At 48.7% G+C, this 229,318-nt stretch carries 228 protein-coding genes, 6 tRNA genes and 2 other RNA genes (2 of these 236 cut by a window edge); 151 read left to right on the forward strand and 85 right to left on the reverse strand.

Annotated features, from left to right (window positions below):
• The 6 genes in view from ACJ67_RS06615 to ACJ67_RS06640 are tightly spaced (at most 45 nt apart) and all read right to left on the reverse strand, a layout consistent with a single transcriptional unit that may run on beyond the window.
• A protein-coding gene (locus ACJ67_RS06615) for a vWA domain-containing protein (protein WP_049638395.1) crosses the window boundary here: on the reverse strand, positions 1–147 show its start. The gene continues 885 nt to the left of window position 1, outside the view; 147 of the gene's 1,032 nt are visible here — the first part of the coding sequence; its start codon is at positions 145–147; its stop codon lies off the left edge, out of view.
• A 45-nt stretch (positions 148–192) separates the two neighbouring features.
• A complete protein-coding gene (locus tag ACJ67_RS06620; RefSeq protein WP_049638396.1) occupies positions 193–732 on the reverse strand; it encodes a hypothetical protein in 540 nt (179 codons plus the stop codon).
• Positions 717–1,703, reverse strand: coding sequence for a VWA domain-containing protein (locus ACJ67_RS06625; RefSeq protein ID WP_049638397.1), 987 nt, complete (start codon positions 1,701–1,703; stop codon positions 717–719). The genes ACJ67_RS06620 and ACJ67_RS06625 overlap by 16 nt, the downstream gene beginning before the upstream one ends.
• Positions 1,704–1,707: 4 nt before the next feature.
• On the reverse strand, positions 1,708–2,685 hold the full coding sequence (locus ACJ67_RS06630) for a hypothetical protein (RefSeq protein WP_049638398.1): 978 nt from the start codon (positions 2,683–2,685) through the stop codon (positions 1,708–1,710).
• 12 nt (positions 2,686–2,697) lie between these two features.
• Positions 2,698–3,555 (reverse strand): DUF58 domain-containing protein, encoded by an 858-nt coding sequence (locus tag ACJ67_RS06635; RefSeq protein ID WP_018985482.1) that lies wholly within the window; start codon positions 3,553–3,555, stop codon positions 2,698–2,700.
• Between the two features lie 19 nt (positions 3,556–3,574).
• A complete protein-coding gene (locus ACJ67_RS06640; RefSeq protein ID WP_049638399.1) occupies positions 3,575–4,591 on the reverse strand; it encodes a MoxR family ATPase in 1,017 nt (338 codons plus the stop codon).
• A 264-nt stretch (positions 4,592–4,855) separates the two neighbouring features.
• On the opposite strand from ACJ67_RS06640, the gene fabA reads away from it, so the two are divergent.
• Positions 4,856–5,371, forward strand: coding sequence for a 3-hydroxyacyl-[acyl-carrier-protein] dehydratase FabA (gene fabA / locus ACJ67_RS06645; protein WP_018985480.1), 516 nt, complete (start codon positions 4,856–4,858; stop codon positions 5,369–5,371).
• Positions 5,372–5,383: 12 nt separating this feature from the next.
• The gene (gene fabB / locus ACJ67_RS06650; protein ID WP_049638400.1) at positions 5,384–6,610 is read left to right on the forward strand and encodes a beta-ketoacyl-ACP synthase I; all 1,227 of its coding nucleotides are present in this window, start codon (positions 5,384–5,386) and stop codon (positions 6,608–6,610) included.
• A gap of 78 nt (positions 6,611–6,688) precedes the next feature.
• Here fabB and ACJ67_RS06655 read toward each other — a convergent pair whose 3' ends face one another.
• Positions 6,689–7,186, reverse strand: a complete 498-nt coding sequence (locus ACJ67_RS06655) for a prepilin-type N-terminal cleavage/methylation domain-containing protein (protein WP_049639805.1) — start codon at positions 7,184–7,186, stop codon at positions 6,689–6,691.
• A gap of 77 nt (positions 7,187–7,263) precedes the next feature.
• On the opposite strand from ACJ67_RS06655, the gene ACJ67_RS06660 reads away from it, so the two are divergent.
• On the forward strand, positions 7,264–7,809 hold the full coding sequence (locus ACJ67_RS06660) for a DUF1439 domain-containing protein (protein WP_231587274.1): 546 nt from the start codon (positions 7,264–7,266) through the stop codon (positions 7,807–7,809).
• Positions 7,810–7,816: 7 nt separating this feature from the next.
• Here the strand turns inward: ACJ67_RS06660 and ACJ67_RS06665 are convergent, their stop codons facing one another.
• Positions 7,817–8,200: an Mth938-like domain-containing protein gene (locus tag ACJ67_RS06665; protein WP_049638401.1), complete on the reverse strand. Its 384-nt coding sequence runs from the start codon at positions 8,198–8,200 to the stop codon at positions 7,817–7,819.
• Positions 8,201–8,361: 161 nt separating this feature from the next.
• Here ACJ67_RS06665 and ACJ67_RS06670 point away from each other — a divergent pair, with 161 nt between their 5' ends.
• From ACJ67_RS06670 to ACJ67_RS06690, 5 genes are all read left to right on the forward strand, one after another.
• Positions 8,362–9,588 (forward strand): pyridoxal phosphate-dependent aminotransferase, encoded by a 1,227-nt coding sequence (locus ACJ67_RS06670; RefSeq protein ID WP_049638402.1) that lies wholly within the window; start codon positions 8,362–8,364, stop codon positions 9,586–9,588.
• Positions 9,589–9,642: 54 nt separating this feature from the next.
• Positions 9,643–10,956, forward strand: coding sequence for a homoserine dehydrogenase (locus ACJ67_RS06675; protein WP_049638403.1), 1,314 nt, complete (start codon positions 9,643–9,645; stop codon positions 10,954–10,956).
• 38 nt (positions 10,957–10,994) lie between these two features.
• Positions 10,995–12,428, forward strand: coding sequence for a threonine synthase (gene thrC, locus ACJ67_RS06680; RefSeq protein ID WP_049638404.1), 1,434 nt, complete (start codon positions 10,995–10,997; stop codon positions 12,426–12,428).
• A gap of 28 nt (positions 12,429–12,456) precedes the next feature.
• A complete protein-coding gene (locus tag ACJ67_RS06685) occupies positions 12,457–13,251 on the forward strand; it encodes a thymidylate synthase (RefSeq protein ID WP_049638405.1) in 795 nt (264 codons plus the stop codon).
• 177 nt (positions 13,252–13,428) lie between these two features.
• Complete coding sequence (locus tag ACJ67_RS06690) at positions 13,429–13,956, forward strand: PepSY domain-containing protein (protein WP_049638406.1); 528 nt, start codon at positions 13,429–13,431, stop codon at positions 13,954–13,956.
• A gap of 340 nt (positions 13,957–14,296) precedes the next feature.
• Here the strand turns inward: ACJ67_RS06690 and ACJ67_RS06695 are convergent, their stop codons facing one another.
• The gene (locus ACJ67_RS06695; RefSeq protein WP_231587275.1) at positions 14,297–15,388 is read right to left on the reverse strand and encodes a GntR family transcriptional regulator; all 1,092 of its coding nucleotides are present in this window, start codon (positions 15,386–15,388) and stop codon (positions 14,297–14,299) included.
• Positions 15,389–15,737: 349 nt separating this feature from the next.
• Here ACJ67_RS06695 and ACJ67_RS06700 point away from each other — a divergent pair, with 349 nt between their 5' ends.
• Entirely contained in the window at positions 15,738–17,609 is a 1,872-nt protein-coding gene (locus tag ACJ67_RS06700) for a PQQ-binding-like beta-propeller repeat protein (protein ID WP_049638407.1), read from the forward strand.
• Positions 17,610–17,726: 117 nt separating this feature from the next.
• Here the strand turns inward: ACJ67_RS06700 and rsgA are convergent, their stop codons facing one another.
• From rsgA to ACJ67_RS06715, 3 genes are read right to left on the reverse strand one after another with little or no spacing between them, the layout of a single operon-like run.
• Complete coding sequence (gene rsgA, locus ACJ67_RS06705) at positions 17,727–18,602, reverse strand: ribosome small subunit-dependent GTPase A (RefSeq protein WP_049638408.1); 876 nt, start codon at positions 18,600–18,602, stop codon at positions 17,727–17,729.
• Between the two features lies 1 nt (position 18,603).
• Complete coding sequence (locus ACJ67_RS06710) at positions 18,604–18,903, reverse strand: cytochrome c (protein WP_049638409.1); 300 nt, start codon at positions 18,901–18,903, stop codon at positions 18,604–18,606.
• Positions 18,900–20,147 carry a M48 family metallopeptidase gene (locus tag ACJ67_RS06715; RefSeq protein WP_049638410.1) on the reverse strand — a complete coding sequence of 416 codons (1,248 nt, stop codon included), beginning with the start codon at positions 20,145–20,147 and terminating at the stop codon, positions 18,900–18,902. The genes ACJ67_RS06710 and ACJ67_RS06715 overlap by 4 nt, the downstream gene beginning before the upstream one ends.
• Before the next feature lie 103 nt (positions 20,148–20,250).
• Between ACJ67_RS06715 and orn the strand changes: the two genes are divergently transcribed.
• Positions 20,251–20,835, forward strand: coding sequence for an oligoribonuclease (orn, locus tag ACJ67_RS06720; RefSeq protein ID WP_049638411.1), 585 nt, complete (start codon positions 20,251–20,253; stop codon positions 20,833–20,835).
• A gap of 141 nt (positions 20,836–20,976) precedes the next feature.
• Here orn and glgA read toward each other — a convergent pair whose 3' ends face one another.
• Positions 20,977–22,428, reverse strand: a complete 1,452-nt coding sequence (gene glgA, locus ACJ67_RS06725; protein WP_049638412.1) for a glycogen synthase GlgA — start codon at positions 22,426–22,428, stop codon at positions 20,977–20,979.
• Between the two features lie 314 nt (positions 22,429–22,742).
• On the reverse strand, positions 22,743–25,433 hold the full coding sequence (locus ACJ67_RS06730; RefSeq protein WP_049638413.1) for an Rne/Rng family ribonuclease: 2,691 nt from the start codon (positions 25,431–25,433) through the stop codon (positions 22,743–22,745).
• Between the two features lie 607 nt (positions 25,434–26,040).
• Here ACJ67_RS06730 and ACJ67_RS06735 point away from each other — a divergent pair.
• The 4 genes from ACJ67_RS06735 (at position 26,041) to ACJ67_RS06750 (ending at position 29,268) form a co-directional block, all read left to right on the forward strand.
• Positions 26,041–27,159, forward strand: a complete 1,119-nt coding sequence (locus tag ACJ67_RS06735; RefSeq protein ID WP_049638414.1) for a pseudouridine synthase — start codon at positions 26,041–26,043, stop codon at positions 27,157–27,159.
• Between the two features lie 48 nt (positions 27,160–27,207).
• On the forward strand, positions 27,208–27,861 hold the full coding sequence (locus ACJ67_RS06740) for an HAD family hydrolase (protein WP_049638415.1): 654 nt from the start codon (positions 27,208–27,210) through the stop codon (positions 27,859–27,861).
• Positions 27,858–28,205 carry a Rieske 2Fe-2S domain-containing protein gene (locus ACJ67_RS06745; protein ID WP_049638416.1) on the forward strand — a complete coding sequence of 116 codons (348 nt, stop codon included), beginning with the start codon at positions 27,858–27,860 and terminating at the stop codon, positions 28,203–28,205. The genes ACJ67_RS06740 and ACJ67_RS06745 overlap by 4 nt, the downstream gene beginning before the upstream one ends.
• An 82-nt stretch (positions 28,206–28,287) precedes the next feature.
• Entirely contained in the window at positions 28,288–29,268 is a 981-nt protein-coding gene (locus tag ACJ67_RS06750; RefSeq protein WP_049638417.1) for a S49 family peptidase, read from the forward strand.
• 55 nt (positions 29,269–29,323) lie between these two features.
• Here the strand turns inward: ACJ67_RS06750 and der are convergent, their stop codons facing one another.
• From der to ndk, 12 genes are read right to left on the reverse strand one after another with little or no spacing between them, the layout of a single operon-like run.
• Entirely contained in the window at positions 29,324–30,760 is a 1,437-nt protein-coding gene (gene der, locus ACJ67_RS06755) for a ribosome biogenesis GTPase Der (protein ID WP_049638418.1), read from the reverse strand.
• Positions 30,760–31,974: an outer membrane protein assembly factor BamB gene (bamB, locus tag ACJ67_RS06760; protein WP_049638419.1), complete on the reverse strand. Its 1,215-nt coding sequence runs from the start codon at positions 31,972–31,974 to the stop codon at positions 30,760–30,762. Before bamB ends, der begins: the two co-directional genes overlap by 1 nt.
• A 6-nt stretch (positions 31,975–31,980) precedes the next feature.
• The gene (locus ACJ67_RS06765) at positions 31,981–32,619 is read right to left on the reverse strand and encodes a tetratricopeptide repeat protein (RefSeq protein WP_018985455.1); all 639 of its coding nucleotides are present in this window, start codon (positions 32,617–32,619) and stop codon (positions 31,981–31,983) included.
• 39 nt (positions 32,620–32,658) lie between these two features.
• A complete protein-coding gene (locus ACJ67_RS14610) occupies positions 32,659–33,468 on the reverse strand; it encodes an ATP-binding cassette domain-containing protein (protein ID WP_082163940.1) in 810 nt (269 codons plus the stop codon).
• Positions 33,469–33,478: 10 nt separating this feature from the next.
• A complete protein-coding gene (locus tag ACJ67_RS14615; RefSeq protein ID WP_082163942.1) occupies positions 33,479–34,303 on the reverse strand; it encodes an ABC transporter ATP-binding protein in 825 nt (274 codons plus the stop codon).
• Complete coding sequence (locus tag ACJ67_RS06780; protein ID WP_049638420.1) at positions 34,300–35,055, reverse strand: SIMPL domain-containing protein; 756 nt, start codon at positions 35,053–35,055, stop codon at positions 34,300–34,302. Before ACJ67_RS06780 ends, ACJ67_RS14615 begins: the two co-directional genes overlap by 4 nt.
• Before the next feature lie 24 nt (positions 35,056–35,079).
• A complete protein-coding gene (hisS, locus tag ACJ67_RS06785; RefSeq protein WP_049638421.1) occupies positions 35,080–36,339 on the reverse strand; it encodes a histidine--tRNA ligase in 1,260 nt (419 codons plus the stop codon).
• 3 nt (positions 36,340–36,342) lie between these two features.
• The gene (gene ispG, locus ACJ67_RS06790; protein ID WP_082163944.1) at positions 36,343–37,623 is read right to left on the reverse strand and encodes a flavodoxin-dependent (E)-4-hydroxy-3-methylbut-2-enyl-diphosphate synthase; all 1,281 of its coding nucleotides are present in this window, start codon (positions 37,621–37,623) and stop codon (positions 36,343–36,345) included.
• Between the two features lie 6 nt (positions 37,624–37,629).
• Entirely contained in the window at positions 37,630–38,868 is a 1,239-nt protein-coding gene (locus ACJ67_RS06795) for a helix-turn-helix domain-containing protein (RefSeq protein WP_049638423.1), read from the reverse strand.
• Positions 38,869–39,666, reverse strand: a complete 798-nt coding sequence (gene pilW, locus ACJ67_RS06800; protein ID WP_049638424.1) for a type IV pilus biogenesis/stability protein PilW — start codon at positions 39,664–39,666, stop codon at positions 38,869–38,871.
• A gap of 3 nt (positions 39,667–39,669) precedes the next feature.
• Positions 39,670–40,788 carry a 23S rRNA (adenine(2503)-C(2))-methyltransferase RlmN gene (rlmN, locus tag ACJ67_RS06805; protein WP_049638425.1) on the reverse strand — a complete coding sequence of 373 codons (1,119 nt, stop codon included), beginning with the start codon at positions 40,786–40,788 and terminating at the stop codon, positions 39,670–39,672.
• A 57-nt stretch (positions 40,789–40,845) separates the two neighbouring features.
• Positions 40,846–41,250: a nucleoside-diphosphate kinase gene (gene ndk, locus ACJ67_RS06810; protein WP_049638426.1), complete on the reverse strand. Its 405-nt coding sequence runs from the start codon at positions 41,248–41,250 to the stop codon at positions 40,846–40,848.
• Positions 41,251–41,479: 229 nt separating this feature from the next.
• On the opposite strand from ndk, the gene ACJ67_RS06815 reads away from it, so the two are divergent.
• The 5 genes from ACJ67_RS06815 (at position 41,480) to ACJ67_RS06835 (ending at position 46,969) form a co-directional block, all read left to right on the forward strand.
• Positions 41,480–42,688 carry a formylmethanofuran dehydrogenase gene (locus ACJ67_RS06815; RefSeq protein WP_049638427.1) on the forward strand — a complete coding sequence of 403 codons (1,209 nt, stop codon included), beginning with the start codon at positions 41,480–41,482 and terminating at the stop codon, positions 42,686–42,688.
• On the forward strand, positions 42,685–44,349 hold the full coding sequence (locus tag ACJ67_RS06820; protein ID WP_049638428.1) for a formylmethanofuran dehydrogenase subunit A: 1,665 nt from the start codon (positions 42,685–42,687) through the stop codon (positions 44,347–44,349). Before ACJ67_RS06815 ends, ACJ67_RS06820 begins: the two co-directional genes overlap by 4 nt.
• 2 nt (positions 44,350–44,351) lie before the next feature.
• A complete protein-coding gene (gene fhcD, locus ACJ67_RS06825) occupies positions 44,352–45,278 on the forward strand; it encodes a formylmethanofuran--tetrahydromethanopterin N-formyltransferase (RefSeq protein ID WP_049638429.1) in 927 nt (308 codons plus the stop codon).
• On the forward strand, positions 45,275–45,946 hold the full coding sequence (locus ACJ67_RS06830; protein ID WP_049638430.1) for a formylmethanofuran dehydrogenase: 672 nt from the start codon (positions 45,275–45,277) through the stop codon (positions 45,944–45,946). The genes fhcD and ACJ67_RS06830 overlap by 4 nt, the downstream gene beginning before the upstream one ends.
• 108 nt (positions 45,947–46,054) lie before the next feature.
• On the forward strand, positions 46,055–46,969 hold the full coding sequence (locus tag ACJ67_RS06835) for a rhodanese-related sulfurtransferase (RefSeq protein ID WP_049638431.1): 915 nt from the start codon (positions 46,055–46,057) through the stop codon (positions 46,967–46,969).
• Positions 46,970–47,029: 60 nt separating this feature from the next.
• On the opposite strand, the gene ACJ67_RS06840 is transcribed toward ACJ67_RS06835, so the two are convergent.
• Positions 47,030–48,013, reverse strand: a complete 984-nt coding sequence (locus ACJ67_RS06840; RefSeq protein WP_049638432.1) for an integron integrase — start codon at positions 48,011–48,013, stop codon at positions 47,030–47,032.
• A gap of 751 nt (positions 48,014–48,764) precedes the next feature.
• Between ACJ67_RS06840 and ACJ67_RS06845 the strand changes: the two genes are divergently transcribed.
• From ACJ67_RS06845 to ACJ67_RS06990, 30 genes are all read left to right on the forward strand, one after another.
• Positions 48,765–49,097 carry a hypothetical protein gene (locus tag ACJ67_RS06845; protein WP_049638433.1) on the forward strand — a complete coding sequence of 111 codons (333 nt, stop codon included), beginning with the start codon at positions 48,765–48,767 and terminating at the stop codon, positions 49,095–49,097.
• A 68-nt stretch (positions 49,098–49,165) separates the two neighbouring features.
• Positions 49,166–49,618 carry a hypothetical protein gene (locus tag ACJ67_RS06850; RefSeq protein ID WP_049638434.1) on the forward strand — a complete coding sequence of 151 codons (453 nt, stop codon included), beginning with the start codon at positions 49,166–49,168 and terminating at the stop codon, positions 49,616–49,618.
• Positions 49,619–49,690: 72 nt separating this feature from the next.
• On the forward strand, positions 49,691–50,059 hold the full coding sequence (locus ACJ67_RS06855; protein ID WP_049638435.1) for a hypothetical protein: 369 nt from the start codon (positions 49,691–49,693) through the stop codon (positions 50,057–50,059).
• 75 nt (positions 50,060–50,134) lie between these two features.
• Positions 50,135–50,464, forward strand: a complete 330-nt coding sequence (locus ACJ67_RS06860; RefSeq protein ID WP_082163946.1) for a DUF4375 domain-containing protein — start codon at positions 50,135–50,137, stop codon at positions 50,462–50,464.
• Between the two features lie 113 nt (positions 50,465–50,577).
• Positions 50,578–51,027 (forward strand): type II toxin-antitoxin system RelE/ParE family toxin, encoded by a 450-nt coding sequence (locus ACJ67_RS06865; protein WP_049638437.1) that lies wholly within the window; start codon positions 50,578–50,580, stop codon positions 51,025–51,027.
• Between the two features lie 78 nt (positions 51,028–51,105).
• A complete protein-coding gene (locus ACJ67_RS06870) occupies positions 51,106–51,435 on the forward strand; it encodes a hypothetical protein (RefSeq protein WP_049638438.1) in 330 nt (109 codons plus the stop codon).
• Between the two features lie 66 nt (positions 51,436–51,501).
• Positions 51,502–51,852: a hypothetical protein gene (locus ACJ67_RS06875; protein ID WP_049638439.1), complete on the forward strand. Its 351-nt coding sequence runs from the start codon at positions 51,502–51,504 to the stop codon at positions 51,850–51,852.
• A gap of 60 nt (positions 51,853–51,912) precedes the next feature.
• A complete protein-coding gene (locus ACJ67_RS06880; RefSeq protein ID WP_049638440.1) occupies positions 51,913–52,422 on the forward strand; it encodes a hypothetical protein in 510 nt (169 codons plus the stop codon).
• A gap of 12 nt (positions 52,423–52,434) precedes the next feature.
• Positions 52,435–52,779, forward strand: a complete 345-nt coding sequence (locus ACJ67_RS06885) for a hypothetical protein (RefSeq protein ID WP_049638441.1) — start codon at positions 52,435–52,437, stop codon at positions 52,777–52,779.
• A 72-nt stretch (positions 52,780–52,851) separates the two neighbouring features.
• On the forward strand, positions 52,852–53,115 hold the full coding sequence (locus tag ACJ67_RS06890; RefSeq protein ID WP_049638442.1) for a hypothetical protein: 264 nt from the start codon (positions 52,852–52,854) through the stop codon (positions 53,113–53,115).
• Positions 53,116–53,397: 282 nt separating this feature from the next.
• Positions 53,398–53,613 (forward strand): hypothetical protein, encoded by a 216-nt coding sequence (locus ACJ67_RS14815; protein WP_156171653.1) that lies wholly within the window; start codon positions 53,398–53,400, stop codon positions 53,611–53,613.
• Positions 53,614–53,646: 33 nt separating this feature from the next.
• Entirely contained in the window at positions 53,647–54,093 is a 447-nt protein-coding gene (locus ACJ67_RS14820) for a hypothetical protein (protein WP_156171654.1), read from the forward strand.
• Positions 54,094–54,120: 27 nt separating this feature from the next.
• On the forward strand, positions 54,121–54,336 hold the full coding sequence (locus tag ACJ67_RS06900) for a hypothetical protein (protein ID WP_049638444.1): 216 nt from the start codon (positions 54,121–54,123) through the stop codon (positions 54,334–54,336).
• Between the two features lie 132 nt (positions 54,337–54,468).
• The gene (locus ACJ67_RS06905; RefSeq protein WP_049638445.1) at positions 54,469–54,843 is read left to right on the forward strand and encodes a ribonuclease E inhibitor RraB; all 375 of its coding nucleotides are present in this window, start codon (positions 54,469–54,471) and stop codon (positions 54,841–54,843) included.
• A gap of 62 nt (positions 54,844–54,905) precedes the next feature.
• A complete protein-coding gene (locus tag ACJ67_RS06910; protein WP_049639810.1) occupies positions 54,906–55,142 on the forward strand; it encodes a hypothetical protein in 237 nt (78 codons plus the stop codon).
• A 110-nt stretch (positions 55,143–55,252) separates the two neighbouring features.
• Positions 55,253–55,612 carry a hypothetical protein gene (locus ACJ67_RS06915; protein ID WP_049638446.1) on the forward strand — a complete coding sequence of 120 codons (360 nt, stop codon included), beginning with the start codon at positions 55,253–55,255 and terminating at the stop codon, positions 55,610–55,612.
• A gap of 73 nt (positions 55,613–55,685) precedes the next feature.
• Complete coding sequence (locus ACJ67_RS06920) at positions 55,686–56,003, forward strand: hypothetical protein (RefSeq protein WP_049638447.1); 318 nt, start codon at positions 55,686–55,688, stop codon at positions 56,001–56,003.
• Positions 56,004–56,021: 18 nt separating this feature from the next.
• Entirely contained in the window at positions 56,022–56,444 is a 423-nt protein-coding gene (locus ACJ67_RS06925) for a hypothetical protein (RefSeq protein ID WP_049638448.1), read from the forward strand.
• Positions 56,445–56,590: 146 nt separating this feature from the next.
• Positions 56,591–57,079 (forward strand): hypothetical protein, encoded by a 489-nt coding sequence (locus tag ACJ67_RS06930; RefSeq protein ID WP_049638449.1) that lies wholly within the window; start codon positions 56,591–56,593, stop codon positions 57,077–57,079.
• Between the two features lie 67 nt (positions 57,080–57,146).
• Positions 57,147–57,536: a hypothetical protein gene (locus ACJ67_RS06935; protein WP_049638450.1), complete on the forward strand. Its 390-nt coding sequence runs from the start codon at positions 57,147–57,149 to the stop codon at positions 57,534–57,536.
• Positions 57,537–58,062: 526 nt separating this feature from the next.
• A complete protein-coding gene (locus ACJ67_RS06945) occupies positions 58,063–58,569 on the forward strand; it encodes a hypothetical protein (RefSeq protein ID WP_049638452.1) in 507 nt (168 codons plus the stop codon).
• 122 nt (positions 58,570–58,691) lie between these two features.
• A complete protein-coding gene (locus tag ACJ67_RS06950; RefSeq protein ID WP_156171655.1) occupies positions 58,692–58,904 on the forward strand; it encodes a hypothetical protein in 213 nt (70 codons plus the stop codon).
• A 33-nt stretch (positions 58,905–58,937) separates the two neighbouring features.
• Positions 58,938–59,654, forward strand: coding sequence for a class I SAM-dependent methyltransferase (locus ACJ67_RS06955; protein ID WP_049638454.1), 717 nt, complete (start codon positions 58,938–58,940; stop codon positions 59,652–59,654).
• 362 nt (positions 59,655–60,016) lie between these two features.
• Positions 60,017–60,349 (forward strand): hypothetical protein, encoded by a 333-nt coding sequence (locus ACJ67_RS06960; protein WP_049639811.1) that lies wholly within the window; start codon positions 60,017–60,019, stop codon positions 60,347–60,349.
• A gap of 14 nt (positions 60,350–60,363) precedes the next feature.
• The gene (locus tag ACJ67_RS06965) at positions 60,364–60,732 is read left to right on the forward strand and encodes a VOC family protein (RefSeq protein WP_049638455.1); all 369 of its coding nucleotides are present in this window, start codon (positions 60,364–60,366) and stop codon (positions 60,730–60,732) included.
• Between the two features lie 71 nt (positions 60,733–60,803).
• A complete protein-coding gene (locus ACJ67_RS06970; RefSeq protein ID WP_049638456.1) occupies positions 60,804–61,196 on the forward strand; it encodes a DUF2306 domain-containing protein in 393 nt (130 codons plus the stop codon).
• Positions 61,197–61,444: 248 nt separating this feature from the next.
• Positions 61,445–62,098 carry a hypothetical protein gene (locus ACJ67_RS06975; protein WP_049638457.1) on the forward strand — a complete coding sequence of 218 codons (654 nt, stop codon included), beginning with the start codon at positions 61,445–61,447 and terminating at the stop codon, positions 62,096–62,098.
• A gap of 64 nt (positions 62,099–62,162) precedes the next feature.
• Complete coding sequence (locus ACJ67_RS06980) at positions 62,163–62,384, forward strand: hypothetical protein (protein ID WP_231587276.1); 222 nt, start codon at positions 62,163–62,165, stop codon at positions 62,382–62,384.
• A 197-nt stretch (positions 62,385–62,581) separates the two neighbouring features.
• A complete protein-coding gene (locus tag ACJ67_RS06985; protein ID WP_156171656.1) occupies positions 62,582–63,775 on the forward strand; it encodes a PQQ-dependent sugar dehydrogenase in 1,194 nt (397 codons plus the stop codon).
• Between the two features lie 29 nt (positions 63,776–63,804).
• The gene (locus tag ACJ67_RS06990) at positions 63,805–64,146 is read left to right on the forward strand and encodes a YnfA family protein (protein WP_049639813.1); all 342 of its coding nucleotides are present in this window, start codon (positions 63,805–63,807) and stop codon (positions 64,144–64,146) included.
• A 57-nt stretch (positions 64,147–64,203) separates the two neighbouring features.
• Here the strand turns inward: ACJ67_RS06990 and ACJ67_RS06995 are convergent, their stop codons facing one another.
• The 4 genes from ACJ67_RS06995 to ACJ67_RS07010 all read right to left on the reverse strand — a co-directional run bounded on the left by ACJ67_RS06995 (position 64,204) and on the right by ACJ67_RS07010 (position 69,227).
• Positions 64,204–66,633, reverse strand: a complete 2,430-nt coding sequence (locus tag ACJ67_RS06995; RefSeq protein ID WP_049638459.1) for a TonB-dependent receptor — start codon at positions 66,631–66,633, stop codon at positions 64,204–64,206.
• A 76-nt stretch (positions 66,634–66,709) separates the two neighbouring features.
• Positions 66,710–67,669, reverse strand: coding sequence for a FecR domain-containing protein (locus ACJ67_RS07000; protein ID WP_049639814.1), 960 nt, complete (start codon positions 67,667–67,669; stop codon positions 66,710–66,712).
• Between the two features lie 63 nt (positions 67,670–67,732).
• On the reverse strand, positions 67,733–68,236 hold the full coding sequence (locus ACJ67_RS07005) for a sigma-70 family RNA polymerase sigma factor (RefSeq protein ID WP_049638460.1): 504 nt from the start codon (positions 68,234–68,236) through the stop codon (positions 67,733–67,735).
• Between the two features lie 157 nt (positions 68,237–68,393).
• The gene (locus ACJ67_RS07010; RefSeq protein WP_049638461.1) at positions 68,394–69,227 is read right to left on the reverse strand and encodes an outer membrane protein assembly factor BamD; all 834 of its coding nucleotides are present in this window, start codon (positions 69,225–69,227) and stop codon (positions 68,394–68,396) included.
• A gap of 47 nt (positions 69,228–69,274) precedes the next feature.
• Between ACJ67_RS07010 and rluD the strand changes: the two genes are divergently transcribed.
• From rluD to rimO, 6 genes are all read left to right on the forward strand, one after another.
• Entirely contained in the window at positions 69,275–70,378 is a 1,104-nt protein-coding gene (gene rluD / locus ACJ67_RS07015; protein WP_049638462.1) for a 23S rRNA pseudouridine(1911/1915/1917) synthase RluD, read from the forward strand.
• Between the two features lie 2 nt (positions 70,379–70,380).
• Positions 70,381–71,109 (forward strand): peptidoglycan editing factor PgeF, encoded by a 729-nt coding sequence (gene pgeF / locus ACJ67_RS07020; protein WP_049638463.1) that lies wholly within the window; start codon positions 70,381–70,383, stop codon positions 71,107–71,109.
• 135 nt (positions 71,110–71,244) lie between these two features.
• Entirely contained in the window at positions 71,245–71,892 is a 648-nt protein-coding gene (locus ACJ67_RS07025; RefSeq protein WP_049638464.1) for an HAD family hydrolase, read from the forward strand.
• Positions 71,893–71,901: 9 nt separating this feature from the next.
• Positions 71,902–72,324, forward strand: a complete 423-nt coding sequence (locus ACJ67_RS07030; protein WP_049638465.1) for a hypothetical protein — start codon at positions 71,902–71,904, stop codon at positions 72,322–72,324.
• Positions 72,325–72,430: 106 nt separating this feature from the next.
• Positions 72,431–73,351 (forward strand): ZIP family metal transporter, encoded by a 921-nt coding sequence (locus tag ACJ67_RS07035; protein WP_049638466.1) that lies wholly within the window; start codon positions 72,431–72,433, stop codon positions 73,349–73,351.
• Between the two features lie 12 nt (positions 73,352–73,363).
• Entirely contained in the window at positions 73,364–74,698 is a 1,335-nt protein-coding gene (gene rimO / locus ACJ67_RS07040; protein WP_049638467.1) for a 30S ribosomal protein S12 methylthiotransferase RimO, read from the forward strand.
• Between the two features lie 55 nt (positions 74,699–74,753).
• On the opposite strand, the gene ACJ67_RS07045 is transcribed toward rimO, so the two are convergent.
• A complete protein-coding gene (locus ACJ67_RS07045) occupies positions 74,754–75,092 on the reverse strand; it encodes a hypothetical protein (protein WP_049638468.1) in 339 nt (112 codons plus the stop codon).
• Between the two features lie 116 nt (positions 75,093–75,208).
• Between ACJ67_RS07045 and gltX the strand changes: the two genes are divergently transcribed.
• The 16 genes from gltX (at position 75,209) to ACJ67_RS07125 (ending at position 90,484) form a co-directional block, all read left to right on the forward strand.
• The gene (gene gltX / locus ACJ67_RS07050) at positions 75,209–76,615 is read left to right on the forward strand and encodes a glutamate--tRNA ligase (protein WP_049638469.1); all 1,407 of its coding nucleotides are present in this window, start codon (positions 75,209–75,211) and stop codon (positions 76,613–76,615) included.
• 110 nt (positions 76,616–76,725) lie between these two features.
• Positions 76,726–76,968 carry an RNA chaperone Hfq gene (gene hfq, locus ACJ67_RS07055; protein ID WP_018985423.1) on the forward strand — a complete coding sequence of 81 codons (243 nt, stop codon included), beginning with the start codon at positions 76,726–76,728 and terminating at the stop codon, positions 76,966–76,968.
• A 3-nt stretch (positions 76,969–76,971) separates the two neighbouring features.
• Complete coding sequence (hflX, locus tag ACJ67_RS07060; RefSeq protein WP_049638470.1) at positions 76,972–78,099, forward strand: GTPase HflX; 1,128 nt, start codon at positions 76,972–76,974, stop codon at positions 78,097–78,099.
• A gap of 48 nt (positions 78,100–78,147) precedes the next feature.
• Positions 78,148–79,341, forward strand: coding sequence for an FtsH protease activity modulator HflK (gene hflK / locus ACJ67_RS07065; protein WP_049638471.1), 1,194 nt, complete (start codon positions 78,148–78,150; stop codon positions 79,339–79,341).
• A gap of 21 nt (positions 79,342–79,362) precedes the next feature.
• Positions 79,363–80,232 carry a protease modulator HflC gene (gene hflC / locus ACJ67_RS07070; RefSeq protein ID WP_049638472.1) on the forward strand — a complete coding sequence of 290 codons (870 nt, stop codon included), beginning with the start codon at positions 79,363–79,365 and terminating at the stop codon, positions 80,230–80,232.
• A gap of 24 nt (positions 80,233–80,256) precedes the next feature.
• Complete coding sequence (locus tag ACJ67_RS07075; RefSeq protein ID WP_049638473.1) at positions 80,257–80,436, forward strand: DUF2065 domain-containing protein; 180 nt, start codon at positions 80,257–80,259, stop codon at positions 80,434–80,436.
• 127 nt (positions 80,437–80,563) lie between these two features.
• Positions 80,564–81,718 carry an ATP phosphoribosyltransferase regulatory subunit gene (locus tag ACJ67_RS07080; protein WP_049638474.1) on the forward strand — a complete coding sequence of 385 codons (1,155 nt, stop codon included), beginning with the start codon at positions 80,564–80,566 and terminating at the stop codon, positions 81,716–81,718.
• Positions 81,719–81,759: 41 nt separating this feature from the next.
• Entirely contained in the window at positions 81,760–83,094 is a 1,335-nt protein-coding gene (locus ACJ67_RS07085; protein WP_049638475.1) for an adenylosuccinate synthase, read from the forward strand.
• Between the two features lie 12 nt (positions 83,095–83,106).
• Entirely contained in the window at positions 83,107–83,694 is a 588-nt protein-coding gene (locus tag ACJ67_RS07090; protein WP_049638476.1) for a flavoprotein, read from the forward strand.
• A 4-nt stretch (positions 83,695–83,698) separates the two neighbouring features.
• Positions 83,699–85,141 carry a DUF6513 domain-containing protein gene (locus ACJ67_RS07095; RefSeq protein ID WP_049638477.1) on the forward strand — a complete coding sequence of 481 codons (1,443 nt, stop codon included), beginning with the start codon at positions 83,699–83,701 and terminating at the stop codon, positions 85,139–85,141.
• A gap of 5 nt (positions 85,142–85,146) precedes the next feature.
• Entirely contained in the window at positions 85,147–85,722 is a 576-nt protein-coding gene (locus tag ACJ67_RS07100; RefSeq protein ID WP_049638478.1) for a DUF447 domain-containing protein, read from the forward strand.
• On the forward strand, positions 85,719–86,453 hold the full coding sequence (locus tag ACJ67_RS07105; protein ID WP_231587278.1) for a (5-formylfuran-3-yl)methyl phosphate synthase: 735 nt from the start codon (positions 85,719–85,721) through the stop codon (positions 86,451–86,453). Before ACJ67_RS07100 ends, ACJ67_RS07105 begins: the two co-directional genes overlap by 4 nt.
• A 123-nt stretch (positions 86,454–86,576) precedes the next feature.
• Positions 86,577–87,674: an OmpA family protein gene (locus tag ACJ67_RS07110; RefSeq protein WP_049638479.1), complete on the forward strand. Its 1,098-nt coding sequence runs from the start codon at positions 86,577–86,579 to the stop codon at positions 87,672–87,674.
• A gap of 102 nt (positions 87,675–87,776) precedes the next feature.
• A complete protein-coding gene (locus ACJ67_RS07115) occupies positions 87,777–89,102 on the forward strand; it encodes a TRZ/ATZ family hydrolase (RefSeq protein WP_049638480.1) in 1,326 nt (441 codons plus the stop codon).
• 27 nt (positions 89,103–89,129) lie between these two features.
• A complete protein-coding gene (gene ubiG / locus ACJ67_RS07120; protein ID WP_049638481.1) occupies positions 89,130–89,828 on the forward strand; it encodes a bifunctional 2-polyprenyl-6-hydroxyphenol methylase/3-demethylubiquinol 3-O-methyltransferase UbiG in 699 nt (232 codons plus the stop codon).
• An 11-nt stretch (positions 89,829–89,839) separates the two neighbouring features.
• Complete coding sequence (locus ACJ67_RS07125; RefSeq protein WP_049638482.1) at positions 89,840–90,484, forward strand: HAD family hydrolase; 645 nt, start codon at positions 89,840–89,842, stop codon at positions 90,482–90,484.
• Positions 90,485–90,491: 7 nt separating this feature from the next.
• Here ACJ67_RS07125 and ACJ67_RS07130 read toward each other — a convergent pair whose 3' ends face one another.
• The 5 genes from ACJ67_RS07130 to ffs all read right to left on the reverse strand — a co-directional run bounded on the left by ACJ67_RS07130 (position 90,492) and on the right by ffs (position 96,110).
• Entirely contained in the window at positions 90,492–92,894 is a 2,403-nt protein-coding gene (locus tag ACJ67_RS07130; RefSeq protein ID WP_049638483.1) for an EAL domain-containing protein, read from the reverse strand.
• 262 nt (positions 92,895–93,156) lie between these two features.
• Positions 93,157–93,756 carry a recombination mediator RecR gene (recR, locus tag ACJ67_RS07135; RefSeq protein ID WP_018985407.1) on the reverse strand — a complete coding sequence of 200 codons (600 nt, stop codon included), beginning with the start codon at positions 93,754–93,756 and terminating at the stop codon, positions 93,157–93,159.
• A gap of 14 nt (positions 93,757–93,770) precedes the next feature.
• Complete coding sequence (locus tag ACJ67_RS07140; RefSeq protein ID WP_049638484.1) at positions 93,771–94,079, reverse strand: YbaB/EbfC family nucleoid-associated protein; 309 nt, start codon at positions 94,077–94,079, stop codon at positions 93,771–93,773.
• Between the two features lie 26 nt (positions 94,080–94,105).
• A complete protein-coding gene (dnaX, locus tag ACJ67_RS07145; protein ID WP_049638485.1) occupies positions 94,106–95,881 on the reverse strand; it encodes a DNA polymerase III subunit gamma/tau in 1,776 nt (591 codons plus the stop codon).
• A 132-nt stretch (positions 95,882–96,013) separates the two neighbouring features.
• Positions 96,014–96,110, reverse strand: an RNA gene (gene ffs, locus ACJ67_RS14620) — signal recognition particle sRNA small type.
• A 178-nt stretch (positions 96,111–96,288) separates the two neighbouring features.
• Here ffs and ACJ67_RS07150 point away from each other — a divergent pair.
• From ACJ67_RS07150 to ACJ67_RS07160, 3 genes are all read left to right on the forward strand, one after another.
• Positions 96,289–98,097, forward strand: a complete 1,809-nt coding sequence (locus tag ACJ67_RS07150; protein ID WP_231587279.1) for a GGDEF domain-containing protein — start codon at positions 96,289–96,291, stop codon at positions 98,095–98,097.
• 113 nt (positions 98,098–98,210) lie between these two features.
• Positions 98,211–99,359, forward strand: coding sequence for a sensor histidine kinase (locus ACJ67_RS07155; RefSeq protein WP_049638487.1), 1,149 nt, complete (start codon positions 98,211–98,213; stop codon positions 99,357–99,359).
• A gap of 70 nt (positions 99,360–99,429) precedes the next feature.
• Positions 99,430–100,068 (forward strand): response regulator transcription factor, encoded by a 639-nt coding sequence (locus ACJ67_RS07160; RefSeq protein WP_049638488.1) that lies wholly within the window; start codon positions 99,430–99,432, stop codon positions 100,066–100,068.
• 60 nt (positions 100,069–100,128) lie between these two features.
• Here the strand turns inward: ACJ67_RS07160 and pgi are convergent, their stop codons facing one another.
• A complete protein-coding gene (gene pgi, locus ACJ67_RS07165; protein WP_049638489.1) occupies positions 100,129–101,781 on the reverse strand; it encodes a glucose-6-phosphate isomerase in 1,653 nt (550 codons plus the stop codon).
• A 125-nt stretch (positions 101,782–101,906) separates the two neighbouring features.
• Positions 101,907–104,126, reverse strand: coding sequence for a 1,4-alpha-glucan branching protein GlgB (gene glgB / locus ACJ67_RS07170; RefSeq protein WP_049639816.1), 2,220 nt, complete (start codon positions 104,124–104,126; stop codon positions 101,907–101,909).
• Positions 104,127–104,341: 215 nt separating this feature from the next.
• Between glgB and glgC the strand changes: the two genes are divergently transcribed.
• Genes glgC through ACJ67_RS07190 form a run of 4 tightly spaced genes read left to right on the forward strand, consistent with a single transcriptional unit; the run spans position 104,342 to position 109,818 of the window.
• Complete coding sequence (glgC, locus tag ACJ67_RS07175) at positions 104,342–105,664, forward strand: glucose-1-phosphate adenylyltransferase (RefSeq protein WP_018985399.1); 1,323 nt, start codon at positions 104,342–104,344, stop codon at positions 105,662–105,664.
• Between the two features lie 39 nt (positions 105,665–105,703).
• Positions 105,704–107,410 (forward strand): glycoside hydrolase family 57 protein, encoded by a 1,707-nt coding sequence (locus ACJ67_RS07180; RefSeq protein ID WP_049638490.1) that lies wholly within the window; start codon positions 105,704–105,706, stop codon positions 107,408–107,410.
• A gap of 31 nt (positions 107,411–107,441) precedes the next feature.
• Positions 107,442–108,896, forward strand: coding sequence for a 4-alpha-glucanotransferase (malQ, locus tag ACJ67_RS07185; RefSeq protein WP_049638491.1), 1,455 nt, complete (start codon positions 107,442–107,444; stop codon positions 108,894–108,896).
• Positions 108,889–109,818, forward strand: a complete 930-nt coding sequence (locus ACJ67_RS07190; protein ID WP_049638492.1) for an ROK family protein — start codon at positions 108,889–108,891, stop codon at positions 109,816–109,818. Before malQ ends, ACJ67_RS07190 begins: the two co-directional genes overlap by 8 nt.
• Here the strand turns inward: ACJ67_RS07190 and queG are convergent.
• Positions 109,815–110,915 carry a tRNA epoxyqueuosine(34) reductase QueG gene (queG, locus tag ACJ67_RS07195; protein ID WP_049638493.1) on the reverse strand — a complete coding sequence of 367 codons (1,101 nt, stop codon included), beginning with the start codon at positions 110,913–110,915 and terminating at the stop codon, positions 109,815–109,817. The two genes, ACJ67_RS07190 and queG, sit on opposite strands and share 4 nt — an antisense overlap.
• Here queG and tsaE point away from each other — a divergent pair.
• Positions 110,914–111,372 carry a tRNA (adenosine(37)-N6)-threonylcarbamoyltransferase complex ATPase subunit type 1 TsaE gene (gene tsaE, locus ACJ67_RS07200; RefSeq protein ID WP_049638494.1) on the forward strand — a complete coding sequence of 153 codons (459 nt, stop codon included), beginning with the start codon at positions 110,914–110,916 and terminating at the stop codon, positions 111,370–111,372. The two genes, queG and tsaE, sit on opposite strands and share 2 nt — an antisense overlap.
• Before the next feature lie 8 nt (positions 111,373–111,380).
• On the forward strand, positions 111,381–112,685 hold the full coding sequence (locus tag ACJ67_RS07205) for an N-acetylmuramoyl-L-alanine amidase (protein ID WP_231587280.1): 1,305 nt from the start codon (positions 111,381–111,383) through the stop codon (positions 112,683–112,685).
• Between the two features lie 696 nt (positions 112,686–113,381).
• Here the strand turns inward: ACJ67_RS07205 and ACJ67_RS07215 are convergent.
• Positions 113,382–114,908 (reverse strand): helicase-related protein, encoded by a 1,527-nt coding sequence (locus tag ACJ67_RS07215; RefSeq protein ID WP_049639818.1) that lies wholly within the window; start codon positions 114,906–114,908, stop codon positions 113,382–113,384.
• 35 nt (positions 114,909–114,943) lie between these two features.
• Here ACJ67_RS07215 and mutL point away from each other — a divergent pair, with 35 nt between their 5' ends.
• The gene (gene mutL, locus ACJ67_RS07220; RefSeq protein ID WP_049638496.1) at positions 114,944–116,839 is read left to right on the forward strand and encodes a DNA mismatch repair endonuclease MutL; all 1,896 of its coding nucleotides are present in this window, start codon (positions 114,944–114,946) and stop codon (positions 116,837–116,839) included.
• 26 nt (positions 116,840–116,865) lie between these two features.
• On the opposite strand, the gene dinB is transcribed toward mutL, so the two are convergent.
• Together dinB and ACJ67_RS07235 are read right to left on the reverse strand one after the other, a co-directional pair.
• Positions 116,866–118,032: a DNA polymerase IV gene (gene dinB / locus ACJ67_RS07225; RefSeq protein WP_049639819.1), complete on the reverse strand. Its 1,167-nt coding sequence runs from the start codon at positions 118,030–118,032 to the stop codon at positions 116,866–116,868.
• A gap of 249 nt (positions 118,033–118,281) precedes the next feature.
• Entirely contained in the window at positions 118,282–118,767 is a 486-nt protein-coding gene (locus ACJ67_RS07235) for an ester cyclase (RefSeq protein WP_049638498.1), read from the reverse strand.
• A gap of 146 nt (positions 118,768–118,913) precedes the next feature.
• On the opposite strand from ACJ67_RS07235, the gene ACJ67_RS07240 reads away from it, so the two are divergent.
• Positions 118,914–119,357, forward strand: a complete 444-nt coding sequence (locus tag ACJ67_RS07240; protein ID WP_049638499.1) for a helix-turn-helix domain-containing protein — start codon at positions 118,914–118,916, stop codon at positions 119,355–119,357.
• A 15-nt stretch (positions 119,358–119,372) separates the two neighbouring features.
• Here ACJ67_RS07240 and ACJ67_RS07245 read toward each other — a convergent pair whose 3' ends face one another.
• Positions 119,373–120,083 carry an SAM-dependent methyltransferase gene (locus tag ACJ67_RS07245; RefSeq protein ID WP_049638500.1) on the reverse strand — a complete coding sequence of 237 codons (711 nt, stop codon included), beginning with the start codon at positions 120,081–120,083 and terminating at the stop codon, positions 119,373–119,375.
• 63 nt (positions 120,084–120,146) lie between these two features.
• Positions 120,147–120,758, reverse strand: coding sequence for a cation transporter (locus ACJ67_RS07250; RefSeq protein ID WP_049638501.1), 612 nt, complete (start codon positions 120,756–120,758; stop codon positions 120,147–120,149).
• A gap of 61 nt (positions 120,759–120,819) precedes the next feature.
• Here ACJ67_RS07250 and ACJ67_RS07255 point away from each other — a divergent pair, with 61 nt between their 5' ends.
• Positions 120,820–121,230 (forward strand): helix-turn-helix domain-containing protein, encoded by a 411-nt coding sequence (locus ACJ67_RS07255; RefSeq protein ID WP_049638502.1) that lies wholly within the window; start codon positions 120,820–120,822, stop codon positions 121,228–121,230.
• A 41-nt stretch (positions 121,231–121,271) separates the two neighbouring features.
• On the opposite strand, the gene ACJ67_RS07260 is transcribed toward ACJ67_RS07255, so the two are convergent.
• The 4 genes from ACJ67_RS07260 to ACJ67_RS07275 form a co-directional block, all read right to left on the reverse strand.
• Complete coding sequence (locus ACJ67_RS07260; protein WP_053092888.1) at positions 121,272–122,711, reverse strand: DUF4139 domain-containing protein; 1,440 nt, start codon at positions 122,709–122,711, stop codon at positions 121,272–121,274.
• A 93-nt stretch (positions 122,712–122,804) separates the two neighbouring features.
• Positions 122,805–123,404, reverse strand: coding sequence for a Maf family nucleotide pyrophosphatase (locus tag ACJ67_RS07265; protein ID WP_049639821.1), 600 nt, complete (start codon positions 123,402–123,404; stop codon positions 122,805–122,807).
• Between the two features lie 57 nt (positions 123,405–123,461).
• Complete coding sequence (gene oadA, locus ACJ67_RS07270; RefSeq protein WP_049638503.1) at positions 123,462–125,309, reverse strand: sodium-extruding oxaloacetate decarboxylase subunit alpha; 1,848 nt, start codon at positions 125,307–125,309, stop codon at positions 123,462–123,464.
• Positions 125,310–125,349: 40 nt separating this feature from the next.
• Positions 125,350–126,768, reverse strand: a complete 1,419-nt coding sequence (locus tag ACJ67_RS07275; protein ID WP_018985328.1) for an acetyl-CoA carboxylase biotin carboxylase subunit — start codon at positions 126,766–126,768, stop codon at positions 125,350–125,352.
• A 332-nt stretch (positions 126,769–127,100) separates the two neighbouring features.
• On the opposite strand from ACJ67_RS07275, the gene ACJ67_RS07280 reads away from it, so the two are divergent.
• The 8 genes from ACJ67_RS07280 to fabF all read left to right on the forward strand — a co-directional run bounded on the left by ACJ67_RS07280 (position 127,101) and on the right by fabF (position 133,502).
• Entirely contained in the window at positions 127,101–127,607 is a 507-nt protein-coding gene (locus tag ACJ67_RS07280) for a DUF177 domain-containing protein (protein WP_049638504.1), read from the forward strand.
• 182 nt (positions 127,608–127,789) lie between these two features.
• Complete coding sequence (gene rpmF / locus ACJ67_RS07285) at positions 127,790–127,969, forward strand: 50S ribosomal protein L32 (protein WP_018985326.1); 180 nt, start codon at positions 127,790–127,792, stop codon at positions 127,967–127,969.
• 140 nt (positions 127,970–128,109) lie between these two features.
• Positions 128,110–129,162 carry a phosphate acyltransferase PlsX gene (plsX, locus tag ACJ67_RS07290; protein WP_049638505.1) on the forward strand — a complete coding sequence of 351 codons (1,053 nt, stop codon included), beginning with the start codon at positions 128,110–128,112 and terminating at the stop codon, positions 129,160–129,162.
• Between the two features lie 48 nt (positions 129,163–129,210).
• The gene (locus ACJ67_RS07295) at positions 129,211–130,152 is read left to right on the forward strand and encodes a beta-ketoacyl-ACP synthase III (protein ID WP_049638506.1); all 942 of its coding nucleotides are present in this window, start codon (positions 129,211–129,213) and stop codon (positions 130,150–130,152) included.
• Positions 130,153–130,218: 66 nt separating this feature from the next.
• Complete coding sequence (fabD, locus tag ACJ67_RS07300) at positions 130,219–131,142, forward strand: ACP S-malonyltransferase (RefSeq protein ID WP_049638507.1); 924 nt, start codon at positions 130,219–130,221, stop codon at positions 131,140–131,142.
• Positions 131,143–131,153: 11 nt separating this feature from the next.
• Positions 131,154–131,894 (forward strand): 3-oxoacyl-ACP reductase FabG, encoded by a 741-nt coding sequence (fabG, locus tag ACJ67_RS07305; RefSeq protein WP_049638508.1) that lies wholly within the window; start codon positions 131,154–131,156, stop codon positions 131,892–131,894.
• An 86-nt stretch (positions 131,895–131,980) separates the two neighbouring features.
• Positions 131,981–132,217, forward strand: a complete 237-nt coding sequence (acpP, locus tag ACJ67_RS07310) for an acyl carrier protein (RefSeq protein WP_018985321.1) — start codon at positions 131,981–131,983, stop codon at positions 132,215–132,217.
• A 52-nt stretch (positions 132,218–132,269) separates the two neighbouring features.
• Positions 132,270–133,502, forward strand: a complete 1,233-nt coding sequence (gene fabF / locus ACJ67_RS07315) for a beta-ketoacyl-ACP synthase II (RefSeq protein WP_049638509.1) — start codon at positions 132,270–132,272, stop codon at positions 133,500–133,502.
• 67 nt (positions 133,503–133,569) lie between these two features.
• Here fabF and tpx (ACJ67_RS07320) read toward each other — a convergent pair whose 3' ends face one another.
• Positions 133,570–134,073, reverse strand: a complete 504-nt coding sequence (gene tpx, locus ACJ67_RS07320) for a thiol peroxidase (RefSeq protein ID WP_018985319.1) — start codon at positions 134,071–134,073, stop codon at positions 133,570–133,572.
• Positions 134,074–134,163: 90 nt separating this feature from the next.
• A complete protein-coding gene (gene tpx, locus ACJ67_RS07325; protein WP_049639822.1) occupies positions 134,164–134,670 on the reverse strand; it encodes a thiol peroxidase in 507 nt (168 codons plus the stop codon).
• A gap of 181 nt (positions 134,671–134,851) precedes the next feature.
• Between tpx (ACJ67_RS07325) and dnaE the strand changes: the two genes are divergently transcribed.
• The 7 genes from dnaE to ACJ67_RS07360 all read left to right on the forward strand — a co-directional run bounded on the left by dnaE (position 134,852) and on the right by ACJ67_RS07360 (position 146,681).
• Positions 134,852–138,331: a DNA polymerase III subunit alpha gene (gene dnaE / locus ACJ67_RS07330; RefSeq protein WP_049638510.1), complete on the forward strand. Its 3,480-nt coding sequence runs from the start codon at positions 134,852–134,854 to the stop codon at positions 138,329–138,331.
• 33 nt (positions 138,332–138,364) lie between these two features.
• The gene (locus tag ACJ67_RS07335) at positions 138,365–139,360 is read left to right on the forward strand and encodes an acetyl-CoA carboxylase carboxyltransferase subunit alpha (protein WP_049638511.1); all 996 of its coding nucleotides are present in this window, start codon (positions 138,365–138,367) and stop codon (positions 139,358–139,360) included.
• Positions 139,361–139,367: 7 nt separating this feature from the next.
• On the forward strand, positions 139,368–140,813 hold the full coding sequence (gene tilS, locus ACJ67_RS07340) for a tRNA lysidine(34) synthetase TilS (protein WP_049638512.1): 1,446 nt from the start codon (positions 139,368–139,370) through the stop codon (positions 140,811–140,813).
• A gap of 197 nt (positions 140,814–141,010) precedes the next feature.
• On the forward strand, positions 141,011–143,470 hold the full coding sequence (locus tag ACJ67_RS07345) for a TonB-dependent receptor (protein ID WP_049638513.1): 2,460 nt from the start codon (positions 141,011–141,013) through the stop codon (positions 143,468–143,470).
• Between the two features lie 17 nt (positions 143,471–143,487).
• Positions 143,488–144,903: a sigma-54 dependent transcriptional regulator gene (locus ACJ67_RS07350; protein WP_049638514.1), complete on the forward strand. Its 1,416-nt coding sequence runs from the start codon at positions 143,488–143,490 to the stop codon at positions 144,901–144,903.
• Positions 144,904–145,053: 150 nt separating this feature from the next.
• Positions 145,054–146,250: a formate-dependent phosphoribosylglycinamide formyltransferase gene (purT, locus tag ACJ67_RS07355; RefSeq protein WP_197080677.1), complete on the forward strand. Its 1,197-nt coding sequence runs from the start codon at positions 145,054–145,056 to the stop codon at positions 146,248–146,250.
• 5 nt (positions 146,251–146,255) lie between these two features.
• The gene (locus ACJ67_RS07360; protein ID WP_049638516.1) at positions 146,256–146,681 is read left to right on the forward strand and encodes a group II truncated hemoglobin; all 426 of its coding nucleotides are present in this window, start codon (positions 146,256–146,258) and stop codon (positions 146,679–146,681) included.
• A 53-nt stretch (positions 146,682–146,734) separates the two neighbouring features.
• Here ACJ67_RS07360 and ACJ67_RS07365 read toward each other — a convergent pair whose 3' ends face one another.
• Together ACJ67_RS07365 and ACJ67_RS07370 are read right to left on the reverse strand one after the other, a co-directional pair.
• The gene (locus tag ACJ67_RS07365) at positions 146,735–148,159 is read right to left on the reverse strand and encodes a DEAD/DEAH box helicase (RefSeq protein ID WP_049638517.1); all 1,425 of its coding nucleotides are present in this window, start codon (positions 148,157–148,159) and stop codon (positions 146,735–146,737) included.
• Positions 148,160–148,168: 9 nt separating this feature from the next.
• Positions 148,169–149,716 (reverse strand): DEAD/DEAH box helicase, encoded by a 1,548-nt coding sequence (locus tag ACJ67_RS07370; protein WP_049638518.1) that lies wholly within the window; start codon positions 149,714–149,716, stop codon positions 148,169–148,171.
• Between the two features lie 389 nt (positions 149,717–150,105).
• On the opposite strand from ACJ67_RS07370, the gene typA reads away from it, so the two are divergent.
• From typA to ACJ67_RS07400, 6 genes are all read left to right on the forward strand, one after another.
• Positions 150,106–151,914, forward strand: coding sequence for a translational GTPase TypA (typA, locus tag ACJ67_RS07375; RefSeq protein ID WP_049638519.1), 1,809 nt, complete (start codon positions 150,106–150,108; stop codon positions 151,912–151,914).
• 361 nt (positions 151,915–152,275) lie between these two features.
• On the forward strand, positions 152,276–152,728 hold the full coding sequence (locus ACJ67_RS07380) for a DUF2846 domain-containing protein (protein ID WP_049638520.1): 453 nt from the start codon (positions 152,276–152,278) through the stop codon (positions 152,726–152,728).
• Positions 152,729–153,291: 563 nt separating this feature from the next.
• Positions 153,292–153,666 (forward strand): hypothetical protein, encoded by a 375-nt coding sequence (locus ACJ67_RS07385; RefSeq protein ID WP_049638521.1) that lies wholly within the window; start codon positions 153,292–153,294, stop codon positions 153,664–153,666.
• Between the two features lie 197 nt (positions 153,667–153,863).
• A complete protein-coding gene (locus ACJ67_RS07390) occupies positions 153,864–154,676 on the forward strand; it encodes a polyphosphate kinase 2 family protein (RefSeq protein ID WP_049638522.1) in 813 nt (270 codons plus the stop codon).
• 126 nt (positions 154,677–154,802) lie between these two features.
• Positions 154,803–156,104 (forward strand): ATP-binding protein, encoded by a 1,302-nt coding sequence (locus ACJ67_RS07395; protein WP_049638523.1) that lies wholly within the window; start codon positions 154,803–154,805, stop codon positions 156,102–156,104.
• A 32-nt stretch (positions 156,105–156,136) separates the two neighbouring features.
• Entirely contained in the window at positions 156,137–156,757 is a 621-nt protein-coding gene (locus ACJ67_RS07400; RefSeq protein ID WP_049638524.1) for a response regulator transcription factor, read from the forward strand.
• Between the two features lie 84 nt (positions 156,758–156,841).
• Here ACJ67_RS07400 and ACJ67_RS07405 read toward each other — a convergent pair whose 3' ends face one another.
• A complete protein-coding gene (locus ACJ67_RS07405) occupies positions 156,842–157,705 on the reverse strand; it encodes a DMT family transporter (protein ID WP_156171703.1) in 864 nt (287 codons plus the stop codon).
• 59 nt (positions 157,706–157,764) lie between these two features.
• The gene (locus ACJ67_RS07410) at positions 157,765–158,916 is read right to left on the reverse strand and encodes an aromatic ring-hydroxylating dioxygenase subunit alpha (RefSeq protein ID WP_049638526.1); all 1,152 of its coding nucleotides are present in this window, start codon (positions 158,914–158,916) and stop codon (positions 157,765–157,767) included.
• 274 nt (positions 158,917–159,190) lie between these two features.
• On the opposite strand from ACJ67_RS07410, the gene tal reads away from it, so the two are divergent.
• The 3 genes from tal (at position 159,191) to hxlB (ending at position 161,593) form a co-directional block, all read left to right on the forward strand.
• Positions 159,191–160,144, forward strand: coding sequence for a transaldolase (gene tal / locus ACJ67_RS07415; RefSeq protein ID WP_049638527.1), 954 nt, complete (start codon positions 159,191–159,193; stop codon positions 160,142–160,144).
• Positions 160,145–160,316: 172 nt separating this feature from the next.
• The gene (gene hxlA / locus ACJ67_RS07420) at positions 160,317–160,949 is read left to right on the forward strand and encodes a 3-hexulose-6-phosphate synthase (protein ID WP_018985298.1); all 633 of its coding nucleotides are present in this window, start codon (positions 160,317–160,319) and stop codon (positions 160,947–160,949) included.
• 107 nt (positions 160,950–161,056) lie between these two features.
• On the forward strand, positions 161,057–161,593 hold the full coding sequence (gene hxlB, locus ACJ67_RS07425; protein ID WP_049638528.1) for a 6-phospho-3-hexuloisomerase: 537 nt from the start codon (positions 161,057–161,059) through the stop codon (positions 161,591–161,593).
• A 69-nt stretch (positions 161,594–161,662) separates the two neighbouring features.
• Here the strand turns inward: hxlB and ACJ67_RS07430 are convergent, their stop codons facing one another.
• Entirely contained in the window at positions 161,663–162,349 is a 687-nt protein-coding gene (locus tag ACJ67_RS07430) for a HisA/HisF-related TIM barrel protein (RefSeq protein ID WP_049638529.1), read from the reverse strand.
• Between ACJ67_RS07430 and ACJ67_RS07435 the strand changes: the two genes are divergently transcribed.
• The 4 genes from ACJ67_RS07435 to ACJ67_RS07450 are packed head-to-tail and all read left to right on the forward strand — an operon-like array spanning position 162,344 to position 166,593.
• Positions 162,344–163,426, forward strand: a complete 1,083-nt coding sequence (locus ACJ67_RS07435; protein WP_049638530.1) for an ATP-grasp domain-containing protein — start codon at positions 162,344–162,346, stop codon at positions 163,424–163,426. The two genes, ACJ67_RS07430 and ACJ67_RS07435, sit on opposite strands and share 6 nt — an antisense overlap.
• Complete coding sequence (locus ACJ67_RS07440) at positions 163,423–164,475, forward strand: hydantoinase/oxoprolinase family protein (RefSeq protein WP_049638531.1); 1,053 nt, start codon at positions 163,423–163,425, stop codon at positions 164,473–164,475. The genes ACJ67_RS07435 and ACJ67_RS07440 overlap by 4 nt, the downstream gene beginning before the upstream one ends.
• The gene (gene pabB / locus ACJ67_RS07445; protein WP_049639823.1) at positions 164,466–165,935 is read left to right on the forward strand and encodes an aminodeoxychorismate synthase component I; all 1,470 of its coding nucleotides are present in this window, start codon (positions 164,466–164,468) and stop codon (positions 165,933–165,935) included. Before ACJ67_RS07440 ends, pabB begins: the two co-directional genes overlap by 10 nt.
• 1 nt (position 165,936) lies before the next feature.
• Positions 165,937–166,593, forward strand: a complete 657-nt coding sequence (locus tag ACJ67_RS07450) for a hypothetical protein (RefSeq protein WP_049638532.1) — start codon at positions 165,937–165,939, stop codon at positions 166,591–166,593.
• Positions 166,594–166,643: 50 nt separating this feature from the next.
• Here the strand turns inward: ACJ67_RS07450 and ACJ67_RS07455 are convergent, their stop codons facing one another.
• Genes ACJ67_RS07455 through ACJ67_RS07470 form a run of 4 tightly spaced genes read right to left on the reverse strand, consistent with a single transcriptional unit; the run spans position 166,644 to position 172,575 of the window.
• Complete coding sequence (locus tag ACJ67_RS07455) at positions 166,644–169,778, reverse strand: efflux RND transporter permease subunit (RefSeq protein WP_049638533.1); 3,135 nt, start codon at positions 169,776–169,778, stop codon at positions 166,644–166,646.
• A gap of 36 nt (positions 169,779–169,814) precedes the next feature.
• Positions 169,815–170,876 carry an efflux RND transporter periplasmic adaptor subunit gene (locus ACJ67_RS07460; protein ID WP_049638534.1) on the reverse strand — a complete coding sequence of 354 codons (1,062 nt, stop codon included), beginning with the start codon at positions 170,874–170,876 and terminating at the stop codon, positions 169,815–169,817.
• Between the two features lie 15 nt (positions 170,877–170,891).
• On the reverse strand, positions 170,892–172,322 hold the full coding sequence (locus ACJ67_RS07465; RefSeq protein WP_231587117.1) for a TolC family protein: 1,431 nt from the start codon (positions 172,320–172,322) through the stop codon (positions 170,892–170,894).
• 16 nt (positions 172,323–172,338) lie between these two features.
• Complete coding sequence (locus ACJ67_RS07470) at positions 172,339–172,575, reverse strand: hypothetical protein (RefSeq protein ID WP_018985288.1); 237 nt, start codon at positions 172,573–172,575, stop codon at positions 172,339–172,341.
• A 149-nt stretch (positions 172,576–172,724) separates the two neighbouring features.
• On the opposite strand from ACJ67_RS07470, the gene ACJ67_RS07475 reads away from it, so the two are divergent.
• The 10 genes from ACJ67_RS07475 (at position 172,725) to ACJ67_RS07520 (ending at position 182,434) form a co-directional block, all read left to right on the forward strand.
• Positions 172,725–172,809 (forward strand) — tRNA-Leu (locus ACJ67_RS07475).
• Positions 172,810–172,958: 149 nt separating this feature from the next.
• A complete protein-coding gene (locus tag ACJ67_RS07480; protein WP_049638536.1) occupies positions 172,959–173,333 on the forward strand; it encodes a Rid family detoxifying hydrolase in 375 nt (124 codons plus the stop codon).
• Between the two features lie 285 nt (positions 173,334–173,618).
• Complete coding sequence (tig, locus tag ACJ67_RS07485) at positions 173,619–174,929, forward strand: trigger factor (RefSeq protein ID WP_049638537.1); 1,311 nt, start codon at positions 173,619–173,621, stop codon at positions 174,927–174,929.
• A gap of 3 nt (positions 174,930–174,932) precedes the next feature.
• Positions 174,933–175,580 carry an ATP-dependent Clp endopeptidase proteolytic subunit ClpP gene (gene clpP / locus ACJ67_RS07490; RefSeq protein WP_018985284.1) on the forward strand — a complete coding sequence of 216 codons (648 nt, stop codon included), beginning with the start codon at positions 174,933–174,935 and terminating at the stop codon, positions 175,578–175,580.
• A gap of 27 nt (positions 175,581–175,607) precedes the next feature.
• Complete coding sequence (gene clpX / locus ACJ67_RS07495) at positions 175,608–176,897, forward strand: ATP-dependent Clp protease ATP-binding subunit ClpX (protein WP_049638538.1); 1,290 nt, start codon at positions 175,608–175,610, stop codon at positions 176,895–176,897.
• Positions 176,898–177,032: 135 nt separating this feature from the next.
• Positions 177,033–179,465, forward strand: coding sequence for an endopeptidase La (gene lon, locus ACJ67_RS07500; RefSeq protein ID WP_049638539.1), 2,433 nt, complete (start codon positions 177,033–177,035; stop codon positions 179,463–179,465).
• 120 nt (positions 179,466–179,585) lie between these two features.
• Positions 179,586–179,858, forward strand: a complete 273-nt coding sequence (locus ACJ67_RS07505) for an HU family DNA-binding protein (RefSeq protein ID WP_018985281.1) — start codon at positions 179,586–179,588, stop codon at positions 179,856–179,858.
• A gap of 60 nt (positions 179,859–179,918) precedes the next feature.
• Positions 179,919–179,994 (forward strand) — tRNA-Val (locus tag ACJ67_RS07510).
• A 164-nt stretch (positions 179,995–180,158) separates the two neighbouring features.
• Positions 180,159–180,235 (forward strand) — tRNA-Asp (locus tag ACJ67_RS07515).
• A gap of 300 nt (positions 180,236–180,535) precedes the next feature.
• A complete protein-coding gene (locus ACJ67_RS07520; protein WP_049638540.1) occupies positions 180,536–182,434 on the forward strand; it encodes a SurA N-terminal domain-containing protein in 1,899 nt (632 codons plus the stop codon).
• A gap of 82 nt (positions 182,435–182,516) precedes the next feature.
• Here ACJ67_RS07520 and ACJ67_RS07525 read toward each other — a convergent pair whose 3' ends face one another.
• The 10 genes from ACJ67_RS07525 to gloB form a co-directional block, all read right to left on the reverse strand.
• Positions 182,517–183,119 carry a cold shock and DUF1294 domain-containing protein gene (locus ACJ67_RS07525; protein WP_049638541.1) on the reverse strand — a complete coding sequence of 201 codons (603 nt, stop codon included), beginning with the start codon at positions 183,117–183,119 and terminating at the stop codon, positions 182,517–182,519.
• A 54-nt stretch (positions 183,120–183,173) separates the two neighbouring features.
• A complete protein-coding gene (locus ACJ67_RS07530; protein ID WP_231587118.1) occupies positions 183,174–183,563 on the reverse strand; it encodes a lysozyme inhibitor LprI family protein in 390 nt (129 codons plus the stop codon).
• 123 nt (positions 183,564–183,686) lie between these two features.
• Positions 183,687–184,961 (reverse strand): ATP-binding protein, encoded by a 1,275-nt coding sequence (locus ACJ67_RS07535; RefSeq protein WP_049638543.1) that lies wholly within the window; start codon positions 184,959–184,961, stop codon positions 183,687–183,689.
• 306 nt (positions 184,962–185,267) lie between these two features.
• A complete protein-coding gene (locus tag ACJ67_RS07540) occupies positions 185,268–185,708 on the reverse strand; it encodes a hypothetical protein (RefSeq protein ID WP_049638544.1) in 441 nt (146 codons plus the stop codon).
• Positions 185,709–186,031: 323 nt separating this feature from the next.
• Entirely contained in the window at positions 186,032–186,817 is a 786-nt protein-coding gene (locus tag ACJ67_RS07545) for an enoyl-ACP reductase (RefSeq protein ID WP_018985275.1), read from the reverse strand.
• 32 nt (positions 186,818–186,849) lie between these two features.
• A complete protein-coding gene (locus ACJ67_RS07550; RefSeq protein ID WP_049638545.1) occupies positions 186,850–187,671 on the reverse strand; it encodes an ABC transporter permease in 822 nt (273 codons plus the stop codon).
• Positions 187,672–187,682: 11 nt separating this feature from the next.
• A complete protein-coding gene (locus ACJ67_RS07555; RefSeq protein WP_049638546.1) occupies positions 187,683–188,708 on the reverse strand; it encodes an ABC transporter permease in 1,026 nt (341 codons plus the stop codon).
• A gap of 3 nt (positions 188,709–188,711) precedes the next feature.
• A complete protein-coding gene (locus ACJ67_RS07560) occupies positions 188,712–190,340 on the reverse strand; it encodes a peptide-binding protein (protein WP_197080585.1) in 1,629 nt (542 codons plus the stop codon).
• Between the two features lie 82 nt (positions 190,341–190,422).
• Positions 190,423–191,943, reverse strand: a complete 1,521-nt coding sequence (locus ACJ67_RS07565; protein WP_049638548.1) for a transglycosylase SLT domain-containing protein — start codon at positions 191,941–191,943, stop codon at positions 190,423–190,425.
• 210 nt (positions 191,944–192,153) lie between these two features.
• Positions 192,154–192,933, reverse strand: coding sequence for a hydroxyacylglutathione hydrolase (gene gloB / locus ACJ67_RS07570; RefSeq protein ID WP_049638549.1), 780 nt, complete (start codon positions 192,931–192,933; stop codon positions 192,154–192,156).
• A gap of 84 nt (positions 192,934–193,017) precedes the next feature.
• Between gloB and ACJ67_RS07575 the strand changes: the two genes are divergently transcribed.
• The 3 genes from ACJ67_RS07575 to dnaQ are packed head-to-tail and all read left to right on the forward strand — an operon-like array spanning position 193,018 to position 194,931.
• On the forward strand, positions 193,018–193,827 hold the full coding sequence (locus ACJ67_RS07575; protein WP_231587119.1) for a class I SAM-dependent methyltransferase: 810 nt from the start codon (positions 193,018–193,020) through the stop codon (positions 193,825–193,827).
• A complete protein-coding gene (gene rnhA, locus ACJ67_RS07580; protein ID WP_082163952.1) occupies positions 193,817–194,233 on the forward strand; it encodes a ribonuclease HI in 417 nt (138 codons plus the stop codon). Before ACJ67_RS07575 ends, rnhA begins: the two co-directional genes overlap by 11 nt.
• Positions 194,234–194,250: 17 nt before the next feature.
• Complete coding sequence (gene dnaQ / locus ACJ67_RS07585; protein ID WP_049638552.1) at positions 194,251–194,931, forward strand: DNA polymerase III subunit epsilon; 681 nt, start codon at positions 194,251–194,253, stop codon at positions 194,929–194,931.
• A gap of 61 nt (positions 194,932–194,992) precedes the next feature.
• On the opposite strand, the gene queD is transcribed toward dnaQ, so the two are convergent.
• Together queD and ACJ67_RS14920 are read right to left on the reverse strand one after the other, a co-directional pair.
• Positions 194,993–195,439: a 6-carboxytetrahydropterin synthase QueD gene (gene queD, locus ACJ67_RS07590; RefSeq protein ID WP_049638553.1), complete on the reverse strand. Its 447-nt coding sequence runs from the start codon at positions 195,437–195,439 to the stop codon at positions 194,993–194,995.
• Between the two features lie 84 nt (positions 195,440–195,523).
• Positions 195,524–195,697, reverse strand: coding sequence for a hypothetical protein (locus ACJ67_RS14920; protein ID WP_018985265.1), 174 nt, complete (start codon positions 195,695–195,697; stop codon positions 195,524–195,526).
• A 222-nt stretch (positions 195,698–195,919) separates the two neighbouring features.
• On the opposite strand from ACJ67_RS14920, the gene ACJ67_RS07595 reads away from it, so the two are divergent.
• The 4 genes from ACJ67_RS07595 (at position 195,920) to ACJ67_RS15000 (ending at position 197,321) form a co-directional block, all read left to right on the forward strand.
• The gene (locus ACJ67_RS07595) at positions 195,920–196,450 is read left to right on the forward strand and encodes a glutathione peroxidase (protein WP_231587120.1); all 531 of its coding nucleotides are present in this window, start codon (positions 195,920–195,922) and stop codon (positions 196,448–196,450) included.
• 177 nt (positions 196,451–196,627) lie between these two features.
• Positions 196,628–196,703, forward strand: a tRNA-Ala gene (locus ACJ67_RS07600).
• 88 nt (positions 196,704–196,791) lie between these two features.
• Positions 196,792–196,867 (forward strand) — tRNA-Glu (locus ACJ67_RS07605).
• Positions 196,868–197,222: 355 nt separating this feature from the next.
• Positions 197,223–197,321 carry a PEP-CTERM sorting domain-containing protein gene (locus ACJ67_RS15000; protein ID WP_231587121.1) on the forward strand — a complete coding sequence of 33 codons (99 nt, stop codon included), beginning with the start codon at positions 197,223–197,225 and terminating at the stop codon, positions 197,319–197,321.
• A 151-nt stretch (positions 197,322–197,472) separates the two neighbouring features.
• Here ACJ67_RS15000 and queF read toward each other — a convergent pair whose 3' ends face one another.
• Positions 197,473–197,919, reverse strand: coding sequence for a preQ(1) synthase (gene queF / locus ACJ67_RS07610; RefSeq protein ID WP_049638555.1), 447 nt, complete (start codon positions 197,917–197,919; stop codon positions 197,473–197,475).
• 86 nt (positions 197,920–198,005) lie between these two features.
• On the opposite strand from queF, the gene smc reads away from it, so the two are divergent.
• The 12 genes from smc (at position 198,006) to ACJ67_RS07670 (ending at position 210,146) form a co-directional block, all read left to right on the forward strand.
• Complete coding sequence (gene smc / locus ACJ67_RS07615; RefSeq protein ID WP_049638556.1) at positions 198,006–201,515, forward strand: chromosome segregation protein SMC; 3,510 nt, start codon at positions 198,006–198,008, stop codon at positions 201,513–201,515.
• Between the two features lie 53 nt (positions 201,516–201,568).
• The gene (locus ACJ67_RS07620; RefSeq protein ID WP_049638557.1) at positions 201,569–202,933 is read left to right on the forward strand and encodes a cell division protein ZipA C-terminal FtsZ-binding domain-containing protein; all 1,365 of its coding nucleotides are present in this window, start codon (positions 201,569–201,571) and stop codon (positions 202,931–202,933) included.
• A gap of 2 nt (positions 202,934–202,935) precedes the next feature.
• Positions 202,936–205,002: an NAD-dependent DNA ligase LigA gene (gene ligA / locus ACJ67_RS07625; RefSeq protein WP_049639824.1), complete on the forward strand. Its 2,067-nt coding sequence runs from the start codon at positions 202,936–202,938 to the stop codon at positions 205,000–205,002.
• A 1-nt stretch (position 205,003) separates the two neighbouring features.
• Positions 205,004–205,882 (forward strand): tetratricopeptide repeat protein, encoded by an 879-nt coding sequence (locus ACJ67_RS07630; protein WP_049638558.1) that lies wholly within the window; start codon positions 205,004–205,006, stop codon positions 205,880–205,882.
• 165 nt (positions 205,883–206,047) lie between these two features.
• Positions 206,048–206,446, forward strand: a complete 399-nt coding sequence (locus tag ACJ67_RS07635; RefSeq protein WP_049638559.1) for a hypothetical protein — start codon at positions 206,048–206,050, stop codon at positions 206,444–206,446.
• Entirely contained in the window at positions 206,433–206,621 is a 189-nt protein-coding gene (locus tag ACJ67_RS07640; RefSeq protein ID WP_049638560.1) for a hypothetical protein, read from the forward strand. The genes ACJ67_RS07635 and ACJ67_RS07640 overlap by 14 nt, the downstream gene beginning before the upstream one ends.
• Before the next feature lie 74 nt (positions 206,622–206,695).
• On the forward strand, positions 206,696–207,085 hold the full coding sequence (locus ACJ67_RS07645) for a VC1465 family Xer recombination activation factor (protein ID WP_156171657.1): 390 nt from the start codon (positions 206,696–206,698) through the stop codon (positions 207,083–207,085).
• Positions 207,082–207,462: a hypothetical protein gene (locus ACJ67_RS07650; protein ID WP_049638562.1), complete on the forward strand. Its 381-nt coding sequence runs from the start codon at positions 207,082–207,084 to the stop codon at positions 207,460–207,462. Before ACJ67_RS07645 ends, ACJ67_RS07650 begins: the two co-directional genes overlap by 4 nt.
• A 1-nt stretch (position 207,463) precedes the next feature.
• A complete protein-coding gene (locus ACJ67_RS07655) occupies positions 207,464–207,787 on the forward strand; it encodes a helix-turn-helix domain-containing protein (protein WP_197080586.1) in 324 nt (107 codons plus the stop codon).
• A gap of 200 nt (positions 207,788–207,987) precedes the next feature.
• On the forward strand, positions 207,988–208,482 hold the full coding sequence (locus ACJ67_RS07660) for a hypothetical protein (RefSeq protein ID WP_049638564.1): 495 nt from the start codon (positions 207,988–207,990) through the stop codon (positions 208,480–208,482).
• On the forward strand, positions 208,479–209,375 hold the full coding sequence (locus ACJ67_RS07665) for a response regulator (RefSeq protein WP_049638565.1): 897 nt from the start codon (positions 208,479–208,481) through the stop codon (positions 209,373–209,375). The genes ACJ67_RS07660 and ACJ67_RS07665 overlap by 4 nt, the downstream gene beginning before the upstream one ends.
• 9 nt (positions 209,376–209,384) lie before the next feature.
• Positions 209,385–210,146 carry a hypothetical protein gene (locus ACJ67_RS07670; protein WP_049638566.1) on the forward strand — a complete coding sequence of 254 codons (762 nt, stop codon included), beginning with the start codon at positions 209,385–209,387 and terminating at the stop codon, positions 210,144–210,146.
• Positions 210,147–210,199: 53 nt separating this feature from the next.
• Here ACJ67_RS07670 and ACJ67_RS07675 read toward each other — a convergent pair whose 3' ends face one another.
• Positions 210,200–211,117, reverse strand: coding sequence for a DNA-binding protein (locus ACJ67_RS07675; RefSeq protein WP_197080587.1), 918 nt, complete (start codon positions 211,115–211,117; stop codon positions 210,200–210,202).
• Positions 211,118–211,413: 296 nt separating this feature from the next.
• On the opposite strand from ACJ67_RS07675, the gene ACJ67_RS07680 reads away from it, so the two are divergent.
• Positions 211,414–211,785 (forward strand): hypothetical protein, encoded by a 372-nt coding sequence (locus tag ACJ67_RS07680; protein ID WP_049638568.1) that lies wholly within the window; start codon positions 211,414–211,416, stop codon positions 211,783–211,785.
• A gap of 94 nt (positions 211,786–211,879) precedes the next feature.
• Here the strand turns inward: ACJ67_RS07680 and ACJ67_RS07685 are convergent, their stop codons facing one another.
• Entirely contained in the window at positions 211,880–212,716 is an 837-nt protein-coding gene (locus tag ACJ67_RS07685; protein ID WP_049638569.1) for a PEP-CTERM sorting domain-containing protein, read from the reverse strand.
• Positions 212,717–213,285: 569 nt separating this feature from the next.
• Positions 213,286–213,650: a transfer-messenger RNA gene (gene ssrA / locus ACJ67_RS14630) on the reverse strand.
• Between the two features lie 82 nt (positions 213,651–213,732).
• Here ssrA and ACJ67_RS07690 point away from each other — a divergent pair.
• Positions 213,733–214,602: a prephenate dehydrogenase/arogenate dehydrogenase family protein gene (locus tag ACJ67_RS07690; RefSeq protein ID WP_231587122.1), complete on the forward strand. Its 870-nt coding sequence runs from the start codon at positions 213,733–213,735 to the stop codon at positions 214,600–214,602.
• Between the two features lie 13 nt (positions 214,603–214,615).
• Positions 214,616–215,896: a 3-phosphoshikimate 1-carboxyvinyltransferase gene (aroA, locus tag ACJ67_RS07695; protein WP_049638571.1), complete on the forward strand. Its 1,281-nt coding sequence runs from the start codon at positions 214,616–214,618 to the stop codon at positions 215,894–215,896.
• Here aroA and ACJ67_RS07700 read toward each other — a convergent pair whose 3' ends face one another.
• Positions 215,897–216,115, reverse strand: a complete 219-nt coding sequence (locus ACJ67_RS07700; protein WP_049638572.1) for a DUF2061 domain-containing protein — start codon at positions 216,113–216,115, stop codon at positions 215,897–215,899.
• A gap of 92 nt (positions 216,116–216,207) precedes the next feature.
• Between ACJ67_RS07700 and cmk the strand changes: the two genes are divergently transcribed.
• The 6 genes from cmk (at position 216,208) to ACJ67_RS07730 (ending at position 221,373) form a co-directional block, all read left to right on the forward strand.
• Positions 216,208–216,885 carry a (d)CMP kinase gene (gene cmk, locus ACJ67_RS07705; RefSeq protein ID WP_049638573.1) on the forward strand — a complete coding sequence of 226 codons (678 nt, stop codon included), beginning with the start codon at positions 216,208–216,210 and terminating at the stop codon, positions 216,883–216,885.
• A gap of 178 nt (positions 216,886–217,063) precedes the next feature.
• Entirely contained in the window at positions 217,064–218,560 is a 1,497-nt protein-coding gene (gene rpsA / locus ACJ67_RS07710; RefSeq protein ID WP_124551649.1) for a 30S ribosomal protein S1, read from the forward strand.
• Positions 218,561–218,574: 14 nt separating this feature from the next.
• On the forward strand, positions 218,575–218,862 hold the full coding sequence (locus tag ACJ67_RS07715) for an integration host factor subunit beta (protein WP_018985241.1): 288 nt from the start codon (positions 218,575–218,577) through the stop codon (positions 218,860–218,862).
• 129 nt (positions 218,863–218,991) lie between these two features.
• Positions 218,992–220,224 carry a lipopolysaccharide assembly protein LapB gene (lapB, locus tag ACJ67_RS07720; protein ID WP_049638574.1) on the forward strand — a complete coding sequence of 411 codons (1,233 nt, stop codon included), beginning with the start codon at positions 218,992–218,994 and terminating at the stop codon, positions 220,222–220,224.
• Between the two features lie 34 nt (positions 220,225–220,258).
• On the forward strand, positions 220,259–220,954 hold the full coding sequence (gene pyrF, locus ACJ67_RS07725; protein ID WP_049638575.1) for an orotidine-5'-phosphate decarboxylase: 696 nt from the start codon (positions 220,259–220,261) through the stop codon (positions 220,952–220,954).
• Positions 220,955–221,058: 104 nt separating this feature from the next.
• On the forward strand, positions 221,059–221,373 hold the full coding sequence (locus tag ACJ67_RS07730) for a ComEA family DNA-binding protein (RefSeq protein ID WP_049638576.1): 315 nt from the start codon (positions 221,059–221,061) through the stop codon (positions 221,371–221,373).
• A gap of 238 nt (positions 221,374–221,611) precedes the next feature.
• On the opposite strand, the gene ACJ67_RS07735 is transcribed toward ACJ67_RS07730, so the two are convergent.
• Positions 221,612–221,701: transfer RNA gene (locus tag ACJ67_RS07735), tRNA-Ser, on the reverse strand.
• A 321-nt stretch (positions 221,702–222,022) separates the two neighbouring features.
• Here ACJ67_RS07735 and ACJ67_RS07740 point away from each other — a divergent pair.
• Positions 222,023–223,543 carry an aldehyde dehydrogenase family protein gene (locus ACJ67_RS07740; RefSeq protein WP_049638577.1) on the forward strand — a complete coding sequence of 507 codons (1,521 nt, stop codon included), beginning with the start codon at positions 222,023–222,025 and terminating at the stop codon, positions 223,541–223,543.
• A 102-nt stretch (positions 223,544–223,645) separates the two neighbouring features.
• A complete protein-coding gene (locus ACJ67_RS07745) occupies positions 223,646–224,026 on the forward strand; it encodes a DUF779 domain-containing protein (protein WP_049638578.1) in 381 nt (126 codons plus the stop codon).
• 53 nt (positions 224,027–224,079) lie between these two features.
• On the opposite strand, the gene cheZ is transcribed toward ACJ67_RS07745, so the two are convergent.
• The 7 genes from cheZ to ACJ67_RS07780 all read right to left on the reverse strand — a co-directional run.
• Positions 224,080–224,760 carry a protein phosphatase CheZ gene (cheZ, locus tag ACJ67_RS07750; protein WP_049638579.1) on the reverse strand — a complete coding sequence of 227 codons (681 nt, stop codon included), beginning with the start codon at positions 224,758–224,760 and terminating at the stop codon, positions 224,080–224,082.
• A 2-nt stretch (positions 224,761–224,762) separates the two neighbouring features.
• Entirely contained in the window at positions 224,763–225,161 is a 399-nt protein-coding gene (gene cheY, locus ACJ67_RS07755; RefSeq protein WP_018985233.1) for a chemotaxis response regulator CheY, read from the reverse strand.
• A gap of 111 nt (positions 225,162–225,272) precedes the next feature.
• Positions 225,273–226,343, reverse strand: a complete 1,071-nt coding sequence (locus tag ACJ67_RS07760; RefSeq protein ID WP_049638580.1) for a chemotaxis response regulator protein-glutamate methylesterase — start codon at positions 226,341–226,343, stop codon at positions 225,273–225,275.
• Positions 226,344–226,366: 23 nt separating this feature from the next.
• A complete protein-coding gene (cheD, locus tag ACJ67_RS07765; RefSeq protein ID WP_018985231.1) occupies positions 226,367–226,975 on the reverse strand; it encodes a chemoreceptor glutamine deamidase CheD in 609 nt (202 codons plus the stop codon).
• Entirely contained in the window at positions 226,972–227,871 is a 900-nt protein-coding gene (locus tag ACJ67_RS07770) for a CheR family methyltransferase (RefSeq protein ID WP_049638581.1), read from the reverse strand. The genes cheD and ACJ67_RS07770 overlap by 4 nt, the downstream gene beginning before the upstream one ends.
• A gap of 38 nt (positions 227,872–227,909) precedes the next feature.
• A complete protein-coding gene (gene fae / locus ACJ67_RS07775) occupies positions 227,910–228,617 on the reverse strand; it encodes a formaldehyde-activating enzyme (protein ID WP_049638582.1) in 708 nt (235 codons plus the stop codon).
• Between the two features lie 54 nt (positions 228,618–228,671).
• Positions 228,672–229,318, reverse strand: partial view of a methyl-accepting chemotaxis protein gene (locus ACJ67_RS07780; protein WP_049638583.1) — the end only. It continues 1,459 nt past the right edge of the window; the window shows 647 of its 2,106 coding nt (coding positions 1,460–2,106); the start codon falls outside the window, past its right edge; its stop codon occupies positions 228,672–228,674.

Below are 229,318 nucleotides of genomic sequence, written 5' to 3' on the forward strand. Positions count from 1 at the left end.
CGAGATATCTGCTACCAACAGATAAGTGTAAATGTTGTGTTTGAATGGAATGCTCGGACGCAGGATCGCCGCCAGCAAAAAGACCAATGCCAGTGCCAGCAAGGCAGAGTCTCTATGTTTAATAAACCGTCTGAGCCAGATATTCATAAGTGCAAGTTAATGATGTGAATGGACATTCTAATAAACTGTTGATTAAGGCAGACCATTTGGAATGTTGCCCATGATCAGGCCTGGGTTCTCTGATTCGCCTACGCCTGGTGTCGGTTTTTCCGGTAACAGGCTCATGACACGATCGTAGTTACGACGTGTGCCCCAATGGCTGTTATCTGCCTTGAGCGCGTTTTTATAAGAGCTGGCAGCCTGTGTCAGCAGGTATTCCACCTCATCGCGTGTGCTGTTGTCATTGCCACCTGTGACCTGAATGGCTTTCAGGAAAAAAATGTTGCCAATATTGTGCAGAATAGCCGCCCGTTGAGTGGCCGTTGAGCCATCGATCAGCTTGGCGAACAGTAACGTGGCTTCTTTGAAACGTTCATGCTTGGCCAGCCAGTAAGCCACGGCATATTTTGCTTCAAAACTTTGCAGGTCAGTCTGGGGTGTTTTTGCCGAGAGAATGGCCTGGTTAAAAGCATCTGCCTGCTCAATGCGTTGCCATGTGTAGAGGATGGTCGCGGTAGCAGCCACAGCTACTACGAGCAGGCCGATGACCAGTTTTTTTACGCTGAGCGCCATGTGTTGATCTCCAGATATTTAACCGCCAGCAGAATGGCAATCATGATGATTGCAATCCAGTAACACACGTTGGTGTAATCATGGCCGGGGATTTTTTCCATATATTGAATCGGTTTTTTCTCTTTGCTGTTAATGTCGGCAATCGCGGCCTCAAGTGATTTGGGGTCAGAGGCCTCATAGGCGTTGAATGGCGTGCGTAATGTCTGGAAGTATTGATAGAGGATGACTTCAGTCGGCATGTTGCCGTCATAACCGCTTTCGGTATATTTCGGGTCAAAAATCGTGATGCCACCAGGTTGGCGCAACACAATCCAGTACAGGCCGATGTTGTAGCGTTGCAACCAGTCACGTAATTTCTGTTGCACCATGTCACTGACACGGCCAGCACCATCCGAAATCAGGATGATGGCGCGTGAACCTGAGTCTGGGACATTTTTGAACAGTTCCACTGCACTGGTCAGACCGCCACCAATATTGGTTTGGAACAGCGAATTACCTGCCGTAGCCTGCACAGCAGACAGTACAGCTTCTTTATTCTCGGTAAGTGGTAATACATACATGGCAGAGTTACTGAAAGTAATGACGCCCATCATGTCGTTTTTACGAGTTTGAATAAAGTTGGTGATGATGCGCGCGGCGGCCACCGACTTGGTTTCACCGATATGGCCATCCTTGTCGCCGACAAACTGGTCGTCCATACTGGCACTGCGGTCCAGTACCAGGCCGATCTGTGCGCCAATCCCGGTCCGCTGCACCTGTTGTTCCAGGGTGTGTGGGCCTGCCAGCCCCAGAATCACGAACAGAATACTCAGCGCTGCCAGTATCTTTAACAGCAGGCCGATCAGGCTGGAAAGCGGGTCAGGCGGTAGCAGGCCTATCCAGGAGTAGTGTTTGCTATGGGAGCGCTCCAGCAACAGTGGCAGTAATGCTAGCGGTATAGCCCATAGTAACCAGGGGTGATTGAATGCCATGATGCTATTTCACCTCTGGTGTCAGGCCACGTTCGCAATCACGCATGTGGCGACAGAAGGTGCGCAACCACTGTTTTGCTGGCATTCCCAGTTCTAATGGGGTTTTGGTATCAAAAAAGACCTGGCGCGACAAGCTAAAGAAACGCTCGATTTCTGGCTTGGCAGGCTGGTAGGCAGGTTTTTCTTGTAAAAATTGGTCTATGTTATTGCTGAATACACTGTGTCCGGCCACTTGATGGATCGCCTGATGCACCACGTTGATAGACTGCTGCAATCCTTCGGCATCATCCGGCAAATGACCGACCTTGCGGTAAGCCTTGGCAAACGCACCCCCCATGCGTGGCAGCCAGGTATGGGCACCCAGGATATACAGCAACCCGAGCAGGCTCAGCGCAAGTATACCGGCTGCCACTTTGATGATCTGATATTCTCTAACAGTGCTAATGGTGAACGGTGGAATGAATGGACTCATTTCATTTTTCAGGTTCACTTCACCGTAAACGGATAGAGGCGATGTCCTGAAGTTAAACGATGGGAAGCGCACTTGCCGAATTTCGGTTTTGCCATTGTGGCGCAGTTTCACAATCTCACCCCGCAAAATGGCAGGTTTCGCCACACGGCCAGACTTGAATACCTGGTAAGTCAAATGAATGGTATGCACGCTGCGGTCAGAAAAGCTTTCCTCCTCAGTGCTAATATTGGCCAGTTCTATGCCAGACACCTGACCACGGTAACGGTGCTCGTAGCCGACAATCGGCAGGGACTCCTCAATCAGCTCATAAGGTTTTTTCACTGTCAGGATAATCGTGCGCTCCAGCTTGTCGCCCACCACATAGCCAGCGTCACGGGTAGGGTTGATTTCCCGGATGGAAATGTATTTGCTGTCTACGCTTGGCAATACCACATCTGCGGTGGCTGGCAAGGTGGTAAAGGCCAATGTGATTGCCAACAGGCAAGAGAATAGAGATTTAGGCGGTTTCATCAATCGCTTTCCTCACACAGTCACGTATTGATGGAAATAGTCGGACAGCAAATCTGCGTCAAACGTGTCTTCCACAAAAAAGGGCTGCATATCAAATTTCATAAAAATATCTTCAATCGCCTGGCGGCGCGCGGCAAAGGTATCCAGAATACGTTGCCGATAGGCAGCGCGCAGGAACAAGGTACGACGCTCCCCGGTTTCCGGATCATTGATACTGGTCACACCAAATTCCGGCAGGTCCTTGTATTCGGAACTGTTCCAGAGCACGACGGGCACAATATGATGTCGTAACATCAGCAACAACGCTTCTTCCAGTTGCTCCAGCGGCATATGAAAGTCAGACACCATAAAAATCAATGCACGTTCGCGCGGAAGCAAGCTGGCACTATGGATCAGTGCGCCAGCACCGACTTCATTCGGCAAATGATTTTCCAGGCGAGCTGCCAGATCCAGCATGTTATGTGGCCTGGCGGAGAGAGTACTCAGCCATTCGTCACGTAACTCATCATCAAAACCGACAAACGCCACCGGGTCGCCATTGCGCGTGGCTGACTGGGCGACTGATCGCGTGATCTCCGCTGCGGTGGTCAGTTTGGTATGAGGGACCCCGTATTGCATGGAACCAGAAAGATCGCAAAGCACAAAGACTGGCGTTGCACTTTTCTGGTTGAAAATGCGCACATACACCTGTTCCATGGGATCACGTATGGTCTGGCGAATATCAATCCGGCGTGGGTCAGGATAGGACAATAAGGTTGTATGCCCCCGAAACTCCATGCCCATGCCACGCTGGTTGCTTTTGTGGCGACCAGGACGGCGTGAGCGTGAACGCCAGCTGATGTGGTAGCTGAATTCCTTGATGTAATCCATAGGGAAACAGTCGATTTACTTAAGGGGCTGCAACAGCATTGACGATGCCAGACAGCATTTCACGTGCGATTTCAGTACGGCGCATTTCGTAGACCGGACTGAATACCAGGCGGTGAGCAATCGTCTCATGGAATACAGCGTGGATATCCTCAGGGACGACGGCATCGCGCTCGTTCAGCCAGGCGTTGACACGCGCAGCGCGTAACAGCATACCCATACCACGCGGGCTGGCACCTGATAATACCAGGCGCTTCATATCGACATTGGAAACCTTAATGCCATAAGCCAGTGGATCTTTAGTTGCCAGCCACAGGTTCAGTGCATATTTGCGCAGGGAAGGGCTCGCGGTAATGTTTTCCTGGATGACTTTGGCAAAGCTGTTGAGCTGATCAAATTTCAGGATGTCTTGTTCTACATTGGTAATCAACTGATCGACATCATGGAAACGGGTATCAAAAATCAATGACTCCATAATATCGTGCGCTGGCGGCACGACAATCGGGATTTCCATCATGAAGCGGTCACGCGCCGCAGATGGAATATCAAAGGTTTCTTCTCTTTCCACCTGGTTGCGGTCGGCGAATACCAGCATGTGCGGGAAGTAATGTTCTTTGTTAAACGCCGTTAGGGTGCGTTCTGCCATTACACGCAACATCAGGGAGTGCACTTGTGGCCGCGCGCGGTTGATCTCGTTGAAAAAGAAGATAGACAGGTCCTGGCCGGACATTAACAATGGCCCAGGGCTGACATGGGGTTTACCATCTTCGCCCAAATAGGTGTGGTAGACCAAGTCATTTGGCATCAGGTCAATGGTGCCTTCAATACGTTGATAGCCACCACCGATACCGCGGGTGAAGGCGCGTAACAGGGTAGTCTTGCCCACGCCCACATCGCCTTCCAGTAACACATGGCCCCGTGCAAATACGGCAATTGTAATCAGGCGGACAGGGTTCTGCTGACCGACCACGACTTTGTTCACTTCTGATTCAAGTTTTAGTGCTTGTGCACGCCAATCGGCTAATTGTTGATCATGCATTCCTGATTTCCTGACGTAATATCATTATTGAAGGTAAGTTGTAACTGAATTGTAATTGCGTGATCGCAAATTTGTCACAGATTATCATTGAAACCTTGCTTCTGCGATATTTTTCAATATGTAAAATTCCGTAACAATTTGAGGAATTTTACCTATGTTTCCATTAAAAGTATACAGGTCAGTATAGTGTTTTCGTGACAAAAAGCTTTCACTAAACGTAATTTCCGGCGAAAATATTGTTTTATACTAAAAATCTAAAAATACATGACTAGTAAAAGTAGTTTCAGTAAAGAGGAGTTGTTGGCTTGCGGCCGCGGCGAGATGTTTGGCGAAGGTAACGCGCAATTGCCACTGCCACCGATGCTGATGTTTGATCGTATTGTTAAAATTTCAGACGAAGGTGGTAAGTACGGCCAGGGTGAAATTATTGCAGAACTCGATATTCGTCCGGATTTATGGTTTTTTGAATGCCATTTTACCGGTGACCCCGTCATGCCAGGCTGCCTGGGACTGGATGCCATGTGGCAACTTGTTGGTTTCTTTTTGGGCTGGAAAGGTGGTCCAGGACGTGGCCGTGCCTTGGGCTCTGGGGAAGTTAAGTTTACCGGACAGGTGCTGCCAACGGCCAAGCTTGTGCGATACCACATTGATTTGAAACGTGTGATTATGCGCAAATTGGTGATGGGTATCGCGGATGCACGTATGGAAGTGGATGGCCGTGAGATTTATAATGCCAGTGATTTACGTGTTGGGTTATTTACCACCACGGACAATTTCTAGTAAGGAGGCGCAATGCGTCGCGTAGTGATTACAGGATTTGGTATCGTATCAAGTCTTGGTAATAACAAACAGGAAGTGCTGGACAGCCTCAAGGCAGGCCGTTCCGGTATTACCTATCAACCGGAATATGCCGAGCGCGGTTTGCGTTCGCATGTGGCCGGGTCAATTAAAAATCTAGATGTTGAGGCTCTGATTGACCGCAAACTGTTGCGTTTCATGGCTAAAGGCCATGCTTATGCCTGGCTGGCCATGCAGGAAGCCATTGCTGATGCAGGACTGCCAGAAGAACTCGTTTCCAACGTGCGTACCGGCCTGATTGTCGGTGCAGGTGGAACTTCTACCGAAAGCATGCTTGAAGGCACCAATACGCTGGCAGAAAAAGGGATCCGCCGTGTTGGACCTTATATGGTGACCAAAACCATGAGTAGTGGCATTGCCGCTTGCCTGGCCACGGGCGCCAAGATCAAAGGTGTCAATTATGGAATCAGCTCCGCCTGTTCAACCAGTGCGCATTGTATTGGTGCAGGGGTTGAACAAATCCAGTTAAACAAGCAGGACATAGTATTTGCTGGCGGTGGTGAAGAAGAACACTGGACCATGAGCTACCTGTTCGATGCCATGGGTGCCTTGTCCAGCAAATATAACGACACGCCAGAAAAGGCTTCACGTACCTACGATGCGGATCGTGATGGTTTTGTTATTTCCGGCGGTGGCGGCATTGTCGTGCTTGAAGAGTATGAGCATGCCAAGGCACGTGGTGCGCATATCTATGCTGAAGTGGTGGGCTATGGTGCGACTTCTGATGGCTATGACATGGTGGCTCCGAGTGGGGAGGGTGCTGTACGCTGTATGCAGCAGGCCTTGCAAGGCATTAATCCGGAAGAAATTGATTACATCAACACACATGGCACCAGTACGCCAGTGGGTGATACCAAGGAGCTCGAAGCGATTCGGACAGTATTTGGCAGCAATAGCAGAACAGCCATCGCTTCTACCAAGTCGTTGTCAGGACATGCGCTAGGTGCGGCTGGTGTGAACGAGGCGATTTATACCTTGCTCATGATGCAACATGGCTTTATTGCCGCCTCTGCCAATATTGATAACCTGGATCCGGCTGCTGAAGGCTTGAATATTGTGCGTTCGCCAATCACCTCAACCAAAGTGCAAACGGCGCTCTCCAATAGTTTTGGTTTTGGCGGTACCAATGCGACTTTGACCTTGTCGACTAAGCATCTGTAGGCGTCGACATTTCTAGTGCTTTCAAATGAGCAGGCCATGTGTTTACAAGCACATGGCCTTTGTTTTTTCTGGCTAAAGCTAACAGCCGCTATTATCGATGCTGACGGTCAGGCCTGAGCTGCTGGCGGCGCCAGTGGAGATCGTGTATTCCAGCTTGCAATGGCTGGCATCTCTCGCGCCTTGCAGGTAGTAGATGGCGCGGTTGGTATCAGAGAGTGAAGGTTGCACAGAAAAATTGCCGACTTCCAGCAACTGCTGCAAAGTCCCCGTGCCGTCTTCATTGCCTCGCCAGCCCATCGGATAACCGTGGCTGAAGTAAATGGTATTGCCTTCAATGGCGGCTGAAGAGGTGGGTTGATTGCTGGCACATTGTGGGTCAGACATGCAAACGCCTTTGGCCATGGTGGCGACAGAAACCACAGTTGCTTTAAATGACTGTAGCGACGCTTGTCTTGCCTGAACGTCAATATGGGCAATACGCGCATAGGCAGTGATTGCCAGCGCTGATAAAATCAATATCACGACGACCATTTCGACCAGGGTAAAGCCGGATTGTGCGTAGGGTTTATTTTTCATTTTTTTGATCTTATCGTAGACGGCACTTGTCATGTCAATTTTTGTCGAACGTTGCAAGTGTTAACCAAGGCTTACAAATGCGTCTTTTAAAAAATTATTTATTGCTAATTTTGCTGGCTGCATTGCTAGCGCATTGTGCTAGCATGGGTGAACGCAGGCTAAGCATGAATACTGCAGAGTTACAGCAAAAATTAAACAGCAAACTGGCCAAGCCATTCACGTTCATGAAAGTGTTTCATATTCAGTTGTCCAATGCCCTAGTGTCCATAGACCCGGCTTCAGGCAGGATTCATACCTTGATGGATACCAATGTGCAGAGTGATTTGCTGGCTAATGCAGCAACAGGTAAGCTGGGATTGTCGGGGCTGCTGAAGTTTGACCAGGCGCGAAATGCCGTTGTACTGGATCAGCCGGAAGTGGATTCTTTTCAACTGGATGGAGCCAATAGCCAATGGAACGGCCTAGTGCAGCAGATCAGCAAGGATATTGGCAGTAAGTGGCTCAACCAATTAGTATTGTATGAGGTGAAGCCTGAAGATTTAAGTTATGCAGGACGTCACTATCAACCGACAGATTTTCAAGTCACAGCCAATGGCCTGCAGGTCACCCTTAAGCCGCAATAATTATTACTTAACCCAGATGCTTTTCTAGTAACAGCGCTGCAACGACTTTGCGACCTTCAGCCGTCAGGATATTAAACGTACGGCAAGCGGCTGCCGTGGTCATACACTCCACCGCAATGTTGCCGGACAAGAAGGCCTGTATCTGCTTGGGATGGATAAAGCGTTGTTTATCGCCTGTCCCTAGCAACACCACCTCAGGTTTAAACTCGAGGATGGGTGCCAATGATTGGGCGTCCAGCGCTTCCCAAGGCCCCTGGAACCAACCGCTACTGCAAGCCTGTTCACTGACAATCACAGCTTGTTCATAACGCTGACGATTAATGATGACGGCGTCGTGATCCACGCCATTAATTTGATATTGTTGATCACTGGTATGCAGGTGTAATTTCATGAGATATCAAGGTCAGATACGAAGTGTTCATTGCTCGTGATGTATTTCCAAGCTGACCTGACTCAGGTCCTAAGGTTCATTGATGTAGCAAGGGTTTGCAGGTAGAATGAAAGTTTTACTTTAAGAGCTTAACACACGCAAGATGTGTTTGTTAATGAGCGATGCAGCCAGTCAATAAATCCAGCAAACTCAGTAATGTCTGTTACGACATCCGCGGCCCTGTACTACAACGTGCGCGCCAGATGGAAGAGGACGGACAACGCATTATCAAGCTGAATATCGGCAACCCCATGCCGTTCGGTTTTAATGCCCCCGAAGAAATTGTCCAGGATGTGATCCATAATATGGATCAAGCCTCGGGCTATACGGATTCCAAAGGATTATTCGCGGCGCGCAAAGCGATTATGCATTACACCCAGCAAAAAAACATTGCCGGGGTGACCATAGACGACATCATTATCGGTAATGGCGTTTCCGAGCTGATCGTGATGGCCATGCAGGGCCTTCTCAACAATGGCGACCAGATTCTGGTGCCCATGCCGGATTATCCTTTATGGACCGCTGCAGTAAATCTGGCAGGCGGAACGGCGCGTCATTATGTTTGTGATGAGCAATCGGGCTGGTTGCCTGATCTTAAAGATATTGAGAATAAGATCACGGCCAATACCAAAGGCATCGTGATTATCAACCCTAACAATCCGACCGGTGCCCTGTATCCAAAAGAAACGCTGGAAGGCATTATCGAGATTGCGCGCCACCATGGCCTGGTGATTTTTGCCGACGAGATTTACGACAAGGTGTTGTATGACGGTAACACGCATACGTCCATCGCGTCGCTGGCTGACGATGTGTTGTTTGTGACTTTTAATGGCTTATCCAAAAATTACCGGGCATGTGGCTACCGCTCAGGCTGGATGATTATCTCCGGCGATAAAAAGGATGCCAAGGATTATATCGAAGGCCTCAATATGCTGGCCTCCATGCGTTTGTGTGCCAATGTACCCGGGCAACTGGCGATTCAGACAGCACTCGGTGGTTACCAGAGTATTAATGATCTGGTCGCGCCCAGTGGCCGCTTGTGCAAGCAGCGTGATCTGGCTTACGACATGCTCACGTCCATGCCGGGCGTGACTTGTGTCAAGCCAGCGGCGGCCATGTATCTGTTCCCCAAGTTGGACCCGGTCATGTATCCGATTGAGGATGATCAGCAGTTTATCCTCGACTTATTGCTGGAAGAAAAAGTACTGCTGGTTCAAGGCACCGGCTTTAATTGGAAAGCACCCGATCATTTCAGGGTGGTCTTCCTGCCTAATGTGGATGACCTGACCGAGGCGATGACACGCATAGGTCGCTATCTGGATAGCTATCGTAAGAAGCATGCAAAATAAAGCATATTCAAAATAAGGTGAGCTTTAGGGCTGCCATCAACGTAGAGTATAAGTATGAAAGAATTAAAAGTAGGTTTGTTAGGCATAGGCACAGTTGGTGGCGGTACTTATACCGTCATCACGCGTAACCAGGCGGATATTTCGCGCCGGATTGGCGGCAATATCCGCATTGTGCAGGTGGCTGACCGTAACCTGGAACTGGCCAGACAGGTCACCGGTGGTCAGGTGGCGTTGACAGACGATGCATTTGCCGTGGTGGATAATCCAGAGATTGATGTCGTTGTTGAATTGATCGGCGGCTATACCATCGCTAAAGAATTAGTGTTAAAAGCGATTGCGAATGGCAAACATGTGGTGACTGCGAACAAAGCTTTGCTGGCGGTGCATGGCAACGAAATTTTCAAGGCAGCGGCCGAAAAGGGCGTGATTGTAGCGTTTGAAGCGGCAGTGGCAGGGGGCATCCCCATTATCAAGGCGTTGCGTGAAGGCTTGAGCGCTAACAGGATTGAATGGGTGGCTGGCATTATCAACGGCACCACCAACTTTATCCTGACCGAAATGCGTGACAAAGGCCTGGCCTTTGCCGATGTACTCAAGGAAGCACAACGCTTGGGATATGCCGAAGCGGACCCCACCTTTGATGTTGAAGGCGTGGATGCTGCGCACAAGCTGACCATCATGGCTAGCATTGCGTTTGGTATGCCCATGCAGTTTGATCAAGCCTATACCGAAGGCATTACCAAACTGACGACTCAGGATATTCAATATGCTGAAGAGCTCGGCTACCGTGTCAAATTACTCGGTATCAGCAAAAAAACAGAGTCAGGTGTAGAGCTGCGCGTGCATCCTACTCTGATTCCGGAAAAGCGCCTGATTGCTAATGTCGATGGTGCCATGAATGCTGTCGTTGTGAAAGGTGATGCTGTTGGACCGACCCTGTATTACGGGGCTGGTGCGGGTGCTGAGCCGACGGCGAGTGCAGTGGTGGCCGATCTGGTGGATATTGCCCGTTTGCAAGGCACGACAGCCGAGCAACGCGTGGCTTACCTCGGTTATCAGTTAGAACAGCAGCAAGTGCTGCCCATCTTGCCGATTGCCGAAGTGCAGTCAGCTTATTACCTGCGGCTACATGCCTCTGATAAACCAGGGGTAATGGCGGATGTGACCAAGATCCTGGCCGACTTACAGATTTCGATTGATGCCATGCTGCAAAAAGAGCCTCAGGAAGGTGAAGCTGAGGCAGACATTGTCATTCTGACCCATACCACGCAGGAAAAAACCATAGATGCTGCCATTACCAGGATTGAAGCTCTGCCTGCGATTGCCGGTACCGTTATCAAAATCCGGATGGAAGCGCTGTCACGCTAATATATGCCGGGCAGGCTAAATTCGAAGAGTTCAATACAATGAAATATATCAGTACCCGCGGGCAATCGCCTGCTTTAACATTTAGTGAAATCTTGCTGGGCGGCCTCGCGCCTGACGGTGGTTTGTATCTACCCGAGCAATATCCGCAATTCAGTGATGCAGATTTGAATGCCATGCGTGGCATGAATTATCGCGAACTGGCCTTTGCGATCTTGTCCAGATTGGTGGACGACAGTGACATTCCTCACGCAGACCTCAAAGCGATTATTGATAAAACCTACACAGCAGAAGTTTATGGCTTTGCGCGCGCTGGCCAGAATGCCGAAGATATTACCCCTACACTCAAGCTCGAAGATAATCTCTACCTGCTTAGCCTGTCTAACGGCCCAACATTAGCCTTTAAAGACATGGCGATGCAGTTGCTGGGGAATCTGTTTGAATACGTACTGATCAAAACTGGCCAAACCACCAATATCCTGGGCGCTACTTCTGGTGATACCGGCTCTGCGGCTGAGTATGCGATGCGCGGTAAAAAAGGTGTGCGTGTGTTCATGCTGTCGCCATACCAAAAGATGAGCCGTTTCCAGACCGCCCAAATGTTTAGCCTGCAAGACGACAATATTTTCAATATTGCGGTGAAAGGTGTCTTCGATGATGCGCAGGATATGGTCAAAGCCGTCTCAAATGATCATGCATTCAAGGCCCAATACAAAATCGGTGCGGTGAACTCTATTAACTGGGGCCGTATTGCTGCCCAGATTATTTACTATTTCAAAGGTTACCTGGCTGTGACGACTCACAACAGCCAGAAAGTCAGCTTTACTGTGCCTAGTGGCAACTTCGGGAATATCTGTGCTGGGCACATTGCACGCATGATGGGTTTGCCGATTGACAAGTTGGTGGTGGCGACCAATGAAAACGATGTGCTGGATGAGTTTTTTAATACTGGCGTTTATGCGCCGCGTGGTTCAGCCAATACTTATCATACTTCCAGCCCGTCCATGGATATCAGCAAAGCCTCCAACTTTGAGCGTTTTGTCTATGACCTCGTCGGTCAGGACAGTGCCCGTGTGCGTGAATTGTGGACCGCGGTGGATCATGGTGGCAAGTTTGACCTGAATGCAGACGGTTATTTTGAGAAGGTGGCAGACTTTGGCTTTGTCTCCGGCCATAGTAATCATGCCAACCGCATGCAAACCATACGCGCAACCAAACAAAAATATGGTGTCACGATTGATACCCATACCGCGGATGGCCTGAAAGTCGCGCTGGAGCACCGTAAACCAAGTGTGCCCATGCTGGTGCTGGAAACTGCATTGCCGGCCAAGTTTGAAGATGCCATTGTTGAGGCGCTGGGTGAAGTGCCCGAGCGTCCGGCCAGCCTGGTTGGCCTGGAAGACCTGCCACAGAAATCCACAGTGATGGATGTTAGCGTCGATGCGATTAAAGCCTTTATTGCTGCTAACACATAAATCTGAGTAACTGATTGAGGAGTGCTACATGCAACAGTATCATGATCTATTGAACCACGTACTTGCGCATGGTCACATCAAAACAGATCGCACCGGCACTGGCACGATGTCGGTATTTGGTTATCAGATGCGCTTTAATCTGGCGGAAGGATTTCCTTTACTGACCACCAAGAAGGTACATTTAAAATCCATTATTCATGAACTTTTATGGTTCTTGCAGGGCAGCACCAATATTGCATACCTGAAAGAAAATGGTGTCAGTATCTGGGACGAGTGGGCGGATGAGCAAGGCAACCTCGGCCCGGTCTACGGTTATCAATGGCGTAATTGGCCCAAGCCGGACGGTTCTCACATTGACCAGATCACACAAGTGATTAACCAGATCAAAAAGACACCGGATTCGCGTCGTTTAATCGTGTCTGCCTGGAACGTCGCGGATGTTGAACGCATGAAACTGCCCCCATGCCATGCTTTTTTTCAGTTTTATGTGGCTGATGGCAAGCTTTCATGCCAATTGTATCAACGCAGTGCAGATATTTTCCTTGGCGTCCCATTCAACATCGCTTCATATGCCTTATTAACCATGATGGTGGCACAAGTTTGCGATTTGCAACTGGGCGACTTTGTGCACACCCTGGGGGATGCGCATATCTACAGCAACCATATGGAGCAGGTTAAAGAGCAGTTGTCCCGTACGCCGCGTGCTTTGCCTGTGATGCGTATTAATCCTACCGTGAAAGACATTTTTGCCTTTAAGTTTGAGGATTTTACGCTGGAAAATTACGATCCTTATCCCGCCATTAAGGCGCCAGTGGCTGTGTAGTCCAGCTGCCTCGCAGCGATCAGAATGGCTGTTTTTAACCATTTTGTTAACAAAGTGTAATATTTTCAAAAGCATATCGCGTTTTTGATATCCTTCTCAGCGTTGTGGATTTTGGAATATGGCGTCCTAGCGCCTGTTTCATTACTTTCATTCATGACTTTAAACAAGGAGATCATTATGCAAGTTAAAGCGTCAATTCTGGTAGCCGCGGTATGCGGTTTGTTGTCCGGTCAGGCATTCGCTGACCATGAAACCATCAAGCCAAAGGCTTACGACAGCCTGGGTAAGTGCGTGAAAGCAGCCTTGTCCAAACACGACGGCAAAATTGTCAAGGTGGAAGCCAAGTCAGAGCGTAAGCAATTAGTATACGAATTTGATGTGCAATCCAACGATGGCAAAGCATGGGATATTGAGTGCAATGCAAAAACAGGCAAGATTACAGAAATAGAAGAAGAAGTTGCGGCGGATGACGAAAGATTCAAGGCACTGGCTAAAGTGACTGAAGATGACGCCAAGGCCACTGCACTGGCAGCGCATCCTGGCAAGGTGGTTGAAGTTGAATATGAGCTCGAGCCAGATGGCAAAGCATCTTACGAATTTGACATTCTGGAAGCCGACAACGAAGAAGTAAAAGTCGAAGTGGATGCTAGCAGCGGTAAAATCGTAGAAACCAGTTACGAAGTGTACCAAATCGGTCAGGAGTAAATTGACCGGTGGAGTGATGCGGCTGTCGTTCTCTGCAGTTCGTTATACTCAAAAGCAAAAGGCACCGCAATGCGGTGCCTTTTTTGCATCAGATCAATATGCAAGTGAGGGAGTGTCTACCCCGATACCAGCGGATATGCAGTCAGCTGGTATCGGTCCTAGTGATAGCTCACTCCCAATGAGTCAACAGCATTTAACGTGCCATAATGTTTGATGAGTTTAAGTGATTGACTTGGTAGTGTATTTATTGTGTAAATAGGAATTTATCCTGAATTTTTGGTGGTTGTTAATAGCCAGTATTTTATTTTTTGGTTGCTTTCAGCCGAAGCTGGATTGACATTTATGGCAACAAGCGCTGAATGGTTGACAGCAATTTTTTATATTCGCCTCGCTTGATCAGTTCACTTTGCGCCAGCATATTAAGCAATGCCGGTTGATGCTCTTCATTTAATTCATTCAGAAAATCCTCGCTGAACCCTAAATTGCTGGCTACATAAGTCAGGTTGAACATATCGCAATGGTTGCCATACAAGCTGCCGAGCAAGTAACTTTTCGCATATTTGGTTGACAAAGACATGTCGTCTTGCAGATCAGGGAGGCGGTGACGCTGATCGTCAATCAGCAAGAGATGGTAGTCAGACAGTTTTTGCAACAATAGCGCTTGTTCGGCTTCTGCATGTTGCTGCTGAATGAGGCTGGCGCTATCACACCAGATAGCGGCTACCGGGTAATTGATACAATATTTTTCAACCTGTTCAATAAAGAGTCTCACTTGTCCAACATTCATTTCCGGTAGGCGCAGGACCGCGACGCCTTGTCTTCTCAGGCGCAACTCCAAAGCAGGACTGACGGTATGATCAACCAGCAAGTATCCTTGACCAAGGTTGAGGCTATGGACCAGTGCAGTTTGTAGGGCGGGCCAATGACCACAGGCAATGTGTTCTGGCGAGACCAGGTAACGGCGTTCATGGGCCAGCAAGTTTGCCAGCATATTCTTCAGGTCGAATAAACCGGTGACATCATAATCTTGCGGACGCAGCTTATGTATATGCAAGGCTACGCGACGGAAGTGGTAAATGCAGGCCTTTTGTATTAATTGCTGAATACTGCTGGCCACAGTGTTTGTGATAGAGGGGACATTCGCCGGGCTTTGCGGAGCTAAAAGAATGTGATGCGGATTTTCAGAAACAAACGTGCCTCGTTTGGGCTGCGTATAAATAAGTCCTTGAGCAGCCAGCTCTTCATACACCCGTGAAACAGTTTTTCGGTTGATGCCCAAGCGCTGGGCAATATCGCGGGAGCTGGGCAGGGCGCTACCCCCCAGCCAGGATCCACCTTCAATCATGCTGCGGAAATGTTCGGTCAATTGTTGGTGGATGGAGGAGGGGGAATTCTTATCCAGAACCAGAGAATAATGCCAGGGTCTTAGCACGGCCAGTATCTACCTTGTTAATCAAGTAAGCGGGTAACGCCTATCGTTGTAGGCGTTACGGTTACCTGAAGGGCATACTAGGACATGGCCTTCGATGATGGAATAATACAAAAAAAATGCAATTCCATAAAGTTTTAGGAAAAAATCCCTATCTGGCCCATGAATAAAACCGCAATCTGGCTGGGTGTCGTAGGAGGATATTTATATTACAGTTACATTCGCTTAATAGATGTATTAAAAAGTAACATCCGGCTCACTGGGATCCTAGTACCAGCGATAACTTAAGCACAATGCAATTTTCCTTCATGCTCAAGATTGCAATCTTGTGATTTATCTTTGGAGATATACTATGATCAAAACCAAAACAGCTTTCGGCATTGCTGCCAGCGTTGCGTTAGCCTTGCCTGTATTGGCTTTTGCTGCAGCTGACCAAGAAGCTGCGATGAAAGACTCAAACAACTGGGTGCATCCACGTGGTCAACACAACAACCAGGGTTACAGCGCCTTGGCACAAATCAACAAGGGCAATATTAAAAACCTGAAAATGGCCTGGACATTCGCTACTGGCGTTAACCGCGGTCACGAGGGCTCCCCTATTGTTTTAGGCAACATGATGTATATCGTGACTGCTTTCCCAAACAATGTATATGCCTTGGATTTAAACGATAACCAGAAAATTGTCTGGTCCTATTTCCCTAAACAAGACCCAAGCGTTCAGGCAGTTCTGTGCTGTGACAACGTGACACGTGGCCTTGGTTTTGGCGACGGCAAGATCTTCCTGCAACAGAATGACGGCTTGCTGGTTGCTCTGGATGCTAAAGATGGCAAAAAAATCTGGGAAGTTAAAAACACTGATCCAAAAGTCGGTGCCACTAATACCAACGCGCCACACGTGATCAAAGACAAAGTATTGACCGGTTGTTCAGGTGCTGAATTCGGCGTACGTTGCTTTATCGCTGCATACAACCTGAAAGACGGCGCTCTGGCATGGAAAGCGTATTCCACAGGCCCAGATGCTGAAACATTGCACGACGCTAACACAAACAAAGATAACCCACTGTACAACGCGCTGTCTGTTTACCAGGATGTAAACGGTGGTAACAAAGAGGGTGGTTCCTTCAAGCGTCTGTCTGCTGATCAGATCAAGGGTGGCGAAAAAGAGCTGGGTACACGTACCTGGTTGAAACCACAAGCAATTAAAGACGGTTGGCAACATGGTGGCGGTTCCGTATGGGGCTGGTGGCCGTATGATGCACGTACAAACCTGGTTTACTACGGTGCCGGTAACCCATCCGTGTGGAACCCAGATGTACGTCCAGGCGACAACAAGTGGTCCATGACTGTGACTGCGCGTGATTTGGACACTGGTGTGGCTAAATGGGCGATGCAAATGACGCCACATGATGAGTGGGACTACGACGGCGTCAACGAAGTGATCCTGTTCGACAAAGGTGGCAAAACATACGCATGGCACCATGACCGTAACGGTTTTGCTTACACTTGGAATGCGGTGACTGGTACATTGATCGCCGCTGAGAAAGTGCATCCATTCGTTAACTGGGCTAACGATGTTGACCTGAAAACAGGTGTACCAAGCAAAGACGGCCGTTATTCTACTCACCAGGATTACAACGCCAAGGGTATCTGCCCGGCGGCTTTGGGTACCAAAGACCAACAGCCAGCGGCTTACTCTCCAAAAACTGGTCTGATGTACTCTCCACTGAACCACGTGTGCATGACATACGAGCCAGTTGAGTCTAAATACGTGGCTGGTCAACCATGGGTTGGTGCGACACTGACCATGTTTGCTGGTCCAGACGGCGTGATGGGTGGTTTCGGTGCTTACGACCCAATGACCAACAAAAAAGTCTGGTACAACAAAGAGAAGTTCTCAGCCTGGAGCGGTGCATTGACGACTGCTTCTGACCTGGTGTTCTACGGTACTTTGGATCGCTGGTTCAAAGCTGTGGATGCGAAATCCGGTAAAGAGCTGTGGAAGTTCCAGGTGGGTTCAGGTGCCATTGGTAACGCATTCACCTACGGCAACAAGGGTAAGCAATACGTAGGTATCTTGTCCGGTATCGGCGGTTGGGCTGGTGTTGCGATGAACCTGGGTATGACAACCGACACCGACGCACTGGGTGCTGCTGGTGGCTACAAAGAGTTGACCAAGTACAACGCTGCTCCTGGCGGCGGTGCATTGAACGTGTTTGCCCTGTAATTTGAGAGTCTTTTCAAATTGCGTGTAAACGCACGTTGACCAAAAAACACCCTGCTCCGGCAGGGTGTTTTGTTTTATCAGGCAAGGTTTGAAAGCTTAGGGAAGAAAAGTGCCAAGTTAGCCGTAAAGTTGTACTGAGTTTTCAGCGCGGATTTGCAGGAATATCTGATGGCGTTCGGGTGAAATCTGACCGTCAGCCAAGGCCTGTAGAATGACACAGCCTGGTTCGTGCGTATGGGTGCAATTGTTGAATTTACAATGACCGATAAACGGCCTGAATTCGACAAACGCATACTCCAGCTCTGCTTCTTCAATATGGTATAACCCGAATTCTTGTAAACCGGGCGAGTCAATAATGGCGCTATCGCTATCCAGGTGATACAAATGTGTCGCTGTCGTTGTATGTTTACCGCTGTCCAGCGTAGCGCTGATTTCCTGTGTTTTGCTGCGTGCTTCTGGCAGCAGGCTGTTAATAATCGTTGATTTACCCATGCCAGACTGGCCGACAAGGGCGCTGGTGTGTCCCTCAAGTAAAGGTCTTAAGCAATCAACGGAGTCCGTCGCATTCAGCTGCAGGGTAAGGTAACCTAGCGCTGCATATTGCTGCAGTTTTTGCATCGCTTGCGGGTTGGGCAGGTCACATTTATTCAGGATGATGACTGCCCGTATGCCTGCTGCTTCGGCCGCAATCAGGCAACGATTCAGCAAGTCTTCATAAAAGCTGGGTTGTGTGGCCAGCACAATCAGGATTTGTGTGACATTGGCTGCCAGTATCTTGCTTTTGTACGCATTGCTGCGGTAGAGCAGAGTCTGGCGTTCGGCTGTTTTTTCAATCACGCCTTCATTATTGGCAGTCAGTTTGACTGTGACACGGTCACCTGCCGCATTATCGACTTTTTTACCACGTGTGACACAGCTCAGAATGCGTCCATCGGGCAATTCTACGTTATAGCGCTTGCCGTAGGCAGCGACAATGAGACCTTCAAGGGACATGCTAGAAATGATAGTAGGTGTGATTTAAATACTGTACCACTAGCTGCTCTTCATCATCAAACCATTTCAGGTTGAGCATGGTGTTGCAGTTGGTGACTTGCGCTTTTAAACCATTGAAAGAACGCACTTTACGGTATTCACGTGTATAAATGCCACCGCCGTCGCCGCCAAAACTACTCGCATGGCAACTGATGCAATGGGTTTCGACCAGTGTTTTACCTGACTGCAGCGTGTTGTCTGCCGCACTTGCCGTGAAGGTGGCAAGTGCGAAAAAACTGGCGGTCAGCAAGCGTTGTTTCATGCGTAAGTCTGCAATTTGGCGATGCGCAGGCTGGCAGGCGGATGTGAATCATAAAATGCTGAATGCAGTGGATCAGGGGTCAGTGTGGAGGCATTATCGCGGTACAGCTTGACCAGAGCATCAATCAGGAACTGTGGTTTGGATTGTTGTGCTGCATAGTGATCTGCTTCAAATTCATTGGTGCGGGAATAAGCGGCCAAGAGCGGGCGCAGGATAAACATAAAGACCGGTGACACCAATACAAACAGCAGTAAGGCCATGTGATTGCTGGCTTCGGCAACGCCTAAGCCTGTGAAGAACCATTCCTGCTTGATCAGATAGCCCAGCAGCGCTAATCCGAGCAAACTCAAGCCAAACATCATCACAATGCGTTTGATGACATGCTGATGCTTGAAGTGTCCCAGCTCGTGCGCCAGAACAGCCTCTATTTCATCTGCACTTAATTTTTCCAGCAGGGTATCAAAAAAGACCACCCGTTTGTTTTTACCAAAACCGGTGAAATAGGCATTGCCATGGCCTGAGCGTGTAGAACCATCCATGACAAACAGGCCCTGGCTGGTAAAACCGCATTTATGCAACAGCGCTTCAATACGCGCTTTAAGGGTTTGATCCTGCATGGGCGTGAATTTGTTAAATAACGGTGCAATCCAGATCGGATACACTGCTAACATAAACAGGTTGAACGCGCTCCAGATAAGCCACAAGTAGAGCCACCACCAGTCACCCGCGCCTTGCATGAGCCATAAGGCCACGAATAGAATCGGGCCACCGAGCAACAAGCCGACAATCGTATGTTTGACCAGATCAGAGAAAAACATGCTGCGAGACATTTTGTTAAACCCGAATTTTTCATCGACATTGAAGGTCTGGATGTAATCGAAGGGCAATGTCGCAACGCTGGAAATCAGCATCGCCGAGCAAATGACCAGGGCGCCACGAATAATATCGTGGTCAGGTAGCCATTGTTGCCAGGTTTGATCAAGTATTTGCAATACACCGCCAAGGGTCAGTGCCAGTAAAACAACCGTTTCTATCAGGGTTTCACTCAACCGCAGCTTGACCTTTGCCGTGGTGTAATCTGCGGCTCGCTGGTGTGCCTCCAGGCTGATGGTGTGGCTAAACGCCACAGGCACTTGTTGGCGGTGTTGCTGAATGTGGCGGATGTGGCGCAACCCGAGCCAAGTGCGTACGGCAAGGCTGATGATGACTATCGTCACAAATATTTGAGTAAAAAGTCCGGACATAGGAAGTAGGTGGTTTTTAAATTGATTTCAGGATGCTATTTTGATGGATTTAACTCCACCTTGTTCACTGAACTGAATATAATGTTTCATTTTAATGGAAATCATGACGAGAGGCACACAATTGGCAACTAATCAGGACAATTTAATCTGGCTGGATATGGAAATGAGTGGGTTGCTACCTGACAGTGATCGCATTCTTGAATTGGCGGCCGTGGTCACCGATGCACAATTGAATGTGATCGCTGAATCTCCTGTGCTGGTCGTGCATCAATCGGACGCTGTCCTGGATGGTATGGATGCCTGGAATAAGGGAACACACGGACGCAGTGGACTGATTGATAAAGTGAAGACCTCCACACTGGATGAAGAGGCTGCCACAGATGCCATGCTGGCCTTTCTCAAAGAGCATGTCCCTGCTGGCAAGTCGCCGATGTGTGGTAACTCTATTTGTCAGGACAGGCGTTTTATGGCCCGCTACATGCCAAGGCTGGAGCAGTTCTTCCATTACCGTAATCTGGATGTGAGTGTTTTCAAAGAACTGTCTCGTCGCTGGCGCCCGGATATTTATGCAGGCTTTAAAAAAGCCAGCCGCCATGAGGCCTTGGCAGATATTTACGAATCCATTGATGAATTAAAGTATTACCGCGATCATTTCCTGAACATGACACCATCTGCCAAAACAGAGTGAGAAAAATCTGCATAAAAAAAAGACGCCTATTTGGCGTCTTGAGGGAGGAGAAGTTAGCTTTGGAGAAGCTTGATTGGTAATAAGCACCTTCTATGCCAACTTTTCTTCACTTTTTGTCGGTCACTTGTAAGTATTTGTTTATTAAACATTAAGCAGTTTTTGATACATTTCCAGGTAGTGTTGAGCGCTGGTTTCCCAGCTGACATCGTGTTGCATGGCCTGTTTTTGCAGTTGTTTCCACTGACGAGAATTGGCATAAATCTGCAATGCCTGCCTTAATGTGACCAAAAGTGTCCATGGATTATTTTCCGGCATTACCAGTCCTGTCATGTTGGTTGGTAACAATCCTTTGTCAGGGACGACTCCGCCTTGCACCGAATCTGCCAAGCCGCCAGTATTGGCGACGACCGGAATAGTGCCGTATCGCAATCCGTACATCTGGTTCAGCCCGCATGGTTCGAAACGGGAAGGCATGACAAAGATATCGGTGCCAGCCATGATACGGTGCGACAATGGCTCGTTGTAACCGATGGTGACAGAGACCTGCCCTGGATATTGCTGCATCAGTGCCAGATACTCCTGCTCCAACGCTGGTTCACCGCTACCCAATACAGCCAACTGGCAACCGGTCGCAAGCAACTCATGCGCAATCTCAACCAGCATATCCAGCCCCTTTTGATGCGTCAGTCGACTGACCACGCCAAGCAATGGAGCTGAAGCGCGTGGCTGTAGGCCTAATTCCACTTGTAACGATTTTTTGACATGCTTCTTGCTGGCGAGCGTTTTTTCATCATAATTGTTAGGCAGATAAGGGTCGGTTGACGGATTCCACACGTCTGTGTCTATGCCATTCAGTATGCCAGTCAAATCATGGGCGCGATGTTGCAGTAACCCCTGGAAACCAAATCCAAACTGTTCAGTCTGGATTTCTCTGGCGTAGGTCGGGCTGACTGTTGACAGTGCATCGGCGTAATACAATCCTGCTTTCATGAATGACAGGTGACCGTAAAACTCGTAACCCGCTGGCTGGAAATCCTCTTCATTGAGCGTTAGGCGATAACGCCAGTCGGCATGAAAGTTACCCTGAAAAGCTAGGTTGTGGATACTGAAAACGGATTTGGCCATACTGCCCATTTGCTTGAGATAGTAGGGGGCAAGTCCGGTTTGCCAGTCATTGCAATGAACAATTTCCGGCAGCCAGGATTGCAGCATATTCGGTACAGACAGCATCGCCGCAACCTTGGATAGCAAACCAAAGCGCAGTGGATTATCTTGCCAGTCACCATAAATCGGGTGGTTGTAAGGGCCGCCGTAGCGGTCATAGAGTGCCAGATCGTCAATCAGCAGCAAAGGGATGCGGGTGCCGGGCAGGGTAGTCTGGTAAATGTCGCAACGAATATCGTGAAAGGCCTGCAAGGAGCCTAAGTGCTGCGGTGAGTCACATTGCGCCAGGATGCCACGGTAGGCGGGCAATAGAATCTGAACATCCACGCCAGTTGCGGTAAGTGCAGCGGGTAATGCACCGCTGACATCTGCCAAGCCTCCTGTTTTGATCAATGGGAAAATTTCTGAAGTGACAAATAGTAAACGCAAGGGAGTCTCTTAAAATCAACAGGAGGGTAGGTACTCAAATTTTTTAAACTTATGATACATCGCCTGCTATTGTTTTAGAAGGACATTAAAATGAAATCTTGGCGTTTGGTCGGCTTCAAATAGGCAATGGGGCGCGCTGGAAACTGTTGCGTTGGTTTAATTCTACGAGCCTACTTTCATTAGGAGCGTGAATGGCTAATGCCATCGGCGGATTCCTAGTGGGGGATGTGCTGGTTATTGGCGAGGAGTTAAGAGCCGACAAAAAAGAGGACCGTGTGGTCCTCTTTTTATTTGCAGCAGCTCGCAGTCAAGATTTATTCTTTCTGCGTTTCCACCATCACCAGGCCAGCGTCTGCTGTATTACCTGCTTCGTCTTTTTTCCACTTGGCAGCGTTACGTGGCTTTTTTGCCTTGGTTGGTGTTTCCGTGCCAGAGGCTACAGCAGATGGGGCTGCGACAGGTTCAGATTTGGTTTCTACCAATTGAATGCCTGCATCGGCAACGCTTTCTGCTGTTTTTGCGGCAGGTTTACGTTTGCGAGCTGGTTTCTTTTTGGGTGTTTCTGTTTCTGTCGTTGCTTCCACTGTCGTGGCGGTAGAGGTTGTTTCAACCAGTTCTATCGCAGGCGCTTCAGTTTTGCCACGCGCCTTGCTAGCTTTGCTGGTGCGTGAGCGGCTACGCGGCGCTTTTTTCTCAGTTGCACTTTCTTCGTTTGGCGTTGCAGTTGTTTCAGCAGTGCTTGTGTCACGGCTTTCTGTTGCTGCCTCTGCAACAGACACTTGCGCAACCACTGGGTCAGCGGCTTTAGTCGCAGGTTCCATTTTAGCTGCTGTTTCTGTGTTGACAGCTGCCATTTCAGGTGAGACAACTGGCGCTGCATCAGCGATCACTGCCTCCACAGGCGCATGAGTGTTTACTGCGCTTTCGGCTGTCGCTGGCGTGGATTCGTCACGCTGACGACGGTCACGGCGACCATGACGGTTGCGGCGGTTACCGCGTTCACCACGCTCTTGTTTGTTTTCGTTCGCCTGTGAAGTCAATACAGGCTGGTTTGGGTCTACTTTTGCAGTTTCTTGCGCTGGTTGACGCTCTTGTCTGTCTTTTTGAATGGGTTTTTCCTGTGCCTGGCGTTCCTGACGTGGTTTGTTGTGCGCGTTTTCCTCTTTGGCTGGGCGCTCACCACGCTCTTGATTGCGTTCACGCTGGCGGTCACGGTCTCGGCGGTTGCGGTTTTTGTTGCGGTCACGGCCAGATTCCCTGGATTCGCGCGCTGGTTTTTCAACTTCTTGCACCACTTCTTTTTCTTCCAGGCCCAACCAGGATTTGATTACACCGAAGAAGGACTTTTTGGCTTCAGTGGCAGGCGCCACAGCCGGTTTTTCCTCCACAATCGGTGCAGCAGTCGCTGGAGTAATCCCTTTCACCAAAGCCTCAATCTTGCTTGGTGCCGCAGCCTGTTGCAAACGGTGCTGGTAATCGGACTCGCTAGGCAGGTCCACCATTTTGTAGCTGGCCTGGGTGGTTTCTTCATTCACATCATCATGACGGATACGCAGGATGTTGTAATTTGGCGTTTCCATGTGGATGTTAGGAATCAGGATGACTTCCACACCTGTACGCTGCTCAATCTTATGAATGTCTGCACGTTTTTCGTTAAGCAGGAAAGTGGCCGCTTCCACAGGCAATTGCACCTGGATAATCGCGCTGTTGTCTTTCATCGCTTCTTCTTGCGTAATACGCAAGATATGCAATGCAGTGGATTCAATGCCACGGATATGACCGGTACCGTTACAACGTGGGCAGGTCATGTGGTTGGTTTCACCCAGGCTAGGGCGCAGGCGTTGGCGGGATAATTCTAACAAACCAAAACGGGAAATTTTACCCATCTGGACGCGTGCGCGGTCGTGATGCAGGGCATCACGCAAGGCGTTTTCCACTTCACGCTGGTTGCGCTGGTTTTCCATGTCAATAAAGTCAATCACCACCAGACCACCCAGGTCACGCAGGCGCATCTGCCGCGCCACTTCTTCAGCCGCTTCGAGGTTAGTGTTGAACGCAGTCTGTTCAATATCAGCCCCTTTGATGGAGCGGCCAGAGTTGACGTCAATTGAAACCAGGGCCTCAGTGTGGTCGATCACAATCGCGCCGCCGGAAGGCAGTCTTACTTCACGCGCAAACGCTGACTCGATCTGATGCTCGATCTGGAAGCGGGAGAACAGAGGGATTTCGTCCTGATAGAGTTTAACGCGGGTCACATTGCCTGGCATCACGTGGTTCATGAACTGTAAGGCTTGCTCATGTACGTCTGCAGTATCAATCAGGATTTCGCCAATATCGGCACTGAAATAATCGCGGATGGCGCGGATCACCAAGCTGCTTTCCTGGTAAATCAGGTAAGCACCAGGCTGGAAGTTGGAGGCATCTTCAATGGCTTGCCATAGTTGGGAAAGGTAGTTCAGGTCCCATTGCAGTTCTTCTGCGTTACGGCCAATTCCGGCCGTACGCGCAATAATGCTCATACCGTTAGGCACTTCCAACTGCGCCATGGTGTCACGCAACTCGTTACGCTCTTCACCTTCCACGCGACGGGAAACGCCACCTCCACGGGGGTTGTTGGGCATCAATACCAGGTAACGGCCAGCCAGTGAAATAAAAGTCGTCAGCGCGGCACCTTTGCTGCCACGCTCGTCCTTGTCTACTTGGACAATGACTTCCTGACCTTCCTTGATGACGTCCTGGATACGGGCACGACCTTGCTCAGGCTTGTCCTGAAAGTAGCTGCGGGCGATTTCCTTAAAAGGCAAAAAGCCGTGTCTGTCAGTACCATAATCGACAAATGCGGCTTCGAGAGAGGGTTCTATGCGTGTGATCACGCCTTTGTAGATATTGCTTTTACGTTGTTCCTTACCAGCGTGTTCAATATCCAGGTCTATGAGTTTTTGTCCATCGACAATCGCAACGCGCAATTCTTCTGATTGCGTTGCGTTAAACAACATTCTTTTCATGCAGGGCTCCTAAGTCGAAGCCACAGAATAGTCATCAGTGCCGGGCGGGCCAGGGTTATAAATCAACCACCAGAAGTTAACGAAGTGACAGCTTGTCACCATAAATGTGCAATGGCTTTTTTCATGCTGGCGAATAGGGATTCAGCACAACATGGCAGGCATCAATATGCACTTGAGTGCAGCAGCGCTTTCGCTACTGAATACTCAGATTCTGCAAGGGTGCAGTGCGTGCGTGGCAGGGTTGTGTGACCTGTCTTGTCCATCGTCATTGACTGCAAAAATAAAACCCTAAACAGAGGGTAATTTCGTTAAAATTCGGGTTTGGCAAACGCCGAGCTCATTTGTTTGTTTATTCTGCGTGAGCTTCGGGTTAAATCATTTCTAATTAATTATCGCTACTTGATGGCGAGCGGTATTCACCAAAATTTTTGATTCTGAATACAATTGCGAGCCAGAGAAAATCTGGACCCGGAATGTCAGGGGCTGGGATCGATGGTAATCTCGAGTTCGGCACCGCGATGTTGTCGCCATGGCCGGAAAGACCGCTGATTCAGAATCTCGACAGTATATCCATAAGTCCCGATAAAGCAAAGCACGACCTGCAACTATGACTTCACAATTTCAAACATCATCCTTGCCGCCAGCGCTAACCAGCAGTGCAAGCGACTCTGAAGCGCGGCCAGCCAGTGACCGCGTGACGCATTTGCGTGTGGATGAGGCTTCGGAAACACAACGTATAGATAACTACCTGGCCAAGGTGCTCAAAGGGGTACCCAAAAGCCATATTTACCGTATTTTGCGTAGTGGTGAGGTCCGCGTAAACAAGAAGCGGGTGGACGCCGAATATCGTTTGCAACTTGGTGATGAAGTCAGGGTTCCACCGATCCGCATTGCTGAAACTGCGGCCAAGCCGTCTGTCAGCAACATTAAAGTGAAGTTGGCTGAACAGGTGATTTATGAAGATGATGCCATGCTGGCTCTGAACAAGCCTGCCGGAATGGCGGTGCATGGCGGCAGTGGTATCAGCCTGGGCGTCATTGAGCAACTGCGCCTGGAGCGTCCACAAGCCAAGTTCCTGGAGCTGGTGCATCGGTTGGACCGTGAAACCTCAGGGGTATTGATGATTGCCAAAAAACGTTCAGCACTCACAGCCCTGCATGATGCCATGCGGCATCACCGTATGGATAAACGTTACCTGATGCTGGTACAAGGGCAATGGCTGGAGAGTAAAAGGAAAGTGACTCTGGATCTGCAAAAGTATGTCACAGAAGAGGGGGAGCGCCGCGTACAGGTCGTTGATGAACCTTTGCTGAATACTGAACCAGGGGGGCGTAAATCACTCAAAGCAACGGGTATTGTGGCTAAGCGACATGCTGCCAAAGGCAAATTTGAGGTCGAAACACAAGTTTCTGAAACCTGGTTTTATCTGCAGGAAAACTTGGGCGCTTACAGTTTTCTGCAAGCCAAGCTGATTACTGGCCGTACGCATCAGTTACGTGTGCAATTGTCGCATTTGGGATTCCCAATTCTGGGAGATGATAAATATGGGGACTTTGCGCTTAATAAACAATTAAGCAAACAAGGTCTCAAGCGCATGTTCCTGCATTCCAGTGAAACCCGTATTGCACATCCCCTGACAGGTGAGCCATTGCATCTCGTCGCGCCGCTGCCCCTTGAGCTGGGGAGTTTTCTGCAACAACAGCGTCAATTTAAGTTGGTAAAGTAGTGATGCGCACAGATTTATTTATAAAAGTAATATTAGGAAAGTCACTCAGTGAAACAATTTGATTTAGTGGTTTGGGATTGGGACGGCACGATCGCGGACTCTACCGGCCTGATTTCGCAGGCATTAATAAAAGCGGCAGAGCAAGCAGGTTTGCCAGGCCTCAGCGAAGCGCGGGCGCGCAGTATTATTGGCTTAGGCTTGCGTGAGTCGATTGAAGTGCTGTATGGAGATCTCCCGGAGTTTCAGGCGCAAGCCCTGGCAACGAATTACAATCGTAATTATTATGCCAATGAAAACAACATATTACTGTTTGCTGGTATTGCTGAACTGATTGCCAGTGTGGATAAAAAAGGATGTAAACAGGCCGTCGCGACAGGAAAGGGGCGGCGTGGGTTGAATACCGCGTTGCAACTTTCTGGATTATCCCGATATTACAATGCCACCAAAACGGTGGATGAGTGTTTTTCCAAACCACATCCGCAAATGCTGGATGAGCTCATGGACGAACTGGTGGTCATGCCTGAGCGCACACTGATGATTGGTGACTCGCAATATGACATACAAATGGGCAAAAATGCCGGGGTCATCACAGCGGCGGTCAGTTATGGCTCGCAAACAGCCGAGCATTTACAGCAGTATTCCCCGGATTATATATTTGATGATGTGGCAACATTAAGTGCCTGGCTACTGGAGCAAACATGAGTGATGCCGTGACCTTTAAAAGTGAGGATTTGCTCGAAAAGGGGAATGGCTTGCGTTTTGCTGTGCCTGTGCTTGGGCCGCATGCGACTGGTTTCGTCGTGCGCTTTGAAGGCAAGCCTTATGCGTATGTGAATCGTTGTGCACATGTGCCGGTGGAGCTGGACTGGGAGCATGGCAAGTTTTTTAATATGACCCAGGAATGGATCATCTGTGCCACACACGGTGCGATGTATGCACCCCAAACCGGACGTTGCGTCATGGGGCCATGTCAGGGAAAAAGTCTGTCACCGATTCCGGTCACAGAAGAGGCGGGTGTCATCAAAGTCCATCTGGATCAGTTTTAAGTCTGTACTCAGGTTGGAAATAGAGCGTTAACAAGCCGATATAATTGTTAGAATAGCCAAAATTATTGACGAAAGTTGAATTATGCAAGAAGAACATCAGCAGTCATCTGACTCCAAATCCACCACGCAATCTCCCGATTGGGCAATGCGCACCTTAGAGAAAATTGCACTGGCTGGATTGCAGGAGCAGAAAGCAGCCAGGCGCTGGGCAGTTTTTTTCAAATCCCTGAGCTTTCTTTTCCTATTGCTATTGTTATTGGTGGTGATGGGCGTGGTTGGGCAAAATAAGACTGCGTCGACTGCACACACCGCCCTCATTGATATTGCCGGTGTGATTGAAGCAGGCGGCCAGGTCAATGCCGATGCAGTCATCAGCAGCCTCAACGATGCTTATGACAACAAAGGGACTAAGGGGATTATTTTGCGTATCAACAGCCCTGGCGGTAGCCCCGTGCAGGCCGGTATCATCAATGATGAAATTCACCGCCAGCGCAAATTGCATCCAGAAATTCCGGTCTATGCCGTGGTAGAAGATATTTGCGCTTCTGGCGGATACTATATTGCCGTGGCTGCTGACAAGATTTTTGTCGATAAAGCCAGTATCGTCGGTTCTATCGGCGTATTGATGGATGGTTATGGCTTCACCGAACTCATGAAAAAGGTGGGTGTTGAGCGCCGCCTGCTGACGGCTGGTTCAAACAAAGGCATGCTGGATCCTTTCTCCCCTGTTAATCCTAAACAGCAGGCTTTTGCACAAACTATGCTTGATCAGATTCATCAGCAATTTATCACTGTCGTGCGTGAAGGCCGCGGGAGCCGCCTGAAAGAAAATGAAGAGATCTTTAGCGGGTTGTTCTGGAACGGTGAAGAAAGCATCAAATTGGGCTTGGCAGATGCGCAGGGGAGTGCAGAATATGTGGCAAGAGAAGTGATCAAGCAAGCTGAAATCGTTGATTTTACTTATCAGGATACTGTTGTTGACCGTTTCGCCAAGAAATTGGGGGCCAGCATGGCGCAGGAGTTGGGCATGAGTGCCAAAAACCTGCTGCCGTCCCTGAGATAGGCGATAAATTTAGCAATAAAAAAGGGGCGTTAGCCCCTTTTTTATTGCCTGAGATTTATTTCTTGGTTTTATTCTGCTCGTTACGTTGCTTCAGCTTGGCGCGCATTTCGTTTTTGCGTCTACGCATGGTGACCAGACCTTCGCCTTTTTTACGCTCATCTTCTTGTTTGTCAAACGGGTTCTCACCTTGGTGGTACTGCACGCGTAATGGTGTACCTACCAATTGGAAGGCCTTGCGGAAAACGCCTTCCAGGTAGCGGGTATAGCTGGCCTTGACGCCATCGACGTGGTTGCCATGGACCACCACAATCGGCGGGTTGCTGCCGCCCTGATGTGCATAGCGCAATTTAGGACGGATGCCTTTACTGATCGGTGGCTGATGCTGTGTGGTGGCTTCGCCGAGCACACGCGTCAGTTGTGGTGTGGCCAATTTGGCCATCGCGGCTTTAAACGCCACATCGACTGAGCCCAGCAATTCATTCAGCCCCTTTTTACGTAGCGCTGAAATATAGTGAAACTTGGCAAAGTCCAGGAATTGCAGTTTGCGGTCAATCTCGCGCTTGATCCACTCGCGTTCATCATCCTGCAGGCCATCCCATTTGTTGATGGCCACCACTAGCGCTCGGCCAGCATCGACAATGTAGGCAGCCACATGTGCATCCTGTTCGGTAATGCCTTCTTTGGCATCGACGACCAGAATCGCCACATTGGCGTCTTCAATCGCCTGCATGGTTTTGATCACAGAAAATTTTTCTACGGCTTCGAATACTTTGCCGCGTTTGCGTACGCCAGCGGTATCAATAATGGTGTATTGCTTGCCATTTTTTTCGAGTGCAATTTCTATCGAGTCACGTGTGGTACCGGGCTGGTCAAATGCAATCACACGGTCTTCACCCAGCAGGGCATTCACCAGCGTAGATTTACCGACGTTCGGACGCCCTACGATGGCAATTCTCGGGTTATCCTGGTTGGCAGGTTCAGGTGACTCAATTTCTTTATCGCTGATGGTTTCCAGTGCGAGTTCAATGAGGTCACGCACGCCTTCACCATGGGCAGATGAGATGGACAGGGGGTCACCCATGCCAAGCTCATGAAAATCGGCACTGACAATTGCTTTGCGCATGCCTTCGGTTTTATTCACCGCCAGCAGCACAGGGCGTTGTGCCTTGCGCAGGGTTTGAGCAATGGTGAATTCCTGAGGCGTCAGGCCGGCACGGGCATCGACCAAAAAGATAATTACATCGGCTTCGTCAATGGCCAGTAGGGTTTGCTTCGCCATTTCCTTAAGGATGCCTGTGTCTGCCGTTGGCTCGAAGCCACCGGTATCAATCACCAGATAAGGTTGGCTTGCGCCTAAGCCGCGACCATAGTGACGGTCGCGAGTCAAGCCAGGCAAGTCGGCAACCAGCGCATCGCGTGACTTGGTCAGGCGGTTAAATAATGTAGATTTGCCGACGTTAGGTCGGCCAACAAGCACAATGGTAGGTAACATTATTTGTAAGTGACTGCGTAAATGTGGCCGTCACGCGATTGCGCAAAGAATTGGTTGGCATTGCTGCCTGCAATCAGTGACATGATGGGTTTGGAGCCCAACTGCAAGCGACCAACAAAACTGCCATCATCCTGGCTGAGTAAATGGATATAACCTTCTAGATCGCCTACGGCAACGATATTGCTTAAAGGCAATGGCACGGTCAGGTTACGGTAGCCCAGATTACCCTGGCGCCAGAACGTTTTTCCGTTGCTGGCATCCAGTGAGTAAACGGAACCTATGGTATGGCTTAAGTAGACTTTGTTATTCTCCGCGGTGAGGCCAACATAACTGGAGATATCACGATTCCAGACAACCTGGCCGCGTTGACGGTCAACTGCAGCGACTTTGCCCTGATAGGCCACCACATACACCAATGGGCCGTCAACGAACGGAAGGCTGGTAATGTCGGCGATACGTTCAATCTCAGTCACGCCTTTGGGCTGTGCGACGGTGGCTTCCCAGATCAGTTTACCGTTGTCTGCTCGTATGGCAATCAGTTTGCCGCCAGGAAACCCGGCATAGACGGCACCGCCATCAACGACGATACCCGCCTGTGTTTTGAGGGAAAGGGAAGGGGTTGCGCGCTCGTAAGACCACTTGCGGCGGCCGTCTGCGGCATCTATCCCGTAAATATGGTGGTCGCTGGTGCGTACGATGACTGTGCCATCATAATAGCGTGGTTGCCCCTGAATTTCACTGCTCAGGATCGCACTCCACAGTTTTTTGCCGTTCAAATTTAAAGCGTACAAATGGCCTTTGCTGGTGCCAGCCAATACCAGGCCGCCACCCAAGCCCACACCACTGCTGATGGGCTCGCCAAGTTGGGTTTCCCAGACTTTTTTACCTGTTTCAGCTGACAGTTGCATCACGCTACCTTCAACATTGACGGCATAAATCAGGTTATCTGCCAACACAGGTGCATACGTAAAGCGACCAGCTTCGCCAACATCGGTAGACCACAAAACCCGTGTCTCATAGGACGACTTGATATCCTCCAGTTCAACAGGAGGGTTGGCTGGTTCTGCCCCAAAAATACTTTCGCTGAGGTTGGTTTTCACATCATTGAAAGCCGTGCATGCAGAAAGCCCGCTAGCCAACAGGCATAAGGCGGCGAGCGTGACATGTTTGAGTGATTGCGACTGGTAGCGCAGGGCAGGGAAGTCAAACTTCATCGGTGGTTATCCCAGTGCGTCCAGTTTTTGCTGGGTCAGGTAAAAGAGTTTGCCTTCAGGGTCCAGGCCTGACAGTGCTTTGTTGTAAGCTTCTTTGGCTTCTTTTTCCTGCTTATTGGCCATGTAGATATCACCAAGTAAAGCATTCTTGATGCCGTCAAAGCCTTTGTCATCAATGGCTGCCAGGGTTTTTTTAGCATCGTCCAGCGCATTGCGTTCAATCTGCAAGCCCGCAATCTCAATCGCGGCCATATGTTTAATTGCAGGCTCCTTGGCTTCAGCCAGCGCCCAGCGCAATTGTTTCTCGGCGGCTTCTGACTGTTTGGCTTCGTGCAGGGCATGTGCTGCAAACAGTGCCGCACGGCCAGCATAAGGGGTCATGCTGTAATCTTTTTCGATAGCTTCAGCCTCTTTGCTGATTTGTTCGGCTTTTTTGCTGTCTACATCCAGCAATGACGTGCTCACCAGTGTTTGGTAAGCTGTTGAAGCTGCTGTGGCCTTGCTGTTCATCCAGGATTGATAACCCTGCCAGCCACCATATACCACTACTGCAGCAATTACCAGGCGCGTGACCAATTTACCATTTTTGTTCCACCAGGCTCTAAACTCGTCCAGTTGTTCCTGTTCTTCCAAATCGTATGCCATTGAATTTTCCTGCGTATTCTTATGTGAGTTTTGTCGAGATTAAGCTGCTACTGCACGTAATCCATGGCCTGGAATCGCGCTAAGCAGCTGTTGGGTATATTTTTGTTGGGGAGCATTATAAATGGTTTCTACGCTTCCTTGCTCAATTACTTTGCCTTTTTGCATGACCAGTACCTCGTCCGCAATGTGCCTGACCACGCGTAAATCATGCGTGATAAACAGGTAACTGAGCCCCATTTCCTGCTGTAGTTGCTTCAGCAGTAGTAGAATTTGCGCCTGTACGGAAACATCCAGCGCCGAGACCGGCTCGTCGCATACCACTAGTTTGGGTTGCAGTATCAGGGCACGCGCAATGCCTATGCGCTGGCGTTGCCCACCGGAAAATTGGTGCGGGTATTTATGTACATCTTCTGCTTGCAGCCCGACTTTTTCCAGCATTTGTACAACCATGTCCTGTTGCTGTGATTTGTTTCCGATACCGTGTATGACCAGGCCTTCAGCAATCACCTCACCGATCCGCATCCTGGGATTCAGCGAAGCAAAAGGGTCCTGAAAGACCATTTGCATATGCCGGCGTGCGGAGCGCAGGGCAGATTTATCCAATGCCAGGAAATCCTGTCCATCAAATATCACTTCTCCGCTATCTAGCGGCAGCAGGCGCATGAGGCCGCGCGCCAGTGTCGACTTGCCGCTGCCAGATTCACCGACCACGGCCAGCGTGGTGCCTTTTTTCATTGTCAGGCTGACATTTTCGAGCGCATGGATGGTCTGTGTGTTCAGGCCTAAAGTGCCAGTGCGCTGATGATAGGTTTTGTTCAGGTGACGTGCTTGCAGCAGGATATCGGACATAAGCGCTCCATCAGGCGGGCGTGAGCCAGTCATAACGCATGGGTTGCAATATTTTTTTCCCTTCGGCGTCAGGCACACAGGCGAGCAGGGCACGCGTGTATGGGTGTTGTGGGGATTGCAAGACCTGTTCGACATTGCCAGCCTCCACAATTTCACCCCTGAACATGACGATGACTTCATCGGCAATATCGGCCACGACACCGAAATCATGGGTAATAAACAGCATGGCCATCTGCATGCGACTCTTCAATTCATCCAGCAGGCGTAATACTTGCGCCTGCACCGTCACATCCAGGGCTGTGGTCGGTTCATCTGCAATCAGTAAAGCTGGTTCGCAAGCAATGCTCATGGCAATCATGACACGTTGGCGCTGGCCGCCAGAAAGCTCGTCCGGATAGCTGTTTGCACGCGCAGGATCTATCCCCACTTGCTCTAGTAGCGAGGCTACCTTTTGTTTCAGTATCTGACCTTTAAGCCCAAGGTGTGTCTGTAAAGGCTCGCCAATCTGGAAGCCTATGGTCAGCACCGGATTCAACGAGGTCATAGGCTCCTGGAAAATCATGCCCATTTGCCTGCCACGCAGATGCTGCATGGCAGCATCGTTGAACTGGCTGATATCTTGTCCCTGGAAGAACACGTGTCCTTGCATGCGCAACTGTGGCGACAGCAGTTGCATGATACTGAGCGCAGTCAGGCTTTTGCCGCTGCCAGATTCGCCAACGATACAAGTGGTTTTTCCGCGTGCCAGCGTGAATGAGACATTGCTGACCAGTTTACGCTCGGGCGTATGCGCCGGCGTAATGCTCAGATTTTCTAAACGCAGAATTTCGCTCATTCTATGCTGTAGACCACGGTGACCACGACACGGGCAATTTTATCTACAGTGGATTTGTCATAAATGCCCCCATAGCTGTTATCACTGTCCTCGCCGCCGGTGGCAGGCAGGATATAAAAAGCACCCTGGCTGGCAGATTTCATGACGCCCACCTTGACGCCATCCTGTTTGACAAACTCGGTGGCACGCGTACGTGCATTTTTGGTGGCGTCTGCAATCAGCGACATTTTGACGGTTTCGAGATTGCTGACCAGGTATTCCGGTGGTTGTGAAGTCACCGGGTGATTATCGGCGCGCAAGGTTAAAATGGCCTGGTTGGCTGCGGCGATTTTTTTGAGGTCGGTGGTGCTGATATGCACACTCTGATAGCCCTCAAAGCCACGCTGGACCTGGCGTGGACTATCGTGTATGTACTCTTCTTCGTAATGCGGACCTAATGTTTGCACATCAATTGTCCGCATGCTGGAATCCAGGCCCTGCTGATCGAGAAAGTTTGCCAGGACGGCTCTTTCACGGTCTATGGCACGCAGGGTTTCGGCTTGTGTAGGTGCAACCACGCCAATATTGATGGTCCATTGCGCGCGGTCTGCCTTAACCGGTTTTTCCGCCAGGCCTTTGACGGTGATGGACTGCTGGCTGGAAACAGCGTGTTTGGCCTGCACGCCCAGAATAAAGGCTGCGGATGCCATGCCCACTGCCAGTAACAGGCCCAGGGCCGTCATGGCATTAAAAAAATGTTTTTGCTCTGACATCTGGCCTCCTGTCACGGGTAGCAATTAGCTGGAATGAACGATGCTTAATACCTGGTCAAGTTTAACACGTGCCTGCTCGCCCTGACCCAGCATGGGTTTCAGGCTAAGTTCATCAGCAGCGGCTTCATCATCGCCCAGAATAGCGGCAAACCTGGCACCACTGCGATCTGCTTTTTTCATTTGTGACTTGAAGCTGCCACCACCGGCATGCAACACCACATTAAGACCCATGCTACGCAGGCTTTCGGCCACAGTAAAGGCTTTTTGTTCTGCCAGCTCACCCACGTTGACCAGATAGAGGTCAGGCTGGCTGCTTGCGGTGACGCCATATTCTTGCATCAGCAGGAATACCCGTTCCAGGCCAATGCCAAAGCCACAAGCTGGGGTGGCACTGCCGCCAATGCGCTCTACCAGCGTGTCATAGCGGCCACCACCGGCAATGGTGCCCTGGGCACCCAGCTTGGTGGTGACCCATTCAAATACGGTACGGTTGTAATAATCCAGGCCACGCACCAGGCGGTGATTAATTACATAAGTAATCCCAGCCTGGTCAAGCAGGGCACATAAGCGCGCGAAGTGCTGTTTGGAGGAGTCACTGAGGCAATCCATGAGTTTTGGCGCGGCTTCGCATATGGCCTGCATACGTGGATTTTTTGTATCGAGAATACGTAGTGGATTGCTGTGCAGACGGCGTTTGGCGTCCTCATCCAGCAACTCTGCGTGCTGCTCAAAGTAAGCGATTAATGTCTTGCGGTATTGCGCACGCTCATCGGCGTCGCCTATGCTGTTTAACTGTAATTCAACATCTTCAATGCCTAATGCTTGCCACAAGCGGGCCAGCAGGACAATTTGCTCGGCATCCACATCCGGCCCATCAAAGCCAAACGCTTCCACGCCGATTTGGTGAAACTGGCGCTGGCGGCCTTTCTGCACATTCTCATGACGGAACATGGGGCCCATATACCACAAGCGTTGCGGGCCATTGTAAGTCAGGTTGTGTTCCACCACGGCGCGGACGCAGCCTGCGGTGCCTTCCGGGCGCAAGGTCAGTTTGTCGCCGTTGAGTTTGTCTTCCCAGGCATACATTTCTTTTTCAACGATGTCTGTATGTTCACCCACACTACGTACAAACAATTCGGTGGGCTCCACCAACGGCATGCGGATATTGTTGTAGCCATACTGGCCCAAAATGCTGCGTGCAGTATCTTCGAGTTTGAACCAGAGTGGGGTGGCTTCGGGCAAGATGTCGTAGAAGCCTTTAATGGATTGGAATTTTTGCGTCATAAACTAAATAGCAAGGATAGGGATTACGCCAGGCTTGGCTGCGTGCAGCTTGCCACCTTCTGCGTAATGTGTACGGACATACTCGTCCACGATCTGTTGAAACTCTTCGGCAATGTGGTCACCTTTAAGCGTGACGGTTTTCTCGCCATCGACAAACACCGGGGCCACGGGGACTTCACCCGTGCCAGGTAAGCTTATGCCAATATTGGCTAATTTGGATTCACCTGGCCCGTTGACTACGCAGCCCATGACGGCGACATTGAGCGTTTCCACACCAGGATATTGGCTTCGCCAGATGGGCATCTGATTGCGTAACCAGTTTTGGATTTGCAAGGCTAGTTCCTGGAAATAGGTACTGGTGGTGCGACCACAGCCAGGGCAGGCGGTGACCAGCGGGGTGAATGAGCGTATGCCCATGGTTTGCAGAATTTCTTGCGCCACAATCACTTCTTTGGTGCGTGACTCCGTTGGTTCTGGCGTCAGGGAGACGCGTATGGTATCGCCTATGCCTTGTTGCAGCAAAATCGCCAACGCAGCTGTAGAGGCCACCACGCCCTTGGAGCCCATGCCCGCTTCGGTCAGGCCCAGATGTAACGGGTAGTCACATCGATTGCCCAGCTCCTGGTAGACCAGTACCAGGTCCTGCACATTGCTGACCTTGCATGAAATAATGATCTGGTTGGGGCTTAAGCCTAAATCCACCGCTTGCTGTGCGCTTTCGAGTGCGGACTGGATCAGTGCTTCACGCATGAGTGCATCAGCAGACAGCGGGTTGGCTGACTTGCCATTGTCGTCCATCATCTGCGCCATTTTGGCCTGGTCCAGGCTGCCCCAGTTGACACCAATTCGCACGGCTTTCTTGTAATGAATGGCGGCTTCAATCATGGCAGCAAACTGTTCGTCACGCTTGCTTCCTTTGCCAACATTGCCGGGATTAATGCGGTATTTGGCCAGTGCTTGTGCGCACTCAGGGTAGGCTTGCAATAGCTTGTGGCCGTTGTAATGAAAGTCACCTACCAATGGCACCGGGCAGCCAAGTGCATCCAGCCCTTTGCGGATAGTACCTACCTGTGCCGCCGCCTCCGGGCTATTCACCGTGATGCGTACTACCTCGGAGCCAGCCTGCCACAGTTCATAGACCTGCGCGATAGTGGCTTGTGCATCGGCAGTGTCTGTATTGGTCATGCTTTGTACGACCACAGGGGAAACCGTTGTGCCATTCAGTCCGCCACCGACTGCCACGTGGCCAACCATCACTTGAAGGGTATTTCTACGGGATAGCATGATTGATTATTTCAGTTGAATGCGCGCGACGCGACCACGGGTGGCTTGCGTTAAATCGTAAGGCTGGTTATCAATGGTTAACTGCGTACCTGCAGCGTGGCCAACGGTGATATTCACCGGTTTTTCGGTGACGACCTGGCGCTCTGAGCCAGCAGGCAACACTTCACTGAAGACTTTCTTGCCCTGCATGTCTTCGATACGAACCCAGGAATCTTCACTCACCTTAAACTGCAGATTGGCTTTTTGCGGGTCGGTCGCTTTAATGGTTGTACTCTCCGCTGCCTCTGTCGTGGCTGGCGTTGGCGTACTGACGATAGTACTTTCAGTCATCGTGTTTGTCGCAGGCTGAACCGGGGTGACTTCACTGCTCGTATTGGGTGTTTGCGTATCTGTATTATTGGTCTGGGCATCAGCACTATTGACATCCACATTTTCTGTGCCGGGGGGCGCAGGCTCGGCGACAGCGGGCGGAGGTGTGGAGTCTGCAGGCATGGCAATTTCCTGCTGGGTGGCGTCACTGATTTCCCCCACATCAAGTGCCAGCGATGCATCTTTCAAGGCTTGTGGCTTGATATGATTCACATAAAAATAGGCAGCAATGCCTGCTAGAATCAGGAAAATAAGCAGGGTGAGCAAGCGTTGTGGACGAAATGCAGGCGTTGGCTGGTCAATGACCGAAGGGCTGGCATTGGAGCGGACGCTCAAGGGCAACGGAGCTTTATTGGGGACAATACGTTGATAAGCTTCAAGGATAGGCTGCACATCAATATTGAGTAACCGGGCATAGTTGCGGATAAAACCGCGCACAATACTGGGTTGTGGCAACTTATCAAAGTCATCCTGTTCTATGGCCTGAATTTGTTTAACACCCAACCTCAGTTGGCTGCAAACCTCATGGATGCTCAAACCCTGTGCTTCGCGTGCCGCTTTCAAAACATTTCCGCAACCAGACCCTAAGACAATGGCCGTGGTCGCTGGCTGTGACGCGCTTTCCATGGCCATGGCTGCACCATATTCTTCAGGGCTGTCTATTGGTTCAGGCTGCGTTTCCGGCATATGAGTATCTGCAGACGCAAACATACTTTCCAACGGGTGGCTGTTATTTTCGGTCATGCTTTCAGGTGTGATCTGGTTGCTTGTCGAGGACGTAATGTCCGCCTTGCGCTTACGGCCACGCCTGGGTTTCTCTACCGCTTCTGCCGGTGTGGGGTTGACGTTGGTTTTGTCTTCTGACGTCACTCGCATTTACTCCATATTTTGCAATTGTTTGGTTTCAATGGCGTTAGGGAACAATTTATGCAATTGGACACTATAGTAGGTAGCGTCATCAGTCATATGCAATGACCGGCAAATTCGCACGGCCAGTAATAATGACTCCGGTGTCGGGGCAATGTTCACGCTGTTTTGCAAGGTGTTCAATGCCAACGACGGTTCGCCGCGTGAAAACTGCAGGTTAGCCAGCTGGTATGCACTGGCATGTGCCAGCGGGTCTATCTGCAAAGCTTGGAAAAAGTAATTCTCCGCTTGTGTTTTTTGTTGGGCACGCAGTGCACAAACGCCAGCGTTATAAAGCGCTACCTGTGGGGTTTTGTATAGCGGATTCTTCACTGCCAGGGCAAATTCTTTTTGCGAGGCTTCAAATTTACCCTGCTCGCACAAGAATCTTCCATAGTTATTATGCGATTCAGAGTTTGTTGGTTGCAACTGTATGGAGCGTTTAAAAGCCTCTTCGGCACGGGCCTGATCACCGAGGGTGGCATATACCAGCCCCAGGCCGTTATAGGCGAGGGCATAGCTTGGGCTGCGTTCAATAGCCGTGTTGAACTCTTCAAGGGCTACCTCGTAACGCTTAAGGCGAAAGTATTCTGCACCAAGCTCGGTGTGTACGCGTGCAGATTCAACGTCACCGGTTTCTCGGCCGATCGATTGTTGTTCGTATGGCGAATTGTTATTTGCGGAAGGGTTTTGCGCACAACCCGTCATCCACAGCGCTGTCGTCAGGGCAAGCATGACTGCGGATGGCTTGAAAAAGGTTGATTTCATGGCTTACTGTTCCGGGTGTATCGCAATGGTTTTTTCTGTACGTCTGGTTTTATCCAGGACCTTGCCGGCCAGCTGACCACACGCGGCATCGATGTCGTCACCACGTGTTTTGCGTACCGTCACGACAAAGCCAGCCTGCATTAACATATCACGAAACGCCCGTACCTGCATGGGTTTGGAGGTACCGTAACCACTGTTGGGGAACGGGTTAAAGGGAATCAGGTTAAATTTGCATGGCACATCACGCACGATATTGATTAATTGCTTGGCATGTTCCAGCGTGTCATTGACGCCATCCAGCATCACATATTCAAACGTTACAAAGTCACGTGGTGCTTTGACCAGGTAGCGCTCACAAGCGGCCATGAGGTCTTTGATTGGGTACTTCTTGTTGATAGGCACGATTTCATCGCGAAGCGCGTCGTTGGGCGCGTGCAATGACACTGCAAGAGCGACCGGACAGTCTTCCTTGAGCCTGTCCATCGCAGGTACCATACCGCTAGTCGACAAGGTGACGCGACGGCGACTCAGGCCATAGGCACTGTCATCCAGCATGATCTGCATGGCGGTAACCACGTTGTCATAGTTAGCTAATGGCTCACCCATGCCCATCATGACCACATTGGAAATGATGCGCTCACCGGGTGGCAGCAAGTCGTAACCGGGGGCTTGGCGTAGAGAGTGGTTGGCAATCCACAGCTGGCCGATGATTTCGGAAACGTTTAGGTTACGGTTAAACCCCTGGCGACCGGTGCTGCAGAATGTGCATTCAAGTGCACAGCCTACCTGGCTGGAAATACACAGCGTACCGCGGTCATCTTCAGGAATGAAGACGGTTTCCACACTATTGGACGTTCCGTCTCTAAGGTTATTGGTGCCAATCAGCCATTTGCGCGTGCCATCATCAGACACTTGCTCCAGCTGCACTTCAGGCAAGGTAAATTCGGTTTCCTGGCGCAATTTTTCGCGCAAGGTTTTGGCAATATCGGTCATTTGCTCGAGGTCTAACACCCCGAAGTGATGCATCCAGCGCATCAATTGCTTGGCGCGGAAAGGCTTCTCGCCGAGACTGGAAAAGTACTCGGCGAGTTGCGGTTGGTTAAAATTCAGCAAGTTAACCAAGTGGATTCCTAATTCGGTATCAATTTGAGCGTCTTTAAAGTGACGAAAATTGATTGATTAGCCGAAGAAGTATTTGATTTCGATGGCCGCATTTTCCAATGAATCGGAACCATGTACTGCGTTTGCATCAATGCTGTCAGCGAAGTCAGCACGGATAGTGCCTGGCGCTGCATCTTTAGGGTTGGTTGCACCCATCAGGTCGCGGTGTTTCAACACAGCGTTTTCGCCTTCCAGGGCTTGAATCATCACAGGACCGGAGATCATGAATTTGACTAGGTCGTTAAAGAAAGGACGCTCTTTGTGCACTGCGTAGAAGCCTTCAGCTTCAGCTTGTGTCAGTTGAGTCATTTTAGCGGCAACGATTTTCAAACCGGCATTTTCAAAACGGGTGTAGATTTGACCGATCACGTTTTTTGCAACCGCGTCTGGTTTGATAATGCTGAGGGTACGCTCTAAAGCCATGAGAACTCCAAATAATGAATTAACAAGAAAAACAAACGACTATTCTACTATTTTTAACGTGATTGATAAACCTTGATAGTCGCTTGATGATGTGATTGGTTTAAATAACAGGCATTCATTGCTTTATTTTTTTTATCTAGAGGGAATAGTTGTTTTATGATGTGATGGTTTGCAACGATCACAAGCGCATACGTACTGAATATGGGTGATTAAAAACGAGAGACTAGCCATGACTAATCAAGAACACATCATGCATACATGCCCGGCCTGCGGCTTGCTATGTGACGATATCACGGGGGAAACCATTGCCAAGCAGCAATTTTCCTGTGGCAAAGCCGCAAAATTCTATGCGCGGACCACAAGCGGTTCCCAACCCCAAGTAGGTGGCAAAAATGTTCCGCTGGCGGATGCGGTCAAGGCAGCCGCCGGTTTGCTCAAGCAAGCCGAAGCACCGCTGGTTGCAGGGAGTAGTACTGATGTGCACGGAGCACGTGCACTCGTGAACCTGGCACAGCATACAGGGGCGGCGATGACACATCTGAATGCCAGCAGTACTTTACGCAACATGAAAGTGTTACAACATCGCGGCTGGCAGACCACGACACTAACTGAGGTGCGGAACCGTGCGGATGTGATTCTGATGATAGGCACGGATGTCGTGACGCATAACGCACGTTTTTTTGAGCGTGTGGTGTGGGTCAATGACGCCATGTTTACCGAGCCTGCTGCGCGTAAGGTGATTTACCTGGGCGGTGACAAACTCAATACCAAGCCTGGTGTTGCACCAGATGGACGTACACCAGAAGTCATTGAATGTGCTTCTGAACATTTGCCAGAAGTGATGGCAACCTTGCGTGCCCTGGTGATGGACAAACTTGTGACAGCAGACGACGTTGCTGGGATCGCCGTGAGTCGATTGAAAGCCGTGGCCGAGACGTTGAAAGCAGCCAAATATGCGACCTTGGTCTGGGTCTCAAAAGATTTGCATTACGACCATGCTGAACTCACCATTGAAAATATTACCGAAACCGTGGTGGCGCTAAACCAGAAAAGCCGTGCCATGGGCTTGTCGCTAGGCGGCAGTGACGGAGATACCAGTGTCAACTATACGCATACTTGGCTCAATGGCGTGATTATCGACGCGCCAGAATGGGAAAGCCACGATGCCGTGGTGTGGGTCAATAGTTACAGTCCTGAAGCCATGCCGCCTGCAGATACCTCGCCTGTGATTATATTGGGTGCACCTGATAGCAAGTTTGAAACCGCGCCCGCCGTGTTTATCCCGGTAGCCACGCCAGGGTTGGATTGCAATGGCCAGCAGTTCCGTGTCGATGGTTCGGTAACGCTACCGTTAATTGCAGCCAAACCTTCCGATCTACCTACGCTGACGCAAGTGGTGGCGATGATACAAGCTCAACTACAAGGAGATTTGGCATGATTACGCTACTCAAAAATGCCAAAGTGATTGACCCCGCCCATAACAAAGATGGCGTGGTGCAGGATATTTATATTCGTGATGGCCGCATTATTGCCAAACCGGCCGATAGTGAGAAAATCGGCCAGGTGTACGACCTCAATGGCAAAATCGTCATGGCAGGGGCCATTGATATGCACAGTCATATCGGTGGTGGCAAAGTCAATATTGCGCGTATGCTGCTGCCTGAATACCAGGCCATGCGCAAGCTGCAAGAGCCTGAAGCGCATATCTGCGGCGCCAACTGTAGCCATCATGCCACACCGAATACCACCGATACGGGTATGCGCTACATCGAGATGGGTTACACCGCCGCTTTTGAGCCTGCCATCCTTGCTGTCAATGCGCGTCAGGCCCATATGGAAATGGGTGACACGCCCATGATCGACAAAGGCGGCTATGCCATGTTGGGTAACGATGATTACCTGCTACGTTTGCTAAGCCAGAATGCCGACCAGAAGACTATTAATGACTATGTGGCCTGGACACTGCATGCCACGCAGACAATAGGTATCAAGGTAGTGAATCCAGGAGGCATTTCTGCGTTTAAATTTAACGAGCGTCGCCAGGATCTGGATCAACTGCACAGTTACTACAACATCACGCCACGCCGCATTTTGCAGGCTTTGAGTCGTGCCGTGAACGAGATCGGCATTGCCAAGCCTCTGCATGTGCACTGTAATAATCTGGGCGTGGCAGGTAACTTCCAGACCACCCTGGATACCATGGGCGCCAGCGATGGCTTGCCCATGCATTTGACACATATCCAGTTTCATAGCTACGGCACAGAGGGCGACAAGAAGTTTTCTTCTGCGGCGGCCAATATTGCCGAGGCCATCAATAACAACAAGCATATCACCGCCGATGTCGGCCAGATTCTGTTCGGCCAGACCGTGACGGCTTCAGGCGATAACATGATGCAGCACTTAAACGCCAAAGTCGCCAATCCGAAAAAGTCAGTGATTATGGATATTGAGTGTGATGCCGGTTGTGGCGTGGTCCCTTTCAAATACCGCGATGAAAATTACGTCAATGCTTTGCAATGGGCGATTGGCCTGGAAGTCTTTTTGAGCGTGGACGATCCCTGGCGCGTATTCCTGACCACGGATCACCCGAACGGTGCGCCGTTTACCAGCTATCCGCACCTGATTCGCCTGCTCATGGATAAATCGTTCCGTAATGATGCTTTCGACAAGCTCAACCTAGATGCGCAGGCCATGAGCAACCTGAAATCTCTGGATCGTGAATACAGCCTGTATGAAATCGCCACCATGACCCGCTCAGCGCCAGCCAAATTGATTGGCCTCCAAGACCGTGGTCACTTAGGTGTAGGCGCAGCTGCAGATATCACCGTTTACACTGATCAGGCTGACAAAGAGGCGATGTTTGCCAAGCCAGACTTGGTGTTTAAAGATGGCGAACTGGTTGTTAAAGAAGGCAAGGTGATTAAAGTCGTGTGGGGTGCCACCCATACCGCCAAACCTTCGTTTGACACCGGGGTGGAAAAAGACATCAAACAGTATTTTGACCGATACCACACCATGCAAATGCAAAACTTCAAAATCAGCAATGACCATATTGCGGAAGATGGCCGCAATCATGTGATCAATCATGCGCAGGGGTAATTATGGTTATTAATGGAGTAGAGATTGACGATACCTTTGCCGAAGCATTCAATATGCGCGGCACACGTATCCTGATTACCGCGCAAAATCTGCGCTGGGCCTATAACGCTGCCAATGCGATGACTGGTTTTGCCACCAGTGTGATTGGCTGTGGCGTCGAGGCGGGCATAGAGCGTGAACTTTCTGAAGACGAAACGCCGGATGGCCGCCCAGGGGTGAGTGTGCTGATGTTTGCCATGGGCAGTAAAGTGCTCATGCAGCAGCTGGAAACGCGCATGGGCCAATGTATTCTTACCTGCCCAACGGCCGCGGCCTTTGCAGGAATTGAGTCAGAGGACATGATCAGCCTAGGCAAGCATTTGCGCTTTTTTGGCGATGGATATCAGGTCTCCAAACAAATCCCGGATGCCAACGGCAAACTCAAACGCTACTGGCGCATCCCAGTCATGGATGGCGAGTTCCTGACCGAAGAAACCACGGGCATGGTGCGAGCCATTGGCGGCGGCAACTTTTTGGTGCTCGGCGCCAGCCAGGCACAAGTGCTTACCGCCTGTGAAGCGGCGATTGATGCCATGCGCAAATTGCCCAATGTGATTATGCCTTTCCCCGGCGGGGTTGTGCGTTCCGGCTCCAAGGTGGGTAGCAAATACCCCAAAATGTTTGCCAGTACCAATGACGCATTCTGTCCGACCCTCAAAGGGGTGGTGAAAAGCGAGTTGGATCCGCGCGTGGAAAGCGTGATGGAAATTGTGGTGAACGGCCTGACATTTGAAGACATTGCCGTCTCCATGAAAGCAGGCATTGAAGCCGCCTGCAGCCTGGGTAAAGACAACGGCATTTTGCGTGTGTCTGCCGGTAATTATGGGGGCAAGCTGGGTCAACATCACTTTAAACTGCGCCCAATTTTAAGCGGGGAGGTGACCGCATGAGCCATATCATTTTAACTGCCAAGCCAGTCTCTCGTTCAGTCGATTGCCGTGCCTTATTGCCTCTGGCTTTGCAAAGCAAAACCGCAGCTGAGATTGGTGCGATCAAACTCGCCGCTAACCTGAGCGTTTTAGATGCATTTGAGGTCAGTGTAGACGTAGCCACAGAGGCACCTAAGCTGACTTTTAAAAACACGACTTCTTCGCACCAATATATCGGTTTCGGCATGACGACTGGTCAGCTAGTGGTGGAAGGGGATGCCGGTGACTTTTTAGGTGCGCAACTGCAAAACGGTGTGCTGATTTGCAAAGGCAACGCCGGTGCGCGAGCGGGCGACCGTATGCGCAGAGGCATGCTGCTGATTGAAGGCAATGCAAGTGATTATTGCGGCTCTGACATGATGGCAGGTACGCTGGGCGTACTGGGCAGCACAGGCGCACACCTGGGTTACGGCATGAAGCGCGGCACATTATTATTGGCGCAAGCACCTGCGCTGCAAGCGACCTGGATAGATTGCGGTTTTCACAAATTGCCTTTCCTTAATATCCTGTATAAATCCTTCAAGTTGCTGGATAGCCGCTTTGCACAGATCAGTAGCCAGCGCGTACAACGCTGGATGGGCGATATGGGCGGGCTGGGCAAGGCAGAAATCCTGGTGATTCAGGCTTAGCGATTTAAATAGGTCACGATAGATCAACGGGCTTGGTGCCCGTTTTTCTTTTTGCATCAGGTAGTTAGAGTGGTAAAATCGTGCTTTTGAAATAAAAGCTGTTCTCAAATGAGCCAATACCTCACCGCCGCCCTCTACAAATTTGTCACGCTTAGCGATTATAAAGACCTGCAACAACCGATTTTAGAGGCTTGCCAGAAACACCAGATTAAAGGCACTTTGCTGCTGGCCCATGAAGGCATAAATGGCACTATTGCCGGGAAACCGGAAGATATCCGAGCGGTGCTTGACTATTTACGCCAGGATCCGCGCCTGGCGGATTTGGAACATAAGGAGTCCTGGGCAGACAGCCACCCGTTTTACCGCATGAAGGTCAAACTCAAAAAAGAGATCGTCACCATGGGCGTACCAGAGGTTGACCCCAACCTGGTGGTGGGCACCTATGTGAAGCCCGAAGACTGGAACGCGATTATTTCTGACCCGGATGTGATTGTGCTGGATACCCGCAACGATTACGAAGTACACATCGGTACTTTTAAAGGCGCGATTGACCCTAAAACCACGACTTTCCGCGAATTTCCTAAATACGTGGCCGAGAACCTGGATAAAACCAAACATAAAAAAGTCGCGATGTTTTGCACCGGTGGCATCCGCTGTGAAAAAGCGTCGTCTTACATGAAACAGCAAGGGTTTGAAGAGGTCTACCATCTCCAAGGTGGTATCCTCAAATACTTGGAAACCGTGCCCAAAGAGCAAAGTCTGTGGGAGGGTGATTGTTTTGTGTTTGACCAACGCGTAGCGGTTAAACATGGCCTCGAAGTGGGTGACCATGACCAATGTTATGCCTGCCGCATGCCACTGACCAAAGCGGAAATGCAAAGCGAACAATATGAAGCGGGGATCTCTTGCCCTTATTGTTTTGATAAATTGTCTACAGAGAAAAAAGAGTCGCTGCGCGAACGGCAAAAGCAAGTCAAGTTAGCCAAAATGCGCGGTAAGCAACATATCGGTGAACAGAATTAAACTTCACTCGACTATATATTCACAGCAAAAACCAATCTAACAGGGTTGGTTTTTTGATGTTCAAATCACATCCAGCGGGCTGGCAACCCCGCGGCCGCCTTTATTGAGAACATGAGTATAAATCATAGTGGTAGAAACATCACTGTGACCGAGTAACTCCTGAACGGTGCGAATATCATAGCCCCCCTCAAGCAGATGCGTCGCAAAGCTATGGCGCAAGGTATGCGGAGTCGCCAATTTGGCAATATTGCCTGCCCTGGCCGCTTTTTTAACCGCGCGTTGCACCGTTTTTTCATCGGCATGATGACGGCGTATCTTATTGCTCAAAGGATCAATTGAGCGTTTGGTTGAGGGAAACACATATTGCCAAGCCCATTCACGACCAGCATTCGGATATTTCTTATCCAGCGCCATTGGCATATACACCTCACCAAAACCCGCTGCCAAATCTTCTTCATGCAAGGCCTGCACTTTGATTAAATGCTGCTTGAGTGGCTCTACCAAGGCAGCCGGTAACATTGTCACCCGATCTTTAAAGCCTTTGCCCTCGCGTACTAAAATCTCACGCTTCACAAAATCGATGTCTTTCACCCGCAAACGCAAGCATTCCATCACCCGCAAGCCACTGCCATACAGCAAACTACCAATCAGCCACATCGTGCCATCCAGTCGATTAAGCAAAGCCTGGATCTCTGGTTTATTCAACACTACAGGCATGCGTTTAGGCGCTTTGGCTCTTGTCACATTATCCAGCCACGGCAACTCCATCTCCAGTACTTCTTTATACAAAAAGAGCAGGGCGCTTTTGGCCTGATTTTGTGTGCTGGCTGAGACATTTCGTTCAACTGCTAAATGGGTTAAAAAGCTCTCCACTTCTGCTACGCCCATCTCGCGCGGATGTCGCTTGCCATGGTGCAAAATATAGCGTTTAATCCACTGTATATAAGCCTCTTCGGTGCGTTTGCTGTAATGTTTCACCCGCAAGCGTTCCACGATAAGGGGAAACAACTTGGGAGCAGGTTTTACTTCAGGTGTGTTTTCCATAGCCAAGCCCTTTTATGCAGGTGTAATAATAAAACACAAACTATTGATTTAATAAAAATAAATCATTTTTATAAATTTATAGCCCCAGGCCTAAATAAAAAATTAGGTTCGTTTTTGGGGTCTAATTAACGTTAGATTTTGTCAGATCTTCGGTCAAAGAAGAAAAGCGATTCGGGGTGGTAAACTCTCTATCGTATTAAAAAAATGTTGGTGTATAAACTGCGCAAAAGATGCTAAAAAGCGAAGAGCGAAGTATGCGTCGTCGCATAACTGAGTTGATGCGAACGCCGCATCGTAGCTCTTCGGTACGAGAAACGCCATTGAGTTTAAGCGTTGGCTGTAATAGGGAGGATTAGTTGAAATTGATAAGCTTGCAGCAAGAGATTGGTTCACTAAGAGATGCAGCTACAAAATCTAACGTCTCGTTGGAGCACACATCGTTCGCAATGCTCACGACTTCGCCCACTTGCGCGGGCGCGTTCAATCGAAAAACCCAATTGACCGCTTCATCCCGCGCTGCGGGGTGGTGCTCAACTATGTAAGTTAGGGTTTAATCCCCGATGATTAACGAAATAGCGTTATATACACAGATTGCATCGCCAATTTTATTCATAATCGCACTGTTCAGCGTGTATAGAGTGCTTGCGTCCCAAAAAGATGCAACCATTCAAGTATTAAAGGAACAGATTGAACTCTTAAAACTTCAGTTACAACAGGCTGAAAAAAAACTCCTGATATCGCTGTCGAGGCTTTGTCCAAACGAGTCAAAACAGTTACTGAAGAACTCTCAAGGCTAAAAGAAGACAACGAGGCTAGTAGCGAGAAAGTTACTGAAAAAGAAAAGGAGTTGGCAATCGTCAATCAAGATTTAGCAACTTTGCGCACCCAGATTGCACGTGCCGAAGAACTACTTAAAGACTTTTCATGCCCAAAATGCAAAGCACCAATGCTTTCAAGGCAATTTGCATGGGAGTGTGTAGAGTATCAAGGTAGGGAAATTGATATAGACCACGAGCAAGTTCTATATGAGTGTGGTCTAGAAATTGTTGATGGTGAGGAAGTGTCAAAGTGCGGCAGTCTATAAACAACCCTAACCCATCGGTCAAGCAGGACTGGCTAACGCCAGCCTCTTACCTCAGACGTTAGGCCAACATGACTCCCGCCTCGGTTCTGTCGACTTCAAAAAACTTCCATCGTGCATTTGAGCTTTGCTACGGAAATGGCTTGCCCGCAAAAAATGGGGTGTCAAACGCCATTGTTCCTGCGGTTGTCTGTCTAGCCTTTTCGATTGAGCTTGGGTTCAAAGCAATCTTGGTTGGAAGCGGCAAGCCATCTGAGGGGCACAAGTTTTTCGATCTGTTCGGAAAGCTACCTGTTGAAATACAGGCCGAGATTCAGCGCTTGGTTGTTGGCGAAGACGAGGGCTTTGAAAGTAGCCTAACCCTAGTTTCGAACGCTTTTGTCGAGTGGCGCTATATCTTCGAAGAACCTGGATATCACAGCATTGATGTCGAGTTCTTGTCAAAGCTGCATGACGCAGTTACGCAAATCGCGGAAAGGTACGTTAGTGAGCAACGCGCAAAGTTATTGGCCACAAAGGCCTAACATGGCGGTCAAGCGGGACCGTCTTCCGGCGTGCCGCCTCCAGACGGCCCCTTACCTTCAACGTTAGACGAAATGTGGCCTTTTTCTAAAAATAAGCTAAAACCTAGCCAAAGCAAAGTGGAGCAGCTCTTTCTGTTTAAAGAGCGCATGCTTAAGGAAGGCGCCTCGCAACCCTCCCTGCAGCTAGGTCTTCGTTCTTTTGTTGAGAAATATATAACCGAGGCTGAATTCGAAGTCTTGTTTGGTGGTTACGCTGCTCGAAACATCAGTGGTGAAAAATACATTGGGGTATGGAGCGTTCGTGTTGCAAGCCGTATGCGCCGTATTTTACGAGAGCGAGGGGCCTCATTCATCGTGGTAAATAATCATCCATGCGAAAATAATCCAAGCTCTGGTCTAACCCATCAGTCAAGCGGGACTGGCGAAAAGGTTCTTTTATGAAAAGTTTACTAATAACGAGGGTTGAGCCACCATTGTCGCCAGCCCCTTACTTCAAACGTTAGCCCAAATACCAATATGGAAAGCACTATAGTAAGAGCGCTAATTGAAGAGTTGGAAGCCGAAATCAATAACGGTGGTTTTGATCAATTCTTTTTTAACTCAGCTGGCAATCAAACTGCTGAGACAATAGAAGCATTAAAATTGATAGGTGCCTTTAAAACCGCAGAAATTGTTACTCGTGCAGCAAATAAATTTCCAGGTGGCATGCCTCCAACAGAGTGGTTCGAGCGACAAAATATTTTGGAACAGGTCTCGCCCGAGTCTGATGCTTTTGAAAACGAAGATAAAGCCTTTTACGAGTACCAAGATGATTTAGCCAATTTATTACCTACTTATGCTGGCTAACCCATCAGTCAAGCGGGACTGGCGAAAAGGTTCTTTTATGAAATGTTTATTAATAACTAGGGTTGAGCATAGGTTGTCGCCAGCCCCTTATGTCAAACGTTAGGCCATAAGCAATGTTACTAAAAAGCATTAGTGAAGCTCGTGCAGGTGAACTTGAAGAGTTCAAGTACAAAAATCAATTTTTAAATGCACTGCTAGACATTTGGTCACCTGCACCTGAACAAATCCCAGAAGAAGCAGAAATACCCGCTGAAAATGACAGGCCTTTATTTTCTCGCAGAGCACCTGACCCAACCGCTTGGGCAATTGCATTTACACCCACATTTCTCAAATCCATCGCGAACATTGATAAAAAACTTCAAGGCCGCATTCTCCTAGCTATAACTGAGCTTTCGGAAGACCCAATAGCTTTAGTAGGAGATACAAAAAAACCTCTCGTTGGCGAGCAAAAAGGCTTATGGCGCTATAGAGTTGGTGATTACAGGCTAATTTATGAGCCAAATGAACAAACATCAAAAGTGGTCCTTCTTGAGTTTGCTGCCAGAGGTTCGGTCTATGAATAATTATTGGCCTAACCCATCATTCAAGCGGGACACGCTAAAGCGTGCCCCTTAATTCGAACGTTAGGGGTTGTTAGGAAGATGACTGATTTCGCTTTTTACGTTTCATTTCTTACTACTGCAATTTCTGCAGTTGTAGTACATGTCAAAACTAAAAAGCTTATTAAAAGTGCTGCTATCTCACCACAGCAGGGTAAAAATAAATATTTATTATTAGTCCTCTTTTTTGGTGTTATTTCGGGCTTAGTAATTTTTCCTTCACTGGTTTCACTTTTTAATTGGTTAGGTGTCACCTCATCATACGGTCATGGTGAGGTTTTAATCGCAGCTCCAGTTTTTAACTTTTTGTTTGCTATAGTTCTTGGTATTTTGGGGCGCATCGTTTTAACTTGGGAGCCAATCAAGTGGTAAACCCTAACCCCTCAGTCAAGCGAGACTGGCTTTCAGCCAGCCCCTTACTTCAAACGTTAGGGAATTATGAATAAATCCGCAGATTGGCAAGATATTAAACACCGAATAATATCCCGCGCACCAACACAGCAAGCCAAACGAGCGATATGGTGCCTACTACTAGGTGCGCCTGTTCTATGCGGTCTTGTCGGCTTTTTGAACCCAATAACGCTAGAGCTAAATTCAAAACAGTTAACGTGGCTACAAATATACATAGCGCTATTCCTGGTATTTGCAACATCTGTTTATCTCAACTTTCATTTGTACTTTAAGTTAATCTCATTGGGAAGGTTTATTGATGAATCGCTCACAGAAATGGCAGAAAAATATGCGCAAATTGAAATACAAAGCTTTAAAAATAAGCACAACATTCCCTAACCCATCCATCAAGCGGGACACGCTAAAGCGTGCCCCTTATGTCAAACGTTAGGCGGATCGATGAAGCATTGGCAACGAATAGCGTTTGGAATTTTCACCATTGTAGGTAGCACAGTGGGTTTTATTTCAGGAGTTAGCGGACTCTTTTCTGGTTCCAATCTCATTGAATGGCTTATGTTAATTGCGGCCACAGTCGTCTATGCGTGGGGTATCTGGTGTGGAATTGGTTTGCTTCAAGCTGAAGTCGGTGCAGAGAGAGCAAATTTGAAATTCTGGTTGGTGCAGGTGCCAAGTTTTGGGTCCCCGCTAATTAGCTATTTCCTCTCATGCGGTTTCCATACAACTGTTTCTCTCCAGCTTTTTCCAATTAAATTGAGCGCCAAAATCTTGGTAGGTAGCTATTTTAGTTATGGCCTATTGCAACCTAATCAACCTTTCATTATTGGCATCAATCTATTTGCAATGTTTATTGTGTGGTGGCTGTCGAAGTCCGTTGTTCAGTTGTCACCTAACTTTGCGGTTAACAAGGACGCCCCAACAGCTACGCTGCCAGGGCGCCCGTTACCTTAAACGTTAGGCCACATGAGATTTTTTTGCTTATACATCTTGCTTTGCATTTCTTGCCAGTCACTGGCAGAAGATGCCTTACCGAAAGATGTTTCAAGCTATTTAGAACTGCGCGAATCATGCGACCACTGGCGAGGTGAGTATGGTTACGATGAAGAAAGGCAAGCCGATATTAACTGGTCAATTTGCCAATCCTGCTCAGGAACCGATGCGAAACTAAAAAAACTCAAACACAAGTATAAGAACCAAGAAAAAATTCTTACAAAACTAAATGAGTTAGAGTCCGAGATTGAGCCAAAAGACAAATCAGCGGCACGGCAGTTCTGTAAGAAAACAAGGAAACCTGAATGGTACAAATAAGTTATGGCCTAACCCATCCATCAAGCGGGACACGCTAATGCGTGCCCCTTATGTCAAACGTTAGGGTGTGTGATGCCTAATTACAAAGTATCATTGCAAGCCAAAAATGAAGGTTTGAGCTACGAAGATGAGTCCGGCACTTATCGCTTTAATTTGTCCCGCAAAAATAAAACGTGGATTGTTCATTTACCACCAACCAAAGGTAATAACTACGTAACTCATCCTTTATCTAATCAAGAGCAAGAGTTGCTTTATCCCCGTATCAGTAAATATTTATCTCGCATTTGGTGGTTTGGTGTTTGGCCTGTTAATTATGAGGTGCAATTTGGTGTTTAACCCTAACCCATCAGTCAAGCGGGACTGGCGAGGGCGCACTTCGATAATACAATTTTCAATAACGAGGGTTGAGCCATCGGTGTCGCCAGCCCCTTACTTCAAACGTTAGCCATAATGGACATCAAATTGTTTCAACAACTAGTTGAATTGCCTAGATCTTCGTGGGAAATAGTTTATCCCGCATATAGTAGTGACTACTTTTTGTTCTGTGATGAGTTTTCTCATTATGTTGCCATGTGCTACCTTAGTGGAACATTGAGTTTCGAGGCTGCGGATAGAGCCATGAATGAATTATTTAGTTACTCCTATTCAGACGAGGATCGTGGCATGCCAGACTTTGCATTGCAGGTTTTTAATGCGTTTGATCAAGGAGAGTTTCATCATCGAGATGACTCTCACGACGTCGATCCAGAGCAGAAATACACCAGGCCAATCCTCATTAAGGTTTTTGAGCAGCATTCGTTAGTGGCTAACCCATCATTCAAGCGGGACACCTAACGGCGCCCCTTAATTCAAAAGTTAGGAGGCTATGTGAGCACCAAAAACATTGACCCACTCCATTGGTTCGGCTCTGCCTTTACAGCCTCTACGGTTCTTTGTCTTTTCAGCATGGTTGCCACATTTTTTATAAAAACAGACAGCACCGCATTGGGTATCTTACTCTGGCAAGTTATTCTTGGCTTCTCATATACCCCTGCAATTCTTGTTTGCTCAATACCTCTCACTTGGTTTACTTGGCGACTCATCAAAAACTACCAGCTAAGCAGAGTCTCTTCAGCTCTGGCGGTTGGGGTAAGTGCAGCATTACTCGTAGCCGCCTCTAACCTTCCATATTTTGTAAGTGTGCATTTGTTGCCAGTACCTTATGATCTACTAGTTGTTACAGCAGGGGTGGGTTTAAACATCGCGGCCTTTTTATGGCTATCGTCGCCACCTAACCCATCATTCAAGCGGGACCTGCTAAAGCAGGCCCCTTAATTCAAACGTTAGGCGTTAAACAGCGAAATGAAAACTAAGCTTCCAGATGTTATTGAAAATTGGGCATGTTCACTAACCAAAGATGATTTACTTTTGATAAGTAACGCGTTAAATGAAATTATTAATGGGTCTGGAGCGATTGAGAAGTGGGAGTTTCAAACAAGAACGGGAGTTGAGTTTCAAGATGCAGAAAAACTTCTCAAAAAAACGAGCATGGCACTAAATGAGTTCAATAAAAACTAGCCATCATGCCATTCCGTTGCCTAACCCATCATTCAAGCGGGACTGGCTAAAGCCAGCCCCTTAATTCAAACGTTAGGGTTTAGAGTGAAACGCACGCTACTTTTCATAACTTATATTTTTTGTATCGTACTAATGATTTCATTTAATTTAAAAGCTGATGAAATTAAAAGCGATTCCGATTTTCCAGATGATGAGAATGGGCGTGTACTTCTTCAAATGAAAGAAAGAGGCGATGATTTATCAAAACCGAGAAAAATAGATTTTGTCGTAATTTTTCTAAACCACAGTAGTGCTGAACTTTTTGCGTCCCACTTTAAAAAATTAGGCTACGAGGTAATAATAAACAACTCTAAAACGATTGACACCCATCCATGGGATGTCATCATTCAAAAGAATATGATACCAACTCATAGAGATATAACAGTTTTTGAAGATGAGCTTGGTGAGTATGCGGCAACAATGAGTGGTCGCACTGATGGATGGGGTGGCTTTGTTCAACAGAAATGACCCTAACCGATCCATCAAGCGGGACGCGCTAAACCGCGCCCCTTATGTCAAACGTTAGGGCTATGATAATTTCAGGCACGGAATATACTTTCTTAGTTGCATCAGACGCTGATCGTGACGGTCTCAGCTGGGAGTGCTATTGCAATTTTGAAGGCGAAGAAAAGTTGGTTCTTGAGGTTTTCCGAAATGATGCAAAAGAGTGTTTTGAGGTTAGCCCATTTGTAAGTGAGTTGCCTTTAGAGCTTTATGAGTATGTTATTGCAACCGCTAGAGAAAAACTTGGTGTTATTAAACCCTAACCCATCAGTCAAGCGGGACTGGCGAAAAGGTTCTTTTATGAAATGTTTATTAATAACGAGGGTTGAGCTAATGTTGTCGCCAGCCCCTTACTTCACACGTTAGGAACTATATGGAAACACCAGTAAAAGTTAAACAAGCTGTAACGGCAATCTTGGCAACTCTAGCAATTAGTACTTTACTTGCCCTTTACCAAAAATTATCCGGCAATACCTCAGCTGGGCAGTTTCTTATTACCATAATAATTTATGCATTTCTTTGCATTCTCCCATATAAAATTAGCCATCAAAGCAATGCTGCTCGCTATGTTTATTTGGTTATAACTATTTTTTCGTTTCTTTCCCTTTTTGCCATTGATTACGTAAGGTTCAAACTAGAGTTTATTGTTTCGTTAGCTTTAATTCCTATTGAAATTTTCATTCTTTATCGACTATTCCAAAAAGAGGCTTCAAATTGGTTTCTTTCAAAGTAAAGTTTTTCCTAACCCATCATTCAAGCGGGACCTGCTAAAGCAGGCCCCTTAATTCAAACGTTAGAGCTCAATCATGAAATGGTTCCTATTGGTGGCATTCGTGGCAATAAATGTAGTGGGAGCCGTCTTTGTGCTTATGCCGGGCCTTATCACTTATGCTGAAGTTCCTCCAAAAGGCATAACGTGTAGCTTATGCACAGACCCCGAGGTTCAAAAAGCACTTACTGCTGCCGCAACTTATGGTCGTGAGGCAATCCTTCGCCAACTAAATACCTCGGCAAGTTGGGTGCTTGCTCTTGCGGTTTTCAATACAGTCGCTTTTGCATTGGCTTTGTTTTTTCGCCGCTCTAACCCATCATTCAAGCGGGACGCGCTAAAGCGCGCCCCTTAACTCAAACGTTAGCTCCCTATGCGCTACGCATTCTTTTTTGTACTAGTATTAGTTGTTACATTTGCTGGCGAGTGGCTATACAGGTCATTTCTTCGTCCAGTTGAACCGCTTGCCACAGAAGCAATTGCGCTGGCCAATCACTTCAATCAGGACGGTATTCACGTGCGCCCATATCCAGTAAGGCATGGGCTTCGTCACTCACAGGTCTTATCTGTCGCAGGATTTGAGATAGTTGGCTATCCACTACCAATTGTGGTCGAGATTTGTCCAACAGAAGAAAGTGCAATTCAGAGGCTCAGAGCCGTAAGCGCAATCCCTAATTTAACCCACACGAATAGAAATGGGCGCTTAGTCATGAATCTTCCTATGTGGGGTGATGATGCGGGCGCGATGGCTACAAGGGTTAAAAATGTATTTGCTTCGTTTAAATCCGCTGGCTAACCCATCAGTCAAGCGGGACTGGCGAAAAGGCTCTTTTGTAAAATGTTTATTAATAACGAGGGTTGAGCCACCATGGTCGCCAGCCCCTTAATTCAAACGTTAGGCCTAGCATGACTATTGCAAGTGTCCGAATTTACTATTGCCCAATGACGAAAGAACGCGAGCAATCATTAACCTTTTCTCATTGGGGTTTTGCAGAATGGTTTTGTCGTCGCTTAAAACCCATTCGAGAGCAATTACGAGGCCCTGAGGCCAAAGGAGTTAATATCGTCAACCTAATGCTTCATGAAACCCCTGAGCATGCATGGTTTCCTAATGAATGGCGTCAAAGAGCTAACTCTTTTAATTATTCGCTAATTTATGATTTAAGTACTCTCGAAAATCAGCAGCCTATCGAAAATATACAAAATCTAATGCAACTATATGCCAACCTAGCTGAACAAGCACCATGGCCACAAGTGAGAGCACTTGTTCCTCAATTAGGCGAACCACTAAGCGAAATTGATAAAGTAACTCTTCTACCTTATTTGCAATGGCCTCGTGGTGAGAAAGTCAGTGATGCTCATGCGAAAAGAATTTTAAAGGGCAGCCTAACCCATCAGTCAAGCGGGACTGGCGAAAAGGTGCTTCTATGAAATGTTTATTAATAACGAGGGTTGAGCCACTGGTGTCGCCAGCCCCTTACTTCAAACGTTGGGCATCATGATTTTTCGTGTACGCTTTATCCACTTGTTCGTTTTGTCAGTGCTTAGCACTTCTGCACTAGCAGCACCCATTCCAAAAGAGGCGCAGTCTCTCATTTTGAAAGTACATGTTGCTGCAAGTAAAAAAGATACAGAAACATTAAAAAAACTGATGGTCACAGAGTTTATTTGGGGCTTTGGTGGCGATGGTGACGCGGAGCAGGCCATACAAGCTTGGAAAGCTGACACATCTCTCTTTAAAAAACTTTATCATGTTACAGGTCGAGACTGCTTTGAAAAGCCTGACCACTCTATTGAGTGTCCTAAGAATGCGGGTACAAGTTATCGTGCAGGTTTTAAGAAAACCACTAAGGGGTGGCGAATGTTTTATTTTGTGGGGGGTGACTAACATGCCCAACTCAGCCATCAAGCGGGATGCGCTAAAGCGCGCCACTTATGTCAAACGTTGGGCGTCATGAGTCGTACTATTAGATTTCTACTTACAATTGAGGCAGTTGTTTGCTGCGGTGTAGTTACAATTGCTTTTATTTTTAACTTTCCTTGGCTTGTTTTAGCGCCCCTCATGACACTCAAATATTCTCCTTTTGCTAGCATCAAGTCTTTCTTGTTGCTCATCGGTTGCGTATGCGCACTCATTGCATTTTGGAGTTTGGTTTTTTCAACCATTAGCAATTTGAAATATCGTTTTAACAGTCTTTTCTGGTTAGGCGTTGCAGGCGCTATATTTGCTCTAATTGAAGTTACATCTTGGTCAGAAAACTGGGCTAGCAGGGCAATCTTTTATGCTCCAATAGCCTGCGCAACACATTTTATATACCTACAGTTCAGGAAAGCTAACTAATGATGCCCAACCCATCCATCAAGCGGGACGCGCTAAAGCGCGCCCCTTATGTCAAACGTTGGGTAATATACTTATGAAAAACTATCCACTCATTCTAGTTACGCTATTAATCGGGTTTTATACATTTAGCGTAAATGCGCAAGATGGTGAGACATTGACATCAGAGTCAAGGGACGCCGCGTCCGCGTATATGGGAACAATGAACTTTGTTGTAGGTCGTTTAGGCTTAGAGTGCCTTTCGTTAATTGGTCGTTCTGAGACTCCGAAAGAGTTTGCAAACGCTTGGCAACAGCGAAACTCCAAGTATTTCTCTGCATCTATAAAGTACATGGGTAAGCGACTCGATTCTGCTCTCAGTTCTGGAGGCATTGGCGCTCGCGATGCTGTTCTCTATGAATATTCTTCTGCTGTGAGACGTGATGGTGAAGCAAGTGTTGCTGATTGGTTTCGAAAAGGAAATAAAGAAGACACCTGTAAACGTGCAGTGGCATTGATCGATGCAAAAGCTATGGATGTAAGTGCCAAAGTTCCAATGTATGGAGAGTTGGAAGCGCTCGCCTCTTGGGCTGAGGCAAATTGAATAAACGCAGAGCTGAAAGCCCAACCCATCCATCAAGCGGTGCGCGCTAAAGAGCACCCATTACATTTAAACGTTTGGCTAATGTATCAATCACTTAGCAATCAAGGTAGAGAGTGCTCAAATTGAAAACAAAACAATTTTTGGCAATGATTGCGTTGGCTTTTTTAATCCTTACTATTACTGGGTGCACGACTAAATCATGGTACGAAGGGGTGAAAGAAGGCGCAAAAAATAACTGTCGCAGTCAACCTCCAGGCGAAGTTGAGTCGTGTTTAGAAAAGCTGAATAACAAAACGTATGAAGAATATGAAAAAGAGCGCTCTGGGCAAAAATAACAAAGCCTGGCCATTCACAGGAACAATTGCTACATGAACCAAGAAGAACTCAAAGCCGTTTTTGACAAACAAGCCTCTGGCTATGAGCAGCAACAAAAGAAACTGGCTCCTGTTCATGAGGGACTGTATTTTCAGCTTGAATGGATTTTTTCGGAGCTGCCACCGTCCGCTCGCATACTTTGCGTTGGCTTAGGCGCTGGTGCAGAGCTTTCGTATTTGGCCAGCAAGTTTCCACACTGGAGATTCACTGCGGTTGAACCTTCTGGTGCCATGCTTGAAGTATGCCGTCAACGCGCTGAGAAGGAGGGTTTTATTTCTCGTTGCGTATTTCATGAAGGTTATGTGGAGACATTGCCAGACATTGAGCTGCATGATGCGGCAACCTGTTTTATGGTTTCTCAGTTTATCCTCGACAAAGAGGCTCGTTCCAATTTTTTCCGTGCGATTTCGCAGAGACTGAAGCAAAACGGTATTTTGGTGAGTGCTGATCTGTCATCCACCGTGGGCTCACCTGAATATGAAGCGTTGCTTAAAGTGTGGGTAAGTATGTTGCATGCTGCAAACGTGCCTGCGGAAGCCATAGAGAGAACACATGCGGCATGGGCAAAAGATGTCGCGATTTTACCCCCTGACGAGGTTAGATCTATCATTCAACGTGGCGGTTTTGAGTCGCCGGTGCAGTTTTATCAAGCTGGTTTTGTGCATGCCTGGTTCTCTGTGCGTTCAGGATATGCTGCAAATAAGCCATAGTAATGTTAGTAGGTTCAGACACGATTATGTAATTGATAAGACACAACAAACGCGGGTGCCATGAGCTGCACCGTATGCTCATGCTGACAAACGTGCCCAATGATGTGTGGCCTTGTTTAGGCTTTCATGCCGATTAGGCCGTCTTGCAACCTAATATTTCGGGTGACTAGTAGGGCGTCATTCCCCAATTTACTTGTTTGCAGTCTTTTTTAAGCTGAGTTTGTTTCATCCCCTTCACCTGGTGAAAGTCGCTCGCTGGGGTCTTTTAACACCATTCGACTGATTATTTGCGCTGGACGCCTCTTGCCACAGGCTTTACTATAAAAACCATTCCATCATTGATGCAGCCAGAAAGGATGCTTGTGGCAATTCAGTTTTTACCTATACTCAAGGCAGTAGCACCTTATCTTGCTCAGGTAGCAACTGCTGCGATTCCGGCTTTTACCGCCAAGCCTGAAGTTGCCATAGACGATCCGGTGTTGACACGGCAGATTGAGGAGTTGCAAGCTGCGAGTGTGCAAAATGCAGAGTCTATCCATTTGTTGGCAGAGAAAATGCAGCAAGCGATTCTTGCTTTGGAACAGGCGGGTGAGGAAGCGAGAAAAGAGTTTGCGACTTATAAAATGATGCTGTTTATCTCATTTGGGTTGTCAGCGACAACCACTATCATCATGATCTATTTGCTCGTGCGATAATTGGAAGGGTTGTTATGCTTAATCTCGAGGTCACTGAAATCAAAGCGTTTGTCCCTTCCAAGAACTTTGAGGTTTCCAAACAGTTTTACAAAGACATGGGATTCACCATGGCCTCGGAAGGCGGCGGGGTGGCTTATTTCCACTTTGCGCATGTGAGTTTTTTGTTACAGGATTTTTGCGCAGAAAACCTGGCGGAGAATTTTATGATGCATTTGCTGGTGCAGGATGTGGATTCCTGGTGGGCGCACATTGAGCAGAGCGATATCGTCAATCGATATGGCGTGAAGATTTGGCCGATTCAGCTGCAAAGCTGGGGGATGCGTGATTTCTGTATCACAGACCCTTCAGGTGTGTTATGGCGGATTGGGCAAAACGTCGATTAATGGCTGATTAATCATGACTAGCACGTTTTCTTGGGCACCGTGATGGTTTATTAAACGTAAGCGAGTAGAGGATGACATACCAACAACTTGCATACATCCATTTAGCGACAATCGTGCCAGCGTTTTTGCTGGGGAGCGTGTTGCTGGCTAGCAGAAAAGGGACTTCTGACCATAGAGTTCTAGGAAGAATTTATCTCATGCTCATGCTGATCACGGGGTTAATCACCCTGTTGATGCCCTCCCAAGTGGGCCCGCAGGTATTGGGTCATTTCGGATTTATACATGCTTTTAGCTTGCTCACGCTATACTCGGTACCCGCTGCTTATTTTGCTGCCCGCCATGGCAATATCAAGGCTCATCGAGGTTATATGATAGGCCTCTATATTGGTGGCATTTTAATCGCCGGGGCATTTTCTTTTGCACCGGGGCGAATGCTGCATCATCTGCTGTTGGGCGTGAGTTAGAGTAGCCGTTGTCCTTTCATTGCATCAAGCATTCCTGGAGTGATGGTATTGGCAATTAAGCGCTGAGGTAGTCATGTGCATGACTCAAACAGGCTATTGCCAAGCCAATAGTTTTCTTTAAAAATACCTCTGGGTATCTCAAGTAATCAGGCCCCGTCAGGGGCTTTTTTTATGACCTCGAATTTGTCGCATTTGGTGTGGTCGTTACTTAAGTTAAGCCACGACGGCTAAGGTCAGGAAAATTAAGGATGAATAACAGTTACTTCAGCAGAGTGTTTATCGTCGTGATGTCTGTTTGGTTGGCAGGGTGTTGTGGCATTGAACCGACGACGATTACGCAACAGGTCACGCCACCTGCCACCCCAGCCGCTGCGCAGGTCAATTCAGCTTCGAGAGCAGTGTTACATGTGATTGGCGTATACCAGGGTGCCTTGCCTGAAGTTGCTGACAAGCGGCCTTGGTGGGCACAATGCCGGGCTGCCAGGCAGTCAACTGGCAGCACAGAGCCTCTGTCGCCCGCTGAATGCCAGCCATTTATTAATGCGAGCAGGGAGCAACGCACGGTAACGGTGAATGTCAGTGATGATTCTTCGCCCATTATTTTGGGCTTAATGGCCTATGAACCGGTGACCTGGCATATTAAAACCACACCAGGCGTCGTTATCCAGAAAGTGATTCTGACGGGATATCATCAGCAAGAGATTGTGGGGTCCGGTGAGGCTCAGGTGGATGTGTATAGCTACAACAACAGTCCTTGTGATCGCTGTGTGCAAAAGGGGCGCTACTTTTATTCTTATGAACATGTGCCGAGGGAGATGGAGTTGGCTGCGGGTGTCCGGGCCAGTTCTTTTCAAGGCAACTATACCGGAGGCACTTACCAGATTTTCAAAGACATGCTTTAGCCAGATCAATGGTAAAGTGTGACCTTGTCGACTATCAAGGTTGGGGCTAAGGGTGTTGCGTGGATTGATTTATGGCCTGAGTATTCTGCATCTCGGGCCTGGTTTTGCTTTTGCTGTGGTTGCGTTCGGTTGTGATGGCAATGCGTCTTCGGCGGGATTGGAAAGCATTTGCCAGCAGGATACTTTTGCCGCTTTTATCAAGTTAACCCTGGCGGCGTGGGGTGTGATGATCACGCTGTTAGCGCTGAAAATTATAATTACAAATTACATTAATAAAAACAAATAAACCATTAATTATATTAATTTAATTAACCAATTAAATTCTTAATTTTAAACTTTTTCCAAATGCGGAACTCGAAAAATAAAAAATAGCTAAGGGAGTTTAATTTGTCTTATCTTAACCAGCGACGTTCTGTCGCGTCGCTTGCCCGTTTTCTCATCCAATCCTTTTTTATCCTTTGTTGTAGCCATGGATTACACAGCGTGGCCTTAGCCGCCAGCGATGATACAACTCCTAGATTGTTGCTCTCTGGCAGTGACGCGGCAGAAGCAGAAAAAGAAGCTAAAAAAGAACCTGAGCCACCGCGAATTACCTCAGTATTCGGTACTCAACCCCTCAAAGAATTCAAATTACCTTTTGAAGACCAATATCCGTCAGGTCCCTTCGAGCGCTTGGATAAAAAACTGTTTCTGTTTATCAGTAAATGCGGTGATGTGTTTTTTGTCCGCCAGAATGAGGGCATGGAATTGGTCAAACCCGGTAAGGCGTTGGCCAAATTTATTCCTGGAGACGAGACCTCGTCTGACGAAAGCAGTAGCAAGCAACTGGTTTACTGCAAGGAATTATCCGGTGTGAAAGACTCCTTGCTGGTAGGTAAAACGCTCTATGTGGCTTATACCACTTGGGATGAAGCCAATAATGGGGTGCGGCTGGCAGTCAGTGAGTTTGCCGTGGATATTGAAAATAGCGAAGTCAGTTTTGATCGCGAAATTTATATCAGTCGCCCGGCCATTAAAGAGCCAATCCTGGGGCACCAGGTCGGTGGCAAACTGGCGTTGGGAGAGAATGAGCGTACCTTGTACCTGAGTTTGGGTGACTTTTCCAAACCTGACCGGGTTCAAGATAAAACGACTTCTTTAGGTAAGGTGGTACGTATTGATTTGCAGCGTTTGAATGCTGAGGTTTATGCCTCAGGCTTTCGCTCGCCTTCTGGAGGCTTGTTCTATGACCGCGAAAGCAATGAATTATGGCTCACCGACCATGGGCCGCGCGGAGGTGATGAGATTAACCTGATCAAACGTGGTAAAAATTATGGCTGGCCAAATGTCAGTTATGGCACGATTTACGAGCGTGATGGCATAGGCGGCTATTACGGCAATAAATTCAATAGCCATGAAGGTTATGAAAAACCGCAAATGACCTTCTTGCCGTCGATTGGCATCGGCCCGCTAGTGAAATATCCTTCTACTGGGCGCAATGATTTCTGGGATAACGATTTGTTTGTGGCTGGCATGGGTAATACGACCTTATATCGTGTACGCAAGGAAGGCACTAATCTGGTGTATGCCGAACCAGTATTGAACGGATACCGTATCCGTGCCATCCAGATTGACCAGAATGGGACTTTCTATCTTAAAACGGACCATAATCAGCTGCTGATTTCGGAACAGGAATAACGGTAGATGGGTAATTGTTTGATGCCGGTATAAAAGGAACGCTTGTATTTAAAACCCTGTTACTGTTCGCGCTGACTGCGGTCGCCGAAATTATTGGTTGTTACCTGCCATATCTCTGGCTTAAAGAAGGTAAAAGCGCGTGGTTATTATTGCCGGCGGCAGTCAGCCTCGCAGCTTTCGCTTGGCTACTGACCTTGCATCCCACTGCCGCAGGCCGGATTTATGCGGCATATGGTGGCGTGTATATTGGCGTTGCTATTTTATGGTTGTGGCTGGTCGAAGACTTACGGCCGTCAACCTGGGATTTGTTGGGGGCGTCGGTTGCTGTACTAGGCATGGCGATTATCATGTTTGCGCCCAGGCATATCTAACGTAGTAGCCTGCATTTCCTACACAGGCTACTACCATTCCGCGACAATGAGACGATTCTAAAAGTCTATGGTGGCTGAAATCAGTGCTGTACGAGGAGCGCCCATCGTGATAAAGCCACGGGATACTGAGTTCCAATAACTTTTATCTGACAGATTCATGATATTTGCACGTAATGTCACTTTGTTGCCTGAGACTTGCGTGACATAACGGGCACCTGCATCAAACGTTGTCCATCCAGGAATGCTCTGTGTGTTGCTAACATCGGCTTGCGCTTCGCTAAAGCCAGAAATGCGGCCTGTCAACGTTAAGCCAGGGAAGGCAAAAATGTCATATTCCCCGTTGATGACTACGTTGATTTTTGGCACGCCAATGGCATCTTTGCCATCATTGACACCATTGAGTGTTTTGGTTTGCTCTGCATCAATAAAGGTGACACCGCCCAACAGCCGAACGCCGCTGAAGGGTTGACCGAATGTAGATAATTCAAGGCCACGGTTGCGTTGCTCACCGTCATTCACAAAACGGTTGGCGGCATTGGTAAATGCGCTGGGTTGCGTGATCTGGAAAATGGCAGCAGTCATACCAAAAGTGCCTGCGTTATATTTCACACCAAGCTCATGTTGTTTTGCCACAAATGGTGCCAGGTTTTCGCCTGCATTTACAGCCGTGTTTGGTGCAGTTGCTCCTTGTGACAGGCCTTCACTGTAATTGCCATACAAGGAGTAGTTGCCGAGTTTAACGAGTAGGGCGCTGGTAGGCGTCACTTTATTTTCATCGTAAGCGCCTGTTTTAATCCCAGCAGAAAAAATACCGCTATAGAGTGATTGATTTCGCGCACCCAAGGTCAGTAATACATTGTCTTGCAGGAAACCAAGAGTATTGATGAAACCAATGCTATTTAATTGCAAGTCACCATTCTGTGGAATCACGCCAAAATTCACTGTAGGTTTAGGCAGGTTGGGACTGTGGTAAATATTGCCGGTATACACGCCTGTTGCATGCACGACGGAACCACCCGCAATGCGGTCAAAATCGTTGTAAGTGAGTGCGTAATTGTTGCTGACACTGCCAAGTTGTAAATTGCCCCGTAAGCCAACCTCATAGGTATCGACTTCGTACCAGCCTTGGTAGCCACCAACGCGAGCAGTGAAATCGCCAGCACTGTTGATAATACGGCGGCCTTGCGAGCCCGCATAAAAATATTCTTCATTACCCTTGGCTTGACCATAATTGATATAGGCAGTCAGAGCCGGGTTAAACTCATATTCGACTTTGGTCATCCAGTAGTGTGAGTCACCTTTGAAAAACTCCCAGTCGTTGACATAGTTTTTATCATTTTTCATTGCACGCGGCAGTGCAAAGCCCTGGTTATAGACAATGTTGGCCGAGTATCCTTTGGTTAAGCGGTCCTGGCTGGCAACATCGAAACTTGCCGTGAGTTTTTCACCACGGTAATCAATCGCCAGTGAACCAATATGCATACGGTCAGATTGACGGCTGATAGGGGTGTCGCCGTCACGCGCCAGCAAGTTCAGACGTACACCCCAGGCATTGTCTTCGCCAAACCGACGCCCCAGGTCGAGATGTCCGCCAAACTGGCTATCTGAGATATAACTGGCAGTAAACCTGTTGAGCGGAGTGTCAGCGGCGCGTTTTGAAACCAGGTTGATATTGCCGCCGGTGACGCCAAATGGGCTACTGCCATTCAGCATGGAGGCCGGGCCCTTGAGCACATCGACCCGCTCGTAAAAGTCCGGAGCAATGCGACGCAAGTCTGTCATGCCATATAGACCATTGATCCCAACCTGGTTAGTGAATAAGGGAAAGCCGCGGATATGGTAGGTCTCACTATCGCCGTATTCTGCCATGGCACTTCTAGTGGAAGGGTCCGCTGCAACAATATCGGCTAAGCGCCGTGCTTGCTGGTCAAGTACAAATTGCTCAGTAAAACTTTGGGTACTGAATGGCGTATCAAAAATATCGACATTGCCCAGAATCCCCATGCGGCTGGCTTTTGCCACCTGGCCGCCTGCAAAAGGCTGCGGTAATGCATTCAGAGAGTGCGTTTTGCTTGCCTGGACACTGACCTCCGGCAAGGTGTCTGCATGGTTTGAGACGGGGACAGGCCTCGGTAGGATAATAATAGCGCCATTGGCTACTTTCGCTTGTAAACCACTGTCTTTTAACAATAACTGTAAAGCCTGTTCACGTGTCAGTTGCTTTTTTAACGCGGGGGCTGATTTGCCTTTGACCTGCGCCGCATCAAATGTCAGCGTTATGGCTGATTGTTTTGCCAATGTGTTCAGTGCATTTTCAAGTGTGCCGGCAGGTATCTGAAAATCAAATACCTGGTTTTCTTCTGCATGCGCTACTGTTGGAAAATTGATGCTAAGGCCTGTTGTTAGGCCAGCAAACACAACGGCATGAAAAGCCGCAGCAATATGCAGACGGAGTGGAGATCTTTTGGGAAACGGAAGTGCTTGCATCAGGTTAAACCTCTGTTAAATGAGAGAAATAACCCTATGCCGGATAGCATTGAAAAAACCCGCAGATTTTTTCAAATTATTTTTTTCTGATCAGGAAATGATCGTTTTGTTTTGTAACACGAATAGGTAAAGTTTGTGCAATCGTATTCAAAGCATGTTCTGCTGGCTGTTTTCTATTGAGCTGGAAGACACCTGATACTTGCAAGCCAGCAGTGTCCGAACTAAAGCGAACGGACAGTGTTTGATAGCGGGTGAGTTCTGCCATCAATTCATCCAAGCGCATTTGTTTGGCGACAATCACGCCGTCTAACCAAGCCATTGGCTCTTGCTGTGATTCTGTTCTCATGGGCAAAGCGGTGCCTTGTGCACTGTATGATTCATTTGCATAGGCGCGCACCGGCGTGTGCTTGCCACTATGTAAAGCCACAATCCCTTCAGTGACATACAGGCGTGTATTTTCTTCTTTTTGATAGACTGAGAACTTGGTGCCAATCGCTTCCAGCTTGGTTTGTTTTGTGTTTACCCAGAAAGACCGTCGGCCGAAAAGGCCTTGTGTATCTTTGCCTGTTTCCAGATAAATTTCTCCTGTATTTAATACGATTTCACGTTTAAGCAAGGCGTAATGAACATCGACACTCGTATTAGTATTGAGCGTTAGTTGCGTGCCATCAGATAGGGTGAATGTTGAGCGTTCACCAATCGTGGTCGCCAGATGAGTTTGCTGGTGCCAAGGTCCAACTTGCTCTAGTACGAAGGCCAGTGTGCAAACAGCAACCCCCGTCAAAAGTCCAATGTGTTTGAACGCCTGTTTTTGTTTGGTTGTGCGCGAGTGCTTTTCCATGAGCGCCATTGTTTGCGTAACGATAGGTCTCTTATTGACTGGAACAGCCCCTAATTCTTGTTCCATGGCATGTAACTTTTGCCAGGCTGCTTCATGGATGGGATCTTGGGCGCGCCATTGCAGAAAGTGCTCTTCATCCTTGACACTGGCAGAACCTGAACTCAGTTTTACTGACCATGTAATCAGTTCTTCCATGACGGAAGCTGGTATCTGATCGGGTGAACGTGAATCTACAGCAGGTAGCATGAATACGCGCCTTCAGGAAAGCTTCATGCTGAGTACATGTCGTAACGCGACGGCCATGTGGCTCTCGATGGTGCGTAACGGAATTCCCAATGTCGATGAGATTTCCTGATAAGTCAGTCCCTCCAGCTTGGAAAGCAGGAACACTGTACGGATGACAGGCTTGAGCCCATTTAATAACTGATCTAACTGTAATATGATCTCCATCAGCGCCATCTGTTCTTCGGGAGAAGGGACAAGTGTTTCTGGCAGGTGGATAAGCGCTTGCAGGTATGCTTGTTCGACCGCGTTGCGCCGAAACTGATCTACCATGAGGCCATGTGCAATGGTAGTTAAAAAGGCACGTGGTTCATCTACCTGTGAAATGCTTAAGGATTTGGTAATTAATCTCAGGAAGGTGTCATGAGCTACATCATTGGCATGGTGTATACAACCTAATCGCCGCTTTAGCCAACCGACTAACCAGCCATGATGGGCATGATAGATGGTATGAATTTCTTGTTGCGGTGAGGCATCCACAGGGAGTATGTTGTCTGTTATTGATAATTATTCTCAATATGATATGACGCTGACATATCACTGTCAATCATGTGAATGGTAAGTAGTGTTAAATCATAAGGTCTAAATTAAAAAACGCCAGCTAGCTGGCGTTTTTAGAGTGATATAGTTAATCTGCTTAGTACAGACTTTCCCAGAACTTCCACCAGATTTTTTCATCTTCATTGATCTTGCCGGTGATCATCGGGTTCTCAGGATAATTGGTTTTCAAGATACGCAAAGTATCATTTTTGAGGTCGGTCAAATCCATGGCGTCATAGGCACTCACCAGCGTGACCAGTGCGTCTTCCACCGAGCTTGAGTTAGGGTAGGTTTCCAATACATAGCGGGCACGGTTCAGTGCGGCAACATAGGCTTTGCGCTGCATGTAATAACGTGCCACATGCATTTCGTGCATGGCCAAGGTATTCACTAGGTAAATCATACGCTGGGTGGCGTCTTTGGCATAACGGCTGGTCGGGAAGCGCTCAACCAGTTCTTTAAACGCATTAAACGAGACGCGCAGGGTTTTTGGATCGCGGTCGTTGATTTCCTGCTTGGTGTATTTTTCAATGATGCCGCGCTCGTTAAAGGTTGCCAGGCCTTTGAGATAGTAAGCGTAGTCGAGGTTGGGGTGATTAGGGTGCAACTTGATAAAACGGTCAATCGCAGATAAACACAACACCGATTCGGATTTTTTGTAATAGGCGTAGGCAACTTCGAGTTGTGCTTGCGTCGCATAAACGCCGTGCGGATAACGGGCTTCTAGCTTCTGGAAGTACTCGATCCCTTTATCGTAGTTTTTATCCGCCATCTTTTCCTGGCCCGCAGCGTATAGGCGCTGTTCGCTCCAGCCTTTGGTTTCGTCAAGCGGGTTGGGGTTACCAAAAATGGCACAGCCACTCAAGGCCAGCGCACCGATAAAAATAAAAGCACGCGTGAACAGGGTGTTAAGCGGTAAAATGCGAAGCATGTTGTTTAATGTTGTTTTATCTAAGGAAACTCAGGGCATTATAACTGATGCCGTTTGAAAATATGAAAGAAAGCACCTCCTTACATCTGGTCGTTCCTGGCAGTCTCGGCGGGCAGCGTCTTGATCTGGCTTTGCAGCAAATGTTGCCGGATCATTCTCGTAGCCGTTTGCAGGCCTGGATCAAAGAGGAACTGGTGTTGCTGGATGGCAAGCCAACCACCGCCAAAACCAAGGTCTGGGGCGGTGAGAAACTGGATATCACGCCGCCAAAAAATGCGCAGGAAAACGCATTTGAACCCGAAGATATCCCTTTAGACGTTGTCTATGAAGATGATGCCCTGATTATTATCAACAAGCCAGCCGGCTTGGTGGTGCATCCCGCCGCAGGTAACTGGAGCGGTACTTTACTGAATGCTTTGCTGTTTCACTGGCCGACCTTGAAAGATATCCCGCGCGCAGGCATTGTGCACCGGCTGGACAAAGACACCAGCGGCTTGCTGGTCGTGGCCAAGACGCTGGAAGCGCAGACCAGTCTGGTGCGGCAGTTACAAGCGCGCACGGTCAAGCGAGAGTACCGGGCGATTGTCTGGGGTCAATTGTGGCGCAATGGCAAGGTGGACCAACCCATAGGCCGCCATCCGCATCAGCGCGTCAAAATGGCGGTGGTACGCCGCGGCAAGCCAGCCGTAACGCATTATGAAATTCTGGAGCGCTTTGGCACGAACACTTATTTGCGCTGTAACCTGGAAACCGGTCGTACGCACCAGATTCGTGTGCATCTGCAACATTTGAAAGCGCCCATGGTGGGCGACCCGCTCTATGGCATCGGCAATATTATTCCGCACAAAATGATGACGCCAGAACTGCGTGAAGTCATCGGTAACTTTAAACGCCAGGCATTGCATGCGATCAAGCTGGGGTTGATACATCCGGTCACCAATGAGCCCATGGAGTGGCAAATTGAACTGGCGGATGATATGCGTGAATTGCTGGAAGCCATGCGCGTGACCGAGCCTCCGGAAGAAGTGCCTCTGGTTGACTTTAATGTCGACGAAAATGGCCTGTTTATGGGTGACGACGATGAGGATTGGGGCGACGATGATGTTGATGATGCCGAGTTGGATGATGAAGACTGGGAAGATGAGGCGTAATCATGGCTGAGTTGCCATTGATCACACCCGACTGGCCCGCGCCAGCCAATGTTAAAGCCTTGCAGACGACACGACATGGCGGTGTGAGCATGGGCGTCTATGCCAGTCTCAATCTCGGTGACCATGTTAAAGATAATCCGCAACATGTGGCAGCCAACCGGCAATTGCTCAGCGCATACCTGCCTAGTGAGCCAGTATGGCTGAATCAGGTGCACGGCACACGCGTGATTGATGCCGCCTTATCGTCTTGCCTGGAGAGCGCTGATGCCAGTTTTACCAGCCGTAAGCAGATAGTGTGCGTGACAATGACCGCAGATTGCCTCCCAATATTGCTATGCGACCAGGCTGGCACTGCTGTTGCTGCGGTTCATGCTGGTTGGCGCAGCCTGTGTGATGGCGTGATTGAAACTACAGTCACAGCCATGCCCGTACAGGCAGGTCAACTCATGGTCTGGCTGGGGCCTGCCATTGGCCCGGATGCGTTTGAAGTAGGCGCAGAGGTCAGGGCGCAGTTTATTGCCAAAGACGCGCAGGCGGCTTTAGCCTTTAAACCGCGCGGCGACAAGTGGGTAGGGGATTTGTATGCGATTGCCCGGCAGCGCTTGAACGCTTTGGGTGTGACGCAGTTATATGGCGGCGGACGCTGCACTTACAGCGAGCCGGAAACTTTTTTCAGCTTCCGACGGGATGGCGATACCGGCCGTATGGGCAGCTTTATCTGGCTGGAATAAATATTTTTGCCACAGAGAACACAGAGGTCACAGAAAAAAGCATTGTGAATGGTGTTTTTTGTTTTCCTCTGTGTGCTCTTTGACCTCTGTGGCTAAACAATTAAAAAGTCGTTCCAAAGACTCAATAACCTTTTTATGAAACAGCATTTAATTTTTGATTTAGACGGTACATTGATTGACTCCGCGCCCAGCATTTTGCATTGCTTTGGTCTGGCATTTAGCAGCACCAATACGCCATTGGCTGCACCGTTAACGCAAGATGTGATTGGGCCGCCGTTGATGGAAACCTTAAAGCGGCTTTCTGGAAGTGAAGATACCACGTTGCTGAACACCTTGGCAGCGGCCTTCAAGCAGCATTACGACACCACCGGTTTTCAGCAGTCCGCGGTGTTTGAAGGCGTCGCAAGCATGTTGCAACAATTGCAGGCGCAAGGCTACCATCTTTATATCGCGACCAACAAACGCTATTTCCCCACCGAGAAAATCATGGCACATCTGGGATGGGACGGATTGTTTATGGGTGTCTATGCGCTGGATTACTTTCAGCCAGCGCTGAAGTCCAAGGCCGAGATGATAGGACGGGTGGTGACTGAGCATGGTCTGTCCGTTACCGACTGCTTATATATCGGTGACCGTCTGGAAGACGGCCAGTCAGCCGATGCCAACCAGATGGACTTTGCCCTCGTCAGTTGGGGGTATGCCGGAGATGTCGCACAGTGCAAACCGTATTGGTATCGCTGCGCACAAGTAGAAGCCTTGCCTGGCCTGGTTGCAACGCTTTAGGATGAACTGATGCTCAAAAAACTACGCGTTCGTCGACATCCGGCAACCTCTGCTCCTGGGTTCACTGCCACGAATGTGCAAGCGTGGCCATTCATGGTCTTGCTGGCCATCGTCCTGGTAGCATTAGTGGCCGTGGGCATTTACCTCGATTGGGATACGCGTGTGCTTGCCGGGGTGGCGGTGCTGATTGGTCTGGTCTCAGGGCTGTTTGTGTGGCTCGTTGGCGTGATCGGCCTGGTGCCATTGATTGGCCCCATCATTGTTAAAGTGCTTAGCTTTAGTTTTATATGGCTGCTCAATGCCATGGGCTACCTGGTGTCCTATGTTGCCATTCGGCGTGGCTATTCGCGTGATGTGCTCACGTATCGCGGACTGACAATGGCTTTGCTGGTCGGTATTGTGATTGGCTATATTGTGGCGCAATTTATTTAACCTGATGCCTGGGTAAAGGCCGGGTTTTCAAAGGATAACTGTTTGTTTATGCTTTGTTTTTTTGATAACTCACGTATAATGCGCGCCTTCCTGCCATAAACACAGCATGACTGCCTTGACCACTTTTTTTTCTGACATGACTCCCTTCAGCGCGATGGTGCTGGCCTGTTTGCTCGGCGGAGTCTTAAGCGTGTGTGTGGCGGCCTTGTTTGCGCTCAATGCGCGTAAGCAATGGGTGCCATTGCTGGTGAGTTATGCGATTGGTGCCTTGCTGGCGGCCGTGTTTCTCGAGATTTTACCGCACGCCATTGAAACCAGCCCTAATGTAGAAGCCATGACAGCGACCATGCTGTTCGGGGTGTTACTGTTTTTTACACTGGAAAAACTGGTGTTATGGCGTCACTGTCATGGTGAGCACTGCGAAATGCATGCGATGCATGATGAGGCGCATTGCCCGGAACTGCACCCGGAACAGCAGGTGACCAAAAAACCGCAGGGGGTCATCAAGTTCAAGCTACCGCAAGCAGTACCGACACAAATGCTGGCACACCATCATCATGCACATGCGCACGACGATGGACGTAGTGGTCTGATGATCATGATTGGCGATACTTTTCACAATTTTGTCGACGGTATCCTGATTTGCGCTGCGTTTATGGTCGATATGCAAGTAGGACTCGTGACTGCACTGGCCATCATTGCGCATGAGATTCCGCAAGAGGTCGGGGATTTCCTGATTTTGCTTCACTCTGGCTACAGCAAGCAAAAAGCATTTTTATTCAATATCGCCTCCAGTCTGGCCACACTGGCAGGTGGCCTGCTTGCTTACCTGGGGTTGAATCTAGTGGAGCAATGGGTGCCTTATATTCTGAGCCTGGCCGCGGCGAGTATGTTGTACGTTGCGGTGGCTGATTTGATTCCTGGGTTACATAAACGCACGGCATTACGCGATACCCTGAGTCAGTTATTGTTAATTGTATTGGGCGTCGCCTCTGTCGCCCTGACCAAGTGGTTGGTAGAAGGTTAAGAGAGAAATATCATGCAAAGTTCGCCTAAAGTCGGTTTTGTCTCGCTGGGTTGCCCCAAGGCAGGCTCAGATTCCGAGCGCATTTTGACCCAGTTGCGTGCTGAGGGCTATGAAATCAGCAATAGTTATGAGCAGTCTGACCTGGTGGTGGTGAATACCTGCGGCTTTATTGATTCTGCCGTGCAGGAGTCACTGGATGCCATTGGCGAGGCACTCAACAAAAATGGCAGAGTGATTGTGACCGGTTGCCTGGGTGCTAAAAAAGACGTCGTGACCGGCGCTCACCCTAGTGTGTTGGCAGTGACCGGCCCGCATGCGCTGGAAGAGGTGATGGGGCACGTGCATACCCATTTGCCCAAGCCACATGATCCTTATACTGATCTTGTACCACCCCAAGGTATACGCCTGACGCCCAAGCATTATGCCTATCTCAAGATCTCTGAAGGCTGCAATCACCGTTGCAGTTTCTGTATTATCCCCAGCATGCGTGGTGACCTGGTCAGCCGACCTATTGGCGATGTCATGAATGAAGCAGAAAGTCTGGTCAATGCAGGCGTATCCGAGATTCTGGTGATTTCACAAGACACCTCTGCTTATGGCGTGGACATGAAGTTCCGTAAAGGCTTCTGGAACGGCCGCCCAATCAGAACGCATATGACCGAACTCAGTAAATCACTCGGCGAGCTGGGGGTGTGGGTGCGTTTGCATTATGTCTATCCATACCCGCATGTGGATGATGTGATTCCGCTGATGGCAGAAGGCGCGATTTTGCCTTATCTGGACGTGCCTTTGCAGCATGCCAGTCCGCGTATCCTCAAGTCAATGAAGCGCCCGGCCAGCAGTGAAAACAACCTGGCGCGCATCAAAGCCTGGCGTGATATTTGTCCTGAAATCGCTATCCGCAGTACTTTTATCGTTGGCTTCCCAGGTGAAACCGAAGATGATTTCAAGATGCTGCTCGACTTTATGGAAGAAGCGCAATTGGACCGCGTCGGCTGCTTTGCCTATTCGGCCGTCGATGGCGCGGTAGCGAACAATTTGCCAGACCAGGTGGCTGAGGAAGTGAAGCAGGAGCGCCTGAGTCGCTTTATGGAGGTGCAAGAGCGTATCAGCGCAGCGAAAGTCGCCGCAAAAATCGGCAGCCTGCAAACGGTGCTGGTCGATGAACTGACCGAGGACGATGACGGCAATGTGATTGCGATTGCCCGTACTAAAGGCGATGCGCCTGAAATTGACGGGATTGTTTACCTGCAGGATGCGGATGGCCTGAATCCGGGTGATTTTGTCGATGTGCAGATTGTGGATTCACAAGGCCACGACCTGATTGGTGCGCCGCCAGAGTTTTAATGATTGAGTGTTTGCATCAGCTATAAAAAATGCCGCAGTTGCGGCATTTTTGTTTTCAGGCAGCGACTTGTGGTCTTTCGCAGTCTGCGCGGTCGGCAAAGAAGTCGTGCGTGTAAGGGCAGCGTTTGAGTTTGCTGGAAGGGTTGTTTTTACGTTTGGCCGTTTGTGCCAGGTTAACATAAGGCGTCTGGCTGAGTCGCACGTAACCGGATTGCAGCAATTTGCTGGCCGTGGTTTCAAACTGGCTCAGCGGGTTATCCATGTTTTGCAGGGTAATGCCTTGCTTGTGCACGGCGACCACATGATAAATGGCACTGGTTTGTCCAGGCGCTGCAGGCTTGCCGTAAAGCTCGCCGACATGAATCTCGTGGCTGGAGGAGGGGAGTTGCGTCATGGCGGCATCATAACCCGTTTGTGCGTTGGCTTCAATCTCGCGCCAGGTATGTTGTAGTCAGGCGAGAGTGCAAGGCCCATGTTAAAATAGTCAGCTTGAGCGTTATGAGAGTCATCATGTCACAAGCTGTTAAAACCCGTTTTGCCCCGAGTCCTACCGGTTATCTTCATATTGGCGGTGCACGCACTGCACTGTTTTCCTGGGCCTATGCCAAGCGCCACGGCGGCAAGTTTATCCTGCGTATCGAAGATACCGATGTTGCCCGGTCTACGCCTGAAGCCGTGCAGGCGATTCTGGATGGCATGGCCTGGTTAGAACTGGATCATGATGAAGGCCCGTTTTACCAGATGCAGCGCATGGATACCTACAAGAAAATCATCCAGAAAATGCTGGATGAAGGTCATGCCTACTATTGCTATTGCAGTAAAGAAGAGCTGGATGCCTTGCGTGAAAGCCAGATGCAACAAGGGATCAAACCGCGATACGATGGCCGCTGGCGTCCTGAGTCAGGCAAAGTGCTGCCTGAGCCACCTAAAGATGTGCCGCCAGTCGTACGCTTCAAGAACCCGACGGATGGCGTGGTGGCGTGGGATGATATGGTGAAAGGCCGGATTGAGATTGCCAATGCCGAGCTCGATGATCTGATCATTGCCCGGGCTGACGGTACGCCGACGTATAACTTCTGTGTCGTCGTTGATGACTGGGAGATGGGCGTCACCCAGGTGATTCGTGGTGATGACCACGTGAATAATACGCCGCGTCAGATCAATATGCTCAAAGCCCTTCGCGCGCAAGTGCCGCAGTATGCGCATTTGTCAATGATTCTTGGCGACGATGGTCAGAAATTATCCAAGCGCCACGGTGCGGTGAGCGTGATGCAATACCACGAAGATGGTTATTTGCGTGAAGCGGTACTCAATTACCTGGCACGTCTGGGCTGGTCACACGGCGATGACGAAGTGTTCAGCATGGCGCAATTCTGTGAGTGGTTTGATTTAGACCATATCACCCCGTCTGCCGCACAATTTAATACCGAGAAACTCAACTGGCTCAATGCGCACTACATCAAGACGTTGCCACTTGAGCGTATTGCTGACGAAGTAAAGCCCCGCTTAGCGGCTCTGGGGATCACGGAAACACAATCGCCAGACTTGCTGGCCGTGCTCAATTTATACCGTGAGCGGGCCAATAACCTGAATCAGCTGGCCAAAGAAATCGCTTTCTTTTACCAGATGCCTGCGATCAATGAAGCGGATGCGGCTAAGCATCTCCAGGAAGAAACTGCGGGTTATATCGAAAGTTTCCTGCAAAAGACTCAAGATTCTGACTGGGCTGCCGATAAATTACACGATGCGCTGAATCAGGTGGTGACTGAGCAGCAGATTAAATTCCCCAAACTGGCTATGCCATTGCGGGTGGCTTTAATCGGCATTGCGCAGTCACCCAGCATTGATCAGGTGATGTCCATTCTGGGTAAAGACGCCTGTTTGCAGCGCATTCGCGCATTATTTCCAAAAAAATAATGTGCGGGGATTGAAATTGGAACAAATTAGTACAATCATAGTCATTATGAGGGATTGGTGTTCAAGATAATAAAACTCCAATACGATTAAAACAAAACAAGGAGCAATAGATGAATAACAAAGGCCAGATGCTACAAGACCCTTTTCTGAACGCCCTGAGAAAAGAGCATGTACAAGTGTCTATTTACCTCGTTAACGGTATTAAGCTGCAAGGGCAGGTCGATTCTTTTGACCAGTATGTCATTCTGTTAAAAAACACAGTGACGCAAATGGTATATAAACACGCTATTTCAACCATCGTTCCAGCGCGTCCAGTCAGTTTGGGACCACACGAATCTACGCAAGAATCTTAATGCATGTTTGATAGACCAAGCGGCGGAGATGCCGTCATTCTGGTCAGTGTTAACTTTGGTGATACTGATTACGAAGAAAGTTTGCAAGAGCTCCGCCACCTCGCCGGCACTGCCGGACTTAATATCTCTGCGACGCTCGAAGGCAAGCGTCACGCTCCTGATCCCAAGTACTTTATTGGCTCTGGCAAGGCTGATGAGCTGAAGGCTTTAATGGCGGCCCACGAAAGCAAAGTGGCTGCCTTTAACCATGACTTGAGCCCATCGCAACAACGCAACCTCGAAAAGCTGCTTGAGGCCCGCGTAGTCGACCGCACCGGCCTGATCCTGGATATTTTTGCCCAGCGCGCGCAATCGCATGAAGGGAAATTACAGGTAGAGCTGGCGCAGTTAGAGCATTTGTCTACGCGCCTGGTGCGAGGCTGGACACACTTGGAGCGTCAAAAAGGGGGTATCGGTGTGCGTGGCGGCCCTGGTGAAACGCAGCTGGAGCTGGACAGGCGGATGCTGCGAGTACGCGTCAAGCAGTTGCGCGAAAAGCTGACCAAGCTCAAGCAGCAACGTGGCATGCAACGCCGTGCGCGCAAACGTTCAAACCTGATGACGGTGTCGCTGGTTGGATATACCAACGCGGGTAAGTCGACCTTGTTTAACAGGGTGACGCATTCCGGCGTGTATGCCGCCGACCAGCTGTTTGCCACCCTGGATACGACTTCGCGCAAGATGCATTTGCCAGAGGGATATCCTGTGGTGTTATCTGACACGGTAGGGTTTATCAAGCATTTGCCTACTACGCTGATTGAAGCATTCGGTGCAACGCTGGAAGAAGCTGCGCAGGCTGACTTGCTGCTGCATGTGGTTGATGTCGCCAGCCCGAACCGCGATGGACAAATTGAGCAGGTGAATATCGTGCTAAACGAGATTGGCGCTGCACAAGTGCCGCAAATCCTGGTGCTTAACCAGATTGACCGCATGGGTATGGCGCCGGGAATCGACCGCGACGAGTATGGTAATATCCGTACTGTTCGCGTCTCAGCCAAAGATGGCATTGGTATGGACGACTTGCGCCAGGCGCTACTGGAGCATCAGCAATATTTGAAGAAACTGAGCACGGAAGAAAGTGCTTATGTCTAAGGCGGGCTGGATCATTGCCTGACAAATCAAAAAATACGGAGTACACGCATGAAGAAATTTCCAGGCTTTTGGAATAAAAACAATGAGGGTCCGCCGGATCTGGACGAGGTGTTCAAGGATTTGAATCAAAAGCTGAATCGGTTATTTGGTAACAATAAGGGTGGTCAAGGTGGTCCCAGAGGCACCCCGCCTGTGCCACAATCGTTACCGGTGATGCCTATCCTGGGCCTTGTGGCATTGATTTGGCTGGGCTCCGGATTTTATATTGTTGACCAGGGTTCACGTGGGGTGGTCCTGCGTTTTGGCAAGCATGTGGAAACCACTATGCCAGGTCCACGCTGGCATTTGCCATTCCCGATTGAAACGGTCGAAAACGTCAACCTTGAGCAGGTGCGCACCATAGAAATGGGTTATCGCTCATTTGATAGCGAATCCGGCCGTAGCAAAGAGCTGCGCGAATCGCTGATGCTAACCGATGATGAAAACATCATTGATCTGCAGGTGGCAGTGCAATATAACCTGAAGTCTGTTGAGGACTACCAGTTCAGCAACCGGTCTACAGAAGAAAGCGTGCGAGGCGTGGCTGAGACAGCCATTCGTGAAATCGTCGGTAAAAGCAAAATGGACTTTGTGCTCTATGAAGGTCGCGATGATGTGGCAGCCAAAGCTAAAAAACTCATGCAGGATATGATGGACCGGTATAAATCAGGTATTAACATTGTGAACGTCACCATGCAGAATGCCCAGCCGCCCGAGCAGGTACAGGCTGCTTTTGACGACGCAGTAAAAGCCAAGCAGGATCTGGAACGGCAGAAAAACGAAGGCCAGGCATATGCCAATGATGTCATTCCTAAAGCGCGCGGTACTGCTGCCCGTTTGGCTGAAGAGGCAGCGGGTTACAAGTTGCGTGTTGAAAACGAAGCCAAGGGTAATGCCGACCGTTTCGAGCAGATTTTGGCGCAATACAATAAGGCGCCTGAAGTGACGCGCCAGCGTTTGTACCTGGATGCGCAGGAGCATGTATTGTCCAACACCAGTAAGGTGCTGGTTGACCAGAAAGGCGGCAACAGCCTGCTGTACCTGCCACTGGATAAGCTGATGACAATGAGCGGGGCGGGTGGTAGCGCAGCTTCTGCATCTGCCACGGCAACTGACAAGCCAGCGCAGGAGCCGCAAGCAGACTCAAGTGCACTGGATCGTTCTCGCGATGCCATGAGAAACCGTGATCGCGAATATCGCTAGTCTGCCGAGGGAAAATACATTATGAGAAATATTGGAAGTCTGTTAATCGGGGTTTTTGTCTTACTAGTGATCATTACCTCTTCGGCCTATACCGTAGACCAGCGTGAATACGCGCTGGTATTCCGACTGGGTGAGATTGTGTCGGTTAAAAGCGAACCTGGCCTCTATTTCAAGATGCCTATGGTTGAAAATATTCGCTATTACGACAAGCGTATTCTGACCCTAAACTGGGAAGAGCCTGACCGTTTTATCACCAGCGAGAAGAAAAACGTGCTGGTCGATTCGTTTGTGAAATGGCGCATTATTGATCCGTCTAAATACTATGTGTCCGTACGTGGTGATGAAGTACAGGCCGAGCGTCGTTTGTCACAGATGGTCAATGACGGTTTGCGTGCCGAGTTTGGTAAGCGCACCATCCATGACGTGGTGTCGGGTGAACGTTCCGAGATCATGGAAATCTTGCGCCAGCGCGCTGACAAGGAAAGCCGCCAGATGGGCATCCAGATCCTGGATGTACGTTTGCGTCGTGTGGATTTGCCTAAAGAAGTCAGCGAATCAGTGTATCAACGTATGGAAGCCGAGCGTAAATCTGTTGCCAACGAGTTGCGTTCCCAAGGTGCAGCCGCAGCCGAGAAAATCCGTGCAGATGCAGACCGGCAACGTGAAGTGATTATCGCTGAAGCTTACCGCGATGCGCAAAAAATCAAAGGTGAGGGCGATGCCAAAGCATCTGAAGTGTATGCGCAGGCATTTGGTAAAAACCCTGAGTTTTATGCCTTCTACCGCAGCCAGGAAGCTTATAAAAACAGCTTCAAAAGCAAGTCTGACGTGATGGTGATAGACCAAAGCTCAGACTTCTTCAAATACATGCGTAGCAGCGGCAAGAAGTAACTTTCCGGTTTAACTGGTGCCTGTATGAATTGGTGGTGGGTGATCGGTGGGGTGTTGCTCGTTGAGGGGCTAATGCCTTTGTTCTTCACCCAGGCCTGGCGCCAGACCTTTGAAAAGTTATTGCAGCTCCGGGATGGTCAAATCCGGTTTATCGGGTTTGCTTCTGCGTTGATTGGGTTGCTGCTGATGTGGCTTAACCGCTGATCGTTTTAAATAGTGATAAAAAAGCACACCTTGGCGTGTGCTTTTTTATTGTTAGTGGCTTGATCAGGCACGCATCACAATTGCTAAACCCGTGCCTTAGGTGGGGGTTTGCGGGTATAATGGCGGGATGCATAATTGGTTACTTCCAGAATATATTGAAGATGTATTGCCTGCAGAAGCGGCACGTCTTGAATCTTATCGCCGGCAATTACTGGACTTGTTTCGTGTCCATGGCTATCAATATATCGTTCCTCCCATGATGGAGTATGTGGAATCCTTGTTGACAGGGACAGGACATGATCTTGATATTGCCACATTTAAGGTGGTCGATCAGCTGACTGGACGTTTGATGGGCTTGCGTGCAGACACGACACCGCAAGCGGCACGCATTGATGCGCACATGCTGAACCATCAGGGGGTTTGCCGCCTGTGTTATGCCGGCACGGTGTTGCGTACCAAACCGGATGGGTTGGCACGTACACGTGAGCCTTTGCAGCTAGGGGCAGAGTTATACGGCCATGCAGGGATAGAAAGCGATATTGAAGTGCAGCGCCTGATGGTGAAGGCTTTGCAGTTGCTGGGTATGCGCACCTTGTTTGTCGATTTAAGTCATGCAGCTATTTTTGCTAGCTTGTCCCATATGGCACAGCTGGGTGTGCAGCAAGAGCAGGAGCTGCAGGCGGCCCTGCAGGCAAAGGATATTACCCTGGTCGAAGAGCTGGTGGCCAACCTGCCTGAGAAGTCGCGTCGTCATTTTGTTGCGCTGACACAATTAAATGGTGGGATAGAAGTCTTACAACAGGCGCGTGACTTATTGCCAGCTTCTGAGGCGATGGAGCAGGCACTGCTTGAACTCGAAACAGTGGCTAAAGCCTTGAGTAGTGCTGATGTCACCGTCACCATAGATTTAAGCGAGTTGCGCGGTTACCACTACCATAGTGGTATGGTGTTTGCTGCCTATGCCAAGGGGTATGCGGGTCCAATTGCCTTAGGCGGCCGTTATGACGAGGTCGGTGCTGCTTTTGGCCGCGCTCGTCCTGCGACCGGCTTTAGCCTGGATTTACGGGGGGCTTTGCAAGCCTTGGGCCCTGCGGCATTACACAAAGGCATTCTGGCTCCTGCGGCGACAGACGCAGAGTTGCTGTCACTGATTGACACCTTGCGTTCCCAGGGGCAAGTCGTGGTGGAAGCCTTGCCCGATATGCCGGTGAACTATTCTGAATTAGCTTGTGACCGTACCTTGCAAAAGGTAGATGGTCGCTGGCAGGTGGTGGCTGTTTAAGTCAGCGCCCCATTTTTGTTTTTACAAGATATTTATTGAACATGACACAATCCAAGCAAGCAAAAAACGTCGTTGTGATTGGTACCCAATGGGGCGACGAAGGTAAAGGTAAAATCGTAGACTGGCTGACCGACCATGCCCAAGGTGTGGTTCGCTTCCAGGGAGGCCACAATGCAGGGCATACACTGGTGGTCGGGCAGGGTACAGAACAGAAGGTATACAAGCTCAACCTGGTGCCTTCAGGGATCGTACGCGAAGGTGTTAATTGCTACATCGGCAATGGCGTTGTGCTGGATACAACCCACTTGCTGAACGAAATTTCCACGCTGGAGCAAGGCGGTCTCGATGTCAAAAACCGTCTGAAAGTAAGCCCTGGCTGCCCTCTGATTTTGTCCCATCATGTAGCCGTTGACCTGGCCCGTGAGGCCAAGCGTAGCGCAGATAAGAAAATCGGCACAACTGGTAAAGGCATTGGCCCAGCTTATGAAGATAAAGTGGCACGCCGTGCCTTGCGCGTGTATGACTTGTTTTATCCAGAGCGCTTTGCAGAAAAACTGCGCGAAGTGATGGATTATCACAATTTTGTGTTAACCAATTATCTGGGCGCTGCGGCCGTAGATTTCCAGCAGCAATATGATGCCAGCATGCAGCACGCGTCTGCTTTGAAGCCAATGGTCGCTGATATTTCTGCAGCTTTGTATGAAGCCAATGCACGTGGCGAACACCTGTTGTTTGAAGGCGCGCAAGGAACCTTGCTGGATGTAGACCATGGCACCTATCCTTATGTCACTTCCAGTAACTGTATCGCCGGTCAGGCCTCAGCAGGCACAGGCGTAGGCGCCAATATGTTGCATTATGTATTGGGCATCACCAAGGCTTACACCACACGCGTTGGTGGCGGCCCATTCCCGAGCGAACTGGATATTGAAACTGAAGGTGCGCCGGGTTACCAGATGTCTAACAAAGGCCAGGAAATCGGTACCGTGACCAAGCGCAAGCGCCGTTGTGGCTGGTTTGACGCTGCGGCTTTACGTCGCTCGGCCCGCATCAATGGTTTGACCGGTTTGTGTATTACCAAACTGGACGTGCTGGATGGCATTGAGTCGCTAGATATTTGTACCGGTTATAAACTGGATGGCAAAGTGGTCGATATGCTGCCTGTCGGCGCGGATGACGTGGCCCGTTGTGAGCCTATCTATGAAACGGTGCCAGGCTGGAGTGAAACCACTTTTGGCGTGAAAACCTGGGATGCCTTGCCCAAGAATGCACAGCATTACCTCAAACGCCTGGAAGCCGTCTGTGGCGTGCCGATCGCCATTGTGTCTACGGGCCCTGAGCGTGACGAAACGATTGTCCTGCAACATCCATTTGCCTAAGGTGTGCTTGAAATGCGTGCACAACGACTAGCCTGGGCCATTACCGGTTCAGGCCACTACCTGCGTGAGTCACTCAGCATTTTGCAAACCTTGCAGGATGTGGATATTTACCTGAGCCGTGCGGCGGCTGAGATTATCCAGCAATATGGTTTTCAATCTGCCCTTGAAGCCACCGGCCACAAGGTTTACCAGGATAAAACTGCCAGCAGTGTGCCGGTCGAGCGTTTTTATGAGGGTGTTTACCACACCTTGGTCATTTCGCCAGCGACCTCTAATACCATTGCCAAAATGACGTATGGCTTTTCAGATAGCTTGGTGACTAACCTGTTTGCACAGGCGGGTAAAACACGCGTCCATAGCATTGTATTTGCCTGTGATACGGCGCCGGAACTTGAGTCTGAAGCGCCGCGGGATAATGTGGTGAAAGTATACCCACGCCAGATTGATCTCGATAACGTGGCTAAACTGAAGCTGTTTGCAGATACCAGTGTGGTCGAAGATATGGCTGCATTGCAAGATACCATCATGCAGCGGCTGGCGGCATTACATGATCTTAGCTTGCATGACGGCATACAGGTGCTAGATCAGCTGACTGAGTAACTTCATGAATCGACTGCTGTTTCTTACCGGAAAACTGGCAGAACACAGTCTGCGTCAAATCTTGCAGTCTATCCAGGCAGCGCATAAGCACTCACCTTTTGAATACGAAGTGAAGCAAATCGGTGTGTCGGTGGCTGCCCTGATGACGCCGCCCCTGATCGCACGACGCTTACCTAAAGTCGACAATATAGATAAAGTGATCTTGCCTGGCTTATGCCAGGGTGACCTGGCGCCGCTTGAGGCGCAATGGGGAGTGCCTGTGGAACGTGGACCCAAGGATTTGAAAGATTTGCCGCAATATTTTGGACAGCAGGGCAAGGCGCCAGACCTGACGCAGCATAGCGTCACCATTTTTGCTGAAATTGTCGATGCGCCAGACCTCACTATCGCGCAGATCATCGCCAAAGCCAGACATTTCCAGCAGCAAGGCGCAGATGTGATTGACCTGGGCTGCTTGCCAGGAAAATCCTTTGCACACATGACCGATACCGTGCGTGCGCTCAAGGCTGAAGGTTTTCGTGTCAGCGTAGATTCGATGCGTGAAGAGGACCTGTTGGCGGCCGGCAAGGCCGGTGCTGATTTCTTGCTCAGTTTGCATGAAAAAAGCCTGTGGATCGCGGATGAAGTGGCCTCTACGCCTATCCTGATTCCGGCCAAACCTGGCAGTCTGGCCAGCTTGCAACGTTCTATAGAGCATTGCCTGCAACGTGGGCGCACATTTATTGCAGACCCGATTCTGGATCCCATCCATTTTGGATTCACCAATTCTATTGTGCGCTACCAAAAGCTGCGTAAAAAGTACCCAGAGATCGCCATCATGATGGGTGTGGGCAATCTTACCGAGTTAACTGATGCAGATACCACAGGGATGAATGCCTTATTGTTTGGCATGATCAGTGAGCTCAATATCAATGCGGTGCTGGCGACTTCTGTCAGTCCGCATGCCTGTGAGGCCGTCGCTGAAGCAGATGTTGCACGCCGCGTGATGTTCCGTGCCCACCAGGATAAACGCTTGCCACGTGGATATTCAAACGGTTTGCTCGGGCTACACGACCGTAAACCATTTCCCTACAGTGCGCAAGAAATCGCTGAGATGGCTAGCCAGATCAAAGATCCCAGCTTCCGTATTATGGTGAGTGAGGAGGGGGTGCACGTTTATAATCGCGAGGGGATACAGCACGACACCGACCCTTACCGCTTTTACCCCGGTTTGAATGTACAAGACGATGCATCGCATGCGTTCTACCTGGGCGTAGAGTTGGCCCGTGCACAAATCGCCTGGCAACTGAAAAAGCGTTATGTGCAGGATGAACTGCTGGAGTGGGGCGTGGCTTCAGTACAACAAAACAGGCAAGCGAAAGTCGCGCATAGAGAAGCTTCTATTAAAGAACGTCAAGAAAATGTGCGTCAGCAAAAAGACGGTAATTCAACGCCAGACACGGAATAATTTTGATGATATATGAAACCATTGTGACCACTTGTTCGCCTGAGGGCGAGGCGCACATTGCACCATTTGGTATTCAATGGCATGACGGCAAAGTGTTGATCATGCCTTTCAAGCCTTCAACCACTTTGCAGAATATCTTGCAAACGGGCATGGCCGTTTTGAATCTGACCGATGATGTACGCGTGTTTGCCGCGGCGATTGCCAAAAAAACCACTTTTGCCACTGAGGTCGTTGCAGAAGGTAAAGCACTCCGGCTGAAAGACTGCCTGGCCCATCATGTGCTGACGCTGACACAAGTGGAAGAAGATGAGGTGCGACCTAAGTTATGGCTCAAAGTGATCGAAAGTGAAACGCACGTGCCATTTATGGGCTTTAACCGGGCGCAGGCCGCCGTGATTGAACTGGCAGTCCTGGTCAGCCGTTTGCAACGCTTGCCGATTGAGAAAGTTACGCAGGAAATGCAATACCTGCAAATTGCCATCGATAAAACCGCAGGGCCACGCGAGCTTGAGGCCTGGCAATGGCTGGTTGATTGTGTGAATAATCATCTGGCGCAACAAAGCGGTTTGCAACAAGCATGAGTCAAGTGATGCAAGTATTAGTGAGTGTCAATTCGGTCGCCGAGGCACGATTGGTGTTAGCGGCGGGCGTGCCCCTGATTGATTTGAAAGATACCAGTCATGGTGCATTGTCCGCTTTGGATCTTGGAAGCTCAGCAGCGATTGTGGGGGCGGTAAAAGCACATCAACAACAATATCCAGCTGCGTCCATCACTATCAGCGCGACTGTGGGTGATCGTTGTGCTTCAGCGGCGGATCTGATCGCATTGATTGAACATCGCCTGCAACTCGGCGTTGAGGTGATTAAGTTGCCAGAAGCGATTTGGGACGATGCCACCTATCAATCTGTCATTGATGATTTTATTGCCCAAGGGAAAAGAATGATCGCGGTATTGCTCCCACTCAGTTTGAAGGATGCCGCGTTGGAAAAAAGATTGCAAGGGCTGGCTCAACAAGGCTACTGGGGTGTGATGGTGGATACACCACAGAAATCTACCGTTTTAGTGGAGATGGTTGCCATGCCTCTATTGGCGCGCTTTGTGCAGGGTGCAAAATCTTTGCAATTGCGGGTAGGAATCGCCGGTGGGCTCTCCTTGGCAGATGTTGAATCCCTGTCAGATATTGCGCCAGATTATCTGGGATTTCGCAGCGGGGTATGCATGGATGGGCAACGATCCAAAGGTTTAGCGCCAGAACGTGTTCACATGCTGGTTTCGCAAGTATCTGGAAATTTGTTGGATATTGGTCTATAACCCAATAAATACGTGCTTGAAGTGGTACTTAGGGTTGCGTCTACCTTGACGTTTGCGTATAGTTCAACATGTAAGTATTTTCAAAGATGTGGCGAAAATGCCCAATAACAAAGGAGTCAATGAATGAAAAAAAGTTTTTTAGGCTTGGCAATTGCTTCTGCATTTGTATTTGCATCGCAAGTTGCGCAGGCTGAAGACATGTACCGTGGTGCCTGGTACGTTGTTCCTGGTGCAACTTACATGAACACTGACAATGATCTCGAAGCTGACAATGGCCGTGGTGGTTTCCTGTCCATTGGTAAAGAGCTGAGCGAGCACTGGGACATTCAAGGTCGCTTGGGCTATAACCGTGCTGATGAAGATACCGGCATTGCTGGTGCTAGCGGCAAATACAAGCAAACTGCTTTAGGTCTCGATGCACTGTATATGTTTAGCCGTGACAAGTTCCGTCCATTCCTTTTAGCTGGTATTGGCGCAGCGCGTAATAATGTTGATTATTCAATCCCAGGCTTTGATGTCGATGGTAAAAAAACTTCATGGATGGCAAACGTTGGTTTGGGCGCTCAATATCTGTTTAATGATAAGTTTGGTATCCAAGCCGATGTACGTCACCAATGGAGCCGTGCGAAAATTGATATTGCTGCTGTAGGTAGTGATACAGAAACAATCGGCAATACGTTAGTGAACTTGGGTGGTATCTTCCGTTTCGGTGCGCCAGCACCAGTGGTTGAAGAGCCAACACCAGAGCCAGCACCAGTAGCTGTAGCTGAACCAGCCCCAGCACCTGCTCCAGCCCCAGCACCTGCTCCAGCACCAGTATGTAAGCCACAAAACGAAACAGTCACAGTGAGCGCTGAGAAACTGTTTGGTTTCGACAAGGCTAACCTGCGTGAAGAAGGCCGTAAGGTTCTGGAAGAAACTGCAGCCAAGATCAAGGCTAACCCAGAAATTAACGCTGTGATCGTGACAGGTCACACAGACCGTATCGGTTCCGATGCATACAACCAGAAATTGTCCGAGCGTCGCGCGAAGATGGTGGCTGATTACCTGATTGCACAGGGTGTAGATAGCAATATCATCACTTCTGAAGGCAAAGGTAAATCTGAGCCAGTGGTTGAGTGCGAAGGTAAGAAAGTAACGAAGAAACTGATTTCTTGCTTGCAACCTAACCGTCGCGTTGATATCCGCGCTGAAGGCACTAAACAAATTGGTTGCCAATAATCAGATTGATGTCTGAATAAAAAGCCACGCGAATGCGTGGCTTTTTTTATGACCATTGCCCTGAGTCAGGATTTTGCATGATGCCTCAGTTATAATCGCGCTATGGTTCACACACAATACATCATTAAAGCGCGTTGGCTGGTCACTGTAGACGCGCAGCATACATTATTGGAGCAGCATGCAGTATTGGTTAAGGGGGGAGAGATTGTAGCGATAGTACCCAAGACTGACATCCCTGAATGGGCAACCGGTTGGCCAGTAGTCGATTGTTCCCAGCATGCATTAATCCCCGGGTTGATTAATCTGCATGCGCACAGCAGCATGAACTTGCTGAAAGGGTATGCGGATGATTTGGCCTTGATGCCATGGCTTAATGAACATATCTGGCCTGCAGAAAAGAAATGGGTATCCACTTCCTTTGTACATGATGGCAGTTTATTAGCTTGTGCTGAAATGTTGAGTGGAGGAGTGACAACCTTCAATGATATGTATTTCTTCCCGCAAGCGACTATTGAAGCCCTCAAACGCTTAGGCATGCGCGCTAACATTGGTCTGACTGTGCTGGAATTTCCCACCAATTACGCCGCAACAGCCAGTGATTACATCAGGTTAGGCACCGAAGTGCGTGACCAGTATAAATCCGATAAAAATATCAGTTTTTCATTCGCGCCACATGCGCCCTATACAGTGAGCAATCAAACCTTTGAACAGATTGCGACCCTGTCTGAGCAATTAAACCTGGGTATTCACACCCATTTGCATGAAACACAAGCTGAGATACAGCAAAGTTTGGAACAGTTTGGGGTACGTCCATTGCAGCGTTTACTGTCGTTGGGAGTGATCGGTCCAAACAGTGTGCTGGCACATGGCGTTCATTTAGACGAAAATGAACTGGAAACGCTTTCAATACAAGGGGCGCATCTTGCACATTGTCCCTGTTCCAATTTAAAGCTGGCGAGCGGGATAGCCCCGGTAGCCGCGGCATTGCGTGCGGGCATCAATGTCGGGCTTGGCACAGACGGGGCTGCCAGCAATAACCGGGTAGACCTTTGGCAGGAAATGCGTATAGCAGCTTTATTGTCCAAAGTGGCAGATCAGAATGCAGAGTCTCTGCCGGCATACCAGGCATTGGAAATGGCCACCATGCGCGGTGCCCGCGCACTGGGGCTGCAGGACAAGCTTGGCAGCATTGAAGTAGGCAAGCAGGCCGACTTGGTCGCCGTCAAGCTTAACGACCTCAATAGTCTGCCTTGTTTTGATCCTGTTTCACATTTGGTCTATGTCGCCAGCCGTGAGCAAGTGACACATACCTGGGTCGATGGCCGCTTGTGTTATCAGCGTCAGGATGATGGGCAGGCAACATTTGATGGCATAGAAACGGAAGAATTACGGTCTATTGCATTGCAGTGGCAACTTAAATTGCAATAGACCCTCGAAAATAGAAGGAACAACGATATGGCGAATGTAGAAGCAGCAGAAGTGAATAAGTTTGCCGAATTGGCACATCAGTGGTGGGATACGCAAGGCGTCTTTAAGCCATTGCATCAATTGAATCCCTTGCGCCTGAATTATATTGATAGGCGTGCACAGCTTTCGGGTAAGCAAGTGCTGGATGTTGGTTGTGGTGGCGGCATTTTAAGTGAGTCCATGGCACAATGCGGCGCGCAGGTAACTGGTATAGACCTGGCAGAAAAGTCTCTCCAAGTGGCCCAGTTACATGCGCTGGAGGCAAATGTAAAACTGGATTACCGTTGCGTGACGGTTGAAGCATTGGCAGAGGAAAAGCCGCAGACATTTGATGTTGTGACCTGTATGGAAATGCTGGAGCATGTGCCTGATCCTGCCAGCGTGGTACGCGCCTGTGCAGCGTTGGTCAAACCAGAAGGGCATGTCTTTTTTTCAACCCTGAATCGCAATGCAAAAGCCTATCTCATGGCAGTCGTCGGTGCTGAGTATGTACTTAACCTGCTGCCCAGAGGCACGCATGATTACAGTAAATTTATCAAACCTTCAGAACTGGCAGCCTGGATGCGCCAGTCGGGATTGGAGTTGCAGCACCAGACCGGTGTGACTTATAACCCGCTGAACAAGCAATACTCATTGACCACGGATACCAGTGTGAATTACATGCTGCATGCCATCAAGGAAGCCTGACAGGAAGTGACATGCAAGCAGTTTTGTTTGATCTGGATGGGACGCTGGTTGATACCGCCCCTGATTTAGGCTATGCCTTGAATTTGCAACGTGAGCGACATGGCCTGGATTTTTTGCCTGAAGAGGCCATTCGTCCTTATGCCTCACATGGTTCGCGAGGTTTACTGGAGGTAGGGTTCGGCCTGCTACCAACGGACGACAGCTTTGAAGCCATGCGCACTGAGTACCTGGACTTGTATACACAGGTCATGACACGTCAGCCTCTCCTGTTTGAGGGCATGGAAGAAACCCTGCAGGCCATTGAACAGCGTGGCCTGCGTTGGGGCATCGTCACCAATAAACCACGTCGTTTTACCCAACCCATGGTTGCGCATATGGGCTTGGATAGCCGCGCGGCGGCGGTGATTAGTGGCGATGATGCGCCTCAACCCAAACCTTCGCCGCAAACCTTGTTACTAGCCTGCGAACGGATGAAAATAAATCCGCAAACCGTGTTGTACATCGGTGATGCAGAACGTGACGTACAAGCGGGTAATGCTGCAGGCATGAAAACACTGGTGGCATTATTTGGTTACTTGTCTGTCAAGGACAAACCGGAACAGTGGGGCGCCCATGCTTGCATCGCGCATCCAAAGGACTTGCTTGGCTACTTGTAACGATTAGTCAAGGATTGGGCGCATTCTTTAAATTGCGCGTGCTGCTCAGTACAGCCATGGCCGCAATATTGATATCGGCAACCAGAATGCTTTTCAGGGAGCCATCGTCATTAAGGATAGGCAATGATACTGTGAGGCAGAAATCTTCCGTGGCCGTAGACAGGTAAATCGTTGAAATGTAAGGGGCATGCGTTTCTGCGACCTTTTGATAGTAGGCTTGCTGACTGCGGTCTATCCCTGCGCCGCCCGCCTTGATTTTGCCGTACATGTTCGGGTTGATCCAGTTGGCATAACGCTGGATGCCGTTGGGTTCCAGTTCGAAAATCACTTCAAAATAAGGGAATTCGGAAAAACAGCTATCCAGATCGTGCGAGCCCGTTGAACGCTGAATATTCAGCAGCGATTGCAAGGCGGATAAGGCTTTTTGTTGCCAGCCGGAATAGAATTCTTTTTTAGGTAATATTGGTTGTGGTGGCGTATCTTCCACCACGATAATACTGCCGATATTGGCTTTGCCAATTTTCTTGAGAACAGCTGCCCGTTCTGCAGCCATGACGCTATTCTCCAATGTGCCTTGTGAGCCGTTGACGACTGCGATAGAAACACTGGCAACCGGATGGTCTTTACCATCTTCAGTCGTAAAAAATCCACGCTCCAAGTCACTGGTATCATACAAATGTACCGCCAAGGCCTGAAACTGGCTAATGATATGCAGCAGCGTCTCCGTGAGCTTGGGCGCTTTGTGATCATAAATAAGCACAAAATCATCCCCGCCAATATGGCCGACCATCACGCCGGATTTATCCTGGTACTCCTGACGGATAATTTCTGATAACAAGCGAATCATGGCGTCACCACGGATGAAGCCGTAGCGATCGTTGTAAGCCTTGAAGTGATCCAGATCAATATACACGAGTTGGGTATTCGGGTTGTTACGCAAGCTGTTGTCCAGCGTTTGCCTCAGGGTTGGGCCTGTCGTCAAATGGCTCAAGGGATGTAAGTTACCCGTTGTGGCTTTGCGGCTAATCAACTGGGCCATGATTTCCATAGGTTGCAAGATGCCGACATAGGCACCTTCTTCATTGACCGCGATCCATATATCCGTATTGCTGCGTTCCAGGTAAAAAATACGCGCCAGGGTGGAAGAAGGCATGAGATGGTTAATGACTTTAGGCAATGGGTCACAGCAGGCGCCCAGGCCGGAGACTTTCTTTGAAAACACTTTGCCACGTCGTAGAACACCTAATGGTGTCTGTCCATCCAATACCACCGCGATGGCCACATCGGCATGCGCATTGAATAAGTTTCTTGCCTCGGCGAGGGTGCCACTTACATCAATTGTCAGGCCATGGCTAATATATTCACCGATATGAAAATCATCAGGAATGTGAGAGCGATGGGATTCATCACGTGGAGGCAATGCGGTCACTTTTTCGCTGGGCGTGCTTTGCGGATGGGCAAAATAATGACCTTGTGCGTAATGCAAGCCTAAATCCTGGCAATAAGTGATATCTTCAACGCGTTCCAGACCTTCGGCAATGATGGTGCAGCCTAAACGCTGTGCCATCGAGATAATGGCTTCCAGTAACACGGTCCTCACACGGCTGCCTTGCGCTTCATGCACAATCGCACGGTCAATTTTAATAAAGTCCGCCCGTACTTCTGCCAGTATACGCAGGCCATTAAAGCCAGAGCCCATATCGTCCAGGGCAATACGCAGACCATGCATGCGGATGGCATCACAGTTTCGCGCCAGTACTTCCGGATTGGTTTTCTCACTTTCAACAATCTCTATCACTACATCGCGTTTATCAATATTGTGTTGCGCCAGGATTTTTAAAATGAAATCCAACCAGCCCGGGCTCATGATGGTTTGCGGTAAGACATTGATAAAGATCGGTTTATCAGCAGAAACAGATTGGGACTTGCCTATTAAAGCAAGGTGTTGGCAGGCGAGATCCAGTTCGTGTGTGCGCTTCACTTCGGCGGCCAGCGCAAAGGCTTCCATGCCGTTAAGCCAGTTGCCTTCAGGTGTTTTCAGGCGGCAAAGCGCTTCAAACCCAAAAACCTTGCCACTTTGACCAAAATCTACGATGGGTTGGTAATGCATTTGCACATGAGGCTCAAGATCAGACAGTAGCCAGGGATATTTGTGGCGCGCATAGAATGTATTGAACGGCATGGTTGCCTGTAACGCCTCCATGGGGGCGACAGGTTGGTTATCCTCGGAAACAAGCACCCAGGTATCCTTAAGCGTATGTACTGATTCCTGGGCAATCATCTGGTCGAGTATCTGCAACAACTCAGCTTCGGTCTGATAGCTAAATGAGGTTTGATTGACCCCTGAAAAACGCGGATTTTCCCGGTTGGCATGCAGGTTGGCGTCGAAAGTATGCAGAAATAGTTCCATGAAGAGTCACTTTGCTTTTGTTAGATTGTTACAGCTCGCTTATTGTTTGGCTTAGCCAGAACCAGGCAGGTAAATATTCTGCTGGTTCTCTGCTAAGTCCGCATGATGACTATAACGAAAGCAAAGGGGATTTATTTATATAATGAGCGGGCATAAAAGCCACGAAACGATCTAATTGCCTGCATCAAATTGGTGCGGAACGTGCACGTTTATACGTCAGTGGAGATGAGATGCTCGTGCCAGGCTGTTGGGAAACGGTGTCCTAAGTCAAAACCTTGCGTTCCAGTAAGGCTGTCGAGAGGGTGCCGCTGTCGACGTACTCAATTTCACCACCCATAGGTAAGCCGCGGGCAATTCGGCTCACACGGATGCCACGTGATTTGAGCATCTGCCCTATATAGTGGGCAGTGGCTTCGCCCTCGGAGGTGAAATTGGTGGCCAGGATGACTTCATGAATGGCGGTATCTTGCGCGCGCTTGAGCAGTTTATCGAGATGAATATCTTTGGGGCCTATACCATCCATGGGAGATAGTTTGCCCATCAGTACAAAATATTGGCCTTGGTAACTGCGGGTGTTTTCCAGCATCATGAGGTCGGTAGGCATTTCGACCACACATAGCGTTGATTTGTCACGGCTGGTTTCCAGGCATACACTACATACCTGGTGTTCGCTGAAGTTATTGCAATAATCACAATGAGCGAGCTTGTCCAGCGCCTGCTGCAAACTTGCAGCCAGTTTTTGTGCACCTTCTCTGTCACGCTGCAGGAGGTGATAAGCCATGCGTGTGGACGACTTGGGACCCACGCCCGGTAAGCAGCGTAGTGCGCTGATCAGCTGTTCGAGAACGGCAGGATTGTTCAAGCTTCAAATCCTGTTTAGAAAGGCAGTTTAAAGCCTGCAGGCATCACGCTGCCCATTTTGGCAGCACTGGTCGCTTCTACTTTTGCTCTCGCGTCCTTAAGTGCAATTAGAATCAAGTCTTCCAGTGTTTCTTTGTCATCCATTGCAGCATCTTCAATCTGCACACGTTTGACGTCATTGCTGCAGGTCATGGTGATTTTTACCATGCCGTTGCTGGCAATGCCCTCTACTTCAGTGTTTGCCAGTTCTGCTTGTGCTTTCTGCATATTGGCTTGCATCATCTGGGCTTGTTTCATCATATTGCCCATGCCACCTTTCATCATTTGTCTGCTCCTTAAAGTGATTGTGGTTAATGTAATGGTTTAATGGAGTTGGGCACGATGGTCGCACCCATTTCTTGCATCAGGCCCTGGACAAAACGGTCACTCATAATCGCTTGCGTTGCCTGGTCCTGTAATTCAGCTTTTTCAACTGCTAATTGCCTGGCTGGCGTATTGGCTTCCTGGCCTGCGGTGATATTTAGTTTTAACCGACGGCCAAAATGGTTATTCAATGCCGTGTTAAGCTTGTCCAGGTAATTGGCACTGGCAAGATGTTTGTGTGCCTCACTGATACGTAAGGTCATTTCATCGCCATCAAAGTTCACCAGCTCACAGTTTTGTGCCAATGCCCGTACCAGGCCAAGTTTGCTCAAGTGATTCTCCACCAGAGCCCGCCAATTGCCATCCCAGGCTAAGGGCGGATTATCAGCAGACATCACAGGCGATGAAAGGGCCTGCTGCGGAATCTGTTCAATTTCAGGAATCGCCTGCACAGTAATGGCTGGTGCGGGCCCTGGGGGAGGAGGAACCGTTCTGTTTACTTCTGCAGGCATAGGTTCTGCGGAAGCTGTTGCCAAGATGGGGGCTGCCCCTGGTGTTTGGGGGCTCACTTGGCGGCTTTGCGCGAGTGCAGCCCTAGCGCCACCGCCAGCATTGCCACGGGAGGAAGGACCTTCCTGTGGAGTGCTGCTCCCAGCTGCTGGCACTGCAGGCGTCATAGCATCTGCTTTAAACGCCAGCATACGCAACAAAGTCATGGTAAACCCGGCATAGGCATCCGGCGCCAATCCGATGTCACGGTGGCCAAGAATACAAATCTGATAATACAGTTGTAGCATGTCGGCTGTCAGGGTCGCCGCCAGATCCAGCAGCGTTTGGCGCTCTGGATGATCATCCGCAATGGCTTGTGGGCTATGTTGTGCGACTGCCAGCAAATGTAACAGCGCCGCCAAGTCATTGAGGGCACTTTCAAAACCAATGCTGCGCGACTCCATTTGCTGCGCAATATTAAGTAAAGTGACGGCATCATTGGCTATCAATGCGCGTAATAATTCATATAAATAGCTCTGGTCAATCGCTCCCAGCATGTTGCGAACGTCGCCTTCTCGTACAGACTGGTTGCCATAAGCAATGGCCTGGTCGGTGAGTGACAGCGCATCGCGCATACTGCCGTTGGCTGCACGGGCAATAAGTTGCAAGGCTGGTGACTCAAAAGCAATCTGTTCCTGACCAAGAATATCTTGCAGGTGCGCAGTGATGGTGCTGCTGGCCATCTGGCGCAGGTTGAACTGCAAACAGCGTGAGAGGATGGTGACCGGGACCTTTTGCGGGTCTGTGGTCGCCAGGATAAATTTGACATGGGCCGGCGGTTCTTCCAGCGTTTTCAGCATGGCATTAAACGCTTCTTTGGTCAGCATGTGCACTTCGTCTATCATGTAAACCTTGAAGCGGCCAGAGGATGGCGCATAAATCGCCTGTTCCAGCAGGCTGACCATGTCAGCAATACCGCGATTAGAAGCGGCATCCATTTCAACATAATCGACATAACGGCCAATATCAATGGCCAGGCAGGCTTCGCACTCACCACAAGGATTGGCTGTAATGCCAGTGGCGCAGTTAAGGGATTTGGCCAGGATACGCGACAGTGTGGTTTTCCCAACGCCACGCGTTCCGGTAAACAAATAGGCATGGTGCAGACGCTGTTGGCTCAGGGCATTACTTAGGGCCTGAACGACATGGTCTTGGCCGACCAAACTGCCAAAGGATTTTGGGCGCCATTTACGCGCCAATACTTGGTAAGACATCGCGCACTCTACTGATTAAATGCTATGGGCAAACCCGTACTTTAGCCTAAATTGCCTGCTCATGCTTGCGAACGTAAAATTAATGTGTTGTTAATTTTTAGGTCAGTCTGACAAACAAGAGGCAAGAGAGAAAGGGGCGAGCCCAACCCCCGGCACTTGCTTGATAGTTGTGGCTGCTTGCTTCCGCACCTGACCAGATTGGCTACCTTACAATGCGGGGAGGCCCGCGGACACTATTGTAACGCAAAAAACCTTTTTTACCGGCTTATTTTTTCAGCGGGCTGGTTTTCTAAGGTGGATGACAAGCATGAGAAATGACCAATAATCTACCTTCTTATAATGACATACAGGCTTATTTTTTCACGGCATAATCATCCCTATTTTCAACCAATACTGTGGTAATCATTATGGCAGCTAACGGACCCATGACCGCCTCTGAAATTGCCCGCGAAACCATCAAGCAAATGGCTGCGCGTCGCGTGGAGCCGACGCCGGACAATTACACGCAAATTTATTTTGAGGTGGCCGGCAAGCCAACAAAAGAAGATGCCGCAAGTGCACTGCGTAAAGCACTTAAACAGTTGCCACATGATTCATTAGAGCAGACAAACTGGATCAACCGCTGGGAAAAATTACTCAAGCAGGACAACTGGCAGGGGCTTGGCGAATTATTGACCGAGTCTATGCAGTCTCAGTTGAACCATTCGACCAAATGGCCAAAGGCAATACGTACTTTGCTGCAAGCCTGGGATGACAAGCGCAGTGGTGTGGATGTTGCCAGAAAGCGTGAAACATTAGAACGTGTGCTGATCAACTTTGGTAACGATGAAACCTTGGCAGACAAGCTGATTGGCATGGCGAATCATTGGCTACCTGCAGATGCGCGGGCTGAAGGAGTGCCTCTGACCAATACGGCAGATTTGCCTGCTGTCGAAGAGGTAGCCAATGTTTCTAGTGAAGCCGCTAGTCTGCCTGGTGAAGTACAACAGTTTCATGGTGCTTTCACCATCTTGCAAACGCTCTTGAAACAAACCTTACAATTAGGATTGATTCCTCGCCTGGAAGGCTATCCTGATTTACAAGCTGAGGCCGTAGCCTTGCAAGAAAGTACTGAGCGTGCCAAAAAACTCAAGGAATGGGAATCGCTGGCTAAATCCCTTAAAGCCTTGTTGTTACGGGTGGAAGTGATAGGTGCCAAAGAAGATGATGTCCGTGGTGATATTATTGATCTCTTACATTTGCTCCTTTCCAACATTGGAGAACTGGTGGCAGAGGATGGCTGGCTCAGTGGCCAGGTATATGCCGTGCAGTCCATTATCAGCGGTCCGCTAGACAGAACCAAACTCAAGCAGGCAGAAAAAAGCCTCAAAGAAGTGATTTATAAACAAAGCCTGGTAAAACATAGCCTGATCGAAGCACGTAATTCGTTCAAAGCCATGATCAGTACGTTTATTGACAAGCTGAAATACATGGGGGATGCGAGTGAATTATATGGTGGCAAGATCGAAAGTTACGCTCAAGAGCTATCGAAAACGGATGACCTAATTAAAATCAATGAGTTGGTAAATCATTTGATGCGAGATACTTCCGTGATGCAGACGGATATCATGCGTTCGCGTGATGATTTGCTGAATCAGCAGCGGGTGGCGAGTGATACCCAGTTGCGCATGCAAAAGTTGCAAGAAGAGTTGCAGCAATTGAGTGAAGTCGTTCGGATTGATCAACTGACAGGGGTACTCAACCGGCGCGGTATGGATGAAGCATTTAATACCGAAATCGCCCGTCACCGTCGTAGTGGCGAGTCACTGAGTGTGGCCTTGCTTGATATTGATAATTTTAAAATACTGAATGACCAGCATGGGCATGCTGCAGGCGATTCTGCACTCAAGCATCTGGCAAGCGTGATCAAGCGTGCAGTCAGGCCAACCGATATTGTGACCAGGATGGGTGGCGAAGAGTTTGTGGTCATACTGCCCAATACCAACCTGAACGAAGCGGTAGTGACCATGACGCGCTTGCAGCGCTCGCTGACCAAGGAGTATTTCCTGGGCAATAACCAGAAGCTACTGATTACTTTCAGTGCTGGTGTGGCGCTGTTTAAGGTTGAGGATGACGTGGCAACAATTTTGCTGCGGGCCGACCAAGCGATGTACCTGGCGAAGAAGAGTGGCAAAAACCGTGTGATGACCGAACTCGACCTGGAAGCCAACCCATAACTATTTTGGACATGTACCACGGTATTCAAGCGCTTTCCTCCTAAAACGGTGGTAGGCATACCCAGCCACGCTTTGGCATGATATGCTAATTGGCATCTTGATTGAGGTGCCAATTGTCCACTCCTTTTATCCATCCATCTACTGTCAGTTCCTCTCTCGGCAACGTTCCTGTCGATAGTGTCAAGGATGCCTTGCATGAAAGCGAGCGCAGATTTTCAGCGATTGTTTCCAGCATCCCCGGTCTGGTATTTCAAATGCACATGGCCGAAGATGGTCAAGTGGTGTTCACCTACCTGAGTGAGGGCTGCGAGGCACTGTTAGGCATTCCTGCTGCGGCTTTGCTTAAGGACGCGCAAACCTTGTTTCAGGCCATGGAAGAGCATTCAGCCAGCCAGTTCAAGCAGAAATTGCAAAAGTCGGCTAGACATCATAAGCGCTTGGATTGGGAAGGGCGGATATGGATTGCTGACTGGCAAGACATGAAATGGGTGAATATCCGGGCGACTGTACGTGATTTGGGGCAGGGTGCTGTGCAGTGGGATGGCATCATGCTCAATATCAGCCAAAGTAAACACGAAAAGCAAGAGATTGAGCAGGCCAGGCGTGATTTGCAGGCACTGACTGCGCATATTCACCAGGTCAAGGAGCAGGAGCGCGTCAGTATCGCGCGTGAAATTCACGATGACCTCGGTGGCAATCTTACCGCAATGAAATTAGGTCTTTCCACCATCATCCAGCAAATCGAAGAATCTCAGCCTGTGAATATGGAACAAGCAACCATGCTGCAGGCCATCATTAATCAAACCTTTGACGCAGTGCATCGTATTTCAGGGAATTTACGGCCTAATATACTGGACCTTGGCCTAGTGGATGCACTCGAGTGGCAAGTCAATCAGTTTAAAAAACAATTGGGTGTTACTGCTAGATTTTTGACCAATTGCCGTGATCTGGAGTGTGATGCCGACCAGTCTATGGCATTGTTCCGTATCTGCCAGGAAGCACTTTCAAATATTGCCAAATATGCGCAAGCCAATCAGGTTGCCGTGGAACTGTCCCTCAACGGTGACGTATTGTTCATGACCATTTCAGATGACGGGATAGGCATCGCGCCTGCCGATAAAATCAAGCCTAATTCCTTTGGTTTGCGTGGCATGCAAGAGCGTGCCGCGGCTTTGGGTGGAGAGTGCCAGATTGTAGCTGCAGCCCAGGGAACAGGCACCTGTATTGAAGTGCGTACTCCATTGATTGCCATCTCGTCGTGACAGAACCGCCGTAGCGTTTTACAATAAATTGACAAGACCAATTTTATATTGGCAACACTGAGGAAATAGCTTGGATACTAAAATTAGAGTCATTATTGTGGATGACCATGCCATTTTACGTTCTGGCATCAAGCAGATATTGATTGCCAGCGGTGATATTGAAGTGGTAGGGGAGGCGGAAAATGTAGCGCAGGCAATCAGGTGCGTGCGAGAGTTGAGCGCTGATGTGATGTTGCTGGATATCTCCTTGCCGGATAAAACCGGCATTGAGGCACTCAAGCTGATTAAACGCGAAAATGCTGCGCTCAATATCCTGATGTTATCGATGTATATGGAGGAGCAATATGCCGTACGCTCTATCCGCTCTGGGGCATCCGGTTATTTATGCAAACATACCGCTTCAGAAGAATTGTTGACGGCGATTCATACCCTGGCCAAAGGCAAGAAATATATCACCCCGAATGTGGCAGAAATTCTGGCCGAGCAGGTGGGGACAGACCATAATATTGCACCACATGAGATATTGTCAGATCGGGAGTTTCAGGTCATGCGACTGATCGCTTCTGGCCTCTCTGTGAGTGAAATAGCTGATAAGCTCGCTTTATCAGTCAAAACAGTCAGTATGTACCGTACGCGCCTGCTTGAAAAGATGCATCTCAAACACAATGCGGATATCACGCATTATGCGATCAAGAATCAGCTGGTTTAATGATAGACCTGAAAATAAAAAAAGCCTCAAAAGAGGCCTTTTTTATTTTTAATCAATTAACTAGGATATTTTCTTCGCGTAATTGATTAAGCCGTTGGTTGAGCTGTCAAACCCTGTCACGGCTTCCGGTGTATTCAATTGTGGCAGAATTTGGCTGGCGATTTGCTTGCCGTATTCCACGCCCCACTGGTCGTAACTGTTGATGTCCCAGATAATACCCTGCACAAAAATCTTGTGTTCATACAAGGCAATCAGCTTGCCCAGGGTGTAAGGGGTCAGCTGTTTGAACAGTATGGAGGTCGTTGGACGGTTACCTTCGAATACTTTGTGCGGTAACAAGTCTTCCAGTGCTTCGCCACTCAGTCCCTGTTTTTCGAGTTCTGCACGCGCTTCTTCACGGGTTTTACCCAGCATCAATGCCTGTGTTTGAGCCAGAAAATTGGCGAGCAGGATTTTGTGGTGCTGATCGTCTGGGCTGCCCACTTTGTAATGGCTGTTAGCTGGCATCAGGAAATCAGCGGGCACCATTTGCGTACCCTGGTGTATCAGCTGATAGAATGCGTGCTGACCGTTGGTGCCAGCTTCACCCCAGATGACTGGTCCAGTTTTATAGCTGACGCGGCTGCCGTCACGGCAAATGAATTTACCGTTACTTTCCATATCGGCTTGCTGCAAATAAGCTGCAAAGCGAGACATCCCCTGGTCGTAAGGCAAGATGGCGTGAGTATCCACATGGAAGAAGTTGTTATACCAGATGCCGAGCAATGCCATGATAACAGGCATGTTCTGTTCCAACGGCGCAGTCTGGAAGTGCTGGTCCATGGCGTGTCCACCAGCCAACATTTGTTCAAAGTTGTCCATGCCCACATACAGGGCGATCGATAAACCGATGGCTGACCACAAGGAGTAGCGGCCACCCACCCAGTCCCAGAAAGCAAACATGTTCTTGGTATCTATGCCAAATGCTTGTACCGCTTTGGCATTGGTGGATAAAGCCACAAAATGTTTGGCCACATGCTGGTCTTGCTGGGCTGCGTTTAGGAACCAACGGCGAGCGGAATGGGCGTTGGTCATGGTTTCCTGCGTGGTGAATGTTTTGGAAGCCACAATAAACAAAGTAGTTTCCGGATGGCAGGTTTCCAGTACACGCATCAGATGCGCACCATCAATGTTGGAAACAAAATGCGCTTTCAAATCCGGGCTTGCATATGGTTTCAAGGCGTCGCAAGCCATCACTGGACCCAAATCAGAGCCGCCAATACCAATATTCACGATGTCGGTAATACGCTTGCCAGTGTAACCAGTCCACTGACCGCTACGCACCTGCTCAGTAAAGCTACGCATTTGTGCCAGCACGGCATTGACTTCTGGCATCACATCCTTGCCATCGACATACACTGGTGTATTGCTACGGTTGCGTAGTGCGGTGTGCAATACAGCACGGTTCTCGGTGATATTGATTTTTTCACCGCTGAACATGCGGCTGCGCCAGTGCTCAATATTGGAGTCACGCGCCAGTTGAAACAGGTGTGCTAAGGTTTCTTTTGTAATGCGGTGTTTGGAGTAGTCGAGCAGGACATCTTCTACGGTGAGGCTAAACTCTTCAAATCGTTTCGGGTTTTGTTTGAACAGGTCGCGCATTTGAACATTGCGCATTTCAATTTGATGCTGGTTCAGCGCGTGCCAGCTCGGGTGTGTGGTTAGTTTTGCCATGTTATGTTGTTGCTATCGTTTTTCAAGTCAATTAATTTTTGGGGGCTTGCAAGCACATGGTCCGGCCATGTCTTGCATAGCAATATCTTTACTACCAGTTTACATGCCGCATACAGTGTAACCAGTTATTGTAACTGAAGTATGACACCTGCCAGTGGCGGCAGATCCACACTGATGGAGACAGGGTTGTTCATCCAGGGAATAGCGTCGCTCTGACAGCCATGACCATTGCCTAAATTGCTGCCACCATAACAAGCGGCATCACTGTTCAACACTTCTTTGTAGTAACCCGGTTGCGGTACGCCCAAACGATATTGATGGCGCGGTACTGGTGTGAAATTTAACACTATTATAACAAAACTATGCTCATTGCCGCGTCTGATGTAGCTCAATATTGACTGCCCGGCATCTTCACAGTCTATCCACTGGAAGCCTTGAACGTCAAAATCATGCACATGCAACGCAGGCTGCTGGCGGTAAAGTCGATTGAGGTCGCGGCTGAGTGATTGAATCCCTCTGTGCAATGCATGCTCTGGGTTTGTTTCTTCCAGCAGGTGCCAGTCCAGGCTTTGGTTGACGCTCCATTCACGGTGCTGGCCAAATTCGTTACCCATAAAATTGAGTTTTTTGCCTGGCATGGTCATCTGCATGGTCTGTAGCAGGCGCAGGTTGGAAAACTTTTGCCAGGTATCCCCTGGCATTTTGTCCAGTAATGACCGTTTTCCGTGTACGACTTCATCATGAGAGAAGGGTAGTACAAAGTTTTCGGAATACGCATACATCTGCCCAAACGTCAGGCGGTTATGATGGTATTGGCGGTAAATCGGATCTAGTTGCATGTAGGTAAGGACATCATTCATCCAGCCCATGTTCCATTTCATGCTGAAACCGAGTCCACCCGCATACACTGGACGGGAGACAGCCGGCCAGGCTGTGGACTCTTCCGCAATGGTGAGTGCACCCGGAAAGCGCTCGCCGACCATGAGGTTGAGCTGTTTGAGGAATTCGATGACATCCAGATTCTCACGTCCACCGTAAGCATTGGGCAGCCATTCACCGTCTTTGCGGGAGTAGTCAAGGTAAAGCATGGAGGCCACAGCATCTACACGCAGCCCGTCAATGTGAAACTCCTGCAACCAGTAATAAGCGTTGCTTAGCAAAAAATTACGGACTTCATTGCGGCCATAGTTGAAAATATAAGTGCCCCAGTCCATATGCTCACCCAATCGGGGATCTGCATGCTCATACAACGCGGTGCCGTCGAAACGTGCCAGGGCCCAGTCATCTTTAGGGAAGTGGCCAGGCACCCAGTCCAGAATCACACCGATATTGGCGGCATGGCAACGATCAATAAAATACTTCAAGTCATCTGGACTGCCATAGCGCTGGGTAGGGGCAAAGTAGCCAGTGACCTGGTATCCCCAAGATTCATTGAGCGGGTGTTCGGCCACGGGCAACAACTCTATATGGGTATAGCCCATATTGACCAAATGCGGAATCAAGACATCAGCCATCGCCCGGTAACTCAGAAAATGCCCGTTCTGGTCGCGTTGCCAGCTGCCCAAATGCACTTCATAACAATTGAATGGTGCATGCAGCCAATCAAGTTGTTGACGTTGTTGCAACCAGGATTCATCTTGCCAGACATAGCGACTCTGGCAGATGCGGTTGGCCGTTCCGGGCCTGGCTTCAAAGGCTTTGCCATACGGGTCAGCCTTGAGCATGATGTGGCCGTGCTCGCGATTGCGTATCTCAAATTTGTATAAATCGTGTTCGGTCAACTGCGGTATAAACAGCTCCCACACGCCGCTACTGCCCAGCACGCGCATGGCATGTACTCGGCCATCCCATTGGTTAAAGCTACCAACCACGCTGACACGCTCTGCATTAGGCGCCCAGACGGCAAAGCGCACGCCAGCAACACCATTGATGGTCATCGGGATTGCGCCCAGTGTGTTATACGCTTCGTATAAGCGACCTTCGCCAAACAAATGCAGGTCATCTTTAGATAAGGTGCTGCCAAAGCCGTAGGCGTCGAAAGTCTCGTAGCTGGTTTGTTGACCTCTCAGGCGAATTTTCAAGGCAATCGGACCAGTTAAAGGCATTACCGAAGTATAAAGAAATAGCCCCTGCTGATGTGCCAAGGTCATTTCTTGCCAGTCCTGATCAGCCTTCACATGGATACTTTCGGCGTGTGGCAAAAAGACGCGCACATGCCATGGGCCTTGCTTGCCTTCTGCATGCACACCCAGATACTCGAATGGATTGTGGTGGGTGGCGTCTAAAATACGTTGCAGGTGCAGTGTGTCTGCATGGGGAGGGGTGACCGTAGGTTTGGCTGTCATGCTCGCGATGTCCATTTGACTAGCCTCAATCCTATCAAAAAAAGTTAAGATTTACGTCATTTGTATTTGAAATTTCGTTGTCTTTACCCGAATTATCATGCAGACTGTGAGTGCCAGACCTGCGGCTATCCAGCGTTGTGCTGTCTTTGTTCCACTGACATCGCTGCCCTGACTGCGGGCTGATTTTCAGGATCAGGAAAACAGGAAATAGCATCATGTCCCAAGCTGCAGAGTTTGTCGAACGTCGTAAAGTTAACCGGCGACAAGAACGTCCTTCCGACCGGTTTATCAGTAACCTGACTAAAAATACCGTTGCCATTATCCTGGCCGGTGGCCGTGGCAGTCGCTTGAAGAACCTGACAGACTGGCGTGCGAAGCCGGCTGTACAGTTTGGCGGTAAATTCCGCATTATCGATTTTCCATTATCCAATTGCATTAACTCAGGTATCCGCCGTATTAATGTTGCGACGCAATACAAGGCACAGAGCCTGATCCAGCACGTACAACGAGGTTGGGGGTTTTTGCGTGGCGAGTTTAATGAGTATGTGAACATCATCCCGGCACAGCAGCGTTTGGGCGAAGAGTGGTACAAAGGTACGGCAGATGCCGTATACCAGAATATAGACCTGTTGCGCGAGAATGGCGGTGAATACATTTTGGTGCTGGCGGGTGACCATATTTATAAAATGGACTACGGAAAAATGCTGGCGACGCATGCACGCAGCAATGCTGATATGACGATTGCCTGCATCAATGTGCCGTTGGAAGATGCCAAAGGATTTGGTGTCCTTGAGGTGGATGGGACTGACCGCGTCATCGCTTTTGACGAAAAACCAGCACAGCCCAAACCCACGCCCAACAATCCTGAGGTGGCTTTTGCCAGCATGGGGATTTATGTATTCAATGCCAAGTTTTTGTATGAGCAGCTGATCCGGGATGCCTATGACCGCAAGTCCAACCACGATTTTGGCCAGGACATTATTCCCTACATCATCAAAAAATATCGCGTACAAGCCCATCGCTTTACCGATAGTTGCGTCGGTGCACAAAGTGATAACTATTACTGGCGCGATGTTGGCACTATAGATGCATATTGGGAGGCCAATATGGAGCTCACCAAAGTCATCCCCGAGCTGAACCTGTATGACAGTGAGTGGCCGATCTGGACTTACCAGGAGCAACTTCCACCAGCCAAGTTTGTCTTTAAGGATGAAGGCCGTACCGGTAAAGCCACAGACTCGTTAGTGTCTGGCGGCTGCCTGATCAGTGGTTCTTGCGTGTCTAACTCGGTATTGTTTTCTGGAGTACATGTCGCAGACTACTCTGACCTGGATGGCGCCGTTGTCCTGCCTAAAGTCAGGATCAATGAAGGGGTAGTCATGCGGAATGCGGTCATCGACCGTGGTTGCGAAATACCGGCTGGCATGCAGATTGGCGTAGACCTCGATAGAGACAGGAAGCGTTTTTATGTCTCTGAAAAAGGCATCGTACTGGTGACGCCAGATATGCTGGGACAGGATTTGTATCGTGTGAAATAACATCAACATTGATAGGTAATATGGAAAAGAGGTTGAGGGATGTCCGATAAAAAATTGCTGTTAAACCTGTATTGGCACATGCATCAACCTGATTACCGCGATCTTGTGACCGGGGCTTACGTACTGCCCTGGACCTATCTTCATGCGCTCAAGGATTATAGCGACATGGCCTATCACCTGGAGCAGATTCCTGCCGCCAGGGTGACTTTCAATTTTGTACCTATTCTGGTGGAGCAACTGCATGATTATGCCGAACAGGCGTGTAGCGGGGTGTGGCGCGATCCATTATTACACCTGCTCGGAAACCCCGACCTAGACCATATTTCTGATGTTGAATGCCAGTTAATCGTCGATAGCTGCTTCAAGGCGCATCATGAAAAAATGCTGAGCCCGTTTCCGCATTACCAGCGTTTGTTGAAGTTGTATGAGCTGGTTGCACCGCTCATGCAAAACGGCCAGTTTCATTACCTTTCTGCCCAATACAAGGCTGATTTACTGGTTTGGTATCACCTGGCCTGGACGGGCGAAGGCTTGCGGCGCAAGAATAAAACCGTGCAGGCCCTGATGCAAAAAGGGGTTTTATTTACGTTTGAAGACCGGCTGGCATTGCTGGGGGTGATCAGTGAAACCTTGCAGGGTATTTTGCCGCGCTACCAGGCATTGTTGGCAAAAGGTCAGATCGAAATGTCGACAACCCCCTATTATCATCCGATACTGCCGCTGTTGATAGACTTGAAAAGTGCGCATGATGCGATGCCTAAAGCGCCTCTTCCTCAGGCCGCAACCTACCCAGATGGCTACACACGCGCCATTTCGCATGTGGAAGCAGCCCAGCTATACCATGAAAAAGTATTTGGTCAAAAGGCCACCGGGATGTGGCCAGCTGAAGGCGCAGTCTCGCATACTGCACTTTCTCTACTTGCCGAACAGGGTATTGCGTGGGCTGCGACGGGGCAGGGTGTACTAGCCAACAGCTTGCGCAAGCTAGGCCTGCCGCATGAGCACGCTCAACAATATCTCTACCAACCTTACAAAATTACCAATGGCCAGCAGGATGTCGTCTGCTTTTTCCGTGATGACCAGTTATCAGACAAAATTGGCTTTGAATACTCCAAGCAATACGCCAGTGAGGCCGTGAATGATTTCGTGCAGTCGCTGGAATCCATCCTGGCCAATAGTGACGATAAAACGCCGGTTGTGAGCGTGATTCTGGATGGTGAAAATGCCTGGGAATATTATCCTTACAACGGCTATTACTTCCTGCAGGAACTTTATCAGGCGCTCGCCCATCATCCTGATATCCAGATGACAACATTTAGTGACATTCTGACCATGCAGCAAACACAGCAATTGCCTGAGCCAACACTATTAAATGATATCTGTGCCGGTAGCTGGGTCTATGGCACGTTTAGCACCTGGATAGGTGAACCGGCAAAAAATCGCGCCTGGGATTTGTTATGTGAAGCCAAGCGCCAATATGACCAGCATGTGCATGAGTTGTCTGCAGATGCCAAGGAAAAATGCCAGCAACAGTTAGCCTTGTGCGAAGGTTCAGACTGGTTCTGGTGGTTTGGCGATTACAACAATGCGCAGAGTGTCCAAAGTTTTGACCAGCTATACCGTCGTAACCTGAGCAATCTCTATCATTTGCTCGGGTTGACGCCGCCCAGTCACCTGTCTCAGCCCATTAGCCTGGGTGGCGGTGATGCCGAAAATGCAGGCACCATGCGCCGTGGGCAATCCTGACCAGTTTTAATTTTATCTGAATGCCAATCACATGACACAAGCTAGACAAGCGGGTGTGTTGATGCACATCACCTCATTACCCGAAGGCAATCTTGGGCCGGATGCCTATCGTTTTGTAGACACATTGGTCGAGATGGGCGTATCGGTCTGGCAAACCTTGCCGGTCAACCAGCCGCATGATGACCAGTCGCCTTACCAAAGTGTCTCCGCACATGCTGGCCATAGCGGCATGATCAGTGCCAGACAACTCCTCAAGGATGGCTTGTGTCTGCCTAATGAAGTCACGATGCCATTGCCGTCGCTGATGACAAAAGTCATGTTTCGCGTGCAGTCTGGCGGCGGGCTGTCTGCCAATTTCGATGGCCTTACCTGGCCTGGCTTCGCCCGTTTTTGTCAGACGCAACAATACTGGCTGGAAGACTATGCTTTGTTTTTGTGCCTGCGAGAACAACATGACCATCAAAGCTGGCATAGCTGGCCACAGGCCTATCGCATGCATGACCATCAGGCATTACAAGCCTATAGCGTGGCCAATCAAGAAAAATTGACCTTGATTAAATTCACTCAATATGTGTTTTTCCAGCAATGGGCGCAACTTAAAGTGTATGCCAACCAGCGGGGCATTCAGTTGTTTGGTGATATCCCGATTTTTGTGGCTTATGACAGTGCCGATGTATGGGCGCATCCTGACTGGTTTAAACTGGATGCTGACTTGAATATGACAGTCGTCGCAGGCGTGCCGCCAGACTACTTTTCCGAAACGGGCCAGCGCTGGGGAAACCCACACTATGACTGGCAAGCCATGCTGGCGGATGGATTTTCATGGTGGCTGGGCCGTATCGATATCCAGTCGCAACTATTTGATGTCTTGCGCATAGACCATTTCCGTGGCTTGCAAGCAGCCTGGGAAATCCCCGCCCATGAACCGACAGCCATGAGCGGCGCCTGGCAAGAAGCGCCTGGTCATGCATTATTACAGGCGATCAGACAAGCCTACCCACAACTCAGCCTGGTCGCTGAAGATTTGGGTATTATTACTGCCGATGTGGATGCGTTACGTCATGCCTTTGATTTACCCGGCATGAAAATCCTGCAATTTGCGTTTGGCGGAGGTGAAGATAATCCTTACCTGCCAGAGAATATCGAAGAGAACAGTGTGGCTTATACTGGTACTCATGATAACGATACAACGCTTGGTTGGTATCAGGCTGCGTCGGAAAACGTACTAAGCCATCTGCATTATTATTTAAAACAAGAACATCCTGATATGCCTAACGCATTAATACAACTCACCTTCAATAGCATTGCCCGGCTCGCGATCGTCCCCCTGCAGGACATTTTGGCGCTAGATAGCCAGTCACGCATGAATATGCCTGGTACCACTGAGGGCAACTGGCGTTGGCGCATGCAGTGGTCTCAACTGACCGAGGAAAAAAAGCAATCTTTTCGGCACCTGGTAGAAGAAAGCGGCCGTCTCCATGTCTGAAGCAAATGCGGTATATCGCCTGGGGCTAGATGTCGGCGGCACCAATCTGCGTCTTGGCGTTTTTTCTGGCCTTACCCTGGTTGAAGAAACGCGTTTTCGGGCTAATTACTCTGCCATTTGCAAGGAGTTTGCGCCAGCAAACGCATGGCAGACCATCTTGCAGGTCACGGCGGATGCTATCCGGCCGTTGCTGGATAAATATGCCGGCATTCAGGCAATCGGCATAGGCTTTCCGGGATTTATAGATCCACACACAGGCGTGTTGGCACAGTCTCCCAATTTGCCAGGTTTACGGGATGTCAATCTTGGTCATGATCTCGGTAAGTTGATTGGTTTGCCTGTACGTGTAGAAAATGATGCCAATGCCGCTGCTTATGGGGAATTCTGCCAGTTGTCGCAACCTGTTGGCGGCTTGCTGTACGTGGGCTTGGGGACTGGTGTGGGAGCGGGGCTGGTGGTGAATGGCAGTATTTGGGCCGGGCAGCATGGGTATGCACTGGAAGCTGGTCATATTATTGTAGTGCCGGATGGCCGTTTATGTGGCTGCGGGAATCAGGGCTGCGTAGAACAGTATGCTTCCGCGACCGGCATCAGCCGGGCGTATGCAGACCTCACAGGCCAAACAATAACTGCGCTGGAGATCGCGCGGACTGCCGAAAGTGGTGATCGGCATGCACAGGCAGTCTACGCAGATGCTGGCAGTAAGCTGGCGCAAATGCTGGCCAGTGTACTCAAAGTGATTGATATCGAAAATGTGGTGATTGGCGGCGGTGTAGTGGCTGCATGGCCATTATTACAGGCTGCATTTGAGCAGCGGCTGGAACACGATTTGATTCCGGTACTTCGTGGCAAAATCAAGGTGCATGTCTCAAGCACGGGCGATATCGCCGGCATGCTGGGGGCCGCGCTGCTAGCTGCTTAAGCAATGTGTTGCTGATGCTGGGCCAATGCCCATGCAACATGCTCACGCACCAGTTCGTTATCATCGTCTTGCCGTGCGGTTAAGGCGGCAATCACGGCTGGCGAGCTAGGGGCATTACCTAATCCAACCGCTACATTGCGTAGCCACTGGTGATAGCCTATGCGGTAAATGGCGCTACCAGCCATGCGCTGCTGGAACTCTGCTTCTGTCCAGGCAAAACAATCTACCAGGTCATTACTATCCAGGCCATGCCGTACGGCAAAATCAGTTTCCTGGGTGTTGACGGCAAATTTGTTCCATGGGCAGATCAGCTGGCAATCATCGCAACCATAGACACGATTTCCAATCAATGGCCGTAATTCCAGCGGAATACTGCTTTTGTGTTCTATGGTCAGGTAGGAAATACAACGCCTGGCGTCCAGTTCATATGGCGCAACAATCGCGCGGGTAGGGCAGATGTCGATACAGGCTGAACAGCTGCCACAATGCGCCGTGGTGGGGGAGTCTACAGGCAGCGGCAGGTTGGTATAAATCTCGCCCAGAAAAAACCATGACCCCTGCTGGCGGTTAAGCAATAACGTATGCTTGCCGCGCCAGCCCATGCCTGCTTTGGTTGCCAGCGCAACTTCGAGCACAGGGGCGCTATCGGCAAATACCCGGTATTCAAACTTACCAAATTCCTCAGTAATACGGGTACACAGTTGCTGCAGTTTTTGCCGCATGACCTTGTGGTAGTCGCGCCCCAGCGCATAACGGGCCACATAGGCCTTGTTCGGATTTTCCAGCACCTGCCAGCCATCAGCCGCATTGTCAGGCAAATAATTCAGGTTCACCGAGATGACCCGCAAGGTCCCGGGTACCAATTCTGCCGGGCGGCTTCGCTTGGTACCATGTTTTGCCATATAATCCATGTCGCCGTGGTATTGTTTGGCGAGCCAGTCTAAAAATTCCGGCTCGGCGGCAGAAAGGTCGGTATCGGTAATTCCTATGCTGCCAAACCCCAATTCCCTTGCCCAGTTTTTGATGGTTGCAGCCATCTGCGCAGCAACTGCCTGGTCTGGTAACTGGATTGGGGTGGGATGTGATTGATGTGACATGACAGAAACGTATTCTACACAGATTTTAAAAGACGAAGCAGCGACTGTGCATGCAGCAGAGGTATTGGCGACTCAATTGAAACCAGGCCAGGTGATTTACCTGCATGGCGATCTGGGCGCTGGCAAAACCACGTTGGTGCGTGGCATTCTGCATGCGCTAGGGCATGTTGGCAAGGTTAAAAGCCCAACCTATACCATTGTTGAACCTTATAACCTGCCTATTGCTTCATGTTACCATTTTGACCTTTACCGGTTTCAGGATGCCGATGAATGGGAAGCTGCCGGTTTCAGGGATTACTTTAATTCAAACAGTATCTGCCTGGTTGAGTGGCCAGAACGCGCCGAACAGGTGTTGCCTCACGCAGATATCGAAATCCGATTTGATATTTTGCCGCACGGACGCGTGCTGCATATCACGAGTCAGCATCCGCTGGCGTTGGAAGGACTATGCCAGTAATTAGGAAGATGTTTAAGGCGTGGCTGCTGACAGCCTTGCTATCGTTCAACAGTTTTGCAGAAGCCGCAGAAGTGATTCTGGCCAATCTGCAACAGCACGGCAACCAGGTGCAACTGGAGTTGCTGGTCGACCAGTCTATTAAATACCGTGTCTTTACGCTGGATAATCCATTCCGTGTGGTCATAGACATGGACGATGTTGCCATTAGTCCCACACTGAAGGCCCTGCCACCTCAACTGGATGCCCAGCATCCCTACCTGTCCAAAATTCGCATTGCCCCTTTTACCGAGCATACCACCCGTGTGGTGTTCGATATCAAGTCTGAGATCAAACCTCTGGTCACAGACATGAACGCAGGCAGCTCGCAACAACGGCTGGCAATCACGATTGCGCCAGCAATAGGCAATATAGATCCTGCAGTTGCGAACCCCGTATTGATGCCTTCGAAACAGTTGCAGGATGTGCCTACAGTAAACAGTGACGAAAAGCCTGAAGCGGCTCCAATGGCGAATAAAGACTCTGCAACAGAGGCGCCAGCGGCCAATATGGGGGCCGAAAAAACCGCTGACAAACCAGCTGTCGTGGATAAACCCAAGCAGGCTAAGCCAGGTCAGAAAGTCATTACCATTGCGGTCGATGCCGGGCATGGTGGCGAAGATCCAGGCGCAAGAGGCTCAAAAGGCAGCCATGAAAAAAATATCACCTTGGCCATTGCACGCAAACTCAAGCAGCAGATTGATGCTGAAGACAATATGCAAGCCATCCTGATCCGCGATGGTGATTATTTTGTCCCGCTGGGTGACCGTGTGAAAAAAGCCCGTGCCGCCAAGGCTGACCTGTTTATTTCGATTCATGCTGATTCATTCGTCAACAGCACCGCCAAGGGTTCCTCAGTGTTTGCCTTGTCTGAGCGCGGTGCCACCAGTGCCAGTGCCCGTTACCTGGCGAAAAAGGAAAACGCGGTGGACTTGATTGGCGGCGTGGCGATTGATACACGCGATATGGACCTGGCGCGTACGCTGCTGGATTTATCGCAAACGGCGACGATTCATGACAGTATCCGCATGGGTAAAGCCGTGCTGGGGCGCATTGCCAAGATCAATACCCTACATTCCAAGTATGTGGAACAAGCGGCGTTCGCGGTATTGAAATCGCCGGATATTCCATCAATCCTGGTGGAAACTGCGTTTATCAGTAATCCTGAGGAAGAAGCCAGGTTGAATGATGATGCTTACCAGGATAAATTGGTGAATGCGATTTTATCGGGGGTAAAGTCGTATATAGCAACAAATCCTTCATTTGCGAAGAAATAATAGCTTTAACAGATCATCATTTCGGTGATGCAGGCTTTGTAGAGCATGTCCTGCGCCTGTTGGAACGGCTTACTTTGAATTTGACGTGCTGTTTCGCCTCTAGGCGAGTTACTTTTCTTTGCTTGCACAAAGATAAAGTAACCAAAAGAAAGTGCACCCTAGCTTCCGCTTGATTCCTGCGTTGCTCATCAGCGTGGGCGGCCAACGAAACTCGCCCTGACAAGCCAACACAACGTGCTTGTTGCGGACCTCGGACAGCCGCTGGTCGAAGTCCCCCGCGCTGACTGCGCTACTCGGCGCGGCAGATAGGGGCCCGAAAACCATGTGACTGCCACGATTCATGGAATTAACAAATGAATTTGAGTTTTTAAACGTCCAAATTACCACAGTGTGAGTTTGGTGAGAAAAATCCCATTCATCACGCTGAGTAGCGGAAACAAAGTAAGGAAGAAGGGAGCGACTGTCCGAGTCCCGCAGCAGCTCACGTTTTATGTGAGCTGCCAGGTCGAGTTTCGTGACCGCTTACTTTGTTGAGCAACGCAAGGGAGCCGAAGGCCGTGATGGCTGGGTGTCGTCCTCTTTGGTTACTTTCTGGGGGACAAGCACCAGAAAGTGACTCGCCTACAGGCGAAATAAAATAGTATTTATATCAAATATTTTTTGAGCCAAGCGCACTTAAATAAACTAGCTGCTACTCTATCGACGATACTGCGCCAATTCAGCTTCCCTCTGTGTCTTCCCATATCCCGACTGCACCCGTAACGCTCGGATAATAAACCCATTGAGTTTCTTACGCGCTTCATCCACCAAGTCACCATCCCGAAAAATGTTGGGGTATTGATAGCCCAGCCAGCTATATAAGCTCAGGTGCTGGCAAATCAGTTCTGCTTGTTCCAGATATTCTGCCTGTTGGCCTTTCAACCATTCCGGCATGACAGGCAATGGGCGAGGCTGATAGTTGTCTATCGCTTGTATGCACTGCACAAAATAATCCCGTGCAATCGGCACCTGTATCGCCAATGGCGCACACATCAGTCTGTATTTATCGCGCATCGCTAGTTTGGGGGCCGTTTCATCAATCAAAAGTGCCTGCTGGTACTGCAAGGGCGTGACATGCCATTGCAATGCGGTCGTGCCAGATTGCCGTTGATACTGCGCATGCAGGTACTCCACGCATTCTGCCAGCCGCCAGGTAGGGATTTTTTGGCTGAGTGCTTCAATATCGCCGCCTCCTACGGCAATAGGCAGGGCAAAGGGTGCGACTGTGTCATCACAGCCCAGCATTTCATGCAGGTGCCATTGCTCGTCATCTTCGAGCACGGTGACATAACCGCTGTCATATAAGCCATGGCGGCCTGCGCGCCCGGCAATCTGGCGCATTTCGGTGGCATTGAGTGGGCGTGGCGCTACGCCGTCAAATTTGTGGATGTTGGCAAAGATGACCCGGCGGATAGGCAAATTAAGGCCCATGCCAATGGCATCTGTCGCGACCAGTATTTGTGCTTCACCACTGGCAAAGCGGGCAGATTCTCCCCGGCGGACTTCTGGCGACAATGCGCCGTAAATCGTGGCTACGCTAAATCCCCATTGGCGGATACGTGCGGCTAGGGTGAGTACGTCTTTGCGGCTAAAGGCAATGATGGCATCGCCGGGCTGCAAGGCTTTATGTAATCTGGCCGTATGATAACGTCCTCCGCAAATACTGGCCTCTTCGATGACTAATGGCGTCATGCGCTGCAAGTGGGTGAGGGTGTAGGGTTCCTTCAGCGCTTCTAACACGCGCGTGCAACTCTCGGTGACACTGTTTGCGCCGCATATAAATACCTGTTTGGCTGGGACGCCGACCAGGGCAGCCGTCCACGCGCTGCCACGATCCGGATCCAGCAGCATCTGTATTTCATCAATCACGGCCACATCGACGGGCACGTCTGGCCTTAACATTTCAATGGTTGAAGCCGTATGTGTTGCGCCTGGGATGATGACGCGCTCTTCACCTGTGACCAAATTGCAGGGCACACCTGCCTGCATCAACCGGTCACGGACTTCCATGGCCAGGAGCCGTAGCGGGGCGAGATAAACGCCAGAGTTGGCTTGTCGCAGGGTTTCCAGGGCCTGGTAAGTTTTGCCGGAGTTGGTTGGGCCCACATAAAAATGATGCTGGCGGCGCAATTGGCGGGCGAGGTTGAAGCGGCTGAGGTAAGCCTGAAAATCGGAAAGCGACATGGCCTCCATTCTAGCAAAACGGGTAGAATGGCGAGATGCAAATTAAACTCTTACCTGATCAGTTAATCAGTCAAATTGCCGCCGGTGAGGTGGTTGAGCGCCCAGCCTCAGCACTTAAAGAACTGCTTGAAAACAGCGTGGATGCGGGCAGCACGCAAATACAGGTCGCCTTGCAACAAGGCGGAATGAAGTTGCTCAAAGTGACCGACAATGGGCATGGCATTGCCAAAGATGAGCTGGAGCTGGCGTTGACCCGCCATGCCACCAGCAAAATTCAAAGCCTGGAAGATCTGGAGCAAGTGGGTAGTTTGGGTTTCAGGGGGGAAGCGCTGGCCAGTATTGCGTCTATTTCACGCACGGTACTCACCAGCCGTCAGCAGGCGGCTAGCCATGCCTGGCAAATCGCTGCTGAAGGTACGCATCAGCAAACCATCAGCCCGGCCGCCCTGGATGCTGGCACCATCGTTGAAGTGCATGATTTGTATTTTAATACCCCTGCACGTCGCAAGTTTCTCAAAACCGAAAATACCGAATTTGGTCATTGTGAAGATGCCTTTACCCGGGTGGCATTGTCACGCCCCAATGTGGGTTTTTTATTGCAGCACAACGGCAAGGCCATTACACGCCTGGCGGCCAATACCCCGCAACAACGTATTACTGATGTGTTGGGTAGTGAGTTTGCTGCACAAAGTGTCTGGCTGGAAGAAGATAGCGGTGGTCTGCGCTTGTGGGGCATGACGGCCTCACCGACTTACCAGCGCCATAGCCGCGATAGCCAATATGTCTTTGTGAACGGCCGGTTTGTGCGGGATAAGCTCATTGCTCATGCCATCAAGCAGGCCTATCAGGATGTGTTGCATGGCGATAAACACCCGGCGTTTGTATTGTTTCTCGAGTTGGATCCGTCATTGGTGGATGTCAACGTGCACCCGGCTAAAACGGAAGTCCGCTTCCGCGAATCGCAAGCCGTACACCGCTTTATCTTTCATAGCCTGCACAAAGCGCTAGGTAAGACTTCGGCCGAGATTCAGGCCAGTCAGCCGGTACAAGCGCCATTTAATCCATTCAGGCCAGTTGCCGCGCCTGCCTTTAGCATGCCGCGGGAGCAGGTAGAAATCCCTTTGCAAACCCGCTCTGTGTTTGATTATCAGTCCGATAGGGCGGTCAATCGTAGCCCCGCAGTCGCGCAGCAGTTTTATGGCCAATTGTATGGTGATTTAAAACCCGATTTGAATCTGGATCATGTGCAAGCTGGACATCTTGCGGATACGCCTATGAATCCGGGTGCATCTATTAATTCGTCAACGGCCCAAGATCAAAGTGATGCACAAGCACCTCAGCAATATCCGCTCGGTTTTGCCTTGGGGCAATTGCACGGCATTTATATCCTTGCGCAAAATGCGCAGGGCTTGGTCGTTGTTGATATGCATGCCGCGCATGAGCGCATCATGTACGAACGCCTGAAAAATGCCTTGAGTGAGCAGGCCATTTCCACGCAACCTTTGCTGATCCCCATCAGCTTTTATGCGGAGAAGGTTGAGATTGCAACATTGCAAAGCCTCAATGGCAGTGATACCTTGCAACAGCTCGGTTTTGACCTCGCCACCTTATCACCAACGACCATTGCCATCCGTGCCGTGCCCACAATGCTCAAGGACGCAGATACTGTCGCTTTGGCACGTGCCGTATTACGCGATTTAAATGAATATGGCACTAGCCGTGTCATGCTCGAGCGGCAAAACGAAATCTTGGGCACCATGGCTTGTCATGCCGCCGTGCGTGCCAATAGACAACTGACGATCACTGAAATGAACGCATTGCTGCGAGATATGGAAGTGACTGAAAGAAGCGGGCAGTGTAATCACGGCAGACCCACCTGGTTTCAGGTAAGTCTGGGCGACCTGGACAAGATGTTTATGCGGGGACAATAGCCATATTATCTTGGATTGAAAGCGCTTTATTCGTCAACGCTGAAATCTAGCGTAAATTGCGCTGAATCGGCAGCATGAACTATGCTATCAGCCCGCACCAGTCCGCTGGCTTTCACACCTAACAAGCGTATCTTTTTATCTAAATCTATCCTTTTCAGGCATTTTCCAGCAAAAAGCCGCAATGATCTTGCATCACTGATGGGAGCTGGCAGTGTCAGGTCGCGCGTGACCGTCTTAAAGTCATCAAAGCGCAGCTTGATGCCAATCTTGCGGCAGGTGTAGCCTTTTTGCTGCAAATCGCTGGCAACGCGCTCACAGAGCTGAGTAAATGCCTGACTCAGGGCTGGCTTATCTCGCACCGGGTGCAAGTTGCGCTCGAACGTGGTTTCCCGGCTCATGGAAACTGGTGCGCTTTCAGTCACCACTGGCCTGTCGTCCTGGCCGTGCGATACACGGTACAACCAACGGCCATAGCTCTTGCCAAAATGCTCAACAAGCCAGGCTTCGCTCATGGCTGCAATCTGTCCTATGGTCTTAATCTCTAATGATTCGAGCTTGGCACTGGCCTTGGGGCCTATACCATTGATCTTTTTTGCGGGCATCGGCCAGATACGGCTGGAAATATCTGCCATGGTGATGACCGTGATGCCGTCTGGTTTTTGTATTTCAGAGCATAACTTTGCCAATAGTTTATTCGGTGCGATACCGACTGAGCAGGTAAGCCCGGTGGCGGCAAATACGGCAGATTTCAAGCGTTGTGCAATCTCGCTCGCCTCTCCCGGCAGCGTGGATACGTCGGCATACACTTCATCAATACCAATGCTCTCTACCAGTGGGCTGATGCTGCGAATCGCCTCTTTGAACAGGCGGGAGTAATGACGATACAGCTCGAAGTTTACCGGCAACAAGATCGCATCAGGCGCGAGTTTGGCGGCATGCATGGTGGGCATGGCGGAGTGCAGGCCCAGTGCCCGCGCTTCATAGGTGGCCGTGGTTAGCACACCCCGCCCAGCGTAATCTCGCAAGCGAGAGAATTCGCGGGTGCCATCTTCCCTGATCCGTGGTGCATGTGAAGAACGTCCGCCCACCACCATGGGTAAGCCTTTAAGTTCCGGGTAGCGTGACAACTCGCAAGATGCAAAAAAAGCATCCATATCAATATGTGCGATGCGTCTGGTTTTCTGGTCTGGCATGTCAACCACTTAGAGGCCTGACAGCAGATGGGTAATCAGAAATTCAAACATAAGATGAAATGTAAACTACCGGCAGTGAAATATATCGGGACAGCGTTTAAGCTGGATTATCCCATGATGCGCAATAAAAAAGCATGCCTGTACAAGCATGCTTTAAGCTTTAGCTGCAATGTGATCATTCCCTTGCGCAATATGAAACGCTACATCACAAAAAGGCCTATCTGGGATAGGCCTTTGAATAGCTTAAAATTACTGAATGACGCCCAATTGTTTAAATAAGCCATAAGCATCCAGTACATCCCAGTGCTCGGCCAGCTTGCCATTCTCGATTCTGAAAATATCCACGGCATGAATACTGTAGTGTTTACCAGTGGCGGGGATGCCTAACCAGTCACCTTGCTGGGTGCCGGAATACACACCATAGGCCCAAACGGTGTCACCTTCAGCTACCAGTTTTTCCAGTTGATAGTGCCAGTCCGGCACGGCTTTAAACCATGCACTGAAGAATTGTTCAAAGCCAGCCAGGCCTTGTGGCACCAGCGGGTTGTGTTGAATATAGCCTGGTTGCATGTAGCTGGGCAATTTGCTCAGGTCTTTTTTAACAAAAACAGCCTCGGCAAAATCTGCCAGTAGTTGTTTGTTTTGTGGGGTTTGGTCTTGTGCCATCGTCAAGGGTCCTTTCGTTAACAGGGTAGTAAAAAGCAATGCAGTCAGCAGGGGTTTAAATAATTTCATTTGTCTTCCTTTCATTTTTAAAAAAATGCTTGCGTGGTGAAGGTGTTGCGCATGATAATTTCATTACTCACTTTTAGTAAGTAGGCACCTTAAAGTAACTTATGCACTTGATGCCTTACTAAATAAGTCTGGATAAAGGGAAAGCCATGCTTGAAGACATTGAACAACCGTTGCAGATTGCTCCTAGTTGGAATGCCTATCAGGCAGCGTGCCCGACACGGCTGATGTTGAACCGGATTGCAGATAAGTGGACGGTACTGGTGCTTGGTTTGCTGGAGAATCAAACCAAGCGCTTTAGCACATTGCAGCGGGAGATTGGCGGGATTTCACAAAAGATGCTGACGCAAACATTACGTGGCCTGGAGCGAGACGGACTGGTTGCACGGAATGTTTATCCGGAAGTGCCGCCTAGAGTGGAATATACGATTACGCCGTTGGGTCAGACCCTGGTAGGCCTATTGGGGGCTTTAAGGGTGTGGTCAGAGGCGCATATGGATGAAGTGTTGCAAGCACAAAGCGCTTATGACGAAGCAGAGCAGGTGACGCTTAGCCCACAGCCGGTAAACGGCGTGAGAAGAGTGCGTTTTTAAGGCGCACTACATGAATTAAGCCAGCAATAAAAATACCGTTGGTTTTTTATGTACGTCTGGCAGTATAGATTTCTTCCAGTCGGCGACCGTTTTAGTCACAATCAACTCATCCTGAGCCGTGATATTGCAGGCGACGCATAGGCGGGTGGTCGGTTGCAGGTTACCGATCAAGTCTTCCAGCACATGCTGATTGCGGTAAGGCGTCTCGATAAACAGTTGGGTAGCTTGTTGCTTTCTGGAGTCAAATTCAATGCCTTTAATGGTTTTGATCCGCTCGGCTTTATCACTAGGCAGATAGCCCAAAAAGGTAAAGCGTTGACCATTGAGGCCACTCGCCATGAGCGCGAGAAGCAGGCTGCTGGGGCCTATCAGGGGGGCCACGCGTATGCCTTTTTGATGAGCAACAGCGGCGAGCGCCGCACCGGGGTCAGCAATGCCTGGGCAACCGGCTTCACTCATCACACCGACATCGGTGCCTTGTTGCACCACTTGCAACAGTTTGGGTAAGTCTTTGGGGGGCGTATCTTTGGTTAACACAGCCAATGTTAACTCACGGATAGGCACCGGATGGCCGCTGGCCGATAGAAACTGGCGGGCGGTTTTTTCGTTCTCAACAATAAAGTGGCGCAAGCTGTGCATGCGTTGCACCACTTCGGCGGGGAGCACTTGTTGTGGCGTGGTGCCATCTGCCAAAGGGACGGGAATAAAATATAAAGTGCCTGCCATAGCGAACCAATGATTATGCAATCGCCAATTATCCCATGCCATGCACTAAAAGGCATGCGGCTTTTAATCTGTATTCAATTCGGTGCTGGCCTGAATCATCACTTGCCAGGCTGCGTGTACAGCCAGGCTAGCCATGATGGTGGCTACCAGTAGATCTGGCCAGGCTGAGCCAGTCCCAAATACCCCAGCAGCGGCGAGGATAACGGCGACATTGCCGATGGCGTCGTTTCTTGTGCACAACCATACGCTGCGCATATTGCTGTCACCATTGCGATAAGCAAAGAGCAGCCAGGCAACCCCTAGATTTGCCAACAAGGCGAGTACACCAATGATACTCATCGTTTCTGGTGCAGGGATCACGCCAGACATCAAATGCGAAAAGGCGCTCCCAAGTATCCACACGCCAAATATTGCCATGGAAGCGGCTTTAATCAATGAAGCTTTTGCCCGAGTGGAGACATGCAGCCCCAGTACCCATAAGCTCAATCCATAGTTGATGGCATCACCAAAGAAATCGACTGAGTCAGCCAGTAATGAAACAGAATTGGCGTGCAGGCCAGAGACAATTTCTACAACAAACATGGCGAAATTAACCAGTAATGCAATCCATAGCACAACACGATATCTGTGTGGTTGAGATTGGTTGGGTGGTGGATTGCAACAGTGTGCGCTCATGGCTGTCCTTTCAAACGATTGAGACGTATCATAAACCCTGTAGCCACTACAGGGTCAAGCCATGATAGAACACTATACGATAGGTGCGTTAAGTCGATCAGCGAATGTCAATGTAGAAACCATCCGTTATTATGAGAAGATCGGTTTGCTCAAGGCACCGCACAGGGCCAGCAACGGTTACCGCTACTATAATCATGCTGCGTTACAGTGTTTGCAGTTTATCCGTCGAGGACGCGAGCTGGGCTTCGGTATTGCAGAGATTCAAACATTGCTGGAGTTAGCTAATCACCCCGAGCGGCCTTGTCGCGAGGCCGATCAATTGGCGCTAGTGCATTTACGGGATGTGGAACAGAAAATCAAAGACCTGCAAGCCATGCAACTGGTATTACAGCAGATGGCGACGTGTGAGAGTGAAATTGCCGCGCATTGCAAATTAATAGGGACGCTGGCGTCAAGCCAGGCATGCCCGTAGAAAGCGTCAGCGTTGCGCAAGACAACGCTGACAAATTAGCATTAATATTTCACTTGGACACGGTACTTCAATGTCACCTCGCCTTCGGCAGGCACCTTGATTTTCCAGATGGCGTGATGTGCATTGGCTTTTTGATGTGGCTGTGATTCGGTGAGGATTTTCCAGTCGCCGTTGATAGGCTCTTGTACCGTCACAGTGACCGCTTCTTTTTTGGCGTTATGCAGGGTGATGGCATAGGCGCTTTCATAGAGAGGTACCTGACTGTTGCTCTTGGTCAGGTTTTTAAAGTCAGTTTGCACACGGTCGGCGCTAACATCAAACGCATTGCCGAGCTTGAGTCGAACGCTATCATTTTTGGCGGTATGATCAATCTGGTCTTCCCCTACAAACTGTGCGGTGCCATCGCTATCTTTTTTATAGACGCGCATGGTACCTTTAGGCAACGGAAGCCCGAGCTTGCTGCTTTCCTTGTTTTCAAACTCAACATAGACCTGTACCTTCTGCTTTTTCTCCGCGTCACGATATTGGCCCTGGTAATAGTAGTCAGCACCCGTGAGCACCAGCTCTTTACGCGCAGGAATATGCTGCGCTGAGAGCAGGGCGACTTGTTTGGTCTGGTTTTCGGCGATGGTGGTGGCGCGTGGCAAGGTATAGAGATGGTATTCCAGCAGACCTTGTTCGGTTGGCATTGGGGCATCGGCAACCATGGCTTCGCTACGCATCATCATGGTTTTAGGTCGGATAGCTTCGCGTACACGGTTGACGTCACCTGCTACCAGTTGCACTTTAGCGTTAGGGTAGGCCGTGCCACTGGTATTGGTCAGAGTGACCCAGCCTGAGAGGTCAATGGCGTCTTCTTTGCTGCTGAGTTCAGCGACGTAGTCGGCTTTCCATTGCAGGCCGCCGGTCAGGTAGCTAAGTTCCACGCTGGACTGTTCAGCCCCTTTGTATTGCACTTGCGTGGTCAGCGTGGGCCGGTCTTTAAGCTGGCCAGGTACATTGGGGTACACGATACGGCCGGGAATGCCAGTTTCGATACGGTTACCGATTTTAAGTACCACCCCATCCTGCGCTGACAATACGGTGGCGCTTTCCTGGGTTTCGGCACCGGTGCTTGGGTTGGTGCGAATGATGGTGACTTGCTGCCCTACATTTTTTTCAAGCAGTTTCTGCGGCGTTAATAAATCAAAGTCAAAATTCTGTTCCAGCACTTGCAGGCTGGTGTTGGGGAGCAGGCTGCGCAGCAGGGCGGTTTCAGGTTTGATCTGCGCACTGACATCGCGAAATGACAGGGCAGATAAACCGTTGCCTAATGTAAGTTTACGGCTGTCTTTGACCAAGGCAAGGTCTTCGTTGTAGATGGTCACGGCCACGCTGGTTTGGTCTGATTGCGGACTGATGGTAGCGGATTCTGCTTGTGCCAGTGAACTATATATTGAAACACTACCTAGTGAAAAAAACAGCAGGGAGCTGAGACGCATGAATATCCTCTCGTTTTTGTTTGTAAGCTTGTACGCTTGAGACTGCCTCAACGCGGCAGCCGTTCAAAAGTTAACACACGACTTTAGTTTGCGCTATGTACGTGACGCGGATAATACATCGACCCCTGCCTGTTGCAGCATGTTGACCAGCGCAATCACCGGCAGGCCAATCAGGGCATTGGGATCATCCCCGCGCATATAGTCGAGCAGGGCGATGCCCATGCCTTCAGACTTGGCGCTGCCTGCACAATCATAAGGCTGTTCCAGTCGCAGGTAGGTTTCGATCTGCCCGGGCGTGAGGGGTTTGAATTTGACGTAATAAGGCGCAATGGTGGATTGCATGTGCTGGTTGGCGTTGTTGTACAGGCAGATGGCACTATGGAAAATCACTTCCCTGCCACTGAGCATGGTCAACTGTTTGACGGCGTTTTCATGGTTGCCTGGCTTGCCTATTTGCAAACCGTCGACGGTGGCCACCTGGTCACAACCGATAATGAGTGTTTGAGGATAGGCTTCTGCCACTTTTCGTGCTTTGCTCTCAGCCAATCGCAGAGAGGTTTGTTCCGGGCTTTCGTCTGCTAATGGCGTTTCATCAATATTTGGTGAGACGCATTCAAACGGCAAGTGCAGCTTTTCTAATACTTCACGGCGGTAGCGTGAAGAGGAGGCGAGAATTAAGGTTGGGATAGTCATCAGGATAAAAAAATCCCCGAACAATGATTCGGGGATTTTAGCATTTCAAGTCAGATATTATTCCGGCTGAATTTCAATCAGTGTTTCGTCCGGGGTCACACTGTCACCTTTGGCAACGTGGATCGCCACCACAGTACCGGATTTACTGGCCTGGATTTCGTTTTCCATTTTCATTGCCTCAATGACCAGCACGCCATCGCCAGCATTGACCTTGTCACCGACATTCACTTTCACAGTCACGATGGTGCCTGGCATTGCTGTAGTGACGCAGCCAGTATGGTGGGGACGCGGACGGCCGCTGGCAGCCACAGCTGCTGCTTTTTTCTTGCTGCCGTTTGAACCGCCACCGCTGACTTCCATCTCGCTCAGTGTTTCTACAAACACTTCTTCAGAAATGCCGTCAACTTTTACATAATAAGGCTTGCGCTCTTCACCGGCGTGGCCGCTACCAGTCAATTTGATATGGTAGGTTTCACCATGCAGCGTGATATTGAATTCATTAGGCGCGTAGCGTGCCGCAGCTGTTTGGTGGGTCACGGCCTCTTTACTTAACAACTGTTCTGGTTGCAGTGAACCGGCATTGCGCTCTTGGAGGAAGGTTTTGCCGATATCCGGGAACATGGCGTATGTCAGTACGTCTTGTTCATTATTGGCAAAACGCTCGGCTTCAGACTGCAACTTGGCCATTTCTGGTTGCAGTAAGTCCGCTGGGCGACAGGTGATGACTTCAGCATCCCCTACGGCCTGCTTGCGCACATCTGCGTTGACCGCTGCTGGCGCTTTACCATATTGACCCAACAGGTAATTTTTCACTTCATTGGTGATGGATTTGTAACGGCTACCAGTCAAGACGTTTAATACCGCCTGTGTCCCGACAATCTGTGAAGTAGGGGTGACTAATGGAGGGTAACCCAGATCTTCACGTACACGTGGGATTTCGGCCAGCACTTCATCCATGCGGTTGAGTGCGCCTTGTTCTTTCAGTTGGTTGGACAGGTTGGAAATCATGCCGCCGGGCACCTGGTTAACGAGTACGCGGGTATCTACCCCAGTGAATTCGCTTTCAAACTGCCAGTATTTTCTGCGCACTTCTTTGAAGTAGGCCGTGATTTCCTGCAGTTTGCCAAGATCCAGGCCGGTATCGTATTCAGTGCCTTTCAGGGCCGCGACCAGGCTCTCTGTCGTTGGATGGCTGGCACCTTCGGAGAAAGATGAGTTGCAGGTGTCAATAATATCTACACCGTTTTCCACGCTCTTGAGCAATACCATGCTGGCAAGGCCCGAGGTGGCATGGCTGTGCATATGTACAGGGACACTGACAGCAGCCTTGAGACCTTTCACCAGTTCAGCGGCCATGGTTGGAGTGAGCAGGCCGGCCATATCTTTCACACCGATGCTGTCACAACCAAGGGCTTCAAGCTCTTTGGCCATATTGACAAAGTAGGCGACATCATGCACCGGGCTAGTGGTGAATGACAGCGTACCAATCGCATGTTTTTTAGCAGCTTTAACGGCTTTGATGGCGGTTGTCAGGTTGCGGATGTCATTCATCGCATCAAAGATACGAAACACATCCACACCGGTATCTGCCGCCTGTTTTACAAAGGCGTGGACGACGTCGTCCGAATAATGGCGGTAACCCAGCAGGTTCTGGCCACGCAGCAACATATTAATAGGTGTATTCGGCAAAGCTTTACGCAGACTGCGTAAACGCTCCCATGGATCTTCTTTCAAAAAGCGTACGCAGGCGTCAAATGTCGCGCCGCCCCAGGCTTCCAGGGACCAGAAACCAATGTCATCCAGCTTGCTGGCGATTGGCAGCATATCTTCAGTACGCATGCGCGTCGCAATCAGGGATTGGTGTCCATCTCTTAAAACAAGTTCGGTGACATGTATTTTGCTCATAATCTGGTCGATCTAAATAAATATCTGCAATGCTGGTTAATCAAATGCCTTCGTGGGCGGCGATCGCTGCAGCAATTGCCGCAGCCATCAATTCTTTCGGTAATCCGACATCATATTGCGTAAGCTCGGGATGTTGTTCCACAAAGCTGGTATTGAAGTCAGCTGCACGGAAATCCGGATGTTGCATGATTTGCTGGTAATAAGGAATTGTGGTTTTGACGCCATACACAATCATGTCGTTCAGCGCACGGCGGCCACGCTCGATCACGCCCTCCCAGTCCAGCGCCCACACTGTCAGTTTGGCACACATGGAGTCGTAGTAGGGTGGAATGACATACCCGCTATAAATAGCAGCATCCATACGCACACCAGGGCCACCGGGCGCGTAGTAACGGGTAATTTTACCGAAGCTGGGCAAAAAGTCTTTCTGTGGATCTTCAGCATTAATGCGGTATTCCATGGCATAACCTCGGAACGCAATCTCGCTTTGTTTGTACTGCAATGGCAGGCCAGCCGCCACACGAATCTGCTGTTGAACGATATCCACACCGGTAATGGTTTCAGTCACGGTATGTTCCACCTGCAAGCGGGTGTTCATTTCCATGAAATAAAAATTGTTGTCCGAGTCGAGCAGAAACTCGACTGTGCCGGCATTTTCATAACCAACCGCTTTGGCTGCCTTCACACCCAGCCCGCCGATATATTCACGCTGTGCCTGTGTCAGTTGTGGTGACGGGGCGATTTCAATCAGCTTTTGGTTGCGGCGCTGGATAGAGCAGTCACGCTCAAACAGGTGAATGACGTTGCCATGGGAATCAGCCAGCACCTGCACTTCGATATGGCGTGGATGAACCACACATTTTTCAAGGAACACTTCCGGTTTGCCGAAAGCTTTGCTGGCCTCGGAAATGACACGGTCATAATTGCTTAATAATTCTTTTTCGTTGTCGCAACGGCGGATACCACGGCCACCACCACCATTGGTGGCTTTCAGCATCACTGGGTAGCCTATTTTATTTGCCAGCTTGATGGCGGCGTCCACAGATTCGAGGTTGCCATCGCTGCCCGGTACACAGGGAATACCTGCATTAATCATGGCGTTACGCGCCTGAATCTTGTCACCCATCTGGCGGATCACGTCTGCCTCTGGGCCAATAAACTTGATGCCGCGGCGGGCGCAAACCTCAGCCAATTCAGGATTTTCTGACAGGAAGCCATAGCCTGGATGCAAGGCATCACACCCAGCAGCCACGGCAATATTCACAATATTATGTGCGTTCAGATAGCCTGCTACAGGATCGGAACCAATGTTATAAGCTTCGTCGGCTTTTTTGACATGCAGGGCATGACGGTCAGCGTCGGAATAAATGGCGACCGATTTGATGCCCATTTCCGAGCAGGCGCGCACAATGCGTACCGCAATTTCACCGCGATTCGCGACTAAAATTTTCTTAAACACACATTACCCTTAAAGCAAGAAAAAAGGACAGAGTCTTTTTGTTAATTTAACTGTTTGATCAACCAGCAAATGCTTGTATTTAAAACGGTTTGAGTTTGTTTGGTTATGGTTTTGCACCAACGTGGCCGCCAGAGCGGATGGCCGATTTTTTAAATCGGCACCATGAATGCGCCCATGAAAATAGCGCCGTGTGATGCGACGTTATTATAACAACAAACCGCGCTCTTAAATAGTGCAATATCATCTTCGGCTCGACTTCAAGACCTGCGGGTCGTCAAGTCAGGTTGAGTTTGTTATAGTATCGGGCTTACTTGAAATGAGATTTTTTGGTCATGGCACGATACCAGGAGCTGGCCCGGCAGCAAAAAAGCATAGAAGGGGAGTTGATGCTTATGTCGCTGCCGCGTTTGCATGAAGCTTTGAAGGAGCTGGGTGTGGCCGACGTTGACGCGTTCTCGACGTTGCGTGTGCGCTATCAGTTGCAAGGATTGCCTCCTCGCTATTTCGGCGAGGTGTCATTGCCCATGCTGGCGCTGTCTCTACAAACTGAGCTGCCTCTCGTTTGCCAGCGCTGTTTTGCCCCCATGCCGCAAGCCATGGATTTGCAGTTTGAGTTTGCATTGTGCGATGAGCCACCAGAGGCTTTATTGGAGGATGAGCAGGTGGACTGGCTGGATACCCAGGAGGAGTCCTCAGTGGAGTCTCTGGTGGAGGATGAGTTGCTGATGGCGTTGCCTATTGCTGTGATGCATGAAGAGGCTTGTGCGGATCTGCAGCAAACAGCGGGCGACAAGCCCAATCCGTTTGCGGTGTTAAAGCAGTTAAAACTGGACAAGTAATGATGTGGCATTTCGATGGCTGTTCAGAAGCAAAAAGTAAACAAAAAGCGATATTTGCAGGATTTATTTGCAGTTGTCTCTGGAATATTTTATAATTGCGGATTAGGTAGCATTTTGAATTTAAATAACTGCCCTTGAACTTCAATTTATGAGGTGTGGCGGTTTGATTTTGGAGCAATAACATGGCAGTTCAGCAAAACAAAAAGACACCGTCCAAGCGTGGTATGCACCGCTCCCACGACTTTTTGACAAACCCACCATTGGCGATTGAGCCAACGACTGGTGAAGTACATTTGCGTCATCACGTAAGCCCTAACGGTTTTTACCGTGGCCGTAAAGTGATGCCAGCAAAAGGCGAATAATCGCTGCATAAAAGCGACAAGTTTTAAAACGCGCCGCGCACTAAAATGCGCGGCGTTTGTGTATCTGGCGTAAGCCTGCGTTTTTACCAGCCTGCGTTTTTTGCGCAGGGCAATGATGGTAAATAAACTTGGGAAATCACATGACAACTGGTCAACATAAGCATTCACAAGAAGTAGTGATTGCCATTGATGCCATGGGGGGAGATCACGGTCCACATGTGACTGTGCCTGCGGCTGTTCGAATTCTGAACGAAAATCCTAATCTCAATATCATCCTGGTCGGCTTGCAAGACGCCATTGAGGCGGAATTAAAGGTTTTGCGCCAGGCAGCAAGCCCGCGTTTGCGCGTGCATCATGCCAGTGAAGTCGTGCTAATGGATGAATCTCCACAAAGTGCCATGAAGAACAAAAAAGATTCTTCCATGCGTGTCGCCATCAATATGGTGAAGACTGGCGAAGCGCAAGCATGTGTGAGTGCCGGTAATACCGGTGCGCTGATGGCGACAGCAAGATTTGTACTCAAAACCCTGCCTGGCATTGATCGCCCTGCCATTGCTTCTACTTTGCCATCTGAAAAAGGCAGTACCTTCATGCTGGATCTCGGCGCGAATGCGGATTGCACTGCGGAGCATTTATACCAGTTTGCCATTATGGGGGCCATGGTGGTGAGCTGTCTTAGCAATAAGCCTAATCCAACCGTCGGGTTGCTGAATATCGGCTCAGAAGATATTAAGGGCAATGAAGTGGCTAAGCAGGCTGCCGAGTTGTTGCGTGGCAGCCATTTAAATTTCTATGGGAATGTAGAGGGTGACGATATCTTCAAAGGTACGACCGATGTGGTGGTCTGTGATGGGTTTGTCGGGAACGTCTCGCTCAAAACCACTGAAGGATTGGCGCATATGATGGGCAAGTTTCTCACCCAGGAGTTCAAGCGTAACTGGCTGACCAAGCTGATGGCACTCGGTGCTTTCCCTGTGTTGAAAGCGTTCAAGCGGCGCTTGGATCCTCGTCGGTACAACGGTGCAAGTTTTCTTGGTTTGCGCGGTATCGTGGTGAAAAGTCATGGTGGTGCCGACAGTGTCGGTTTTTACCATGCCATCCATGTGGCGATGGAAGAGGCGCAAAGCGGTATATTGAAACGTATCCAGTCGCAGCTCGAAATTGAACACCTGACTACTTCAGAGCCTTCCTGAAGCTCGATTAGTTAGGTTTTTTGACCCAATTAAGGCATAATCGCACGAATGATTTACGCACGAATCGCAGGGACGGGAAGTTACCTGCCACCCACTATTTTAACGAATGCCGAGCTGGAAAAATTGGTTGATACCACTGATGAGTGGATCTTCGCCCGTACCGGTATCAAGCAGCGCCATCGCGTGACAGATGAGCGTACCAGCGACCTGGCAACCCAGGCTGCACGCAATGCGATTGAATCCGCTGGAATCCAGGCACAGGAAATAGACTTGATCATTGTCGCAACAACGACACCAGATAAATTATTTCCTAGCGTTGCCACCATGGTACAACGCAAACTGGGCATCTCTGGCTGCCCGGCTTTTGATGTGCAGGCAGTGTGTAGTGGTTTTGTCTACGCACTCACGACTGCCAATCATTTTATCCGCTCTGGCCAGCATAAAAACGTCCTTGTGATCGGGGCCGATACCTTTACCCGTATCACAGACTACACTGATCGCAGCAACTGTATCCTGTGGGGTGATGGTGCTGGTGCCGTCATTTTGCAAAGCAGTGATCAACCAGGCATCCTGTCCACGCACATTCATGCAGATGGCAATTACGAAAACTACCTACATGTCCCGCGTAATCCTGATGGCCCTGATACTGTGGTCATGGAAGGCAATCCGGTATTCAAGATTGCCGTCAATACCTTAGATCAGATTGTGGACGAAACGCTGGAAGCCAATCACATGCAAAAATCCGATATCGACTGGCTGGTGCCGCATCAGGCCAATATACGAATTTTGCAGGCGACTGCCAAAAAACTAGATATGCCTATGGATAAGGTTGTGGTGACAGTAGACCGCCATGGCAACACTTCGGCTGCGTCTATCCCTCTGGCTTTGGACGTTGCGGTACGTGATGGACGTATCCAGCGAGGGCAGACCTTGCTGATGGAAGCGTTTGGTGGTGGCTTTACCTGGGGTTCTGCCCTAGTTAAATATTAAGGTCAAATATTAATCCTCATCCGGCATGTTCAACATGCGTGATTTTAGTTAACTCACTGAAAATATATGTCTAAATTTGCTTTTTTCTTCCCTGGCCAAGGTTCACAATCCGTGGGCATGATGCAGGGACTCGAAACACATGCCATTGTCAAACAAACGTTTGATGAGGCGTCTGCCGTGCTTGGTGTTGATTTCTGGAAAATGGCTACAGAAGCCAATGACGAAATCAATCTGACCGAAAATACACAGCCTATCATGCTCACTGCAGGCGTCGCCACCTGGCGTGTTTACCAGTCCCTGGGTGGGAAATTGCCCGACGCCATGGCCGGCCACAGCCTGGGTGAATATACTGCACTGGTGGCAGCTAACGCTATTTCATTTGCAGATGCCTTGCCACTGGTGAAATTCCGCGCGCAAGTGATGCAACAAGCAGTGCCTGAAGGGCAGGGCGCGATGGCGGCAATCTTAGGCCTGGATGACGAGACCGTGCGCGCAGTGTGTAATGAAGCTGCGCAAGGGCAGGTAGTGCAGGCAGTGAACTTTAACTCCCCCGGCCAGGTAGTGATCGCCGGCGATAAAGTCGCTGTAGAGCGGGGCATGGAACTGGCTAAGGCAAAAGGCGCAAAACGTGCGTTGCCATTGCCTGTCAGTGTGCCGTCGCACTGTGACCTGATGAAGCCAGCAGCGGATAAATTGCGTGATTATTTGCAGAATGTAAATGTACAGGCACCTGAGGTCCCTGTGCTGCATAATGCAGATGTCGCCGCGTACAGCGATCCCGACAAGATTAAAGATGCATTGGTGCGCCAGTTATATAGTCCTGTGCGTTGGGTTGAAACGGTACAGCAACTCGCTTCACAAGAGGTGTTGAATGCAGCTGAATGTGGGCCAGGCAAAGTGCTGGCGGGTTTAGCCAAGCGCATTGTGGCCGAGATGACCTGCGTGGCAATGGTCAATGATGAGTCTGTGCAAACGTTTGTTGCACAATAAGGGGAAAGAGAATGTCTAATCAACAAGTAGCATTGGTCACAGGCGCGAGTCGCGGTATCGGTGCGGCCATTGCGCAAGCACTGGGTAAGCAAGGTGCCATCGTGATTGGCACAGCCACATCCGCCAGTGGTGCTGAGGCGATTACTGCGCATTTGAAAGCCGCAGGCGTAAATGGGGTTGGGATGGCGCTGGATGTGACCCAACCGGAACAAATTGACGCGTTATTGAAGCAGATTGCTGAGCAATATGGCGATGTCAGTATTCTGGTCAACAATGCAGGCATTACCAAAGATACGTTGCTGATGCGCATGAAAGACGAAGACTGGGATGCGGTTTTAAACACCAATCTGAAATCTGTTTTCCGCATGAGCCAGGCAGTATTGCGCCCCATGATGAAAGCGCGTCAGGGCCGCATCATTAATATTTCCAGTGTGGTGGGTCATATGGGAAACGCCGGCCAGACCAATTATGCGGCGGCTAAAGCGGGTATGACAGGTTTTACCAAGTCTATGGCGCAAGAAGTCGGTAGTCGCGGTATCACGGTGAACTGTGTGGCTCCTGGCTTTATCGACACTGACATGACGGCAGAGTTGCCAGAAGAGATCAAGGCAAAAATGCTGGAACGCATCGCAGTAGGGCGCTTAGGTCAGGCCGATGAAATCGCGGCCACGGTTGCCTTTTTGGCTTCACCTGCGGCCGCTTATATCACAGGCGAAACCATCCATGTCAATGGCGGCATGTACTGTGCTTAATATTTAGTTTCTTTGGTATTCTGGACAAGTTTTGCTAGAATACCGGTTTACTGTACACGACACTTATCAACAAAGGGGTATTTTAGATGTCCGACATCGAACAACGCGTAAAGAAAATCGTTTGTGAACAATTAGGTGCAAACGAAGCTGACGTAAAAAACACATCATCTTTCGTGGATGATCTGGGTGCAGATTCTCTGGACACCGTAGAATTAGTGATGGCTTTGGAAGAGGAATTCGATTGCGAAATTCCTGACGAAGAAGCTGAAAAAATCACAACCGTGCAGCAAGCGATTGACTACGTCAACGCAAACCTCAAGTAATTCATTGACTTATTTCTTTAATCAGCCCTCGCAAGAGGGCTGATTTTCTATTATGACGAAACGCAGAGTAGTAGTAACTGGCTTGGGCGTGGTGTCTCCAGTAGGGATTGGTACCCAAACCGCTTGGAACAATCTGGTCGCTGGTCAATCAGGCATTACCCGTATTACCAAATTTGATCCCACTCCGTTCGCCTCGCAAATTGCAGGTGAAGTGAAGGGCTTTAACGCGGAAGACTTTATCCCAGCCAAGGATGCGCGCCGAATGGATACTTTTATCCAGTATGGCCTGGCCGCTGGCCTGGAAGCCTTCCGTGATTCTGGCCTGGAAGTGACAGAAGCGAATGCCGAACGCATTGGCGTCACCATTGGGTCCGGCATTGGTGGTTTGGGGTTGATTGAATCCACTAACGACAGTTATGACGACGGTGGCCCACGCAAGATTTCACCTTTCTTCATTCCTGGCACCATCATCAATATGATCTCAGGTAACCTGTCTATCATGTTGGGGTTGAAAGGGCCGAATATTGCAGTGGTGACGGCATGTACCACAGGTACGCACAGCATTGGCGAGGCCGCACGCATGATTGAATACGGCGATGCCGATGTCATGGTGGCCGGTGGTGCAGAAGCCGCGATTACCGAACTCAGCGTCGGCGGCTTTGCCTCTGCGAGAGCCTTATCTAGCCGTAATGACGATCCGGCAACGGCGAGTCGTCCCTGGGATAAAGACCGTGATGGCTTTGTCATTGGGGAAGGCGCGGGGGTATTGGTGCTTGAAGAATATGAGCATGCAAAAGCCCGCGGTGCAAAAATTTACGCTGAAGTGGCAGGCTATGGTTTAAGTGCCGATGCCTATCACATGACCGCGCCAAATATGGACGGTCCACGTCGTTCCATGGTCAATGCATTGAAAAATGCGGGTGTGAACCCTGACCAGGTACAGTTCATGAATGCGCACGGGACTTCCACACCCTTGGGCGATACTAATGAAACTAATGCGATTAAAGCCACGTTCGGTGATCACGCTTATAAACTGGTAGTGAATTCTACCAAGTCCATGACTGGGCACTTGTTAGGTGGCGCCGGTGGTCTCGAGTCTGTGTTTACGGTGTTATCCGTTTACAACCAGATTTCCCCACCAACCATCAACCTGTTTAACCAGGATCCTGAATGCGATCTGGATTACTGTGCTAATACGGCACGTGATCTCAAGATTGAATATGCCTTGAAAAACAACTTTGGTTTTGGTGGCACGAACGGCAGCTTGTTATTTAAGCGCGTTTAACTTTACACGCCATTCATGTTACAGATAAAAAAGCCAGCAATTGCTGGCTTTTTTATTTGTTGATGGCTTATTTCAGCACTGCCAAGGCTGCAGCGTAGTTAGGTTCGTCAGCAATCTCGCTCACCAGTTCGCTATGCAGTACCTTGTTGTTTTCATCTAGCACTACCACCGCACGTGCAGTGAGGCCAGCCAGGCTGCTGTCGGTGATAAAAACACCGTAATCATTGGCAAATTTTGCAGTGTCACGGAAAGTAGACAGCGTCACCACGTTTTCCAGGCCTTCAGCGCCACAGAAGCGGCTTTGTGCAAATGGCAAGTCAGCCGAAATGCACAGTACAACGCTATTGCTGGCGCTGCTGGCCTCTTTGTTGAATGTGCGTACAGAAGTCGCGCAAGTGGGTGTGTCGATGCTTGGGAAAATGTTTAGAATTTTACGTTTGCCAGCATACGCATCTAAACCAACCAAATTACGTTTGGCATCTGCCAGTTGAAATGCAGGTGCGGTATCACCGACTGCCAAAAACTTACCGCCAACGGCGACCGGATTACCTTTAAGCGTGACGCTTGCCATAATTTTCTCCAAAACAATAAATGATGAGTGGTTAATCTTCTACTTTAACTTGTCAGTGCGTGGCAATCAACCACATAAACAATAAGGGAATCATGCCTGCAATACTGCCATCGCCGCTTCATAGTCTGGTTCGTTAGCAAGTTCTTTGACTAATTCAACATGTAGCACGCGGTTATCTTCATCAGCGACCATGAGTACCCGGGCAGGTAAGCCTGCCAGTTTGCTGGTCATCATCAATACACCATAGTTCTTGAGCATATCACGGCCGCGTAGGGTAGAGAGGTGTATCCCTGTGGAGAGGTTTTCTGTTGCACAAAAACGGGCTGTCGTAAAAGGAAGGTCGGCGGAGATATGCAAAACAACGGTATTCGTCAACGTTGCAACCATGCTATCGAGAATGCGGACGCTGTTGGCGCTTGTGGGTGTATCAATCCCAGGGAAGAAATGCAGGATTTTTCGCTGGCCGCTAAAAGCATCCAGTGAAACATCCTCTAACGCAGCATTCACAAGCTGAAAGAAGGGCAATATTTGCCCAATGCTTGGCAAATTATCTTCTACTAAGATGGGGTCATCCAGCAAGGCGGTCGCGTTCGGCATGGTCAAATGATCAATTGAAGAAATGCCTGACATCATAGTGCATAACGTTTTAGGAATTAATTTTTTAGCACTTGTTAACGCGGTTGGCAGGTCTGGCTTGAACGCGATTTTTAAGCATGTCAACCAGATTATTTGCACCACGCATAGATAAAAAAGCGTGATGGCGAGTAAAATAAAAGCCATGGATGCACCTGAAATTTCCACCTTACAACCAGCCTTTATTCATCTGCGCTGTCACAGTGAATATTCCATTGTGGACGGCACAGTGCGTATTGACGATTACGTCAAGACCGCCAAAAACGATGCAATGCCTGCCATTGCCCTGACTGACCTTGCCAACCTGTTTGGCGCCGTAAAATTCTACAAAGCCGCTCGGGGCAAAGGCCTCAAGCCTGTTCTAGGCTGTGATGTGTGGGTTGAAAATACGGTGCAGCGTGACCAGCCCCACCGCATGTTGTTACTGGTTCAGGACCAGCAAGGCTACCGCAACTTATGTGAGTTGCTGTCTAAGGCGTACCTGGAGAACCAGTACCGTGAGCGGGCAGAAATCAAGGTTGAATGGCTAGTAGAGCAAAATGCCGGTTTGTTGATGCTGTCCGGTTTTTCGGCAGGGGATGTGGGGCAGGCGTTACAAGCAGGCAACCAGTCTCAAGCCATGCAATCTGCCCGCCAATGGGCGAAGACTTTTAGTGGCCGCTATTATCTCGAAGTGCAACGTGTCCACGATAGAGATCGTCCTGAGGCGCATACGCAAGAGCAACTCATACAGCAAACAGTATTGCTGGCACAACAACTGGATTTACCCGTGGTTGCTACACATCCTGTGCAATTCCAGACGCCGGATGACTTCATGGCACACGAGGCTCGTACCTGTATTGCTGAAGGATATGTGCTGGCTGATAACCGTCGCCCGCGACGCTTTGTCGAGTCGCAATATGTGAAAACACAAGCAGAAATGCAGGCTTTGTTTGCGGATATGCCTGTCGCATTACAAAACTCGGTGGAGATTGCCAAGCGTTGCAACTTGATGCTGACACTGGGTAAAAACTACCTGCCAGATTTCCCGACGCCAAATGGCGAAAGCCTGGATGCCTACCTTGTTGACCAATCTAAAGCAGGGTTGGAGCATCGTTTGGCGTATTTATACCCGGATGAGCAGCAACGGGAAGCAAAGCGTGCCGAATACGAAGAGCGCTTACAGTTTGAGTGCAACATCATCGTACAAATGGGCTTTCCTGGTTACTTTCTGATCGTTGCCGACTTTATTAATTGGGCCAAAAACAATGGTGTGCCAGTTGGCCCTGGCCGGGGTTCCGGTGCTGGTTCCCTGGTGGCTTACAGTCTAGGGATTACCGACCTCGATCCGCTCAAATACAACTTGCTGTTTGAGCGTTTCCTGAACCCTGAGCGGGTGTCCATGCCTGACTTCGATATTGACTTCTGTATGGAGGGACGAGATCGGGTCATCGATTACGTCAAGCGCAAGTATGGCTTGGCATCGGTGTCACAGATCGCCACCTTCGGTACCATGGCGGCCAAAGCAGTGATCCGTGACGTTGGCCGTGTGCTGGATCTACCGTTTAACTTTGTTGATGGTATTGCGAAGTTGATTCCGATGGAGTTGGGCATCACGCTAGAATCCGCCCTGGAAAAAGAACCACAACTACAAGAGCGTCGCGAAAAAGAAGAAGAGGTCGCAGAATTACTTTCTCTGGCACTACGTCTTGAAGGTTTGGTGCGCAACATTGGTATGCACGCCGGTGGCGTACTGATTGCGCCAGGCAAGATTTCTGATTTCTCGCCGGTATATTGCCAGCCCAATGGCGACAGCCTGGTTAGTCAGTACGATAAAGACGACGTGGAGGCCGTAGGTCTGGTCAAGTTCGACTTCCTTGGCTTGCGTACGTTAACCATCCTCAATATGGCACTGGAAAACGCCAATGCCCAGCGCGCGCAGGAAGAATTACCGCCACTGAGTTTCGAGACGATTCCGCTGGATGACAAAAAGAGTTACCACCTGCTGAAAACAGCCAATACCACCGCGGTATTCCAGCTGGAATCGCGCGGCATGAAGGACATGCTCAAGCAGGCCAAGCCTGACTTGTTTGAAGATATTATTGCGCTGGTAGCACTGTATCGTCCGGGCCCGATGGACCTGATTCCTGACTTCTGCCGTCGTAAACATGGGACTCAGCGGGTCGAATACCCGCATGCCTCGACCGAGTCTATCCTTAAAGAGACCTATGGGATTGCCGTGTATCAGGAACAGGTGATGCAGATCGCGCAGGTAGTGGCTGGCTATAGCCTGGGTGGTGCGGACTTGCTGCGTCGCGCCATGGGTAAGAAAAAACCCGAAGAAATGGTTAAGCAGCGCGAAATCTTTAACGAAGGTGCGCTCAAAAATGGCCTGAGCTTGCAACAATCTAACGAGCTGTTTGACTTGTTGGAAAAATTTGCCGGCTATGGCTTTAACAAGTCGCACGCGGCTGCTTATGCCTTGGTTGCTTACCACACGGCCTACCTCAAAGCCCATTATCCCGCGGCGTTCCTGGCGGCGACCATGTCTGCCGATATGAACAACACCGACAACGTGCATACTTTCTTTGATGATTGTGGTGCCAATCATGTTGAAGTGTTGCCGCCTGATATCAATACCAGCATTTACCAGTTCAAACCACTCAATGCGCAGCAGGTGCTGTACGGCTTAGGTGCTATCAAAGGCACTGGTCTGGCGGCGATCGAACTGATTATGGCTTCGCGCGAGGCGCAAGGCCCCTTTAAGGATTTGTTTGATTTCTGCCAGCGGCTCGACTTGCGCAAGGTCAACCGCCGAGTCATTGAGTCCTTGATCCGTGCTGGTGCGTTCGACAAACTTGAACAGAACCGCGCCGCCTTGCTGGCGGGCCTGGATACCGCGATCAGTGTGGCAGAGCAAGGCGCAGCTCACGCCGGGCAGGATTGCTTGTTTGGTGGTGTGATTGAAACGCGTCATGAATTACCGGCCATCCCGGCATGGAGCCCTGAACAAGCCTTGCAGGAAGAGAAAACGGCGCTCGGCTTTTACCTCAGTGGTCATCCATATTTAAGTTACAAAGCGCAGTTAGGACCTTTTATCAAAGGCAACCTCAGCGAACTCGCTCCGCAGGATCAGCCTAAACTGCTGGCAGGCGTGGTCATGGGCGTGCGCGTTCGCATGACGCAGCGCGGAAAAATGGCGATCGTGACGCTGGATGACGCGGTTGGCCGTGCTGATGTGGTGATTGGCGCAGAACTGCTGACACAGCATGCGCAATGGATCAAAGAAGACCTGTTGCTGGTGGTAGAGGGGCGTATCAGCCACGATGAGTTTTCTGGCGGCATCCGTGTCAGTGCCAGAAAGCTCTATGACCTGGCGGCGGTCAGAAACCGTTTTGCGCAGATGCTCACCATCAGTTGCAATGGTTCGTCTGATGTCCATCGCCTCATGACTGTGCTCACACCTTATCGTTATGCCGGTGAAGAACAAAAACGTTGCCCGATCAAAGTGGACTATCATAACCAGGCTGCGCAGGTCAGTCTGATGCTTGGAGATGACTGGCAAGTCGTGTTGCATGACGACCTGCTACATAATTTACAAGGCTGGTTGTCAAAAGAAAACGTCAAAATCCTTTATAATGCCTGAACTTTTTTCTAAGAACTCATATTGGAATTCACAATGAGTGCAAAACGTTTAACGCCTAGTAAACTGACTTATCTCGATTTTGAGCAGCCTATTGCTGAACTCGAGAAGCGAATTGAAGCCTTACAGGTTTCACATGATGAACATGATTCTCTGGATATTTCCAAAGAGCTGGATTTGCTGCAAAAGAAGAATAGTAAGCTGTTGCAAGATACTTACCAGAGCCTGACAGCCTGGCAAATTTCCCAAGTCGCAAGACATCCTCAACGTCCTTACACCATTGATTACATCAATGCCTTATTCACTGATTTCCAGGAGTTGCATGGTGACCGTGCCTATGCCGATGACCCAGCCATTGTTGGCGGTATTGCGCGTTTTAAAGGCATCCCGGTGATGGTGATGGGCCACCAGAAAGGCCGTGATATCAAAGAGCGCCAATACCGTAATTTCGGTATGCCTCGTCCAGAAGGCTACCGCAAAGCCTTGCGATTGTTTCGCCTGGCTGAAAAATTCCACATGCCTATCATTACCTTCATTGATACTCCCGGCGCTTATCCAGGTATCGGTGCAGAAGAGCGAGGCCAATCCGAGGCGATTGCGCGTAACCTCTATGTCATGGCCGAGTTGAAAACCCCGATTATTGGGGTCGTCATCGGTGAGGGTGGTTCTGGTGGTGCCCTGGCGTTGGGCGTGGTAGACCATTTGAACATGTTGCAATATTCAACTTACTCTGTGATTTCACCTGAAGGCTGCGCATCCATTTTGTGGAAAAGCGCCAGCAAAGCACCGGATGCCGCTGAAACATTGGGCATCACTGCAGACCGACTGAAGTCGTTGGGTTTGGTAGACACCATCGTCAGTGAGCCACTGGGTGGTGCTCATCGCAATTACGAAGAAGTGATGGAACGTATTGGTCAAGCCATCGGCCAGCAACTTAAAGCGCTGCAAGCCAAAAAATTGCCACAACTGCTGGAATCACGTTACCAGCGCCTGATGAGTTACGGTAAATTCAAAACAACCAGTGAAAAATAGTCCCTTCATGCTGGCCACACTGGAAAATGTCCTTGCGACTTTTCTTCGTGGCCAAAATGCTGTCTCGCCCTCGCCATCACCACATCTGCTGCTAGCATTGAGTGGTGGTGTTGATTCTGTTGTATTGCTACATGCATTGGTGCTGCTGCGTACGCAGTTGCCATTTACCTTGTCGGCTATGCATGTGCATCATGGGTTGAGCCCCAATGCAGATGGCTGGTTGCATTTGTGCGAACGGTTATGCCTGGAGCGCAATGTTCCGTTTTATAGCGAAAAAGTGCATGTGAGTTCTCACAGTGGGCTGGGCATTGAAGCAGCGGCGCGGGATGCCCGTTACCAGGCACTGGAGCGCGTACGCCAGCAACGCTCTGCATCCGCCATTCTGACCGCACATCATATGCAGGATCAGGCCGAAACCCTGTTGTTGCAATTGATGCGTGGTGCAGGCGTCAAAGGCTTGAGTGCCATGGGGCAGTGGGATTCAGGCCGGCATTTGCTCAGACCGCTATTGACGGTGTCCAAGGACGAGTTGTTGCAATATGCATCTGAGCAGCAACTGACATGGGTTGAGGACGAAAGTAACACCGATGTGAGTTATGACCGTAACTTTATGCGGCAAAAGGTCATGCCTGTCATGCGTGAGCGTTACCCACAGCTGGATAATGCCTTATTGAGGAGCGCCACCCATCTGGCAGAAGCACAAACCTTGCTGGATACCCTTGCGTATCAGGATTTGCAGGCATGCGATGTCCGGGGTGAGTGGCTGGGCCAGTCTCTGGATATTTCACGGTTATACGCGCTTGGCGAGGTGCGCGCCAAGAATTTGTTACGCTTCTGGTTTCAGCAACTGAATTTGCGTATGCCCAATAGTGAGCAATTGCAGGATTACTGGCAGCAGCTTTCTTCTGTGAAGCCGCATCGATATTTGCATCTGCCATTGCAAGGTCAAACCCAGCATCATAAGGCTTACCTGCATCATTACCAGCAGCGCTTATATTGCGTTGGCAAACCTGCAGCCCTACCGCAAACGCCGCTCATTTGGCAAGGCCACCAAAACCAGGTGTGGGGCGAGTGGCAAGTCCAGTTCAAGGTCAGCAAAGCACGCGGTATTGCCTTGGCCAAGCTTGGTATCTCTCCAGCCGCTATTACCTTAAATAAGCGGTATGGCCAGCCTATCCCATTACCTGAGGGTATCGAATTGCTGTTGATGCCACGTGGTGGTGGTGAAGCTTTGCAACCGGATGCCAAGCGGCCAAGGCGTGAATTAAAAGTTATTTTCCAGATGCTGGCAGTGCCTCCCTGGCAGCGCGCTTTTTATCCTGTTGTTCAGGTCAAAACCACTCAACCAGTTTCCTCTCATTCTCTAGTTGCTTTAGCTGGGCTGGCGGTAGATCATGCCTGGCATCCAGGCCGTAATGCTTACGGCCTAGAAATTTTCCTCACCCCTCTGTAATTCTGGTTGTAATAAACCACTTTAAACCATAAAATTGGTTGTATGTAACCATTTTTATGGTTGATATCCACCAGTCCTTATTTTAATTAATTGATTTTAATGATCTTTTTTTGGTAGCAATAACCGGTACGGTTATTGCTCGATAGAAGTGCTTTTAAATCAAAATAAAAGTATTTCGGGAAAAGGGACATTACTTTATGAAAAAAAATACAATCAAGCCTTTAGTCCTCGCCATCGTATCTGCTTATGCTGCAGAGGTGGCGATTGCTAAAGCCGACTCATTAAATCTGGAAAAAGTTGAGGTATATAGCACTACTCCATTAAAGGGGATAGGTGTGCCACTTCACAAGGTGCCAGCCAATATTCAGATGGCTAATCCTGATGCAATTAATAACCAAACCGGTGTTTCTATTGCAGATTATATGAATAACAATATGCAAGGCGTGACGGTTACAGAGTTGGGCGGTAACCCTTGGCAGCCGGAAATTAATTTCCGTGGTTATTCTGCTTCTTCATTGTTGGGTAATCCACAAGGCCTTTCAACTTATATTGATGGCGTGCGTATCAACGAACCATTTGGCGATGTGACTTCATGGGACAAAATCCCCAGTTTCGCGATTGGCAACATGCAGTTAATTCCAGGCTCAAATCCATTGTTCGGTTTGAATACACTGGGCGGCGCGATTGCGATACAGACCAAGAGCGGTCGAGACAATCAGGGTGCGGCCGTTGAGTACGAAGCAGGCTCATGGGGTCGTCAACGTGCCTTAGCTGAGTACGGTGGTGTGTCAAAGGATGGCTCAGTTGATTACATGATTGGTTTCCAGCATACGACTGAAAATGGCTGGAGAAAATACTCACCATCGCATGTGAACCAGTTATTTGCAAAAACTGGATGGCAAAACGAAACCACCAAGCTGGATTTAACTTACATAGGTGCAGATAACACTTTGATTGGTAACGGTTTGACACCAGAGTTTCTGTTGAGTGGTGATCGTGACCAAATTCACACACGCCCTGATGCAACTAACAATTACTCACACTTCCTGGCTTTGAATGGCAGTCACTGGCTGAATAATGACACCATGCTGTCTGGTAATGTCTATTACAAGAAGTCTAACCGCAGAACCAAAAATGGTGATGGATATGAAGGCGAGGCTGACATTGGTGAGGCGTTGGCAGGCTATCCAAACATTACCTGCGATCCAGGCTCTCCTGATGACTGTGAGCTGACCGGTGCAGTGATGAATAGAACTCACACTAGCCAGAATACTTATGGTGCAACGGGTCAGGCAACCTTCAATCAAGACTTGTTCGGCAAAGAAAACCAGTTCGTGGTCGGTGCCGGGTATGATTACAGTCTCATTCGCTTCAAGCAATCGGAGCAAATCAATATTGGTGATACAGACGGCACTGTGCTGAATAACGGCGTGGCGTTTACAGAGAGTGATCCAGTATTTGATCCTACCCGCGCACCTGTCCTTGAAGGTGATGGTGCGCTTGGCCAACGTCAGACAGTCGGATTAACCGGCAAGCAGTACACGGCCCGCTTATTTGCAACAGATACACTCTCTCTTAATGAATTCTGGCATCTGAATGCAGGCGCGAGTTGGAACTTTACGCGTATCGACAACACTGATACTTTGCGTGGTCCTGCATCAGCCGCGAACAACTTTAATAGCCTGACTGCGAAAGATAGTTACACTCGCTTGAATCCTACTGTCGGTCTAACCTATACACCAACCAAATCGCTCACGGTGTACACCTCTTACAGTGAATCCAGCCGTGCGCCAACCGCAATTGAAGTGGGTTGTTCTAATCCGGCCTCTCCTTGTCTGTTGCCAGCTGCATTGGCAGATGATCCGCCTTTGAATCAAGTAGTTGCTAAAACCTATGAGTTTGGTGGACGTGGACAATTGACCGACAACGTATTCTGGAATGCCGGTGTTTACCATGCAATTAACCATGATGACATCCAGTTTACAGCGGCAAATTCACAAACTGGCGCCGGATACTTTAAAAACGTAGGTAGAACCAAGCGCCAAGGTATTGACCTGGGTGTCAATGGTTTTATTGAAAAGTTTAAGTGGAGTGCTTCATACAGCTTTGTAGATGCTACTTATGATACTGATGTTGAGTTTGTAAATGCGTCTAACTCAAGTGGTGTAGCTAATAACGGTATTTATACTGCTAGAAGTGGCGACAGGATTCCTGCGATTCCACAACATCAACTCAAATTACGTGCTCAATACGCAGTTACCCAAAGCTGGAATATCGGTACCAATGTGATCGGCTACTCCAGCCAGTATGTGTTAGGTAACGAGAATAATAGTCATCAATCCAATTCAGCAGCTTGTAATGCTGGCGATGATTGTGCAACGGGTCGCGGCAAACTGGGCGGTTACTTTATTGTCAACCTGGATAGCCAATACAACTTCGGTAATGGCTGGAAAATGTTTGCCAAAGCAACCAATATCTTTGACAAAGACTATTACATCGCAGGCCGTTTAGCCGAGAGCCTGTTTGATAATAATGGCAACTTTGATGACGAACGTAAAGTGCTAAGCCTGTTGCCTGGAGCACCGCGTGCAGCCTGGTTTGGTGTGCGTTACGAGTTCAAACCTAAGCAATCATTAGCTAGCTACGATAACGACTAATATAAAAGGGACCAGGCGTGCTTTCACAACTTTCATCATCCACGGACAAATCTGTTTTTTTGCCATTCAAGAAAAAAATTCTGTTGGTAGAGGATGAGGTGCTATTTGCAAAAGCGGTAGTCAAGCGTTTGCAAAAAGCCGGATTCGAGTGCGAGCACGCTGAGTCTCTGCAAGATGCCAGATTGCTGGTCAAGCAATTTGAACCAGACATGGCCTTACTGGATATGCGCTTGCCGGATGGTAATGGTCTGGATTTACTGTCTGATTTTGTTGCAAGAAATATTAATACTATCGTGATGACTGCCTTTGGCGACGTGAGCGATGCGGTCAACGCCATCAAACTGGGCGCGATTGATTACTTGAAAAAGCCCATTGATCTTGAAGAGTTGTTGCTCATTATCCAAAAAAACGAAAAAACAACTGATTTACAGACCAGCCTGGATTATTCCCGGCAACGAGATACCATAGTGAATGAGTCGGTGCAGCTCATTGGTGAAAGTGCTGCCATGCAAAGCGTGCGTCAGCAAATTACCAGAATTGCGCAACTGAGCGCACTCAGCGATGCGGTCCAGCCAACTGTTTTGATTACTGGCGAAACAGGTACAGGCAAAGATGTTGTCGCCCGTTACTTACACGCTAATTGTGCCAATCATGACAAGCCTTTTGTACATGTGGATTGCGCCTCTTTACCAGCAGAGTTGATTGAAAGCGAACTGTTTGGCCATGAGAAGGGTGCCTTTACCAATGCAGTGGCTTCCCGTCCTGGCTTGATCGAGTCAGCCGAAGACGGGACTTTATTCCTGGATGAGATTGGCGAACTGCCCCTGGGCTTGCAGGCAAAATTACTTAATGTGCTGGAACGCAGAATGGTACGGCGCCTGGGTTCGACCAAAGAGCGTCCTGTTCAAGCACGTATTATTGCTGCAACCAATCGAGATTTGTATCAGATGTCTAGCGAAGGGCGTTTCCGCTCAGACCTTTATTACCGTTTAAATGTCATCACCATGCAGATGCCGCCACTGCGAGATCGTGGCCAGGATGTGTTGTTGCTGGCAAATTACTTCAGGCAAATGACCGAAAAGCGGTATGCGTTACCGCATCACGAATTTAGCCCGTTGGCGCTGATGGCAATACAAGGTTACCACTGGCCTGGCAATGTGCGTGAAATGCGGCACCAAATCAGCCGCGCTGTATTGATGTGTACGCAAGCCATGATCTCTGAGCATGATCTGGGGTTGCCGCAAATGGCGGCAGTCAATGGCAATCCAGTCGCACAGGGAGATGCACCGGTAACCCTCGATGGCGCAGAAAAGGCCATGTTACTCAATGCATTAGAGCAGTCTCGTAATAATGTCTCGAAAGCGGCCCGATTGTTGGGAATCACCCGCATGACCATGCGCTACCGCATGGATAAACACGGCATTTCCGTTTAGCCATCAATAAGTAAAAAACCTCGCAACTGCGAGGTTTTTTGTTTGTCCTTGCCAGTGACAAATCACATATTCTTATGACATAAATCAGACACAATCAGCAGCTTGCTAAATCACGCATGGTATCATTGCACTTTTACAGTGGAGCTGAAAATGATTGGTACCCCGTTGAGCGCGAATGCGACCAAGGTCATGTTGTTGGGCAGTGGTGAGCTTGGTAAAGAGGTGATTATTGCCTTGCAGCGTTTAGGGGTAGAAGTCATTGCAGTGGACCGTTATGCGCGTGCGCCCGGTCATCAGGTGGCTCATCATTCTTACACCATAGACATGACCGATGCCACGGCATTAAAAACGCTGGTTAATCAGGTCAAACCACATTATATCGTGCCGGAAATTGAAGCATTAAACACGCAAGCACTGGCTGAGATTGAAGCCACTGGCGTGACGGTGGTCCCTACCGTGCGCGCCGTGCAACTGACGATGAACCGTGAAGGGATCCGCCGACTGGCCGCTGAAGAATTAAACCTGCCGACGTCACCGTATGCGTTTGCCCGTTCTGAAGCTGAATTGCAAGCAGCGATTGATGGCGGCATTGGCTATCCATGTTTTATCAAGCCAACCATGTCTTCTTCCGGCAAAGGCCAGTCACGTATTACACAGGCTTCTGAGGTTAAAACAGCCTGGGAATATGCGGCGAGTGGCGGTCGGGTCAACCAGGGGGTTGTCATTGTTGAAGGCCAGATTGATTTTGATTATGAAATTACCTTGCTGACCGTGCGTGCCAGAAATGCTGAAGGACAAATAGAAACACACTTCTGTGCACCGATTGGTCATGTGCAAAAGCAGGGTGATTATGTGGAAAGCTGGCAGCCTCAAGCCATGCATCCGCAAGCACTGAAAAATGCACAAGAGATTGCCAAGAAAGTCACTGATGCCTTAGGCGGGCAAGGCCTGTTTGGTGTTGAATTATTCGTCAAAGGCGAGCAGGTATGGTTCTCTGAAGTCAGCCCACGACCACATGACACCGGCATGGTGACCATGTGTACCCAACGCCTGAATGAGTTTGAACTGCATGCACGCGCGATTCTCGGATTGCCGGTAGATGTTGCCCAGCGCGAAGTCGGTGCCAGCGCAGTGATATATGGTGGTGCGGATACGCAAACCTTGGCCTATCACGGTCTGGAGGCTGCCATGTCTGTTCCTAACAGTGAAATCCGCCTGTTTGGCAAACCAGAGTCGTTTGTCCGTCGCCGTATGGGCGTCGCATTGGCAACTGCAGACAACACTGAATTGGCGCGAGAACGCGCCAAACAGGCAGCTGGCCTGGTTACCCCTCAAGTAGCAGGCTGATCAGCATGGCATTGGAGATACAAGAGCCAAACACGGCCAAGCAATCCCTGTTTGACTGGCTGGGTGGCTCTGAAAAAGGGCCTGAGACCATACGTAAGCTGGTCGAGACTTTTTACGATATTATGGACACAGATCCTAAAGTCGCCGGTTTGCGTGCCATCCACCAGGCTGATTTAACTTCAGCCAGAGAAAAGCTATTTATGTTTTTGATGGGCTGGACAGGCGGGCCTCAACTGTATATTGAACGGTACGGACATCCACGTTTACGCGCCCGGCATATGCCTTTTCCCATCGATGAGTCTGCGCGTGACCAATGGATGTATTGCATGATTAAAGCCATGCATACACTAGAGTTTGATGAGGCGCTGATGAAGCATATTGCCAATCAGCTCTATGGCGTGGCGGACTTTATGCGTAACCGTGAAGGCTAACTTCGCCTAAAATAGATATAAAAAAGCCCCGATGGTGTCGGGGCTTCTTATTTTTATGATTCAGCACTGACGGTTTCGACTGCTTCGGCTTCTTTGTTTTCAGCCTTTTGCCGCGATTTACCAGTACCGCGTTTTGCCTGATTGCGCGGTTGTGGGGAAGCTTTAAAACCAAAACCACCTAACAGGGCCGCAACAACTTTACGTTTCGCAGAAGTGGCTTTTGCAGGGACGAGCTTAGGTGCCACAGCCGCTGAGGTCGGCTCATACGGCTGATGAAACCAGGAATCATCCGCTTTTACACCTTTTGCAGTACGCGCCGGCCGGTTGCTGACAGCACCTTTTTCTTTTGGAATCTGCTTTTTAATCAGCTTTTCGATTTCGTCAAAGTATTTGGTTTCGTCTTCATCAATCAGCGAAATCGCGATGCCTTTGGCGCCTGCGCGACCCGTACGGCCGATACGGTGTACATAGTCTTCTGGTGCGGTAGAGATTTCGTAATTGATGACCAGCGGCAGGTCGGTGATATCCAGGCCTCGCGCTGCCACATCGGTTGCAACCAGTGCATGAATCGAACCAGCTTTAAACGCATCCAGTGCTTCAATACGCTCTTTTTGTGACTTGTCTCCGTGGATGGCGCTACAGGGAATCTGGTCACGCTCAAGCGCACGCGCCAGCTTGCTGGCCGAGAGCTTGGTTTTTGTGAACACAATGACCTGCTGATTGGTGTATTGCTTGAGCAGCTGTACCAGGAAGCGTTGTTTCTGGTCGCTATTCACCAAGTAAGCTTTTTGTTCCACATTGTCATTGGTCGCATTGCTGCGCGCCACTTCGATCAATGTTGGATTATTCAAGAAAGCATCGGCAAGCTTTTTAATCTCGTCAGAAAATGTGGCAGAAAACATGAGGTTCTGGCGTTGCTTGGGCAGCAATGCCAGGATGCGTTTCAGGTCTGGCATAAAACCCATGTCCAGCATACGGTCGGCTTCGTCCAGTACCAAAAACTGTACCTGGCTTAAAGACAAAGTCTTTTGCTCGACGTGATCCAGCAACCGGCCAGGGGTGGCCACCAGAATCTCGACGCCGGTTTTTAAATGCGGAGTTTGTGTCTTAATATCCACTCCACCATATACCACCAGGCTGCGAAGCGCCGTGTGTTTGGCATAAGTCTTGATGCTGTCATAGACCTGGATGGCCAGCTCACGCGTGGGCGCCAGTACCAATGCCCGGATCGGGTGTTTGGCTGGCGAGGTACTAGTGCTGGCAAGTGGTAACAGGGTATGCAAAATAGGTAAGGAAAACGCTGCCGTTTTGCCGGTACCCGTTTGCGCACCCGCCATCAAGTCCATGCGCTGCAAGGCCAAGGGAATGGCCTGCGCCTGAATAGGGGTGGGTGTCGTATAACCAGACTCTTCAATCGCTTTTAACAGCGGCTCGGCCAGGCCGAGCGTACGAAAATCTACTGTGGTTTGCTCAGACATAGGCTAGGCTTAAACGAATGAACGAGGACGTTTTACACCAGAATCACCAAACGACTTACCTGCCGGACGTGGTTTGTTATTGCCACGGTTAGCATTTGGGTTGCCAAAGCGCTCCTGGTTGTTGCCGGCTGGACGTGGACGGCGTTGACCAAACTCGTCAGCCAATGCGCGTGCAAACTGAAAGTCGGTATCTTTGTTGTAACTCTTGCTATTACCGTTGACTTCTTTGTCTGTTCTGGTCTCGGTTGGGCGTGGGGCGCGTGGCTTGTTAGCTTGTGAGTCACGGCTGCCGCCTTCACGGGCAACGCGATCGCCAAAAGACTTACCTTGACGGTCATCGCGGCGGAAACCGCCTTTACCCTGTGGTTTGCCTTGGCCTGGACGTTTGCCGCGACGGCCTTCGCCATCATCCATGCGCGCTGCGCGCTTAGGTTCGAAACCGGCAATCACTTCAGCCTGTAGTTTCTGTCCGGTGTACTGCTCAATTTTGCGCAGCAGGTGACGGTCAGCGTTAGAGGCAAATGAAATGGCGACACCAGTGTTGTTCGCACGGCCAGTACGGCCAATCCGGTGCACATAGTCTTCTGCAAATTTTGGCAGGTCGTAGTTGATCACGTGTGAGATGCCTTGTACGTCGATACCGCGTGCAGCCACGTCGGTGGCAACCAACACCTTCACGTCGCCATGACGCAGTTTGGTCAGTGTGCGGTTACGCGCACCTTGTGTCATATCACCATGCAATGCAGCCGTTTTATGGCCTGCAGCATATAGGTCTTCAGCCAGCAGATCAGCGTGACGCTTGGTGCTAGTGAAAATAATGGTTTGATTCACATCTGGGGCAATCAGCAAGTGTTCCAGCAGTTTGTTTTTGTGGTTCATGTCGTCCACAAAGTGCAGGCGTTGTTCAATATTGGCGTGTTTTTCTTTCTGGCCAGCCACTTGAATAGTGAGCGGGTTACGCAAGAAGCGTTTGCCGATATCCATAATGCCATCCAGCGTCGCAGAGAACAGCAAGGTTTGGCGCTCAGCAGGCAAGGCTTCACAGATACGCTCAACGTCTGGCATAAAGCCCATGTCCAGCATGCGGTCAGCTTCGTCCAGCACCAGCATTTGCAAGCGGCTTAAATCAATGCGGCCGCGTTCCAGATGGTCAATAAAGCGGCCTGGAGTCGCTACCAGAATATCTAATGGCTGTGACAGCAGTTTGTTTTGCAATGGGTAAGGCATGCCACCCACGATACTGATACAGCGGGCGCGCAGGAATTTACCGTATTTACGGGCGGCTTCGTTCACTTGTGCTGCCAGTTCACGTGTTGGTGTCAGCACCAGAATACGTGGGCCACGGCTGTGGACCGGGTGTTGGGTTGCCAGCAGGTTTAATGCGGGCAGGGTGAAAGCAGCGGTTTTGCCTGTACCGGTTTGAGCGGAGGCCATGATGTCACGGCCTTGTAATGCTTCAGGGATAGATTGCGCCTGGATAGGGGTTGGGTTTTCATAGCCTGCATCGGTTAATGCACGCAAAATGGATGGGTCAAGATTTAAATCTGCAAAAGACAAGGAATGTCCCTTTCATCAACAATTAAAAAGGGCGCTAGTAAAGCAAAATCAAAGCTTGTAATTTTGACCAACACATTTTGATGTGAGGGACGATTAACAAAGCCAAAGCAACATTACATGATTAGAAATGAATTGCTTTTACCGGCGCTTGGGCATGGCCACTAACCGATAAAAGAAGATGTGTCATGAAGACTTCATCTAAAGATGATAACCTCAAAATTTCGCGAGTTATCGACAGGTCAGGGCAATGAATCTAAAACGTTAAGATAGCGGGTCAAGTACCAGCTGCGTTTTAAAGTTGTTCGCAGTATAGCCATTTTATTTTAAAAGTCAAATATTTAGTTGATTTGTGATAAAATCGCGCCCTTTCCAAACATATGGCAGTTCACATGGCACGCAATCTTAGAAATATCGCAATTATCGCCCACGTTGACCACGGTAAAACCACCATGGTTGATAAATTACTCCAGCAATCTGGCACGTTTGCTTCACACCAAGCGGTGACAGAGCGGGTGATGGATAGTAATGATCTGGAAAAAGAGCGCGGTATTACTATTTTGGCAAAAAACACGGCCTTAACCTATGAAGGCACGCACATCAATATTGTAGATACTCCTGGGCACGCCGACTTTGGTGGTGAGGTGGAGCGTGTGTTGGGGATGGTGGATGGCGTATTGTTGCTGGTGGATGCCGTTGATGGCCCGATGCCGCAAACGCGTTTTGTGACCAAGAAAGCCTTGGCCCTCGGTTTAAAACCTATTGTGGTGATTAACAAGGTGGACCGCCCAAGTGCGCGTCCTGATTGGGTGATCAACCATACATTTGATTTGTTTGCCAACCTGGGCGCGACCGATGAGCAATTGGACTTTCCGGTTGTTTATGCCTCAGCATTGAATGGTTTCGCAACGCTGGACCTGAAGACACCTTCAGACAATATGCGCGCGCTGTTTGACACGATTTTAAGTCATGTTGAACCGCCTAAAGGTGACAGCGAAGCGCCACTGCAATTGCAAATTTCGGCTCTGGATTACTCTACTTATACCGGTCGTTTGGGCGTGGGCCGTATCACCAATGGCCGCATCAAGCCAGGCCAGGTAGTGGCAGTGATGCGCGAAGACGAACAAGTGGCACAAGGCCGTATCAACCAGGTGCTTGGTTTTAAAGGCTTGGAGCGCGTGCCGGTTGAAGAAGCTGAAGCCGGTGACATTGTGATCATTTCAGGCATTGAAGAAATCGGTATTGGCTTCACCATCTGTGATCGTGATAAGCCTGTAGGTTTGCCACATCTGGGTGTAGATGAGCCGACTTTGACCATGGACTTTATGGTGAACACTTCGCCACTGGCCGGTACTGAAGGTAAATTCATCACCTCACGTCAAATTCGTGATCGTTTAACCAAAGAGTTATTGGTTAACGTAGCTTTGCGCGTTGAAGATACAGAAGACACCGATGTATTCCGTGTATCAGGCCGTGGTGAGCTGCACCTGACCATTTTGCTGGAAAACATGCGTCGTGAAGGCTTTGAAATCGCCGTTGGTAAACCACGTGTGGTGTTCAGAGAAATCAATGGTGAAAAATGTGAGCCTTATGAAATCCTGACGGTCGACGTTGAAGATGAAAACCAGGGTGCAGTCATGGAAGAGTTGGGTCGCCGCCGTGGTGAAATGACCAACATGGAATCTGATGGTAACGGTCGTACACGTTTGGAATATCGCATCCCAGCACGTGGCCTGATTGGTTTCCAGGGTGAGTTCTTAACCTTAACCCGTGGTACAGGTTTGATGGCGCATATTTTTGACGAATATGCCCCTGTAAAAGCAGACATGCCAGGCCGTCGTAATGGTGTGCTTATTTCAGCTGAACAAGGCGAGGCTGTTGCCTATGCCTTATGGAAGTTGCAAGATCGCGGCAAAATGTTCTCTAGCCCAGGCGACAGATTGTATGAAGGCATGATCATCGGCATTCACAGCCGCGACAACGATCTGGTTGTTAACCCAATTAAAGGTAAACAACTCACCAACGTGCGTGCCTCTGGGACTGATGAAGCGGTACGCTTGATTCCACCAGTTTCACTCAGCCTGGAAAGTGCCGTAGAGTTTATTGACGATGATGAATTGGTTGAAATCACACCGAAAACCATCCGTCTGCGCAAACGCTACCTGTTAGAGCACGAGCGTAAACGTGCTTCTAAAGACTAAGTCATTTGATCGTAAAAAACGCCAGCAGAAGCTGGCGTTTTTTTATTGCAAGAATACTGGCTGATTAAGTATTCAAAAGTGCGCTTGAAATGGTTTAAAAAATAGCTTTAAATCAGCACAGGCTTCTTTAGCGCGTTGGCCACAAAGCTCATCCGTAACGTTTGATAAGGAAAAACTTTAGGGCCGGTTTTAGCTGAGTTGTGTTTTCCATTGCGATATCCAGTTTTAAGGGTGTAATAAAAAATCTCTAAGCATTGATTTTATTATGATAAATAATTTTAATAAGTTTATAGACTCAGGACTCAATAAAAATTTAGGTTCGTTTTTGGGGTCTAATTAACGTTAGCCATAGGCAATTTAAATGCGTACTCTTTTTCTAGTTTTATTGCTATTTACTTTAGTCGGTTGCGCGTCAAGTGGACCAACCTATCAAGACGCTCCGAAACCTGAAGCATCAGCTTCCGCAATCTACATATATCGGCCTGACAAATTTCTGCTTGGAGCCTTTGATGCACAATTCACCATTGATGGGAATAAAACCGCTGATCTAAGTGGTGGGAGCTATACCTATTTCTATGTCAGCGAAGGTTGTCACCATATCCATCAATTTTGGTCTTACTACGCAAATTTCGGTAAAAAAACCGACCTGAATCTTTGCACCAAAGCGGGTGAAAACTACTATGTCCGGCTCAATGGATTAAATGTAGCAACTTGGACACTCAACCCTGTAGAGAAAGCAAATGCACTCTCCGATATTAGCAATTGCACATATATACCGTCGGTTGCTTCTGCTTCGTCAAAACAGAACAAATAAATGGCTAACCCATCCATCAAGCGGGACGCTGCGCTGACGCGCACCGCCCCTTATGTCAAACGTTAGCAACAACATTAACGTTAGGTTTAAAGTCCCATGGCTTTTAAAAAACTTATATTGTTAACTTGCAGTTTTGGGCCTTTAATCTTTCTCGGATCATGTATGAATTCCGTAAAGATTGCTGACATCGAGAATAGTTTAAACATGCAAATTGGCCGACACTATAATCAACTTGGTCCAGGCTGGACAATAGTATCTGAGGACGATAAAAATATTGTGTTGGGACGAAGTATCTCAAAGACTTGCTCGTATATAGTTCATATACCTAAAGATACATATCGAATAGATAGCTGGAAGTTAACGACCCCAAGAAATGCATGTGACAATATCCCCATTACAGGTGCTTAGGCGTCAAAAGTTGATGCTAACCCATCAGTCAAGCGGGACCGGCGAAAAGATTCTTTTATGAACAGTCGAGTAGGGTGGGCAACTTGTTTTGCCCACGCGTATTGATCAATCCCGACAACCACTAAAACCACCCAGTTCGATGTAAACCGATGACTATGCATACAACAAATAAAATCCAAAGTTTGGCTTTGCTAGGCGGAGTGTCTAAGGTCTCTTTTGAGCGGGTTGCCGCCACTGACTGGCGTTTTTTACACAGCAAAGCGGGAATACTGATTTGCCTTTGGAGCGTGTTGCCTTATTTGCTGATGGCTTGTGCGACTGAACTGTTGAAGACTACTCGTGCTCAGTCTTGGTGGCTTGCGGTTTCAGCGGTAATGGTTATGTTGGCTATAGCGGCTTATTACCACACCTTGTTTGTACGCCCGGATGCGCAAGGCGCATTGATTTTTCTGTTTTTGCCTTTGGTGCAGTGTTTGATTACCTTTGGCGCGTTTATATTGATACGATTTCTGGCAGGGCTGGATAAATGACAAGGTTGTATTGCTGATGATTTTATTTAACGGCAACGACGATTGAGTGGTTAGATATTTAATTACTCATTAAGACGATCAGAGTCGAATATTGTTAACGTATCACCCACGCATTATGCTTCTCACTTAGACTCACCTTTTGCAACCCTCTCAGCTTGAGATACACTGCTTGTGATTTTTTAATCTTGGCAGGCCTCATGGAAAAGCTGGAAAAATACCGCGTTAACTCTAAAAAATTCTCCCTCAAGCAATATTCTGCAGATGATCGATCCGCGCGTAATGAAGATAAAGCGCAAGATTTGGCCGAGTTGGCAAAGCTGACTGAGGCGATTAATGCGCGGCAGGATATTTTGCATGCGGAGGGCAAGCATAAGGTGATTTTGCTGTTGCAGGGCATGGATACAAGTGGCAAGGATGGTACAGTCAAACAAGTATTTAGTGCTTGTGACCCGTTGGGCATCCGTCTGGCGAGTTTTAAGGCGCCTAGTGCTGATGAGTTGGCGCATGATTATTTGTGGCGCGTGCATGCCCAAGTGCCGGCCAAGGGTGAGTTGGTTATTTTTAACCGTAGCCATTATGAAGACGTGTTGATTGTGAAGGTGCATGGCTGGATTGATGGAGCGGAATGCAAACGCCGTTACCAGCAGATTAACGATTTTGAGCGTATGTTGACCGAGACCGGTACGACTTTGATCAAGTGTTTTTTACATATCTCAAAAGAGGAGCAGAAGGAACGCTTGCAAGAGCGCTTGGATGAGCCGACCAAGCATTGGAAATTTAACCCTAAAGATCTTGAAGAGCGTGCGCTTTGGGATGAGTACATGCAAGCGTATGAATCAGCTATGCAAGCCACCTCTACCGAATATGCCCCTTGGTATGTGATTCCGGCCAACTCAAAAACCAACCGCAATCTGCTGATTTCTCGCCTGTTGCTGGAGACCTTAAATGCGTTGCCACTGGCTTATCCACCTAAACCAAAAGAGTGGGATGCGTTAAAAATTAAAGACTAAGCGCTGGCCTTGCAGAATTTAATGATTTTACGCTGTGAGAATACGCGGTAGTTACAGTTTAATAGGCGAATTGCGATTATCATCAAGCCCATGAGTTTACGTTTCAGGTTAAATCTTTTAGTCACCATGCTGTCGCTCGTTTTTCTGGTCGCGGCAGGCGTGGTGCTGGTGCGCGATACCAAAGACAGTATTCGCGAGCGGGTAGAGGCAGCTACGCGGGTGACAGTGCAGTTACTGGATACCGTCATTGTCAGTTCGGCCATGAATCCCAGTCTGGGGCCTACGCATTATGTGTTGCAAGATTTTTTGCGCTCCCTGGGCTATGTGCGTAGCAGCCGTATCGAGTTATACGACTATTCCAATAACCCTTTGTACATTTCACCGACTTCAACGTTTAAATCTGAGATCAATCCACCGGAGTGGTTTGTCAAATTGGTCGCCCCGAAAGTGGAAACAGTGACGCGTCGTATTCGTTACGGTACATTGATTATCACCTCTAGTGCAGAAGGCTCTATCCGCGAGGCATGGTCCGGTTTTTTGCAGTTGATGACCATGGGAGTCGGTTTTTTTGTGCTGCTTAACTTGCTGGTGTATGGGTTGCTGAGTCATGCTTTACGGCCGGTCAGGCATATTTTGCATGCCATTAACCGCATAGAGCAGGGCGACTTAACCGCGCGTCTGGAGCGCTTTTCAGTGCCTGAGTTTGACAGGATAGGCTTGAGCCTTAATCAGATGGCGGTGTCGCTGGATGCCGAGCGGCAATTGGAACAGAACCGCCAGTTGACACAGCTAATCCAGCAGCATATTGAAGACGAGCGACGTAGCCTGGCACGAGAGCTACATGATGAGCTGGGGCAATATGTAACCGCGATCAAGACTTTTGCCGTCGCCATTGTCAATAAAACCAGGGAAAATGCGCCTGACATTGCGGCCAGTGCACAAACCATCGTCGCTGCGGCCAACCATATTTACGATGGTATGCATAATATTATTCGCCAGCTGCGTCCGGCTGCCATGGATAACATGGGCTTGGTAGAAACGCTACGCGACATGGTGTCAGGCTACCAGGCTCAGCATCCTGAATTGAATATTCAGTTACATGTGTCTGGAGAGTTCCCGCCAATGGGCGAAAACGTGAACATCAACCTCTACCGGATTGTGCAAGAGGCGGTGAATAATGCCATTAAACATGCCCATGCCCAATGCATCAACGTACATCTGCTGACGGATACCGAGGGTTTGCGTCTGATGATTTGTGATGATGGGGTAGGCATGCAAATAGAAACGGTAGATCAAACACAGCATTTCGGCCTGCTTGGCATACGTGAGCGTGTCCAGGCCTTGCATGGCCAGTTTAAAGTGGTTTCACAGCCAGACGCCGGTCGCGGAACCACTCTGGAAATTAGATTGCCTATACAATCAGCATAGAATAAAAGGGAGAGATAAACGTGATTAGTGTAATGCTGGTGGATGATCATGCCGTGGTCAGGATGGGCTTTAAAATGTTGCTCGAATCAGACCAGGAAATCAAAGTGATTGCTGAGGCCGAAAGTGGTGAAGCTGCCATCAAGGCCTATGTCGAACACCAGCCCCAAGTCGTGGTCATGGACATCACCATGCCCGGCATCGGTGGTATGGAGGCGATTGAGCGTATTTTGGCCAAAGATAATCATGCACGTATTCTGGTGCTGTCTGCGCATGAAGATTCCGTGCATCCGAAACGCGTGCTGAATGCGGGCGCTATGGGCTATGTGACCAAACGTAGCGCGGCTGAAGAGCTGATTAAGGCAATCCGCAGTGTGGCGCAGGGCAAAAAATATATTGAAGCTAGCGTGGCGCAGCAAATGGCTATCCAACAGTTGTCGGGTGAGCAGAACCCTGTCGATGTGCTCAGTGAACGCGAGTTTGAAGTGTTTATGTCGCTGGCGCGTGGTAAGTCGACCAACGAAATCGCAGAAACCTTATTCCTGAGTCCGCGTACCGTGGGGACGCATTTGTACAATATCAAGCAAAAGCTCAACGCGCAAAACTCGGCGGAGATTGCACTGATCGCTATGCGTTGCGGATTGCTGGAGCCTTAACACACTCACTCCAGTGACTGGTCGTTTATTTAAAAAGTCATTCTTGATTTTAAGAGTGACTTTTTTATTGGTTGCAAGAGCGCTTTATTGTTTGCTACGCGTACTCAATATGCCAAAAGCAGCAATCAGTAACATGCCGGCAATCTCGTGCAAGCTCAAGGTTTCACCCCAGACAATGATGCCTATTAACGTGGCAAACACCACGGTGCTATAAGCCAGACTTGCTACCGTCAGGGTGTTACCGGTGCGATAAGCACGCGTCAACGCCAGTTGGCTGAAGGTCGCCGATAGTCCCAGGCCAGTTAATAACGGCAGGTCTTGCCAGCTTAGGGCGGTCATATGGTCAATGAGCATCCAGGATACGCTGGCAACAGTGCAAACCAAGGTAAAGTAAAACACAGTTCGCCAATCCGGCTCGCCTTGTATGCCTAACTGTTTGACGTGAACGTAGGCCAGGGCGGCGCCTATGCCAGAGAGTAGGCCTATGCCGCCAGCAAGCAGTTGGTCCCTATGAAACGTGGGTTGCAGTAGCAGGCAAATGCCAGCAAATCCACCTGCGACACACATATTCAACACTAACCGTTGTTGACGTGTAAGTGGTTTGTCACCTGTTAGCAGCCATGGCGAGAGCAGGGCCAGGAACATCGGTGAGGTGTAGTTAAGCGTGATCGCTGTGGCGAGCGGTAAATGCGCGATGGCATAGAAGAACAGTAGCAAAGCCGTGAAGCCTATGCACGCCCTACGTAGCTGCATGGCGAGTAATGGTGTTTTCAAGGGCTTGCGTTGCCAGCAGACAAGCGCCGCAATCATCAGGAAACCAAACGCAGAGCGGTAAAATACCAGCTCACTGGAGGTGAAACGCGCCGAGCCTGCTTTCACAAAAGCCCCCATGATGGCAAATCCTAACCCTGCCAACAGCATCCAGTAACTGCCAAGGCGCCAATGCACAGGGTGCCAGTGTTTGGGATGCCTGTCACTTACTTGTCGGGACTTTAGCAAACAGAAGCCTAGCGCTGTAAATGGTCAGGCAGATGCGGCTCCATCTGCTTGCGGTACCACTGATGAAAGTGTTCCAGACCCGTTTCCATGGGATGCTGGTAAGGGCCACGTTCATCTTTGCCTAGCATAAACAGCCCTTTGCGGCCGTCATGCATGCGCTGGCAAATTTCTTTGTCTTCAACCGCTGTTTCAAAATAAGCCGCCTGTTGGGCTTTGATATATTCGCGTTCAAATAAGGCAATATCTTCAGGATAGTAGAACTCAACCACATTCTGGCAAGATTCAATGCCAGTGGGAATAATGTGAGAGACCACCAGCACGTTGGGATACCATTCAATCATGAGAAATGGGTAGAGTACAAACCAGATCGCGCCATACTTAGGCGTAGTGCCTTGCTGGTAATCAGTCACTGCTTGTTGCCACTGTTTGTAAACAGGGGAGAGACTGTAATCCGGCAATGGTTTGTAGCCAACCGTTTGTACGCTGTAATGCTCGCCAAACTCCCAGTTCAGTTCACCGCAATCGACAAACTGGTTCAGGCCCGGGTGGAAAGGCCCGACATGATAGTCTTCAAGGTAAACCTCAATAAAGGTTTTCCAGTTGAAATCGTAATGATCGACAATGGCGGAATCAAAGTGGTAGACGGTGAAGTCGAAATCTTGCTTGCACCCGAGCTGTTTCAGGATATTTGCAATCTCCAGGCCTTTTTGCTTGGTGGCCTGGTCATTGGTTTTAAATAACAGGCCTTGCCATTCAGTCAGGGCCTGTTTTTCGAGGTGCAGGCAGGGGTTTTGTTCGAAATGCGGCGCACCTAACAGTTGCCCGCCTAAATCATAGGTCCAGCGATGTAACGGGCAAACAATGTGTTGAGTATTACCCTGGCCATTGAGCATCACGGCCTGGCGGTGGCGGCAAATATTGCTGATGAGCTGAGGTTTGCCGGCTTGATTTACCAGGGCTGTTGCATTGTGCATCCAGTCCAGGGCGCGATAATCACCCGCATTGGGGATCATGCGCTCGTGGCCGATATATTGTGGAATTGCCGCGAACAGGTGTTTCTGCTCCAGCGCATATATCTCCGGATGCAGATACCAATCGACAGGTAATTGTGCGAAGCGAGTCTGGTTTTGTTCTTTGTTTAAAGAGGTGACAGAACCCATATGCCCAACTGATTAATCACTTGCAAAAAAGGTGAATTGTGCCCGAAAAGGGGATAAATGAAAAGTCAGAACCCCTTTATCCACTGTAAAAACCTGATTCAATCATTTGATTTTAATCAAAAAAATGTATGGTTCGTATCTGGCTGCCCCAAGGCTGGCGCCTATTTAAAGCAAAAACGAGGCTTAACCAACTCAAATAAATTCAGTTATAATGTTGGAGGTTTCTATGTATAACTATACGTAAACGATTATTGCAATTTTTAGGAGCAATCGAATGGCAAACTTATTAGATCAGTTGAAAGCAATGACAACCATCGTGGCTGACACTGGTGATGTTGAAGCAATCAAAAGTGTTAAACCTGTGGATGCAACCACAAACCCATCTCTGGTGTTGAAAGCCAGCCAAATCCCAGAGTACGCACCATTGATTGAGACTGCCATTGCTTATGCAAAAGCACAAGGTGGTTCCAAAGAACAACAAATTGAAAATGCTGCTGACAAACTTGCAGTGTTGATTGGCGCTGAAATTACTAAAGTGGTTCCAGGCCGTATCTCTACAGAAGTGGATGCACGTCTGTCTTTCAACATCGACGCGATGATTGCCAAAGGCCGCAAGCTCATCAAATTGTACGAAGAGTCTGGCATCAGCAAAGAGCGCGTACTGATCAAGCTGGCTTCTACCTGGGAAGGTATCAAAGCCGGTGAGCAACTTGAAAAAGAAGGTATCCAGTGTAACCTGACTTTGCTGTTTGGTTTCGGTCAAGCGCGTGCATGTGCTGAAGCTGGCGTGTTCCTGATTTCCCCATTCGTGGGCCGTATCCTTGACTGGTACAAAGCGAAAAACCCAGGCACTGAATACACACAAGAAACTGACCCAGGTGTGGTTTCCGTACGTGCCATCTACCAGTACTACAAAGAGCACGGTTACAAAACCGTTGTGATGGGTGCTTCTTTCCGTAACACTGGCGAACTGATTGCGCTGGCTGGTTGTGACCGTTTGACCGTGTCCCCAAACCTGCTGCAAGAGTTGGCAGCGACAGAAGGTACATTGGCGCAAGTGTTGAAAGACGGTGGCAAGACTAAAGATGTGCCAGCAAAAATGACTGAAGAAGAGTTCCGCTTCCAGTTGAACCAGGACGCTATGGCGACTGAAAAACTGGCAGAAGGTATTCGTGGTTTCGTAGCTGACCAGAAAAAACTGGAAGACGCTTTAGCCGCAAAACTGTAATATCGCACTGCGATAATGCAAACGGGCAGGAACCTGCCCGTTTGACTTTTAAGTCAGGCACAAATGGGCCTGCAACATTGACTTATTTTGGCTGCAAGCTTACTATGAGCGACCAGCTTGAATTGGTAGTACGCTAGCAATAGCATTTAAATTTTAATTTTTGGAGAAAAACATGGCATTAACACAAATGGCATTAGACTCATTGGATTTTGACGCAACTATCGCTTTGGCAGAAAAAGTTGCTCCACACGTTGACATCCTGGAAATCGGTACACCATGCATCAAGCACAACGGTATCAAATTGCTGGAAACTCTGCGCGCTAAGTTCCCAAACAACAAGATCCTGGTTGACCTGAAAACTATGGACGCTGGTGAGTACGAGTCTGAGCCATTCTACAAAGCAGGTGCTGACATCTGCGTAGTTTTGGGCGTATCCGACATCGGTACAATCAAAGGCGTAATCAAAGCAGCTAACAAATACGGCAAAAAAGCTCAAGTTGACCTGATCAGCGTTGAAGACAAAGTTGCTCGTACTAAAGAAGTTGCTGCTGCTGGTGCTCACATCATCGGTATCCACACTGGTTTGGACCAACAAGCTGCTGGTCAAACTCCATTTGCTGACCTGGCTGCTGTTGCCGGTTTGAACCTGGGTGTTGACATCTCTGTTGCTGGTGGCGTTAAAGCTGCTACAGCTGCTCAAGTACGTGACGCTGGCGCGACTATCATCGTTGCTGGTGCTGCTATCTACGGCGCTGCTGACCCAGCTGCTGCTGCTGCAGAAATCACTGCTATCGCTCACGCTTAATTCATTTAAGCATCAATAAGTAATTATTGATCAGCGAGACAAAAAACCCGACTCAGCAATGTGTCGGGTTTTTTATTCAATTATTTTTGTTTACACAGGATTAAAAAATGGATCATCAACAATTTATTCTGGATAACCTGAAACGCATTCTGGATGTGACTGATAAATCAAAAGCCGCTGAATTATTGAAGCTGGTTGACGAAGCCGGTTCCACATTTATCGGTGGTGCAGGCCGTTCCTTGCTGGTTTCACGTTTCTTCGCAATGCGTTTGGTGCATTCTGGCTACAGCGTATACATGATTGGTGAAGTCGTGACCCCAGCCATCAAAAAAGGCGACTTGTTGGTGCTGGTTTCAGGTTCCGGCGGTACAGCCACCTTGCTGCCATTCGTGAAAAAAGCCAAAGAAGTGGGCGCGAAGCTGGTTGTGATTTCTATGAAGAAATCTTCTCCTATGGCTGATGTGGCTGATCTTGTGATCCAGATTGGTCAAGATGACAGCTTCCCATTAGTTAAAGGCATGCCTATGGGCGGTCAATTTGAATTGTCCACTCTGGTGTTCCTGGAAGGTGCCATTTCTGAGTTGATCCACGCGAAAGGCCTGACTGAAGAAGGTATGCGCGCATTGCACGCTAACCTGGAATAATTTTCGGATTATCCTGACGATAAAAAACCGGCTTAAAAGCCGGTTTTTTATCGCTTATTCAGTCGCCTTCTAGGCAAAATCTGCGGCCGTGATTTTCTTTTGATGCAAGGCGCTGGCTACCAGCACACCAGTTGCACCTGCCTGATCTAACGCATGAATATCAGCCATGTGCCTGACGCCGCCGGCGGCATATAGCTGTTGGTTGGGCAGTGTTCGCTTGATCGTTGCCATTTTCTCAATATCGGGACCTTGATTGGCGCCAACCTTAGGCAGGCTCATGAGTACGGTCGGTTGTGTCCATAGTGTTGCATGCTCCTGTAAATCTGTTGGTCCATGAAATCCATCCTGGAAAAAATCCAGAGACAGTACGGCTTGGGCAGTCATTTTACGCATGGATTGATAGGTCTCTAGGTCAGCCATTGATTCACTGGCGATGATGGGCCTGATGCCACTGTCCAACCAGGGTTGTAAGTCTTTGTCATTTCTAAAACCAGCATCCACCCACCATTGCAGTGCAGGAAAACTTGCCATGGCTTGTTTGATCAGCTTTAAATGAGGGGCATGGCCAGTGATTGCATTTAAATCGGCAATATACAGGCAGTCGAACGCATAAACTTGTAAAATAGCAGCCACCACATCGAGCAGGGTATGACTATCCGTCAGTTGTGATTGAATTGGACGATAATGCTGGCGTTGCCCTTTTACGGCCTGTACCACCTGGCCATGCATCAAATCGATGACGGGAATAATATGCACAATAAATCTCGCTTGAAAATCTGGGTCTGTGAATATGTCAGTGCTGGCGGCCTGGCTTCCGAGCCTTTGCCTGGCAGTTTGTTGCAAGAAGGCTTGCTGATGCGCGATGCATTGCTGGCCGATCTCACTGCGCTGGGCGTTGATTGTATCACTAGCCATGACTGGCGCGTTGCAGCGCCCCAGCATGCTGCTAGTCAGGCTGTTCATCCCGATGATGATCCGTATACGCTTTGGCGTCAGCAATTAAGCACGCATGATATTGATGCCTGTTGGGTGATCGCACCAGAAACGGGGGGCATTTTGTATGACATGCATACCCTGGTACAAGCGGCGAACAAACCCTGGATAGGCTGTACAGCCGAAGGCATTCACCAAACCAGCGTCAAATCGCTCATGACAGACATGTGCCAGCAAGCAGGTATTCCTGTCTTGCCTTATGTGTTTCTAGATCAGGCGGAGCCTCTGGAAAGCCTGCCCTGGTACGGTGATGCCGTGTTGAATGGGTGGGTCATTAAGCCGGATGATGGCGCTGGGTGTGAATTAACCTATTACTTTAATAATAAGTTTGAACTTATTGAATTTGAAAATAAAAATAATTTAAATGAGTTGGTTTCTTCATCTCGTTGTCTTCTGCAACCTTACTTGCCAGGACGTGCATTAAGCATGTCTGTCCTATCTACCCTAGACCAGGTAAAAGTCATTGCCGGGCATGAACAATTGATTACAGTTCAAGAGGGCATGTTCCGTTTTCAGGGGGCGGGCGTGAATCAAGCGGCTGAATATCTGCCCGCCATGCAAGACCTTGCTGAACAGGTGCATCGTGCGATCCCCGGCTTGCTTGGTTATTGGGGGGCTGACATGATATTGACGGCGGACAATCAATTAATCCTGGTAGAAGTCAATCCGCGCTTAACCACGCCTTATATGGCTTTGTCTCAATTACTCAGCGCCAATCCGGCTGAAATGATTCTGGATGCCGCATTGAACCAGTTGCTCAACCCTGCTATTGCAAAGACTTCAACGACACTGAACTTGGCAACGGCTGCAATCGCTCATGAGGAGTCTTTGCCAGTATGAAACCACCAGTAATAGGTTGGGATATAGGCGGTGCGCATGTCAAAGCCGTGATGCTGGATAGCCAAGGCCAGATTTTGCGTGTATCGCAACAGGCATGTGCCTTATGGAAGGGATTGCCTTTGCTTGAAGCTGCCATCCAGCATGTATTACATGATTGGCGCATAGAATCTGAACGCTGTGATCATGCGGTGACGATGACGGGTGAACTGGTCGATTTGTTTGATAACCGCTTGCAGGGTGTGCGTGCTATTGCGCAAACGGTGAATGCGTATTTGCCACATGTCGGGTTCTATATGGCATCAGCAGCACAAGGCGCGCAGTTTACTGCCAAGGTTAAAGGGAATGAACAACATATTGCCTCCATGAACTGGCATGCTTCTGCGCAATGCTTGGCTACCATGCAAGAAGACTCTCCATTACTGGTAGTGGATATTGGGAGTACCACCAGTGATATTACTGTATGTGATCAACAGCAAGTGCAGCCTGCGGGTTGGACCGATGCTGAACGAATGGCCAGCCAGAGTTTGTTTTATACAGGGGTAGTGCGAACGCCTTTAATGGCTTTGGGTCCGACGATACAATGGCAAGGAAAAATTCGCCACATTGCGGCTGAATATTTTGCAACAACCGCGGATGTTTACCGCGTGCTTGGCGAATTATCACCTGACTATGACATGGCAGATACAGCGGATGGGCAGGGGCGGTCGGTGGTTGATAGCATGCGGCGTCTGGCGCGTATGGTCGGACACGACTTTGCTGATGCAGATGAACCGACTTGGCAATCATTGGCCGAAGTATTTAAAGAAAAGCAATTGGAAGTATTAATGCGCGCTATCCATATGACGCTCAATCAAGCGTCCACTCAACCAGTGTCCTTGCTAGGGCTCGGTGCTGGCAGTTTCCTTGTAGAGACCTTGGCGCGAAGGTTGCAGATGCCTTACCAGGCGTTTTCTGGCTTACTGCCAGCAGTTCACGCACAACTAAAAATAGATGTAGAAGTGTGTTTTCCTGCCTATGCGGTGGCGAGGTTATGGCAAACATGGCATTGATCACGCTTGAGTTACCATATGCCGATGGCATGCACTGGTTAAGGCAGGTCAAGCATCTGCCTTGGCCCATGTTGCTTGAGAGCGGAAGGGTGGAGACGTCTCAAAGCCAGGCAACTCATACACAGGCAGTCCATATTCAGGCAAGCAAGGATGAAGAAGTCAGCCTTGGTGCCCGGTTTGATATTGTCGTCGCGGCGCCAGTTGCCAAAATCATTCATCGCCGGCCATATACCGAAGTGCATGCCAATGACACAGTGCAGCAGTCAGAAGATGACCCTTTCGGCGTTATTCAGCAGTGGCTGTTGTTACATCAGGTTGAGCGTAGCGCTGATATCCCGTTTGCCGGGGGGGCGCTAGGCTATTTTTCTTACGACTTGGGGCGCAGTATCGAAGCGCTGCCAGAACTGGCGAATGAGGATATGCCACTGCCAGAATTGCTGGTGGGTATTTATGATTGGGCGATTGTGGTGGACCACCATCTTGGGGATTGCAAATTAGTGTCACATGCCAGATTCACAGAGCACAAGGCCCTCAAAGCCTTTCATCAGCAGTTGCTGCAAACACAAGTCGAAGAGGTGCTGTCTCCTTTTGAAGTACATGGCGAGATACAAGCCAATATGAGCCAGAAAGACTATGCGCAGGCTTTCCAGCGTGTGAAAGAGTATATCCGGGCGGGAGATTGTTACCAGATCAACTTGGCGCAACGCTTTGTCGTCGAAGTCAAAGGTGATGCTTGCGCAGCTTATGACCAGTTCAGGCAGTTGAGCCGCGCACCCTTCATGGCATATTTACAAGTGGATGATGGCAAGGGGATGCCTTTTGCCGTCCTCTCCATGTCGCCGGAACGCTTCCTGCAGGTTATTGACCAAAAAGTAGAAACACGACCGATCAAAGGTACCCGACCCAGACACCAGGACGTCGCTCTGGATGCAGAGGTCGCACAAGAGCTGGCCAACAGCATCAAGGACAGAGCCGAAAACCTGATGATTGTGGATTTACTACGCAATGATATCGGCAAGGTTTGTGAAGTCGGATCGGTCAAGGTCGATGCGCTTTTTAAATTGCAACGTTTTACCAATGTACATCACTTAGTGAGTATTGTTCGCGGGACTTTGGCCGCTGGTTTTCACGCTTTGGATTTATTACGGGGTTGTTTTCCTGGCGGCTCCATTACAGGTGCACCAAAATTGCGAGCGATGGAAATTATTGAAGAGCTTGAGCCTCACCGGCGCGGCATCTATTGCGGTAGTATTGGTTACATCGGGTTTGATGGTAGCATGGATACGAATATCGCGATAAGGACGTCTGTGATATGCAATCATCGCATGACCTTTTTTGCCGGTGGTGGCGTGGTGGCAGACTCGGATTGCGCGCGTGAGTATCAGGAAACTTTTGATAAAGCCTCGCAGTTCTTCAAGCTTGTGGCTGCTTATAACAAAATGAAAACTCAGGAACAATAACATGTGGGTGATCAAGCTCGGGGGTAGCGTGACACACTACGGCAGCTTGGTAAAATGGCTGCAACTGGTTGCGCGCTGGGGTGACGGCAAGGTGATTATTGTGCCGGGTGGCGGCATGTACGCCGATGCCGTGCGCGACTTTCAACGCATGCGTGCCGAGATGGCTGATGGGCATATCAATGACCAGCAGGCGCATGCACTGGCGATCTATGCCATGGATCAGATGGCGCGTAGTCTGGTGGCAATGGTGCCAGCGTTAACACTGGTACGCAATCCGCTAGAGATTGCAGAAAGTGGCTGGCAACATCGTGGTTTGGTGTGGTTGCCCAGCGAAATGGCTTTGAACCCGGTGCTTGTTAATGAGTGGGCCTTGCCTGAAACCTGGGACATCACATCAGATAGTCTGGCCGCTTGGCTAGCCTGGCAACTGGAAGCGAGCCATTTACTACTGGTCAAATCAGATGATCGATTGTTAGCGATGCATCATGGTTTGCAACTAGAACAACTTCAAGCCATAGACATGGTCGATCAAGGCTTCTCTAGTTTACTCAAGCAGGCCAAATTCCAGACCTGGATACTGCATCAAAGCCAATATAGACTTTTTGAAGAGGGGTTTTCAGGTCATCCGGATCAAGATTATTTATTGAAAACCGAGTAACTCACGCACGCAGATTTATTCTTTAAGTCTAATAGTTCCTGCTGAGGAATTTATTCTAAAGCATCACTTTTCTCAAAGCGGCCAAAATGCAGCATGATCGTTGGCAGAATCAGCAAATTGAGGATGGTAGACGAGATCAGGCCACCCACAATAATCGTCGCCATCGGTCCTTCAATTTCGCGGCCAGGCTCACCGCTACCAATAGCCAGCGGTAACAACCCCAGCGCGGTGACCAAAGCGGTCATCAATACTGAAGGCAAGCGTTCTGAGGCGCCGCGAATACAGGTTTCCAGATTCCACCTGCAACCTTCCTTATCAACGAGGTGCTGAAAATGCGAAATCATCATGATCGAGTTACGCAATGTGATGCCGAATAAAGTCACAAACCCAACCAGTGTGCCTACCGAAATCCAGCCACCTGTAAAGAAGGTGGCAATCACGCCACCGATCAAGGCAAACGGCAAGTTGGCAAAAGTTAGCATTAAATTACGCAAGCGGCCAAAGGCGATATAAAGCATCAGGAAGATCGCTACACCTGCTACCAGGGAGTGAATAATCAAATCCTGACGTGATTGGGCATTGGCTTCGGCTTCTCCAGAAAACTCCAGGTAGTTACCGCTATTCAATTGCAGTTTTTTATGTAGCGTGTTGCGTATCTCCTGAATTAATAAGGCTTGGTCACGGCCACTGATATTTGCCGTAATCGTTTGTATGCGCTTGGCCCCGGCGTGCAAAATTTTGGAGCGACCGCCTTCCTGTGCCACATATGCGACATCGGATAATTTCAGCATTTGACCTTCTGGGTTAAAAATCGGGATATTGCGCATGTCGGCAATATCATCCCGCGAGGCATCATTCAAAAGTACGCTAACGCCTATAGAACGGTTACCCATAAACACATGATTGACCGGCACCCCTTCATAACAGGCTTTGACAGTATCCAGGACATCCATGGGTTGCAAACCCCATAAGGCAAGTTTTTCCTGTTTGAGTCTGATGATAATTTCCGGGGTTTCCGGTGGTGATTGCACCATGACATCGCGCACGCCACGGATATTGCTGAGCAGATTCGCCACTTTCTGGGCATCCCTGTCCAGTGCATCCAGATCCTGGCCATAAATATTGATCACCAGGCCAGCGGCATAGCCGGAAATGGTTTCCTCAATCCGCTCGGTGAGAAAGGTGTTGATGGCAAAGTTGGCGCCGACAAATCCTAATTCTACCTTGCCATCAGCGTCATCATCTTCTGTTTCACCCGCAAGCTCTTCCCGAATATTATGCAGGATACGCTCTTGCTCGGCACCGGAAACGGTACCGATTTCAACTTCGAACTCACTGTAATGGGTGCCAAAGGTATCTGCTGCATTAGGGGCACGGCCCACCCATTGCGCGACGCTCCTCACTCCTGGAATGTCCAGTAACACATTGGTGACCTGGTTGCCCAACTTAAGGGTTTGCACTTCTGAAGTGCCAGGCACTGCCGTCATGTGCAAGATGTAATGGCCTTCACGCAGCGCAGGGATAAATTGTCCTCGGAATAAAGGCAGGACGGCGAGACCCAATGCAATACAAATAAAACTGGTTGCCAAGATCAACTGATAACGATGTTCGATCAGATGCAGCAATTTCACATAACGTTGTTTCAACCAATGCAATAAAGGAGAGTCTTCATTTTTAAGCGGTGCATTGGCGAGTAAGGCATAACACAGGGCAGGGGTTAGCGTCAGGGCGACCACCAACGATGCCAAAATCGCTGAGATATAAGCGTAGCCTAATGGGGCAAACAGTTTCCCTGCGACTCCTGATAGTGTGAGTAGGGGCAAAAATACCAGGGCAACAATCATGGTGGCATAGACCACAGAGCTGCGTACTTCCATGGAGGCTTGGAATACTACTTTGGCTGCGGGTAAAGGCTGGACAAGCAGGCGGTTCTCGCGCAAGCGCCGGAAAATATTTTCCGTATCAATAATGGCATCGTCTACCACTTCACCCAATGCAATCGCCAGGCCACCCAACACCATGATATTGAGGCCTACGCCATATTGGTAAAGGACAACGATGGCTGTCAGCAATGATAGCGGAATGGCAGTGGCAGAGATGACGGCTGTACGGACATTAAACAAGAAAACAAACAGTACTAACACCACCAGCACCGAGCCGATCAGGATATCGGTACGTAAGTTGTGGATAGCCGTTTCAATAAAATTTGCCGGGCGGAACAAGCCTTCATGCAGGGTAACTGCTTGTGTCGTCAGGCTGGGTTTGATATCGGCGAGTTTGCGCTCTAGTTGCTTGGTCAAGGCATACACGTTGGCACCTAACTGGCCCTGGACCGACAGGTATACTGCGGGTTGACCATTGACAGCCGCGGCACTGATAGAGGGAGCGGCGCCTTCGGTGACTTCTGCAACATCGCGGATGCGGATAGTGCGGCCAAGTTTGCGCAGCAGGGTGATATTGGCTAATTGCTCCGGCGTAGTCGTTTGGCCCTGACTATTCAAGATAATGCGCTGGTTATCATTTTGAATATAACCTGCACCGCGTACACCAGTGGCGCGGCTGGCAGCGTTGACCACATCCTGCACATTCAGTTGATACAGCATCAACTTGCGTGGATCAATCTTGATCTGGAACTGACGTACTTCGCCGCCATATACATTGACATCAGCTACCCCAGGAATGGCCATTAAGTGAGGAGTGAGATGCCAGTCTACCAAGGTACGCAATTGCATTAGCGAGAGTTTGTCCGAGGTCACCCCCAGCCCCAGCACAGTGCTGGCTGAAGAGGTTAAGGGCGTGATGTTGGGCACAATGCCTGGCGGCAACTGGTTACCTAGCATATTCAGGCGTTCGGCAACGATTTGCCGGTTGCGGTAAATGTCTGATTTATCCTGGAAGATGACCGTAATAATCGACAGACCAGGAATGGATTGTGAACGCAGGCTTTTAATTCCTATCGCACCGGAAATAGTATTTTCTATCGGCTGTGTGACCAGCTTTTCGACCAGACTGGCTGACAGGCCGGGCGACTCAGTTTGAATCACTACCTGTGTAGGCGCGAATTCTGGAAAAACATTCAAGTCACTTTGACTAAGGCTGTAGCCACCATAGACAATCACGAGTATGGCCAGGCCTATAATCACGCCATAAAAACGGATAGCAAACCTGACCAGTACCGACATCATGCGGATGGCTCCTGTTTGTTTGGCTGTGGTTGCAGCTTAGTCATCATTTTCGTTCTTGATCTGGAACTTGAATTCTTCTGAAAGCAGCAGTTGTGCACCGCGGGTCACTACTTCTGTCCCGGGGGCGAGGCTATTATCAAACCAGCCGTTATCCAGCTCAATGTCGGATGCGACAGGTTTGCGCAAAAACGTGTCTGGTTTGGTTTTGACATATATCCAGGCCATGCCGCCATGCCAGGCGATTGCCTGGTTTGGCACAATGACACCCTTCATGGAGGACGACGCGTTCGCCGGGACAACATTCACTCGCATGCCTACACGCAAGTAGTCTGCCGGAGCGCTATAAAAGTAAGTTTTGCCAATGTTGCTAATATCGGTCTGTATTGACTGTGAAACATAATCTGCCCGGATCGGAGGGATCTCATCCTGTATCGGCGATATAAATATGCTGGAGTTGCCTTCAGGCGCTTTAAAATTGAGCGGAAAGCTGACCTGTACCAGCACTTTTTTCTGCATCAGTAAATCATGGAGTGGGCCTGGCGTAGGGTGTTTCGTCACCAATGTGGCCAGCGGTTGTCCCCATTGGGCGATAATGGTATCGGTGAGTGCCTTGATTTGTGCTTGTGCAGTTTTGATCTGCGTCTGGTCATTAATCACTAGTGCCTGTGCTTCCTGTACGGCTTTATCAGAAACGTTTTTATCATCTTCGTTTAATTGCTTGTAACGCTGGTACTGTAACTGATGGTTTGGTAACACACTTTCAGCCAGGGCCAGTTGTGCCTTCAACTGCTGATACTGGCTGTTGTAGTCAACCAGTGTCTGGATGGAAATGACGGAGCCCAGCACCTTGATATTGCCGTGATAATTGTAAGCTTGTAAAGGTTGCACGCTAATGCCGCTGTTTTTCTGCGTGGCAAGATTCAGCTTGACGACTTGTAAGCCATTTTGTTCGGAAACCCTTAGCGGACTTTCAATTTCCTCTTCATCTTCACTCTGAAGGGACTCATATTCATCACGACCAACGAAAACTATCGTCCAGATCAGGATCACAATAAAAACAATCTGGGCGCCGATAATCCAAAGTGCTTTTTTATTCATTTTGCTGGCACCTCTTTATTTCTGGTTGGCAGATGCCATTTCACGCTGTGAAAGGGCAATGGGCTTTTGCATGACATTTTCGATTTCCTGCAAAGACCGCATGACATTGGCTTGCTGGGTGATCAGGCGTTGCTGTGCACTGTAAAACTGGATTTCTGTTTGCAGATATTCCGTTTTGTCTATCAGTCCCTGACGCCATTGTTTTTCCAACTGTGCCTTGCGGTTGGATTGTTGCTCGTATTCACGTGTCAGGGTCACTAGCAGATTGGCGGCACCACGATACCTGATCAAGGACTGCTCTGATAACTGGATTACCTGGTGCTGTAAGGCATAAAAACGGGTTGCTTCATTTTGGCGTACTTGCTCCGCTTGCGCCCACAGGTCTGAAGATTTGTTGAGTAAATTAAGCATGGTCCCTATGCCTAATCCCCAGATTTTATCGCCATATTCATAGGCGATGCCAGGGTTCAGCGACAAGTCCGGATAGCGTTTTGCCATTGCCAGTTTGAGTTGTGATTCGGCTTTAGCGTATTGCGCAAGTCCACGCTGGATATCCATACGATTGGTCAGGGCGTAATGCTGGATTGTTGCCGCATCGGCATAGGTTTGCGATTGCGCAAAGCGGGATTTCAATAGTTGCGAGAGCTGGATGGGGGTAATCGTCAGGGGCAGGTTGTTCTGCTCGGTCAAGCCAGCATCATGCAGGATTTTCTGTTCAGTTTGCCTGATTTGTAAGGTTAACTGTTGCAGTTGCCAGGCTGACTGGTCACGCTGCAGGCGGATGGGCAGCACATCAGCATTGCCTGCCATACCAAGATCCAGGCGCTTTTGATAGGCTGCCAGCAAAGCTTCCTGGGATTTTTGTAGCCTGGCCAGATTAGCCTGCATGGCTTGTTGCTCCGCCAGCTGGATCAGGTCCATGCTTAATTGCTGGCGTAGCATCCACGCAGTTTCCGAAATCTGGATTTTCGCAATATCGGCCTGATATTGCGCGATTTCTATATTGATTTGTCGTTTGTTGGCCGTGATGACCGGAATGTCCACCTGTAAGCCATAAGCCCACGGGTTGATATCACCATTGGCACGGTTGCTCTGGGATAAGTGACCATTCAGCCCCACTTGCGGGCGCAACCCGGCACTAGTGATGCCCGCCAATGCGACGGCATAATCAGACTTGGCCACTTTGAGCAGCGGGTGGAAGTACAGGGCCGATAAAGTTAAGCTATCAATATCCCAGGCTTGAATAGGCCAGGTGGTTTGAGGTGACTGCGTTTGAACAAACGTTTTAAAACCATTCTGTGTTGGCGTCGCCTGCTGTATGGTTTCTATGTTCTGTTGCTCTGGAATAGGGTTAGCCTGAAAGGCGATACCGCAGGCGGTTAACAAAAGCGGTAAAACGTAAGCAAGCAGGCGCATGGCATTGCAGAAGGCGGGTGCTAGTTGCACATTGCCCGGTGTTTATTTATTCAACAATGGTCGCGTGGGCAGCATCCAACGCGTCTTGCAGCAAGTCTTCCGGCAACTGGTTGATGGTGGTTGCCAGTAAGTCAGCTGCCTCAACCGTGCGAATTGGCAGGTCTGTGGTGTTGAGTTCAGCGATTAAACCAGCAGCCACACCGGTGATCTTCAGCAATAATTCACGCTCTCGCATTAAAAGCTCAAGTTCTGCCCTGAGCATGTTTTCTTCGGCTGAATGCATATTCCGTCCCATGAACAACTTAATTTATGATGATTAGTCCAGCATCTTGCAGTTGAACGGCGGGCTTGTCAATGTGAAGACTATAAGTTTGTGAGATCAGCTTAAAATGGGCTATAATACTGAATTGTCGGTTTTAGCTGACAATGATTGCGAAAGTGGCGAAATTGGTAGACGCACTGGATTTAGGTTCCAGCGCCGCGAGGCGTGAGAGTTCGAGTCTCTCCTTTCGCACCACCTGGATTGAATGGTGGTGGTAATGAATAAAACAGGCTTCCGTTCAGGGAGCCTTTGTTGTTTTAAGCATCTTACTCTAATCGGCTATCCATACTCTATCAGGTAATATTTTCATGCGCCCAATCGGGCTGCGACCAGAAAGGATCACTATGAATATCGTACAAACATCAAATGCACCTGCTGCCATCGGACCGTATGCGCAAGGGGTTGTGGTTGCTAATATGCTTTATACCTCAGGGCAAATTGCTTTGCGTCCAGATGGCAGTTTGAATGATGGTGATATCGTGGTGCAAACCCGTCAGGTGCTGGCTAACCTGCAGGCCATTATCGAATCTGCAGGCGGTACTTTGCAGCAAGTGGTTAAAACCACCGTTTTCCTCAAGAACCTTGATGACTTTGCCGCCATGAATCAGGTCTATGCAGAAGCTTTTGCCGGCCATACGCCTGCACGTTCTACCGTGCAAGTAGCCAAGTTGCCGCGAGATGTCTTGGTAGAGATTGAGGCGATTGTTGCTTTAGCATAGGTCTTGAAGTCCAGATTTTGTACTCCATATTGATAATGAATGAGCCGTTTTAGTGGCTTGTGTTGACTAGCAGAAAATGATCGTGCTGCTGCTTTCAGGATTGCTGGCTTAAAGTTTATTTCAATTCGGAGTTGTGTTATATTTTTATGCTCTTTTTTCATCATTTGATCACTTGTCTAACACTTTACTGTGGTCAGGTTGTGTGAAAATATGATTAATGCCCACTTGATGGCGCCCAATTACATAACCCATCGTTAAAAAAACGATTTTTACAGGAAGTTCAGCATGGCAGCAGTATCTGTTGAAACAGTCAGCAACTTGGAACGTCGCATGACCATCAAAGTCCCTTTGGCTCCGCTCGAAGGGCAAATCAGACAACGTTTACAGCAAATTTCACGTACCGCCAAATTTGCTGGTTTCCGCCCAGGCAAAGCACCTATTGGTTTGGTGAATCAACACTATGGTGACCAGGTGCGTGATGAAATTTATTCCAAAGCGGTTGAAACCAGCTTTGGTGAGGCTGTGGAACAGAATAAATTACGCGTGGCAGGTTTCCCTAACATTGAACACATCCCATTCAAGGATGCGGCTGAAGAGTTTGAATACATTGCTACTTTCGAAATTTTCCCGGAAGTGGCTGTCGGTGATCTGACAAAAGTCAAAATCGAGCGTCCAACTCTGGAGTTGACCGATGCTGACGTTGAGAAAACCCTGGATGTACTGGTTAAACAGCGCGTAAGTTACGAGCCAGTCAAACGCATGTCTAAAAAAGGTGACCGCATCAATATTACATTGACAGCGTCTATGGATGGTCAGCAAGTTGAGAGTACGGGTGACCGCGGGATCGACCTTGTCATCGGTGAGCCAGGCCGGGTGAAAGAGTTTGATGATGCATTGATCGGTGGTAAGGCCGGTACTGAAAAGACGTTTGATATTACCTATCCTGAAGATCACAACCCAGCCCAATTGGCTGGAAAAACAGTCACTTATGATGTGAAGTTTATCTCGGTTTCCCAACCAGTTTACCCTGAAGTGGATGCAGAGTTCGCGAAAAACCTGGGTGTGGAAGATGGCAACATTGAGACAATGAAAGCCGAAATCAAGCAAAGTCTGGAACAGGAAGTCGACAAGCGACTCAAAGCACGTATTAAAGAAGCCGTTTTCCAGGCATTGGTTGATGAAACCAGCTTCGAACTGCCCAAAGCGATTGTTTCAGCTGAAACCAACCGCCTGATGCAAGTTGCAGCGCAAAACTTGCGTCAGCGTGGCGTGGATCCGGCACAGGTTCCTATGGGGCCTTCTGTATTCGAGGCTCAAGCGCAGCGCAATGCCAAGTTGCGACTCGTATTGAGCGAGTTGGTTAATAGCAACAATTTGCAGGCAACAGCAGATCAAGTGCGTGCCATGGTAGATACGTTTGCACAAAGTTTTGAAAAACCGGATGAGTTGGTGAGCTGGTATTATGCTGATGTCAAACGCTTGGACGAACCAGCTGCACTTGCAACTGAAGAAAATGTGGTGGCTTGGGTGCTGGACAAGGCCAAAGTGACCAGCAAAAAAATTAAATTTGATGAATTGATGATGGCAGGTGCTTAAACCATGAATTATATGAACGCGAACGAAGGCATGATGCAACAACGTATGGAGCCGCAAGGTCTTGGCTATATTCCAATGGTCATTGAGCAAAGTGGCCGGGGTGAGCGTTCATATGACATCTATTCACGCTTATTGAAAGAGCGCGTTATTTTCCTTGTTGGCCCTGTCAATGACATGACGGCCAATCTGGTTGTTGCGCAACTTTTGTTCCTGGAAGCTGAAAACCCGGACAAGGACATTTCCTTGTACATCAACTCTCCGGGCGGCTCAGTGACTGCGGGCATGTCGATTTATGACACTATGCAGTTTATTAAGCCAGATGTCAGCACTTTGTGTATTGGCCAAGCGGCCAGCATGGGTGCGTTCCTGCTGACTGCAGGCGCAAAAGGCAAGCGTTTCTGCCTGCCTAACTCCCGTGTCATGATCCACCAGCCGTTGGGTGGTTTTCAAGGCCAGGCCTCTGATATTGAGATCCATGCTAAGGAAATTCTGTACCTTAAAGACAAATTAAATGGCATTATGGCTCATCATACTGGCCAGAACATTGAAACCATTGCCAACGACACTGATCGTGACAATTTTATGAGTGCTGACGCTGCCAAGGCTTATGGCCTGGTAGACCAGGTGATTGCCGCACGTAGCGCTGTTTAATCAGCGAGCAACCAGCAGGGGAATAGCATGGCAACTAAATCTGATAGCGAGAAGCTTTTATATTGCTCGTTTTGCGGCAAGAGCCAGCATGAAGTTAAAAAACTGATTGCCGGCCCGTCTGTCTTTATTTGCGATGAATGTGTTGACTTGTGCAACGACATTATTCGTGAGGAAATCCAGAGCCTCAACGAAATCAAGTCTGCAGACAAGAAACTGCCGACACCACAAGAAATCTGCTCTATCCTTGACCAATATGTCATTGGCCAGGTGCAAGCGAAAAAGAACCTGGCAGTGGCAGTTTACAACCACTACAAACGCCTGGGATATAACCCTTTATCTGAAGGCAATCAGTCTGGTAAAGATGATGTCGAAGTGCAGAAAAGTAACATTCTGCTGATTGGGCCCACCGGTTCAGGTAAAACCTTGCTGGCGCAAACCCTGGCGCGTTTGCTGGATGTGCCATTTGTGATGGCTGATGCGACGACATTGACCGAAGCCGGTTATGTGGGTGAAGACGTCGAAAACATTATGCAGAAACTGCTGCAAAAATGCGATTACGACGTTGAAAAAGCCCAGCGCGGCATTGTCTACATTGATGAAGTCGACAAAATTTCGCGTAAGTCTGACAACCCGTCGATTACGCGTGACGTATCAGGTGAGGGTGTACAGCAGGCTTTGCTGAAACTGATCGAGGGCACGATTGCCTCCGTCCCACCGCAAGGTGGCCGCAAACATCCTAACCAGGAGTTTGTGCAACTGGACACCACCAATATCCTGTTTATCTGCGGCGGTGCCTTTGATGGCCTGGAAAAGGTGATCCGTCACCGCTCGGAAAAAGGCGGTATCGGCTTCGGCGCTGAAGTGAAAAGCAAGGAAGACGTACGCGCCGTAGGTGAAGTGCTACGTGAGGTTGAGCCAGAAGATCTGATCAAGTTTGGCCTGATCCCAGAATTCATCGGTCGTTTGCCAGTGGTGGCGACGTTGGAATCCCTGGATGAAGAGGCACTGATGACGATTTTGGTCGAACCGAAGAATGCGTTGACCAAACAGTATATGAAACTGTTCAAAATGGAAGGCGTGGAGCTGGAGTTTGAAGACTCTGCCCTGCGTTTGATCGCTAAAAAAGCGCTTGAGCGTAAAACAGGTGCCCGTGGTTTGCGTTCCATTATGGAACATGCGTTGCTGGACCTCATGTATGAATTGCCATCGCTTAAGAGCTTGTCCAAGGTGATTGTAGACGCTGGCGTCATTGAACATACCTCTGAACCGATTCTGATTTATCAGGATACGCAAAAACGCGTCGAAAACGCACACTAAATCTTGCTTGCAATAGCCATCCGGCTATTGCAAGATAGCATCTACAACATTAGATGCTGCTTCTATTGAATTCTCAAAGAATGTTCCCATCTAAATGCAAAGGGCTTGGTCCTTTGACACTTTACGAAAGAAGCTATGACTGAACACACTTTGCTTGACTCCGAGACGCCTGACACTGCTTTAATCCCGTTACTGCCGTTGCGTGATGTTGTTGTTTATCCACATTTGGTGATCCCACTGTTTGTTGGCCGCAGCAAGTCGGTCAAGGCGTTGGAGCGTGCATCAGAGGGTGATAAGAAGATTCTGCTGGTGGCGCAGAAGTCTGCCAATAAGGACGACCCGACGGCTGAAGACCTGTATGAGATCGGCACACTGGCGACTGTTTTACAAATGCTGAAGCTGCCCGATGGTACGGTTAAAGTGCTGGTAGAAGGCCTGCATCGCGTACGTGTTTCAGACTTTGTCGAAACCGACGATTGTTTCATGGCGCTCGGCGAAGAAGTCGAGCAAACCGATCAGGACGATAAAGAGGCCGAAGCCTTGATGCGCACTGTCATGACCCAGTTTGATCAGTACGTTAAACTCAACAAGAAAATTCCGCCTGAAATCCTGACTTCACTGGCGACCATTAATGAGCCAGGTCGCCTGGCAGATACGATTTCTGCCCACCTGACACTCAAGCTGGAAGAAAAGCAAAAAGTATTGGAAATGCTCAGTGTGATTGAGCGTCTGGAGCATTTGCTTTACCTGATGGAGTCTGAAATCGACATCTTGCAGGTAGAAAAACGTATCCGTGGCCGTGTGAAACGCCAAATGGAGAAAAGCCAGCGCGAGTATTACCTGAATGAGCAAGTGAAAGCGATTCAGAAAGAGCTAGGCGAGCAAGATGAAAACGCCGAGATGGAAGAGCTTGAGCAGCGCATAAAGAATGCCGCCATGCCTAAAGAGGCGCTGGCTAAAGTGACTGCTGAGTTCAAGAAACTCAAATTGATGTCTCCAATGTCGGCTGAAGCTTCTGTCGTGCGTAATTACATCGACACGCTGCTTAACTTGCCATGGAAAAAGAAAACCAAGATCAGCAAAGATTTGCAGGCTGCAGAAGCGATTTTGGATGCCGATCATTATGGTCTGGACAAGGTTAAAGAGCGTATCGTTGAATACCTGGCGGTACAACAGCGTGTAGGCAAGCTTAAAGCGCCTATTCTGTGCCTGGTAGGGCCGCCTGGGGTAGGTAAGACCTCCTTAGGCCAAAGCATTGCCAAAGCCGTCAACCGCAAATTCGTGCGGATGGCTTTGGGTGGCGTGCGTGATGAAGCAGAGATTCGTGGTCATCGCCGGACTTATATTGGTTCCATGCCAGGTAAGGTGCTGCAAAGCATGACCAAAGTGGGCGTGAAAAACCCATTATTCCTGCTGGACGAAGTCGATAAGATGGGCCAGGACATGCGTGGTGATCCGTCTTCAGCCTTGTTGGAGGTGTTGGACCCGGAGCAAAACCACACATTTGCTGATCACTATGTTGAAGTGGACTATGATCTCAGCGATGTGATGTTTGTGGCAACCGCCAACAGCATGAATATCCCCGAGCCATTGCTGGATCGTATGGAGATTATACGTCTGTCTGGGTACACGGAAGACGAGAAAATCAATATTGCCCAGCGGTACCTGTTGCCCAAGCAGCTCAAGGCACACGGTTTGAAATCGACCGATATTTCGGTTGCGGAAAGCGTATTGCGCGATATCGTGCGTTATTACACCCGTGAGGCTGGCGTTCGTCGTCTGGAACAGGAAATTGCGAAGATTTGCCGTAAAGCGGTAAAAGAGCAGTTACTGGCCAAAGGTAAGAGCAAAACCGTCAAGAAAATTAACGTTGCCAGCAAAAACATTGAGCAATATCTGGGCATCAAACGCTACGACTTTGGTGTTGCCGCCAAAGAGAATCAGGTAGGGCAGGTGACAGGACTGGCGTGGACCTCCGTGGGTGGTGAATTGCTGACGATCGAAGCTGTGACTTTGCCTGGTAAGGGTAAAACCATTACCACGGGTAAATTAGGTGATGTGATGCAGGAATCAGTGACTGCTGCCATGAGTGTGGTGCGTAGCCGTTCCGAAGGCTTGGGTATTCCAACTGATTTCTACGAGAAGAAGGACATCCATATCCACTTGCCTGAGGGGGCCACGCCAAAAGACGGCCCAAGTGCAGGTATTGCCCTGACCACAGCCATTGTTTCAGTGCTGACAGGCATTCCAGCTCGCGCAGACGTGGCCATGACAGGTGAAATCACCTTGCGTGGGGAAGTCTTGCCGATTGGTGGCTTGAAAGAAAAACTGTTGGCTGCGCATCGGGGTGGCATTAAAACGGTCTTGATTCCACTGGCCAATGAAAAAGATTTGGTAGAAATTCCGGCCAATATCAAAAAAGACCTGGATATTCATTGCGTGAAATGGATAGATCAGGTGCTGGATTTGGCACTCGCCAGTGCACCGCAACCGTTAGCTGTGAATGCGCCAGCTGTTGAGATTGTCGCTTCTGGTGATGCGAATCCGGAACAAGCGGTCACGCATTAGTAAAATTGATGCGAATTATTGTCAAAAGGCCGGATTAGCGCTTGACAGCTCGTTTTGCGGCTTGATATAAAGACGGTACAGGATGTACCTGTCTTTTTAACTAGTTATTAGGGGAAACACGTGAATAAATCAGAATTGATAGATCATATTGCAAGTGCTGCTGGTATTTCTAAAGCCGCTGCGGCTCGTGCTCTGGATGCAACAACTGAAGCTATTTCCGGCGCATTGAAAAAAGGTGATATGGTGACCTTGATTGGTTTTGGTACATTCTATGTAGGTGAGCGTTCTGCCCGTTCTGGCCGTAATCCTCGTACCGGCGCAACAATTAACATCAAAGCTGCTAAATCTCCTAAATTTAGGGCTGGTAAAGGCCTGAAAGATGCTGTAAACTAGCATTCTTTGGTTGAGCAGCTAGTTTGCTCTGCCAGTAGTAGCAACACAAGTGGTTGTTACGGGTGCTTAGCTCAGTTGGTAGAGCGTCGCCCTTACAAGGCGAATGTCAGCGGTTCGACCCCGTTAGCACCCACCAAAACAATTTAAATTAAGAGTGCGAAGTTTGCGCTCTTAATTTTTTGAGTGACACGGTACTTAAGAAGTTACTTTAATTAGCAATGCTAAGTACCGAATAAGTAATTAAAAAAATTAGTTGATTTTATAAAAAACAATGTTATAATTTCAGCTTAATGATTACCGGGAGCGGTAGTTCAGTTGGTTAGAATACCGGCCTGTCACGCCGGGGGTCGCGGGTTCGAGCCCCGTCCGCTCCGCCAAATAAAAGCCCTGATTTTTCAGGGCTTTTTTCTTTTCTAGTGTCTTCTTCCTCGATTTTCGACTCAAAGCACTCGCTGCATAAAACTCAATGTCCAGCCCACATTTCTGATAAAAGTAATCGCTTTTTTGAGGTCTATCGTCGGTTTAATTTGCAGTGCTTTAAATTGCCGGATTACTCTGTGGCTGATATCTGTTTAAACTGTGATGAATGGGGTGAACATGCGGCCTGAGTCCAGCCATGATGGCGGGTTTATGGTATAGTTTGCTGTTGCAAAAAATCAGGTAATGGAAATTATAAAATGTTGGAAGCACTCAGAAAACATACACAAGGATGGATGGCAAAAATCATTCTGGCGCTGATTGTGGTGCCGTTTGCTTTGTTTGGTATTGACTCTTATCTCAATCAGGCGGGCGGCCAGGTTGCCGTGGCCAAAATTGATGGTCAGAAAATTTCGCTGCAAGAGTATTCAAATGCAGTTGAAAACGCCCGTAACTTTTTGCAGTCGCAAGGGCAAAAAGTGGACACTCAAATGCTGGAAAGCCCAGCGTTCAAGCAGTCTGTACTGGATGGCATTATTACGCGCCGTCTGGTTGAAGGTGCGATTCAGGATTATCGGTTTAAAATCAGCGATGAGCAGTTAAGTCAGCACATTCTGGGTATGCCCGAATTCCAGAGCAATGGCAAGTTCTCTGAAGACACTTACAATCAGTTACTGACACAAAATAAACTGACCCCAGCGAAGTTTGAGCAAAGTGTGCGTAAGGATCTTGCAGTCCAGCAAGTGCGAGATGGTTTATCCGCGCTGGTATTCATGCCTAAGAAAGTGGCTGAGCAATCTTTGATGTCCGAGTTTGAACAGCGCGAAGTCACTGTCACCGATATCAAGGTCTCTGATTTCATGAATCAGGTCAACGTGACACCAGATCAGGTGCAAGCCTATTACAAGCAGCATAAAACCAAGTTTATTGCGCCTGCCAAGGTTAAACTGCAATTCGCATTGTTGTCTGCTGCCGGTTTGATGGGGCAGGTGAGTGTGACTGATGAAGAAGTGAAGCAATACTACGACGAAAACGCTGCCAAATTTCAGGGTAATGAACAGCGACAGGCCAGTCATATCCTGATCGGCTTTAACAGCACTGCAAGCGCAGCAGAAAAAGCTGCCGCTAAAGAGAAGGCCGAAGCAATTCTCAAGCAGGTCAAAGCTAATCCTAAGAGCTTTGAAAAACTCGCTATTGAAAATTCTCAAGACACTGGCTCTGCCAGTAACGGTGGCGACTTAGGCAGTTTTGGCCGTGGCGCCATGGTAAAACCATTTGAAGATGCTGCTTTCTCCATGAAGGTCGGCGAGATCAGTGACCTGGTCGAATCCGAGTTTGGTTACCACATCATCAAATTGACTGGCATTACTGGCGAGTCTTCAGATTTTGATTCCATGAAGCTTAAAATCAAAGCTGAATTGTTGTTCCAGAAAGCCCAGGCAAAATATGCTGAACTGGCAGATGACTTTGGCAATACGGTCTATGAACAATCAGGTAGCCTGGACCCAGTCGCCAAGAAGTTTAATCTGCAGGTGCAAACTTCTCCAGCCATGAGCAAAGACGAAATCTCCAAGTTCTTCAAGAGTGATCGCTTGGCAAATATGGTATTTTCTGACGAAGTATTGAAAGAAAAACGCAATACTGAAGCTGTGGAAGTCTCACCTAACAACCTCGTTGCCGCACGTGTGGTGGAATACACGCCAGAAGCACCTCGTAGCTATGATGAAGTTAAAGGTGGTATCGAAACATTGTTGAAAGCCGAAGCCGCAGGCAAGCTGGCGCAACAAAAAGGTGAAGCGTTACTGGCTGATCTTAAAGCCGGCAAAGCTGTCGATGCTGACTGGATCACCCCCGTCACCATAGACCGTAGAAATGCGCAAGGCTTGAGCGATGGCGTTATGAGAAACGTGTTTAAAGTAAATACACATGCCTTGCCTGCCTACTATGGCTTTAACGAAGTAAACAAAGGTTATACGTTAATTAAAGTGATCTCTGTCAACCAAAAGCTAAAAGATCAGCCAGACGTTGCTGAGCGTGCATTTAAAGCCTATCAGGCAGCCTTGGGTGCAGAAATGTCACATGCGTATGTGGCATCGCTGAAAGCCACAAAAGAAATTCAGTTCAATGCCAAAGTATTGTTATCCAAAGGTAACGAATAATTTATTGGGCTGAAGTAAAGAAAGGAGGGCGCTGCCCTCCTTTTTTATTTGCTGTCATTCTTTTTGGGTGTGCTTAGTTTTCTCAAAGCCTACCAATCACGTCCTCGATAAAAGCCAAGCCATCCATGGAAATCAACCAAGCTAATGCAGCGCAGTTAATCATAATGGTTGCCCAAAAAGGCACTTGAAAAGAAAGCTTCTTAGATTTGTGACGAAACAGTTTTTGGCCGATGATTGCCCCAGGCCAGCCACCGATCAATGCCCATAAATGCAACGTCTTTTCTGGCGTGCGCCTATGGCTACGTTTTGCGGCCATCTTATCCAGCTTATAAGCAATGAGTGTACAACTGCTTGCCAGCAAATATACTCCCAACACCCATAATGGGAGTTCCCCAGCGAAAACAGCTATCGCCATGCAAATAAGAAAAATGACAGCAAATAACAATAGCAACGTGCCGTCGGTTGATTGCTCCCGCTCATCAATGAATTGAACGCGCTCAGCCTTTAGTTTCCCATTCCTATCTTTATTGACTTCATAAGTCACAATGTCATTTCCAACAGGACGTCGCTGACGGTTTGAAAATGCAGTGATATGGACAAACACTTGTTTCCCGCAGTTATTGGGCGTGATAAAGCCAAACCCTTGTTCGTCTTTCCAGGAGGTGATTCTGCCTTGATAACGCATGTGTGATTGCTAGGTTTTCAAAATGAACAAAGGCATCCAGTTGGATGCCTAGTTTTAATTTTCAAATTCTTGTTCATATGAAATTAACTCTAATCTTCTATGGCGAACCAATTGCATGCCGCGATGAGTGCCAGATAGTGGATGAATAGTCCCTTGTTGAGCTGAAACGATTTCAAGTATTGCCTTTCCTTCAGCATTTCTGAATTTTAGCCACTGCTGTTGCGCATTGCGCAAAGTATTTTGCTGAGGTTTAGTTAGTTTTTGCATGAGGCGTTTATATACTTTATTCATCTCAGCCTCCCATTTCACCTGAGCTTGATATGTTATCTCTCGCATTAAAGCAGTTGAACTTACTGTTTCCTCAGCCATTTTTTCTTCATACCAGGTATCTATCGGTTGCTGAGTTGGCTTAATTTCTGTGTCCGCGAATGCAGATAATGACATCAGGCTTAGGAGTGCGACGAAAAGATACTTAAAAAAAGTCATTATTTTATAAATTTAACGCCAACAGCATAGGAGACCAAAGCTGAGTGAAGCGGTGCTTTTGACTTACTGTGGATGTGTTTTTTAGCTTGTTTCTGCAAATATTGATGGTCGTGCATTCGAATAAGCAACAAACAGAGAGTCTTTAAATCGATAATAGCGCTCTCTTATTTTAACTAATTCTGCACCGTAATCGTCTGTTACCAGATGGCCAACAAATTGACTTGGATTATCGACACCATGATCAATAGCTTTTTTATATGCATCTGCAGTATGTATCTCTAACTCGCTCGCTTGTACTTCAGCTAAAGCCTTCAACACAATTTCCCGTTGGCTTGAGGATGCAACTGCTTTTTTGTATCGTCCCTCTAAAACAGGGTCTGTTCCAGATTCCGCGATTCCTGCTAGCGTATTATCTATATCAGTCGCAGAAAGGTCTGTACCTCCATTTCTATAGGCCATTCTCAATGCGTATTTTCCAATAAGGTGTACCATATACGGGTGTCCCTGAGCTAAGCCAATTACTTTATTTGTAGCGTTATCATCAAATCGTATAAAGTCATCAATACTCGCCTCTGCCCCGCGAATAATTTCTTTCAACTCATCGTTATTCATAGCGGGCAAATGAATAATCCCACCTGCAAAAAGCCTGTCCGACGATGCATGTTCTTTCATTAATTCTTGAATATCGTGCGCCACACCAACGATACAGAATTTAACGCCCGGTACGTTTGTTGCCAGTGCTTTTAAAAACGATGCAAACCCAGTCTTGTCTTGAATCTGATCGAATTCATCAATCACAAAAAGAAGCCCATTCTTAGCCATCTTTTGTTCAACTATCGCGCTAACAACATTTGTAAATACAGTCTCCACATCATGATCTGGTTGGGATGTTTCTGCTGCTATTTCAGTCGCTTTCTCCCCACTTAAGGATGTAATCCCTATACTAAATTTTGGCTGATACTTTTCTAAAGATTTTCTAGCCTTTGGAATATCATAAGACCAATCTGATAGGCAGTCTTTGTTTGTAAGTAGCTTTTCCAATAGCTCTTGATGTGTAGAAATACTTTTTCCGCACGCAAAGTATATTGGCAAAAAATCTAGTTTCTCATCAACATCGAGGCCAACTTTAGCTAGTAGCTCATTGTTACCAGTTGATATGTTAATGACTTGTCTAGAAAGGGACGATTTCCCGATTCCTCGATTTCCTATGATGGCGATATTTGTTCCTTCAGAAATCAAAGCGTAGTAACAATCTTCAACGGGCTTTGTTCTGCCCGCAAATCTTTCGGCATCGGTTATTTCTTTAGCAGGGAAGAACGCGTTCTCCACTTGGGTAATTGTTGGTTTACTTGCCATATTTTTGCCTTGGTAGTCCCTTTTCGAAATTAAACTCTGGTAGAGCTAACTTACATAGTTGAGCATCACCCCGCATCGCGGGTTAAAGCGGTCAATTGGTTTCCTTTGGTTGACCGCGCCCACGCAAGTCGGCGTAGTTGTTAGCAATGCTAACAATATGAGCTCCAACGAGGCGTTAGATTTTATAGTCGCACTTCTTGTGTCGGTCGTATAAGCTCATTTATGCGACGCTGCATTAGAGCTCTTCGCTTTTTAGTATCTTTTGCGCAGCAAAGCTTGAGCTCAGAGTCAGAAGTGAAATGGTTATTACCATAACTTAGTAAGCCAACTCTTGAGTGGGGCGCTTAGCACGACACCCAACACGAAGAGGATAATGCCTGCAGCGATGTTAATAAGAAATGCAATCCAGCGCTCGCGACCTACATTTCGCCCAAGGGTTGTTTCAATTTGGGATAACAACGCCTCTACCTTCTTTGCCTCAATCTGACCAAGCTCTGAATAGCGTTCATGTTCTCTTTGCAACGCTTCAAGTTTTTCACTACGCTCGCGCAAACTACTTTCTAGTCGGTTAACAAGTTCAGAGGTGTTCTTGATCGACTCAAGCGCATCTGTAACTTGGGCATCCACGTCCCATTGAGATTTCTTAACCGCTCGCAAAAGGTCAAAGAGTTCTGGTCCTGGCAATATAGGAACCGACCGCAAGAATATACGGAGTAGTTTTTCTTTAACACCTTTATCCATACTCATGGGTAGCTTCTAAGTGTAACTAGACCTCAAAAATGAACCTAAAATTTTATTTAGTTAGATATCTATGAATACTAAACTATTAATTAGTAATTAAAATTCAATTTGTTATGTAATTTTCGTACACTATTATCAAGTCGACTTTGATTTAATGCACCTTGCATACTTGCATACTTGCATACTTGCATATGCGTTTATATTGTTACGAATCAACTTCAAGTAATTTAGCGCATTGTTGTTAAATAAGGCAAGCAACCTGAATTAAACTATAAAAAAACGCCTGGCTTTGAGAGCTCAGGCGTTTTATTTTTTGCTAACAGATTATCTTAATCGATCTGACCTGCAGCAGTGATATTCATACCACCATCTACGTAAGTAATTTCACCAGTCACGCCAGAAGCCAGGTCACTGGCCAAGAAGGCGGCGACGTTGCCAACTTCTTCAATAGTCACATTGCGGCGCAGGGCGGCGTGTTTTTCGTTGAAGCCGATCATTTTGTCGAAGTCTGCAATGCCTGAGGCAGCCAGGGTTTTGATTGGGCCGGCAGAAACTGCGTTGACGCGGATGCCGCGTGGGCCCAGGCTTTGTGCCAGATAGCGGACGTTGGCTTCCAGGCTGGCTTTGGCCACGCCCATAACGTTGTAATTAGGCATGGTGCGTTCAGCACCCAAGTAGCTGATGGTGAGCAGGCTGCCGTTGCGGCCTTGCATCATCGGGTAGGCGGCTTTGGCCATACCGGAGAAGCTGTAGGAGCTGATATCGTGGGCGATACGGAAGTATTCGCGATCGATGTTGTCGAGGTAGTCACCATCTAAAGCAACTTTAGGCACGAAAGCAATCGAGTGCACCAGGCCATCCAGACCATCCCACACTTTAGCCAGCTCGACAAACAGGTTGTCGATTTGCGCATCTTCGGCGACGTCACACGGTAAAACGATCTCGGATTCGAAGTCAGCAGCCAGGTCGCGCACACGCTTTTCATGTTTGTCGACTTGATAGGTAAAGGCCAGCTCGGCCCCTTCACGTTTCATTGCGGCTGCGATGCCATAAGCGATTGAACGGTTGCTCAGCAAACCGGCAATCAGGATTTTTTTTCCAGCAAGAAATGCCATGCTTGTTCCTGTGTGTTTGTTAGTTAATGCGGTCAGCGGCTGTTAGACCTTGGGTCAAACACGTCACGCAAACCTTCGCCGAGCAGATTATACCCTAACACGGTAATTAATATGGCAAGTCCGGGGTAGAGTGAGAGCCACCAGGCAAACTGGATATACTCTTTGCCATCGGTGAGGATATTGCCCCACGAGGCTTGCGGCGGTTGTACGCCCAAGCCTAGAAAGCTCAAGCCAGACTCAAGCAGTACGGCACTGGCAATGCCGAGCACAATACTCACCAATACCGGCGTCATGCTATTGGGCAGGCAATGTTTAAAAATGACTCGCCAATCCTGGGCACCCAAAGCCGTAGAGGCCATGACAAATTCGCGTTGGGTCAGGCTCAGAAACTCTGCCCGGACCAGGCGGGTAACGCTCATCCATGAGGTGAGGCCAATGACGATCATGACGTTGGTGATAGAAGGACTTAAAAAGGCAATCACAGCCAGTATCAGGAAGAAACTGGGGATAGATAGCATGATATCCACCAGGCGCATGATGACAGTATCTACCCACCCACGATAATAGCCGGCCAATGCGCCAAGAATGACACCAATGACGGTAGAAATACCCACTGCCACCAGCCCAACTAATAATGAAACCCGGCCACCAAACAACATGCGGCTCCATACGTCGCGGCCGAGCCCGTCGGTGCCCATCCAGTGTTGGCCGGAAGGTGCAAGCAGGATATGTTTCACATCGATAGCATCTGGATCATAAGGGGCGATCCATGGGGCGAGCAGGGCTAATAGCAGGATGACCCCTATCAGGCAAAGACCGGTCAGCGCTAAAGGATTTTGCAGGATTTTTCTCATCGTTATTTTGCCTAGCGTTGTGGGATCACGCCTTTGCGCAGACGGGGGTCCGCCCAGGCATAAGCAAGATCTGCCAGCAAGTTACCAGCCAGTGTGAGCGCAGAACCAATAGTGAGTATGCCCATCACGACCGGGAAGTCACGCATCATCACGGCTTCATAAAACAATTTACCCATGCCAGGGATGGCGAAAATGGTTTCGGCAATCACAGAGCCACCGATCAGGCCGGGTAGGGATAAGCCTATGAGTGTGATCAGTGGGAGTAGGGCATTACGCAAGGCATGGCGGTAGGTGACGGTTCTGTCACTCAGGCCTTTAGCGCGGGCGGTGGTGACATAGTCCTGGCTGAGTACATCAAGCATGCCATTTTTAATAAACATGGTGACGCCTGCCAGGCCGGTGATGGCCGGAATCACTACTGGCAGGAATAAATGCATCAATAGGTCCTGGCACTTTTGCCAGAAATCCAGCTGTGCATAATTAAGACTATGCAAGCCAGAAATTGGGAACCAGGGATGAATTACCCCCAACCAATACATCAAGAGTAGCGATAACCAGAAACCCGGGATAGAGAAACCGATAAAGTTAAATAGTGTGATGCTTCGGTCTGGCCATCGTCCATATTTTTTGGCCGCGACTACACCTAAGGGCACAGCCAAGATGAGCGTCAACATTAGCCCGGTGATATTCATCAGCAGGGTGATCGGTAGAGCTTCCTGGATCATGCCTGGGGTGGTATTGCCTTCTTTATCGGTTTCTGCCCAGAACACTGGTTTCTGGTGGCTGGCAAAAGAGTGACCAAAATCGAGGTGTACCATGCGTTCCAGCCATAGACCATATTGGACAATAATGGGTTTGTCTAAATGATAAAGTTCACGCAGTTTTTGCCTAGACTCTTCTGAAGATTTTGGATCAAAAGCGGCTTCACTACTGGTGATGTCGCCAGGGGCCAGGTGCATGATAAAAAAGGAAATCAGACTGATGCCGATCAACATCGGGATCATCCATAGTACGCGTCTGATCAGGTAAGCCAACATCGTTTATTCTGCCTGTATTTGCGTGCGTCTTAGTGGCTGTGGAATATACCACTTTTGAGAATCATAACTGACTCCAGCGGGTGGCACCGGGTTCATGATGCCTTGTACACGTTTATGAATTGCTGTCAGGCCGTAGCCTGCAGAAAGGTAGACCAGTGGGCTGTCTTCGTAGAGAACTTCGGCAAATTCATGGTAAATTTGCATGCGCTTTTCGGGATCAAATTCAAGGCGGCCTTGCTCAAGCAGTTTGTCGACCGCTGGGTTGTTGTAACCAATGAAATTAAACTGACCAGGTTTTTGCTGGCTAGAATGCCAGATGTTGTATTGATCTGGATCCAGGCCTAGGCCCCAACCCATGACCACGGCGTCAAAGTCCCCAGGTTTGATAAAATTGGTCAACAGGCTGGCCCATTCCAGCGTACGGATATGCGTTTCTATGCCTACTTCTTTTAAACGGCGCTGGATAATCACAGCCGTTTTTTCTCGCTGTTTATTGCCCAGGTTGGTCAGGATTTCAAACGATAGTTTTTTTCCGTCACGGTCGACAACGCCGTCGCCATTAGTGTCTTCAAATCCAGCTTCAGCCAACAATTGTTTGGCTTTGGCCGGATCAAAAGTATACGGTATTAAATCCGGATTACTCCAGCGCGTGCCAGGCTTATAAGGAGAGGCGATGGTAATGCCCAAGCCCAGGTAAACGCCATCGATAATTTCTTGCTTATCGATAGCGTAATTAATCGCTTTGCGAACACGTACATCATCAAAAGGTTTGCGTTTGAGATTAAACCCCAGATAGGTATAGCTATTGCCTAACTCTTTAAATTGATTCAGGCGCGCTTGTAGAGCAGGTCTGGAAGGAATAATGCGCGCATAGGTAATCGGATCCATACTCATGCTGTCTATATTGTCCGCCATCAATTCGAGGAACTGTGCGGCCGTGTCTGGAATGATGCGCTCGATCAAGTGATCGATATTGGCTGAACCTAAGACTGATTTAGGGTTCTTCTCCAGCTTGATATATTCACCATGTCGCCATTCCTTTAACTGGTAGTAATTGCTGCCCAGCGGCTTTTGCGCAAAACTGGTAGTGCGGATATCTTGCCCGGCCAGCTTGTGTTTTGGCAACACCTGCAAGCTGGCCCAACTCTCAAGCGCCGGCGCAAATGGCTGTGAGTAGTGGACGATAAAGGTATGTGCATCAGGTGCTTCTGCCTTGGTCACTAACTGGTAATCCGAGGCATAAGGACTATGCGTGTTTTCATCCGTGATCAATTGCCAGGTGAATAAGATATCCGCACTTGTCAGTGGCTTGCCATCTGCCCACTGCAACCCTGGTTTGAGTTTGAATGTGATGGTTTTTTTGTCATCGGCCACTTGCCAGGATTCCGCCAGTTCGCCTGCAAGATCCAGATTCTGGTCATATTTGAGCAGGGAGTTAAACAGATAAGAACCGATGGCCAGCGATGCGGACTCGCCCGCAACCATACCTATCATGCTACTGGGGTCGGAAGGCATGGCGCTAATCAGCGTGCCGCCAGGCTGTGCTGGGTAGGATTGGTCAAAGACTTTTGCGCTGTGATCAGGCGTGTCTGTACTGCAGGCGACCAAACCCGCACACAGCAAGTATGCCACCCATCTCTGACTTGTTGCCGTCAGTGATTTTTTGCACAAGGAATACTCGCTGGACAATCGATTTGTCATGATTCAGGGTGCGCTAATGTTTGCTGGAGGAGGTTTTTTTACGATGCGTACTGCTTGTTTTTTTATGTGAGGATGCCTGGCTTTTTGAGCCACGATTAGCCGAGGTTTTATGCGTCGATTTGCTGCTCATGTTGGCACCGCCTTGCTGTTTTTCCATCTGCAATACCTGCCCAGCGGACAGTGCCGTGGATTTCAGGTGATTTTGCTGCATGATCTGTTTGCTGCTGATGCCATAACGTTTAGCCAGTTTCCCAAGCGTATCGCCCTGTTTCACTTTGTGTGAAATAGTAACAGATTTAGCGGAGGATTCTTTTTCTACTGGTACCTCGACGGATAATTTCGCCATGCTGGCGACGTCTATTGGCCGGGTCAAGCCGGATTGCAGACTGGCTGGTACTAATAGTGGGCGCCGCACAATCAGGTTGCGGTTCGGTTTCAGGTTGTTGGTCGCGCTGAGCTCGTAAATACTGATACCAAAGCGGTTTGCAATCGCACCCAGGCGTTCACCTTTTTTAGGGTGGTAACTGTGCCAGCTGGACAGTGGGCGGTTATAGCCATTGAGGTTGTTAGTGAAATTGCTGGCTGCCCAGGTAGGCAACAACAATTTCTGGTGGCTCTTTTCAGTAATCAGCACCGGACGGGTAAAGCTAGGATTCAGTGCGTTAAATTCCTCGAGCGAAATGCCAGCCAGTTCTGCGGCCAATTTTGCATCAATCTTGTTAGGCGCTTGTACAGTCGTGAAATAAGGCTTATTTGGGATTTCATTGAGCGTCAGGCCGTATTCTTCGGGGCGGAAAATAATATTTTTGATGGCCTGCAATTTAGGGACGTAATTGCGGGTTTCATCCGGGAGTGACAAATGTTGGTAGTCGGTGGGTAATCCCAGGCGGCGGTTACGTTCTATGGCGCGCGCAACAGTCCCTTCACCGGCATTATAAGCAGCGAGTGCAAGGTCCCAGGCGCCAAACATGGTATAGAGTTTTTGCAGATAATTAAGTGCGGCCTGCGTCGCGGCTGTCACATCCTTGCGCGAGTCTTTCCAGTAGTTTTGTTTGAGGCCAAAGTCCTTGCCAGTAGAGGGGATAAACTGCCAGATACCTGAAGCCTTACTGGTGGAAAGTGCTTTTGGGTTAAAGCCGCTTTCAATCATGGGCAGCAGTGCGATTTCGGTCGGCATCCCTCTTTTTTCGACCTCTACAACAATGTGGTAGAGGTATTTTTTACTGCGCTCCAACATGCGCGAGACGTAATCAGGGCGGGATGCATACCATTGCTCGTGTTTGTTGGTGTATACCGAATCAATATCCGGCATATTGAAACCGTCACGGACTCGATCCCACAGGCTTTCCTGCAAGGTCAAAGAATCTTCAAACTGATAGCTGGAGCTGTAACTTTCCGATTCAGGCCCGCCATAACTTTCATCATAACTACTGTCATTGTCAACGGATAATGTTGCCGGTTCCACATATTCTGCTGCGGCCCATAAAGGGGTGGCAGAAAGGGCGAGACAGAGCAATATTTTTTTAAAACGCATGACGGTAATACTTAGTCCTGAAGCTGGTGCGCAAGCGTGTAAAACTTGCACGGGCATTGGTAAACTCGATTGGCTGGTTAGGTCAAGCCAACCAGCGCGTGATTGGCCTAACGCACATAAGCGCCTTAAGGAGGACATCATTCTACGTCAATTTCATTGCGAGACAAGCCCTTGCAGGCAGGCGGGCTTTGTGTATGCACGATGATTGGCCTAAAAGTCATTCCGGCGGCGACGTAGTTCGGTAAATACATCAATGGCATGACGGTCCTTGAATTCAGGATGTCGCGAGATTTCCTCACAACGTAAAAATGGATTGGTGGCCAGCTCTAAACGCAGATTGGTTGGAAGGGTGGGTGTGTGCTGTGCAAGCAAGGATGCTGCATCATGTGCTCTTTGTTTCAATTGTGCATTGCCAGGCTCGACGGTCAGCGCAAATGCAATATTGTGCATAGTATATTCGTGAGCAGGGTAAATCAGGGTTTCTTCAGGCAAGGTTGCGATAGTTTGCAGAGAGGCATACATCTGCGAAGGCGTCCCTTCAAACAATCGGCCACAACCGGCACCAAACAAGACATCTCCACTAAAAAGATGGCGATGGCCGATATAGTAGGCAATGTGGTCCAGTGTGTGGCCGGGCAAGCCTAAAATTTCGCAAGAAAGCGCGTGAAAGTGCTCGAACTCAATATGGTCACCGGTTTTGACTCGCCTTGCCTGTAGTGTCTCGTAAGCCTTGTGAGCAGAGTCAGGTGCGTAAACCGGGCATTGCCAGCGCTGTTGCAGTGCGGCGGCACCGTCTGTGTGGTCAGCATGATGATGTGTGAGTAAAATCGCATCGAGCTGCAGATTGCGAGTTTTTAAAGCACTTTCAACCACCTCAGCGTCACCTGGGTCAACAATCAGTGCGTGCTTTCCATCATGTATTAACCATAAATAATTGTCGCTAAATGCCGGTAGCGCAACGATTTCTATGCTTGCAGAAGTTTCTTGCATCCCGCATCATTGAAAAAATGGTCATGATTGTCAAGATGCACCTAATTTGGCGATCTATTATTACTTGCATTTTCGGAGTCCACCTTGTCACCTAGCCGGCCTGCTTCCTCTGAAACGACTGTTTTAAAATCCACTGGCTTTGAAACAATGGCATTGGGCCAGTATATTGCGCAGCATGAAGCGGCGCTATACGCCCAAACTGTCGCCGATGTGTTTGGCTTTCATGCCTTGCAAATAGGCTGGCCTGCGTATGACTTGTTGGAAAGCTGCCGCATTCCTTACAAGTTCTCACTGCAACAGATGACCAGCCCCAATGCCTCCTTGTTGAGTGAAGCTGAATATTTGCCTTTTGCCGAGCATTCGGTAGATTTAGTTTGTATGCCACATGTGCTGGAGCAATGTGCCGATCCGCAGCAAACTTTGCGTGAGGCATTTCGCGTGCTGCTACCGGAGGGAACATTGATATTGACTGGCATTTGTCCTTTCAGTTACCTGGGGGTTCGTGCCAGGTTCGGGCAATTCAAACAAGCTGGTCAATTTCGACGGCTATTTACGGCCTGGCGCTTGCGTGATTGGCTGAATGTATTGGGATTCGAAGTCGTGCAAAGCGGCAGGCTGGTGCACGCACTCCCAGTAAATGATCCCGACTGGTTGGCACGGCAGTCTTGGCTGGAGCGGTGGGGGAAACACAGTTGTGGTGCAACAGGCGGCGTATATTTCTTGATCGCCAAAAAAAGGGTATTAAACGTACGCCTGCTCAAGCCGGAGTGGAAAAAGTTGCCGCTTAATCCGGCGCTACAAGTGCGAAAAGGCCACTCCGGCATGCAAAAACACACACAAAAACAGTTAGAATGCGCGGATGTCAAATCAACAATGGATAGAAATGTACGCTGACGGTGCTTGCAAAGGCAACCCTGGCGTCGGTGGTTGGGGAGTTTGGCTCAAAGCCGGGCCCCATGAGAAGTCGCTATATGGCGGTGAAGCATTAACCACCAATAATCGGATGGAACTCACAGCGGTGATTCAAGGTCTGCAAGCGGTCAAAAAACCCTCTCATATCAAAATTTATACCGATTCCAGCTATGTACAAAAAGGCATGACTGAATGGTTGCCGGGATGGAAGCAAAAGCAATGGCGCACTGCAGACAAAAAACCGGTCAAAAATGCTGACCTATGGCAGATACTGGAAGCCCTGGCCCAGCCACACCAGATTGAGTGGATATGGGTCCGTGGACATGCAGGTAATGAAGGTAACGAACGCGCAGATGCCTTGGCGAATCAAGGTGTACTGACAGTTTGATCGGATAGGGGTATTTCATGAGACAGATTTTTCTCGATACAGAAACCACAGGCTTGTATCCCGATCAGGGACATCGCATTATCGAAATTGCGGCCGTGGAAATTTTCAATCGCCGTCCCACGCAGCGTCACTTTCATATCTATATCAATCCTGAACGGGAGATTGATCCCGGTGCGCAAGAGGTACATGGTATCTCGCTTGAATTCCTGCAAGATAAACCTTTGTTTGCGGCCATCGCTAACGAGTTTATTGAGTTCATTCGTGGTGCCGAGCTGATTATCCATAATGCGCCATTTGACGTCGGCTTCCTGAACATGGAGTTGGCCAGACTAAACCTGGACAAGCTGGAATCATATATCAGCGGTATTATTGATACCCTGAAAATGGCCAAGGAAATGCGCCCGGGACAACGTAACAACCTCGACGCCTTGTGCCGCCACTATGGGATAGATAACTCTCAGCGAACCTTGCACGGCGCCTTGCTCGATGCCGAGTTGCTGGCTGAAGTCTATATTGCGATGACGCGCGGTCAGGAAAGTCTGCTGATGGACTTATCCAGTCCGGCGGAGCATGTGAGCCAGACCAGCCTGACGGTGGATTTGTCGATGATCAAGTTGGTGACGGCAGATGAAGAAGAGTTGGTTGCTCATCAACAATACGTTGAAGGACTTGCCAAATCAGGCGCCACGCCATGGTGATGACCAGTTAGGATAAAAGAAACGATTCTAGCTAGGGAAGGTGATGAGCTTTCTTGAAAAACTACACCTGATCAAACGCATCTGTCCAGCTGTTCGGTGTCTCATACAGGCGGACCCTGACGAGTTTTAACTGATTGCCAAAAGTATCCCGATACTGTGCCTTAAGTAATTTAAAGGCTTCTGCTGCCATATTTTCGGCAGTGGGAATGGTTGGGAAGATAATGGTTTTATGGTTGGGGAGGCTGTTCAGAAAGTTCAGAACTTCTGCATCACCTTGGTAAACCAGAAAGGCGTGGTCCCAGCGGTCGACTATGGTTTCACGGGCAATACGCTTTACGTCGGCAAAATCCATCACCATTCCATTTTCTGAAGCGTGTTCAGCCTGGATAATATCCCCTGACAGGGTAATTTCTATGGCGTAACGATGGCCGTGTAAATTGCGGCATTGACTCTTGTGATCAGGAATGCGATGTCCAGCATCAAATTCCAAGCGTGTAGTAATTTCCATCCCGCTATTATATCAGTAACCATGACGCTCGCTGCGCATGTTGCTGAGGATGGTTAAATAGCTTTTGTCTGGTCGATGATGCTATTAATACAAGTCGTCAAAGTTCATTAATGCATCTTCGTCGGCAGAGTAGTGCTTGTGACTTTTTTCATAGCTACTGTAGCCAGTATCAAAATCGTCCATCTCATCACCGGCAAAATCTTCCAGCATTTGGTCAATTTTTTTAAATTTGTCGGTAGGTGTGGTTTTTTGTAACATGATGTACTCCTCTTCGTGTTGTTGATTTACTCAAACATGTCAGTCCTTTATGTTCTTAAAACATCATTAGCATAGACTATGCCAATGATGTTTTTTGTTCCTTACAATATTATTAACGGCACGTATTAAAAAAAGTAAAATATGCGCCTTTCATGCAGAACAATCAAGCTAACTGATTGTCTGTAAACGCATAACATAAAGATGATTAACAGGAGAGATACAATGCGAGGTTTGATATTAATGTTGTTCGGGTTGCTTGGTATGCCGTTGGCCAAGGCAGAGTGTTTACCTATATACCAGCATCAATTTAAAACCTTGCAGGGTCAAACTGTCGATTTTTGTCAATTTCAAGACAAACCCGTGCTTGTGGTCAATACCGCCAGTAAATGTGGTTTCACGCCACAATTTGAAGCGCTGGAGTCCTTATATGAGCAATATAAAGATAAAGGCCTGGTCATTATTGGATTCCCTTCAAATGATTTCAGGCAAGAGCCAGGCAATAACAAGCAGATTGGTGACTTCTGCAAACTGACCTATTCTGTCAAGTTCCCCATGGTAGAGAAATCCAGTGTCACAGGTAGTAACGCAAATTCCCTATACCAGCAACTTATCAAGCAAACCGGCCAGGCGCCTCAGTGGAATTTCTATAAATATGTCATTTTGCCTGGTGGTCAGAAGGTTTACTCATTTAACAGCATGACGCGACCAGAGAGTGAAGATATCCTGGGCAAAATCAAACCTTACCTTAAATAACGCATTTCAATCCTCGGCTATTGCTGAATATTTGAGCAATAGCCATAGAAAACAAAACGATATGAAGTTTTTTTCAAGTTTTGTTGTGAAATGCGTTGACAAGACTTCTGGCCATCATTAATATGGCGCCTTCTTTGAATTGCACTGCAAAACAAAGAACTGCAATACCAGAGATTCGGGGGTATAGCTCAGCTGGGAGAGCGCTTGCATGGCATGCAAGAGGTCAGCGGTTCGATCCCGCTTATCTCCACCAAGTGATTGAAAATATTGAATTTTTTATAAAATAAATATTTTAATTATTTGAAAAACTGGTATAATGCACGGGTTGTTAAATTTCTTAGGTCCCCATCGTCTAGAGGCCTAGGACACCTCCCTTTCACGGAGGCGACCGGGGTTCGAATCCCCGTGGGGACGCCAAAATCACTCAGTGATTTCTAGCAATAAAACTCAATAATTTAGAATGCTGACTGTTCCTGAATGCTACGCATGCGGAGCCTCATTCTATTTGTATTCTGAACACAATCTAACAACCATCACATACAAAATTCTACCGAATCCTGATTGATGTTTACCGTCATCGTGGAGCGCTGTAGGTGTGATCGGATAGTCCGACTGGCAATCAAAAGCCAACGTTAAAATTTCAGGCTCATTGAATTTTCATCTCATTTAGCGTGTTTCTGTGAAATACAGCATTGATAAAAATAGAAAGACAAATATGCTATCGAAATTAATCTTTGTCACAGGATTGATAGTTTCAACAGGGGCGTACGCCATGACCTCTATTAGCACACCTGTGCCAGAGCCAGAAAGCATGAGTTTAATTGCCATTGGTTTGGGGCTCATTGGCGTGATCGTCCTTAGAAAAAGGTAACTCTGACGGAAACGTTAAATAAACCACTGGAGCCCCACGGAATGTGGGGCTTTTTCATAGGTATGAACAGGGCCAGGATTGGTCTGGAGGTGGGGGTTACACCTCACAATAAAAAGCCCGGCAGGACCGGGCGTGATCTTTTTGCTTGAGCTTATCCGCGGATATTACTTTGCGCAGAAAATTGCGATAACTCAACATATGGTTGCGGTTGCCAACCCGCGGCGCGATGTTCTGCCACGACATTGGTAAAGATCCCGCCACGCACATAGAATTTGGCGGTGACACGCATAAATTTTGGATCAATCGCAGCGACCAAGTCGTCCAGAATCTGGTTGGTCACGGCTTCATGGAAGCAGCCTTCATCGCGGAATGACCAGATATACAGCTTCAGGCTCTTCAATTCCACGCATAATTTGTTGGGAATGTAGTCCAGGTAAATCACTGCGAAATCAGGTTGGCCGGTTTTTGGGCACAGGCAGGTAAACTCCGGGATTTCCATATGAATATGAAAGTCTCGGCCAGGGTTGGGGTTATCAAAAGTTTCCAGTGTTTTGCTAGGTTGGGCCGTTGGTTTGCCACCGAGTAAATGTTCGTTCATTGCACTCTTCTTGGTTGTTTCTTGGTAAAAATGGGTATTATAACGCTTAAGCGACTATTCAAATTCTTATAAGCGGTTTTCTTACTTTGCGTCTGACACATTTAAAACTGGCGGGGTTCAAGTCTTTTGTCGATCCGACCACCATTCACCTGCATGGACAGCGTGTAGGGGTGGTTGGTCCTAACGGCTGTGGCAAATCCAATGTCATGGAGTCAGTGCGTTGGGTACTTGGTGAATCATCAGCAAAAGAAATGCGTGCCGATGCCATGGATGCCGTGATTTTCAACGGATCATCCAACCGAAAACCCATTTCACGTGCCAGTGTTGAACTGATTTTTGATAACAGCCTTGGCGGCGCGAGCGGTGAGTGGAGCCAGTATGCTGAAATCTCCGTCAAACGAGTGATTGAGCGAGATAAAGGCTCGACATATTACATTAATAATATTGCCGTGCGCAGGCGCGATGTTGCAGACCTTTTTTTGGGGACTGGCCTTGGTGGGCGGGCTTATGCAATTATCGGCCAGAATACGATTTCACGGATTGTAGAAGCACGGCCTGAAGAGTTGCGTGTGTTCCTCGAAGAGGCTGCCGGCATCAGTAAATATAAGGAGCGCAGGCGGGAGACGGAACTCAGGTTACGCGATACCCGCGAGAATCTGGAGCGAGTAGAGGACATTTCCCGTGAACTCAATAAACAGATTATCAAGCTTGAGGCCCAAGCAGTAGTCACACAAAAATACCATGCTTTGCAGGCAGCCTTTAAGCTGGCTGAGGCACAGTGGTGGTGGTTGCGTAAGAGAGATGCTGTGCTGGCTTATGAAGCTGCTTCGCAAGCGGTAGAAAAGGCCGTGAATGGACTAGAAGCCCAAATGGCAGCTTTACGCAGTAGTGAATTGCAACTGGAGTTGAGCCGACAACAGCATCAAGATGCCTCCAACCAATTGCACATTGCACAAGCCGCCTTTTATGAGGCCAATGCGCAGGTGTCTAATCTTTCCTTACAGGTCAAGCAGTCCGAAGAAGCGCGTGACCGTTTATTACAACAGCAGCAACAATTACATGCCCAGCGTGAACGCAGTGGCCAGCAATATCAGCAGTTACAGGTGCAATTGTCTGAGAAGACAGCAGCCCTCGCCCTCGCAGAAACAACGGTTGCCGAGAAGGCAGAGGCGTTACGGATGTTGCAACAGGGCTTGCCTCAGCAGTCAGCACAGTTGCAACTCGTCCAGCAAGCGGCGCATCAGGCACAACAGGCTGTGCAGCACAGCCGCCAGCAGACGCAACTGGAGCAAAATAATGCGCAATTTTTACAACGAAACCTTAATGAGGTATCACAGCGTTTACAGCAATTGCAGCGTGAATTAGAACAGTGGACATTACCGGATATGCAGGTAATGTCGCTTTATCAACAGCAGTTAACTGACCAGCAAGCTGCGCTGGATAATGAAGAGCAGTCTTTAAATCAGCTGCGTAGTCAGGAGAACAGCCAGCAGCAAGCCTTGCAACAGGCCAGGCAAGATTGGCAGCAGGCCCAGCGAAATTTGCATCAGCTGGAAGCTGAAATCCAGTCCCTGCAGAAATTGCAGCAAAGCAGCAAGCAAGACCAGCAGTTGGGGCCCTGGTTGCAAAAAACAGGCCTGCAATCGGTACCTCGCCTATGGCAGGCTGTGCAGATTCAGTCTGATTGGCAATCGGCACTGGAAGCGTTTCTTGGCCATAAATTGAATGCCTTGTTGCCTGAACAATTATCCGGTTGGGCACAGTGGCCCCATCCGCACGCGGCACTGGCGGTTGCACAGCCAGCTGAGGTGAGTGAAGCTAGCGCTACGCAATGGCAGGGATTGCCCAGCTTGTATAGTTTGTTGACGATCAAGCAACCCGCTGTGGCTGGTGCCTTGCAACATTGGCTGGCGGGTGTGTACGTCCTGGAAGATATGCAGCAACTGGCACAGTATCAGTCCCAGTTGCCCGTTGGCGTATCATTATTGACAAGAAATGGTGATGTTTACCAGCGGTATAGTGTGGTGTATCACGGACGCCAGACTCACATGCAAGGTGTCTTGGAACGGCAACAGCATCTGGATAGCCTGCAGGCTGATCTTGAGCCTGCACAAAAAGCCGTTTTCTCAAGCCAGCAGCTTACGCAGCGCATAGAACAGGATTTGCAAGTCATTCGCCAACAGCAGCAGCAATCGCATCAGCGTATCAAGCAACTCACGACCAGTATGCACGAATTGCAAATGCAGGTCTCAAGTATTCAGCAAACGCATGATAACGCTGTGCGCCGGCAAACCTCCTTGCAACAGGATTTGGCGCAGGCTGAAGCCAAACAAGCGAGCCTGGGTAATGAGCTGGCTTTAGCACAGGGCCGGATGGCTGAATATGAAGCGCAATTCGCTGGTTTGGAGCAAGCGGCACGCGAAGCGCAATCGCACAAACAGCAAACTGAGCAACGTTATTTCAATCTGCGTGACAGCGTGCAACAGGCTGAAAAGGCCCAGCAATCGCAAGAGTTCGAGCAAACTCTGCTCAAAAATGCCGTCAATGACTTGCAGCAACGTCTGGTCTACAACGCGCAGGAGACTGAACATTTACAACACCGTCTGGCTGAAATTGAGCAAGCGTTAACCATCAGTAATATGGAGGCACTTAAAGCCAATTTGGCGCAGGCGCTCACGCAGCAGCATCACTGTGAGCAGGCGCTCGCGCAGGCCAGAAACCAGTTGGCACAACAAGAGGCGGCATTGCAGCAGCAGGAACGCGACCGCATGCAGGTAGAGCAGCAATTACACCCTTTGCGCGATGCTGTGGAGCAAAAGCGCCTCAAGCAGCAGGAATGCCGTTTGCAAGTAGAACAATGTCAGCAGGCGCTGGCAGACACTGGGCTGAATGAAGAGGACATTCAGCAAGGGCTGGATTTATTAACATCTGTGCAAACCCAGGCGCAAGCCACACAGAAACTGCAGCAGCAAATCCAGCAATTGGGTCCTGTGAACATGGCGGCCATTGAAGAACTGGCGACAGAAAAAGAGCGCAAAGGTTATTTGGACAGCCAGCTCAAAGATTTGCTAACGGCCAGTGAAACACTGGATGAAGCCATACAGAAAATTGACCGGGAAACACGTGGAAAACTACGCGCAACCTTTGATGAAGCCAACCGCAATTTTGGCGAGCTGTTCCAGACACTGTTTAATGGTGGAAATGCCAAGTTGGAGTTGCTAGGGGATGAAATCCTGGACACGGGTGTGCAGGTGTTTGCACAGCCTCCGGGCAAGAAAAATACCACCATTCAATTGCTGTCTGGCGGCGAAAAGGCATTAACGGCAATGGCGCTGGTATTTGCCTTGTTCCGTTTAAATCCAGCGCCATTCTGCCTGATGGACGAAGTGGATGCGCCGCTGGATGATAGTAATACCGAGCGTTTTTGCCAGCTGGTACGCGTGATGTCCGAAAAAACACAGTTTCTCTTCGTGTCACACAACAAAATCACCATGGAAATGTCTCAACAGCTCATTGGCGTCACCATGCAGGAGTCGGGCGTATCACGGATTGTCGATGTAGATATCGAAGAAGCGATCCGCATGCATGCGGCTTAATGCCAGTTTTGTTGTATTATTACGCAAGCGTTTTAAAGGATAAGTAAGGTCACATGTCTGATTTGTGGATGATATTGGTGTTGCTAGGGGTCAGCATCGTTCTGGCAGTGGTGGTGTTTAACTGGTGGCAGGAAAAAAAATATCGCAGAGACGTTGAATACCGCTTTAGCCATACGCGTGGCGATGTGCTGGATACTGAGTCATCCAGCAAAGAAAAAGAATCCTTCAAGAGAAATGCTGCCGAAAAACAGGCTGTGTCAGAAGAGGTTGAAGGCTGGATGTCCGAACCTCGTGTGCGCCAGTCTCCAAAGGTTGAGCCTGACTTTTCCGTGAGTCAAGCAACCTCATCTAAAAAGCCTGTGGGTGACAAAAACGGTTTGAATTTAAACAAACAGCCTGGCTCAAATCCGTCGTCTAACCCTGATCACTTTGGTTCAAGCATACAGCCCGTTGTAGCGCCAGTGGCTGAGATACCTTCACTGGTTGCCCAGGAATCGATTCCTGAAGTTGCACAACTTCCTGAAGAAAATGAATTCGAACCGTTATCAGCTCCTAGAGTAGTGGCAGAAAATCCAGCGCTACCTTCTGCTGTGCACACCGCCATGGATTGGGTTGGCCTGATAGATGCACCCTTGGGTGTCATGCTGGCCGAGCTGGAGGATATGCAAGCTGAGGTCAGAACTTTTCCGCAACATGCCACTTTGTGGGCACAAAGCTCGATCAGCGGGGACTGGCAGGACGTACTGAGCCTGGATGCCAAAGCCATGCAAGACCAGACGCCAGCCAGCCAAGTAGCCTGTAGCTTGCAACTGGCTGACCGGGGTGGTCCCGTGGATGAAGAAACCCTGAAACGCTTCCAGAAATCCATGGAAACGTTGGCGCGTGCATTAGGCCTGACCGTGAGCTGGCAGGGCGGTTATGAACCCTCGCAGCAAGCGCAGTCCATTGATGCTTTCTGCATTGAGGTTGACAAGGCTGTTGAGTTTCATGTGCTCGCCAACCAGGGCATGTTCCATGCGACCAAGCTGCGTGGGCTGGCTGAAGCCTGCGGCATGCAGTTGAGCGATGAGGGACGTTTCGAGTTGTTCAATACACTAGGCCAATTAGAATTCTCTGTCCGTAATTATGAAGGCAAACCATTTTCTGCAGACATGTTGAAATCTGCTGTGATGACTGGCATGACCTTTCAGCTGGATATTCCTACTACCCCAAATAGTTTGCAGGTGTTTGATCATATGGTTGAGATTGCACAAAATATGGCAAGTAGTTTAAGTGGCAGCTTGATTGATGTTAATCGCAAGCCGATTGGTGACGTGCAACTGGATAAAATCCGCCAGCAGCTCAGAAATATTTCCAATGCAATGGCCGCACAAGGGATTGTTCCCGGCAGTAGCCACGCTAAACGCCTCTTTTCTTAATGATGTCACCCCAAGAAGCTGCGCTGCTTTTACAACAGCTCAAGCAGCGCATTGCCGAATACGACTACCACTATTATGTGCTGGATGCCCCGTTAGTCAGTGATAATGAATATGATGGCATTTACCGGCAACTGCTAGAGATTGAGCAGCAATATCCTGAACTGATTACGATAGACTCGCCCAGTCAGCGGATTGGTGGGCAGGCTATTTCGGCTTTTGACAGTGTGAAACACCGCCAGGCCATGCTGTCACTGAATAATGCGTTCAGCGATCAGGAGCTTGAAGCTTTTGACCGGCGTGTTCGCGAGGCCACAGGTGAATCACAGGTCGAATATGCGGTTGAGCCTAAATTCGATGGCCTGGCAATTACACTGACCTATGAACATGGCGTTTTTGTGCAAGGGGCCACACGTGGTGATGGCTACACTGGAGAAAATGTCACACATAACCTCAAAACCATCCGTGCGATTCCAAGCTGCCTTAATATAGCCAATCCGCCGGCCCTACTTGAGGTCCGTGGTGAAGTCTTGATGCTGAAAAAGGATTTTGAAAAACTAAATCAGCAACAGGCTTCAGTAGGGGGCAAACTGTTTGCTAATCCACGTAATGCTGCTGCGGGGAGTCTGCGCCAGCTAGATCCTAATATTACGGCTAAACGCCCTTTGCATTTCTTCGCTTACGGTTTGGGAGCCAGTGACGGCACGCCAGAACTGCATTCACATGCTGAAGCCATGCAATACCTTACACATTTGCGTTTCCCAGTCTCAACATTACGTGGCCTAAAAACAGGTGCACAGGGATTGCGTGACTATTATGTCGAGATTGGTGAAAAGCGTAGCAGTTTGCCTTTTGACATTGATGGCGTGGTTTATAAAGTCAATGCTTTTGAATTACAAGATATTTTAGGATTTGTCTCGCGTGCCCCGCGTTGGGCGGTGGCCCATAAATTCCCGGCAGAAGAAGCGACCACGCTGGTCGAAGATATCACTGTGCAGGTTGGCCGAACCGGCGCCATTACCCCGGTCGCACGCTTAAAGCCGGTGTTTGTGGGCGGGGTCACCGTCACCAATGCCACGTTGCATAATGAAGACGAGATGCGACGCAAAGATATTCATATCGGCGACACTGTGGTGGTAAGGCGGGCAGGGGACGTCATCCCGGAAGTGGTCTTGGTAAAGCATGAGTTGCGTCCCGCTGATGCCCGCCTATTAATCATGCCTTCCGTATGTCCGGAATGCGGTTCGCATGTGGTTCGCCTTGAAGATGAAGCGGTTGCACGCTGTACCGGCGGACTGATCTGCCCCGCGCAGCGTAAACAGGCCATCACGCATTTTGCATCACGTCGCGCCATGGACATTGAAGGCCTGGGTGAAAAACTGGTTGATCAACTGGTGGAGCGCAATCTGGTGCATCATCTGGATGATGTTTACCGCCTTAGCTTACCTATGCTTGCCGGGCTGGATCGCATGGCAGAGAAGTCAGCCCAAAATGTGCTGGCTGCCATAGAAAAGAGTAAGACCACCACATTGGCACGCTTTATTTATGCGCTTGGTATCCGTAATGTGGGCGAAGCGACTGCCAAAGATCTCGCGCAGCATTTCGGTAGCCTGGAAGCCCTGATGCAAGCCAGTGTCGAGAGCTTAATGCAAGTCCATGATGTTGGTCCTGTCGTGGCTGAGGCTGCCTTTCAATTTTTTGATGAGCCCCATAACCGTGAGGTGATCGCTGCCATGCGGGCTCTGGGGGTGCAATGGGCGGATATTGCCAAAACGAGCACCTCGACTGCTTTTGCCGGGAAAACCTTCGTCTTAACCGGTACACTCCCTACGCTGAAGCGTGATCAGGCGCAAGCCATGATTGAAGCTGCAGGCGGCAAGGTCAGCGGCAGTGTCTCCGCCAAAACCAGTTACGTGGTGGCGGGTGCGGAGGCGGGCAGCAAACTTGAAAAAGCGCAACAGCTGAATATCCCTATCCTGGAAGAATCGGCATTGCTTGAGATGCTGCAACCATTAAAAAATAGCGAGAAAAAGCCTTCTGAGGCTTCATCAAAACAACCGGATTTATTTTAAGATGAATTCTAAAATTACTTTAGCTTTAATCATCAATGTATTGATTTTAAATCAATCTTTTTCCAAGGATGCCAGCCTGGATTCATGCGATGCTGCGATAAAAAATCGACAATACACTCAGGCGATCGCCATCGCGGAACAGCACGTCGACCAAGCCGGATTCTGGTTATGTAAAGGCCGGGCGCAATCTGCTTTAGGCCAGAATGCCGCGTCGCTAGACAGTTTTAAGCAAGCCATTGCGCTCAAACCTAATGGCCTGGATTTAATCTCCGCATATATGTTGTTGGGCAATGCCCAACTTGAAGCCAAAACGCACGCTTTGGCTATTGATAGCTATCAGCAGGCGCTCAAATTAAGTGAGCAGCAAGAGATGCGCCGTTATAGCCGTATTGCGCATAATTTAATTGGCGAAGCCTATTATGAAATCGGACAATATACAGAGTCATTGAAAGCATTTGAAGCTGGCGAGAAGCTGGCCATGAATGATGACGAGCGAGCGGACAGCTATATACATGAGGCCCTGGTTTACCAGCAAATGCAGCAGACTGATAAAGCAATTGAGTACCAACTCAAAGGCGTGCTGATGCTGCGTAAATCTGGCACGCCTGATCAATATGCCGAAGCCAGTTTAGTCTTGGGTAAATTATTTGTCGCCAAGAAAGATCTTGTAGGTGCAAGTAAAACCTATCAGCGTCTGATGGAATATGCCAGTGAGAATGGTGGCCTGTTTTATGAGGCTAAGACGGCGATTTATTGGGCCGAAGTAAAACGTGCTGAAGGTGATATTGCTGGAGCTGATCAATTAATGAAACAAGCTGAAGCGATTGCAATGCAATATAAAGACCCTGAACTCGATGAATTACTCGCAAAGTCAAAATAGGGTTATCACGCGCAGGTAGCCGAAAACTCAGCTTGAGACAGGCTGAGTTTTTTAGTATTTCCATTATTTAACATAATATACATTATACGAAATTAACCGTATCATTTAGCGGAATAGTTTTGCAGTTTTTCTACCTCCTACTTTTAACCCTTTGGAGACGAAAACATGAAAAAATTTCCGGCATTTTCTGACGCAGTTATCTTGCATCAAATTAACCAGCAGCAAGCAAAAATTATTTTTGCCGCTTTGCGTGTTCTCGATGCGCACTTATCACTTGAAACCCCAGCTTCTGACCTGGCTTTTGTGAAGACACAAATTCAAGACGTTCAAGAGTCTTTCGGCTTCAAGTTCTCGGCTGACCAAGTCAGCGACCCCCGCACCATGCAACCGGCTTTGCACCAGATGATTGATGCCCTTTGCGATGCATATACAAATGCTCAAGACAAACAGATACGCATGGCCAGCGAGTTTCTGAATGACCAATACGCTGAAAACTTTGAGCCTGATGTATTTAACCTGCCTAAAGGCGAAACATTAAGGATTGCAGGCCATGAGTACATCTAATGCCCAATCCAACAGAGAGCCCATTTCAGTGGCTACTTTTGCCCGCAATCTTGGCTTGTCAGAAGTCGTGGTCTACAAGTATTGCAAGCAAGGCCGCATCTTTGGTGCTCGTAAACATCCTTTGACCAAGAAATGGTGGATTTACCCTCCAGCCAAACTCTTGCCTAAGCCTTGAAGCGTAAGGCTAAGCGATACAAGCGCAAGCCATACAAGCCCATAAACCCTGATGATTTTCGATTGATAAGGCTAATGAACAAACTAACGATAGAAGATGTAGCCAAGTTGCTACATGTGACCAGCCGAACGGTTGCACACTGGGAATGCGGATCCGCCCGCATTCCCTATGCTGCCTTTAAGCTGCTGCGCATGAAAGCCAATGGCGAGTTTTTAAATCAAGTTTGGGAAGGCTGGACGATTAGAGCTGACGCCCTCTATTCTCCCACGGGTAGAGCCTTCAAACCTCACGAACTCACTTATCTCGCAAATTACTTCACGATGGCTCGCTACTGGCTAGCAGACTGTAATCAAAAAATGGCAAAACGACAACTCCAGCAACCCGCTAAGGTTCTGCGGCTTGTCACTTCTCAACCTGACAGTGAACGCGTCTCCTTGCTGCCGCATATGAGGTTTAAACGATGAGTTACTTTCATTTTAAAAAAAGCGCGGAGGAAGAGCGCCAAGCGATGACGACAAGCGTTTTTAAAATATCGCGGGGGGATGGGGGATGCCTTAATCCCCCATGCAGACAGCAATCTAACGCGCTACAAGCTTTTTTTCCGCGTGTCCCTGCCCTCTGCACTCAACCCATGCTTATTACGCGCCCTGAAGACGGTTTTATGAATGGGCTGATTGCAAACCGCAGTCACGCGAAGCGTGATCGCGGTTTGCAACAGCACATGGATGATTCTGGCTTCGTCTTCTTAATAACCAGCGAAGAAAGTCTCATGGGTGAGATAAAAGGAAAACGGCAAAATAGCCCGCTAAGGCGCGCCCTGCATGGGTTTGGAGGTGTTTAGCATGAAAAAAAACTATTCCCTCTCAAAAAAGCCCGAATTCTACTATGACGACCGAGGTTATACGGTCGGCTGCACGGTTGAAAAGGCCGCCGAATACTTCGAGATTTCAACCCGCAGGGTTCGGCAAATGCTCATTGATGGCAAGCTGAAAGGCACAAAGCAAGGCCAGTCATGGCGCGTTGATTATCCATTTCAGCGAACCATCGGCACCCGTGGCCCCGCTATTGAAAAGTATCGCAATCAAGGCATACAGCCATTAAAACAGCGCGGAAAACGCTGGAATACTGGCAAGTTCAACAATCAGAAAATCAAGAAAGGAGAATGAAATTCCTTCACTGGCTGAAACCCACACGGGAGACGAAACAGGAAAAACTCCCAAGGTAGAAATCCTGCATTTACCCCGCTATACATTATGCGAATATATTGATGTAATAAGATTGGATTAGCATGATTTCATCTCATTTATCGGCAATTTGTGAATTCCAAACATGTGTACCATCACAATTCAATATAGGGAGATGCCATATGCAGTTATTACCCACCCCTGACATGATGAAAAAAATATCAGAGTCATGGTCATTTGTGAGCGGCGAGGCTTTCGAATTTAAGGAAAGTAATCACTACACATTTCACAATCATGAAAACCTCATGGCTGTCATCTTACCTTTATTTGTAGATAGTCAGCCTCAACGCGAGTCGATCGCGATTGGTTTGATATTGGACGATGCAGAAGCCATTAAAGTGGCTGCACATATGTTTGGTCTATCCAAAGAAACACTTTCTGCAGCTGACGTCCAGGATGCAAAAAAAGAAACATGCAATATTTTAGGTGGTGGTTTGATTGTGGACAAAAACAGTGAGTTGGGTCTGCCACAAGAGATTCCATTAGAAGAGTTTTTTAAATTACAAAAAGATGCGACTTTCAGCAGGTTATTCGTTAGCGAAAAGCCGAATGAAGATCTGGTGAATCTCGTTATATTCGACGTAAAAAATGCGTTTTCAGGGGTACTTTTATCATGAGCACATCAACAGGCAGTGTAGCCAAATTTTTGATTGTGGATGACAGCCGGGCGATCCAGAGCATTATTAAACGAGTGATTGAATCCTGTAACTATCCAAAACTGGAAATTCAGAGTGCAAGCGATGCCGAATCTGCCATGGATATCCTTGAGAAGTTCAAGCCAGATTTAATCATTACTGATTGGCATATGCATAAAATCAGTGGGCTTGAATTTTGCCAGCATGTTTCCCAGACTTATGGAAACAAGATTCCAATTGGGTTTGTGACGACTGAGTCCAGCCAAGAAAAAATCGAGTTGGCATATCAAAGTGGTGCGAAATTCGTCATTAATAAGCCCTTTCAGGATATGGACTTAAGGACGCAGTTGGTACGCTTTGTACCACTGAATGGCGCTGCGAAAGCAAGCACAGTCCCTGATGAGCTAAAAAACACAATAAACACCCTGTCGACGCTGTTGAAAGGCGAACCATTTACTTTCGAGCCCTGCCCTCCACTGGCACTGGCCGACTTCAGTGAAAATAATTTCCTTGGTTTATTTGGTGAAAACGGTAAAACGCCTCCGGTCAATGCATTGGCGATTATGGATATGGGGGCCGTCGGAGTATTATGGGGCGTCCACAATGATCAGCAGTCAATGATTCTGTCCATTGTCAAAAATGGCACTGCGGCTAATGAACAGCTGGACGAAGCACGAAAATTTATGGATGAATTTGGTGCAGGGTTATCGATTGGGTATAAAAATGGCCCCCTTAAACTCGCCCGTTCAAGTATCGTTAACAGGCAGTTCCCCCGGCTGGAAATGTCTCTTGCCTCGAATGAAGGGCGTACAGACTATAAGTTAACTGTGCCAGGGATAGGTGTGGGTTATATAACCTACCTTAAGCTAATTTAAGGGACATGTATGGCTTACAGTTTCACTGAGATTGTTGGTAGCCTTGCACTCATCATCAGTTGTGGTGCGGCGGTATTGCTCGTTAAATTATTGCTCAGCAATACCATGCAACAAGAAAAGTTTTTTAATGCATTGGGGCGATGCCATAGCGAGCTTCAAAGTTCTTCCAATAAACTTGAAACACTTTGCACCATACTAGACCGACGTTTCTCAAATATGGAGAATGATTCTGCACAACCAGATCCCATGATAATCAATATGTTACAGCGGTTTGATAAAGTCTCTCAAGAGCTTCTTGAGTGCGTTGATGATTTATTGCTACCCAATCAATCTCCTGGATCAACCAGGTCTAACGCAGAGCTACCGCATGAATCTGTCATGCAGGAAATTTCCAAGTTGCAGTCCAGTCTGGAAGAAATTACTCACCAGCTAAGAAGAGGCAATTATCTTTCTATGGATGAGAATGCCGAAATGGCGGCAATGCGTAAAAGAATTGAAAGCTACCAGTCGATGGTCATGAAGGCTAGAGCCGATGCTAAGGAGTCAGATAGCATGATGGCAAGCCTCAAGGAAGAAATCGCGCGACTCAGCAATATGACTGCTCAAACGCTCTCCTCCGCTAACGCAGATACCCCATTGCAACAAGAGGTTCAAGTGTTAACACAAGAAAAACAAGCGCTTGAAGCAAAACTGGTGGCGTTACAAGATGAAATGCGACGCAACACAATTGAAAAAGAGTTTATTGAAGAGCGGTTTATAGGCCTTTCATAACAATCTATTTCAACTCATCGAGCATCAGGATGAGAAACCATTATTACGCCTCTTTATTTTAAAAGAGGTTTTTTTCTTTCAATCTGTTTTAGCTTATTGGATGCCACCAGTTGTTGCCTTTGGGAATCTTTTAACTGGCCCTTAATCAGGCTTATGTTTTCGCGTAGTTCGTTGACCAACTTTTGATTCTTCGCCGTTTGACTTTTGGTGGCAGCATGTTCTTTTAACAATGCTTTTTTTAGCTCGGCGATTTCGGATTCTAATTTATAAACCCGCTGCCGCTCTCGATCAAGTTCAATGACTGATTTCGATTCAAGCTTCTTATAACGGTCATCAGCCATTTTCAGTGCGGCATGCAATTTATGTATTTTTGCCGTGAACTCATGGCTCATGTTTTTGAGGGACGCCTCCAGCGTTGCTTTCTCGTTTTGCAAAGTGATGACTGTTTCTTTATGTGTTGCTAGTACCTGACTATCAATCAGTCTTCTTTTTTCATCTTCTTGCAGCTGTTTTTTTGCATGCTCGAGTTCTCGTTGCTGTAGCGCATAACGCTCCTCAAGATGCTTTAATTGGGATTTGTATTGTTCCAGCTCATGCTTGTTCGTGTGTTGCTTGCCATCGATTTCAAATTGGTTAGTTTGATAATTTTGCTTGGCAACTTCCAATGCGCCCTTCCATAAAGTGCTGAGTGCTTCCCCAGCAAATTCACGTAATGATTCTGGTAAGCCTGGCTGCTCAATATCTACGCGTCTTTTTTCCCTGAGTTCTGACCAGAAACTATTGACCGCCTGGGTCGGCGTTGCCATCGTTCCTTTGCGTACAAGTTGATATAACTTATTTGCCGTGGGTTGAATGCCATATCTAAAAAACATTAAACGGCAGACCTCACGATATAGCTCTTTTGTTTGGGGAAATTGAACGCGTAAATTCTCTACATCTTGAACCAGTTTAATTTCGTCTGTATGCGTCAAGCTCATCATCTTTATCAATTCTGGGATTGCTTACATTTTTGTGACAAAAACCTGACGCATTTAGTTTGCAAAAAATTGCGTATATTGATTTTCTAAGGACTCAATTTTTGTATTGAAGGCAATCTACTCGTGTTTTTGCAACAAGTTAACTGTCTGATTTTTATATTTTAATTTGACTGAATAGATTTTTTATTACGCAACATCTGCAGATGTTGCCACAGGATAATTAACATATTTTTGTCATGTGTTAATATTTTTAGCGCAGTGGAAATTTGTCATATCAGGAGAGGAAAAGGATGAAAAATAAAAGAAAATACAAAAAACTATATACGCAAGAATCATTGAGATGGAGCCTCAAAATTGGCGACTATTTGGGGACATTGACACCGCATCAAGCTGTCAGGTTGGTAAACGCTAAACCTGCCATTTTTCATCGCTGGATGTCTGGTAAGCTCGCTGCGCCGGTGAGTAAACTTGAGAAAATTAAAAGCTGTGCGTTTGCCGAGTTTAGGAGGCGTCACCGAAAAGTATCCCGTTTGCAACAGGTAACTGCGTCAGATGTAGAGGTGATCAAAGCAAAATTCTTATGGAAAAATATGATTTTTGACCAAATGAATATGATCACGAAACGCAGGTTCTGTATTGGATTAAAAAAATTATACAGATAGCATGCACCTACAAAAGCAGATAAAAAAGACCACTTCCAACTGGAAGTGGTCTTTTGTGCTGGGGTCAACCAAACAGAAGTATTGATTATTAGTATTAAATGCGGCGGCGCGCTATAAATGCTATCAAACCCAATCCTACAAACAACATTGCTGTACTTTCAGGCTCAGGCACGGTTGTTATGTGACCTGTTGTAATGGCCCAAGTGAAAAATCTGTAACCTTTAGCGGTTATATACTGATTGCCCGCACTGGTTCCAAAGTGGTACGCATAGTTTGGGTCTGAAGCGAACTCTGTTCCGGTGCTATAAGCATCAGATTGCTCGTTGTCAAATAAACTGCCGGGGTCTTTTATCCCAGCATAAAATTGATAGTTCCCATCTTTGTCGAGTAAAGGTCTGCCAATTGACTCCGCATTAAATAGCTCGGCATATTCATTACCCACCGCAGAACCATTTGTGACTACGTTATACCCACAATAAGTACTACCGTTATAACCTGTTGTGCAATCGTCATTTACAGGTGCTGTCACAGTTGGTAAACGCCACTGATTATTTCCAGCATAGTTAATACTATTAAGGTAGTTGATAAAGGCATGCGCTCCCCACCATGTCGTCTGTCCATTTGATTCAAAGCTGGATGCGTCTAAATAGTATTCAGTAGTGCTGCCATAACTTTTTCCGGCGCTTGCTTCAAGAATTGCTTCTATGACGTCTTTCGTTCCATTAGCATTTGCATCACTACTGTTAGCAATCATGCTACCTAGTAAATTACCATCTTTGGTCCAAGTCACATTACTGACTGAGCTATAGACTAAATCAACACCGTTCGAGCTGTATGAAGTTAATGCAGCATTGGCAGCTAAGCTATTAATGGTGAGAATTCCAGTAACGAAAGTCTTATTAATAATTCGCATGTCTGAGAAATTAAACATAAATACGCCACTAATTTTTAGATAAATTTAGTGGTCATTAAATATTATCTTTGTGACAAGCAGCCACACTTTAATAGACCATGCGGACTAGTTACCAAGAAGCTTGATCAACATACGCTAAAGGTGATGGTGTCACTATCTAGCCTTAAGGCTAAACTTCCCTCCCATTCACCATGTCTTTGCTTGTCGCAATTCAACATAACCTGCGGCTTATCAGGCAGGCCCTGTTTATTAGCCCATACAATAAGGCTATCAGCGACGTTATCAGCAACTGCACCTGACCCTTTTGCTAATATCGCCCAGGTATTATTGCTTCGTCACCTTTGCGGGCGTAATGTACTAAATGGATATGGCAGTCTAAATCTCTTGCAATCGAACACAACTGGACAACAAAATCCTTCTGTTGGTTGTATGAATCCTCACCAGCGACTACCCGCATCAAGCTATCAATGAAAAAGTGTCCTATATGTCAATCAATCTTGTGATACGTCATGACAATGTTTAGATAAACAAAAACCCGCATTTAAGCGGGTTTGTGAGGTGTTTTGGTATTTCTTGATTTTGGTAATTGGTGGAGCTGGGGGGAATTGAACCCCCGTCCGCAAGCCCTCCACAGACAGTTCTACATACTTAGCTGTGTTGTTTATATTTAACCAGGCACCCACCAACGAGCAAGCAGATGACTAGCGAGTTGCCTTGGATTTAATGCCTTACCAAGCAACCCGGTAAGACACGATCCTCTCTAAATGACGCTGCTGCCGGTTACCCGGCCCGACCGAGAGGCTCTTCGGTGCAGCGTCCGGCTGGATTAAGCAGCCAGAGCGTAAGTTTCGTCGTTTGCGACTATACTTGTTCAGATGGATTTACGAGGGAACCTGAATCCTCGGTATGCCCTGCACTGCTTTGCAACCCACGTCGAAACCGGGTCAGCCCCAATGCAATCTTGCGATTATACGCCTTAAAGCTTGGGGAGCCAAACTTAAGAGCGCGTTTCTATGACATGGTACAATTCGACTATGTTCAAAAAAATTGTGATTTTTGGGGTAGGTTTAATCGGGGGATCAGTTGCTCTCTCACTGAAAAAACAGGCAATTATCCCTCAAGTGGTGGGTGTTGGCCGATCTGGTCAAAGCCTGCAAGAAGCGCTGAAACTGGGTTTGATTGACGTCGCTGAAACAGACGTTGCCCATGCAATGCAAGATGCCGACCTGGTACTCATCGCCGCCCCCGTGGCACAAACGCCTGCAATTTTACGTTCGATTCGCCCGCATTTAAATGCGGCGACGATCATTACTGATGCTGGCAGCACAAAATCGGATGTGATGGCTTATGCAAAAGCTGAGTTAGGTGACAAGTTTGACCAGTTCGTCGGGGGGCACCCGATTGCCGGTGCTGAAAAAAGCGGCCCAGCGGCTGCCATGGCTGATTTATATATTGGCAAAAATGTAATCCTGACGCCGGACGCAGATACACAGTCAACAGCGATAGACAAAGTCACCGCACTTTGGCAACAATGTGGGGCCATGGTGTCCAGAATGAGCCCTCAGGAGCATGATAGTGTTTTTGCGGCTGTCAGCCACTTACCTCATCTACTGGCATTTGCCCTGGTAGAGGACCTGGCTAAACGAGACAATGCCGAATTGCTGTTTAAGTTTGCGGCGAGTGGTTTCAGAGATTTTACGCGCATTGCCGGCAGCCATCCTGAAATGTGGCGTGACATTGCTCTCGCCAACAAAACGGCTCTGCTAGGCGAACTCAAGCTTTACCAGCAGGCCTTGAGTGAAATGACCGCCCTGCTTGAAAAGGCAGATGCCGATGGGTTGCAAACCCTATTTGAACACGCCAGCCGTGCCCGCAACGATTGGGCCAAAACTAAAATTCAATAATTAGCATACTGTTATGGAACAATTGCATTTACCAGCTGCACATCAAGCTCAAGGCACCATTACCCTGCCAGGATCTAAAAGTATCTCAAACCGAACATTATTACTGGCAGCGTTGGCCGATGGCGTCACGATTATTCGCGACCTGCTTGCTTCGGATGACACGGCAAGGATGCTGGAGGCTCTGACTTCATTAGGTGTGCAGCTTGAGAATATTGGCGAAAATGCCTGGCGGGTGACAGGTTGTGGTGGCAATTTTCCCAATAAGCAAGCGGATCTTTTTTTAGGCAATGCAGGTACCGCATTTAGGCCGTTGACCGCCGCTCTTGCGTTGTCTAAGGGGGAATATCATTTACATGGGATTGCCAGAATGCACGAACGTCCGATTGGTGATCTTGTTGATGCTTTAAAGCAAGTCGGTGCACAGATTGCTTATCAGGGAAATCAGGGCTACCCTCCCCTGCAAATCTCCCCAGCCAAACTGGATGTCAGCAAACCAATTCAAATCCGTGGCGATGTTTCCAGCCAGTTCCTGACGGCATTACTGATGGCGTTACCGCTCAGCGGTCAAGCCGCCACCATTGAGGTTGTGGGTGAATTGATCTCCAAGCCTTATATCGAAATTACCCTCAACCTGATGCAACGCTTTGGTATCACCGTTGAACGAGATGGCTGGCAGCGTTTTTATATCCCCGCCGCAGTCCGCTACCAATCACCAGGCGAAATCTATGTAGAAGGTGATGCTTCAAGCGCTTCTTACTTTATTGCCGCGGGTATCCTGGCTGGGGATGTCACTGTTCAGGGCGTTGGTGAAAAAAGCATCCAGGGCGATATCCGCTTTGCAGAAGCAGCCAATTTGATGGGCGGTCGTATCAGCTATGGTGAGAACCATGTACGTGCAGAGAAAACTGCTGCTTTAGAAGCCATTGACCTGGACTGTAACCATATTCCAGATGCTGCGATGACATTGGGCGTCATGGCGATGTTTGCTGAAGGCACAACCACCCTGCGCAATATTGCCAGTTGGCGTGTCAAAGAAACCGACCGCATTGCCGCTATGGCCACAGAGTTACGCAAAGTGGGGGCGACCGTCGTTGAAGGCTCAGATTTTATTCAGGTGACTCCGCCAGCGCAGCTCACGCCTAATGCGGTGATTGATACTTATGATGATCACCGCATGGCCATGTGCTTTTCATTAATCAGCCTGGCAGGCGTCCCCATTACGATTAACGATCCCAAATGCGTGGGTAAAACGTTCCCAGAGTACTTTAAGGTATTTGCCGACATTGCTCACTAATCAGGCCGCGTATGCCCATTCATGCTCGTCAGGTTCTGTTGAGTCTGCGCCATGCTGATGACGTTGCCAGGCGCGTTCGTGAAAATAGAATACGACTGTGTTGCAGGCAGGCTCGACCAGCGCCATGAGACCACCCACTAGAATGCTCCCTGTGAACAGGTAGGCAATACTAAAAGCAACGCTGAAATGCAGCATGGCAAATGACATAGTCTTAATCATGAGGTGCTCCTTAAGTAACGATGTAGCCATGATATAAAGCCGATTAATCAAAATCCAATTCATTGTTTTTAAGTGTTTGATAAATTAAATTTATGAAAGAATCCTTACTCCCTCCTGTGATTGCCATTGATGGGCCATCTGCCTCCGGTAAAGGCAGTGTTGCTGAACGTGTGGCAAAACATTTTGGTTTCCACTACCTGGACTCAGGCGCCATCTACCGGTTGCTCGCATTCGCGGCCTATCAACAACAAGTTGCCTGGTCAGACGAACACGCGTTGGCTCAAATAGCCGCTAACCTTGATATCAGGTTTGAGCATGGCGAGGCTTATCTGTCTGGGGAGCAGGTCAGCTCAGAGATACGGTCTGAGCAAATGGGTAAAGGCGCTTCAGAAGTGGCAGTACATCCTGAAGTACGCACCGCCTTGCTCCAGGCGCAGCGTAACTTTAGAAAGGCACCAGGACTGGTGGGCGATGGGCGTGATATCGGTTCGGTCATTTTTCCTGATGCAGGTTTGAAAGTATTTCTTACCGCGGGCGTAGAAACCCGAGCTAAGCGCCGATACGATCAATTAATAAGCCGTGGTGAAGCCGCTGACTACGCGTTGATATTGGCTGATTTACAACAGCGCGATTTGCGTGACAGTCAGCGAGCTGCCGCGCCTTTAAAACAACTGCCAGACGCCATTTTGCTCGACACCACCGACAAGAACATCGAACAAGCCGTCAACATCATTATCGAAGCCTTTAAAAAAGCCGGGCAAAACGCATAAAAATCTGCATAAGTCATTGAACTCAATAATTTTTTTGTGTATAGTTTTGGATTCGGATTGCTCAAGTCATGCTTGGGCAATATTTTTTAAACCTTTTCCATTGTTTGCGCCTCTGCGTTGCAATGGCTCGCTGAAAGATGTCTGTCGTTCATGCGAGTAAAAATTGGACAATTTTTTAATGGCTTCTATTTCTAATACATCCTCCTCCATGGAATCTTTTGCAGCCCTCTTCGAAGAAAGCCTGGCCCGCCAGGAAATGCGCGCAGGTGAAGTGATCACCGCCGAAGTAGTGTCTGTAGACAATGATTTCGTTATCGTGAACGCTGGCCTGAAATCCGAGAGCGTGATCAACGCTAGCGAATTTAAAAATGCTCAAGGCGAGCTGGAAGTTGCTGTTGGCGACTTCGTTAAAGTAGCGATTGAAAAACTGGAAGATGGTTTTGGTTCTACACAACTCTCTCGCGAAAAAGCGAAGAAAATGCAAGCATGGCTGGATCTGGAAGAAGCCATGAATGAAGGCCGCGTGGTCAAAGGTTTTGTCAGCAGCCGTGTTAAAGGCGGTCTGCGTGTTTCTGTCAGCGGCATCATGGCATTCTTGCCAGGTTCACTGGTAGACATTCGTCCGGTAAAAGACACCACTCCTTACGAAAACAAAGAGTGGGATTTCAAAGTCATCAAACTGGACCGTAAGCGTAACAACATCGTGGTTTCCCGCCGCGCAGTCATGGAAGACACCCTGGGTGCTGACCGTGAAGCCTTGTTGGGTAGCCTGACTGAAGGTGCTGTGATCAAAGGTATCGTTAAAAACATCACTGACTACGGCGCGTTCGTGGATCTGGGTGGTATCGATGGCCTGCTGCACATCACTGACCTGGCATGGCGCCGCGTGAAGCACCCATCTGAAGTGCTGACCGTTGGTGAAGAAGTTGAAGCCAAGATCCTGAAATTTGACCAAGAGAAAAACCGTGTTTCCCTGGGCATCAAACAATTGGGCGACGACCCATGGGTGGCATTGAGCCGCCGTTACCCAGTTGGTACACGCCTGTTTGGTAAGGTTTCTAACCTGACTGACTACGGTGCGTTTGTTGAAGTTGAGCCAGGTATCGAAGGTTTGGTACACGTCTCTGAAATGGACTGGACCAACAAGAACATCCACCCAGGCAAAATCGCTCAATTGGGTGACGAAGTTGAAGTCATGATTCTGGAAATCGACGAAGACCGTCGTCGTCTGTCCTTGGGCATGAAACAGTGCAAACCAAACCCATGGGATGACTTTGCTGCTACCCATGCTAAAGGTGACAAAGTATCTGGCCAGATCAAGTCTATCACTGACTTTGGTGTATTCATCGGCTTGCCAGGTGGCATTGATGGCTTGGTACACTTGTCTGACCTGTCCTGGACACAGTCTGGCGAAGAGGCGATCCGCAACTTCAAGAAAGGTGACGAGCTACAAGCTGTTATCTTGGGTATTGATGTTGAGAAAGAGCGTATCTCCCTGGGCGTTAAGCAGTTGACTGAAGATCCAAGTGGCAACAGCGCACCAATCGGCGAAGACAAAGGCGGCAAACCAAAAGCCAAGAAAGCCAAGGCTGATGATGTGATGATTGACGAAGCTTCTGCAGGGACAACTAACCTGGGTGCTTTGTTGAAAGCCAAACTGGACAGCAAAAAATAAGAAGGCTTTAGATCATGACACGATCTGAACTGATAGATCTGCTTGCCCAACGCTTTCCGCAATTAGTGCTGAAAGATGCCGAGTTATCCGTCAAAACCATTCTGGATGCAATGACGGAAAATCTGGCCACAGGCGAGCGTATCGAAATACGCGGTTTTGGCAGCTTTAGCCTCAATTACCGCCCGCCCCGTTTGGGACGTAACCCAAAAACAGGCACCAAGGTGCAAGTTCCGGCTAAATATGTCCCTCACTTTAAGGCTGGTAAAGAGCTGCGTGACCGGGTAGATGCTATCGAATCTTAATTTTTTGTAATTAACAGTCAAAAAAAACGGTATCTTCGGATACCGTTTTTTTTACCTGCCATTTGTATATACATGGCGCATCCTTAGCGGCTTGGGTAAAATAAGGCCTGTTCTGAAAAGAGACCTCCTATGCTGGTTGAATTTGAATACTGGTGGCTATTGATTTTGCCACTCTTTTTTACTTTGGGCTGGATTGCAGCCCGCGTGGATATCAAGCAACTGATTGCCGAGTCAACCTCCCTGCCAGCCACTTATTTCAAAGGGCTGAATCTATTGATTGCAGACCAATATCACAAAGCGGTGGATGCGTTTAGTGAAGCGCTTTACCTGAATAAAGATTCCCTGGAGCTGCATTTTGTGCTTGGTAGCCTCTTCCGCCGTACAGGTGAAACTGACCGTGCAATTCACCTGCACATGAATCTATTGGAAAACTATGAGCTGACTGAGCAGCAATCAACGTCTATCAAGGTAGAACTGGCTCAGGATTACTTCAAGGCCGGCTTATATGATAGAGCTGAAGAGTTGTTCCTGACCTTGCGCAATACGCGTTATGAGCAGGCCGCCCTGCGCCACCTGCTTGAAATCTATGTGAAGGAACGTGAGTGGTCACAAGCCATTGCCATTGCCATCGAGTTAGAGCGCTCATCCGGCATTTCTTTCCGTAAAGAGGTTGCACAGTATTATTGCGAGTTAGCTGCCAATGCCATGATCAGTCAGGATTGGAAACACGCTAAAACCCAGCTGGAACAAGCGCTAGATGCGAATAAAAACTGTGTGCGTGCCAATGTATTGCTTGGGGATATTGCGGCACAACAAGGCCATCATAGTGACGCGATTGCTTTCTGGAAACGTATTGAAATGCAATCTCCAGAACATTTAGGTTTGGTCGCACAGAAAATGCTCAAAAGCTATTCACTGCTATATGGTGAAAGTGACACTGAAACCAGTCATCAGATTGGCAAGGGACTGAGCGAGGGGCTAAACCAGCTGCATGAATATCTGGAAACCTATCAGATCAGCAGCATCATGTCGGTACTATATGAAGCGACATTGCAAACAGAAGGTGCTGAAAAGGCCGCAAAGCTTGCACGTAACGAACTCATCCGCAAACCCAGCCTGAAATCACTGGATCAGTTATTACAGGCGCGAGCGATGCAAGATGATGCGCAACATGATCTTCAATTGATGCAGCAAACTGTCCGCAATGCGATTGGCGACCGTGCTGCCTATTATTGCGATCAGTGTGGTTTCCGCGCCAAACAATATCACTGGCAATGCCCCGCCTGTAATGCCTGGGAGTCTTTGCCGCCAGAGCCTACAGAGGCCACCATTCGCGATATCAAATTGCTCAAACGCAAGTGATGCGCTCTATTTAACCCATCTTTTAAATCCTTATATGACAGATAGCAAAATAATTGTCGCCCTCGACTATGCCGATGCCAGCGCTGCCATGGCGCTGGTAGATCGACTGGAACCATCACTCTGCAAACTTAAGGTTGGCAAGGAGCTGTTCACAGCGGCAGGCCCCGCTTTTGTCGAATCTTTGGTCAAGCGCGACTATGATGTGTTTCTGGATCTCAAATTCCACGATATCCCTAACACCGTTGCCAAAGCCTGTCAGGCGGCAGCCAATCTGGGGGTATGGATGCTTAATGTGCATGCCAGTGGGGGCTTGCCAATGATGCAGGCTGCCCGTGAAGGCCTGGATAAAGTGTTTGGCGACCGTGCTCCCCTTTTGATCGCAGTCACAGTGTTGACCAGTATGGATGAAGCCACATTACATAGTCTGGGTATTCAGCGTTCGTTAAACGATCATGTCTTGGCACTAGCAACCCTTACCAAACAAGCCGGCCTGAACGGGGTTGTTTGCTCTGCACAAGAGGCCAGCATGCTCAAGCAATCTTTAGGCGATGACTTTTGCCTGGTCACGCCTGGTATCCGCCCCCAAGATGCCAGTCAGGATGATCAAACGAGAATAGTTACCCCTGAACAGGCGTTGTCGTTGGGAGCTCATTACCTTGTCATTGGGCGCCCCATTACACAGGCCGCAGACCCAGTTGTTGCAATAAACACAATAATTAAAAATATTTAACATATATTAATTAAACGGTGGGTGCGAATCCTTTATTAGGATCACCTCTATGTAGAATAAAAACAGGCTCCTAAGCCTGTTTTTATTTTTATAACGGAGGATTTATGAAAAAAGTCATACTGGGTTATTTGATGTATCTCATGTTGTTGCCTGCTGCATATGCAGTTGTTGATCTCAATGTTGCCAGCCAAGCGGAATTAGAAAGCCTGAACGGCATTGGGCCTGCAAAAGCACAGGCCATTATTGATTACCGCAAAAAGAATGGTGGTTTCAAATCTGTAGATGAGTTAGACCAAGTCCCTGGTATTGGTCAGGCTACTTTGGCAAATCTTAAAAAAGATGTCAGTATTGGCGGCAAAAAACCACAATCTGCTGAAGCTATCGTCAAAACAGAAAAATTAGGTGAGAAAAAGAAATAAGTAGATTAGTTGGATAGAGTAACAAAAAGTAAAAGCACCCTGGTGGGTGCTTTTCGTATTTGGCGGAGAGAGAGGGATTGTGGCGATGCCATCTTTCGGCATTCGCCTCAAGACCGCCTCCGCTGTCGGCGTCCAGCCTTCACTGATGTTCAGGCTAGTCGAACCTGCCCTTTATTTATACTCGGGTTCGTATCCCACTCACGCATAAAAAAAGCACCTTAAAGGTGCTTTTCGTATTTGGCGGAGAGAGAGGGATTCGAACCCTCGATAGAGTTGCCCCTATGCCACCTTTCCAGGGTGGTGACTTAAACCGCTCATCCATCTCTCCGAAAGAAGGCGCGATTATACCCATAAAACGCCATCCCGCCAAATCATTTGAAAGAATTTTTCTGGTTATTGGATTCATCAATTTCACAGCAAAAGCCACTCTAAAATACCACTCTGATATCTTATAAATCATCAAGCACTTAGCTAAAAAAGCTTGCTTTTGTGACTATGAAGGTTTAATGTTTAGCACACGAACAGACGCCTGAGCCTTATAAAATAAGGATTTAGTGTATGTTTATCGCGATATTCAATTGCGATTGTATGTCAGCGGTTTGGAGAGCAGTTCTGCTACGATATTAATAGAAAAAGCACAGGAGTAACTATGAGTTTGGATATTCTTAAGGCCATGGGCGTAAAAGTGCCCTACAAAGCCAAGTATGACAACTTTATCGGTGGCAAATGGGTAGCGCCGGTCAAAGGTGAGTATTTTGACGTGATATCACCCATTACAGGTAAACCATATACCCAGGCTGCCCGTTCCAGCGCTGAGGATATCGAGCTGGCATTGGATGCTGCGCATGCTGCAGCGGATAAGTGGGGCAAAACGCCTGCTGCTGAGCGCTCCAACTTGTTGTTGAAGATCGCTGACCGCATTGAGCAAAACCTGGAACTGATTGCGACCGCAGAAACAGTCGATAATGGTAAACCGATCCGTGAAACCATGAATGCGGATATTCCATTGGCAGCCGATCACTTCCGTTACTTTGCTGGCGCATTGCGCGCACAGGAAGGCAGCCTGAGTGAACTGGATGAAAATACCGTTGCTTACCATTTCCATGAGCCATTGGGTGTTGTGGGTCAAATCATTCCGTGGAACTTCCCTATTCTGATGGCAGCCTGGAAATTGGCACCTGCCGTTGCGGCGGGTAACGTGGTAGTCATGAAACCAGCTGAATTTACCCCTATCAGCCTCTTAATCCTGCTGGAAGTGATTGCAGACCTGATTCCACCGGGAGTCATCAACGTAGTGAATGGTTTTGGCCGCGAAGTGGGTGCACCATTATCCACCAGCAAGCGTATCGCTAAGATTGCCTTTACAGGTTCAACTGCCACCGGCCGCTATATTGCACAGGCTGCGGCGAGCAATTTGATTCCTGCAACACTAGAACTGGGCGGTAAGTCTCCTAACATCTTCTTTGAAGACATTATGTCTGCTGACGATGACTTCCTGGATAAGGCTGTAGAAGGGTTGGTGCTGTTTGCATTTAACCAGGGCGAGGTCTGTACCTGCCCTTCCCGCGCGTTGATTCAAGAGTCTATTTACGACAAGTTTATGGAACGTGTCTTGCCACGCGTCGCTGCCATCAAGCAAGGTAACCCGCTAGATCCAAACACCATGATCGGTGCCCAGGCATCGCAAGATCAGGTCAACAAGATCCTGTCTTACATGGACATCGGTCGCCAGGAAGGCGCTCAACAGCTATGTGGCGGTGAGCGTAATATTTTGGGAGGTGATCTGGCAGAAGGATATTACATCAAGCCAACACTGTTCAAAGGTCATAACAAGATGCGTATCTTCCAGGAAGAGATTTTTGGACCAGTATTGGCTGTGACGACCTTCAAAGACGAGGCTGAGGCCTTGAGTATTGCCAACGATACCATATTCGGCCTGGGTTCAGGCGTATGGACTCGTGATGGTAGCCGCGCTTACCGTATGGGCCGTGGCATCAAGGCTGGCCGTGTTTGGACAAACTGCTACCATGCTTATCCAGCACATGCGGCTTTCGGTGGTTACAAAGAGTCAGGAATTGGCCGTGAAACCCACAAAATGATGTTGGATCACTACCAGCAAACCAAAAACCTGCTGGTCAGCTATAGTCCGAAAAAATTGGGATTCTTCTAATTTCAGGTGAAGTGTTTGGAATAACAAACGGCTATTAAAAGGAGCGAATTTTTCGCTCCTTTTTTTATCTATAATAATGATTACCACAACGGGGAATACAACATGACAGATCGCGTTTCAGCAACACCGGCCGCAATCGCGCTCATTGAACAATTGACCGCACAACATGGCCCTATCGTTTTTTTTCAGTCTGGCGGCTGTTGTGAAGGCAGTGGCCCGATGTGCTTGCCGGCGGCTGAGTTCAAACCTAGTCCGTCTGATGTCAAATTGGGTGAGTTGCCAGGTGGAGCGATTTTTTACATGAGTGACAGCCACTTCAGCTTTATGCACAGCACGCATACCATATTGGATGCCATGCCCGGTTCAAGTGGCTCTTTTTCGCTGGATTGTGGCAGTGGTATGGCATTCATTACGCGGGGACGACTGTATTCGGATGAGGAGCTAGCGAATCTCCAGCCAGAGCAGCGTATTGGTTTTCAATAAATAAAAAAGCATCCGAAGATGCCTTTTTTATACAAGCATGGCGATGACTCGGCTTAGAAGCCCAAGCTATCCAGTAAATCATCTACCTGCTCTTGGTTAGCGACCACATCGACAGTATTATGTGGATCAATTTGTGGACCATTGAGCAAAGAGTCTTCATCTTTTTTCACGGCAGGTGCAAAGTCCACTAACACCTGAACCAATTGTCTTTCCAGATCTTGTGCCAGGGTCGTCACTTTTTTGATCACCTGACCAGTCAGGTCCTGAAAGTCCTGCGCCATCATGATATCCATTAACAACGACTTGGTTGTCGTAGTATGGTCATTGGTTAGCGATAAGTATTCCAATGTTTCTTTTACAACGGCATCATATTCCGACTTGAGTGCCGCACGCTGCATCACCTCTTCCCAGCGCTTTTTGAGTGATGCGGCACGGTCAGACAACTCAGATTGAAGAGGTGTTGCCATATCAGTCGCATTCAATACACGCTCGGCTGCCTGCTCAGTCATTTTTGCCACATAACTCAACCGGTCACGTGCATCAGGAATTTCCTGTGCAACCTGCTCAAGTACCTTGTCATAGCCAAGAGCACTCAGGTTGTCATGCAGCGCCCGGGTCATATGACCAATCCGGCTGATCATGTCTTCTTGTTGGGTTTCATTCAGGCCGTGCATCATTGTGGACGCGATATCCACAACGATATTCTGCTGATTCGGATTGACAGCTTCGGTCATGGTTACACCTCGCCTTTTTCCATTTTCTCAAAGATTTTGGATAGTTTTTCTTCCAGGGTGGCCGCTGTAAAAGGCTTCACCACATAACCACTGGCTTTGGCCTGTGCGGCAGCGATGATATTCTCTTTTTTGGCTTCAGCAGTCACCATGAGTACTGGTAGTTTAGAAAGCTTGTTATCGGCCCGGATGTTCTGCAACATGGTTAAACCGTCCATGTTAGGCATGTTCCAGTCTGAAACAACAAACTCAAAGTCACCGTTACGCAGTTTGTTCAATGCGTCTGCACCGTCTTCGGCCTCTTCCACATTGTTATAACCCAACTCCTTGAGCAGGTTACGTACGATTCTACGCATGGTGGAAAAGTCGTCCACTACCAGAAATTTAGTATTAGGGTTGCCCATTTGTTACTCCACTATCATTAGTTACCTATCCCGTAGCGTTGATTATCTACTGTTTTATGTGCAGTGTTATTGCCGATAAAACTGGGAATTGTCGGTTTATTCGCCGCTACGTTATACACGCAGGGCACGTTCACTATTAGTAGCTAAATAATGCAGCACCATTCGCGGTAGGTCTTTCAGATGGCCGACTTCATGGACGCCACCATGTGCGACTGCTTCACGTGGCATGCCATAGACGACACAACTTTCTTCGTTCTGTGCAAAATTGTACGCACCGGCATTTTTCATACGCAACATGCCGGCAGCACCATCTTTGCCCATGCCAGTAAGGATAATCCCAATCGCATTTTTACCTGCATTGGTCGCTGCAGAATCAAACAATACATCGACTGAAGGCTTGTGTCTATTCACCGGTTCAGCATCCGATAACTTGGTGATATAGTTTGCTCCGCTTCTCGCCAGCAATAAGTGCTGATCGCCAGGAGCAATATAAGCATGGCCTGGAAGCACACGCTCGCCATCGACGGCTTCTTTCACAGAAATCTTGCAAAGGCTGTTGAGGCGCTCGGCAAAGGACTTGGTGAAACCAGCAGGCATATGCTGGGTAATCAGAATGCCCGGACAGTCTGACGGCATTTGCATCAATACTGATTTAATCGCCTCAGTCCCACCAGTAGACGCACCAATGATCAGCAGCTTTTCACTACTGATGAGCGGGTTGCGGATAGCATTTTGCTGTACCTGGGTATTGGAGGCCTTAGCAATACTCTGCAAGGTACTGACTTTAGCACGTGAGGCGGTACGGATTTTATCGGTAATTTCGTCTGCATACTGCTGCATGCCTTGCGAAATCCCCATTTTGGGTTTGGTCACAAAATCTGTGGCCCCCAGTTCCAACGCGCGTAGCGTGATTTCAGAACCTTTTTCGGTCAGGGTAGACACCATGAGCACTGGCATGGGCCGTAGACGCATGAGTTTTTCCAGGAAATCCAGGCCATCCATACGTGGCATTTCCACGTCCAGCGTGAGCACATCCGGGTTCAGTTGCTTGATCATTTCACGCGCCACCAGTGGATCCGGGGCGGTTCCTACCACTTCCAGATCCTTGGTGTCATTGATAATTTCACTCAGCAAGCTGCGTATCAGTGCAGAGTCATCAATCACAAGCACTTTAGTTTTCATGGCAATTCCTCTTTTAATTATTATTAGAACAAATCGATATCCCCACCCACATCGTTTGTCTGCAGCTTGCTGGAGTAAGCTTGCTCGCGTTTGACCAATGTGTAGTTGTTCAGTTGTTTCAGTTTTTTGACCAGCACCTTCCCGGTTTTGGGAAAGAAGTAGACTTTGCGTGGATAGATATCCAGCAAGTCTTCGCCAGTCACTTTGATGCCTTCTTCTTTGAGGTATTTTTTGACGAAAGCTGCATTGCGGTCCCCAACGTTATTAGTCGTAAAGCTGCGCAAGACGTTGCCGCCACCAAAAATCTTGGCTTCCAGGTTTTCACGTTTGGCACCATTACGTAACAATTGGTTGATCAATACTTCCATGGCATAGGTTCCATAGCGCATTGATTCGGAAACCGGGCTGTCTTTATCGGCACTGCCTCCTTCCGGCAACATGAAGTGATTCATGCCACCAATGCCGGTACGGCTGTCGCGGATACAGGCTGACACACACGAACCAAGCACGGTGACGATCAGCATGTCTTTATCTGTATAGTAATACTCCCCTGGCGAGATTTTGGCAGCGTTACAATTAAACGTTCTGTCAAAATACAGGGTGTTCGAAATTTCTTCTTGCATGACACTCATGACGATTTCCGATTCGTAAACAGGCTGGAACGTGCCGCGCCACTGGTTTTTAATTTATAGACGGTTTTCCCCAACAGCTGCAGGTGATCAGACACATACAAAAAGTTTTCTGAGTGCCCTGCCAACAACAAGCTGTCTTCATGCATTAAGGTGACAAATTTATCAATGATTTTGCCTTGTGTAGGCTTGTCAAAGTAAATCATGACATTGCGGCAGAAAATCACATCAAAGCCGTCATGAAATGGCCATTGCGCATCCAGCAAATTGAGCTGATGGAAATGGATCAACTCGCGTACTGCTTTTTTCACGCGCACCAGACCGTCGTGTTTGCCGGTGCCCTTCTCAAAAAATTTGCGTACTCTGGCCTCTTCCATTTTTTTGATGCGATCCACTGGGTAAACACCAGCTGCAGCAGTTGCCAATACATTGGTGTCAATGTCGGTTGCAATAATTTCAACCGGTGGCTTGAGCGAGTTAAATGCCTCACATGCCGTCATCGCAATCGAATAGGGCTCTTCCCCTGTCGATGCCGCAGAGCACCAGATGCGTATTGGTTTGGCATGCCTGCTAGCTGCGAGTTTGGCCAGATGGTCTGCCAGAATCGGGAAATGATGTTCTTCCCTGAAAAACGACGTCAGGTTAGTGGTCAGGGCATTGGTAAAAGCCTGCCATTCATCTGCATCATTATGCTGTTCGAGTGCATCCAGATAATGCTTAAAGCTTTGCATATCCAGTGCACGTAATCTTCTGCCTATGCGGCTATAAACCATATCGGTCTTTGCATCGGACAAAGAAATGCCTGCATGGCGATAAATCAGACTTTTAATTCTGACAAAATCATCGCGCGTAAACAAAAACTCGCGCTCTTCCTGTTCTTGTTTTTTCAATGCACTCACTTCGTTATCCTATGCAAATCCGTTGACGTTGCTTGAAATTAAGCTTTAGTGGTATCAATACGTTCTTTCATTTGTGCGACTGCCAATTCAAGCTGTTTTTCCTCTCTGGCTTTTTCTTCTGCACTCTTGCGAACATAATGGCTACGCTCTTTCATTTGTGAAATGGCCAGCGCTGCTGCCTTGTCATCGGCACGGCGGTTTTGCGCTTCTGGTGTTTGTGCTGCAAATGGATGCAATGCTTCTTTGTACTGTTTCACAACATCAGCGGCTTTAGGTTCACGAGCAACCGCGGCTTTAATCGCTATTTTTGTGGCACGGTAGTTCCAGTCCTGGATACGGTCATCCATATCAGCCTTGCTGTCGATAAAGACGCCTACGCAGATAAATACGTCATCTGCTTCTTCCAATGGGATGGTGCCATCAGCGACGCAATCCATCACAGCCATGGCGACGCCACGTTGTGCCGGACCAAACATTTGTGTTGCCTGGCGACCATCTTTGATCGTCACTTTGTTAAACATCACAGTATTTGGTTTTACCATCATGTTTGGCGCTGCAATCGCCAATAAACCGTTTACCCCTTGTTTTTGGTCGGTGAGCGTACGACAAAATGCGTCTTCTGCAGCGCTACCGCGTGGGCCCATAATTAAGTCAATGTGAGCCACGTTTTTCAAATCCAGGCCACCTTCTGGACGTTCTTCGATGACCAAACCTTCACCAATCAATACTCGATCAATCACTGCCATTTTTAACTCCTGATAAAAAGTACTACGCTATTAAAGGGCGAGAGTTCACTTGCCCTAACCGTTGCTGACAAGGCGATAATTTTCGCCTAAGCCCGCATTTACTGCTTTGTGGCCGGACGGTGCTGCATGTCCATCCACGATAAATACACCGACGGCGGTTGCCAGCTCGTTGGCATGATCCATGAGAGATTCGGCAGCCGCAGCTGCTTCTTCTACCAGGGCCGTATTTTGTTGTGTGACATCATCCATGCGGATAACGGCATCATTTACCAGGGCAATCCCGGCACTTTGTTCATTCGAGGCAGAGGCAATTTCGCCGATAATGACGCTTACCCGTTTTACGGAGTCCACAATCTCGTGCATGGTTTGGCCAGCCTCTTCTACCTGGCGGCTCCCCTCTGCCGTTTTATTGACGGAGTCAGTAATCAATTCTTTAATTTCACGTGCGGCTACTGATGAGCGTTGTGCAAGATTGCCAACTTCGGCAGCCACTACCGCAAAGCCACGACCTTGCTCGCCTGCACGTGCCGCTTCTACTGCAGCGTTCAAGGCCAGGATATTGGTCTGGAAAGCGATACCGTCGATGACAGAAATAATGTCTTCAATTTTGTGAGCACTTTCATTGATATCGCTCATGGTGCTCACCACCGCATTCACCACCTCACCACCTTTTACCGCCACCACTGACGCTTGTGATGCCA

The sequence above is a fragment of the Methylophilus sp. TWE2 genome (assembly GCF_001183865.1).
In the GTDB taxonomy this organism is placed as follows: Bacteria; Pseudomonadota; Gammaproteobacteria; order Burkholderiales; family Methylophilaceae; genus Methylophilus.

What these genes read in the sequence shown, in the direction of transcription:
- ACJ67_RS06620 (WP_049638396.1), bottom strand. Translation starts at nt 732, where the DNA reads ATGGCGCTCAGCGTAAAAAAACTGGTCATCGGCCTGCTCGTAGTAGCT.
- ACJ67_RS06625 (WP_049638397.1), bottom strand. Translation starts at nt 1,703, where the DNA reads ATGGCATTCAATCACCCCTGGTTACTATGGGCTATACCGCTAGCATTA.
- ACJ67_RS06630 (WP_049638398.1), bottom strand. Translation starts at nt 2,685, where the DNA reads ATGAAACCGCCTAAATCTCTATTCTCTTGCCTGTTGGCAATCACATTG.
- ACJ67_RS06635 (WP_018985482.1), bottom strand. Translation starts at nt 3,555, where the DNA reads ATGGATTACATCAAGGAATTCAGCTACCACATCAGCTGGCGTTCACGC.
- ACJ67_RS06640 (WP_049638399.1), bottom strand. Translation starts at nt 4,591, where the DNA reads ATGCATGATCAACAATTAGCCGATTGGCGTGCACAAGCACTAAAACTT.
- fabA (WP_018985480.1), top strand. Translation starts at nt 4,856, where the DNA reads ATGACTAGTAAAAGTAGTTTCAGTAAAGAGGAGTTGTTGGCTTGCGGC.
- fabB (WP_049638400.1), top strand. Translation starts at nt 5,384, where the DNA reads ATGCGTCGCGTAGTGATTACAGGATTTGGTATCGTATCAAGTCTTGGT.
- ACJ67_RS06655 (WP_049639805.1), bottom strand. Translation starts at nt 7,186, where the DNA reads ATGAAAAATAAACCCTACGCACAATCCGGCTTTACCCTGGTCGAAATG.
- ACJ67_RS06660 (WP_231587274.1), top strand. Translation starts at nt 7,264, where the DNA reads ATGCGTCTTTTAAAAAATTATTTATTGCTAATTTTGCTGGCTGCATTG.
- ACJ67_RS06665 (WP_049638401.1), bottom strand. Translation starts at nt 8,200, where the DNA reads ATGAAATTACACCTGCATACCAGTGATCAACAATATCAAATTAATGGC.
- ACJ67_RS06670 (WP_049638402.1), top strand. Translation starts at nt 8,362, where the DNA reads ATGCAGCCAGTCAATAAATCCAGCAAACTCAGTAATGTCTGTTACGAC.
- ACJ67_RS06675 (WP_049638403.1), top strand. Translation starts at nt 9,643, where the DNA reads ATGAAAGAATTAAAAGTAGGTTTGTTAGGCATAGGCACAGTTGGTGGC.
- thrC (WP_049638404.1), top strand. Translation starts at nt 10,995, where the DNA reads ATGAAATATATCAGTACCCGCGGGCAATCGCCTGCTTTAACATTTAGT.
- ACJ67_RS06685 (WP_049638405.1), top strand. Translation starts at nt 12,457, where the DNA reads ATGCAACAGTATCATGATCTATTGAACCACGTACTTGCGCATGGTCAC.
- ACJ67_RS06690 (WP_049638406.1), top strand. Translation starts at nt 13,429, where the DNA reads ATGCAAGTTAAAGCGTCAATTCTGGTAGCCGCGGTATGCGGTTTGTTG.
- ACJ67_RS06700 (WP_049638407.1), top strand. Translation starts at nt 15,738, where the DNA reads ATGATCAAAACCAAAACAGCTTTCGGCATTGCTGCCAGCGTTGCGTTA.
- rsgA (WP_049638408.1), bottom strand. Translation starts at nt 18,602, where the DNA reads ATGTCCCTTGAAGGTCTCATTGTCGCTGCCTACGGCAAGCGCTATAAC.
- ACJ67_RS06710 (WP_049638409.1), bottom strand. Translation starts at nt 18,903, where the DNA reads ATGAAACAACGCTTGCTGACCGCCAGTTTTTTCGCACTTGCCACCTTC.
- ACJ67_RS06715 (WP_049638410.1), bottom strand. Translation starts at nt 20,147, where the DNA reads ATGTCCGGACTTTTTACTCAAATATTTGTGACGATAGTCATCATCAGC.
- orn (WP_049638411.1), top strand. Translation starts at nt 20,251, where the DNA reads ATGACGAGAGGCACACAATTGGCAACTAATCAGGACAATTTAATCTGG.
- ACJ67_RS06730 (WP_049638413.1), bottom strand. Translation starts at nt 25,433, where the DNA reads ATGAAAAGAATGTTGTTTAACGCAACGCAATCAGAAGAATTGCGCGTT.
- ACJ67_RS06735 (WP_049638414.1), top strand. Translation starts at nt 26,041, where the DNA reads ATGACTTCACAATTTCAAACATCATCCTTGCCGCCAGCGCTAACCAGC.
- ACJ67_RS06745 (WP_049638416.1), top strand. Translation starts at nt 27,858, where the DNA reads ATGAGTGATGCCGTGACCTTTAAAAGTGAGGATTTGCTCGAAAAGGGG.
- ACJ67_RS06750 (WP_049638417.1), top strand. Translation starts at nt 28,288, where the DNA reads ATGCAAGAAGAACATCAGCAGTCATCTGACTCCAAATCCACCACGCAA.
- der (WP_049638418.1), bottom strand. Translation starts at nt 30,760, where the DNA reads ATGTTACCTACCATTGTGCTTGTTGGCCGACCTAACGTCGGCAAATCT.
- bamB (WP_049638419.1), bottom strand. Translation starts at nt 31,974, where the DNA reads ATGAAGTTTGACTTCCCTGCCCTGCGCTACCAGTCGCAATCACTCAAA.
- ACJ67_RS06765 (WP_018985455.1), bottom strand. Translation starts at nt 32,619, where the DNA reads ATGGCATACGATTTGGAAGAACAGGAACAACTGGACGAGTTTAGAGCC.
- ACJ67_RS14610 (WP_082163940.1), bottom strand. Translation starts at nt 33,468, where the DNA reads ATGTCCGATATCCTGCTGCAAGCACGTCACCTGAACAAAACCTATCAT.
- ACJ67_RS14615 (WP_082163942.1), bottom strand. Translation starts at nt 34,303, where the DNA reads ATGAGCGAAATTCTGCGTTTAGAAAATCTGAGCATTACGCCGGCGCAT.
- ACJ67_RS06780 (WP_049638420.1), bottom strand. Translation starts at nt 35,055, where the DNA reads ATGTCAGAGCAAAAACATTTTTTTAATGCCATGACGGCCCTGGGCCTG.
- hisS (WP_049638421.1), bottom strand. Translation starts at nt 36,339, where the DNA reads ATGACGCAAAAATTCCAATCCATTAAAGGCTTCTACGACATCTTGCCC.
- ispG (WP_082163944.1), bottom strand. Translation starts at nt 37,623, where the DNA reads ATGCTATCCCGTAGAAATACCCTTCAAGTGATGGTTGGCCACGTGGCA.
- ACJ67_RS06795 (WP_049638423.1), bottom strand. Translation starts at nt 38,868, where the DNA reads ATGCGAGTGACGTCAGAAGACAAAACCAACGTCAACCCCACACCGGCA.
- pilW (WP_049638424.1), bottom strand. Translation starts at nt 39,666, where the DNA reads ATGAAATCAACCTTTTTCAAGCCATCCGCAGTCATGCTTGCCCTGACG.
- ndk (WP_049638426.1), bottom strand. Translation starts at nt 41,250, where the DNA reads ATGGCTTTAGAGCGTACCCTCAGCATTATCAAACCAGACGCGGTTGCA.
- ACJ67_RS06815 (WP_049638427.1), top strand. Translation starts at nt 41,480, where the DNA reads ATGACTAATCAAGAACACATCATGCATACATGCCCGGCCTGCGGCTTG.
- ACJ67_RS06820 (WP_049638428.1), top strand. Translation starts at nt 42,685, where the DNA reads ATGATTACGCTACTCAAAAATGCCAAAGTGATTGACCCCGCCCATAAC.
- fhcD (WP_049638429.1), top strand. Translation starts at nt 44,352, where the DNA reads ATGGTTATTAATGGAGTAGAGATTGACGATACCTTTGCCGAAGCATTC.
- ACJ67_RS06830 (WP_049638430.1), top strand. Translation starts at nt 45,275, where the DNA reads ATGAGCCATATCATTTTAACTGCCAAGCCAGTCTCTCGTTCAGTCGAT.
- ACJ67_RS06835 (WP_049638431.1), top strand. Translation starts at nt 46,055, where the DNA reads ATGAGCCAATACCTCACCGCCGCCCTCTACAAATTTGTCACGCTTAGC.
- ACJ67_RS06840 (WP_049638432.1), bottom strand. Translation starts at nt 48,013, where the DNA reads ATGGAAAACACACCTGAAGTAAAACCTGCTCCCAAGTTGTTTCCCCTT.
- ACJ67_RS06850 (WP_049638434.1), top strand. Translation starts at nt 49,166, where the DNA reads ATGACTCCCGCCTCGGTTCTGTCGACTTCAAAAAACTTCCATCGTGCA.
- ACJ67_RS06855 (WP_049638435.1), top strand. Translation starts at nt 49,691, where the DNA reads ATGTGGCCTTTTTCTAAAAATAAGCTAAAACCTAGCCAAAGCAAAGTG.
- ACJ67_RS06860 (WP_082163946.1), top strand. Translation starts at nt 50,135, where the DNA reads ATGGAAAGCACTATAGTAAGAGCGCTAATTGAAGAGTTGGAAGCCGAA.
- ACJ67_RS06865 (WP_049638437.1), top strand. Translation starts at nt 50,578, where the DNA reads ATGTTACTAAAAAGCATTAGTGAAGCTCGTGCAGGTGAACTTGAAGAG.
- ACJ67_RS06870 (WP_049638438.1), top strand. Translation starts at nt 51,106, where the DNA reads ATGACTGATTTCGCTTTTTACGTTTCATTTCTTACTACTGCAATTTCT.
- ACJ67_RS06875 (WP_049638439.1), top strand. Translation starts at nt 51,502, where the DNA reads ATGAATAAATCCGCAGATTGGCAAGATATTAAACACCGAATAATATCC.
- ACJ67_RS06880 (WP_049638440.1), top strand. Translation starts at nt 51,913, where the DNA reads ATGAAGCATTGGCAACGAATAGCGTTTGGAATTTTCACCATTGTAGGT.
- ACJ67_RS06885 (WP_049638441.1), top strand. Translation starts at nt 52,435, where the DNA reads ATGAGATTTTTTTGCTTATACATCTTGCTTTGCATTTCTTGCCAGTCA.
- ACJ67_RS06890 (WP_049638442.1), top strand. Translation starts at nt 52,852, where the DNA reads ATGCCTAATTACAAAGTATCATTGCAAGCCAAAAATGAAGGTTTGAGC.
- ACJ67_RS14815 (WP_156171653.1), top strand. Translation starts at nt 53,398, where the DNA reads ATGAATGAATTATTTAGTTACTCCTATTCAGACGAGGATCGTGGCATG.
- ACJ67_RS06900 (WP_049638444.1), top strand. Translation starts at nt 54,121, where the DNA reads ATGAAAACTAAGCTTCCAGATGTTATTGAAAATTGGGCATGTTCACTA.
- ACJ67_RS06905 (WP_049638445.1), top strand. Translation starts at nt 54,469, where the DNA reads ATGATTTCATTTAATTTAAAAGCTGATGAAATTAAAAGCGATTCCGAT.
- ACJ67_RS06910 (WP_049639810.1), top strand. Translation starts at nt 54,906, where the DNA reads ATGATAATTTCAGGCACGGAATATACTTTCTTAGTTGCATCAGACGCT.
- ACJ67_RS06915 (WP_049638446.1), top strand. Translation starts at nt 55,253, where the DNA reads ATGGAAACACCAGTAAAAGTTAAACAAGCTGTAACGGCAATCTTGGCA.
- ACJ67_RS06920 (WP_049638447.1), top strand. Translation starts at nt 55,686, where the DNA reads ATGAAATGGTTCCTATTGGTGGCATTCGTGGCAATAAATGTAGTGGGA.
- ACJ67_RS06925 (WP_049638448.1), top strand. Translation starts at nt 56,022, where the DNA reads ATGCGCTACGCATTCTTTTTTGTACTAGTATTAGTTGTTACATTTGCT.
- ACJ67_RS06930 (WP_049638449.1), top strand. Translation starts at nt 56,591, where the DNA reads ATGACGAAAGAACGCGAGCAATCATTAACCTTTTCTCATTGGGGTTTT.
- ACJ67_RS06935 (WP_049638450.1), top strand. Translation starts at nt 57,147, where the DNA reads ATGATTTTTCGTGTACGCTTTATCCACTTGTTCGTTTTGTCAGTGCTT.
- ACJ67_RS06945 (WP_049638452.1), top strand. Translation starts at nt 58,063, where the DNA reads ATGAAAAACTATCCACTCATTCTAGTTACGCTATTAATCGGGTTTTAT.
- ACJ67_RS06955 (WP_049638454.1), top strand. Translation starts at nt 58,938, where the DNA reads ATGAACCAAGAAGAACTCAAAGCCGTTTTTGACAAACAAGCCTCTGGC.
- ACJ67_RS06965 (WP_049638455.1), top strand. Translation starts at nt 60,364, where the DNA reads ATGCTTAATCTCGAGGTCACTGAAATCAAAGCGTTTGTCCCTTCCAAG.
- ACJ67_RS06970 (WP_049638456.1), top strand. Translation starts at nt 60,804, where the DNA reads ATGACATACCAACAACTTGCATACATCCATTTAGCGACAATCGTGCCA.
- ACJ67_RS06975 (WP_049638457.1), top strand. Translation starts at nt 61,445, where the DNA reads ATGAATAACAGTTACTTCAGCAGAGTGTTTATCGTCGTGATGTCTGTT.
- ACJ67_RS06995 (WP_049638459.1), bottom strand. Translation starts at nt 66,633, where the DNA reads ATGCAAGCACTTCCGTTTCCCAAAAGATCTCCACTCCGTCTGCATATT.
- ACJ67_RS07000 (WP_049639814.1), bottom strand. Translation starts at nt 67,669, where the DNA reads ATGGAAGAACTGATTACATGGTCAGTAAAACTGAGTTCAGGTTCTGCC.
- ACJ67_RS07010 (WP_049638461.1), bottom strand. Translation starts at nt 69,227, where the DNA reads ATGCTTCGCATTTTACCGCTTAACACCCTGTTCACGCGTGCTTTTATT.
- rluD (WP_049638462.1), top strand. Translation starts at nt 69,275, where the DNA reads ATGCCGTTTGAAAATATGAAAGAAAGCACCTCCTTACATCTGGTCGTT.
- pgeF (WP_049638463.1), top strand. Translation starts at nt 70,381, where the DNA reads ATGGCTGAGTTGCCATTGATCACACCCGACTGGCCCGCGCCAGCCAAT.
- ACJ67_RS07025 (WP_049638464.1), top strand. Translation starts at nt 71,245, where the DNA reads ATGAAACAGCATTTAATTTTTGATTTAGACGGTACATTGATTGACTCC.
- ACJ67_RS07030 (WP_049638465.1), top strand. Translation starts at nt 71,902, where the DNA reads ATGCTCAAAAAACTACGCGTTCGTCGACATCCGGCAACCTCTGCTCCT.
- ACJ67_RS07035 (WP_049638466.1), top strand. Translation starts at nt 72,431, where the DNA reads ATGACTGCCTTGACCACTTTTTTTTCTGACATGACTCCCTTCAGCGCG.
- rimO (WP_049638467.1), top strand. Translation starts at nt 73,364, where the DNA reads ATGCAAAGTTCGCCTAAAGTCGGTTTTGTCTCGCTGGGTTGCCCCAAG.
- ACJ67_RS07045 (WP_049638468.1), bottom strand. Translation starts at nt 75,092, where the DNA reads ATGACGCAACTCCCCTCCTCCAGCCACGAGATTCATGTCGGCGAGCTT.
- gltX (WP_049638469.1), top strand. Translation starts at nt 75,209, where the DNA reads ATGTCACAAGCTGTTAAAACCCGTTTTGCCCCGAGTCCTACCGGTTAT.
- hfq (WP_018985423.1), top strand. Translation starts at nt 76,726, where the DNA reads ATGAATAACAAAGGCCAGATGCTACAAGACCCTTTTCTGAACGCCCTG.
- hflX (WP_049638470.1), top strand. Translation starts at nt 76,972, where the DNA reads ATGTTTGATAGACCAAGCGGCGGAGATGCCGTCATTCTGGTCAGTGTT.
- hflK (WP_049638471.1), top strand. Translation starts at nt 78,148, where the DNA reads ATGAAGAAATTTCCAGGCTTTTGGAATAAAAACAATGAGGGTCCGCCG.
- hflC (WP_049638472.1), top strand. Translation starts at nt 79,363, where the DNA reads ATGAGAAATATTGGAAGTCTGTTAATCGGGGTTTTTGTCTTACTAGTG.
- ACJ67_RS07075 (WP_049638473.1), top strand. Translation starts at nt 80,257, where the DNA reads ATGAATTGGTGGTGGGTGATCGGTGGGGTGTTGCTCGTTGAGGGGCTA.
- ACJ67_RS07080 (WP_049638474.1), top strand. Translation starts at nt 80,564, where the DNA reads ATGCATAATTGGTTACTTCCAGAATATATTGAAGATGTATTGCCTGCA.
- ACJ67_RS07085 (WP_049638475.1), top strand. Translation starts at nt 81,760, where the DNA reads ATGACACAATCCAAGCAAGCAAAAAACGTCGTTGTGATTGGTACCCAA.
- ACJ67_RS07090 (WP_049638476.1), top strand. Translation starts at nt 83,107, where the DNA reads ATGCGTGCACAACGACTAGCCTGGGCCATTACCGGTTCAGGCCACTAC.
- ACJ67_RS07095 (WP_049638477.1), top strand. Translation starts at nt 83,699, where the DNA reads ATGAATCGACTGCTGTTTCTTACCGGAAAACTGGCAGAACACAGTCTG.
- ACJ67_RS07100 (WP_049638478.1), top strand. Translation starts at nt 85,147, where the DNA reads ATGATATATGAAACCATTGTGACCACTTGTTCGCCTGAGGGCGAGGCG.
- ACJ67_RS07105 (WP_231587278.1), top strand. Translation starts at nt 85,719, where the DNA reads ATGAGTCAAGTGATGCAAGTATTAGTGAGTGTCAATTCGGTCGCCGAG.
- ACJ67_RS07110 (WP_049638479.1), top strand. Translation starts at nt 86,577, where the DNA reads ATGAAAAAAAGTTTTTTAGGCTTGGCAATTGCTTCTGCATTTGTATTT.
- ACJ67_RS07115 (WP_049638480.1), top strand. Translation starts at nt 87,777, where the DNA reads ATGGTTCACACACAATACATCATTAAAGCGCGTTGGCTGGTCACTGTA.
- ubiG (WP_049638481.1), top strand. Translation starts at nt 89,130, where the DNA reads ATGGCGAATGTAGAAGCAGCAGAAGTGAATAAGTTTGCCGAATTGGCA.
- ACJ67_RS07125 (WP_049638482.1), top strand. Translation starts at nt 89,840, where the DNA reads ATGCAAGCAGTTTTGTTTGATCTGGATGGGACGCTGGTTGATACCGCC.
- ACJ67_RS07130 (WP_049638483.1), bottom strand. Translation starts at nt 92,894, where the DNA reads ATGGAACTATTTCTGCATACTTTCGACGCCAACCTGCATGCCAACCGG.
- ACJ67_RS07140 (WP_049638484.1), bottom strand. Translation starts at nt 94,079, where the DNA reads ATGATGAAAGGTGGCATGGGCAATATGATGAAACAAGCCCAGATGATG.
- dnaX (WP_049638485.1), bottom strand. Translation starts at nt 95,881, where the DNA reads ATGTCTTACCAAGTATTGGCGCGTAAATGGCGCCCAAAATCCTTTGGC.
- ACJ67_RS07150 (WP_231587279.1), top strand. Translation starts at nt 96,289, where the DNA reads ATGGCAGCTAACGGACCCATGACCGCCTCTGAAATTGCCCGCGAAACC.
- pgi (WP_049638489.1), bottom strand. Translation starts at nt 101,781, where the DNA reads ATGGCAAAACTAACCACACACCCGAGCTGGCACGCGCTGAACCAGCAT.
- glgB (WP_049639816.1), bottom strand. Translation starts at nt 104,126, where the DNA reads ATGACAGCCAAACCTACGGTCACCCCTCCCCATGCAGACACACTGCAC.
- glgC (WP_018985399.1), top strand. Translation starts at nt 104,342, where the DNA reads ATGTCCCAAGCTGCAGAGTTTGTCGAACGTCGTAAAGTTAACCGGCGA.
- ACJ67_RS07180 (WP_049638490.1), top strand. Translation starts at nt 105,704, where the DNA reads ATGTCCGATAAAAAATTGCTGTTAAACCTGTATTGGCACATGCATCAA.
- malQ (WP_049638491.1), top strand. Translation starts at nt 107,442, where the DNA reads ATGACACAAGCTAGACAAGCGGGTGTGTTGATGCACATCACCTCATTA.
- ACJ67_RS07190 (WP_049638492.1), top strand. Translation starts at nt 108,889, where the DNA reads ATGTCTGAAGCAAATGCGGTATATCGCCTGGGGCTAGATGTCGGCGGC.
- tsaE (WP_049638494.1), top strand. Translation starts at nt 110,914, where the DNA reads ATGACAGAAACGTATTCTACACAGATTTTAAAAGACGAAGCAGCGACT.
- queG (WP_049638493.1), bottom strand. Translation starts at nt 110,915, where the DNA reads ATGTCACATCAATCACATCCCACCCCAATCCAGTTACCAGACCAGGCA.
- ACJ67_RS07205 (WP_231587280.1), top strand. Translation starts at nt 111,381, where the DNA reads ATGTTTAAGGCGTGGCTGCTGACAGCCTTGCTATCGTTCAACAGTTTT.
- ACJ67_RS07215 (WP_049639818.1), bottom strand. Translation starts at nt 114,908, where the DNA reads ATGTCGCTTTCCGATTTTCAGGCTTACCTCAGCCGCTTCAACCTCGCC.
- mutL (WP_049638496.1), top strand. Translation starts at nt 114,944, where the DNA reads ATGCAAATTAAACTCTTACCTGATCAGTTAATCAGTCAAATTGCCGCC.
- dinB (WP_049639819.1), bottom strand. Translation starts at nt 118,032, where the DNA reads ATGCCAGACCAGAAAACCAGACGCATCGCACATATTGATATGGATGCT.
- ACJ67_RS07235 (WP_049638498.1), bottom strand. Translation starts at nt 118,767, where the DNA reads ATGAAATTATTTAAACCCCTGCTGACTGCATTGCTTTTTACTACCCTG.
- ACJ67_RS07240 (WP_049638499.1), top strand. Translation starts at nt 118,914, where the DNA reads ATGCTTGAAGACATTGAACAACCGTTGCAGATTGCTCCTAGTTGGAAT.
- ACJ67_RS07245 (WP_049638500.1), bottom strand. Translation starts at nt 120,083, where the DNA reads ATGGCAGGCACTTTATATTTTATTCCCGTCCCTTTGGCAGATGGCACC.
- ACJ67_RS07250 (WP_049638501.1), bottom strand. Translation starts at nt 120,758, where the DNA reads ATGAGCGCACACTGTTGCAATCCACCACCCAACCAATCTCAACCACAC.
- ACJ67_RS07255 (WP_049638502.1), top strand. Translation starts at nt 120,820, where the DNA reads ATGATAGAACACTATACGATAGGTGCGTTAAGTCGATCAGCGAATGTC.
- ACJ67_RS07260 (WP_053092888.1), bottom strand. Translation starts at nt 122,711, where the DNA reads ATGCGTCTCAGCTCCCTGCTGTTTTTTTCACTAGGTAGTGTTTCAATA.
- ACJ67_RS07265 (WP_049639821.1), bottom strand. Translation starts at nt 123,404, where the DNA reads ATGACTATCCCAACCTTAATTCTCGCCTCCTCTTCACGCTACCGCCGT.
- oadA (WP_049638503.1), bottom strand. Translation starts at nt 125,309, where the DNA reads ATGAGCAAAATACATGTCACCGAACTTGTTTTAAGAGATGGACACCAA.
- ACJ67_RS07280 (WP_049638504.1), top strand. Translation starts at nt 127,101, where the DNA reads ATGGCACGATACCAGGAGCTGGCCCGGCAGCAAAAAAGCATAGAAGGG.
- rpmF (WP_018985326.1), top strand. Translation starts at nt 127,790, where the DNA reads ATGGCAGTTCAGCAAAACAAAAAGACACCGTCCAAGCGTGGTATGCAC.
- plsX (WP_049638505.1), top strand. Translation starts at nt 128,110, where the DNA reads ATGACAACTGGTCAACATAAGCATTCACAAGAAGTAGTGATTGCCATT.
- ACJ67_RS07295 (WP_049638506.1), top strand. Translation starts at nt 129,211, where the DNA reads ATGATTTACGCACGAATCGCAGGGACGGGAAGTTACCTGCCACCCACT.
- fabD (WP_049638507.1), top strand. Translation starts at nt 130,219, where the DNA reads ATGTCTAAATTTGCTTTTTTCTTCCCTGGCCAAGGTTCACAATCCGTG.
- fabG (WP_049638508.1), top strand. Translation starts at nt 131,154, where the DNA reads ATGTCTAATCAACAAGTAGCATTGGTCACAGGCGCGAGTCGCGGTATC.
- acpP (WP_018985321.1), top strand. Translation starts at nt 131,981, where the DNA reads ATGTCCGACATCGAACAACGCGTAAAGAAAATCGTTTGTGAACAATTA.
- fabF (WP_049638509.1), top strand. Translation starts at nt 132,270, where the DNA reads ATGACGAAACGCAGAGTAGTAGTAACTGGCTTGGGCGTGGTGTCTCCA.
- tpx (WP_018985319.1), bottom strand. Translation starts at nt 134,073, where the DNA reads ATGGCAAGCGTCACGCTTAAAGGTAATCCGGTCGCCGTTGGCGGTAAG.
- tpx (WP_049639822.1), bottom strand. Translation starts at nt 134,670, where the DNA reads ATGCCGAACGCGACCGCCTTGCTGGATGACCCCATCTTAGTAGAAGAT.
- dnaE (WP_049638510.1), top strand. Translation starts at nt 134,852, where the DNA reads ATGGATGCACCTGAAATTTCCACCTTACAACCAGCCTTTATTCATCTG.
- ACJ67_RS07335 (WP_049638511.1), top strand. Translation starts at nt 138,365, where the DNA reads ATGAGTGCAAAACGTTTAACGCCTAGTAAACTGACTTATCTCGATTTT.
- tilS (WP_049638512.1), top strand. Translation starts at nt 139,368, where the DNA reads ATGCTGGCCACACTGGAAAATGTCCTTGCGACTTTTCTTCGTGGCCAA.
- ACJ67_RS07345 (WP_049638513.1), top strand. Translation starts at nt 141,011, where the DNA reads ATGAAAAAAAATACAATCAAGCCTTTAGTCCTCGCCATCGTATCTGCT.
- purT (WP_197080677.1), top strand. Translation starts at nt 145,054, where the DNA reads ATGATTGGTACCCCGTTGAGCGCGAATGCGACCAAGGTCATGTTGTTG.
- ACJ67_RS07360 (WP_049638516.1), top strand. Translation starts at nt 146,256, where the DNA reads ATGGCATTGGAGATACAAGAGCCAAACACGGCCAAGCAATCCCTGTTT.
- ACJ67_RS07365 (WP_049638517.1), bottom strand. Translation starts at nt 148,159, where the DNA reads ATGTCTGAGCAAACCACAGTAGATTTTCGTACGCTCGGCCTGGCCGAG.
- typA (WP_049638519.1), top strand. Translation starts at nt 150,106, where the DNA reads ATGGCACGCAATCTTAGAAATATCGCAATTATCGCCCACGTTGACCAC.
- ACJ67_RS07380 (WP_049638520.1), top strand. Translation starts at nt 152,276, where the DNA reads ATGCGTACTCTTTTTCTAGTTTTATTGCTATTTACTTTAGTCGGTTGC.
- ACJ67_RS07385 (WP_049638521.1), top strand. Translation starts at nt 153,292, where the DNA reads ATGCATACAACAAATAAAATCCAAAGTTTGGCTTTGCTAGGCGGAGTG.
- ACJ67_RS07390 (WP_049638522.1), top strand. Translation starts at nt 153,864, where the DNA reads ATGGAAAAGCTGGAAAAATACCGCGTTAACTCTAAAAAATTCTCCCTC.
- ACJ67_RS07395 (WP_049638523.1), top strand. Translation starts at nt 154,803, where the DNA reads ATGCTGTCGCTCGTTTTTCTGGTCGCGGCAGGCGTGGTGCTGGTGCGC.
- ACJ67_RS07400 (WP_049638524.1), top strand. Translation starts at nt 156,137, where the DNA reads ATGCTGGTGGATGATCATGCCGTGGTCAGGATGGGCTTTAAAATGTTG.
- ACJ67_RS07410 (WP_049638526.1), bottom strand. Translation starts at nt 158,916, where the DNA reads ATGGGTTCTGTCACCTCTTTAAACAAAGAACAAAACCAGACTCGCTTC.
- tal (WP_049638527.1), top strand. Translation starts at nt 159,191, where the DNA reads ATGGCAAACTTATTAGATCAGTTGAAAGCAATGACAACCATCGTGGCT.
- hxlA (WP_018985298.1), top strand. Translation starts at nt 160,317, where the DNA reads ATGGCATTAACACAAATGGCATTAGACTCATTGGATTTTGACGCAACT.
- hxlB (WP_049638528.1), top strand. Translation starts at nt 161,057, where the DNA reads ATGGATCATCAACAATTTATTCTGGATAACCTGAAACGCATTCTGGAT.
- ACJ67_RS07435 (WP_049638530.1), top strand. Translation starts at nt 162,344, where the DNA reads ATGCACAATAAATCTCGCTTGAAAATCTGGGTCTGTGAATATGTCAGT.
- ACJ67_RS07440 (WP_049638531.1), top strand. Translation starts at nt 163,423, where the DNA reads ATGAAACCACCAGTAATAGGTTGGGATATAGGCGGTGCGCATGTCAAA.
- pabB (WP_049639823.1), top strand. Translation starts at nt 164,466, where the DNA reads ATGGCATTGATCACGCTTGAGTTACCATATGCCGATGGCATGCACTGG.
- ACJ67_RS07450 (WP_049638532.1), top strand. Translation starts at nt 165,937, where the DNA reads ATGTGGGTGATCAAGCTCGGGGGTAGCGTGACACACTACGGCAGCTTG.
- ACJ67_RS07455 (WP_049638533.1), bottom strand. Translation starts at nt 169,778, where the DNA reads ATGATGTCGGTACTGGTCAGGTTTGCTATCCGTTTTTATGGCGTGATT.
- ACJ67_RS07460 (WP_049638534.1), bottom strand. Translation starts at nt 170,876, where the DNA reads ATGAATAAAAAAGCACTTTGGATTATCGGCGCCCAGATTGTTTTTATT.
- ACJ67_RS07470 (WP_018985288.1), bottom strand. Translation starts at nt 172,575, where the DNA reads ATGCATTCAGCCGAAGAAAACATGCTCAGGGCAGAACTTGAGCTTTTA.
- ACJ67_RS07480 (WP_049638536.1), top strand. Translation starts at nt 172,959, where the DNA reads ATGAATATCGTACAAACATCAAATGCACCTGCTGCCATCGGACCGTAT.
- tig (WP_049638537.1), top strand. Translation starts at nt 173,619, where the DNA reads ATGGCAGCAGTATCTGTTGAAACAGTCAGCAACTTGGAACGTCGCATG.
- clpP (WP_018985284.1), top strand. Translation starts at nt 174,933, where the DNA reads ATGAATTATATGAACGCGAACGAAGGCATGATGCAACAACGTATGGAG.
- clpX (WP_049638538.1), top strand. Translation starts at nt 175,608, where the DNA reads ATGGCAACTAAATCTGATAGCGAGAAGCTTTTATATTGCTCGTTTTGC.
- lon (WP_049638539.1), top strand. Translation starts at nt 177,033, where the DNA reads ATGACTGAACACACTTTGCTTGACTCCGAGACGCCTGACACTGCTTTA.
- ACJ67_RS07520 (WP_049638540.1), top strand. Translation starts at nt 180,536, where the DNA reads ATGTTGGAAGCACTCAGAAAACATACACAAGGATGGATGGCAAAAATC.
- ACJ67_RS07525 (WP_049638541.1), bottom strand. Translation starts at nt 183,119, where the DNA reads ATGCGTTATCAAGGCAGAATCACCTCCTGGAAAGACGAACAAGGGTTT.
- ACJ67_RS07530 (WP_231587118.1), bottom strand. Translation starts at nt 183,563, where the DNA reads ATGTCATTATCTGCATTCGCGGACACAGAAATTAAGCCAACTCAGCAA.
- ACJ67_RS07535 (WP_049638543.1), bottom strand. Translation starts at nt 184,961, where the DNA reads ATGGCAAGTAAACCAACAATTACCCAAGTGGAGAACGCGTTCTTCCCT.
- ACJ67_RS07540 (WP_049638544.1), bottom strand. Translation starts at nt 185,708, where the DNA reads ATGAGTATGGATAAAGGTGTTAAAGAAAAACTACTCCGTATATTCTTG.
- ACJ67_RS07545 (WP_018985275.1), bottom strand. Translation starts at nt 186,817, where the DNA reads ATGGCATTTCTTGCTGGAAAAAAAATCCTGATTGCCGGTTTGCTGAGC.
- ACJ67_RS07550 (WP_049638545.1), bottom strand. Translation starts at nt 187,671, where the DNA reads ATGAGAAAAATCCTGCAAAATCCTTTAGCGCTGACCGGTCTTTGCCTG.
- ACJ67_RS07555 (WP_049638546.1), bottom strand. Translation starts at nt 188,708, where the DNA reads ATGTTGGCTTACCTGATCAGACGCGTACTATGGATGATCCCGATGTTG.
- ACJ67_RS07565 (WP_049638548.1), bottom strand. Translation starts at nt 191,943, where the DNA reads ATGCGTTTTAAAAAAATATTGCTCTGTCTCGCCCTTTCTGCCACCCCT.
- gloB (WP_049638549.1), bottom strand. Translation starts at nt 192,933, where the DNA reads ATGCAAGAAACTTCTGCAAGCATAGAAATCGTTGCGCTACCGGCATTT.
- rnhA (WP_082163952.1), top strand. Translation starts at nt 193,817, where the DNA reads ATGTACGCTGACGGTGCTTGCAAAGGCAACCCTGGCGTCGGTGGTTGG.
- dnaQ (WP_049638552.1), top strand. Translation starts at nt 194,251, where the DNA reads ATGAGACAGATTTTTCTCGATACAGAAACCACAGGCTTGTATCCCGAT.
- queD (WP_049638553.1), bottom strand. Translation starts at nt 195,439, where the DNA reads ATGGAAATTACTACACGCTTGGAATTTGATGCTGGACATCGCATTCCT.
- ACJ67_RS14920 (WP_018985265.1), bottom strand. Translation starts at nt 195,697, where the DNA reads ATGTTACAAAAAACCACACCTACCGACAAATTTAAAAAAATTGACCAA.
- ACJ67_RS07595 (WP_231587120.1), top strand. Translation starts at nt 195,920, where the DNA reads ATGCGAGGTTTGATATTAATGTTGTTCGGGTTGCTTGGTATGCCGTTG.
- ACJ67_RS15000 (WP_231587121.1), top strand. Translation starts at nt 197,223, where the DNA reads ATGACCTCTATTAGCACACCTGTGCCAGAGCCAGAAAGCATGAGTTTA.
- queF (WP_049638555.1), bottom strand. Translation starts at nt 197,919, where the DNA reads ATGAACGAACATTTACTCGGTGGCAAACCAACGGCCCAACCTAGCAAA.
- ACJ67_RS07620 (WP_049638557.1), top strand. Translation starts at nt 201,569, where the DNA reads ATGTCTGATTTGTGGATGATATTGGTGTTGCTAGGGGTCAGCATCGTT.
- ligA (WP_049639824.1), top strand. Translation starts at nt 202,936, where the DNA reads ATGTCACCCCAAGAAGCTGCGCTGCTTTTACAACAGCTCAAGCAGCGC.
- ACJ67_RS07630 (WP_049638558.1), top strand. Translation starts at nt 205,004, where the DNA reads ATGAATTCTAAAATTACTTTAGCTTTAATCATCAATGTATTGATTTTA.
- ACJ67_RS07635 (WP_049638559.1), top strand. Translation starts at nt 206,048, where the DNA reads ATGAAAAAATTTCCGGCATTTTCTGACGCAGTTATCTTGCATCAAATT.
- ACJ67_RS07640 (WP_049638560.1), top strand. Translation starts at nt 206,433, where the DNA reads ATGAGTACATCTAATGCCCAATCCAACAGAGAGCCCATTTCAGTGGCT.
- ACJ67_RS07645 (WP_156171657.1), top strand. Translation starts at nt 206,696, where the DNA reads ATGAACAAACTAACGATAGAAGATGTAGCCAAGTTGCTACATGTGACC.
- ACJ67_RS07650 (WP_049638562.1), top strand. Translation starts at nt 207,082, where the DNA reads ATGAGTTACTTTCATTTTAAAAAAAGCGCGGAGGAAGAGCGCCAAGCG.
- ACJ67_RS07655 (WP_197080586.1), top strand. Translation starts at nt 207,464, where the DNA reads ATGAAAAAAAACTATTCCCTCTCAAAAAAGCCCGAATTCTACTATGAC.
- ACJ67_RS07660 (WP_049638564.1), top strand. Translation starts at nt 207,988, where the DNA reads ATGCAGTTATTACCCACCCCTGACATGATGAAAAAAATATCAGAGTCA.
- ACJ67_RS07665 (WP_049638565.1), top strand. Translation starts at nt 208,479, where the DNA reads ATGAGCACATCAACAGGCAGTGTAGCCAAATTTTTGATTGTGGATGAC.
- ACJ67_RS07670 (WP_049638566.1), top strand. Translation starts at nt 209,385, where the DNA reads ATGGCTTACAGTTTCACTGAGATTGTTGGTAGCCTTGCACTCATCATC.
- ACJ67_RS07680 (WP_049638568.1), top strand. Translation starts at nt 211,414, where the DNA reads ATGAAAAATAAAAGAAAATACAAAAAACTATATACGCAAGAATCATTG.
- ACJ67_RS07685 (WP_049638569.1), bottom strand. Translation starts at nt 212,716, where the DNA reads ATGTTTAATTTCTCAGACATGCGAATTATTAATAAGACTTTCGTTACT.
- ACJ67_RS07690 (WP_231587122.1), top strand. Translation starts at nt 213,733, where the DNA reads ATGTTCAAAAAAATTGTGATTTTTGGGGTAGGTTTAATCGGGGGATCA.
- aroA (WP_049638571.1), top strand. Translation starts at nt 214,616, where the DNA reads ATGGAACAATTGCATTTACCAGCTGCACATCAAGCTCAAGGCACCATT.
- ACJ67_RS07700 (WP_049638572.1), bottom strand. Translation starts at nt 216,115, where the DNA reads ATGATTAAGACTATGTCATTTGCCATGCTGCATTTCAGCGTTGCTTTT.
- cmk (WP_049638573.1), top strand. Translation starts at nt 216,208, where the DNA reads ATGAAAGAATCCTTACTCCCTCCTGTGATTGCCATTGATGGGCCATCT.
- rpsA (WP_124551649.1), top strand. Translation starts at nt 217,064, where the DNA reads ATGGCTTCTATTTCTAATACATCCTCCTCCATGGAATCTTTTGCAGCC.
- ACJ67_RS07715 (WP_018985241.1), top strand. Translation starts at nt 218,575, where the DNA reads ATGACACGATCTGAACTGATAGATCTGCTTGCCCAACGCTTTCCGCAA.
- lapB (WP_049638574.1), top strand. Translation starts at nt 218,992, where the DNA reads ATGCTGGTTGAATTTGAATACTGGTGGCTATTGATTTTGCCACTCTTT.
- pyrF (WP_049638575.1), top strand. Translation starts at nt 220,259, where the DNA reads ATGACAGATAGCAAAATAATTGTCGCCCTCGACTATGCCGATGCCAGC.
- ACJ67_RS07730 (WP_049638576.1), top strand. Translation starts at nt 221,059, where the DNA reads ATGAAAAAAGTCATACTGGGTTATTTGATGTATCTCATGTTGTTGCCT.
- ACJ67_RS07740 (WP_049638577.1), top strand. Translation starts at nt 222,023, where the DNA reads ATGAGTTTGGATATTCTTAAGGCCATGGGCGTAAAAGTGCCCTACAAA.
- ACJ67_RS07745 (WP_049638578.1), top strand. Translation starts at nt 223,646, where the DNA reads ATGACAGATCGCGTTTCAGCAACACCGGCCGCAATCGCGCTCATTGAA.
- cheZ (WP_049638579.1), bottom strand. Translation starts at nt 224,760, where the DNA reads ATGACCGAAGCTGTCAATCCGAATCAGCAGAATATCGTTGTGGATATC.
- cheY (WP_018985233.1), bottom strand. Translation starts at nt 225,161, where the DNA reads ATGGGCAACCCTAATACTAAATTTCTGGTAGTGGACGACTTTTCCACC.
- ACJ67_RS07760 (WP_049638580.1), bottom strand. Translation starts at nt 226,343, where the DNA reads ATGAAAACTAAAGTGCTTGTGATTGATGACTCTGCACTGATACGCAGC.
- cheD (WP_018985231.1), bottom strand. Translation starts at nt 226,975, where the DNA reads ATGAGTGTCATGCAAGAAGAAATTTCGAACACCCTGTATTTTGACAGA.
- fae (WP_049638582.1), bottom strand. Translation starts at nt 228,617, where the DNA reads ATGGCAGTGATTGATCGAGTATTGATTGGTGAAGGTTTGGTCATCGAA.